The sequence below is a fragment of the Streptomyces sp. CNB091 genome, from assembly GCF_000377965.1.
This window is the reverse complement of record NZ_KB898995.1, coordinates 113,366-339,952: the sequence shown is the minus strand read 5'-3', so window position 1 is coordinate 339,952 and position 226,587 is coordinate 113,366. Positions and strand designations below refer to the sequence as shown.

General features: G+C 72.3%; 197 protein-coding genes, 1 tRNA gene, 3 pseudogenes and 1 riboswitch (2 of these 202 only partly in view). Of the genes and pseudogenes, 87 read left to right on the top strand and 114 right to left on the bottom strand.

Annotation, left to right across the window (positions count from 1 at the left end; translation table 11 throughout):
* A riboswitch (cobalamin riboswitch) is annotated at positions 1-75 on the top strand (it extends 55 nt beyond the left edge of the window).
* Between the two features lie 138 nt (positions 76-213).
* The 5 genes from D581_RS0113275 to D581_RS0113255 are packed head-to-tail and all read left to right on the top strand — an operon-like array spanning position 214 to position 6,883.
* Positions 214-1,200: a cobalamin biosynthesis protein gene (locus D581_RS0113275; protein ID WP_018957703.1), complete on the top strand. Its 987-nt coding sequence runs from the start codon at positions 214-216 to the stop codon at positions 1,198-1,200.
* 40 nt (positions 1,201-1,240) lie between these two features.
* A complete protein-coding gene (locus tag D581_RS0113270) occupies positions 1,241-2,908 on the top strand; it encodes a cobyric acid synthase (RefSeq protein ID WP_018957702.1) in 1,668 nt (555 codons plus the stop codon).
* Positions 2,905-4,938 carry a putative cobaltochelatase gene (locus D581_RS0113265; RefSeq protein WP_018957701.1) on the top strand — a complete coding sequence of 678 codons (2,034 nt, stop codon included), beginning with the start codon at positions 2,905-2,907 and terminating at the stop codon, positions 4,936-4,938. The genes D581_RS0113270 and D581_RS0113265 overlap by 4 nt, the downstream gene beginning before the upstream one ends.
* Positions 4,938-5,537 (top strand): cob(I)yrinic acid a,c-diamide adenosyltransferase, encoded by a 600-nt coding sequence (gene cobO, locus D581_RS0113260; RefSeq protein ID WP_018957700.1) that lies wholly within the window; start codon positions 4,938-4,940, stop codon positions 5,535-5,537. Before D581_RS0113265 ends, cobO begins: the two co-directional genes overlap by 1 nt.
* Complete coding sequence (locus D581_RS0113255; protein WP_018957699.1) at positions 5,531-6,883, top strand: cobyrinic acid a,c-diamide synthase CobB; 1,353 nt, start codon at positions 5,531-5,533, stop codon at positions 6,881-6,883. The genes cobO and D581_RS0113255 overlap by 7 nt, the downstream gene beginning before the upstream one ends.
* A gap of 56 nt (positions 6,884-6,939) precedes the next feature.
* Here D581_RS0113255 and D581_RS0113250 read toward each other — a convergent pair whose 3' ends face one another.
* Positions 6,940-7,671: a ZIP family metal transporter gene (locus D581_RS0113250; RefSeq protein ID WP_018957698.1), complete on the bottom strand. Its 732-nt coding sequence runs from the start codon at positions 7,669-7,671 to the stop codon at positions 6,940-6,942.
* 163 nt (positions 7,672-7,834) lie between these two features.
* On the opposite strand from D581_RS0113250, the gene cobC reads away from it, so the two are divergent.
* On the top strand, positions 7,835-9,445 hold the full coding sequence (gene cobC, locus D581_RS0113245; protein ID WP_078625808.1) for an Rv2231c family histidinol phosphate aminotransferase CobC: 1,611 nt from the start codon (positions 7,835-7,837) through the stop codon (positions 9,443-9,445).
* Positions 9,446-9,502: 57 nt separating this feature from the next.
* Here cobC and D581_RS0113240 read toward each other — a convergent pair whose 3' ends face one another.
* Positions 9,503-10,477, bottom strand: a complete 975-nt coding sequence (locus D581_RS0113240) for an SCO1860 family LAETG-anchored protein (protein ID WP_018957696.1) — start codon at positions 10,475-10,477, stop codon at positions 9,503-9,505.
* A gap of 345 nt (positions 10,478-10,822) precedes the next feature.
* A complete protein-coding gene (locus tag D581_RS0113235; protein ID WP_078625805.1) occupies positions 10,823-11,923 on the bottom strand; it encodes an amidohydrolase family protein in 1,101 nt (366 codons plus the stop codon).
* 77 nt (positions 11,924-12,000) lie between these two features.
* On the opposite strand from D581_RS0113235, the gene D581_RS0113230 reads away from it, so the two are divergent.
* From D581_RS0113230 to D581_RS0113205, 6 genes are all read left to right on the top strand, one after another.
* A complete protein-coding gene (locus D581_RS0113230; protein WP_018957694.1) occupies positions 12,001-13,107 on the top strand; it encodes a pyridoxal-phosphate-dependent aminotransferase family protein in 1,107 nt (368 codons plus the stop codon).
* 308 nt (positions 13,108-13,415) lie between these two features.
* Positions 13,416-13,946, top strand: a complete 531-nt coding sequence (gene ectA, locus D581_RS0113225) for a diaminobutyrate acetyltransferase (protein WP_078625801.1) — start codon at positions 13,416-13,418, stop codon at positions 13,944-13,946.
* 158 nt (positions 13,947-14,104) lie between these two features.
* Positions 14,105-15,367, top strand: a complete 1,263-nt coding sequence (gene ectB, locus D581_RS0113220; RefSeq protein WP_018957692.1) for a diaminobutyrate--2-oxoglutarate transaminase — start codon at positions 14,105-14,107, stop codon at positions 15,365-15,367.
* A 91-nt stretch (positions 15,368-15,458) separates the two neighbouring features.
* Complete coding sequence (locus D581_RS0113215; RefSeq protein WP_003969937.1) at positions 15,459-15,857, top strand: ectoine synthase; 399 nt, start codon at positions 15,459-15,461, stop codon at positions 15,855-15,857.
* Positions 15,858-15,863: 6 nt separating this feature from the next.
* Entirely contained in the window at positions 15,864-16,757 is an 894-nt protein-coding gene (gene thpD, locus D581_RS0113210) for an ectoine hydroxylase (RefSeq protein ID WP_018957691.1), read from the top strand.
* 101 nt (positions 16,758-16,858) lie between these two features.
* A complete protein-coding gene (locus tag D581_RS0113205) occupies positions 16,859-17,866 on the top strand; it encodes a VOC family protein (protein ID WP_018957690.1) in 1,008 nt (335 codons plus the stop codon).
* A 16-nt stretch (positions 17,867-17,882) separates the two neighbouring features.
* On the opposite strand, the gene D581_RS0113200 is transcribed toward D581_RS0113205, so the two are convergent.
* The gene (locus tag D581_RS0113200; RefSeq protein WP_018957689.1) at positions 17,883-18,953 is read right to left on the bottom strand and encodes an alkene reductase; all 1,071 of its coding nucleotides are present in this window, start codon (positions 18,951-18,953) and stop codon (positions 17,883-17,885) included.
* A 152-nt stretch (positions 18,954-19,105) separates the two neighbouring features.
* Here D581_RS0113200 and D581_RS0113195 point away from each other — a divergent pair, with 152 nt between their 5' ends.
* Positions 19,106-19,612, top strand: coding sequence for a MarR family winged helix-turn-helix transcriptional regulator (locus D581_RS0113195; RefSeq protein ID WP_018957688.1), 507 nt, complete (start codon positions 19,106-19,108; stop codon positions 19,610-19,612).
* A 155-nt stretch (positions 19,613-19,767) separates the two neighbouring features.
* Here the strand turns inward: D581_RS0113195 and D581_RS0113190 are convergent, their stop codons facing one another.
* Complete coding sequence (locus D581_RS0113190) at positions 19,768-20,484, bottom strand: DsbA family oxidoreductase (RefSeq protein WP_018957687.1); 717 nt, start codon at positions 20,482-20,484, stop codon at positions 19,768-19,770.
* Between the two features lie 100 nt (positions 20,485-20,584).
* Here D581_RS0113190 and D581_RS0113185 point away from each other — a divergent pair, with 100 nt between their 5' ends.
* The 3 genes from D581_RS0113185 to D581_RS0113175 are packed head-to-tail and all read left to right on the top strand — an operon-like array spanning position 20,585 to position 23,949.
* Entirely contained in the window at positions 20,585-21,076 is a 492-nt protein-coding gene (locus D581_RS0113185; RefSeq protein ID WP_158688599.1) for a restriction system modified-DNA reader domain-containing protein, read from the top strand.
* Positions 21,077-21,131: 55 nt separating this feature from the next.
* Positions 21,132-22,745, top strand: a complete 1,614-nt coding sequence (locus tag D581_RS0113180; RefSeq protein WP_018957685.1) for a DUF262 domain-containing protein — start codon at positions 21,132-21,134, stop codon at positions 22,743-22,745.
* 1 nt (position 22,746) lies between these two features.
* A complete protein-coding gene (locus tag D581_RS0113175) occupies positions 22,747-23,949 on the top strand; it encodes a type II toxin-antitoxin system HipA family toxin (RefSeq protein WP_199787795.1) in 1,203 nt (400 codons plus the stop codon).
* Between the two features lie 84 nt (positions 23,950-24,033).
* Here the strand turns inward: D581_RS0113175 and D581_RS0113170 are convergent, their stop codons facing one another.
* Together D581_RS0113170 and D581_RS0113165 are read right to left on the bottom strand one after the other, a co-directional pair.
* A complete protein-coding gene (locus D581_RS0113170) occupies positions 24,034-24,645 on the bottom strand; it encodes a DUF1349 domain-containing protein (protein WP_018957683.1) in 612 nt (203 codons plus the stop codon).
* Positions 24,642-26,162, bottom strand: coding sequence for an aldehyde dehydrogenase (NADP(+)) (locus tag D581_RS0113165; protein WP_078625796.1), 1,521 nt, complete (start codon positions 26,160-26,162; stop codon positions 24,642-24,644). Before D581_RS0113165 ends, D581_RS0113170 begins: the two co-directional genes overlap by 4 nt.
* A gap of 213 nt (positions 26,163-26,375) precedes the next feature.
* Between D581_RS0113165 and D581_RS0113160 the strand changes: the two genes are divergently transcribed.
* From D581_RS0113160 to D581_RS0113130, 7 genes and pseudogenes are all read left to right on the top strand, one after another.
* The gene (locus D581_RS0113160) at positions 26,376-27,146 is read left to right on the top strand and encodes an IclR family transcriptional regulator (RefSeq protein ID WP_018957681.1); all 771 of its coding nucleotides are present in this window, start codon (positions 26,376-26,378) and stop codon (positions 27,144-27,146) included.
* Positions 27,146-27,626 (top strand): annotated as a pseudogene (locus D581_RS1000000138580) (GNAT family N-acetyltransferase). The gene D581_RS0113160 and the pseudogene D581_RS1000000138580 overlap by 1 nt, the downstream one beginning before the upstream one ends.
* Positions 27,627-27,954: 328 nt before the next feature.
* Positions 27,955-28,926 (top strand): hypothetical protein, encoded by a 972-nt coding sequence (locus D581_RS0113150; protein ID WP_051114581.1) that lies wholly within the window; start codon positions 27,955-27,957, stop codon positions 28,924-28,926.
* Complete coding sequence (locus D581_RS0113145) at positions 28,923-30,200, top strand: histidine kinase (protein ID WP_018957678.1); 1,278 nt, start codon at positions 28,923-28,925, stop codon at positions 30,198-30,200. Before D581_RS0113150 ends, D581_RS0113145 begins: the two co-directional genes overlap by 4 nt.
* On the top strand, positions 30,197-30,859 hold the full coding sequence (locus tag D581_RS0113140; RefSeq protein ID WP_032752688.1) for a response regulator transcription factor: 663 nt from the start codon (positions 30,197-30,199) through the stop codon (positions 30,857-30,859). The genes D581_RS0113145 and D581_RS0113140 overlap by 4 nt, the downstream gene beginning before the upstream one ends.
* A gap of 102 nt (positions 30,860-30,961) precedes the next feature.
* A complete protein-coding gene (locus D581_RS0113135) occupies positions 30,962-32,413 on the top strand; it encodes a peptidoglycan D,D-transpeptidase FtsI family protein (RefSeq protein ID WP_018957676.1) in 1,452 nt (483 codons plus the stop codon).
* A 148-nt stretch (positions 32,414-32,561) separates the two neighbouring features.
* On the top strand, positions 32,562-33,908 hold the full coding sequence (locus tag D581_RS0113130) for an MFS transporter (RefSeq protein WP_018957675.1): 1,347 nt from the start codon (positions 32,562-32,564) through the stop codon (positions 33,906-33,908).
* On the opposite strand, the gene D581_RS0113125 is transcribed toward D581_RS0113130, so the two are convergent.
* Together D581_RS0113125 and D581_RS0113120 are read right to left on the bottom strand one after the other, a co-directional pair.
* On the bottom strand, positions 33,894-35,069 hold the full coding sequence (locus D581_RS0113125; protein WP_018957674.1) for a hypothetical protein: 1,176 nt from the start codon (positions 35,067-35,069) through the stop codon (positions 33,894-33,896). The two genes, D581_RS0113130 and D581_RS0113125, sit on opposite strands and share 15 nt — an antisense overlap.
* Positions 35,066-36,070 (bottom strand): 5-dehydro-4-deoxyglucarate dehydratase, encoded by a 1,005-nt coding sequence (locus D581_RS0113120; RefSeq protein WP_018957673.1) that lies wholly within the window; start codon positions 36,068-36,070, stop codon positions 35,066-35,068. Before D581_RS0113120 ends, D581_RS0113125 begins: the two co-directional genes overlap by 4 nt.
* Positions 36,071-36,279: 209 nt before the next feature.
* Between D581_RS0113120 and D581_RS0113115 the strand changes: the two genes are divergently transcribed.
* The 3 genes from D581_RS0113115 (at position 36,280) to D581_RS0113105 (ending at position 38,764) form a co-directional block, all read left to right on the top strand.
* Positions 36,280-37,089 carry an NAD-dependent epimerase/dehydratase family protein gene (locus tag D581_RS0113115; RefSeq protein ID WP_018957672.1) on the top strand — a complete coding sequence of 270 codons (810 nt, stop codon included), beginning with the start codon at positions 36,280-36,282 and terminating at the stop codon, positions 37,087-37,089.
* Positions 37,090-37,228: 139 nt separating this feature from the next.
* A complete protein-coding gene (locus tag D581_RS0113110) occupies positions 37,229-37,450 on the top strand; it encodes a hypothetical protein (RefSeq protein ID WP_018957671.1) in 222 nt (73 codons plus the stop codon).
* Between the two features lie 75 nt (positions 37,451-37,525).
* Positions 37,526-38,764: a TerD family protein gene (locus D581_RS0113105; RefSeq protein ID WP_026290471.1), complete on the top strand. Its 1,239-nt coding sequence runs from the start codon at positions 37,526-37,528 to the stop codon at positions 38,762-38,764.
* 108 nt (positions 38,765-38,872) lie between these two features.
* Here D581_RS0113105 and D581_RS1000000141265 read toward each other — a convergent pair whose 3' ends face one another.
* Both D581_RS1000000141265 and D581_RS0113095 read right to left on the bottom strand, forming a co-directional pair.
* On the bottom strand, positions 38,873-39,097 hold the full coding sequence (locus tag D581_RS1000000141265) for a hypothetical protein (RefSeq protein ID WP_032752687.1): 225 nt from the start codon (positions 39,095-39,097) through the stop codon (positions 38,873-38,875).
* 85 nt (positions 39,098-39,182) lie between these two features.
* On the bottom strand, positions 39,183-40,772 hold the full coding sequence (locus D581_RS0113095; RefSeq protein ID WP_018957669.1) for a TROVE domain-containing protein: 1,590 nt from the start codon (positions 40,770-40,772) through the stop codon (positions 39,183-39,185).
* A 467-nt stretch (positions 40,773-41,239) separates the two neighbouring features.
* On the opposite strand from D581_RS0113095, the gene D581_RS0113090 reads away from it, so the two are divergent.
* Both D581_RS0113090 and D581_RS0113085 read left to right on the top strand, forming a co-directional pair.
* The gene (locus D581_RS0113090; RefSeq protein ID WP_018957668.1) at positions 41,240-43,630 is read left to right on the top strand and encodes a protein kinase domain-containing protein; all 2,391 of its coding nucleotides are present in this window, start codon (positions 41,240-41,242) and stop codon (positions 43,628-43,630) included.
* A complete protein-coding gene (locus D581_RS0113085) occupies positions 43,627-45,987 on the top strand; it encodes a protein kinase domain-containing protein (RefSeq protein ID WP_018957667.1) in 2,361 nt (786 codons plus the stop codon). Before D581_RS0113090 ends, D581_RS0113085 begins: the two co-directional genes overlap by 4 nt.
* An 81-nt stretch (positions 45,988-46,068) precedes the next feature.
* On the opposite strand, the gene D581_RS0113080 is transcribed toward D581_RS0113085, so the two are convergent.
* Together D581_RS0113080 and D581_RS0113075 are read right to left on the bottom strand one after the other, a co-directional pair.
* Positions 46,069-47,565 (bottom strand): hypothetical protein, encoded by a 1,497-nt coding sequence (locus tag D581_RS0113080; RefSeq protein ID WP_018957666.1) that lies wholly within the window; start codon positions 47,563-47,565, stop codon positions 46,069-46,071.
* A gap of 123 nt (positions 47,566-47,688) precedes the next feature.
* Complete coding sequence (locus tag D581_RS0113075; protein ID WP_018957665.1) at positions 47,689-48,405, bottom strand: antibiotic biosynthesis monooxygenase; 717 nt, start codon at positions 48,403-48,405, stop codon at positions 47,689-47,691.
* Between the two features lie 169 nt (positions 48,406-48,574).
* Between D581_RS0113075 and D581_RS0113070 the strand changes: the two genes are divergently transcribed.
* Positions 48,575-49,348: a phosphodiesterase gene (locus tag D581_RS0113070; RefSeq protein ID WP_018957664.1), complete on the top strand. Its 774-nt coding sequence runs from the start codon at positions 48,575-48,577 to the stop codon at positions 49,346-49,348.
* A gap of 30 nt (positions 49,349-49,378) precedes the next feature.
* On the opposite strand, the gene D581_RS0113065 is transcribed toward D581_RS0113070, so the two are convergent.
* Entirely contained in the window at positions 49,379-50,137 is a 759-nt protein-coding gene (locus tag D581_RS0113065) for a DUF4232 domain-containing protein (protein WP_018957663.1), read from the bottom strand.
* A 112-nt stretch (positions 50,138-50,249) separates the two neighbouring features.
* Here D581_RS0113065 and D581_RS0113060 point away from each other — a divergent pair, with 112 nt between their 5' ends.
* The gene (locus tag D581_RS0113060) at positions 50,250-51,134 is read left to right on the top strand and encodes a 4-hydroxy-tetrahydrodipicolinate synthase (RefSeq protein WP_018957662.1); all 885 of its coding nucleotides are present in this window, start codon (positions 50,250-50,252) and stop codon (positions 51,132-51,134) included.
* Between the two features lie 5 nt (positions 51,135-51,139).
* Here D581_RS0113060 and dapD read toward each other — a convergent pair whose 3' ends face one another.
* From dapD to D581_RS0113025, 7 genes are all read right to left on the bottom strand, one after another.
* The gene (gene dapD / locus D581_RS0113055; protein ID WP_018957661.1) at positions 51,140-52,138 is read right to left on the bottom strand and encodes a 2,3,4,5-tetrahydropyridine-2,6-dicarboxylate N-succinyltransferase; all 999 of its coding nucleotides are present in this window, start codon (positions 52,136-52,138) and stop codon (positions 51,140-51,142) included.
* Positions 52,139-52,286: 148 nt separating this feature from the next.
* Positions 52,287-52,757 (bottom strand): S26 family signal peptidase, encoded by a 471-nt coding sequence (locus tag D581_RS01000000137150; RefSeq protein WP_018957660.1) that lies wholly within the window; start codon positions 52,755-52,757, stop codon positions 52,287-52,289.
* Positions 52,754-54,739, bottom strand: a complete 1,986-nt coding sequence (locus D581_RS0113045) for an ABC transporter ATP-binding protein (protein ID WP_018957659.1) — start codon at positions 54,737-54,739, stop codon at positions 52,754-52,756. Before D581_RS0113045 ends, D581_RS01000000137150 begins: the two co-directional genes overlap by 4 nt.
* A complete protein-coding gene (locus D581_RS0113040) occupies positions 54,736-55,398 on the bottom strand; it encodes a redoxin domain-containing protein (RefSeq protein ID WP_018957658.1) in 663 nt (220 codons plus the stop codon). Before D581_RS0113040 ends, D581_RS0113045 begins: the two co-directional genes overlap by 4 nt.
* Entirely contained in the window at positions 55,395-55,958 is a 564-nt protein-coding gene (locus D581_RS0113035) for a MauE/DoxX family redox-associated membrane protein (RefSeq protein ID WP_018957657.1), read from the bottom strand. The genes D581_RS0113040 and D581_RS0113035 overlap by 4 nt, the downstream gene beginning before the upstream one ends.
* 260 nt (positions 55,959-56,218) lie before the next feature.
* Positions 56,219-56,434, bottom strand: a complete 216-nt coding sequence (locus D581_RS0113030) for a hypothetical protein (RefSeq protein ID WP_018957656.1) — start codon at positions 56,432-56,434, stop codon at positions 56,219-56,221.
* A 48-nt stretch (positions 56,435-56,482) separates the two neighbouring features.
* Positions 56,483-56,704, bottom strand: a complete 222-nt coding sequence (locus tag D581_RS0113025) for a hypothetical protein (RefSeq protein ID WP_018957655.1) — start codon at positions 56,702-56,704, stop codon at positions 56,483-56,485.
* Positions 56,705-57,136: 432 nt separating this feature from the next.
* Here D581_RS0113025 and D581_RS01000000137145 point away from each other — a divergent pair, with 432 nt between their 5' ends.
* Positions 57,137-59,572, top strand: a complete 2,436-nt coding sequence (locus D581_RS01000000137145; RefSeq protein ID WP_018957654.1) for an AfsR/SARP family transcriptional regulator — start codon at positions 57,137-57,139, stop codon at positions 59,570-59,572.
* Positions 59,573-59,656: 84 nt separating this feature from the next.
* On the opposite strand, the gene D581_RS0113015 is transcribed toward D581_RS01000000137145, so the two are convergent.
* Positions 59,657-60,214 (bottom strand): TetR family transcriptional regulator, encoded by a 558-nt coding sequence (locus tag D581_RS0113015; RefSeq protein WP_018957653.1) that lies wholly within the window; start codon positions 60,212-60,214, stop codon positions 59,657-59,659.
* The gene (locus D581_RS0113010) at positions 60,214-60,540 is read right to left on the bottom strand and encodes a DMT family transporter (protein WP_018957652.1); all 327 of its coding nucleotides are present in this window, start codon (positions 60,538-60,540) and stop codon (positions 60,214-60,216) included. The genes D581_RS0113015 and D581_RS0113010 overlap by 1 nt, the downstream gene beginning before the upstream one ends.
* A 287-nt stretch (positions 60,541-60,827) precedes the next feature.
* Between D581_RS0113010 and D581_RS0113005 the strand changes: the two genes are divergently transcribed.
* Positions 60,828-61,814: a DUF7847 domain-containing protein gene (locus tag D581_RS0113005; protein ID WP_018957651.1), complete on the top strand. Its 987-nt coding sequence runs from the start codon at positions 60,828-60,830 to the stop codon at positions 61,812-61,814.
* A 22-nt stretch (positions 61,815-61,836) separates the two neighbouring features.
* Here D581_RS0113005 and D581_RS0113000 read toward each other — a convergent pair whose 3' ends face one another.
* The 9 genes from D581_RS0113000 to D581_RS0112960 form a co-directional block, all read right to left on the bottom strand.
* On the bottom strand, positions 61,837-62,202 hold the full coding sequence (locus D581_RS0113000; protein WP_018957650.1) for a VOC family protein: 366 nt from the start codon (positions 62,200-62,202) through the stop codon (positions 61,837-61,839).
* A 53-nt stretch (positions 62,203-62,255) separates the two neighbouring features.
* Complete coding sequence (locus tag D581_RS0112995; RefSeq protein ID WP_003969897.1) at positions 62,256-62,594, bottom strand: metal-sulfur cluster assembly factor; 339 nt, start codon at positions 62,592-62,594, stop codon at positions 62,256-62,258.
* Positions 62,591-63,046, bottom strand: coding sequence for a Fe-S cluster assembly sulfur transfer protein SufU (gene sufU / locus D581_RS0112990; RefSeq protein WP_026290469.1), 456 nt, complete (start codon positions 63,044-63,046; stop codon positions 62,591-62,593). Before sufU ends, D581_RS0112995 begins: the two co-directional genes overlap by 4 nt.
* 10 nt (positions 63,047-63,056) lie before the next feature.
* Positions 63,057-64,325 (bottom strand): cysteine desulfurase, encoded by a 1,269-nt coding sequence (locus D581_RS0112985; RefSeq protein ID WP_018957648.1) that lies wholly within the window; start codon positions 64,323-64,325, stop codon positions 63,057-63,059.
* On the bottom strand, positions 64,322-65,086 hold the full coding sequence (gene sufC, locus D581_RS0112980; protein ID WP_018957647.1) for a Fe-S cluster assembly ATPase SufC: 765 nt from the start codon (positions 65,084-65,086) through the stop codon (positions 64,322-64,324). The genes D581_RS0112985 and sufC overlap by 4 nt, the downstream gene beginning before the upstream one ends.
* Before the next feature lie 7 nt (positions 65,087-65,093).
* A complete protein-coding gene (locus D581_RS0112975; protein ID WP_003969893.1) occupies positions 65,094-65,411 on the bottom strand; it encodes a bifunctional 3-phenylpropionate/cinnamic acid dioxygenase ferredoxin subunit in 318 nt (105 codons plus the stop codon).
* On the bottom strand, positions 65,411-66,592 hold the full coding sequence (gene sufD / locus D581_RS0112970; RefSeq protein ID WP_018957646.1) for a Fe-S cluster assembly protein SufD: 1,182 nt from the start codon (positions 66,590-66,592) through the stop codon (positions 65,411-65,413). The genes D581_RS0112975 and sufD overlap by 1 nt, the downstream gene beginning before the upstream one ends.
* Before the next feature lie 101 nt (positions 66,593-66,693).
* Positions 66,694-68,115: a Fe-S cluster assembly protein SufB gene (sufB, locus tag D581_RS0112965; RefSeq protein WP_018957645.1), complete on the bottom strand. Its 1,422-nt coding sequence runs from the start codon at positions 68,113-68,115 to the stop codon at positions 66,694-66,696.
* Positions 68,112-68,855 carry a helix-turn-helix transcriptional regulator gene (locus D581_RS0112960; RefSeq protein WP_018957644.1) on the bottom strand — a complete coding sequence of 248 codons (744 nt, stop codon included), beginning with the start codon at positions 68,853-68,855 and terminating at the stop codon, positions 68,112-68,114. Before D581_RS0112960 ends, sufB begins: the two co-directional genes overlap by 4 nt.
* A gap of 135 nt (positions 68,856-68,990) precedes the next feature.
* On the opposite strand from D581_RS0112960, the gene D581_RS0112955 reads away from it, so the two are divergent.
* The 3 genes from D581_RS0112955 to D581_RS0112945 all read left to right on the top strand — a co-directional run bounded on the left by D581_RS0112955 (position 68,991) and on the right by D581_RS0112945 (position 71,768).
* On the top strand, positions 68,991-69,932 hold the full coding sequence (locus D581_RS0112955) for an ABC transporter ATP-binding protein (RefSeq protein WP_018957643.1): 942 nt from the start codon (positions 68,991-68,993) through the stop codon (positions 69,930-69,932).
* The gene (locus tag D581_RS0112950; protein ID WP_018957642.1) at positions 69,929-70,696 is read left to right on the top strand and encodes an ABC transporter permease; all 768 of its coding nucleotides are present in this window, start codon (positions 69,929-69,931) and stop codon (positions 70,694-70,696) included. The genes D581_RS0112955 and D581_RS0112950 overlap by 4 nt, the downstream gene beginning before the upstream one ends.
* 88 nt (positions 70,697-70,784) lie before the next feature.
* Entirely contained in the window at positions 70,785-71,768 is a 984-nt protein-coding gene (locus tag D581_RS0112945; protein WP_018957641.1) for a COX15/CtaA family protein, read from the top strand.
* A gap of 173 nt (positions 71,769-71,941) precedes the next feature.
* Here the strand turns inward: D581_RS0112945 and D581_RS0112940 are convergent, their stop codons facing one another.
* Together D581_RS0112940 and D581_RS0112935 are read right to left on the bottom strand one after the other, a co-directional pair.
* Entirely contained in the window at positions 71,942-72,319 is a 378-nt protein-coding gene (locus D581_RS0112940; protein ID WP_018957640.1) for a hypothetical protein, read from the bottom strand.
* 93 nt (positions 72,320-72,412) lie between these two features.
* On the bottom strand, positions 72,413-73,366 hold the full coding sequence (locus D581_RS0112935) for a heme o synthase (protein WP_078625792.1): 954 nt from the start codon (positions 73,364-73,366) through the stop codon (positions 72,413-72,415).
* A gap of 287 nt (positions 73,367-73,653) precedes the next feature.
* Here D581_RS0112935 and tkt point away from each other — a divergent pair, with 287 nt between their 5' ends.
* From tkt to pgl, 5 genes are read left to right on the top strand one after another with little or no spacing between them, the layout of a single operon-like run.
* The gene (gene tkt, locus D581_RS0112930; protein ID WP_018957638.1) at positions 73,654-75,741 is read left to right on the top strand and encodes a transketolase; all 2,088 of its coding nucleotides are present in this window, start codon (positions 73,654-73,656) and stop codon (positions 75,739-75,741) included.
* Between the two features lie 34 nt (positions 75,742-75,775).
* Positions 75,776-76,894 (top strand): transaldolase, encoded by a 1,119-nt coding sequence (tal, locus tag D581_RS0112925; RefSeq protein WP_018957637.1) that lies wholly within the window; start codon positions 75,776-75,778, stop codon positions 76,892-76,894.
* A 5-nt stretch (positions 76,895-76,899) separates the two neighbouring features.
* A complete protein-coding gene (gene zwf / locus D581_RS0112920; RefSeq protein WP_018957636.1) occupies positions 76,900-78,432 on the top strand; it encodes a glucose-6-phosphate dehydrogenase in 1,533 nt (510 codons plus the stop codon).
* The gene (gene opcA, locus D581_RS0112915) at positions 78,429-79,469 is read left to right on the top strand and encodes a glucose-6-phosphate dehydrogenase assembly protein OpcA (protein ID WP_018957635.1); all 1,041 of its coding nucleotides are present in this window, start codon (positions 78,429-78,431) and stop codon (positions 79,467-79,469) included. The genes zwf and opcA overlap by 4 nt, the downstream gene beginning before the upstream one ends.
* Positions 79,466-80,248, top strand: a complete 783-nt coding sequence (gene pgl, locus D581_RS0112910) for a 6-phosphogluconolactonase (RefSeq protein ID WP_018957634.1) — start codon at positions 79,466-79,468, stop codon at positions 80,246-80,248. The genes opcA and pgl overlap by 4 nt, the downstream gene beginning before the upstream one ends.
* A gap of 123 nt (positions 80,249-80,371) precedes the next feature.
* Here pgl and D581_RS0112905 read toward each other — a convergent pair whose 3' ends face one another.
* From D581_RS0112905 to D581_RS0112840, 14 genes are all read right to left on the bottom strand, one after another.
* Positions 80,372-81,892 carry a PH domain-containing protein gene (locus tag D581_RS0112905; RefSeq protein WP_018957633.1) on the bottom strand — a complete coding sequence of 507 codons (1,521 nt, stop codon included), beginning with the start codon at positions 81,890-81,892 and terminating at the stop codon, positions 80,372-80,374.
* A complete protein-coding gene (locus tag D581_RS0112900; protein ID WP_026290467.1) occupies positions 81,889-82,395 on the bottom strand; it encodes a PH domain-containing protein in 507 nt (168 codons plus the stop codon). The genes D581_RS0112905 and D581_RS0112900 overlap by 4 nt, the downstream gene beginning before the upstream one ends.
* A gap of 4 nt (positions 82,396-82,399) precedes the next feature.
* Positions 82,400-84,058 carry a glucose-6-phosphate isomerase gene (pgi, locus tag D581_RS0112895; protein WP_018957631.1) on the bottom strand — a complete coding sequence of 553 codons (1,659 nt, stop codon included), beginning with the start codon at positions 84,056-84,058 and terminating at the stop codon, positions 82,400-82,402.
* Positions 84,059-84,239: 181 nt separating this feature from the next.
* Positions 84,240-84,575 carry an RNA polymerase-binding protein RbpA gene (locus D581_RS0112890; protein WP_006123681.1) on the bottom strand — a complete coding sequence of 112 codons (336 nt, stop codon included), beginning with the start codon at positions 84,573-84,575 and terminating at the stop codon, positions 84,240-84,242.
* A 105-nt stretch (positions 84,576-84,680) separates the two neighbouring features.
* Positions 84,681-84,917 carry a preprotein translocase subunit SecG gene (gene secG / locus D581_RS0112885; RefSeq protein ID WP_003969872.1) on the bottom strand — a complete coding sequence of 79 codons (237 nt, stop codon included), beginning with the start codon at positions 84,915-84,917 and terminating at the stop codon, positions 84,681-84,683.
* A 115-nt stretch (positions 84,918-85,032) separates the two neighbouring features.
* A complete protein-coding gene (gene tpiA / locus D581_RS0112880) occupies positions 85,033-85,809 on the bottom strand; it encodes a triose-phosphate isomerase (RefSeq protein WP_018957629.1) in 777 nt (258 codons plus the stop codon).
* Positions 85,810-85,815: 6 nt separating this feature from the next.
* Entirely contained in the window at positions 85,816-87,027 is a 1,212-nt protein-coding gene (locus D581_RS0112875; protein WP_018957628.1) for a phosphoglycerate kinase, read from the bottom strand.
* Between the two features lie 113 nt (positions 87,028-87,140).
* On the bottom strand, positions 87,141-88,151 hold the full coding sequence (gap, locus tag D581_RS0112870) for a type I glyceraldehyde-3-phosphate dehydrogenase (RefSeq protein ID WP_018957627.1): 1,011 nt from the start codon (positions 88,149-88,151) through the stop codon (positions 87,141-87,143).
* Between the two features lie 216 nt (positions 88,152-88,367).
* A complete protein-coding gene (gene whiA, locus D581_RS0112865) occupies positions 88,368-89,357 on the bottom strand; it encodes a DNA-binding protein WhiA (RefSeq protein WP_003969868.1) in 990 nt (329 codons plus the stop codon).
* On the bottom strand, positions 89,348-90,382 hold the full coding sequence (locus D581_RS0112860; RefSeq protein WP_018957626.1) for a gluconeogenesis factor YvcK family protein: 1,035 nt from the start codon (positions 90,380-90,382) through the stop codon (positions 89,348-89,350). The genes whiA and D581_RS0112860 overlap by 10 nt, the downstream gene beginning before the upstream one ends.
* Entirely contained in the window at positions 90,379-91,362 is a 984-nt protein-coding gene (gene rapZ / locus D581_RS0112855) for an RNase adapter RapZ (RefSeq protein WP_018957625.1), read from the bottom strand. The genes D581_RS0112860 and rapZ overlap by 4 nt, the downstream gene beginning before the upstream one ends.
* The gene (gene uvrC, locus D581_RS0112850; RefSeq protein ID WP_018957624.1) at positions 91,359-93,545 is read right to left on the bottom strand and encodes an excinuclease ABC subunit UvrC; all 2,187 of its coding nucleotides are present in this window, start codon (positions 93,543-93,545) and stop codon (positions 91,359-91,361) included. The genes rapZ and uvrC overlap by 4 nt, the downstream gene beginning before the upstream one ends.
* 131 nt (positions 93,546-93,676) lie before the next feature.
* Positions 93,677-94,612 carry a hypothetical protein gene (locus D581_RS0112845; protein WP_018957623.1) on the bottom strand — a complete coding sequence of 312 codons (936 nt, stop codon included), beginning with the start codon at positions 94,610-94,612 and terminating at the stop codon, positions 93,677-93,679.
* Between the two features lie 4 nt (positions 94,613-94,616).
* Complete coding sequence (locus D581_RS0112840; protein WP_018957622.1) at positions 94,617-95,228, bottom strand: papain-like cysteine protease family protein; 612 nt, start codon at positions 95,226-95,228, stop codon at positions 94,617-94,619.
* A gap of 227 nt (positions 95,229-95,455) precedes the next feature.
* Here D581_RS0112840 and D581_RS0112835 point away from each other — a divergent pair, with 227 nt between their 5' ends.
* Positions 95,456-96,382: a hypothetical protein gene (locus tag D581_RS0112835; protein ID WP_018957621.1), complete on the top strand. Its 927-nt coding sequence runs from the start codon at positions 95,456-95,458 to the stop codon at positions 96,380-96,382.
* Positions 96,383-96,502: 120 nt separating this feature from the next.
* Here the strand turns inward: D581_RS0112835 and D581_RS0112830 are convergent, their stop codons facing one another.
* Both D581_RS0112830 and uvrA read right to left on the bottom strand, forming a co-directional pair.
* Entirely contained in the window at positions 96,503-96,931 is a 429-nt protein-coding gene (locus D581_RS0112830) for a Rieske (2Fe-2S) protein (RefSeq protein WP_018957620.1), read from the bottom strand.
* A gap of 404 nt (positions 96,932-97,335) precedes the next feature.
* Positions 97,336-100,386, bottom strand: coding sequence for an excinuclease ABC subunit UvrA (gene uvrA, locus D581_RS0112825; RefSeq protein WP_018957619.1), 3,051 nt, complete (start codon positions 100,384-100,386; stop codon positions 97,336-97,338).
* Between the two features lie 175 nt (positions 100,387-100,561).
* Between uvrA and D581_RS0112820 the strand changes: the two genes are divergently transcribed.
* Positions 100,562-101,251 carry a maleylpyruvate isomerase family mycothiol-dependent enzyme gene (locus D581_RS0112820; protein ID WP_026290466.1) on the top strand — a complete coding sequence of 230 codons (690 nt, stop codon included), beginning with the start codon at positions 100,562-100,564 and terminating at the stop codon, positions 101,249-101,251.
* 10 nt (positions 101,252-101,261) lie between these two features.
* Positions 101,262-101,918, top strand: a complete 657-nt coding sequence (locus D581_RS0112815) for an MBL fold metallo-hydrolase (protein ID WP_018957617.1) — start codon at positions 101,262-101,264, stop codon at positions 101,916-101,918.
* Positions 101,919-102,044: 126 nt separating this feature from the next.
* Here the strand turns inward: D581_RS0112815 and D581_RS0112810 are convergent, their stop codons facing one another.
* The 5 genes from D581_RS0112810 to D581_RS0112790 form a co-directional block, all read right to left on the bottom strand.
* Positions 102,045-103,067, bottom strand: coding sequence for a TerC family protein (locus tag D581_RS0112810; protein WP_018957616.1), 1,023 nt, complete (start codon positions 103,065-103,067; stop codon positions 102,045-102,047).
* Between the two features lie 242 nt (positions 103,068-103,309).
* Positions 103,310-105,271 carry a TerD family protein gene (locus tag D581_RS0112805; RefSeq protein ID WP_018957615.1) on the bottom strand — a complete coding sequence of 654 codons (1,962 nt, stop codon included), beginning with the start codon at positions 105,269-105,271 and terminating at the stop codon, positions 103,310-103,312.
* A gap of 260 nt (positions 105,272-105,531) precedes the next feature.
* Positions 105,532-106,110 (bottom strand): TerD family protein, encoded by a 579-nt coding sequence (locus D581_RS0112800; RefSeq protein ID WP_026290465.1) that lies wholly within the window; start codon positions 106,108-106,110, stop codon positions 105,532-105,534.
* A gap of 274 nt (positions 106,111-106,384) precedes the next feature.
* Positions 106,385-108,514 carry an excinuclease ABC subunit UvrB gene (uvrB, locus tag D581_RS0112795; RefSeq protein WP_018957613.1) on the bottom strand — a complete coding sequence of 710 codons (2,130 nt, stop codon included), beginning with the start codon at positions 108,512-108,514 and terminating at the stop codon, positions 106,385-106,387.
* A gap of 38 nt (positions 108,515-108,552) precedes the next feature.
* Positions 108,553-109,386 carry an MHYT domain-containing protein gene (locus D581_RS0112790; RefSeq protein ID WP_026290464.1) on the bottom strand — a complete coding sequence of 278 codons (834 nt, stop codon included), beginning with the start codon at positions 109,384-109,386 and terminating at the stop codon, positions 108,553-108,555.
* 229 nt (positions 109,387-109,615) lie between these two features.
* On the opposite strand from D581_RS0112790, the gene D581_RS0112785 reads away from it, so the two are divergent.
* The 3 genes from D581_RS0112785 (at position 109,616) to D581_RS0112775 (ending at position 112,599) form a co-directional block, all read left to right on the top strand.
* Positions 109,616-110,497: a glycerophosphodiester phosphodiesterase family protein gene (locus D581_RS0112785; RefSeq protein WP_018957611.1), complete on the top strand. Its 882-nt coding sequence runs from the start codon at positions 109,616-109,618 to the stop codon at positions 110,495-110,497.
* Between the two features lie 76 nt (positions 110,498-110,573).
* Positions 110,574-111,131, top strand: a complete 558-nt coding sequence (locus tag D581_RS0112780; protein ID WP_018957610.1) for a methylated-DNA--[protein]-cysteine S-methyltransferase — start codon at positions 110,574-110,576, stop codon at positions 111,129-111,131.
* 265 nt (positions 111,132-111,396) lie between these two features.
* Positions 111,397-112,599 (top strand): MFS transporter, encoded by a 1,203-nt coding sequence (locus D581_RS0112775; protein ID WP_018957609.1) that lies wholly within the window; start codon positions 111,397-111,399, stop codon positions 112,597-112,599.
* Between the two features lie 124 nt (positions 112,600-112,723).
* Here the strand turns inward: D581_RS0112775 and D581_RS0112770 are convergent, their stop codons facing one another.
* Positions 112,724-113,086: a cupin domain-containing protein gene (locus tag D581_RS0112770; RefSeq protein WP_018957608.1), complete on the bottom strand. Its 363-nt coding sequence runs from the start codon at positions 113,084-113,086 to the stop codon at positions 112,724-112,726.
* A 304-nt stretch (positions 113,087-113,390) separates the two neighbouring features.
* Here D581_RS0112770 and D581_RS0112765 point away from each other — a divergent pair, with 304 nt between their 5' ends.
* On the top strand, positions 113,391-114,362 hold the full coding sequence (locus D581_RS0112765; RefSeq protein ID WP_018957607.1) for a pseudouridine-5'-phosphate glycosidase: 972 nt from the start codon (positions 113,391-113,393) through the stop codon (positions 114,360-114,362).
* Positions 114,359-115,270: a PfkB family carbohydrate kinase gene (locus tag D581_RS0112760; protein ID WP_018957606.1), complete on the top strand. Its 912-nt coding sequence runs from the start codon at positions 114,359-114,361 to the stop codon at positions 115,268-115,270. Before D581_RS0112765 ends, D581_RS0112760 begins: the two co-directional genes overlap by 4 nt.
* 113 nt (positions 115,271-115,383) lie before the next feature.
* Here D581_RS0112760 and D581_RS0112755 read toward each other — a convergent pair whose 3' ends face one another.
* Together D581_RS0112755 and D581_RS0112750 are read right to left on the bottom strand one after the other, a co-directional pair.
* On the bottom strand, positions 115,384-116,031 hold the full coding sequence (locus D581_RS0112755) for a uridine kinase (protein ID WP_018957605.1): 648 nt from the start codon (positions 116,029-116,031) through the stop codon (positions 115,384-115,386).
* A 111-nt stretch (positions 116,032-116,142) separates the two neighbouring features.
* Complete coding sequence (locus D581_RS0112750; protein WP_018957604.1) at positions 116,143-116,835, bottom strand: winged helix-turn-helix transcriptional regulator; 693 nt, start codon at positions 116,833-116,835, stop codon at positions 116,143-116,145.
* Between the two features lie 85 nt (positions 116,836-116,920).
* Here D581_RS0112750 and D581_RS0112745 point away from each other — a divergent pair, with 85 nt between their 5' ends.
* The gene (locus tag D581_RS0112745) at positions 116,921-118,132 is read left to right on the top strand and encodes a pyridoxal phosphate-dependent aminotransferase (protein ID WP_018957603.1); all 1,212 of its coding nucleotides are present in this window, start codon (positions 116,921-116,923) and stop codon (positions 118,130-118,132) included.
* Positions 118,133-118,195: 63 nt separating this feature from the next.
* On the opposite strand, the gene D581_RS0112740 is transcribed toward D581_RS0112745, so the two are convergent.
* The 6 genes from D581_RS0112740 to D581_RS0112715 all read right to left on the bottom strand — a co-directional run bounded on the left by D581_RS0112740 (position 118,196) and on the right by D581_RS0112715 (position 127,830).
* Entirely contained in the window at positions 118,196-119,593 is a 1,398-nt protein-coding gene (locus D581_RS0112740; protein ID WP_018957602.1) for a VWA domain-containing protein, read from the bottom strand.
* A gap of 251 nt (positions 119,594-119,844) precedes the next feature.
* Entirely contained in the window at positions 119,845-120,987 is a 1,143-nt protein-coding gene (locus tag D581_RS0112735) for an AAA family ATPase (RefSeq protein ID WP_018957601.1), read from the bottom strand.
* Between the two features lie 584 nt (positions 120,988-121,571).
* A complete protein-coding gene (locus D581_RS0112730) occupies positions 121,572-122,303 on the bottom strand; it encodes a DUF7873 family protein (protein WP_018957600.1) in 732 nt (243 codons plus the stop codon).
* 43 nt (positions 122,304-122,346) lie between these two features.
* Positions 122,347-123,702, bottom strand: coding sequence for an SWIM zinc finger family protein (locus tag D581_RS0112725; protein WP_018957599.1), 1,356 nt, complete (start codon positions 123,700-123,702; stop codon positions 122,347-122,349).
* Positions 123,703-123,710: 8 nt separating this feature from the next.
* Complete coding sequence (locus D581_RS0112720; RefSeq protein ID WP_018957598.1) at positions 123,711-126,734, bottom strand: DEAD/DEAH box helicase; 3,024 nt, start codon at positions 126,732-126,734, stop codon at positions 123,711-123,713.
* A gap of 169 nt (positions 126,735-126,903) precedes the next feature.
* Entirely contained in the window at positions 126,904-127,830 is a 927-nt protein-coding gene (locus tag D581_RS0112715; RefSeq protein WP_018957597.1) for a slipin family protein, read from the bottom strand.
* A gap of 282 nt (positions 127,831-128,112) precedes the next feature.
* Here D581_RS0112715 and D581_RS0112710 point away from each other — a divergent pair, with 282 nt between their 5' ends.
* A complete protein-coding gene (locus D581_RS0112710; RefSeq protein ID WP_018957596.1) occupies positions 128,113-128,469 on the top strand; it encodes a hypothetical protein in 357 nt (118 codons plus the stop codon).
* A gap of 46 nt (positions 128,470-128,515) precedes the next feature.
* Here D581_RS0112710 and D581_RS0112705 read toward each other — a convergent pair whose 3' ends face one another.
* Positions 128,516-129,214 carry a class I SAM-dependent methyltransferase gene (locus D581_RS0112705; RefSeq protein WP_018957595.1) on the bottom strand — a complete coding sequence of 233 codons (699 nt, stop codon included), beginning with the start codon at positions 129,212-129,214 and terminating at the stop codon, positions 128,516-128,518.
* Positions 129,215-129,391: 177 nt separating this feature from the next.
* Between D581_RS0112705 and D581_RS0112700 the strand changes: the two genes are divergently transcribed.
* Entirely contained in the window at positions 129,392-129,733 is a 342-nt protein-coding gene (locus D581_RS0112700) for a DUF6343 family protein (protein ID WP_026290461.1), read from the top strand.
* A 61-nt stretch (positions 129,734-129,794) separates the two neighbouring features.
* On the opposite strand, the gene D581_RS0112695 is transcribed toward D581_RS0112700, so the two are convergent.
* The 3 genes from D581_RS0112695 to D581_RS0112685 all read right to left on the bottom strand — a co-directional run bounded on the left by D581_RS0112695 (position 129,795) and on the right by D581_RS0112685 (position 131,829).
* Positions 129,795-130,163: a tetratricopeptide repeat protein gene (locus D581_RS0112695; RefSeq protein WP_018957593.1), complete on the bottom strand. Its 369-nt coding sequence runs from the start codon at positions 130,161-130,163 to the stop codon at positions 129,795-129,797.
* A gap of 93 nt (positions 130,164-130,256) precedes the next feature.
* A complete protein-coding gene (gene coaE / locus D581_RS0112690; protein WP_018957592.1) occupies positions 130,257-130,859 on the bottom strand; it encodes a dephospho-CoA kinase in 603 nt (200 codons plus the stop codon).
* A 31-nt stretch (positions 130,860-130,890) separates the two neighbouring features.
* Positions 130,891-131,829: a PAC2 family protein gene (locus D581_RS0112685; protein WP_026290460.1), complete on the bottom strand. Its 939-nt coding sequence runs from the start codon at positions 131,827-131,829 to the stop codon at positions 130,891-130,893.
* A gap of 271 nt (positions 131,830-132,100) precedes the next feature.
* On the opposite strand from D581_RS0112685, the gene D581_RS0112680 reads away from it, so the two are divergent.
* On the top strand, positions 132,101-133,060 hold the full coding sequence (locus tag D581_RS0112680; protein ID WP_018957590.1) for a right-handed parallel beta-helix repeat-containing protein: 960 nt from the start codon (positions 132,101-132,103) through the stop codon (positions 133,058-133,060).
* Positions 133,061-133,165: 105 nt separating this feature from the next.
* On the opposite strand, the gene rpsA is transcribed toward D581_RS0112680, so the two are convergent.
* Positions 133,166-134,686 carry a 30S ribosomal protein S1 gene (rpsA, locus tag D581_RS0112675; protein ID WP_018957589.1) on the bottom strand — a complete coding sequence of 507 codons (1,521 nt, stop codon included), beginning with the start codon at positions 134,684-134,686 and terminating at the stop codon, positions 133,166-133,168.
* Positions 134,687-135,095: 409 nt separating this feature from the next.
* Here rpsA and D581_RS0112670 point away from each other — a divergent pair, with 409 nt between their 5' ends.
* Complete coding sequence (locus D581_RS0112670; RefSeq protein WP_018957588.1) at positions 135,096-135,935, top strand: class I SAM-dependent methyltransferase; 840 nt, start codon at positions 135,096-135,098, stop codon at positions 135,933-135,935.
* A 60-nt stretch (positions 135,936-135,995) separates the two neighbouring features.
* The gene (gene hrpB / locus D581_RS0112665; RefSeq protein WP_018957587.1) at positions 135,996-138,497 is read left to right on the top strand and encodes an ATP-dependent helicase HrpB; all 2,502 of its coding nucleotides are present in this window, start codon (positions 135,996-135,998) and stop codon (positions 138,495-138,497) included.
* Here the strand turns inward: hrpB and pgfA are convergent.
* From pgfA to D581_RS0112650, 3 genes are all read right to left on the bottom strand, one after another.
* Entirely contained in the window at positions 138,484-139,449 is a 966-nt protein-coding gene (pgfA, locus tag D581_RS0112660; protein ID WP_018957586.1) for a cell envelope lipid trafficking protein PgfA, read from the bottom strand. The two genes, hrpB and pgfA, sit on opposite strands and share 14 nt — an antisense overlap.
* Before the next feature lie 26 nt (positions 139,450-139,475).
* Positions 139,476-139,613, bottom strand: a complete 138-nt coding sequence (locus D581_RS1000000140690; protein ID WP_018957585.1) for an SPW_0924 family protein — start codon at positions 139,611-139,613, stop codon at positions 139,476-139,478.
* Positions 139,614-139,798: 185 nt separating this feature from the next.
* Positions 139,799-141,661 carry a lytic murein transglycosylase gene (locus D581_RS0112650; RefSeq protein ID WP_018957584.1) on the bottom strand — a complete coding sequence of 621 codons (1,863 nt, stop codon included), beginning with the start codon at positions 141,659-141,661 and terminating at the stop codon, positions 139,799-139,801.
* 188 nt (positions 141,662-141,849) lie between these two features.
* On the opposite strand from D581_RS0112650, the gene D581_RS0112645 reads away from it, so the two are divergent.
* Positions 141,850-142,779, top strand: a complete 930-nt coding sequence (locus tag D581_RS0112645) for a DUF4184 family protein (RefSeq protein WP_018957583.1) — start codon at positions 141,850-141,852, stop codon at positions 142,777-142,779.
* Positions 142,780-142,843: 64 nt separating this feature from the next.
* On the opposite strand, the gene polA is transcribed toward D581_RS0112645, so the two are convergent.
* Positions 142,844-145,555: a DNA polymerase I gene (polA, locus tag D581_RS0112640; RefSeq protein ID WP_018957582.1), complete on the bottom strand. Its 2,712-nt coding sequence runs from the start codon at positions 145,553-145,555 to the stop codon at positions 142,844-142,846.
* A gap of 130 nt (positions 145,556-145,685) precedes the next feature.
* Between polA and D581_RS0112635 the strand changes: the two genes are divergently transcribed.
* The 7 genes from D581_RS0112635 to D581_RS0112605 all read left to right on the top strand — a co-directional run bounded on the left by D581_RS0112635 (position 145,686) and on the right by D581_RS0112605 (position 154,866).
* Positions 145,686-147,983: an FdhF/YdeP family oxidoreductase gene (locus D581_RS0112635; RefSeq protein WP_018957581.1), complete on the top strand. Its 2,298-nt coding sequence runs from the start codon at positions 145,686-145,688 to the stop codon at positions 147,981-147,983.
* Positions 147,984-148,055: 72 nt separating this feature from the next.
* Positions 148,056-148,526: a PaaI family thioesterase gene (locus tag D581_RS0112630; RefSeq protein WP_018957580.1), complete on the top strand. Its 471-nt coding sequence runs from the start codon at positions 148,056-148,058 to the stop codon at positions 148,524-148,526.
* Positions 148,527-149,158: 632 nt separating this feature from the next.
* Positions 149,159-150,373 carry a branched-chain amino acid ABC transporter substrate-binding protein gene (locus D581_RS0112625; protein WP_018957579.1) on the top strand — a complete coding sequence of 405 codons (1,215 nt, stop codon included), beginning with the start codon at positions 149,159-149,161 and terminating at the stop codon, positions 150,371-150,373.
* Between the two features lie 114 nt (positions 150,374-150,487).
* On the top strand, positions 150,488-151,417 hold the full coding sequence (locus D581_RS0112620) for a branched-chain amino acid ABC transporter permease (protein ID WP_018957578.1): 930 nt from the start codon (positions 150,488-150,490) through the stop codon (positions 151,415-151,417).
* 5 nt (positions 151,418-151,422) lie between these two features.
* A complete protein-coding gene (locus tag D581_RS0112615) occupies positions 151,423-153,207 on the top strand; it encodes a branched-chain amino acid ABC transporter permease (protein ID WP_026290459.1) in 1,785 nt (594 codons plus the stop codon).
* Positions 153,208-153,211: 4 nt separating this feature from the next.
* Positions 153,212-154,153: an ABC transporter ATP-binding protein gene (locus D581_RS0112610; protein WP_018957576.1), complete on the top strand. Its 942-nt coding sequence runs from the start codon at positions 153,212-153,214 to the stop codon at positions 154,151-154,153.
* Positions 154,150-154,866: an ABC transporter ATP-binding protein gene (locus tag D581_RS0112605; protein ID WP_018957575.1), complete on the top strand. Its 717-nt coding sequence runs from the start codon at positions 154,150-154,152 to the stop codon at positions 154,864-154,866. Before D581_RS0112610 ends, D581_RS0112605 begins: the two co-directional genes overlap by 4 nt.
* Before the next feature lie 84 nt (positions 154,867-154,950).
* On the opposite strand, the gene D581_RS0112600 is transcribed toward D581_RS0112605, so the two are convergent.
* A complete protein-coding gene (locus tag D581_RS0112600) occupies positions 154,951-155,607 on the bottom strand; it encodes an ANTAR domain-containing response regulator (protein WP_007460230.1) in 657 nt (218 codons plus the stop codon).
* A 97-nt stretch (positions 155,608-155,704) separates the two neighbouring features.
* Here D581_RS0112600 and D581_RS0112595 point away from each other — a divergent pair.
* Both D581_RS0112595 and D581_RS0112590 read left to right on the top strand, forming a co-directional pair.
* Positions 155,705-155,779, top strand: a tRNA-Leu gene (locus D581_RS0112595).
* Positions 155,780-155,888: 109 nt separating this feature from the next.
* Complete coding sequence (locus D581_RS0112590; RefSeq protein WP_026290458.1) at positions 155,889-156,659, top strand: helix-turn-helix domain-containing protein; 771 nt, start codon at positions 155,889-155,891, stop codon at positions 156,657-156,659.
* A 16-nt stretch (positions 156,660-156,675) separates the two neighbouring features.
* Here D581_RS0112590 and pyk read toward each other — a convergent pair whose 3' ends face one another.
* Positions 156,676-158,115 carry a pyruvate kinase gene (gene pyk, locus D581_RS0112585; protein WP_026290457.1) on the bottom strand — a complete coding sequence of 480 codons (1,440 nt, stop codon included), beginning with the start codon at positions 158,113-158,115 and terminating at the stop codon, positions 156,676-156,678.
* Positions 158,116-158,235: 120 nt separating this feature from the next.
* Entirely contained in the window at positions 158,236-158,952 is a 717-nt protein-coding gene (locus D581_RS0112580) for an SIMPL domain-containing protein (RefSeq protein WP_018957572.1), read from the bottom strand.
* Between the two features lie 140 nt (positions 158,953-159,092).
* Here D581_RS0112580 and D581_RS0112575 point away from each other — a divergent pair, with 140 nt between their 5' ends.
* A complete protein-coding gene (locus D581_RS0112575) occupies positions 159,093-160,922 on the top strand; it encodes a 5'-nucleotidase C-terminal domain-containing protein (protein WP_026290456.1) in 1,830 nt (609 codons plus the stop codon).
* Between the two features lie 245 nt (positions 160,923-161,167).
* On the opposite strand, the gene D581_RS0112570 is transcribed toward D581_RS0112575, so the two are convergent.
* Together D581_RS0112570 and D581_RS0112565 are read right to left on the bottom strand one after the other, a co-directional pair.
* Positions 161,168-162,595, bottom strand: coding sequence for a SidA/IucD/PvdA family monooxygenase (locus D581_RS0112570; RefSeq protein ID WP_018957570.1), 1,428 nt, complete (start codon positions 162,593-162,595; stop codon positions 161,168-161,170).
* The gene (locus D581_RS0112565) at positions 162,592-164,067 is read right to left on the bottom strand and encodes an aminotransferase class V-fold PLP-dependent enzyme (RefSeq protein WP_018957569.1); all 1,476 of its coding nucleotides are present in this window, start codon (positions 164,065-164,067) and stop codon (positions 162,592-162,594) included. The genes D581_RS0112570 and D581_RS0112565 overlap by 4 nt, the downstream gene beginning before the upstream one ends.
* A gap of 602 nt (positions 164,068-164,669) precedes the next feature.
* On the opposite strand from D581_RS0112565, the gene D581_RS0112560 reads away from it, so the two are divergent.
* Both D581_RS0112560 and D581_RS0112555 read left to right on the top strand, forming a co-directional pair.
* Positions 164,670-165,110 carry an ATP-binding protein gene (locus D581_RS0112560; protein WP_018957568.1) on the top strand — a complete coding sequence of 147 codons (441 nt, stop codon included), beginning with the start codon at positions 164,670-164,672 and terminating at the stop codon, positions 165,108-165,110.
* 183 nt (positions 165,111-165,293) lie between these two features.
* A complete protein-coding gene (locus D581_RS0112555) occupies positions 165,294-165,695 on the top strand; it encodes an ArsR/SmtB family transcription factor (RefSeq protein ID WP_032752702.1) in 402 nt (133 codons plus the stop codon).
* A gap of 62 nt (positions 165,696-165,757) precedes the next feature.
* On the opposite strand, the gene pepN is transcribed toward D581_RS0112555, so the two are convergent.
* From pepN to D581_RS0112540, 3 genes are all read right to left on the bottom strand, one after another.
* Positions 165,758-168,376, bottom strand: coding sequence for an aminopeptidase N (pepN, locus tag D581_RS0112550; protein ID WP_018957566.1), 2,619 nt, complete (start codon positions 168,374-168,376; stop codon positions 165,758-165,760).
* A 190-nt stretch (positions 168,377-168,566) separates the two neighbouring features.
* Positions 168,567-168,929: a chorismate mutase gene (locus tag D581_RS0112545; protein WP_018957565.1), complete on the bottom strand. Its 363-nt coding sequence runs from the start codon at positions 168,927-168,929 to the stop codon at positions 168,567-168,569.
* A 72-nt stretch (positions 168,930-169,001) separates the two neighbouring features.
* Positions 169,002-169,880 carry a helix-turn-helix domain-containing protein gene (locus tag D581_RS0112540; RefSeq protein ID WP_018957564.1) on the bottom strand — a complete coding sequence of 293 codons (879 nt, stop codon included), beginning with the start codon at positions 169,878-169,880 and terminating at the stop codon, positions 169,002-169,004.
* Between the two features lie 237 nt (positions 169,881-170,117).
* Here D581_RS0112540 and D581_RS0112535 point away from each other — a divergent pair, with 237 nt between their 5' ends.
* Positions 170,118-171,923 carry a glycoside hydrolase family 35 protein gene (locus D581_RS0112535; protein WP_018957563.1) on the top strand — a complete coding sequence of 602 codons (1,806 nt, stop codon included), beginning with the start codon at positions 170,118-170,120 and terminating at the stop codon, positions 171,921-171,923.
* 31 nt (positions 171,924-171,954) lie between these two features.
* On the opposite strand, the gene D581_RS0112530 is transcribed toward D581_RS0112535, so the two are convergent.
* Positions 171,955-172,734 (bottom strand): serine protease, encoded by a 780-nt coding sequence (locus D581_RS0112530; RefSeq protein WP_018957562.1) that lies wholly within the window; start codon positions 172,732-172,734, stop codon positions 171,955-171,957.
* 232 nt (positions 172,735-172,966) lie between these two features.
* Here D581_RS0112530 and D581_RS0112525 point away from each other — a divergent pair, with 232 nt between their 5' ends.
* Complete coding sequence (locus D581_RS0112525; protein ID WP_018957561.1) at positions 172,967-173,869, top strand: hypothetical protein; 903 nt, start codon at positions 172,967-172,969, stop codon at positions 173,867-173,869.
* A 30-nt stretch (positions 173,870-173,899) separates the two neighbouring features.
* Positions 173,900-174,655, top strand: coding sequence for an ankyrin repeat domain-containing protein (locus D581_RS0112520; RefSeq protein WP_018957560.1), 756 nt, complete (start codon positions 173,900-173,902; stop codon positions 174,653-174,655).
* Between the two features lie 3 nt (positions 174,656-174,658).
* On the opposite strand, the gene D581_RS0112515 is transcribed toward D581_RS0112520, so the two are convergent.
* From D581_RS0112515 to D581_RS0112505, 3 genes are all read right to left on the bottom strand, one after another.
* Positions 174,659-175,231 carry a GNAT family N-acetyltransferase gene (locus D581_RS0112515; protein ID WP_018957559.1) on the bottom strand — a complete coding sequence of 191 codons (573 nt, stop codon included), beginning with the start codon at positions 175,229-175,231 and terminating at the stop codon, positions 174,659-174,661.
* Positions 175,232-175,323: 92 nt separating this feature from the next.
* Complete coding sequence (locus D581_RS0112510; protein WP_018957558.1) at positions 175,324-176,100, bottom strand: VOC family protein; 777 nt, start codon at positions 176,098-176,100, stop codon at positions 175,324-175,326.
* Positions 176,101-176,241: 141 nt separating this feature from the next.
* Entirely contained in the window at positions 176,242-177,174 is a 933-nt protein-coding gene (locus tag D581_RS0112505) for an SDR family oxidoreductase (RefSeq protein WP_018957557.1), read from the bottom strand.
* Positions 177,175-177,321: 147 nt separating this feature from the next.
* Here D581_RS0112505 and D581_RS0112500 point away from each other — a divergent pair, with 147 nt between their 5' ends.
* Genes D581_RS0112500 through D581_RS0112485 form a run of 4 tightly spaced genes read left to right on the top strand, consistent with a single transcriptional unit; the run spans position 177,322 to position 180,769 of the window.
* A complete protein-coding gene (locus tag D581_RS0112500; RefSeq protein ID WP_018957556.1) occupies positions 177,322-178,065 on the top strand; it encodes an enoyl-CoA hydratase family protein in 744 nt (247 codons plus the stop codon).
* A 3-nt stretch (positions 178,066-178,068) separates the two neighbouring features.
* Positions 178,069-178,959: a CoA-transferase gene (locus D581_RS0112495; RefSeq protein ID WP_018957555.1), complete on the top strand. Its 891-nt coding sequence runs from the start codon at positions 178,069-178,071 to the stop codon at positions 178,957-178,959.
* Positions 178,956-179,705 (top strand): CoA-transferase, encoded by a 750-nt coding sequence (locus D581_RS0112490; RefSeq protein ID WP_018957554.1) that lies wholly within the window; start codon positions 178,956-178,958, stop codon positions 179,703-179,705. Before D581_RS0112495 ends, D581_RS0112490 begins: the two co-directional genes overlap by 4 nt.
* The gene (locus tag D581_RS0112485) at positions 179,705-180,769 is read left to right on the top strand and encodes a nitronate monooxygenase (protein ID WP_018957553.1); all 1,065 of its coding nucleotides are present in this window, start codon (positions 179,705-179,707) and stop codon (positions 180,767-180,769) included. Before D581_RS0112490 ends, D581_RS0112485 begins: the two co-directional genes overlap by 1 nt.
* Before the next feature lie 209 nt (positions 180,770-180,978).
* On the opposite strand, the gene D581_RS0112480 is transcribed toward D581_RS0112485, so the two are convergent.
* The 5 genes from D581_RS0112480 to D581_RS0112460 form a co-directional block, all read right to left on the bottom strand.
* Positions 180,979-182,658 (bottom strand): DEAD/DEAH box helicase, encoded by a 1,680-nt coding sequence (locus D581_RS0112480; protein WP_018957552.1) that lies wholly within the window; start codon positions 182,656-182,658, stop codon positions 180,979-180,981.
* A gap of 197 nt (positions 182,659-182,855) precedes the next feature.
* Positions 182,856-183,059, bottom strand: coding sequence for a cold-shock protein (locus tag D581_RS0112475; protein WP_015607926.1), 204 nt, complete (start codon positions 183,057-183,059; stop codon positions 182,856-182,858).
* A gap of 299 nt (positions 183,060-183,358) precedes the next feature.
* Positions 183,359-184,516 (bottom strand): acetyl-CoA C-acetyltransferase, encoded by a 1,158-nt coding sequence (locus tag D581_RS0112470; RefSeq protein WP_018957551.1) that lies wholly within the window; start codon positions 184,514-184,516, stop codon positions 183,359-183,361.
* Positions 184,517-184,558: 42 nt separating this feature from the next.
* Positions 184,559-185,170, bottom strand: a complete 612-nt coding sequence (locus tag D581_RS0112465) for a TetR/AcrR family transcriptional regulator (RefSeq protein ID WP_026290454.1) — start codon at positions 185,168-185,170, stop codon at positions 184,559-184,561.
* A gap of 42 nt (positions 185,171-185,212) precedes the next feature.
* Entirely contained in the window at positions 185,213-185,995 is a 783-nt protein-coding gene (locus D581_RS0112460; RefSeq protein WP_018957549.1) for an SDR family oxidoreductase, read from the bottom strand.
* A gap of 130 nt (positions 185,996-186,125) precedes the next feature.
* On the opposite strand from D581_RS0112460, the gene D581_RS0112455 reads away from it, so the two are divergent.
* Together D581_RS0112455 and D581_RS0112450 are read left to right on the top strand one after the other, a co-directional pair.
* Positions 186,126-187,271, top strand: coding sequence for an acyl-CoA dehydrogenase family protein (locus tag D581_RS0112455; RefSeq protein ID WP_018957548.1), 1,146 nt, complete (start codon positions 186,126-186,128; stop codon positions 187,269-187,271).
* Positions 187,271-188,257 carry an acyl-CoA dehydrogenase family protein gene (locus tag D581_RS0112450; protein WP_018957547.1) on the top strand — a complete coding sequence of 329 codons (987 nt, stop codon included), beginning with the start codon at positions 187,271-187,273 and terminating at the stop codon, positions 188,255-188,257. Before D581_RS0112455 ends, D581_RS0112450 begins: the two co-directional genes overlap by 1 nt.
* A gap of 42 nt (positions 188,258-188,299) precedes the next feature.
* Here the strand turns inward: D581_RS0112450 and D581_RS0112445 are convergent, their stop codons facing one another.
* From D581_RS0112445 to D581_RS0112430, 4 genes are all read right to left on the bottom strand, one after another.
* Complete coding sequence (locus D581_RS0112445) at positions 188,300-188,845, bottom strand: pyridoxamine 5'-phosphate oxidase family protein (protein WP_026290453.1); 546 nt, start codon at positions 188,843-188,845, stop codon at positions 188,300-188,302.
* A gap of 116 nt (positions 188,846-188,961) precedes the next feature.
* Positions 188,962-189,429: a GNAT family N-acetyltransferase gene (locus D581_RS0112440; RefSeq protein WP_018957545.1), complete on the bottom strand. Its 468-nt coding sequence runs from the start codon at positions 189,427-189,429 to the stop codon at positions 188,962-188,964.
* An 85-nt stretch (positions 189,430-189,514) separates the two neighbouring features.
* On the bottom strand, positions 189,515-190,078 hold the full coding sequence (locus D581_RS0112435) for a HutD family protein (RefSeq protein ID WP_018957544.1): 564 nt from the start codon (positions 190,076-190,078) through the stop codon (positions 189,515-189,517).
* On the bottom strand, positions 190,075-190,824 hold the full coding sequence (locus tag D581_RS0112430; protein WP_018957543.1) for a vWA domain-containing protein: 750 nt from the start codon (positions 190,822-190,824) through the stop codon (positions 190,075-190,077). The genes D581_RS0112435 and D581_RS0112430 overlap by 4 nt, the downstream gene beginning before the upstream one ends.
* A 144-nt stretch (positions 190,825-190,968) precedes the next feature.
* Between D581_RS0112430 and D581_RS0112425 the strand changes: the two genes are divergently transcribed.
* Complete coding sequence (locus tag D581_RS0112425) at positions 190,969-191,880, top strand: rhomboid family intramembrane serine protease (RefSeq protein ID WP_018957542.1); 912 nt, start codon at positions 190,969-190,971, stop codon at positions 191,878-191,880.
* Positions 191,881-192,127: 247 nt separating this feature from the next.
* On the opposite strand, the gene D581_RS0112420 is transcribed toward D581_RS0112425, so the two are convergent.
* Complete coding sequence (locus D581_RS0112420; protein ID WP_018957541.1) at positions 192,128-193,588, bottom strand: glutamate synthase subunit beta; 1,461 nt, start codon at positions 193,586-193,588, stop codon at positions 192,128-192,130.
* A complete protein-coding gene (gltB, locus tag D581_RS0112415) occupies positions 193,581-198,140 on the bottom strand; it encodes a glutamate synthase large subunit (protein ID WP_018957540.1) in 4,560 nt (1,519 codons plus the stop codon). The genes D581_RS0112420 and gltB overlap by 8 nt, the downstream gene beginning before the upstream one ends.
* A gap of 487 nt (positions 198,141-198,627) precedes the next feature.
* Between gltB and D581_RS0112410 the strand changes: the two genes are divergently transcribed.
* The gene (locus tag D581_RS0112410) at positions 198,628-200,754 is read left to right on the top strand and encodes an FG-GAP repeat domain-containing protein (protein ID WP_018957539.1); all 2,127 of its coding nucleotides are present in this window, start codon (positions 198,628-198,630) and stop codon (positions 200,752-200,754) included.
* A 78-nt stretch (positions 200,755-200,832) separates the two neighbouring features.
* Here D581_RS0112410 and D581_RS0112405 read toward each other — a convergent pair whose 3' ends face one another.
* Positions 200,833-201,564, bottom strand: coding sequence for a VIT1/CCC1 transporter family protein (locus D581_RS0112405; RefSeq protein WP_026290452.1), 732 nt, complete (start codon positions 201,562-201,564; stop codon positions 200,833-200,835).
* Between the two features lie 311 nt (positions 201,565-201,875).
* Here D581_RS0112405 and D581_RS01000000137140 point away from each other — a divergent pair.
* The 7 genes and pseudogenes from D581_RS01000000137140 to D581_RS0112370 form a co-directional block, all read left to right on the top strand.
* Positions 201,876-202,961: pseudogene (locus D581_RS01000000137140) on the top strand (ADP-ribosylglycohydrolase family protein); the annotation flags it as partial.
* A 242-nt stretch (positions 202,962-203,203) separates the two neighbouring features.
* On the top strand, positions 203,204-204,592 hold the full coding sequence (locus tag D581_RS0112395) for an ADP-ribosylglycohydrolase family protein (protein WP_018957536.1): 1,389 nt from the start codon (positions 203,204-203,206) through the stop codon (positions 204,590-204,592).
* Complete coding sequence (locus D581_RS0112390; RefSeq protein ID WP_026290451.1) at positions 204,516-205,712, top strand: ADP-ribosylglycohydrolase family protein; 1,197 nt, start codon at positions 204,516-204,518, stop codon at positions 205,710-205,712. The genes D581_RS0112395 and D581_RS0112390 overlap by 77 nt, the downstream gene beginning before the upstream one ends.
* A complete protein-coding gene (locus D581_RS0112385; protein ID WP_018957534.1) occupies positions 205,709-207,076 on the top strand; it encodes an ADP-ribosylglycohydrolase family protein in 1,368 nt (455 codons plus the stop codon). Before D581_RS0112390 ends, D581_RS0112385 begins: the two co-directional genes overlap by 4 nt.
* A complete protein-coding gene (rbsK, locus tag D581_RS0112380; protein WP_018957533.1) occupies positions 207,073-207,957 on the top strand; it encodes a ribokinase in 885 nt (294 codons plus the stop codon). Before D581_RS0112385 ends, rbsK begins: the two co-directional genes overlap by 4 nt.
* On the top strand, positions 207,954-209,153 hold the full coding sequence (locus tag D581_RS0112375; protein ID WP_018957532.1) for a CoA transferase: 1,200 nt from the start codon (positions 207,954-207,956) through the stop codon (positions 209,151-209,153). Before rbsK ends, D581_RS0112375 begins: the two co-directional genes overlap by 4 nt.
* A complete protein-coding gene (locus D581_RS0112370) occupies positions 209,150-210,016 on the top strand; it encodes an aldolase/citrate lyase family protein (RefSeq protein WP_018957531.1) in 867 nt (288 codons plus the stop codon). The genes D581_RS0112375 and D581_RS0112370 overlap by 4 nt, the downstream gene beginning before the upstream one ends.
* Before the next feature lie 73 nt (positions 210,017-210,089).
* On the opposite strand, the gene lgt is transcribed toward D581_RS0112370, so the two are convergent.
* The 11 genes from lgt to hisI all read right to left on the bottom strand — a co-directional run bounded on the left by lgt (position 210,090) and on the right by hisI (position 219,723).
* Entirely contained in the window at positions 210,090-211,088 is a 999-nt protein-coding gene (gene lgt / locus D581_RS0112365; RefSeq protein WP_018957530.1) for a prolipoprotein diacylglyceryl transferase, read from the bottom strand.
* A gap of 98 nt (positions 211,089-211,186) precedes the next feature.
* Positions 211,187-212,056 (bottom strand): DsbA family protein, encoded by an 870-nt coding sequence (locus tag D581_RS0112360; RefSeq protein ID WP_018957529.1) that lies wholly within the window; start codon positions 212,054-212,056, stop codon positions 211,187-211,189.
* Positions 212,057-212,131: 75 nt separating this feature from the next.
* Complete coding sequence (trpA, locus tag D581_RS0112355; RefSeq protein WP_018957528.1) at positions 212,132-212,944, bottom strand: tryptophan synthase subunit alpha; 813 nt, start codon at positions 212,942-212,944, stop codon at positions 212,132-212,134.
* Positions 212,941-214,227, bottom strand: coding sequence for a tryptophan synthase subunit beta (gene trpB / locus D581_RS0112350; RefSeq protein ID WP_018957527.1), 1,287 nt, complete (start codon positions 214,225-214,227; stop codon positions 212,941-212,943). The genes trpA and trpB overlap by 4 nt, the downstream gene beginning before the upstream one ends.
* Positions 214,228-214,366: 139 nt before the next feature.
* Positions 214,367-214,579, bottom strand: coding sequence for a tryptophan biosynthesis modulator TrpM (gene trpM / locus D581_RS1000000142050; protein ID WP_078625789.1), 213 nt, complete (start codon positions 214,577-214,579; stop codon positions 214,367-214,369).
* 17 nt (positions 214,580-214,596) lie between these two features.
* A complete protein-coding gene (gene trpC / locus D581_RS0112345; RefSeq protein ID WP_010064524.1) occupies positions 214,597-215,406 on the bottom strand; it encodes an indole-3-glycerol phosphate synthase TrpC in 810 nt (269 codons plus the stop codon).
* A gap of 136 nt (positions 215,407-215,542) precedes the next feature.
* Positions 215,543-216,043 (bottom strand): DUF2752 domain-containing protein, encoded by a 501-nt coding sequence (locus D581_RS0112340; protein WP_078625817.1) that lies wholly within the window; start codon positions 216,041-216,043, stop codon positions 215,543-215,545.
* 710 nt (positions 216,044-216,753) lie between these two features.
* Positions 216,754-217,005: an HGxxPAAW family protein gene (locus tag D581_RS0112335; RefSeq protein ID WP_018957525.1), complete on the bottom strand. Its 252-nt coding sequence runs from the start codon at positions 217,003-217,005 to the stop codon at positions 216,754-216,756.
* 111 nt (positions 217,006-217,116) lie between these two features.
* Positions 217,117-217,791, bottom strand: a complete 675-nt coding sequence (locus D581_RS0112330) for a TIGR02234 family membrane protein (protein ID WP_026290449.1) — start codon at positions 217,789-217,791, stop codon at positions 217,117-217,119.
* Between the two features lie 48 nt (positions 217,792-217,839).
* Positions 217,840-219,333 (bottom strand): anthranilate synthase component I, encoded by a 1,494-nt coding sequence (locus tag D581_RS0112325; protein WP_018957523.1) that lies wholly within the window; start codon positions 219,331-219,333, stop codon positions 217,840-217,842.
* A 9-nt stretch (positions 219,334-219,342) separates the two neighbouring features.
* Positions 219,343-219,723, bottom strand: a complete 381-nt coding sequence (gene hisI, locus D581_RS0112320; RefSeq protein WP_018957522.1) for a phosphoribosyl-AMP cyclohydrolase — start codon at positions 219,721-219,723, stop codon at positions 219,343-219,345.
* Positions 219,724-219,807: 84 nt separating this feature from the next.
* On the opposite strand from hisI, the gene D581_RS0112315 reads away from it, so the two are divergent.
* Positions 219,808-220,440: a TIGR03085 family metal-binding protein gene (locus D581_RS0112315; protein ID WP_018957521.1), complete on the top strand. Its 633-nt coding sequence runs from the start codon at positions 219,808-219,810 to the stop codon at positions 220,438-220,440.
* Positions 220,441-220,515: 75 nt separating this feature from the next.
* On the opposite strand, the gene D581_RS0112310 is transcribed toward D581_RS0112315, so the two are convergent.
* From D581_RS0112310 to D581_RS0112300, 3 genes are all read right to left on the bottom strand, one after another.
* Positions 220,516-221,796, bottom strand: coding sequence for an MFS transporter (locus tag D581_RS0112310; protein ID WP_018957520.1), 1,281 nt, complete (start codon positions 221,794-221,796; stop codon positions 220,516-220,518).
* Between the two features lie 31 nt (positions 221,797-221,827).
* Positions 221,828-222,415, bottom strand: a complete 588-nt coding sequence (locus D581_RS0112305; RefSeq protein WP_018957519.1) for an ArsR/SmtB family transcription factor — start codon at positions 222,413-222,415, stop codon at positions 221,828-221,830.
* Between the two features lie 142 nt (positions 222,416-222,557).
* Complete coding sequence (locus D581_RS0112300) at positions 222,558-223,838, bottom strand: PucR family transcriptional regulator (RefSeq protein WP_018957518.1); 1,281 nt, start codon at positions 223,836-223,838, stop codon at positions 222,558-222,560.
* A 334-nt stretch (positions 223,839-224,172) separates the two neighbouring features.
* On the opposite strand from D581_RS0112300, the gene D581_RS0112295 reads away from it, so the two are divergent.
* Positions 224,173-224,697 (top strand): hypothetical protein, encoded by a 525-nt coding sequence (locus tag D581_RS0112295; protein WP_018957517.1) that lies wholly within the window; start codon positions 224,173-224,175, stop codon positions 224,695-224,697.
* Between the two features lie 101 nt (positions 224,698-224,798).
* Here D581_RS0112295 and D581_RS1000000139610 read toward each other — a convergent pair.
* The 3 genes and pseudogenes from D581_RS1000000139610 to hisF all read right to left on the bottom strand — a co-directional run.
* Positions 224,799-225,023 (bottom strand): annotated as a pseudogene (locus D581_RS1000000139610) (ATP-binding protein); the annotation flags it as partial.
* Between the two features lie 164 nt (positions 225,024-225,187).
* A complete protein-coding gene (gene bdeA, locus D581_RS01000000137135) occupies positions 225,188-226,042 on the bottom strand; it encodes a bis(hydroxyethyl) terephthalate hydrolase (RefSeq protein WP_486585828.1) in 855 nt (284 codons plus the stop codon).
* A gap of 271 nt (positions 226,043-226,313) precedes the next feature.
* On the bottom strand, positions 226,314-226,587 hold the 3' portion of the coding sequence (hisF, locus tag D581_RS0112285; RefSeq protein ID WP_018957515.1) for an imidazole glycerol phosphate synthase subunit HisF. The gene runs 482 nt beyond the window's last position; only the last 274 of its 756 coding nucleotides appear in the window; its start codon lies beyond the right edge, outside the window; the stop codon is at positions 226,314-226,316.

The following is a 226,587-nucleotide window of genomic DNA, read 5'->3' as shown; positions in this document are numbered from 1 at the left end:
CCACACCGGAACGTCACGGCCCGCTCACGTGGGCTGGAAGGCCGGGGGAACCGCGGATCCGGAAGCCAGGAGACTCTCGTCGCCGGTCACGTCGTACCAGGGCGCGGACCCTGAGTGAGGACATACGCCATGCCCGGCCGCCGTGTGCCCCTTCCTGTGCCCCCCACGACAGGCCCTCGCGCCGGAACACCTCTCCCCGCGACCGGCTGAGCCATGCGTGCCGACCGCGTTTTCGCGTACGGCGCCACGGCCGGGCTGATCGCCGACGCCCTGTTCGGCGACCCCCGCCGGGGCCACCCCGTCGCCGGGTTCGGCCGCGCCGCCGCGCGGGTGGAGTCCCTGCTGTGGCGTGACGGCCGGGGGCGGGGCGCGCTGCACACCCTCGTCTGCGCCGGAGGCGCCGTGGGGGCCGCAGCGCTGACCGCGCGCGCCGTCCGGGGACGCCCCGCGCTCGCCGTCGCGCTGACCGCCGCCACCGCCTGGTCCGTCGTCGGCGGGACGTCACTGGGGCGGGAGGCCCGCGCCATCGGCGGCGCCCTGACCGCCGGGGACCTGGAGGTGGCACGGGAGCGCCTGCCGCGTCTGTGCGGGCGCGATCCCCACTCCCTGGACGGTCCGGCCATCGCCCGCGCGGTCGTCGAGTCGGTCGCCGAGAACACCTCGGACGCCGTCGTCGGCGCGCTGGTGTGGGGGGCGATCGGCGGGGTGCCGGGGCTCGTCGGCTTCCGGGCGGTGAACACGCTCGACGCGATGGTCGGCCACAAGTCGCCCCGCTACCGCCGTTACGGCTGGGCCTCGGCCCGTCTGGACGACCTCGCCGGGTGGCCCGGCGCCCGGCTGACGGCCGCGCTGGCCGTGGCGGGCGGCGGGCGGCCCCGGGAGGCCGTACGCGCCTGGAGGGCGGACGCGGGGCGTCACCCGAGCCCGAACGCGGGGCCGGTGGAGGCCGCGTTCGCGGGAGCGCTCGGTGTGCGGCTGGGCGGGACCCTGGCGTACGCGGGGCGCGTCGAGCACCGGCCGGTGCTGAACGGGGAGTCCGGGCGGGACGTGCGGGGCGCGGACATCGAACGCGCGGTACGGCTGTCGCGCCGGGTGAGCGCGCTGGCCCTCGGCGTGTGCGTGGCGGGGCGGATGGTCGCGGGCCGCGTGGTCGCGCGACGGTCGCTGGCAGGGCGGCAGCGGGGTCGGGGGCGGTCATGAACGGTCCGGCACGGAACGCGGTACGGGAACGGGAGCGGGCATGAGCGGCGGGCTGCTGGTCGCGGGGACCACATCGGACGCGGGCAAGAGCGTCGTCACGGCGGGCATCTGCCGGTGGCTGGTGCGCCGGGGCGTGAAGGTCGCGCCCTTCAAGGCCCAGAACATGTCCCTGAACTCCTTCGTGACCCGGCAGGGCGCGGAGATCGGCCGGGCCCAGGCGATGCAGGCGCAGGCCGCCCGGGTGGAGCCGACGGCCCTGATGAACCCGGTGCTGCTGAAACCCGGCAGTGACCGGTCCAGCCAGGTCGTGCTGATGGGCAGGCCGGTGGGAGAGATGAGCGCCCGGGGGTACCACGGGGGGCGGCAGGAAGCGTTGCTCGGGACGGTGACGGACTGTCTTCAGGAGCTGAGGGCCACGTACGACGCGGTCATCTGCGAAGGAGCCGGGTCCCCGGCCGAGATCAATCTGCGGCGCACGGACATCGTGAACATGGGGATCGCGCGGGCCGCGAGGTTCCCGGTCCTGGTGGTCGGGGACATCGACCGGGGCGGGGTCTTCGCTTCCTTCTTCGGTACGACGGCGCTGTTGAGCGCGGAGGACCAGGCGCTCGTCGCGGGCTATCTGGTGAACAAGTTCCGGGGCGACGTCTCGTTGCTGGAACCGGGCCTGGACATGCTGTACGGGCTGACCGGGCGGCGGACGTACGGGGTGCTGCCGTACGCGCACGGGCTCGGCATCGACGAGGAGGACGGTCTGCGGGTGTCCCTGCGGGGTGCGGTGCGGGAGTCGGTCGTGGCTCCCCCGCACGGCGAGGACGTGCTGCGGGTGGCGGTCTGTGCCGTGCCGCTGATGTCGAACTTCACGGATGTGGACGCGCTGGCCGCCGAACCGGGCGTCGTCGTGCGGTTCGTGGACCGGGCGGAGGAGCTGGCCGACGCGGACCTGGTGATCGTGCCCGGGACGCGCGGCACGGTGAAGGCGCTGACGTGGCTGCGCGAGCGGGGCCTCGCGGACGCGCTGGTGCGGAGGGCCGCGGAGGGCCGGCCGGTGCTGGGGATCTGCGGCGGGTTCCAGGTGCTCGGCGAGCGGATCGAGGACGAGGTGGAGTCGCGGGCCGGCGTCGTGGACGGGCTCGGGCTGCTGCCGGTGCGCGTCCGCTTCGACCGGGACAAGACGCTGGCGCGGCCGGTCGGTTCGGCGCTGGGCGAGCCGGTGGAGGGGTACGAGATCCACCACGGGGTGGCCGATGTGCGGGGCGGGGAGCCGTTCCTCGACGGGTGCCGGGTGGGGGCGGTGTGGGGGACGCACTGGCACGGGTCTCTGGAGAGCGACGCGTTCCGGCGGCGGTTCCTGGTGGAGGTGGCCCGGGCCGCCGGGCGGCGGTTCGTGCCGGCGCCGGACACGAGTTTCGGGGTGCTGCGGGAGGAGCAGCTGGATCGGCTCGGGGATCTGGTGGAGGAGCACGCGGACACGGACGCGTTGTGGCGGTTGATCGAGGAGGGTGCGCCTGCGGGGCTGCCGTTCGTGCCGCCGGGGGCGCCCGCCTCGCCGGGGGCCGACGCGGGTACGGGTGCGGGTGGTCCGGCGAGCCGGGGCGCTGCCCCGGACCCCGCTCCTCAATCGCCGGAGGGGCTTGATTGTGCCGGGCCAACGCCCCGGGGGCTCGGGGAAGCAGCTGTTGTTCATGTCGACCAGGAGGCCAAGTGAGTACGCCGTATCCCTTCACCGCGATCGTCGGGCAGGACGACCTGCGGCTCGGGCTGTTGCTGAACGCGGTCAGTCCGGCTGTCGGCGGGGTGCTCGTACGGGGCGAGAAGGGGACCGCCAAGTCCACCGCCGTGCGCGCGCTCGCCGCCCTCATGCCGGAGGTCTCCGTCGTGCCGGGGTGCCGGTTCTCCTGCGATCCCCTCTCCCCCGATCCGGCGTGTCCCGACGGGCCGCACGCGGAGGCCGTCGGTGTGTCGCGGGCCGCGCGGACCGTGGAGCTGCCTGTCGGCGCGTCCGAGGACCGGCTCGTGGGGGCGCTGGACATCGAGCGGGCGCTGTCGGAGGGCGTGAAGGCGTTCGAGCCGGGGCTGCTGGCCGACGCGCACCGCGGCATCCTGTACGTCGACGAGGTCAACCTGCTCCACGACCACCTGGTGGATCTGCTGCTGGACGCGGCGGCCATGGGCGCCTCGTACGTCGAGCGCGAGGGCGTCTCCGTACGGCACGCGGCACGTTTCCTGCTGGTCGGGACGATGAACCCGGAAGAGGGCGAGCTGCGCCCGCAGTTGCTGGACCGGTTCGGGCTGACCGTCGAGGTGGCCGCCTCCCGGGACACCGACGAGCGGGTCGAGGTGGTGCGGCGCAGGCTCGCGTACGACGACGACCCCGAGGGGTTCGCCGCGCGCTGGGCCGGGGAGGAGAGCGCCCTGCGGGAGCGCATCGCCGCCGCGCGCGCCCTGCTGCCCCGGGTCGTACTCGGTGACGGCGTGTTGCGGCAGATCGCCGCGACCTGCGCCGCGTTCGAGGTCGACGGGATGCGGGCCGACATCGTGATGGCCCGTACCGCGACCGCGCTGGCCGCCTGGGCGGGCCGCGAGGAGGTCACCGCCGACGATGTGCGGCAGGCCGCTCTCCTCGCGCTCCCCCACCGGCGTCGCCGCAACCCGTTCGACGCGCCCGGCCTGGACGAGGACAAGCTCGACCAGACCCTGGACGAGGCCGCAGGGGACGAGGGACAAGGCAGCAACGACGACGATCCCGACCCCGGCCCCGATGGCGGTGGGGGCGGTGGCGGTGGCGTACCGCCGCAGGCCGATGGCGACCGCACCCCGCCAGGGACTTCGGACGACGACGACACGCCGTCCGGGGCTCCCGAGGGCAGTCCCGACACGCCCGGCCGGTCCACCGGGGCCGAGCAGCAGCCGGTGGCGTCCGCCGAGCCGTTCCGGACGAAGATGCTCAGCGTGCCGGGGCTGGGCGAGGGCGCTGCGGGGCGGCGCTCGCGGGCCCGTACCGAGCACGGGCGTACGACCGGCGCCCGCCGCCCGCAGGGGTCGCTGACCAAGCTGCATCTGGCCGCGACCGTGCAGGCCGCCGCCCCGCACCAGCGGGCGCGCGGGCGCTCGGGGCGGGGGCTCGTGGTGCGCCGGGACGATCTGCGGCAGGCGACCCGGGAGGGGCGTGAGGGCAACCTCGTGCTGTTCGTCGTGGACGCGTCGGGCTCGATGGCGGCGCGGCAGCGGATGAGCGCGGTCAAGGGGGCCGTGCTGTCGCTGCTGCTGGACGCCTACCAGCGGCGGGACAAGGTCGGGCTGGTCACCTTCCGGGGCAAGGAGGCGGAGGTGGTGCTGCCGCCGACCTCGTCCGTGGACGCGGCCGCCTCCCGTCTGGAGTCGCTGCCGACCGGGGGCCGTACGCCGCTGGCCTCGGGACTGCTCAAGGCTCATGACGTGCTGCGGGTGGAGCGGCTGCGCGATCCGTCGCGGCGGCCCCTGCTCGTCGTGGTGACGGACGGCCGGGCGACCGGCGGGCCGGATCCGGTGGCGCTCGCGGGGCGGGCCGGACGGCTGCACCGCTCGGAGGGGACGGCATCCGTCGTCGTGGACTGCGAGTCGGGGTACGTACGCCTCGGTCTCGCCGGGGAGTTGGCCCGGGAACTGGGAGGCGCCGCCGTCACGCTCGACGAGCTGCGGGCCGACTCGATCGCCGGGCTCGTCAAGGACGTCACCGCAGCCGGGAGGGCCGCTTAATGCCGCAGGGACAGCCGACATCGGTGCCGGACGACGGGCTCACCACCCGTCAGCGGCGCAACCGTCCGCTCCTGTTCGTCCACACCGGTATCGGCAAGGGCAAGTCGACGGCCGCCTTCGGGCTCGCGTTGCGGGCCTGGAACCAGGGCTGGCCGATCGGGGTGTTCCAGTTCGTGAAGTCCGCGAAGTGGAAGGTCGGCGAGGAGAACGCGCTGAAGGTCCTCGGAGCGAGCGGCGAGGGCGGCACCGTCGACTGGCACAAGATGGGCGAGGGCTGGTCCTGGGTCCAGCGCGACGGTCAGCTCGACAACGAGGAGAAGGCCCGCGAGGGCTGGGAGCAGGTCAAGCGCGACCTGGCGGCCGAGACGTACAAGCTGTACGTGCTCGACGAGTTCGCCTACCCGCTGCACTGGGGCTGGATCGACACGGACGAGGTCGTCGAGGTGATGCGGAACCGGCCCGGCACCCAGCATGTGGTGATCACCGGCCGCAACGCGCCGGACAAACTGATCGAGGCCGCCGACCTGGTGACCGACATGTCGAAGGTCAAGCACCCGATGGACGCGGGGCAGAAGGGCCAGAGGGGCATCGAGTGGTGACCGTGCCCCGTCTGGTCATCGCCGCTCCGGCCTCCGGCAGCGGCAAGACCACCGTCGCCACCGGGTTGATGGCCGCCTTCGCCGCGCGCGGGCTCGCCGTCTCCCCGCACAAGGTGGGGCCGGACTACATCGATCCGGGCTACCACTCGCTGGCGACGGGACGCCCCGGCCGCAATCTCGACGCGTACATGTGCGGGACGGATCTGATCGCCCCGCTGTTCGCGCACGGGTCGGCGGGGTGCGACCTCGCCGTGGTCGAGGGGGTGATGGGGCTGTACGACGGCGCCTCGGGGCAGGGGGAGCTGGCGTCCACCGCGCAGGTGGCGAAGCTGCTGCGCGCCCCCGTGGTGCTGGTGGTGGACGCCTCCTCGCAGTCCCGTTCGGTGGCGGCCCTGGTGCACGGGTTCGCCTCCTGGGACCCCGAGGTCCGGATCGGCGGGGTGATCCTGAACAAGGTGGCCTCCGACCGGCACGAGGCGCTGCTGCGGGACGCGCTGGACGAGTCGGGGCTGCCGGTCCTGGGCGTGCTGCGGCGGGCCCCGCAGGTGGCGACGCCCTCGCGCCATCTGGGGCTGGTCCCGGTGGCCGAGCGGGGCTCCGAAGCGGTGGACGCCGTGGCGGCGATGGGCGAGCGGGTGCGCGCCGGGTGCGACCTGGACGCGCTGATGGCGCTGGCCCGGACGGCGCCGGCGCTGCCGGACGAGACGTGGGAGCCGGAGTACGCCCAGGGTCCCGGCGCGGTGAAGCCCGTCGTGGCCGTGGCCGGCGGGGCGGCGTTCACCTTCGCGTACGCGGAACACGCCGAGCTGCTGACGGCGGCCGGTGCGGAGGTCGTGGTCTTCGACCCGCTGCGGGACGAGAAGCTGCCGGGGGGCACGGCGGGGCTCGTCATCGGCGGCGGGTTCCCGGAGATGTACGCCCCCGAGCTGTCGGCCAACGAGCCGTTGCGGCGGGCGGTCACGGAACTGGCCCTGAGCGGCGCCCCGGTGGCGGCCGAGTGCGCGGGGCTGCTGTACCTGGCGCGGGAGCTGGACGGGAAGCCCATGTGCGGGGTGCTGGACGCCGAAGCACGGATGTCCGAGCGGCTGACGCTCGGGTACCGCCAGGCGGTGGCCGTGTCGGACAGTGCGCTGGCGGTCGCGGGGACCCGGATGCGCGGTCACGAGTTCCACCGCACGGTGCTGGAGCCCGGGGCGGGGACCACGCCCGCCTGGGGCATGCACCAGCCGCAGCGGCGGGTCGAGGGGTACGTCCAGCGGGGCGTTCACGCGAGCTATCTGCACACCCACTGGGCCGCGTCGCCCGGGGTGGCCCGGCGGTTCGTCGAGCACTGCCGGGCGCGGTGAACCCACCGTCCGGGGGGCGCGCCCGTCGTGACGGGGCGCTCGGGCGTACGCGTGGCTCACTCAGCGATGCCGACGACCAGCCAGATGAAGCCCACGCCCCCGATGGTGCAGAGAAGGGTGGAGCGGGCGGGATGGGTGTGGTGCGCCTCGGGAAGGATCTCCGCGGCGGCCAGGTAGAGCAGCGCTCCGCCGAAGAAGCCGAGATAGCCGCCGAGCAGTTCCTCCGGAAGGGTGAACAGCAGCGTCGTCGCGGCGCCCACGACCGGTGCCGCGGCAGCCGCGAACAGCATCAGGAGCGCCTTGCGTCGGGCGTTCCCGTAGAGACTGGTGAGGGTGTACGTGTTGAATCCGTCGGCGAAGTCATGACTGATCACCGCCAGCGCGACGGCCACGCCCATGGAGCCGCTGACCTGGAAGGCGGCGCCCAGCGCGATGCCGTCCATCAGACTGTGGACGACCATCGCGGCGGCCGCCGTCAGCCCCACCTGCGGCACGCGGTCGCCGTGGTGGCCGCTCGCCCCGTGTGCCACCTGGCGTCCGGCGAGCAGCCGCTCCACCAGATGGGCCGCCAGGAAGCCGCCGACGAACAGCAGCAGGGCGGCGGGGACCCCGAACACCGGCGTGCCCGCCGCCTCGATCGCCTCCGGCAGGAGGTCGAGTCCGACCACGCCGAGCATCAGCCCGCCCGCGAGGCCGAGCACCAGGTGACGGCGGTCGGTGACGCGTTGTGCGACCCAGCCGCCGGCCAGAGTCATCAGGAACGCGCCGAGCGCGACGAACACCGCCATGGGGCCTTGCTAGCCGATCAGGGCCTCTCTCCGCATCTCAGGGTGTCCTTACCCGCGGCGTCCGCCGTACCCCTCCCACCGCCCGTTTCCGTATACGGAACGGCTCCACCACCTCCTCCCCCGCACCACCGGGACGTATGACCTGAAAGGCAGGACTCCGCCGATGACCGGAGCATTCATAGGCACCGGACCGGAGTCCGGGGCCCGCAGTCTGGTAGTGGGGGTCGGCGCACGCCGGGGCGCCCCCGGCGATGTGGTGTTCGCCCTGATAGAGGCGGTGCTCAGCGGGGCGGGACTGGACGCGGCGGACGTGCTGGAGGTGGCGACGGTCGACGCCAGGGCGGACGAGCCGGGGATCGTGGGGGCGGCGGCCCGGCTCGGGGTGCCGCTGCGGACCCATCCGGCCGGGGCGCTGGCCGCGGTCCGCGTGCCGCACCCCTCGGGCGCGGTGGACGCCGCGGTGGGGACCCCGTCGGTCGCGGAGGCGGCGGCACTGATCGAGGCGGACGAACTGGTGGTGCCGAAGACCCGCGCCCCGGGCGGGAAGGCCGTCGGCAGGGGAATGGCGACCTGTGCGGTGGCCCGCCGGATTCCGGCGGTCGCCGGGACTTTCCAGGTTTCCGGGCGGAAAACTTCCACCTCACCGGTGACGTCGGGCTCCCACCCGTTCACCATGGCTGCCATGAATCCCCCCACGCCCCCCACGCGGAACATCGAGAGCGCAGGGCCCGACCTGCGCCACCACGGCGACGCGGAGGTGCGCGGCGAGAATCTGACCGATCTCGCCGTGAACGTCCGTACCCACACTCCCCCGGAGTGGCTGCGCGAGCGGATAGCCGCGTCGCTCACCTCTCTGGCCTCCTACCCGGACGGGTCCTTTGCCCGTGCCGCGGTCGCCGGCCGGCACGGGCTGCCGGTGGAGCGGGTGTTGCTGACGGCGGGCGCGGCCGAGGCGTTCGTCCTGATCGCCCGGGCCCTGCCGGCCCGTTGTCCGGTCGTGGTGCATCCTCAGTTCACGGAGCCGGAGGCGGCTCTGCGGGCGGCCGGGCACGCGGTGGGCCGGGTGCTGCTGCGCGCCGAGGACGGGTTCCGGCTCGATCCGGAGGCGGTGCCCGAGGAGGCGGACCTCGTGGTGATCGGCAACCCGACGAACCCGACGTCCGTGCTGCACCCGGCGGCGCTGTTGGAGCGGTTGGCGCGGCCGGGGCGGACGCTGGTGGTCGACGAGGCGTTCATGGACGTCGTGCCGGGCGAGCGCGAGGCGCTGTGCGACCGGGCGGACGTCCCGGGGCTCGTGGTGCTGCGCAGCCTCACCAAGACGTGGGGGCTCGCCGGGCTGCGGATCGGTTATGTCCTGGCCGCTCCGGAGACCGTGGCGCTGCTCTCCGAGGCGCAGCCGCTGTGGCCGGTGTCGTCCCCGGCGCTGGCGGCGGCGGAGGCCTGCATGGAGCCGAGGGCGCTGGTGGAGGCGGCCGAGGCGGCGGACCGGATCACGGTGGACCGGGCCCATCTGCTCGCCGGGCTGGCCGAGTTCAGTGAGGTGGAGGTGGTGGACGCGGCCCGGGGGCCGTTCGTCCTGGTGCGTCTGGAGCGGGCCGCGGAGGTCCGCGAGCGGTTGCGGCTGCTGGGCTTCGCGGCGCGGCGCGGGGACACGTTCCCGGGGTTGGGGCCGCAGTGGCTACGGCTCGCGGTCCGCGACCGGGCCACGACCAATCGTTTCCTCCAGGCCCTGGACCAGGCCGTGCAGGCGCTGCCGGCCAGATCGGGGCGCTGAGGGGCCCGGCGGGGCGGGGGCGGCGTCCGTCGTGCGGACGCCGCCCCCTCACGCGTATCAGTTCTGGCTGCTGCCACGCCTGCGGGCCAGCACCGTCGCGCCCGCGCCGACGGCCAGCAACAGGGCCGCTCCGCCCGCGATGTACGGGGTGGTGGAGCTGCCGCCGGTCTCGGCGAGGTTGGCCTCGGTGGGGGCGGTACCGGTGTCGGAGCCGGTCTGCGTCTTCACGTCGCCGCCGGTGGAACCGCCGTCCGCAGAGCTGGGCTCCTCGGGGGTCTTCGGCTCCTCAGGGGTCTTCGGCTTCTCGGCGGGCTTCGGCGCCTTCGGGGTCTCGCAGGTCGCCTCGGCGAGGGTGACCTCGCCCTCCACCTCGGCGACGTTGAGATTCAGCGGGTTGACCGAGACCTTGAGCCGGAGCGCCGTCGCGGCCGCCGTGCGCTCGGTGGTGACCGTCTTGGAGAGGTCGAGGGAGACCTCGCCGACGCCCGGCACCGCCACCCGGGTCGGTCCGCCCGCGCTGAGCGTCACCTTCTTGCCGAGCACCGCGACATGGCCGAGCACGTTCGACTCGGCGACGGGCTTCTCGCCGGTCTCGCAGACCGCCTTGGAGGTGACCTTCTCGACCTCGATGAGCGAGAGCGCCGGCAGTCCGGGCACATGGATCCTGGCCTTCGCCAGGTTGGTGTAGCCCTTGGCCCCGTGCTCGTCGACGGTGGCGTTCGCGGTGGCCACGTCGGCGCGCAGGACGCTGACCGGGGCTCCGCCCCCCACCCCGTCCACGTTCACGCTGAGCGCGGTCTTCTCGGCGCTGGCCGGGGCCGTCACCTCGTTGAGCGTGACCTTGAGGGGCACCTGGACGGACTTGTTGAGGAGCGAGACGTCGAGCCCGGTACGGAGCACGACCGCGCTCGCCCTGCCCTCGCCGCCGGTGGTGGGCGTCGCCGGGGCTGCGTGCGCGGGGACGGCGGCAAGCAGGGCGACGGGGCCGGCGGCGACCGCCAGGGCGGCGAGACGGAAGGTATTGCTGTTCAAGATGGTGGAACCCCCACAAGAGACATGGAGCCACCGGCACAGTCCAATGGGGGACATCGCCTGCGCCGGTGGCCTCGACTCCGTGAATCTTTACGCACTGAGGGTGAACTGACGGACACCTGGCGTGAGTTCACCCCAAAGGGGAGTTTCCGTGCGCATATTCGAATCTTTCGGCACGGGCGTTCGCCGGTGTCACCCGTTGCACCCGTTTCACCCGGCGCGAGCCGTACGGAGTGCGCTCGCGCCGGAGCGTGCGCAGAGGTGCGTCAACGAGTCCGGGACCGCGTCCGTCACTACTCGTCAACACGGCACATCACTGCTCGTCAACACAGCACCGCGCCGCTCTCAGCCGATCACCCGCCCGTTCAGCACGATGTGCCGGGGGGCCGCCAGCACCCGGACGTCGGCGCGCGGGTCCTCGTCGTACACGACCAGGTCCGCCGGAGCGCCTTCCTCCAGCGCGGGGCGTCCCAGCCAGCGCCTGGCCCCCCATGTGGTGGCGGAGAGGGCCTCCAGGGGCGGGATGCCCGCCTTGACCAGCTCGGCGACCTCGCCCGCGGCCAGTCCGTGCGCCAGGGAGCCGCCCGCGTCGGTGCCGACGTAGACGGGGATCCCGGCGTCGTACGCGGCGCGCACGGTGTCGTAGCGGCGGTCGTACAGCTGCCGCATATGGGCCGACCAGCGGGGGAACTTGGCCTCGCCGCCGGCCGCGAGGTCGGGGAAGGTGGCGATGTTGACCAGCGTCGGGACGATCGCGACCCCCCGCTCGGCGAAGAGCGGGATGGTGTCCTCGGTGAGGCCGGTGGCGTGCTCGACGCAGTCGATGCCCGCCTCCACCAGATCGGTGAGCGACTCCTCGGCGAAGCAGTGCGCGGTGACCCGGGCACCCAGCCGGTGGGCCTCGGCGATGGCCGCCTCGACCTCGCCGCGCGGCCAGCAGGCGGTCAGATCGCCGGCGTCTCGGTCGATCCAGTCCCCCACCAGCTTGACCCAGCCGTCCCCGCGCCGGGCCTCCCGGGCCACGTACGCGACGAGGTCGCCGGGCTCGATCTCATGGGCGTAGTCGCGGATGTAGCGGCGGGTCCTGGCGATGTGACGGCCGGCCCTGATGATCTTCGGCAGGTCCTCGCGGTCGTCGATCCACCGGGTGTCGGAGGGCGATCCCGCGTCCCGGATCAGCAGCGTTCCGGCCTCCCGGTCGGTGAGCGCCTGCTTCTCGGCGGTCGCCGCGTCGACCGGGCCGTGCCGGTCGAGGCCCACATGGCAGTGCGCGTCGACCAGCCCGGGCAGCGCCCAGCCCCTGACCGTCACCGCGCCGTCGGCGCCGGGCGGCCGCTCGTAGGTGATCCGCCCGTTCACGGCCCACAGTTCGTCCCGCACCTCGTCCGGGCCGACGAGCACCCGGCCCTTCACGCGCAGCACCCGCTGCTCCTCCTGATCACTCATACGCGGCACTGTACGAGGCCGTCGGTAGGCTGCCCGTGCGATTCCGACCGTCGAACGATCCCGAAGAGAGCCCCACCGTGACGCACCCCTTCCTCGACCTTCCCCCGCTCACCGCCGACCGCTTCGCGGCGATCGAGCGGCGCGTGGCCCGGCTCCTCGCCACGGAGCAGGACGTCGTCATCACCCAGGGCGAGGCGCTGCTGCCGCTGGAGGGCTGCATCCGCGGCGGCGCGCGGCCCGGCTCGACCGCGCTGAACGTGGTCACCGGACCCTACGGGCAGACCTTCGGCAACTGGCTGCGGGACTGCGGGGCGGAGGTCGTCGACCTCACGGTGCCCTTCCACGCCGCGGTCACCGCCGGCCAGGTCGCCGAGGCGCTCGCCGAGCACCCGGGGATCGACTTCGTCTCGCTGGTGCACGCGGAGGCGGCGACCGGCAACACCAACCCGGTCGCGGAGATCGGCGAGGTGGTCCGGGCGCACGGCGCGCTGTTCATGGTGGACGCGGTCGCCTCGGTGGGCGCCGAGCCGCTGCTGCCGGACGCCTGGGGCGTCGACCTGTGCGTGATCGGCGCGCAGAAGGCCATGGGCGGGCCCGCCGGGGTGTCGGCGGTGTCGGTGAGTGAGCGGGCCTGGGAGCGGATCGCCGCCAACCCGGCCGCCCCGCGCCGCTCCTACCTCTCCCTCCTGGACTGGAAGGAGCGCTGGATCGACGCCGGCCGCAGGGCGCTGCCGCACGCCCCGGCGCAGCTGGAGATGCTGGGCCTGGAGGCCTGCGTGGCGCGGATCGAGGACGAGGGCCTGGACACGCTGATGGCCCGCCACGCCTCGGCCGCCGCGGCGACCCGGGCCGGGGCGGTGGCCCTGGGCGGGGGGCTGGAACCGTACGTCCACGCGGCGCGGGACGCGGCCCCGGTGGCGACGACGCTGCGTGCCCCGGCGGGGACGGACGCGGCCGTGCTGGTCGCGGGGGCGCTGGCGGCGGACCCCGCGCTGCCGCTCGTCGCGGGCGGCGGGGCGCTGTCCAAGGAGATGATCCGGGTCAACCATTACGGGGCGGATGCGACGCGGGGCGTGGTGCTGTCCTCGCTCGCGGCTCTGGGGGCGGTGCTGGCCGACGCGGGCCTGCCGGTCGATATCGAGGCTGCCCGACGGGCCGTTTCGGAAACCTGGCCGAGCCTCTGATATTCATAGTGTGGGAAGCTGCTTTATTAAAAGCAGCTTCCCACATTCTTCTTCCCGCTTTTCCGTCACCTAAACGGGCCAGTTTTTTCCGGCCTCGAACTTCATAATTCGGACACATCTCGCGAGAGTTACAACCCTGTGACCGACTCCACAGGGGCGGCGTTATGCCCGGTTAATTCCGGACAAAGTTCAGGAAATCACCCTCGGATCGAGGGCAACCTCGCGCACGCCTGATAGCACATGAGGGCCCGCCACCCAACCCTCTACGTCGATGCAATTTCGAAATTTGCTGGGTAAATTCAATTCGCATGACCGCCGCACCAGCAGATTTTGCCCGTGCCCGAAGCGAATTCCTCAGTATCGATGTGCCACGAGTGGAGGACGGAGCCGCGATCTGGCGCATAGCCCGCGACTCCAAGGTCCTGGACCTGAACTCCTCGTACAGCTACCTGCTGTGGTGCCGTGACTTCGCCGCGACCTCCGCCGTCGCCCGTGGCGAGAACGGCGAGCCCATCGCCTTCGTGACGGGCTACCTCAGGCCCGACCGGCCCCAGACCCTCGTCGTCTGGCAGGTGGCCGTCGACCAGACCCACCGCGGCAAGGGACTGGCCGCCAAGCTGCTGGACGCGCTGACCGCCCGGGTCGCCGCCGACCAGGGCCTGGCGTCCGTGGAGACGACGATCACGCCGGACAACACCGCCTCCGACCGGCTGTTCACCTCCTACGCCCAGCGCCACGACGTCGCGGTGGAGAAGGAGGTGCTCTTCGACGGCGCGCTGTTCCCCGAAGAGACGCACCTGCCCGAGGTGCTCTACCGGATAGGCCCGTTCGCCACCTGAGCCGCCCCGGCCCCCGCACTCCGGCGTACCCGACCCGTACGCCCGGACCCACCGACTTCTCGCGCCGTCCGACCACGCGGCGCGGTCCCGGCCGCATCCGCGCGGCGGGGAGCACTCGACCACTGCCCGTCACACCCCCCTCACGCAGGAGATCAGCTGTGACCATCACCCCGCCCGCCCTGAGCGTCTTCGAGACCCTGGAGTCCGAGGTACGGAGCTACTGCCGCGGCTGGCCCGCCGTGTTCGACCGCGCGCAGGGCGCCCGGCTGACCGACGAGGACGGCCACTCCTACCTGGACTTCTTCGCCGGGGCCGGCTCGCTCAACTACGGCCACAACAACCCGGTGCTGAAACGAGCGCTGATCGACTACATCGAGCGCGACGGCATCACCCACGGCCTGGACATGGCGACCACCGCCAAGCGGGCGTTCCTGGAGACGTTCCAGAACGTGATCCTGCGCCCGCGCGATCTGCCGTACAAGGTGATGTTCCCCGGCCCGACCGGCACCAACGCCGTCGAGTCGGCGCTGAAGCTGGCCCGTAAGGTCAAGGGCCGCGAGTCCGTCGTCTCGTTCACCAACGCCTTCCACGGGATGTCGCTGGGTTCGCTCGCCGTGACCGGCAACGCCTTCAAGCGGGCCGGGGCCGGCATCCCGCTGGTGCACGGCACCCCGATGCCGTTCGACAACTACTTCGACGGCACGGTCCCCGACTTCCTCTGGTTCGAGCGACTGCTGGAGGACCAGGGCTCCGGGCTCAACAAGCCCGCCGCCGTGATCGTGGAGACGGTCCAGGGCGAGGGCGGCATCAACGTCGCCCGCGCCGAGTGGCTGCGTGCGCTGCAGGAGCTGTGCCACCGCCAGGACATGCTGCTGATCGTCGACGACATCCAGATGGGCTGCGGCCGTACCGGCGGCTTCTTCTCCTTCGAGGAGGCCGGCATCGTCCCGGACATCGTCACGCTGTCGAAGTCCATCAGCGGCTACGGCATGCCGATGTCGCTGTGCCTGTTCAAGCCCGAGCTGGACATCTGGGAGCCGGGCGAGCACAACGGCACCTTCCGCGGCAACAACCCTGCCTTCGTCACGGCCGCCGCCGCGCTGGACGCCTACTGGGCGGACGGCCAGATGGAGAAGCAGACCCTGGCCCGCGGCGAGCAGGTCGAGCAGACGCTGCTGGCCATCTGCGCCGAGGAGCCGACCGCGCGGTTCCGCGGCCGGGGCCTGGTGTGGGGCATGGAGTTCGAGGACCCGGCGCGCGCCTCCGCGGTCTGCGCCCGCGCCTTCCAGCTGGGGCTCCTGCTGGAGACCTCGGGTCCGCAGAGCGAGGTCGTCAAGCTGCTGCCGCCGCTGACCATCACCCCCGAAGAACTGGACGAGGGCCTGCGCACGCTGGCCCGCTGCGTCCGCGAAACAGCCTGACCCGGCACCGTTCGGGGCAGGTGGAGAAGAAGAAGTCCCGGGCCGCGAGGCCCGGGACACTGTGGAGAGAAGAGAAAGGCAACCGTTCACCGTGATCGTCCGATCGTTCAGTGACATCGAGAACACCGACCGGCATGTGAAGTCCGCGTCCGGCACCTGGGAGAGCAAGCGCATCGTGCTCGCCAAGGAGAAGGTGGGCTTCTCGCTCCACGAGACCGTGCTGTACGCGGGCACGGAGACCTCCATGTGGTACGCGAACCACATCGAGGCGGTGCTGTGCACCGAGGGCGAGGCCGAGCTCACCAACGACGAGACCGGCGAGACGCACTGGATCACGCCCGGCACCATGTATCTGCTGGACGGGCATGAGCGGCACACCATGCGGCCCAAGACGGACTTCCGCTGCGTGTGTGTCTTCAACCCCCCCGTCACCGGACGGGAGGACCATGACGAGAACGGTGTCTACCCACTGCTGACCGAGGAGGCCTGAACCACCATGACCACCGAAGTACGCGCCGATCTGTACCCCTCGCGCGGCGCCGCCGAGATGACCACTCCCCGCCAGGACCCGGTCATCTGGTCCGCGCCGGGCGCACCGGGCCCGATCGCCGCCAAGGACCTCCAGGGATACGAGCACGACGGCTTCCTCACCGTCGACCAGCTCATCGCCCCGGACGAGGTCGCCGTCTACCAGGCGGAGCTGAACCGGCTGATCTCCGATCCGGCGGTCCGCGCCGACGAGCGCTCGATCGTCGAGAAGCAGTCGCAGAACGTACGGTCCGTCTTCGAGGTCCACCGGATCAGCGAGGTCTTCGCCGGTCTGGTACGGGACGAGCGGGTGGTGGGCCGGGCCCGCCAGATCCTCGGCTCGGACGTGTACGTCCACCAGTCCCGGATCAACGTGAAGCCGGGCTTCGGGGCCACGGGCTTCTACTGGCACTCGGACTTCGAGACCTGGCACGCGGAGGACGGTCTGCCGAACATGCGGACGGTGTCCGTGTCGATCGCGCTGACCGAGAACTTCGACACCAACGGCGGGCTGATGATCATGCCCGGTTCGCACAAGACGTTCCTCGGCTGTGCGGGCGAGACGCCGAAGGACAACTACAAGAAGTCGCTCCAGATGCAGGACGCGGGCACCCCGTCCGACGAGGCGCTGACGAAGATGGCCGACCGCCACGGCATCAGGCTCTTCACGGGCAAGGCCGGTTCGGCGACCTGGTTCGACTGCAACGCCATGCACGGCTCGGGCGACAACATCACCCCGTACGCGCGCAGCAACGTCTTCATCGTCTTCAACAGCGTGGAGAACGCGGCGCAGGAGCCCTTCGCGGCTCCGATCCGCCGCCCCGAGTTCATCGGGGCACGGGACTTCACCCCGGTGAAGTAGCGGTCCGCACGGGCGAGCCAGGGCCGGGACGGGTACGCCGTCCCGGCCCTCTCCGCGTAACTCGCTGGACCGGGGCCGGGTCAGCGGCGAGGGTGTCCGCCATGACTTCCCATGTACGCCACATCACGATCGACTGCGCCGACGCCTACGCGCTCGGCGGTTTCTGGGCCCAGGTGCTCGGCGCGCCGCTCTCCGACGAGGACGCCCCCGGCGACCCGGAGGCGCTGGTCGAGGCCCCCGGCGCGGCGATCCTCTTCGTTCAGGTGGACGAGAGGAAACGGACCAAGAACCGCGTCCACCTGGACATCCAGCCGCAGGACCGCTCCCGGGACGAGGAGGTGGAGCGGCTGCTCGCGCTCGGCGCGACCCTGGTCGGCGACCACCGCAAACCGAACGGGCGCGGCTGGGCGACGCTCGCCGATCCCGAGGGCAACGAGTTCTGCGTGGAGTGCTCCGCCGCCGAGCGTGCGGCCCTGTCCGGGACCCGGCTGCCGGTGACCGCCGACGATGTGACCTCGGCGGTGCGGCGCGCGGTGGACCTGCTGGCCGAGGCCCCGGCGGACCGCTGGGACGCGCCTGCGGGAAGCCTTGACTGGACCTGCTGGGAGACGGTGGAGCACCTGAGCGACGATCTGTTCGCGTACGCCGTGCAGTTGGGCCCCCGTACGCCGCCGCTGGACCGCGAAGTGCCCTTCCGGTGGGTGCCCGAACGGCAGGGCGGGCCCCACAACGCGGTCTTCGCCGACCGTGCCGCCGGTCCCGCCGGGCTGCTGGCCACACTGGAGGCGAGCGGGGCGCTGCTGGCCTCGATGGTGCGGACGACGCCTCCCGAGGTGCGCTCGTACCACGGGTACGGGAACTCCGACCCGGAGGGCTTCGCCGCGATGGGCGTGGTGGAGACCCTGGTGCACACGCACGATCTCGCCGAGGGCCTGGGGCTGGACTGGTCGCCGTCCCCGGCCCTCTGCGACCGGGTGCTGGCCCGGCTCTTCCCGGACGCCCCGGCGGGCGGCGACCGGTGGGCCGTACTGCTGTGGGCCACCGGTCGCGCCGAGCTGCCGGACCACCCGCGCCGCACCTCGTGGCGGTGGGACGGGCGGCCGCGCTAGGCCCAGTCCAGGACGGTCAGACGGTGTCGAGCGCCGGATAGTCGGTGTAGCCCTTGGCGTCGCCGCCGAAGAAGGTGGACGGGTCGGGGGTGTTGAACGGGCCGCCCGCCTTGAGCCGGGCGGGCAGGTCCGGGTTGGCGAGGAAGAGCGACCCGTAGGAGATCAGGTCGGCGATGCCGTCGTCGATCACCGTGTGGTCGTCGGGTCCGGTGGCGCCCTCAGAGTGCACGTTGATGACGAGGGTCCCGGAGAATGCCTTGCGCAGGCTGAGCGTCAGCTCCCGGATCGGGACGGCCTCCAGGATGTGCAGGTAGGCGATGCCGAGCGGCTCGATCGCCTGCGCCAGCGCGGTGTACGTGGCCTCCGGAGCGGGCTCGTCGATGTCGTTGTACGGGTTGCCCGGCGAGATGCGCAGGGCGGTGCGCTCCGGCCCGATCTCGGCGGCGACCGCCTTGACGACCTCGACGGCGAAGCGGATGCGGGCCTCGTCGGAGCCGCCCCACGCGTCGGTGCGCCGGTTGGTGTTCGGGGCCAGGAACTGGTGGATGAGATAGCCGTTGGCGCCGTGCAGCTCGACCCCGTCGAAGCCGGCGTCCACGGCGTTGCGGGAGGCGGTGACGAAGTCGGCGACGGTCGCGTGGATCTCGGCGTCCGTCAGCTCGCGCGGCTCGACGAAGTCCTTCGGGCCGACGTGGGTGTAGACCTGGCCCTCGGCCCTGACCGGGGAGGCGCTGACGGGGACGAGGCCGTCCGGCAGCAGGACCGGGTGGCCGATGCGGCCCGCGTGCATGATCTGGGCGAAGATCCGGCCGCCCTCGGCGTGCACGGCGTCGGTGACCTGGCGCCAGGAGGCGACCTGTTCGGCGCTGTGCAGACCGGGCGTGGTGGGGTAGCCCTGGCCCACGACGGACGGCTGGATGCCCTCGGTGATCACGAGGCCGGCCGAGGCCCGCTGGGCGTAGTACGTGGCGGTCAGCTCGGTGGCGGTGCCGCCCTCACCGGCCCGGCTGCGGGTCATCGGGGCCAGCGCGATGCGGTTGGCCAGCTGGGTGCCGGACAGGTCGATCGGGTCGAAAGCGGTGGTCATGAAGGCTCCCAAGAAAGTATGTGGTCGGCCAAGCATCGGCGACAGCGGCAACGATAACCTATTGATTGGTCGACCAAGGTAAAATGGCGGGGAACCGTCGGGCATCATCGAGAGCCGCCGCCCGCAACCCCGAGGACCCCCAGGAGCCCGCCATGACCACCGGCCGCGCCACCCCCGCGGAAGACGCCTGTACGAACGCGCTGCCCATGGCAGCGCTCAGCGGGCCCGTCAGCCACGCCGTGTCCCGGGTGGCCCGGCTGCACCGGACGGCGGCGGGCAAGGCACTGAAGGGGGTGGACCTCTACCCGGGGCAGGAGTTGCTGATGATGCACCTGTGGGACCGGGGCGCGGTCCGTCAGACGGAGCTGATCAGGGCCCTGGACCTGGACCCGTCCACGGTGACGAAGATGCTCCAGCGGCTGGAGCAGACCGGACACGTGCGCCGCCGCCCCGACCCGGCCGACCGGCGGGCCGTGCTGGTCGAGGCGACGGACGAGAGCTGCGCGCTGCACACCGCGGTCCGGGACGCCTGGGGCAGCCTGGAGGAGCACACGCTCGCGGGCCTCGAACCGGCGGAGCGCGCGGAGCTGATCCGGCTGCTGGCGAAGGTCGAGGAGAACCTCTGCCGGGAGACCGCGGACTGCCCGGACCGGCGCTGAGCCTGCTGAGCCGCCCGTCTGCGGACCGGTGCTGAGCCTGCTGAGCCCGCTCCCCTCTGCAGACCGGGTGCTGAGCCTGCTGAGCCGCCCCCTGCGGATCAGGCCAGGACCTCCAGCACCCGGTCCACGTCGGCCTCGGGCAGCTTCCGGCGCGCTCAGCCGCGCGGAACCGCGCGGGCCCCGTCCGTGTCACAGGCCTCCGCCCCCCCGCCGACGGCGGTGAGAGCGGTGACGGGGCGGTCCTTCCACGCCTGTTCCAGCGCCTGGACGAAGACCTCCGACGGCTGGCCGCCGGAGATCCCGTACCGACGGTCGAGGACGAAGAACGGCACGGCGTTGGCGCCCAGTTCGGCCGCCTCGCGCTCGTCGGTGCGGACGTCGTCCGCGTACGCCTCCGGGTCGGCGAGCACCGCACGGGCCTCGTCGGCGTCGAGGCCGGCCTCCACGGCGAGAGCCAGCAGCACCTCGTCGTCGAAGACGGACCGCTCCTCGGCGAAGTTCGCACGGTAGGCGAGGGTCAGCAGCTCGTCCTGACGGCCGCGAGCCTTGGCCAGGTGCAGCAGCCGGTGGAGGTCGAAGGTGGAGCCGTGGTCACGGCCCTCGGTGCGGTAGCCGAGCCCCTCGGCCTGCGCGTTGGCCGCGACGTCGGCCTCCATCGAGGCCGCTTCCTCGCGGCTGCGGCCGTACTTCTCGGCCAGCATGTCGATCACGAGCGCGATGTCGCCCTTGGCCCGCGAGGGGTCGAGCTCGAAGGAGCGGTGCACCACCTCGACCTCGTCCCGGTGGGCGAACTCCGCGAGGCCCTTCTCGAAGCGGGCCTTGCCGATATAGCACCACGGGCAAGCGATGTCGCTCCAGATCTCGACGCGCATGACTCTTCTGCTCCCCTGGAAACGTGGACGGAGTGCGCGGTCCGCACCCGATTCGGCAACGCCGTCGCGGCGCCAAGCATTCCGGAGGATGAGCCGAGCGGTGACGACAGGACGCTCAGCGCCGAACGGCACCGGATCGCACGCAGAAATCGGGAGGCTGGAAGCACTCATCCGTTACACTTTCGACTTCCGCACACACCTCAGCCGAAGCGAAAGCAGAATGAGTCGGACCATCCGCGTCGACGACGACGTCTTCGCCGCCCTGCAGAAGCGGGCGGAACCGTTCACCGATACACCGAACAGCGTTCTGCGCAGACTGCTCGGTCTCGCCGAACAGCCTGTGCAGGACTCCCCCATGGCCGAGCTGATCGCCGACGGACGCCTGAGTGTCGGGGAGCGCCTCGTGTGGCACCGCCGCAATCTGAGGCAGCGTCATCATGCCGTCGTGACCGACGGCGGCGGGTTGCAACTGGACGACGGAAGCGTCCACGCCACTCCGTCGAGCGCCGCCACAGCCCTGGCCGGCAATCCGCAGAACGGCTGGAAGGCGTTCGCCACAGAGGACGGCACTCTGCTGCAGGACCTCCGATGACCACCGTCATGCGGACCGAGCCGCCACGTGCGGCAGTCTTCCCGGAAGGTGAAGCATGGCAGGTGTGACACAACCGAAGGTCAGCCGAGTCGATCCGCTCCGCCTGACGGAGTGGGCGAGAACCGGGCGTATCCGGATTCCGCATTTCCAGCGGTCGTACGTCTGGGACGCGTCGGACGCGGAGCGGCTCTTCGACAGCATCTTGCGCGGGTACCCGATCGGCAATCTGCTCATGTGGCGTAAGCCAGCCCCCGCGGCCGACATCACCGTGGGTGAATTGCGGATCTCCGCCCCCGAACAGTCCGATGCTCTGTGGGTGGTCGACGGCCAGCAGCGGCTCACTACCCTGATCGGCGCCCTCACCGCGTCGGAAGAAACGGTCGACCGCCGCTTCCGGATCTTCTTCGACCTCCAGACCGAGAAGTTCGTCTCCGCACCCCACTCCCAGCGTCCTCGCGAGCACTGGCTACCCGTATGGGTGGCCCAGGACAACCGGCGGCTGATCGCCTGGGAACGCGCTCGCCCCTGGCTCAGCGAACGCCAGTACGACCTGTGCGACACGGTGGGAACGGCGATCCGCACGTACGAGATCCCCATGTACGAGATCGAGGGCGATGACGAGAAAGCTCTGACCGAGATCTTCGACCGGATGAACACCTTCGGGAAGGCGCTCAAGCGGTCGGAGATCTTCCGCGCCCTTCACTCCGGCCCGCTCGATGTCCAACCATCCGACCTGGACGCCCTGCGCGAAAGGATCACCGCCCTCGACTTCGGGAATCTCACAGAGCAGACCCTGATGCAGAGCGTCATGGCCGTGCGAGGCGGAAAGGTCGATCGCGACTTCCGCAACGAGTTCGAGAACGAGGAGGACCGGCGCACGGCCTTCGCCGACACCGAGAAGGCTCTGCGGATCGTCATCGGATACCTTCGGGAATTCGCCGGCATCCCGCACCTTCGGCTTCTTCCGTACGCCCTGTTCATTCCCGTACTCACGCGGTACGCGGCCCTCTTCGGCGCCCCCGAAGGCAGGGCGGCGGAACTACTGCGCCGCTGGATCTGGCGCGGATCCATCGTGGGCGCGGCCCCTCAGGGGAACACCGTGGCACTGCGGCGCAACGCCAGCGCCGTGTACGACGAACCAACGGAAAGCGCGAACCGACTGCTGAAGATCCTTCCGCCAGGAGGCGAGGGCTGGTCTCCCGACCTGACGCAGACCGGCTTGAACCGCGCTCAGACGAAGATCAATGTCCTGGGGCTGCTCTCCACGGGCCCGGTACTGCTCGTCGGCGTCGCGGGACACGACGGGGCGCACTACCCTCCGGGCACGCGCCTCGACAGGACTCGGCTGCTGAACGAGATGCTGGACAACGGGAGTTCTCCGTTGCAGTCGATCATGTCAGGGGACAGGACCATCGCCGACAAGCTGGTGCACCCCGCTGTGGGGGGCCGCCTGGAGCAGACGCTGTGGGAACAGACGGACGAGAAGGTGCTGCACTCCCACTGCCTCGACCTTCGGAGCAGGAACGCCCTACGGAGCGGAGATACGGAGGAATTCCTCTTTCTGCGATCGGAGTTCGCCGCCACGGCCATCGCCAAGCATGTCCAAAGCATGGCGCTCTGGGGTTTTCCGGACGGACCGGAACCTGAGTCCTGGTTCGAAGAAAGCTGAGATGAAGACGATGCAGCGTGACGTTACCGCCTCGGTGTTCCTTGGGGAGAGGTACGTAGGAGTCCTGGGGTATCACGACGGCAACACCTGGTTCGACTATCGTGACCTGAGCTCGGACCATCCCGTGCTGGGGCAAGGATTCGAGAGAGATCCACGTAAGCGCCGTTCGGGCAGTGGCAGCGTTCCGGAGTGGTTCGCCAATCTGCTTCCCGAACCGGGGAGCGGCCTGCGAGGGATGATCGCCACGGGGCTGAGCAAGAAGAAGCTTCACGACTTCGTTCTGCTCAGCCACTTGGGCGACGATCTTCCGGGCGCGGTCAGGGTGGTCCCTGATGTCCCCCTCGACGGTCTTCCGGACCATGAGCCCACGAGCGTGTGCGAGCACGAGCATTCCCTGCGCTTCTCGCTGGCAGGCGTGCAGCCGAAGTTCTCCATGCGCTACGAGGGAAAGGCCCTCGTGCTTCCCGCTACGGGCAGCGGAGGCGACTGGATCGTCAAACTTCCCGACCAGCGGTTCCCGGCAGTCCCTGACAACGAGTTCGCCATGCTCCAGTGGGCCCGACGGGCGGGGATCGACGTGCCCGAATCCCGTCTGGTGTCCGGGGCCGACATCCTGAATCTGCCCGAGGGAACCATCGAACCGGGGGAACGTGCGCTTGCCGTCCGGCGCTTCGACCGCACTGACCACGGACGCGTGCATCAGGAAGACTTTGCGCAGGTACGCGAGGTGTCCGCCGACGCGAAGTACGACAGAGCGACCTACGAAGGCATCGGACGCGTCATCGGGGCCGTATGCCCGGTTGAGGACGGTATCGAGTACGTCCGACGGCTCGTCGCGTACACGCTCATGGGCAATGCGGACGCGCACCTCAAGAACTGGACCCTTCGCTATCCCGACGGGCATCAAGCACGGCTGTCCCCCGCGTACGACTTGGTGTGTGTCACCGCCTACCCGAAGGCCGACCACAAGCTCGCGTTTTCTCTGGGCGGCACGACGGACACACGGCTGATCACCACGGACAGCTTCCACCGCCTCGCTCCGGCGCTCGGGCTCGTGCCGGAGTCGATCGCAGCGACTGTCCAGGAGACGGCCGAGGCCTTGGCCGTCTCCTGGCCCGGTGTGAAACGCGACCTCCGCGTGCCGGAGTTCCTGGCCACGACCATCGACGCCCGTCTCGCCTCACTACCGTTGGCACGCGGTTGACTTCTCCGGGAAGAACGTTCACTGGTCAAGCGATCGTGGCCACGGCGAGTGTGGCCGGAGATCTCATGGCACCGTTCGCCCCCCTCACCGCCCGTCGCGCAGGTCCTCCACTCCCCCGGCCAGGAACGCGATCCGGTCGAAGACCGCGCCGCAGCCCTCGCCGGTGGGCGACTGCACCAGGAAGCCGGCGCGGGCGGCCGCCCGTTCCTTCTCCGTGCCCAGGGTGAAGAAGCGGACGAAGGTCCACCTCTCGCCGTCGGTGGAGGCGTGGAAGGCGTAGGCACCGCCGGTGCGGCTGAGACGGAGCCAGCAGACGCCCTCGTCCACGACGAAGGCGTTGGCGTCGTCGGAGTGGCCCCGGGTGACGACCGTGCAGACGGTCGGGAGGCCCGCGGAGTGCTCCAGGCAGAGCTTGGCCCACGCGCGGTCCCCGACGTGGAGGTACAGCGCGCCCGCGTCACCGAACGACAGCAGCCCCGGGCGCACCCGGGCCACCAGCCGGAAGTCGCCCTCCCCCACCGGCCCGAGCAGGCGCGGGGCGTCGGAGCCCGGCTCCAGGGACTCGCCGGACGGGGAGACGAACAGGTCCTGGCCGGGCCCGGCCCGGCCGCTCAGCACGCCGTCGGCGTGGGTCCACCGTCCGTCGGGGCCCTCCGCGTCCAAAGCGAAGGGGAGGGTGTCCAGGTCCAGGCTCATGCGCGGCGTCCGTCCACCCGGCGGGGCAGGCCCAGCGGGTTGTCCTCGCGCAACTCCGGGGGGAGGAGCGCCTCGGGCGTGGTCTGGTACGTGACGGGGCGCAGCCAGCGTTCGATCGCCGTCGCGCCGACGGAGGAGGAGGCGGAGGTGGAGGCCGGGTAGGGGCCGCCGTGGTGCTGGGCGGGGGCGACGGCGACGCCGGTCGGCCAGCCGTTGACGAGGATGCGCCCGGCGAGCGGGGTGAGCGCGGCCAGCAGGCGCGCCGCGTCGGGGTCGTCGTCCTCGGTGGCGGTCTGGAGGGTGGCGGTGAGGTTCCCGGGCAGCCGGGCGAGGACGGCGGCGATCTCGTCGACGGACGCGTACCGGGCGATCACGGTGACCGGCCCGAAGCACTCCTCCAGCAGCGCGTCGTGCGGGCCCTCGGCGGCCAGCCGGGCGGCCGGAACGGTGAGGAATCCGGCGGAGACGGTGTGCTCGCCGCCCGCGCCGGGGGTGACGGGCGCTCCGACGTCCGGCAGCGCGGCCCGCTCCCGTACGCCGGCGACGAAGGCGTCCCGCATGCGGTGGTCCAGCAGGACGCCGGATGCGGTGGAGCTGACCGTCTCGGTGAGCGTCTTGAGGAGCTGGTCGCCCGTCGTGCCCTCGGGGACCAGGACGAATCCGGGCTTGGTGCAGAACTGGCCCGTGCCCAGGGTCATCGAGCCGCCGAGGCCGGCGCCGATCTCCCCGGCGCGCTCGGCGGCGGCCGCCGGGGTGACGACGACCGGGTTGAGGGAGCCGAGTTCGCCGTGGAAGGGGATGGGGGCGGGGCGGGCCGCGGCCGCGTCGAACAGGGCGCGTCCGCCGCGTACCGAGCCGGTGAAGCCGGCCGCGCTCACCAGCGGGTGGCGGACCAGCTCGACGCCCGCGTCGAAGCCGTGCACCAGGGTCACGACGTCCTCGGGCAGTCCGGTGCGGGCGGCGGCGCGGCGGAGGACCGAGGCGCAGAGTTCGGAGGTGGCCGGGTGGTCGGGGTGCGCCTTGACCACGACCGGGCAGCCGGCGGCGAGCGCGCTGGCCGTGTCGCCGCCCGGGACGGAGAAGGCGAGCGGGAAGTTGCTGGCCGCGTAGACGGCGACGACCCCGAGCGGGATCTTGTAGCGGCGCAGGTCGGGCCAGGGCGGGGTCCGGGAGCCGTCCTCGTGGTCGATGTGGACGTCGAGGTAGTCGCCTTCGTCCACGACCTCCGCGAACGCCCTCAACTGGGCTGCGGTACGGGCCAATTCACCGGTGAGCCGGGCCGGGCCGAGGGCGGTCTCGGCCTCGGCCGCCTCGACGATGTGCTCGCCGGTCTCCTCCAGCAGTTCCGCCGCCGCCCGCAGGAACGCGGCGCGCGCCGCGCGGTCGGCGAGGGCGTCGCGGACGGCGTGGGCCGCCCGGACCGCCCGGTCGACCTCCCCGGCGGTGGCCTCCACCGCGACCTGCTCGCGCGGGTTCCCGGTTCGGGGGTCGACACTCCAGACTGGTGCTGCGCTCACCCTGATTACCTCCCGTGGTGCGACCGTCCTCCGGCCGACTTCCGGCCCGCTTCGGCCGCGCATCGGCAAGTGTTCGGTATTCTGAACGGAGTTCCTGAACGTGAATGTCCTGGGACTCTATTTCGGGGCGTTCCGTGTTGGCAATCGTGTGGCGGCTTTTCGGACGCCTGGCGCGGACGAGAAGTCGATGAGCTGGAGAAGGGGGCGTGGGCGATGTCGGTCGCCGAGTCCGGTGGGGCACAGGTCAAGTCCGCGGTACGGACCGTGGAGCTCCTCGAATACTTCGCGGGGCGGCCCGGCATGCACTCGCTGGCCGCCGTCCAGGAGGCCGTCGGCTATCCCAAGTCGAGCCTCTACATGCTGCTGCGCACCCTGGTGGAGCTGGGCTGGGTGGAGACGGACGCGACCGGCACCCGGTACGGGATCGGCGTCCGCGCCCTGCTGGTCGGCACGTCGTACATCGACGGCGACGAGGTCGTGGCCGCCGCCAGGCCCACCCTGGACAGGCTGTCCGACGACACCACGGAGACCATCCACCTGGCCCGCCTCGACGGGACGAACGTGGTCTACCTCGCCACCCGGCAGTCCCAGCACTATCTGCGCCCCTTCACCCGGGTCGGCCGCCGGCTGCCCGCGCACTCCACCTCGCTCGGCAAGGCGCTGCTGGCGACCCACAGCGACGAGCAGGTCCGCAAGATGCTGCCCGAGTCGCTGCCCGCGCTGACCGAGCACACCATCACGGACCGCGAGAAGCTCATCGAGGAGCTGCGGCTGGTCCGTGAGCAGGGCTACGCGGTGGACCGCGAGGAGAACACCGTCGGTCTGCGCTGCTTCGGCGTGGCGATCCCCTACCGGACGCCCGCGCGCGACGCGATCAGCTGCTCGGTGCCGGTCGCCCGGCTCACCCCCGGTCACGAACAGCTGGTGAAGGACGCCCTGTTCGACGCCCGGGACCGGCTCTCCCTCGCGACCCGGAGACTCTGATGGCCGGGATAGCGCTGCGCCCGGTCGAGGACGGGGACCTGCCGCTGTTCTTCGCCTGGATGAGCGACCCCGGGGCGACCCGCGTCGCCGCGTTCATCGCCGAGGACCCCACCGACCGGGCCGCGTTCGACGCCCACTGGGCGCGGATCCGGGCGGGGTCCCGCGTGGTGATGCGCACGGTGGTGGCCGACGGTGCGGTGGTGGGCCATGTCGGGGAGTACGGGGACCCCGGGAACCGCCAGGTCACCTACTGGATCGACCGCGAGCACTGGGGCCGGGGGCTGGCGACGGCCGCCCTGCGGGCATACCTCGACGAGACGCCCGCCCGCCCGCCCGCTGCACGCGCGGGCGGCGGCCGACAACCTCGGTTCGCGCCGGGTGCTGGAGAAGTGCGGCTTCGTGGTCACCGGCAAGGACCGCGGATTCGCCCGCGCCCGGGACGAGGAGATCGACGAGGTCCTGGTCACGCTGCACGGCTGACGAGGTCCTAGTCACGCCGCACGGCGACGAGGTCCTGGTCACGCCGCACGGCTGAGGCAGGGTGCGGCCGGCCCGTGGGCGGCCCTCTCCCCCGCGTGGCGGAGACGGATCGTCGCCGGGCAGGACGTGCGGGGCCGGCCGGCGCGGAAGCCTGGACCCCATGACAGTGAACCGGCCCCCCGAAGCGCCCTCGCCCGCCCCGCCGCACCGTTCCGGGACGCCCGGGCGCCCTGGGACGCCACCGCACCGCGCCGAGGCGGCCCCGTACCGCGCCGCACCGCCCTCGTACCGCGTCGGCCGGGCGCGGTACGTGCTCCGGGTGGTCGCCATGGTGGCCTGTCTGCCCTACATCGGGCTCAAGGTGGCCTGGATGGCGGGCAGTCGGCTCGGCATCCCGGAGGGCAGCGCGCTGCTGGACGGCGGCAACCTGCTGCGCGTCGCCAACGGGGCCACGGTGCTGATGGACGCCGCCGTCATCGTCCTCGCCGTGCTGCTGACCCGGCCCTGGGGCCTGCGGGTGCCCGCCTGGCTGCTGGTGCTGCCGATGTGGGTGGCGAGCGGTCTGCTGCTGCCGATCATGACGGCCTTCCCGGTCCAGCTGGCCGTCGGGTTCCTCGGCGGTGGCGGCGGCCGGCCGGTCGGCGAGGGCAACTCCGAACCGTTCCTCGACCCCTGGGTCTTCGGCGTCGTCTACGGCGGGTTCATCGTCCAGGGCCTCGCCCTCGGCGCCCTCTTCGCGCTGTACGCCAGTAGGCGCTGGGGCAGGCTGTGGCAGGGGCGGCTGCGGGATCTGCCGGCGAGTCCGACCACGCCCGCCCTGCGCGCGACCGCCGTCGCCGCCGCTTCGACGGCTCTCCTCCCCGGCGTCACGCATCTGTTGTGGGTCAGCGGTTCCACCGCCGGGCTCCACGCCGGCCGGGCGGCGGACCGCACCAGCGACTTCTACGTCCTGGAAGCCGTCAACCTGCTCTTCGTGGTGGTCACCGCCGTCGGGGTGCTCCTGCTCGCCTTCCGCCGCACCGGCCGTCTCTCCCTGCGTCTGCCGCTCGTCCTGGCCTGGGCCGGTTCCGCGGAGATGGCCTGCTGGGGCGGCTGGCTGAGTCTCGCGGGGCTGATCGGCGCGGGCGGAGCGGCGGACCGGCCGACGACGGCGACGGTGTTGACCTACGCTGTCCAGATGCTGGCAGGGGCGCTCGTCGTGACGCTGGGCGCCTACTTCTTCGCGGAGCGCGCGGCGGCTTCGGCGCTGCCCGACGACGTCGGCGTCGCCGACCCGGTCGGCGCCGACCGGGTGTCATGAAGCCCCTCGCCGTGGTGTTCGGACGACAGACGCGGCTGCGCTGGCTGCATCTGATCATCGGTGGCGCGCTGCTGATGCCGTACTTCCTGGTCGGCACGGTCCTGGTCGGCATGACGGGTGGCGGGGCAGCGCTGTTCGCCTCCCTGCCCGCCCAGTTCGCCGCGTTCGCCATCGCCCTGCCGATCGCGGCGGCCACCGGCTTCTTCCCGCTCGTCCGGCCGCTGTCCGTAGCCGCCGTCCGCGCCCTGTGCGGGGTGCCGCCCGCCCTGCTGGCCGACGGTCCCGCGCGGACCCGGCAGGCCCAAGTGCGTACCGCCGGCTGGTACACCCTGCATCTGGCGCTCGGCGGGATCGTCAGCGGCAGCACCCTGGCACTGCCGCCGTTCGCGGTGGCGGTGGCCGCGCTGCCGTTCTCCGCCGGGCTGCGCTCCACCTGGCTGCTGGACGGCCCCCGGGTGTTCCGGGAGCCGTGGGCCCTGGCTCTCGCCCCGTTCGCCGGGCTCGCGATGCTGGTGGCGCTGGCGCTGGTCGCGGCCGCGGCCGGGGAGCTGCTGGCCCGGCGGGCCCCGGTGCTGCTGGGGCCGACGCCCGAGGACCGGCTGGCCGCCGCCGAGCGCCTGGCAGCGGATCTGGCGGTGCGCAACCGGCTCGCCCGGGAGCTGCACGACTCGGTGGGGCACGCGTTGAGTGCGGTGACCCTTCAGGCGGGGGCGGCGCGCCGGGTCCTGGACCGCGATCCGGAGTTCGTCCGCGAGGCGCTGACCGCCATCGAGGAGACGACGCGGCGGACGGTCGGGGAGCTGGACTCGGTGCTGGGGCTGCTGCGGCAGGACGGGGAGCCGGACGACGAGGGCAGGGCGTACGGGCCGGGGCTCGACGCGCTCGACGGGCTGCTGGCGCACTGCGGGGCGCCGGTGGCGTACGAGCGGCAGGGCGATCCGGACCGTCTGGACCCGGTGGTCTCGCGGGAGGCGTACCGGATCGTCCAGGAGGGGCTGAGCAACGCGTCGCGGCACGGCGGGGGCGCGTCCCCGGTACGGCTGCTGATCGCGGTACGGGAGAGGGAGTTGGAGATCGTGATGGAGAATCGACTGGGCGAGCGGCCCGCCGTGCTGCGCCCCGGGGGCGGTCGCGGACTGCGCGGCATCGCGGAGCGGGCCGTCCTGCTGGGCGGCCGGACCGAGGCGGGCGCGGACGACGGCGTCTGGCGGCTGACCGCCGTGCTGCCGCTGACGGTGCCGGGTAAGGCCGGACGGGAGGGGGAACGGCGATGAGCGGGGCTCCGGTGCGGGTGGTGCTGGCGGACGACGAGCGGATGGTGCGTACGGCGCTGCGCGTGATCCTGGACGCCGAGGAGGGCATCGAGGTCGTCGGGGAGGCCGCCACCGGTGCGGAGGCCGTCTCCGTGGTGCGGGCGCTGGGGCCCGACGTGGTGCTGATGGACGTGCGGATGCCGGAGATCGACGGCATCCGGGCCACGGAGCAGATCCTCGCCACGATGGCGGACCCGCCGAGGATCGTCGTCGTGACGACCTTCGAGAACGACGCGTACGTGTACGAGGCACTGCGCGCGGGGGCGGCCGGGTTCCTGCTGAAGCGGGCGGCCGCCGAGGAACTGGTGCAGGCGGTGCGCCTGGTGGCGTACAGCGACTCGCTCCTCTATCCGGCGGCGGTGCGCACGCTGGCCACCGAGCACGCCGGACGGCGGGCGGGCGGGGCCCCGGCGTGGGTGGCGAGGCTGACCGGGCGGGAGGCGGACGTGCTGCGGCTGATGGCCGCGGGGCTGACCAACGCGGAGATCGCGGGGCGGCTCTCGGTGGGCCTGGCGACGGCGAAGACGCATGTGGCGGCGGTCCTCGCGAAGACCGGCGCCCGGGACCGTACCCAGGCGGTCATCGCGGCGTACGAGTCCGGTTTCATCACCCCGGGCTGAGCCGCCGGCCGGGCTCCGGGGCACGGCGGGCCGCCTGAGAAATCAGTGAGAAGGGGCGGAGACGGGAACGGCCGGAACGCGCCCGCTCGTCCCTCCAGCGGGATGAACAAGACAATCAGGCGCGCTTCGGTCTTCTGTCTGCTCATGGTGCTCGCCCTGCTGGTGCGGGCGACGTGGGTGCAGGGCTTCCAGGCCGAGGCGCTCGCAGACCACGAGCACAACCGGCGGAACACCATCGCGCAGTACGCGCAGCCGCTCGGGGACATCATCGTGGCCGGTTCGCCGGTCACCGGATCGAAGGGGACCAGTGGCGGCGACCTCCGGTACAAACGCACGTACCCCCAGGGCGAGCTGTACGCGCCCGTTACCGGCTACAGCTCTCAGGCGTACGGGGCGAACCAGCTCGAAGGCATCTACGGCGACGTCCTGGACGGCACGGACGACCGGCTGAAGGACCCGAAGGACCTGCTCACCGGCGGGCAGGCCGACCCCGGCAACGTGCTGACGACGATCGACCCCGACGTCCAGAAGGCGGCCTACGAGACACTCGGCGAAACCAAGGGCGCGGCGGTGGCCATCGACCCGAAGACCGGCCGGATCCTCGGCATGGTCTCCACCCCCTCCTACGATCCCTCGACGATCAGCGGGACGGCGGACCAGGACGCCTGGCAGGCCCTGCTGGACGACCCGGACAAGCCGCTGGTCAACCGGGCGATGCGGCAGCCGCTGCCGCCGGGCTCCACGTTCAAGCTGGTGGTCGCGGCGGCCGCGCTGGAGAACGGGCTGTACGGCTCGGTCGACGAGCGCACCGAGAGCCCCGACCCGTACACCCTGCCCGGCACCACCACCGTGCTCCCCAACGAGAACGCGTCCGCCCCCTGCGAGAACGCGACCCTGCGCACCGCGCTCCAGTACTCCTGCAACAACGTCTTCGCGAAGGCCGCGGCCGACCTCGGCCAGGACGAGGTCAAGGAGATGGCGGACGCGTTCGGGTTCGACACCGAGAAGCTGGACGTCCCCGTACGGGCGGCGAAGAGCGTCTACCCGACCGGTATGGACAAGGCCCAGACGGCGCTGACGGGGATCGGCCAGTTCGAGGTCACCGCGACCCCGCTCCAGATGGCGATGGTCACCTCGGCCCTCGCCAACGGCGGTGAGCTGGCCGCGCCGCACATGGTCTCCCGGGTGACCGACGGGGACGGCACGGTGCTGGAGGAGACCGCCGACGGCGACACCGAGCGGGTGGTGAAGGAGTCGACCGCCGAGCAGCTGCGGAGCGCGATGGTGACGGTCGTCGAGGAGGGCACCGGCACCAACGCCCGGATTCCCGGGGCCGAGGTGGGCGGCAAGACGGGCACCGCGCAGCACGGCGTGGACAACAGCAGTACCCCGTACGCCTGGTTCACCTCGTACGCGAAGGACCGCGACAGCGGCAAGGAGGTCGCCGTTGCGGTGATCGTGGAGGACTCGGGGGCGGCGCGCTCCGAGATCAGCGGCAACGGGCTGGCCGCGCCGATCGCGCAGAAGACGATGCGGGCGGCGCTGGAGCAATGACCTGAGGGGCGGCCGCCGCCCTGGTCCCCTTCCCGGGGCGATGCGCCTAGGTCATCCGCCCGATGCCGCCGCGCCGCCTTACTCCGCAGCATGAGCCGCAGGGCCCGCACGGGCGGGTCGCGGGGCACGAGGCGGAGGGCGGGGCGGCATGGGCGGTCCGGCGGTGGTGCGGGTCCTGCGGGACCCGACGGCGGGGCGGTATCTGGCGGGGGTGGTCGTCTCGGGGTTCGGTACGTCCGCGATGTGGCTCACGGCGGGGATCTGGGTCAAGTCGCTGACCGGGTCGAACAGTCTGGCGGCGCTGACGGTGTGCGCGATGTGGGTCCCGGTGCTGGCCGGGCCCGCGCTCGGCGCGCTCGCGGACCGGATGGACCGGAAGAAGCTGCTGGTCCGGGTCAACCTGGCGATGGCCGCTCTGCTGGTCACGCTGGTGCTGGTGGACTCGGGCAGCGCCGTCTGGCTGGTCTTCGTGGTGCTGGTCCTCTACGGGGCGAGCGGCGTCCTGCTCGACGCGGCGGAGTCGGCGCTCGTCGCGGGGACCGTGCACGCCTCGCTGCTGGCGGACTTCAACGGGCTGCGGACGACGGCCAACGAGGGCATGAAGCTGGTCGCCCCGCTGGCGGGCGCCGGGCTGTACGCGCGGTTCGGCGGCCCGGCCGTGGCGCTGCTGGACGCGGCGACGTGCGCCCTGGCCGCCCTGATCTTCGCGCGGCTCCGGGTACGGGAGGCTCCGCGGCCCCCGGTGGGGGCGTGGCGCGGTGAACTCCTCGCCGGGCTGCGGCGGATACGCGCCTCGGCCGTGCTCCGCCCACTGGTGGCGGCGGGGGCGGCGACGATGCTGCTGGCGGGGGTCAACGGGACCGTGACGTTCGGTTACGTCGATGACGTGCTCGGCCGGACGCCGGAGTACGCGGGGGTCCTGTACGCGGTGCAGGGCGCCGGTTCCGTGACGGTGGGGCTGCTGGTGGGGCCGCTGCTGCGCCGGCTGTGGGAGCGGGTCTTCGCGGCGGGCGGGATGGCGTTGTTCGGGCTGGCGGTGGGCGCGCGGACGCTGCCGCACGACGGGGTGGCCCTGGCGGCGAGCGCGGCGATCGGGTTCGGCCTGCCGTGCGTGCTGATCGCGACGATGACGGCGGTGCAGCGGGAGACGCCGGACGCGGTGCTGGGGCGGACGGCGGCGACGGCGGGCTCGCTGATGACGGCGCCCAACGCGGTGGCCCTGGCGGCGGGGGCGGGGCTCGTCGCGGTGGTGGACGTGCGGGTGCTGACGGCGACCGCCGGGGCGGCGGGGCTGCTGGCCGCGGCCCTGCTGGCGGCGGGGGCGGTGCGGCGCCGCACCGCCCCCACGCCGGCATCCGCCCCCGCGTCACCGCCCGCCTCCACGCCGGCACCCGGCCCCGCGTCGCCGTCCGGATCCGCCCCTGCGCCGGCGTCCCGCCCCGCAGGGGAGTCCGGGCCCCCGGGGGAGCCCGGCCCCTCCTCACCCCAGCCGTGAGAGCGCGGCGGCGACCGCCTCCAGGTCCGGGCCCGAGGCGAGTCCCGCGTGGTACAGGCGCAGTTGGTCCGCGCCGAGCGAGGCGGCGTGGGCCGCGTCGCGCTCCAGGGTGCGTGGGCTGCCGCCCATCCCGGTGACGATCCCGAAGTTGGCGGCGCGTACTCCGCCCCGGCCGGCGAACGGGCCGAGGACCGCTTCCCGGGCGCCGTCGGGTCCGGTGCAGGGCAGCACCACGCCGTCGGCCACGGCCAGGATGTGGTCCGCGTCGACGCCGACGTTGGCCCCGGTGCGGTACGGGACGGGGTCGGCGTGCAGCAGCACCTGGAAGCCGGGCGGGGCCGCGTCCCGTACCGCCGCGACGGCCGCCTCCTGGAACGTGCGGGCGACCCGGCCCCGCCACCTCAGGGTGGCGTCCGCGAGCTCGGGTCCGAGCAGCTTCCCGATGCCGTCCCGGCCGGACTCCGGGGAGCCGGCGCCGGACCAGGTCGGCCCCAGGGCACGGCGGACGGCCGCGGACAGGTCGCCGGGGTCGGCGCCCGCCTCCCCGTACCCCTCGCGGCACACCGGGCAGAAGCACAGCGACAAGAGGTACTGCGCCGCCTCGCCGAGGCCCACGCCTGCGACCTTGTCGTGGGCGTGCAGATGGGCGAAGCCGTACCAGCCGCAGGACTCCAGTTCGGTCCCGTGCGTGCCGGGGCGGGCGGCGGCCTCGGCCGCCAGGTCCACGAGGTACGCGCGCACGGCGGGGCGGGCGATGCAGGGGGCCCAGGGGTAGCGGTCCCCGTAGGCGTTGACCACCGAGGTGTCCGGGTGCTCCGCGCCGAGCCGCGAGCTGTGGGCGAGGACCACCCAGCTGTGCACCTCCAGACCGGCGGCGGCCAGCGCGCCCGCGGCTTCCCCGTACGGATCGTCGCCGGCCGTCCAGCTCTGGCGGTACGGGGCGAGGGCCCGCCCCGCCCAGCGGTCCGGGTCCGGCGGGTAGAGGACGGCGGCGTGCTCGGCGGTGACGACGCGGTGGGCGGGGTGGCGGGGGGTCAGGGCCCGGGTGGCGTGGTAGGCGGAGGCCAGGGTGACTTGCCGGACGCCGAGGTCCGCGATCCGGGCGGCGGCGTCCGGGTCCCCGACGACGTCCCATGGGTAGAGGAACGCGCCCGCCTTCACGCCCCGCCCCCTGCCCGGCCCGCCGGGGTGCCCTGTTCCTGCGACGCGCGCTCCTGCGACGCACGTTCCTCCAGCAGGGCGCGGCCGCTCGCGATGATCTCGATGAGGTCCTTGACGTGTGCGGCGGTCGGTTCGGTGAGCGGGGTGCGTACCTCGCCGACGTCCAGGCCCTGGAGCCGGACTCCGGCCTTGACCAGGGAGACGGCGTACCCGTGGCCCTTGGCGCGCAGTTCGACGAGCGGCCGGTAGAAGTGGTCGAGCAGCCCGTCGACCAGCGCGTCGTCGCCGGAGTCCAGGGCCCGGTAGAAGGCGAGGGCGATGTCCGGGGCGAAGGCGAAGACGGCGGAGGAGTAGAGGGTGACGCCGATGCCCCGGTAGGCGGGGCCGGTGAGTTCGGCGGTGGGCAGTCCGTTGAAGTAGAGGAAGTCGCCGTCGGGCCGGTGGGTGCGGACCGCGCTGACGATGCGCTGCATGAGGTCGAGGTCGCCGTGGCCGTCCTTGAGCCCGATGATGCCGGGGGTGCGGGCCAGGGCGACGACCGTCTCGGGGGTGAAGACCGCGTTGTCGCGCTGGTAGACGATCGTCTCCAGTCCGGTGGCGGCCGCGAGCGCCGCGTAGTGGTTCAGCAGCCCTTCCTGGCCGGCGACGACGAGGTAGGGGGGCATGGCGAGGAGTCCGTCCGCACCGGCCTCCTCGGCGGCCCGCGCGTACTGGACGGCGAGCGCCGTGCCGTAGCCGGCCCCCGCGAGGACGGGGACCTGTCCGGCCGTCTCCTGGACGGCGGCGGCGACGGCGATGCGGAACTCCTCGGGGGTCAGCGCGTGGAACTCGCCCGTACCGCAGCAGGCGAAGACCGCGGCGGCTCCGGCGTCGATCCCCGCGCGCACATGGGCGCGGAAGACGTCGAGGTCGACGGCGCCGTCCGGCCCGAACGCGGTCACGGGGAAGAAGAGCGGCCCGGGGACTTCGCTGAGCCGGGCGGCGAGGGGGGCTGAGGTCACGGGCGCTCCCTGAGCAGGTTCAGGCGTGCACAATTCTGATCGATGTCCATATTTCTGAACAGCGCAACGCTAAGGCAGCCTCCGATGGCAGGTCAAGGCGGACGCGGACTCTTGACGCGCCTCGCCCCACCTCCCTAGTTTGTCCACGCATGTGAATGTCAGCCAGGATTGCGCACAGCACCCCGCGTACGCCCCGAGGAGACCCCCGTATGACCGCTCCCCGTACCGTCCTGCTCACCGGCGCCGCAGGCGGCCTCGGCACCCTGATGCGGGAGCTGCTGCCCGCGTACGGATACGACCTGCGGCTGCTCGACCTGGTCCCGGTGGAGGGCGCGCCCGAGGCGATCACCGCCGACCTGAACGACCGGGAGGCGCTGCGCGAGGCCGTGCGCGGGGTGGACGCGGTCATCCACCTGGCGGGCATCTCGCTGGAGTCCACGTTCGACAAGATCCTCCGCGCCAACATCCAGGGCACGCACCACCTCTACGAGGCAGCCCGCGAGGAGGGCGTCCGGCGTATCGTGTCCGCCTCCTCCAACCACGTCATCGGTCACACCCCGCGCCCGGCTCCGGGCGATCCGCCGATCCCCCTGGACGCCCCCCGCCGCCCCGACACCTTCTACGGGCTCTCGAAGTGCTTCGGCGAGGACCTGGCCCAGCTCTACTGGGACCGGCACGGGCTGGAGACGGTCTCGGTGCGCATCGGGTCCTGCTTCCCCGAGCCCACCTCGGTGCGGATGCTGTCGGTCTGGATGAGCCCCGGCGACGGGGCACGGCTGTTCCACGCGGCTCTCACCGCCGAGGACGTGGGGCACACCGTCGTCTACGGATCCTCCGCCAACACCCGCCTGTGGTGGGACCTGGCACCGGCGCGGGCGCTGGGCTACCGGCCCAGGGACGATTCGGAGCCGTACGCGGCGAAGCTCGTCGCCGAGCAGGGCGAGCTGGACCCGGACAACCCGGCGCACGCCCGCGTGGGAGGCCACTTCGCGACGGACCCGCCGATCTGGCCGCACTGAGCCGCCGGGGGCGGAAATCCGGGCGACACGGGCGCCGCGGGGATCGGGCGGCGGAAATCGGGGCGACGGGGGCGCGGCGGGGACCGGGCGGCGGAAATCCGGGCGACGGGGACGCGGCGGGCCGGGCAGGATGCGGGCCATGCCGAGACCTTCAGGATTCCAGTACGAACAGCACGGCGACCAGAGCGTCACCATCACCCACCACGGCCGCCCCGCGGGCACCCTGCGCGGCGGCCGGGCGGAGAAGTTCCTGGCCGAGGTGGGCTCGGGCGACGCCCAGTTGGTGATGGCGCGCTGGACCGGTGCGTACAAGCACGGCAACGAGCGCACCGCCCGCGACCACCCGCGCAACCGCCGCTGAGCGCCCTCCGACGACCGTCCTCCGGACGGCCGAAGGTAAGGGAACGGCAAAGCCGGGTCGTTCGTTACCCCGTGCATGACCGCAATGACCCCCGGCTCGAACATCCCTCTCTCCGCCGCCCGCGTGGCGGTGGACGTCGCCGCTCCGGTGCGGCTCGACGTCTCGGGCCTGCTGCTCACCGCCGACGGCAAGGTGCGCTCCGACGACGACTTCATCTTCTACAACCAGCCCTCGGGCCCCGGCGTGACCTACCGCTCCGGCGGGGGCTCCGCGCCCGACGCGATCGTGGTGGACACCGCGGCCGTCCCGCCGGGCATCGAGAAGATCGTCGTCACCGCGAGCCCCGACGCCGCGGGCCAGACCTTCCAGGGCGTCGAGCCCACCGCCACCGTGCGCAACGCGGACGACGGCAGCGCGCTCGCCACCTTCACCCCGCCGCAGCTGGGCGCCGAGACGGCGCTCGTGATCATCGAGATCTACCTGCGCAACGGGGCCTGGAAGGCCCGCGCGGTCGGCCAGGGGTACGCGAACGGGCTGGCCGGGATCGCCACGGACTTCGGCGTCTCGGTCGAGGAGCCCGCGGCCCCGGTCGCCCCTCCGGCTCCGACGGCCCCCGCCCCGGTCGCCGCCGCCCCCGTCGCTCCGGTCGCCGCCCCCGTCGACCCGCGGATCGCCCCGCCCGCTCCGGCCGCCCCGCCCGCTCCCCCGGCGGCCCCCGCCGCGCCCGCGGGCTCCGGGAAGATCAACCTGGACAAGGGCCGGGTCAACCTCCAGAAGAACCAGACGGTGTCCCTCGTCAAGGGCGGCGCCCCGCTGCTCTCGCGGGTCAGGATGGGCCTGGGCTGGGAGCCCGCGTTCCGCGGCAAGGACATCGACCTGGACGCGTCGGTGATCGCCTACGGCCCCAACCGCAACCACCTGGACAGCTGCTACTTCGGCAAGCTGACCATCCTGAACGGGGCGATCAAGCACTCCGGCGACAACCTCACCGGTGAGGGCGCGGGCGACGACGAGGTGATCATGGTGGACCTCGGCCGGATCCCCGCCGAGGCGACCGGCCTGGTCTTCACGGTGAACTCGTTCACCGGCCAGAAGTTCAACGAGGTGGCCAAGGCCTACTGCCGGCTGATCGACGACGCGTCCGGCGAGGAGCTGGTCCGCTTCGACCTCACCGGCGCCGAGCCGCAGACCGGCGTGATGATGGCCAAGCTCATCAAGCAGTTCACCGGCGAGTGGGAGATGACGGGGATGGGCGAGTTCGTGAAGTCGCGCACCGTGCGGGGCATGGTCAAGCCCGCCGCCAAGTCCCTGTAGCCGCCGTGGGCCCTCTCCGGAGGGCCGCAACGGAGTCCGGGGCGCCTGAAGTGATTCAGGCGCCCCGGATCCGGAGAAGGCGGACGCTGCTCGTGCTCGTCTCGCGTCTCAGAGCTTGGTCAGTTTGGAGTACGGGCTCAGGATCCTTCCCTGTCGCCCCGAGAAGTCGATGAGGACTGCATCGTTGTCGCCCTCGACAGCAAGGATCCTGCCGAGCCCGAACTGGTCGTGCGACACCCTGTCGCCCACATCGAAGCATTCGACCGGTGGGGCCTCCTGGGCCGGGCGGTTGAAGGGACTGGAAGGCAGGTGACGCCGGGCTGACTGTTTCATTAAGTCGAGTATGCGCCCTGCGAAGGCCCTACGCCATGCCCGTCGGTGCCCAAGGCCCCAGACGTGCCGGATTCGTAATCAGCGCTCACCACGGCCAGTCAGCGCTTCCTCCCGCCTCCAGCAGCGGAACCATGCGGAACGCAGCGTCGGAAAGACCCCCGAACGTGTGGCGGTTTCCCCCGCCGGACGGGGCGTGGCCAAGCTGGTATCCGGCCAGATTCCAGGTGTAGACGGGCACCGTGTCCGGAACGCTGTGGGTCGCGCCGCCACGGCGCGTGTACGCGACCTGCTCGTCGGTGACGATGAGTACCCGGTCGTGGTCCCTGTAGTGCCGTCGCACCGCCTCCTCCGTGTTCGTGCCGCCCAGGTTCCCGAAGCGGTCCAGGACCCGGAGCACGGACTCACCCCTGCGGAAGGCCACCGGCGCGCTGCCCGTGCCGAACTGCACCAGGTCAGCGTCGGCGGAGCGCAGCGCCAGCGCCGCGCCGAAGACGGCCGCGGCGTCGGCCCGGTTCAGCCGGGAGCGCTCGGAGAGCGGCGCGCCCATCGACCCGGACCGGTCGACCAGGACCAGGGTGCGGCCCGGCAGCGCGGGTACCTGGCCCAGCGAGTGCCCGAGGGCCCGTTCCAGCGGGTGGGCCCAGCGGAGCGAGGGCGCGTGCCGGTACGCGGCGAGGTAGCGGAAGGGGAACTGACCCGACGCGGCGACGGCTTCCGGGTCGCTGATCCGGGCCGCGGCGCTCGCCGCGACCTCGTCCCGCACACCGGCCTCGTCGAAGTTGCGGAGGTTCCGGACGAGCGCCATGGTGCCCATCGACGGGATCACCGCCTCCCAGGCCGCCGCGTCCATCGGGCCCTGCAGCCAGCCCGCCAGCGCCTCCCAGGTCAGGCCGGCCTCGGCCAGCCGCTCCGCGCCGCCGGCTCCGGTGACGACGGTGCGACGTTCGGCGACCGGCAGTTCCATCAGCTCCCGGTGGGCGCTCAGAGTGCGGTCGGCTGCGGGCGGCACGGCGGTTTCCGGCCGGTGCCGGCGGTCCAGCGCGTACCGGAACAGCTCGCCCTGCCAGGGCTTGGCGGGGTCGGGCGCGGCGTGCACGAGATTGAGTACGTCGCCGAAGCGGTAGCCCTTGGACGCGGTGTCGTACTTCAGCAGAGCCCGTCCGGTGTAGAGCCGGCGCACGGCGTCGGCGATGCCCCGCTTCACGGGCTGGGGCAGGGCTCGCCCGTAGCGGAGCGTCCAGTAGCCGAGCAGTTCGCCCGGCTCGTCGGCCCGCAGCAGTAAGGAGTCGATGACCTGGCGGTTCGAGGGTCCCCCGGTGCAGCCTGCGGACAGCCGCGCCTTCACGTACTCCGCGCCGCCGACCAGCGAGGCGGTCCGCATCCGCCCGTCGCGGCGCAGCCAGTGGAGCAGCCCCGCGGTCCAGGTGGGGTCCTCCACGGCGAGGCGGCGCACGAGCGCGGCGAACCGGTCGTCGCGCTGGTCCCCGCCCTCGTAGTAGGTGTCCTGGGCCACGAAGTTGGCGACGGCGAGCAGGAAGAGTTCGGAGCGGGCGTCGCGCGCGTGCCCGGTGCCGCCTTGGTGGTTGGGCGCGAGCGCGCCGGTCGTCGCGACGGGCGAGGTGGGCACGGAACCGGCGGGCCGGGACCTGTGGGTACGGAGGTTGAAACGGGCCATGAGAAGAATTCCCCCGAATTCCTGGGGAAGGACGCGGCGGCGGAACGGGGTGCCCGAGATCAGGAGTCGGCGACGGAGAACAGTCAGATGCTCTGACCGACTGAGCTACCGGCCGGAGCCGGGCGGGACTCGAACCCGCGACCCTCTGATCCAGAAGTATCCGTCGCCTGCGCACCGGGCACCCCGGCGCTCGCGCCTCCCGAGATCATCAGTGGCTGCGGCACATTTCGGGAAAGGAAGGAGCCGCCGCCTTCGCACCGGGAGGTGCATGTCCATGACCTTAGGGAACGGTCCGGTCGCACGCGAAGGATTTTCGCCGGCCCCGATCCCGGCCCCTGCCCGGTCCCGGCGAGAACGCGACGGGCCCCCGGGGACGCAACCGAACCGGAGGGCGCGGGCGTCGCACAGGAGGGGCCTGCGGTGATTGCCCCCGGACCGACAGCACAAAAAAAGGGGGGACGCACGGCATGGAGCGGGTCGTCGCGGGATACCGGATCGTGGCGCTGCTCGGTGAGGGCGGCATGGGGCGGGTCCACCTGGCCCGGACGGCGTCGGGGCGGCTCGCGGCGGTGAAGACCGTCCATGAACACCTCGCGGCCGACCCGCTGTTCCGGGAGAGGTTCCGGCGCGAGACGCTCGCCGCGCGGGCGGTCGCCGGTCCGTTCACCGCCGCGGTGCTGAACTCCGGTCCCGACGCCGTACGGCCGTGGCTGGCGACCGAGTTCTGTGCGGGGCCGACGCTCACCCAGGCCGCCCGGGCGCTCGGGCCGCTGCGCGCGGGGCCGCTGGCCGGGCTGGGGGCGGCGCTCGCGGAGGCGCTGGCGAGCATCCACCGGGCCGGACTGGTCCACCGCGACCTGAAGCCGTCGAACGTGGTGCTCACCCGGGGCGGCCCGAAGGTCCTGGACTTCGGCATCGCCCGGCGGGCGGCCGACGAGACCCTCACAGGGACCGGGGAGGTCATCGGGTCGCCCGGGTTCATCGCCCCGGAACTGCTGGCGGCCGACGACGAGCCGTCCCCCGCCGCCGATGTGTTCGCCCTCGCGGCGCTGCTCGCCCGGATGGCGACGGGCCGACCGCCCTTCGGCTCCGGACCCGCGCACCAGGTGCTGTACCGGACGATGCGGGGCGAGGCCGATCTGGACGGGGCCCCGACCGGCGAGTGGCGCGCGTTCCTCGGCTCCTGTCTGACGGGCGACCCGGCCGGGCGTCCCGCGGTGGCCGACGTCCTGGACTGGTGCGCGGAGCGGTCCCCGGCCGACGCGTGGTGGGAGCGGAACCCGGTGGCCGGCCTGGTCCGCGACCACGAGAACAGGGTCGCGGCGCTGGTGGCGGACGCCGCGAACACCAGCCTGGACGACGCGGGCACCCCGGCCGGCGCGGACGACGTGCACGAGGCCGGCACCCCGGTCGGCGCGGCGGACACCGGTAGCACTCCGGCCGACGCCGTACCCGCCCCCTCCTCCACCGGCGCCAAGCACCCCCCGGCGGACGCCGTACCCCACCGGACCCGTCCCGTGGTCGAGCCGCGGGACGCCGTCCCGCACGACGGTGAGCCGGGCCGGGGTCCGGACAGGCGGCGGCTGCTCGCGTTCGGCGGGGCCGCGCTCCTGACGGTAGGCGGTCTTCTCGGCGGCGCGGCTCTGCTCCGGCGCACCGAGCAGGACGGCCCGACCGGCGACCGGGGAGCCTCACCGGCGCCGAAGGCCCGCTGGGCCCGGGGACGTCTGCTGTGGACCAGGACCGTCGGCGGCCTCGGCCCGTCCGGCCGGGTGCTGCGCCACGGCGGCGCGCTCCTCGTCACGGACGCAGCCGCGGTGACCGCGCTCGACGCGGCCACCGGTGCGGTGCGCTGGCGGTTTCCGGCGCGGGACGTCACGGCCGTCCGGCCGCTCGGGGACCAGGTGCACCTGCTGCTCTCCGGGCTGCTCTTCGCACCGGAACTCCTCGTCCTCGACGCCCGGACGGGCAACCGGCGCTGGTCGGCCCTGCCGGACCGGCCGCCCGGTACCCGGACATCCACCGCACCCGACGGCCCGTCGGCGTTCCTCGCCTTCGACGGCGGGACGACGGCCCTGGTCTCCTACGCCTCCGACGCCTCCCTGTGGACGAAGCGCTCCCTGGGCGATCGTCCCTGGCGCGCCTACGGGTTCGACTCACGTACGGGAGAGGCCCCCTGGTTCCACGAGGGGACGAGGGCCGCGGTGACCGGCATCGACGCGGCGGGCGGCCGGCTGGCCGTCGGACTCCGCCTCCCGACCCGTTCCGCGGCCCCCGCCGAGGAACCGTTGTTCGTGCTGCGGACCACCGGCGCGGCACCGCGGCCGGAGCCGGAGATACCTGGCGGCGCCCCGTATCCGCACGCCCACCCCGGCGCCTCCGGCACCCGGTACTACGCGCGCGGCAGCCGGGTCGTCGCGATCGATCTGGCGGCCCGGCGCACCGCCTGGCACCGGGCCATCGAAGGGGCGCCGACGGTCACGCCCACGGCGACCGGTGGCGTGGTGCACGCCGCGACGGGGGGCGGGGTCACCGCGCTCGACGCCCGGAACGGGCGGGTCCGCTGGAAGCGCCGGGATGTCGGGCGACTCGCCTCCGACGACGGCGGCATCGGCAGCGGGCCGCCGCTGGTGGCGGACGGCGCCCTGTACGCCACCGGGCCGGAGCCGGGCCGCGAGGAGAGGCCCGGGGAGGGCGCGTTCTGGGGGGTGCACGCCCTCGACGCCCTCCGCGAGCGCCGGCTGTGGTCGGTCCCCGTCGAGGAGGACGGGCCCTTCGTCGCCGCCGCCGGCGGCGGTCTCCTCCACGTCTGTGCCGGCGGGACCCTTCACACGTTCACCGGACCGGAGTCCGCGTGACCGGCCCCCTGCTCCCGGGCGATCCCGAGCGGCTCGGCTCCGTCCGACTGCTGGGCCGGCTCGGGGCGGGAGGCATGGGTACCGTCTACCTGGGCCGGACGCCCGGCGGGCTGACCGTCGCGGTGAAGACGGTGCACGAACACCTGGCGGCCGACCCGCACTTCCGTGAACGGTTCCGCCGCGAGGCCGCCGCCGCCCGCGCGGTGACCGGGGCGCACACGGCCGCGGTGCTCGACGCGGACCCGGAGTCCTCCCGGCCCTGGCTCGCCACCGCCTACCTGCCGGGTGTCACACTGCGGCACGCGGTGGCGGCGACCGGACCACTGGCGCCCTCCGCCGTGCGGTCCCTGGGCGCGGCCCTCGCCGAGGCGCTGGAGGCCGTCCACCGGGCGGGGCTCGTCCACCGCGACCTCAAGCCGTCGAACGTGCTGATCACCGCCGACGGACCCCGGGTCATCGACTTCGGGATCGCCCGCGCGATCAGCGACCACGGGTTGACCGGGGCGGGCGACCTCGTCGGCACCCCGGGGTTCATAGCCCCGGAGCAGATCACCGGGGCGGTCGTCACCGGAGGCGCGGAGTCCCCGGAGGCGGTGGGCGGCGTGACGGTGACCGGGGCGGCCGATGTGTTCGCGCTCGGGGCGGTGCTGGTGTTCGCCGCCACCGGAGGCAGCCCGTTCGGCTCGGCGACCCCGGCGGTGCTGCTCTACCGGGCCGTCCACGAGGACCCGGATCTCGCCGGCGTACCCGACGGGGTACGGGAGGTGGTGACGGCCTGCCTGGAGAAGGATCCCGGCCTGCGTCCGACGGTGGACCAGGTCCTGCGGGCCACCACTGATCCGCATCCGGCACTGTGGTGGCGCACGGAGCCGCTGCGCACGCTGGTCCTGGGCGGGGCGGCCGAGCAGCCCGTCGAAGAGCCCGCCGCTCCACCCGGCACGCCGGGGGCGGCCCCGACCGCCGCGGCACCGGCCCCGGCCCGCACCCGCCCGTTGTCCGTCCTGCCACCGCCGCCCGTGGTGAGAAGCCCGGCGGTCCGACGCGGAGAGCTCACCCGGCGCGGTCTGCTGCTGGCCGGGGGCGGCGGGCTCGCCTCGCTCGTCACGTACGCGGCCATCCGGAGCGGGGCCGGGCGGGAGGAGCGGGTCGAGGATCCCCTGAGGATCCGGCCGGGGAGCGCCGGGCAGGGCGCCCTGCGCTGGACCCTGGCCCCCGCGTTCGACGGCACGACCGTGGACGCGCTGCGGTCGGCCGGGAGTTCGCTGCTGGTGCACGGCGTCGCCGTACCCGATGCCGGGGTCACCGGCAGCGGCGGCGGATACGTCACCGCGCGGCGGGCCCGCGAGGCCGGACGCCGATGGCTGGCCCGCGCCGAGGAGAACGCCCCCGCGCAGTGGGGGGTGTCCGGTTCGGTGCTGGCGGCGGCCGATGTGGGCGTGGGCGCCCTCGATCTGGCGACGGGCGAACCCCTCGGTACGCCCACGGAGCGTCCGGCCCCGCTGTGGTTCGCCATCGCCTCGGGGGTGCTGGTCTCCGGTTTCGCGGCGGACGGCGACGCACCGACGCTGAACGCCGTGGACCTGCGCACCGGTGCGCGGCGCTGGACCGGGGGCACGACGGAGGTCCGGCCGCCCGCCGTGCTGGACCGGTCGGTGCTGCTGGCCGACGCGGACGGGGGGAACATCCGGTGCGTCGACGCGGTCAGCGGTGAACTTCGCTGGTCGTACGAGGAGTTCGAGGGTTCGGCGGTCGCTCTGACGGCGGTGCCGACGGCGGGCTGCTTCGTCCTGCTCGGCGTCGGAGGCACCCTGCACTTCCTGCGGGCGCGCGATGGCGGCCGCCTGGCCACCGGCACGCTGAAGGACGGGCCGCGTTCCGGTTCCAGCGCGCTCGCCGCCGCCGGCTCCACGGTGCTGCTGACCACCGGGGGCCGGGTCCACGCCTACGCGCCCGCCACCGGCCGGTCGCTCTGGTCGGCGGGGACGGTGGGGCTGGACACCAGCTGGCCCGCGGGCACGGGCGGCATCCGGGCTCCCGTGACGTCCGGCGGAGCGCTGCTCCACTGGGCGCGGGCGGGGGTCCTCCAGTGCCTCGACCTTCGCAGCGGCGAGGAGCGCTGGGCGGCCACGCTCGGCGGGGTCGGCCAGGTGCCGCCGGTGGTGACCGGGGGCACGGTGTACGCGGCGACGGGCGAGCTGTGCCGGGCCCTGGACGTGAACCGGGGCACGGTGCAGCACGGTTGGGGGGTCACCGACGTCCGGGACCTCGCCGCTGACCCGTCCGGCTGGTACGCCCGCGTCGGCACGAAGGCGGTACGGGCGTACAACCACACGGCTGCGCCGAGGCGGGGCTCCTGAGGCCGCGAACTACTGACGGCCGCTCGGTAGGAGCAGAGCTCTTCGGCTGAGCGCTGCTCCGAGCCCGGTGCGCACAGGCCCTCAACCGCCCGCGCGCGAGCGGGCCTTGAACGCCGCCTTGCGGGCGTCCTTGGCCGCCCTCTTGTCGCTGTGCAGCCGGCCCATGGCCTCCAGCACATCGGCGGTGGCCGGGTGGTCGACGCGCCAGACCTCGTCGAAGAAGCCGCTGTGCTGCGCGGAGAGCCCCTCGACCAGGCCCTGGAGCTCGTCCAGCTCGCCGTCCGCGTCCAGTTGGGCGGCGATCGTGTCGATGGCCAGCCAGAAGATCATGTCCTCCGGCGGGGCGGGCACGTCGGCCGCGCCGCGCTCCGCGAGCCAGACGCGGGCCAGGCCGCCCAGCTCCGGGTCGCCGAGCACCGCGCGTACGGCGGGCTCCGCCCCGGGGCCGGCCAGGGCGAGGGCCTGCTGGCAGTGGAGGCGGCGCAGCGGCGCGCCCTCGTCCGTGCCGCGCGCGGCGGCCAGCAGCTCGGCCGCCGCGGCCACCGCGCCCTCCGCGCCGTATCCCGCGAGCCAGAGCTTGACCTCGGCGCGGGCGGCGGGCTCCGGGTAGTGGGCGATGCCGTCGAGGAGGACGTCGGCGCCCTTGCCGGCGAGGTCGCCGACCGCGGGGGCGTCCACCCCGGCCTCCAGCATCCGGGCCCGGATGCCGTACAGGCCGAGGGGGGTGAGCTTGACCATGCCGTACCGGGTGACGTCCTCGTCGTCGGCCCCGGCGGCGGAGTCGTCCGCGGCTTCGCCCTCCTCGACCAGCAACGCCTCGTCGACCGGGTGGTATTCGACGATCCCGATGGGTTCGAGGAGCCGGAACTGGTCGTCGAGGCGCATCATCGCCTCGGACACCTGCTCCAGGATGTCGTCGGTGGGCTCGCCCATGTCGTCGGGGACGATCATCGACGCGGCGAGGGCGGGCAGCGGGACCGGTCCCTCGCCCGCGCCGTTGTCCGCGAGGGTGAGCAGGTAGAGGTTGCCGAGGACGCCGTCGAGGAACTCCGCCTCGGCCTCCGGGTCCCACTCCAGGGCGTCGAAGTCGATCGAGCCGTCCTCGCCGACGAGGTCCGCGAAGTCGTCCAGGACGGGCGCGGTGGCGTCGGCGTGCACGGCGTCGAGACCGTCGAGCCAGATGGACAGGACGTCCTGCGGGGAGCCGCCGGTGAGCAGGGCCAGGTTCTCGCCGGTGGTGACGGTGCCCTCGCCGTCCGTGCCCTCGCCGTCCGTGCCCTCGCCGTCCGCGCTCTCCTCGGGGTCGGTGACGTCGAGGAGGCCGGTGTCCACGGCGAGCCGCCAGGCCTCGCTGGCGTACGCGGCGCCGTCCTCGTCCGCCGGGAGGGCGAGGTGCTCGGCGGCTGCGGGAAGCTGGTCCTCGACCAGTTCGCCGCCGGCCCCGACCCGGGTGTCCGGGCCCGCCCAGCGGGCGAGCTTCACGGCGCGGACGAACAGCGGAGCGGCGAGCGCGTCCCGTGCCAGTTCGGCCTCGGTGTTCAGCCGCACCGGCGGCAGGGAAGGGCGCTCTGCGGACATCGGGGGTTCTCCTCGGTGCGTGCTCGGGGCATACGGAGTGCGTACGCGGTTCGGCCGCCCAAGCCTAGACGCAATGCGCCGCGTACCGCCCGCCGCTTCGCCACATATCGCCCCGCCGCACCCCTATGCGCCCGCGCCCGGCTCCAAGCTGAGCACGGGGGTGTGGCGGTGCACGCCGCCGCCGGCGGTCATGCCCGGGTAGTTCTGGACGCGTTCCCAGCGCGGGGACGGGGAGCCGACGCCCTCTCCGGGTTCGGCGAGGGCGGCGATGTGGTGGTCGGCGCTCTCCCACTCGGCGTAGTTGAGGACCCGGGTGCCGTCGGTGCTGACGTGGAAGTGCGCGGAGATGCCGCCGGCGGGCAGACCGGCCTCTTCGCCGAGCGCCTCGAACACGGTGTTCACCCAGGCACGTTGGCGGGCCGGGTCGGGCCCGTCGAACTCGACGTCCACGATGACGAGGCTGCCGGTCTCCCGGGTGTCGCCCTCGGCCCGGAGGCTGGAGCGGTACAGCTCGTAGGTGCGCAGTCCGAGGCGTTCGATGCCGGGGACGGCGGCGTCGATCTCGGCGTTGCGGGCGTCACGGCTCTCCCGTACGAAGTCCTGGTAGGCCTGTTCGCCGGTCCACTGGGAGTAGTGCAGCAGGGTCGCGCCGTCCTCCCTCGCGTAGACGCTGTAGGAGAGCAGTCCGGGGTGCGGCCACTCCCGGCTCTCCCATGCCTTCCGGATGGCGTCGACGGCCTCTCGCTGCCGCTGCGGTGTGCCGACGTTCCAGGTGCTGGCCTTGGCGATCCGGGCATCGGCGCGGGCCGGGTCGGGGCGGTCGGTGAGGTGCGTGGTCATGGCGGGTTCCCTTCGTCACGCGCGCCGGTCGGTGCGTCGTGATCACCACGGTGACACCTCAAGTTCGGTTGAGGTCAAGGCTGTTGCGCCTGGCGGCGCCCGCGCCCCGTTCGCCCAGGGCGTGAGCGGCCCTGGGTGCGGCCGGGGCCGGCCGGGGAAGGGTGGGGGCATGACCCTCTCGGTGGCGCACCTGAGCGATCCGCACCTCACGACCGGTCCGGGGGCGGCGGCCCCCGCCGCCGGGCTGCGGGCCGCCCTGCGCCGGGTGCTCGCCCTGGACCCGCTCCCGGACTGCGTCGTGATCACCGGTGATCTCACCGAGCGCGGGGAGCCGGGCGAGTACGCGGCCCTGCGCGAGGAGGTCGGCGCGTTCCCGGTGCCGCTGCTTCTGGTGGCGGGCAACCACGACGTGCCGGAGGCCCTCGTGGGCGCGTTCGGCGGGACGCGCTTCCTGGGCGGGGGGACGCTGACGTCGTACGCGGTGGAGCACCCGGCGTTCACCGTCGTGGTCCTGGACTCGCGGGTCGCCGGCGCGCCGGGCGGTCGGCTGGGTCCCGCGCAGTTGGCCCGGCTGGACCGGGACCTCTCCCGGCGCCCCGGCGTACCGGCCCTGGTCTGTCTGCACCATCCGCCGGTTCCGGTCGGCATTCCGTTCCTGGACGCGATGCGCCTGGCGGACGGCCCCGCGCTGGCGGAGGTGGTCGCCGCGCACCCCCGGGTCGTGCGGGTGCTGGCGGGCCATGTGCACCGCCCGGTCACGGCGGCCTTCGCGGGCAGCACGGTGGCGGTCGCGCCGAGTACGTACCGGCAGAGCGGGCTGGCGCTGCGGGAGGGTGTGCCCGGCTACCCCGACGAGCCGGCGGCCTTTCTGCTGCACGTCCTGCCGGGGGGACCGTCCGGCGCGGGCTGGGTCACGCACACCGTGCCGGTGGGCGACGACTGAAGGACCGGTCGGGCCCCGCCCCGGGACCGGTCACTCGGGCGGCTCGGCCCGCCAGGCCGTGATGTTCAGCTCGTCCATGTACCGGATGTCGTGACCCTCCAGCGGGTAGACCCGCGCCCCCGCGTCGGGGGCGGCGGCCAGCTCCAGGGCGTCGGCCATGACGAGCTCGCCGCCCTCCTGGGTGGAGACCCAGGCGAGCATCGACCGTGCGGTGCCGCCCGGCTTCAGGGTGAGCGCCTCGGGGCCCCGGTCGCGGCCGAACTGCGAACCGGCCGGGTTGACCTTCACGGGGAGGCGTTCGCCGTCCTCGCCGAGCGCCTGGACCGAGGGGTAGCCGTCGACCCGGTAGGGCTTCGAGCCGCAGTTGGTCAGGGTCAGGGCGACCGCACGGCTCATCATCGCGGTCAGCACCTCCCCCATGGTCACCACGGCGCCGGAGGCGGGGCACTTCTCCGGCGGGGTCCCGGGCGGGGTGGAGGCCGGGCCGGTCCCCGCCGTCTCCCCGTAGGCGGGCGCGGGGGTCGGGGGCAGCGTCTCGGCGCGGACGATGCCGGAGCGGGGCGCGGAGGCGGACGGGGCGGGGTCCGGTTCTTCGCCCTCGCCGGCCGGGACGAGAAATCCGGAGCAGCCGGTCAGCGCGGTCAGCGCCGCCGCCAGCAGCACGGCGGAGGCCCGTCCGCGCACCCGCGCCCGCCCGCGTACGTACACATCCATGCCGGTGCCCCCACCTCTCGCCGCGGCCGTCACCATGACCCGCCGCCGCGGCCCGTCGTCCGTGCGTTCGATCATGTCAGAAGTGGTGCCGGAGCAGCCGCCCCTACGGACTCTTCAGCGTCCCTTGCCGGTCGCCCCAAGAAGATCTAAGTGGACCTACAAGGTTCCGGGAGCCGACACTTCGGGCATGACCGCCACCGCATCGCGCCCCTTCGGCCGCACGCTCTGCGCCATGATCACGCCCTTCACCGCCACCGGGGCCCTGGACCTCGACGCCGCCCGTGCGCACGCCGCACGCCTGGTGGCGGAGGGCTGCGACGGGATCGTCCTCAGCGGCACCACGGGCGAGTCCCCCACCACGACGGACGCCGAGAAATCCGCCCTGCTGCGGGCCGTCCGGGCTGAGGTCGGCGACGGGGTACCGCTGCTCACCGGCGTCGGGGGCCCGGACACCGCGCACACCCTGCGCCTGGCGCGGGAAGCCGAGGGGGCGGGCGCGGACGGACTGCTGGTGGTCAGCCCGTACTACAGCCGCCCGCCGCAGGCCGCCGTCGAGGCGTACTTCCTGCGGGTCGCGGACTCCACCGGACTGCCGCTGATGCTGTACGACATCCCCGGCCGCACCGGCACCCGGATCGAGCCGGAGACCCTGCTGCGGCTGGCGGACCACCCGCGCGTGGTGGCGGTGAAGGACTGCGCCTACGACCTGCTCGGCTCGACGAAGGTGATGGCCCGCACCTCGCTGGCGTACTACTCGGGCTGCGAGGAGCTGAACCTGCCGTTGTACGCGGTGGGCGGCGCGGGTTACGTCAGCACCGTCGCGAACGTGGCCCCGCGCCAGGTGCGGGCGCCGCTGGACGCGTTCGACGCGGGCCGCACCGACGAGGCGGCCCGGCTCAACGGGCTCACGGTGCGCCTCACCGAACTGATGATGGCGAGCGGCCTCCCCGGAACCGTCACCGTGAAGGCGCTCCTGGACGCGGGACCGGTCCGGGAACCGCTGCAGCCCGCCGGGCGCGAGGCGACCGACGGGCTGCGGGCGGCGTACGAGGAGCTCCTCGCTCCCTGCTGAACGGGTCAGTTGTGGGCGTGCAGGACCTCGTTGAGGCCGCCCCACACCGCGTTGTTCGGGCGGGCCTCGACGGTGCCGGTGACCGAGTTGCGGCGGAAGAGGATGTTGGAGGCGCCGGACAGCTCGCGAGCCTTGACGACCTGGCCGTCCGGCAGCGTGACCCGGGTGCCGGCGGTGACGTACAGACCGGCCTCGACGACGCACTCGTCGCCGAGCGCGATCCCGACGCCCGCCTCCGCGCCGACCAGGCAGCGCTCGCCGATGACGATGCGCTCCGTGCCGCCACCGGAGAGGGTGCCCATGGTGGACGCGCCGCCGCCGATGTCCGAGCCGTCGCCGACGACGACGCCCGCGGAGATGCGGCCCTCGACCATGGAGGTGCCGAGCGTGCCCGCGTTGAAGTTGACGAAGCCCTCGTGCATGACGGTGGTCCCGGTGGCGAGGTGCGCGCCGAGCCGGACGCGGTCGGCGTCGGCGATGCGTACGCCCTTGGGGGCGACGTAGTCCGTCATCCGGGGGAACTTGTCGACCGAGGTGACCTGGAGGTGCAGGCCCTCGGCGCGGGCGTTGAGCCGCACGCGCTCCAGGTCGTCGACGGCGACCGGGCCGAGCGAGGTCCAGGCGACGTTGGCGAGCAGCCCGAACAGCCCGTCGAGGTTCTGGCCGTGCGGCCTGACCAGCCGGTGCGAGAGCAGGTGCAGACGCAGATAGGCGTCGTGGGCGTCGAGCGGCTTGTCGTCGAGCGAGGAGATGACCGTGGCCACGGCGACGATCTCCACGCCGCGCCGGGCGTCCACGCCGAGTGCCTTGGCGGCGCCCTCGCCGAGCCGGTTGACGGCCTCGTCCGGGCTGAGGCGCGTCGTACCGGCGGGGCCGGGGTCGGAGGTCAGCTCGGGGGCGGGGAACCAGGTGTCGAGGACGGTGCCGTCACCGGCGACGGTGGCGAGGCCGGCGGCGACGGCGCCGGTGGTGCGGGCAGAACCCTGGGAAGTCGTGTCGGTCATGAACGCAACCTAACGGGCCGGGGCCCGCTCGGGCGAACCGGTCTCGGCGTGGGGCCCCTTTCCCGCCACCCGCCCCTGCTCCCCCGGTGCGGGCAGCCGGCGGCGGCGGCGAGCAGGGCGCGGCGGTGGCCGGAGCGGTCCCGAACGGTCACCCGCCATCCATCACCGGCTTCACCACCAGGACGGGAGGATCCGCCGGGACCACGCGGGTGTGCCGACGCAGGGGGCGTATCACCCTGCCGGTCAGCAGCGTGCGGGGGACATAGCCGAAGCGACGGGAGTCGACGCTCACGGGCTGGTTGTCGCCCAGGACCAGGTAGTGGCCGGGCGGCACGATCGAGCCGGGGGGTACGTCCAGCCGCTCGGCCATGAGCGCGGGAACCGGGTCGCCGGGTCCGGCGGCGATCCGTTTGATGATCAGGCCCTCGTGCGCGAGTCCCTCGTCACGCGCGCCGGGAGGCGGTTCGAGGACGACGACATCTCCCCGGGCCACCCGGCGCGCGCGGCGGCGGACCAGGACGCGGTCCCCGTCGTGGAGGGCGGGTTCCATGCTCGGGCCGGTGACGGTGACGGCCAGCAGGCGGGTCCGCAGCAGACGGCGGGCGAGGCGCACGATCACGCGGGGCCTCCGCTCCGGGAGGTTCCGGCCACCACCTCGGCGGGCGGCAGCGGCCCGTCAACGGCGGCGGTGGCCGGCGGGGTGGGTACGGAAGCCCCCGCGCCGTGCGCACCGGCGTCGTGCTCATCGGAGTCGGGCGCGTACCCGCTGGCCTGGAGGGTGAACAACCGGGCGTACACCCCGGAACGGCGCATCAGGTCGGCGTGCGGTCCCCGTTCGACGATCCGGCCGTCCTCCAGGACCACGATCACGTCCGCGTCGCGCAGGGTGTTGAGGCGGTGGGAGATGAGCAGCCCCGCCCGGCCCGCCCGGTGGTGTCGCAGCCGGCGGTGGATCTCGTACTCCGCCTCGGGATCGAGACCGGAGCCGGGCTCGTCGAGGACGAGGAGGTCGGCGTCGTCCCGGATCAGGGAGCGGGCGAGGGCGAGCCGCTGCCACTGTCCGCCGGAGAGGACGACTCCGGTCGTGGCGTCGTCCTTGTCCCGCTCACTGAAGAAGATCCGGCTCAGCAGGGTGTCGTAACCGTGGGGCAGGCCGGTCAGCCGGTCGTGGATTCCCGCGACGCGGGCGGCCTCCGCCACCCGGTCGGGGTCCCGGAGTGTGGTGAGGTCGCCGAGGGCGATGTTCTCGCGGGCGGTCAGGTCGTACTCCATGAAGTCCTGGAAGGTGGCCCCCATCCGGCGGCGCAGCTCACGCGGGCACAGTTCGCGCAGGTCGACGCCGTCCCAGAGGATCTGTCCCCGGACGGGATCGTAGAACCGGCACACCAGCTTCACCAGCGTGGACTTCCCGGCGCCGTTGAGACCGACGAGGCCCACGGCCTGTCCGGCGGGCAGGACCAGGTCGACGCCCCGGAGCACCCAGGGCTGGTCCTCCCCGTAGCGGAACCACACATCGCGGAACTCCACCGAGTGGCGCAGCGGCGGTACGGGACGTGGCCGGGCGGGTACGGGCAGGTCGGGTCCGGCGTCGGTCACGGTGAGGAAGTGGCGGAACATCAGGAGGGCGTGGTGGCCCGTGGCGAGTTCGACGGCGAGTCCGGCCAGCGCCGTCTGGACCGCGGGCAGGGCGGTGACCAGGACGGTCACCCCGCCGACGGTGATCTGTCCCGAGCGGGCGGCCGAGACCGCCCACAGCAGTCCGGCCCCGGCGACCAGGGCGGAGAGCAGGGCGAGTCCCGCCTGGACGGCCAGTTCCTGACGGTCCATGCCCCGTTTCGCCGCGTCCGAGGTGCGGCGCTCCGCGACCATCCGGTCGCCGAGGAAGCGCCCCAGGCCGAAGAGCCGGATCTCCTTCGCGGCCCGCAGGTCGGTCAGCAGTGCGCTGTAGAACAGCTCCCGGCGCTCCACCGGGCCCACCGTCCAGACGAGGGCGGCCCGTCGGCGGCTGAGCGCGATCTCGGCGCCGAGGACGAGGACGCCGGAGGTCAGGACGGCCGCCGCCATCCAGGGGCCCAGCAGGGTGAGCGCGCCGAGGAATCCGGTGAGGGTCACCACCGCGCCGACGGTGCCGATGACGCTGCCGACCGCGTCGACCGGCGCGGTGCCGCCGTACTGACGGGCCATGCGCAGCCGGTCCAGGAACCGCGGGTTCTCGTAGGGGCCGATGCCCGTGAACCGGTCGACGGCGGTGTGGAGTTCGACCTGAGCGCGCAACCCGACCGCCCGGCCGAGCTGGGCCCGCAGGTACTGGAGGAACTGGGGGACGACGGCGAGGGCGACACCGCATCCGACCAGCAGCAGAACCGGGCCGGTGAGGGAGCCGCCGGCGAAGGGGGCGGCGACCAGGCGGTCGATCACGGTCTTGAGGGTCCAGGCGGCGGCGACCGGGGCGGCGGACGCGGCCACCGTGAGCAGCAGCCAGCCCGTCAGGGTGGCGGGTGCCGCCCGGCGGGCCAGGCGGACCGCGGCGACCAGGACGGTACGGAGCGGGGAGTGGCCGGGTTCGTCGTCGGGCCGGGCGGCGGGGGCGGGCCTGGTCATCGGACGGCGACGGGGGTCTGGGGCCACCGGCCGACTTCCGTCACCACGAGACCGCCGTCAGGGCTGTGCCCCACCCGTACACAGCTGGGAAACGCCTTGGCGGCGAACGCCGTGGTGATGGGGCCGCCAAAGGGTTCCTGGACGGTCGGCACCACGGCGGCCAGGGCGGCGGCCATGGATCCGGCGTCCTCGTCCGACATGCCCGGCCCGTGCGGATCCGGTGCTTCGTGTGAGCTGTGCGGGTCCGGTGCTTCGTGTGAGCTGTGCGGGTCCAGTGCTTCGTAGGATCTGTAGGAGTCGTTGACGACGACGGCGAGCACCTGCCGGGCCTCCTCGGGCCGGTCCGCGTACCGGGCGACGAAGCCGGGCAGTTTGTCGCGACAGGGCTCGCAGGTGGGCGAGAAGAACGCGACGAGGGTTCCGTCGGTGAGATCCCGGTCGGTGACGGGGCTGTCGGACGGGCCGGCGGTGAAGGAGGGCACAGGGGTGCCGACGCTCGCGATGCCGGACATGCCCCCGGGCATGGCGGCGGCCGGTGCCGACGCCTGTCGCAGCAGGTCGGAGTGGACCCGCAGCCGTCGGACGACTCCGACGGTGAGTACGAGGTCGACCATGGCCAGGGCTCCGACGGCGAGGACGGCGGCGGCGAGCGGACTCACGGGGTGGTTTCCTTTCGGGGCAGGGGACGGAAGAGCGTGACGAGGTCGTCGAGGGCCGTGACGAGCAGGCCGAGGACCGCGCCCGCGAGGGAGGCGGTCAGCACCGCCACCGGATCGCCCGTACCCGGGCCGCCGACGGCCATGGCTACGAGGCCGGTGATCGCCACGGCCAGCAGGATGGAGTTGCGTACGGCGTGTACCGCGCCGAGCGGAGTCGTCGTACGGCCGAAGCAGCGGCAGGGCGTCCGACGGCCGCTACGGGCGGCGGCGACGGCCAGCGCGGTGAAAGCGGCGAGCAGTGCGGCGGCGATGCCGAGCCCGGCGACGAGTACGGTCGGCGGAGCGAGGAAGCCGGGCAGGGCGAAGGCCGGTACGAGGACGGCCTCGGCGGTCACCACCAGCGCGGCGAGGGGACGGGCGGGCAACGGTCCGGGGAGCCGCAGGGCTCGCACGGTCCCGGTGAACTCCGCGAAGGCGGCCGGGTTCTGAACCTTGCCGAGGACGGAGCGCGTGAACACCAGCAGCAGACAGCCACGGACAGCCCAGACGACGAGTTCCACGAGGGTGTCCTTTCTGAGGGGGGCGGCCGCGAGGGGCACCGACAGCGCGGCACGGTCGGTGCGGTGCGGGTCGGTTCAGCCGTGGGCGCCGTGGGAACGGGGCGGTTGACCGCGGGCGCCCCGGCGGCGGTAGGAGTTCCTTCCGCGCTGCCGACGGGCCGTGGTGCGTGCCGCTCCCGGGTCGATGACCCGGGAGCGGCACGCATACGGAGCACGTCCCCGGAGAGGCCACCTTCAGGTCGCCTCTCCGGGGGGTGCCGTCAGCAGAAGACGCAGCGCTTCCCCAGGAGCACCTGGGTTCCGTCGGAACAGACCTGACTGGTGAAGATCGCCCTGAAGCCGGTGCGGTGGCACATCGGTACCATCGTCGAATTGCACACTTCCTCGGTCCAGCACTCGACGGCGGCAGCCGCCTCCGCCCGGGGGACCAGGCGGTCGACCAGCGAATCGGACAGGTTCCGGATCCAGTCGCGCATGGAGATCCTTTCGTCTTCGGTGAGTGAGAGGGGATGCCCGGGGGCCGGTCAGCCGTTACAGCGGGCGCAGCGGACGCCCCGGAAGCTGCGGGTGCCGTCGGCGCACACCTGGTAGATGAAGTAACCCCAGCGGCCGGTGGAGCCGCAGAGCTGGAGCGGCCCCTGCTGGCAGACCTCCTCGGTCCAGCACTCGACGGCGGCGGCAGCCTCGGTCTTCGGGACCAGGCGGTCGATCAGGGCATCGGAGAGGTTCTCGAACCAGGCACGCATGGCAGATCCTTCGGTCAGCGGGTGAGCGGCCGGCCCGGGGCGGGCCGGTCGGCCGGTGCGGCGCTCGCAGCGGTGGCGCGGGGGAAGCCGACCGCTGTCCGCCCGGATGTGGCGGACCACGGTCGTTCAAGGGGCCTGTTGCGGCCCCGTGGCGGAGCCGGGTCGCCCGGTCGGCGAGCCTTCGGCTACCGACGCCCGGTGGGGCCGGCCGCCCGGGATGCGGACGGTCGGCCGAAGCGCCGGGCGGCTTCTGGAACCTCTTGTGCAGGGAAATCCTCTCGGTTGGTGAGAGACCCGCGGTGTGCTCCCGGCCGGTTGCGTGGGAGCGCCTTCGACCCCGTCAGCCTCCGTGGGCGCTCTTGCAGGAATCTTGATCGGATCTGAAACCGGCGGCGGCTGGTGGGACGGCACTCAGCAGACGGGCGGAGCACGTTGGCAATCTGGTACGGAGTCCTCGGGGAGATCGAGGCCCGTCGGGACGGGCGCCGGGTGGATCTGGGCCCGGCCCGGCAGCGGACCGTCCTGGCGGCCCTGCTGATGGATGTGGACCGGGTGGTTCCGGTGGACGGCCTGGCGGAGCGGGTCTGGGGCGACCGGCCGCCGCGCCGGGTCGCGGCGGCCGTGCACACCTATCTGTCACGGCTGAGGCGGGCGCTGGAGCGGCCCGCGCCGGACGGCGTCGTACCGGACGGTGCTGATCCGGGGCTGCCCGCGATCGTGCGGCGGCCCGGCGGGTACACGGTGCCGGCCGGTCCGGGCACGGTGGATGTGCATCTCTTCCGCGATCTCGTCGTCCGCGCGCGGTCCACCGACGACGGCGGTGCGCTGGAGCTGTACGACCGGGCGCTCGCGCTGTGGCGGGGCGAGCCGTTCGCGGCCGTGGACACCCCGTGGTTCAACGCGGCACGGGTCTCGCTGTCGGAGCAACGGCACGCCTGCCGCCTGGACCGCAACGACGTGGCACTGCGGCTGGGGTGTCACGGCGCGCTCCTGCCGGAACTGGGCGCCTGCCACGACGAGCGCCCCTGGGACGAGCGGCTGACCGCCCAGTTGATGACCGCGCTGAGCCGCAGCGGACGGACGGCGGATGCGCTGCGCTGCTTCGAACGGGTGCGGTGCGCGCTGGCGGAGGAGTTGGGCAGCGATCCGGGGCCGGAGCTGCGGCGGCTGCATCAACGGGTGCTGGCAGGCGATGCGACGCTCGGGTCGGTCGGGCGGCCGGGCCCGCCGGCGCTGGGCTCCTTCACGACGTCCGGAGCGCCCACGGGAGCGGACTCCCGGCCGCTCCCCGGTGGCGCGCGGGTCGGCACGGTGCCGCGCGAGCTGCCCTCGGCGACACGGCACTTCACCGGGCGTACGTCCGAGCTCGCCCTGCTGGACGAGGCGTTGGGCCGGTCTCCGGACGAGACGGGGGACGAGACGGCGGACGAGACGGCGGGCATGGCGGCGGGCATGGCGGGACCCGGCGGCCCCGGCGCGGGGCCGGTGTGTGTCATCAGCGGCGGCGCGGGGGTGGGGAAGACCTCGGTGGCGCTGCACTGGGCGCACCGCAACATCTGCCGATTCCCCGACGGGCAGTTGTACGTGGATCTGCGCGGGTTCGCCCGCTCGGGCGGTCCGCTGACGCCCGCCGCGGCGCTCCGACTGCTGCTGTGCGGTCTCGGCGTGGACCCGGCGGCGGCGCCGGCGGGCCGGCAGGCGCTCGCCGGGCTGTACCGGAGCCTGGTCGCGGACCGCCGGGTGCTGATCGTGCTGGACGACGCGGCCGACGCCGAACAGGTCGCGGCGCTGCTGCCGGGGAGCGCGGGGGCCGCCGTACTGGTCACCAGCCGCCGTCGGCTGACGGGGCTCGCCGTCACCCAGGGGGCACACGCGGTGTCGCTGTCCACCCTGTCCCGGGCGGACTCCCGGGAACTCCTCGGGCACCGGTTGGGCGAGGCGCGGCTGGCGGCCGAGCCGGAGTCGACGGCGGCCGTCCTGGAGCGGTGCTCGGGTCTGCCGCTGGCGCTCGGCGTGGTCGCCGCGCGGGCGGCGGCCCGGCCTGGCTTTCCGCTGGCGGACCTCGCCGAGGAGCTGCGGGACGCGACGGGCCGGCTGACCGCTCTGGGCACGGGTGATCCGTCGGCGGATGTCCGGACCGCGCTGGGTCTGTCGTACCGGGCGCTGAGCGGTGCCGCGGCCGGGGCGTTCCGGTTGCTGTCGGCGGTGCCGGGGCCGGACATCGGGCTGGGCGCCGCGGGGAGTCTGCTGGGCTGTTCCCCGGCGTCGGCGCGGGTGCTGCTGCGGGAGCTGGAGGCGGTCCATCTGCTGGAGCAGCACTGGCCCGGCCGGTACCGCATGCACGGGCTGGTACGGGTGTTCTCGGCCGAACTGCGGGAAGCGGGGCCGTTCGAGCGGGCGCTGCGGCGGGTGCTGGACCACTACGCGCACACCGCGTGGGCGGCCCGTCGGCTGCTGGGCCCGTACGGGCGTCGGCCGGTGTGGCTGGGGCCGCCGCTGCCGGGGGTGACCCCGGAACGGCCCGCCGACCGGCGTGCGGCGGGGGCGTGGTTCCACGCCGAATGGGCGTGTCTCACCGCCGCCCGACGACTGGCGGAGCGGCGGGAGTGGGACTCGGTGGCGTGGGAACTGGCCCTGGTACTGGACGGCCTGGTGCCGCGGCAGGGCCGGGCGTACGGGGCAGGGGGCAGGGCCGCGGGAGCGGGCAGGGGCGAGCTGTCCGGCGGGGCGCGCCGCCGGACCGTCCACAGCCGTCGCGCGGGGTACGCCGTGGTGGAGACCGGGGCGCGGGGAGGCGGTGCGGACGGCGAGGATGGTGGGGGCCGGGTACCGGCGGGGGCCGCGCCGACGTCGCCGTGCCTGGCGTGAGGGATCACGTCCCGGCGGAGCGGCGACCGCGCTACCCGAACACGCCGGTGAGGGAGACGGCGCGGGGCGGGCTCGCGGTGAGCATCAGCGACTGCTGCCGCCGTCCACGATCCGGGCCAGCATCTCGCGGGTGCAGGGCGCGTCGAACGTGCCGCCGGTGAGGAGCACCTGGAGACAGATGCCGTCCAGCAGTGCGACGAGCGCCCGCGCGGTCTCCGGGTCGGTGTGCCGGGAGAGCAGCTCGACGGCCTCCTCGGTCCATTCGGCGGCGACGGGGCGCAGCACGGGGCGTCGCAGGGCCGCGAGGTACAGCTCGTACTCCAGCTCGATCGCCCCGCGTTCGCCCGCGAACCACCGGCCCAGCAACCGCGTCAGCTCCTCCGCGAGACCGGCGGAGCCGACGGGTCCCGCCAGGGCCTCGCTGCCGCGCAGTTCCCGCACGAAGTTCTCGTTGCACCGGCGCAGGGCGGCGACCAGGAGTTCGTCGAGGGAGCCGAAGTGGTACGTGGTCGAACCGAGCGGCACATCGGCCTCGGCGGCCACGGTGCGGTGGCTGAGGCCGGCCATGCCGTCGGCCGCGATCACCCGCAGCGCGGCGTCGATGATCTTCGTCCGCCGCCCGGGGTCGTACCGCCGGGCCATCAGTGCGCCCCGCCCAGGTTGAGGACGACGACCCCGGCCACGATCAGGGCGATGCCCATGATCTTGGCCAGGCCGCCGGCCTCCCCCAGGAACAGGATCCCGATGAGGGCGACGGCCGCGGTGCCGACGCCGGCCCAGATGGCGTAGGCGGAGCCCACGGAGAGCGTCTTGAGGGTCTGGGCGAGCAGGGTGAAGGCGATGAGGTAGCCCACCACGGTGCCGATCGAGGGCCAGAGCCGGGTGAAGCCCTCGCTGTACTTCATGGCCGTCGTCCCGGCCACCTCCGCCGCGATGGCGGCGGCCAGAAGTCCGTATGCGTATCCCATGGGTACGACTGTACCCAACGTTGCGTACGGCCGTACATATCATCGGCCCACGTCGGGGGCGCTACGGTGTGCCGACCGACCAAACGGCCCGTGACACGGGCCGACGACACGACGGAGACGCAGTGGCGCAGGACGCAGGGTGGGGCGGCGGCCCGTACGGGGGCGCACCTCACGGTGGGGGGCCCTTCCACGGGGGCGCGCAGGGACCGGGCGGGGGATGGAACAGCGGGTGGGCCGCACCGCCCAAGCCGGGGGTCATACCCCTGGCGCCGCTGAGGGTCTCGGACATGCTCAGCGGCGCCTTCTCGACGCTCGGGCGGTACTGGAAACCGCTGATCGGGATCGCCCTGACGCTGTTCGGCGCGGCGACGCTCGTGATGATCGCCGCGCTGGTGGCCGCCGGCGCCGCCGTCGCGAGCCAGTGGGACGAACTGACTGCTGGCTCCCCGGGATCTCCGGACGCGGCGCAACTGGTCCCGCTGGGCGTCGCGTTCGGCGTGCTGATGGTCATCGGCATGATCGTCTACCTGCTGGCGTCCGCCGTGGTGCAGGCGGCGGTCCCGGTGGTCCTCCAGGAAGCCGTCCTGGGCCGCCCGATCGGCTTCGGGGAGGTCTGGAGGCGGGCGTGGTCGCGGGTCTGGTCGATCCTCGGCACGGTGTTCCTGACCGGGCTGATCATGCTCGTCCCGATGGCGCTCATGATGGGCGCCATCGCCGGGCTGATGATCTACGCCGTGTCGCTGGGCGACGAGGACGGCGTCGTGCCGCTGATGGTGGTCGGCTTCCTCGGAGCCCTGCTCGTCGCACCGGTGGCGATGTGGCTCTACGTCCGCTTCTCCCTGGCCCCGACGGTCGTGGTCTTCGAGCAGCAGCGTCCGGTCGCCGCCCTGCGCCGCTCGGTCCAGCTGGTGCGCGGCAACTGGTGGCGGGTCTTCGGCGTCTGGCTGCTCGCCGTCGGACTCGCGGCCGTGATCGGCTACACCATCCAGATGCCGTTCCAGATGGTCGGCCTGCTCCCCGGCGTGTTCGACCCGGCGGACATGGACGCGGACCCGAGCGGCGGGGAGATCATCGCGGTGCTCGGCGGCGTGATGCTGCTGTCGTTCATCAGCCAGATGATCGCCCAGCTGTTCACGGCGATCTTCCCCCCGCTGGTGGTCGGCCTGCTGTATGTCGACCTCCGGATGCGCAAGGAGAACCTGGGCCCGGTCCTGGCCGAGGCGGCGGCGACGACCCTGCCCGAGCAGTACGGACCGCCGCCCTCCCACGTCTGAGCACGCGGGGGCCGGGTCCGGCTCAGTCGGTCAGGGTCCGCTTGGGGCGCAGCACACAGAACTCGTTGCCCTCCGGATCGGCCATCACCACGAAGGTGGCGTCCGGCCCCTGCCCGACGTCCACCCGCCGGGCGCCGAGTGCGAGGATCCGCTCGACCTCGGCGTCCTGGTCGTCCGGTGTCAGGTCGATGTGCAGCCGGTTCTTGACCGTCTTCCCCTCCGGCACGGGGAGGAAGCACATGCCCGGCAGCGCGGTCTCGTGCGCGCCGATGACGATCTCCTCCTCGTGCTCGAAGAGCACCTGCCAGTCCAGCACCGCGCTCCAGAAGCGGGCGACGAGCGGCAGGTCGTGAGCGTCGACGGCGATGTGGTACAGGGAAACGGCCATGCCCGCCAGTCTGCCTGGCGGGCATGGCCGTTCATCGCTCTTCGCGGAGCGTGTCAGACGTTGAACCCCAGCGCGCGGAGCTGCTCGCGTCCGTCGTCGGTGATCTTGTCCGGGCCCCACGGCGGCATCCAGACCCAGTTGATCCGGAGCTCGTTGACGATGCCGTCCGTGGCGGACTTCGCCTGGTCCTCGATGACGTCGGTCAGCGGGCAGGCCGCGGACGTCAGGGTCATGTCGAGGGTGGCGATGTTGGCGTCGTCGACGTGGATGCCGTAGATCAGGCCCAGGTTGACGACGTCGATGCCCAGCTCGGGGTCGACGACGTCGTACAGCGCCTCGCGGACCTCCTCCTCGGAGGCCGGCTTCATGGTCGCGGTCTCGTTGTCGCTCATGCGGTCTTCCCTTCGGACAGCGCCTTGGCCGTCGCGTCCTTCCACGCCATCCAGCTCAGCAGCGCGCACTTGACCCGGGCGGGGTACTTGGAGACGCCGGCGAACGCGACGGCGTCCTCCAGCACCTCCTCCATCGCGTCGTCCGGCTCCAGCTGGCCCTTGGACTGCATCAGCTCCAGAAAGGTCTCCTGGATCTTCCGCGCCTGGGACAGCTCCTTGCCGACGAGCAGCTCGTTCAGCACGGAGGCGCTGGCCTGGCTGATGGAGCAGCCCTGGCCGTCGTAGCTCACGTCGGCGATGGTCTCGCCGTCGTACTTCACCCGCAGCGTGATCTCGTCGCCGCACGTCGGATTGGTGTGGTGCACCTCGGCATCGCCGTCCCGCAGGCCGCGCCCGTGGGGGTGCTTGTAGTGGTCCAGGATGACTTCCTGGTACATGGATTCAAGCTTCACCAGTCAACCCTCAGCCGAAGAAGTTCCGGACGTGCTCCAGACCGTCCACCAGGGCGTCGACCTCGGCGGGCGTGGAGTACAGATAGAACGACGCTCGCGTCGTCGCGGGAATTCCGTACCGCAGGCAGACCGGGCGGGCGCAGTGGTGGCCGACCCGGACGGCGATGCCCAGCTCGTCGAGGACCTGGCCCACGTCGTGCGGGTGGATGTCGCCGAGCGTGAAGGAGATCGTGGCCCCGCGGTCCTCGGCCGTCGCCGGACCGATGATCCGCAGGTCCGGGACCTCCAGGAGGCGCTTCACCGCGTACTCGGTGATCGCCTTCTCATGCTGGTGGATCTTCTCCATGCCGATCGCCGAGAGGTAGTCCACGGCCGCGCCGAGGCCGACGGCCTGGGCGATCGGGGGCGTACCGGCCTCGAACTTGTACGGCGCGGGGGCGTACGTCGAGGAGTGCATCGACACGGTCTCGATCATCTCGCCGCCGCCGAGGAAGGGCGGCAGGTCCTCCAGGAGCTCCTGCCGTCCCCACAGCACGCCGATGCCCGTCGGGCCGACCATCTTGTGGCCCGTGAAGGCCACGAAGTCGGCCTGGAGCGCCTGCACGTCCAGCACCATGTGCGGGGCCGCCTGCGAGGCGTCGATGCAGACCAGCGCGCCGACCTGCTGGGCGCGGCGGATGATCTGCTCGACCGGGTTGACGGTGCCCAGGATGTTCGAGACCAGCGTGAAGGAGACGATCTTCGTCTTCTCGGTGATGATCTCGTCGATGTTCGACAGGTCGAGCCTGCCGTCGTCGGTGATGCCGAACCACTTCAGCTTCGCGCCGGTGCGCTGCGAGAGCAGCTGCCACGGCACGATGTTGGAGTGGTGCTCCATCTCCGTGGTGACGATCTCCGTGTCACTGTCCACCCGATAGGGCTCGTCCGCCCAGCCGAGCATGTTCGCCACGAGGTTGAGCGACTCCGAGGCGTTCTTGGTGAAGATCACCTCGTTGCGGCTCGGCGCGTTGATGAAGGCCGCGACCTTGTCGCGGGCGCCTTCGTACAGCGCGGTGGCCTCCTCGGCGATCGTGTAGACGCCGCGGTGCACGTTCGCGTTGTGACGCTCGTAGTACTCGTTGAGCGCGTCGAGGACCTGACGCGGCTTCTGCGAGGTCGCCGCGGAGTCCAGGTACACGATCTTCTTGCCGTCGTGGACCGTGCGGTCCAGGATCGGGAAGTCCTTGCGGATCGCCTCGGTGTCGAGGAGGCCGGTGAGCCCCTGTCGGGCGTCAGTCACGCTGAAGCGCCGCCCTTCGTGTAGGCCTCGTAGCCCTCGTTCTCCAGCTGGTCGGCCAGCTCGGCGCCGCCGGAGGCCGCGATACGGCCGTTGGCGAAGACGTGCACGAAGTCGGGCTTGATGTACTTCAGGATGCGGGTGTAGTGCGTGATCAGCAGGGTGCCGACCTCGCCGGTCTCGCGGACCCGGTTGACACCCTCGGAGACGGTCTTGAGCGCGTCGACGTCCAGGCCGGAGTCGGTCTCGTCCAGGACGGCGATCTTCGGCTTGAGGAGCTCCAGCTGAAGGATCTCGTGGCGCTTCTTCTCACCGCCGGAGAAGCCCTCGTTGACGTTGCGCTCGGCGAAGGCGGGGTCCATCTGGAGCCCGGCCATCGTCTCCTTGACCTCCTTGACCCACGTACGCAGCTTGGGGGCCTCGCCGCGGATGGCGGTGGCGGAGGTGCGCAGGAAGTTGGAGACCGAGACACCGGGGATCTCGACCGGGTACTGCATGGCGAGGAACAGGCCGGCGCGGGCCCGCTCGTCGACGGACATCTCCAGGACGTCCTCGCCGTCCAGGGTGACCGTGCCACTGGTGATCGTGTACTTGGGGTGACCCGCGAGCGAGTACGCGAGGGTGGACTTGCCGGACCCGTTGGGGCCCATGATGGCGTGGGTCTCGCCCTGCTTCACGGTCAGGTCGACGCCCTTGAGGATCTCCTTCGTGGCGTTGTCGGCCTCGACGGTGACGTGCAGGTCGCGGATTTCAAGCGTTGCCATGGGTGACTCAGGACTCCTGGGTGACGGAGACGAGCACATCGTCCCCTTCGATCTTTACGGGGTATACGGGGACGGGGCGCGTCGCGGGAAGGCCGGACGGCTTGCCGGTGCGGAGGTCGAACGACGATCCGTGCAGCCAGCACTCGATCGCGCAGTCCTCCACCTCGCCCTCCGAGAGGGAGACGTTCGCGTGCGAGCAGATGTCGTTGATCGCGAACACCTCGCCCTCGGTGCGGACGACGGAGACGGGTGTGCCGTCGAGCTCCACCCGCTTGGGGGTGTCGTCCTCCAGCTCACTCAGCGCACAGGCCTTGACGAAGGACATCAGACGGACGCCTTCAGCTCGGTCTCGATCTTCTCGAGGAGACGCGCTTCGACGTCCGGCAGACCGATCTGCTGGACCAGTTCGGCGAAGAAGCCGCGCACGACGAGACGGCGGGCCTCCTCGGCCGGGATGCCGCGGGACTGGAGGTAGAAGAGCTGCTCGTCGTCGAAGCGGCCGGTCGCCGAGGCGTGGCCGGCGCCGACGATCTCGCCGGTCTCGATCTCCAGGTTGGGCACGGAGTCGACCCGGGCGCCGTCGGTGAGGACGAGGTTCCGGTTCATCTCGTAGGTGTCGGTGCCCTCCGCCGCGGCCTGGATGAGGACGTCGCCGATCCAGACGGCGTGCGCGCCGTCGCCCTGGAGAGCGCCCTTGTACACCGCGTTGGACTTGCAGTGCGGGGTGTTGTGGTCGACCAGGAGGCGGTGCTCCTGGTGCTGGCCCTTGTCGGTGAAGTACAGGCCGAAGAGCTCCGCCTCGCCGCCGGGGGCCGCGTAGGCCACCCGGGGGTGCAGGCGGACGACGTCGCCGCCGAAGGTGACGACGATCGACTTGAACGAGGCGTCCCGGCCGACCAGCGCGTTGTGCTGGCCGACGTGGACGGCCGTGTCGTCCCAGTCCTGGACGGAGACGACGGTCAGCTTCGCGCCGTCGCCGAGCACGTAGTCGACGTTGGCGGCGAGCACCGCGTCACCGGTGTGGTCGATGACGACGACGGCCTCGGCGAAGGCGCCCAGCTGGATGAGCTGGTGGCCGTAGGCGACGCCGCCCTCGCCGTGCACGGTGATCCGGACCGGCTCGGTGAGCACGGCTTCCTTGGCGACCGTGACGACCGAGGCCTGCTCGAAGGAGCTGTACGCCTGGGCGGCGACCCGGTCCACCGGGGTGCCGGCCTTGCCGAGCCGGGAGTCGTCGCGGCCGACGGTCTCGACCGTGACGCCCTCGGGGGCCTCGATCGCGACCTTCACGCCGCCGCCGTTCGCGACCGCGGTGCCGTCGTGCAGACCGCGCAGCCGCTCCAGCGGCGTGAAGCGCCACTCCTCCTCGCGGCCGTGCGGGACGGGGAAGTCCGCGACGTCGAAGGACGGGGGCGCGCTCATGCGGGTGGCGACGGTCGACTCGGCGGCCACCGCGATGGAGCCGGCGGTGGTGGAGCCCACCGGAGTGTTCTGAGCCTCAGCCATGGCTGTCGTAGTGCTCGCTTTCTCAGTCAAGAAGGGGGGTGGTTCGGTGGGAGTGCGGGGACGGCCGCGAACGGCCGTCCCGGTGGCCCTCGGTCGAGGAGCTAGCCGACCGAACCCTCCATCTGCAGCTCGATCAGCCGGTTGAGCTCCAGGGCGTACTCCATGGGCAGCTCCTTCGCGATCGGCTCGACGAAGCCGCGCACGATCATCGCCATGGCCTCGAACTCGGTGAGTCCGCGGCTCATGAGGTAGAAGAGCTGGTCCTCGGAGACCTTGGAGACGGTCGCCTCGTGGCCCATCGACACGTCGTCCTCGCGGACGTCGACGTAGGGGTAGGTGTCCGAGCGGGAGATCGTGTCGACGAGCAGAGCGTCGCAGAGCACGTTGGACTTCGCGCCCGGCGCGCCCTCGCCGATCTCGATCAGACCGCGGTAGGACGTACGGCCGCCGCCTCGCGCCACCGACTTGGAGACGATGTTGGAGGAGGTGTTCGGGGCCATGTGGACCATCTTGGCGCCGGCGTCCTGGTGCTGGCCCTCGCCCGCGAAGGCGATGGACAGGGTCTCGCCCTTGGCGTGCTCGCCCATCAGGTAGACGGCCGGGTACTTCATGGTCACCTTGGAGCCGATGTTGCCGTCGACCCACTCCATGGTCGCGCCCTCGTAGGCCACGGCCCGCTTGGTGACCAGGTTGTAGACGTTGTTCGACCAGTTCTGGATCGTCGTGTAGCGGCAGCGGCCGCCCTTCTTCACGATGATCTCGACCACGGCGCTGTGCAGCGAGTCCGAGGAGTAGATCGGGGCGGTGCAGCCCTCGACGTAGTGGACGTAGGCGTCCTCGTCGACGATGATCAGCGTCCGCTCGAACTGGCCCATGTTCTCCGTGTTGATACGGAAGTAGGCCTGGAGCGGGATCTCCACGTGGACGCCCTTGGGCACGTAGATGAACGATCCGCCGGACCACACGGCCGAGTTCAGCGAGGCGAACTTGTTGTCACCGACGGGGATGACGGTGCCGAAGTACTCCTTGAAGAGCTCCGGGTGCTCCTTCAGCGCGGTGTCGGTGTCCATGAAGATGACACCCTGCGCCTCCAGCTCCTCGTTGATCTGGTGGTAGACGACCTCGGACTCGTACTGCGCGGCGACGCCGGCGACGAGGCGCTGCTTCTCCGCCTCGGGGATGCCGAGCTTGTCGTACGTGTTCTTGATGTCCTCGGGCAGCTCCTCCCAGGAGGCCGCCTGCTTCTCCGTGGACCGCACGAAGTACTTGATGTTGTCGAAGTCGATGCCCGACAGGTCGGAGCCCCAGTTCGGCATGGGCTTCTTGCCGAAGAGCTTGAGGCCCTTGAGCCGCAGCTTCAGCATCCACTCGGGCTCGTTCTTCTTCTCCGAGATGTCGCGGACGACAGCCTCGGAGAGGCCGCGCTTCGCCGCCGCGCCTGCCGCGTCGGAGTCGGCCCAGCCGAATTCGTACGTACCCAGACCCTCGAGCTCAGGGTGGGCAGTCTCCGTGGGGAGCGTCATGCGGGGTTCCTCCCGGCCGTGCTTGCAGATGCTGAATGGGTGGTCTGTGGGGGTGGAGCGTGGCCACTGCGCGGCACGTAGGTCGTGCACACGCCATCGCCGTGGGCGAGGGTGGCCAGACGCTGCACATGGGTCCCGAGGAGGCTGGAGAAGAATTCCGTCTCCGCCTCGCACAGCTGTGGGAACTGCTCAGCGACATGCGCCACCGGGCAGTGGTGCTGGCACAGCTGCTCGCCCTGCTGCGGGCCCGGCGCGCTTCGCGCCATAGCAGCGTACCCGTCGGCCGACAGGGCCTTGGCCAGGGCCTCGGTGCGCCCTTCGGGCGCCGCGGCCTCGACCGCGGCGCGGTACGCCTCGCCCACCGCGGCCATCCGGGCGCGGGCGAAGGCGAGGACCGCCTCGTCGCCCCCGGACTCGGCGATGAAGCGCAGCGCGTCGGCGGCCAGCTTGTCGTAGGACTGGTCGAAGGCGTCCCGGCCGCAGTCCGTCAGGGCGAACACCTTGGCGGGCCTGCCTCGGCTCCGCGTCCCGTAGACCCGCTGTTCACGGGCCTCGACGACATCGTCGGAGACGAGGGCGTCCAGGTGGCGGCGGACGGCGGCCTGGGTGAGGCCGACGCGCTTGGCGAGGTCCGCGGCGGTGGAGGGGCCGTGGTCCAGGATGGAGCGCGCGACCCGGTTGCGCGTCGAGCGCTCACCGGTCGCGAGTTCCTCCTGAGGAGCCCGTCCGTCGTATTTCACAACACCATTGTTGCGTAATTCCTTCGGCTCTGACAACCACGCCCCGGAACGATCAACGGTGTGGTTCGTCACTTAGGGTTACCTAATCTGCCCCGGGGGCCGTCCTCCCCGGAGGGCTGCCTAGACTGGTGCGCCATGGAGAACGAGCCCGTCGTACAGGTCAAGGGCCTGGTGAAGCGGTACGGCACGAAGACCGCGGTGAACGGCCTCGATCTGGTGGTCGCCACCGGCGCGGTGACCGCCGTCCTCGGCCCGAACGGCGCCGGGAAGACCACCACGATCGAGACCTGCGAGGGCTACCGCCGCCCCGACGCCGGCACCGTACGGGTCCTCGGCCTCGATCCGGTCGCCGACGCGGAGCGGCTGCGCCCGCGGATCGGGGTGATGCTCCAGTCCGGCGGCGTCTACTCCGGTGCGCGCGCGGACGAGATGCTCCGCCACATGGCCAAGCTGCACGCCCACCCCCTCGACGTGGACGCCCTGATCGAGCGCCTCGGCCTCGGCGACTGCGGCCGCACCACCTACCGGCGGCTCTCCGGCGGCCAGCAGCAGCGCCTCTCGCTGGCCATGGCGGTGGTCGGCCGGCCCGAGCTGTTGTTCCTGGACGAGCCGACCGCCGGGCTCGACCCGGGGGCCCGCCGCTCCACCTGGGACCTGGTGCGCGAGCTGCGCGCCGACGGGGTGTCCGTGGTGCTCACGACCCACTTCATGGACGAGGCCGAGGCGCTCGCCGACGACGTCGCGATCATCGACGCGGGCCGGGTCATCGCCCAGGGCAGCCCGGACGCGCTCTGCCGGGGCGGCGCGGAGAACACCCTGCGCTTCACCGGACGCCCGGGCCTCGACCTCGGCTCGCTCGTCAAGGCGCTGCCCGACGGCTCCGGGGCCGCCGAGCCGCTGCCTGGGACGTACCGGATCACCGGGTCCATCGACCCGCAGCTGCTGGCCACGGTGACCTCCTGGTGCGCCCAGCACGGCGTGATGCCCGAGGGCATCTCCGTGGAGCGGCACACCCTGGAGGACGTCTTCCTCGAACTGACCGGCAAGAAGCTGACCGGCAAGGAGCTGCGCGCATGAGCGCCGGTACGTACACCCCGCGCCCCGGCGCGGCCCCGCTCCCCCGGATGATCGCCGCGCAGACCGCGCTGGAGACCCGGATGCTGCTGCGCAACGGCGAGCAGCTGCTGCTGACGGTGATCATCCCGGCGCTGCTGCTGGTGCTGTTCAGCGCGGTCGACATCGTGGACACCGGCTCGGGCGCGTCGGTCGACTTCCTGGCCCCGGGCATCCTGGCGCTCGCCGTGATGTCCACCGCCTTCACCGGCCAGGCCATCGCCACCGGCTTCGAACGCCGTTACGGGGTCCTCAAGCGGCTGGGGGCCTCCCCGCTGCCCCGCTGGGCGCTGATGACCGCGAAGACGCTGTCGGTGCTGGTCACCGAGGTGCTCCAGATCGTGCTGCTGACGGCGATCGCCTTCGCCCTGGGCTGGTCGCCGCAGGGCAACCCGCTCTCGGTGCTGCTGCTCCTGGTGCTGGGCACGGCCGCGTTCTCCGGGCTCGGGCTGCTGATGGCGGGGACGCTCAAGGCGGAGGCGACGCTCGCCGCCGCCAACCTGGTCTTCCTGCTGCTGCTGGTCGGCGGCGGGGTCATCGTGCCGCTGGAGAAGTTCCCGGACGCCGTGCAGTCGGTGCTGGGGCTGCTGCCCGTATCGGCACTCTCCGAGGGCCTGCGGGACGTCCTCCAGCACGGTGCGTCGATGCCGTGGACGCAGGCCGGGATCCTGGTGGTGTGGGCGGTGCTGGGGCTCGGCGCGGCGGCGAAGTTCTTCCGCTGGGAGTAGCCCGATCGGGGCGGGTTCCGGGGACGTGTGCGGGCAACCGGGCACGAACCCACCCCCTCGTGAAATCATGCACAAGCCCCGTCCTACGATGGTCCGCGTGGAAACCCCCATCTCCCTCATCGCCAAGCGCTGGACGCCGTCCACCAGGGTGGTGAAGCGCGCCGCGCTCTCCGCCGTCATGATGAGCGTCTTCATCATCGTCACCGGCGGGGCCGTCCGGCTCACCGGTTCGGGCCTCGGCTGCGACACCTGGCCCAAGTGCACCGACGACAGTCTGTTCGCGACGCCCGAACAGGGACTGCACGGCGCGATCGAGTTCGGCAACCGGATGCTGACCTACGTCCTGTCGGCCGCGGTCGGCTGGGCGATCATCGCCATCAGTTCGGTCAAGCCGCGCCGCCGCAAGCTCGCGCGGCTGGCCTGGCTGCAGTTCTGGATCGTGCTGGGCAACGCCGTCCTTGGTGGGATCACGGTCTGGGCGGGCCTCAACCCCTGGACGGTGGCCGGGCACTTCCTGCTGGCCAACGCGCTTCTCGCGGTCACCGTGATCACCTGGGTGCGGGTCGGCGAGGGCGACGGCCCGCCGCGCCCCCGGGCTCCGCTGCCGGTACGGCGTCTGGCCTGGGCGATCGTGGCGACCACGGTGATCCTCATCGTGCTGGGCACCTCGGTGACCGGCTCCGGCAAGCACGCGGGAGACAGCAGCGACGTACCGCGCATGCCGTGGGACTGGTCGGCCGCCGCCCATGTGCACGCCATCTCCGCCTGGGTCGTCTGCGCCCTGGCCATCGCGATGTGGCTGGCCCTGCGGGCGGTCGACGCGCCCGCCGACACCCGCGCCCGCGCCCGCGACCTGCTGGTCGTGCTGCTCGCCCAAGGCGCGATCGGGTACGTCCAGTACTTCAGCGACGTCCCCGAGATCCTGGTCGGCATCCACATGTTCGGCTCGGCCATCCTGTGGATCGCCGTGATCCGGCTCGTGCTGAGCATGCGCGAGCGCGGCGACGACGCCGCCGCCCCGCTGCCCGGCCCGTCCACCGAGCAGCCGGAGTCGACACCGGCGGCGGTCTGACGGACGGACACGCGTGAGGGGGCGGCGGGCCGGTGGCCCGCCGCCCCCTCACGTATGCCGTGGCTCCTTGACGCCGGGCCCGTACACCGTGCGCTTCGAGCCCGAGCAGGGACGGGCGCCAACGGCACCGTCACCTCAGCGGCCGGCCGTCGCCTCCGCGGCCGGCCGTCGTCTCAGCGGTCGTTGGAGGGGCCGCCGACCTGGATGCCGGCCATCCGGGACCACTCGTACGGGCCGGTGCGGACCTTGAGCGCGAACTCGCCGTCGAACTCCTCGTGCATCGTGATGCCGGACTTCCGCGCCGCGTTCTCGGCCACGGCGTAGGTCGGGGCCACGAGGTCGCCCCAGGCGCCGTCCTCGCCGACCAGGACGATGCGGGCGCCCGCCTGGCCGAGGTAGGCGACCTGCCCCTCGGCGCCGCCGTGCTCCTTGGCGAAGGCGCCGATCTCCCGGGCGAGCTTCGCCGCCCTGCGCTCGGCGCGCGCCGCCTTCCTGGCGTCCGTGCGTGAGGTCTGTCCGGTGTCCGCTGCGTCTGCTGCCGTCTCTGCCATGAACAGGATGCTACCGACGGGTAGATGAACTGGCGACGGGCGGGTCGCGTGGCTTGTGCCACGCGACCCGCCCGTACGCGGAAAGAGGGTGCCTCAGCGGAGGAAGGGGTCCACCGCGATCGCGAGGAAGAGGAGGGAGACGTAGGTGATCGACCAGTGGAACAGCCGCATCTCCTTGAGCTTGGCCCCGGTCACCCCGGACTTGGCCCGGTTCTGCAGGCCGTGGGCCTCCCAGAGCCAGGCGCCGCCGGACAGCAGCGCCACCGCGGTGTAGAACCAGCCGGTGTAGCCGAGCGGGGTGAGCAGCAGCGAGACCGCGACCATCACCCAGCTGTAGAGGACGATCTGCCTGGCGACCACCCGGTTGGAGGCGACCACCGGAAGCATCGGGACACCGACCCGGGCGTAGTCGTCCTTGACCTTCATAGAGAGCGGCCAGTAGTGCGGCGGCGTCCAGAAGAAGATGACGGCGAAGAGGATGACGGCGGCCCAGGAAAGCTCGTTCGTCACGGCCGACCAGCCGATGAGGACCGGCATGCAGCCCGCGATGCCGCCCCAGACGATGTTCTGGGACGTGCGGCGCTTCAGCAGCATCGTGTAGACGACGACGTAGAACAGCAGCGCGCCGAGCGCGAGAGCGGCCGAGAGCCAGTTGACGAGCAGACCGAACCAGAGCGTGGAGACCACCGCGAGGGCGATGCCGAAGGCGAGGCATTCGCGGGGGCTGACCATGCCGGTGACCAGCGGGCGCTGGGACGTACGGTCCATCAGCGCGTCGATGTCCCGGTCGATGTACATGTTCAGCGCGTTGGCGCCGCCGGCGGAGAGATATCCCCCGATGGTGGTAGTGAGAACGAGCCACAGGTCGGGTACACCCTGGGCAGCGAGGAACATCACCGGAACGGTGGTGATGAGCAACAGCTCGATGATCCGTGGCTTGGTAAGCGCCACGAAAGCCTTGACGCGGGCCCCGAACGGGCGATGGCCCCCCGGGCTGGGAGTCAAGGCGACCCCTGCGGGTCGGGACTCAACGGCCGTCACGCACACCCCTGACAGAGAAATCCCAGCAAGCTCCGGGCGGAGAGGCCCGGTGAAGACTTGCGCGAACCCGTTCACTCTAAACGTTGCGGATACGCCGCCCTTCGCGGGGGTGGGGTCGTGTTGGGGGTGACTGTTCACCGGTATGCGCGTTCCGCCGGGAGGCGAACTCCACGGGTCGCCCACACCCTGGAAAGTACTCGGAAAGTGTGCGTGTCAACGGGGGTAGGCTCGACAGCGCCCGGTGCGGTAACAAGTCACCGGCCTACCACAGTGGAGAGGAGCCCTGACTCAGGGTGAGCATCAAGCCGACCACCACAGACCTTCAGTGGACCGATTTGGACCAGCGGGCCGTGGACACCGCCCGCGTTCTCGCCGCGGACGCCGTACAGAAAGTCGGAAACGGCCACCCGGGCACGGCGATGAGCCTCGCTCCCGCCGCGTACACCCTCTTCCAGAAGGTGATGCGGCACGACCCCGCGGACGCCGAGTGGACCGGCCGCGACCGGTTCGTCCTCTCCGCCGGCCACTCCAGCCTGACGCTCTACATCCAGCTCTACCTGGCCGGGTACGGCCTGGAGCTGGACGACCTCAAGGCCTTCCGCACCTGGGGCTCCAAGACCCCGGGCCACCCGGAGTACGGCCACACCACCGGTGTCGAGACGACGACCGGGCCGCTGGGCCAGGGTGTCGCCAACGCGGTGGGCATGGCGATGGCCGCCCGCTACGAGCGCGGCCTCTTCGACCCCGAGGCGGCCCCCGGCGCCTCCCCGTTCGACCACATGGTGTGGGTCGTCGCGGGTGACGGCTGCCTCCAGGAGGGCATCTCGGCCGAGGCGTCCTCGCTGGCCGGGCACCAGAAGCTGGGCAACCTGGTCCTGCTCTGGGACGACAACCACATCTCCATCGAGGGCGACACGGAGACCGCGGTCTCCGAGGACACCATCAAGCGGTACGAGGCGTACGGCTGGCACGTCCAGCGTGTCGACCAGCTCCCCAGCGGGGACCTGGACCCGGCGGGTCTGTACGCGGCGCTCCAGGCGGCCAAGGCCGAGACCGAGCGCCCCTCGTTCATCGCGGCCCGCTCGATCATCGCCTGGCCCGCCCCGAACGCCCAGAACACCGAGGCCGCGCACGGCTCGGCGCTCGGCGACGACGAGATCGCGGCGACCAAGCGGGTCCTCGGGTTCGACCCGGAGCAGACCTTCGAGGTCGCAGGCGAGGTCATGGGCCACACCCGCGAGGCGCTGGACCGCGGCCGTGAGGCCCGCGCGGAGTGGGACAAGTCGTTCGCCGCGTGGCGCACGGCCAACCCGGAGCGCGCCGCCTCCTTCGACCGGATCGCCGCGGGCGAGCTGCCCGAGGGCTGGGAGGAGAAGCTCCCCGTCTTCGAACCCGGCAAGGGCCTGGCCACCCGTGCCGCCTCCGGCAAGGTGCTCCAGGCGCTCGGCGAGATCGTGCCCGAGCTGTGGGGCGGCTCCGCCGACCTCGCGGGCTCGAACAACACCACGATCGACAAGACGTCGTCGTTCCTCCCGGCGGGCAACCCGCTGCCGGAGGCCGACCCGTACGGCCGCACGATCCACTTCGGCATCCGCGAGCACGCCATGGCCGCCGCCATGAACGGCATCGCGCTGCACGGCAACACCCGGATCTACGGCGGCACCTTCCTGGTGTTCTCCGACTACATGCGCAACGCGGTGCGGCTGTCCGCGCTGATGCACCTGCCGGTGACGTACGTGTGGACGCACGACTCGATCGGCCTCGGCGAGGACGGCCCCACCCACCAGCCGGTCGAGCACCTCGCCGCGCTGCGCGCCATCCCGGGCCTGAACGTCGTGCGCCCGGCGGACGCCAACGAGACCGCCATCGCCTGGCGCGAGATCCTGCGCCGCTACACCAAGGTGTTCGGCGAGGGCGCCCCGCACGGTCTGGCGCTGACCCGGCAGGGCGTGCCGACGTACGAGGCGAACGAGAACGCCGCCAAGGGCGGCTACGTCCTCTTCGAGGCGGAAGGCGGCGAGCCGCAGGTGCTGCTCATCGCGACCGGTTCCGAGGTCCACGTCGCCGTCGAGGCGCGCGAGCAGCTCCAGGCGGACGGTGTGCCGACCCGGGTGGTATCGATGCCGTCGGTCGAGTGGTTCGAGGAGCAGGACCAGGGTTACAAGGAGAGCGTGCTGCCGCCGTCGGTGAAGGCGCGGGTCGCCGTCGAGGCGGGCATCGGCCTGACCTGGTACCGGTACGTGGGCGACGCGGGCCGGATCATCTCGCTGGAGCACTTCGGGGCCTCGGCCGACGCGAAGGTGCTGTTCCAGGAGTTCGGCTTCACCGCCGACAACGTGGCTTCCGCCGCGCGGGAATCTCTCGCCGCCGCCACGCGCTGACGCCGGTAGATACGACTAGTAGGAGATGCAACTCATGACAGACGCACTCAAGCGCCTCTCCGACGAGGGCGTGGCGATCTGGCTCGACGACCTGTCGCGCAAGCGGATCACATCCGGCAACCTGGCCGAGCTGATCGACCAGAGCCATGTCGTCGGCGTCACCACCAACCCGTCGATCTTCCAGAAGGCGATCTCCTCGGGCGACGGTTACGAGCAGCAGCTCACCGACCTCGCCGCCCGCAAGGTCACCGTCGAGGAAGCCCTCCGCATGATCACGACGGCGGACGTCCGCGACGCCGCCGACATCCTGCGCCCGGTCTTCGACGCCACCGGCGGCCAGGACGGCCGGGTCTCCATCGAGGTCGACCCGCGCCTGGCGCACCACACCACGGCCACCGTCGCCGAGGCCAAGCAGCTGGCGTGGCTGGTCGACCGGCCGAACACGCTCATCAAGATCCCGGCGACCAAGGCGGGCCTGCCGGCGATCACCGAGACGATCGGCCGGGGCATCAGCGTCAACGTGACGCTGATCTTCTCGCTGGAGCGCTACCGCGCGGTCATGGACGCCTACCTGGCGGGCCTGGAGAAGGCGAAGGCCGCGGGCCTGGACCTCTCCAAGATCCACTCGGTGGCCTCGTTCTTCGTGTCGCGGGTGGACACCGAGATCGACAAGCGGCTGGACGCCATCGGCTCGGACGAGGCGAAGGCGGCCAAGGGCAAGTCCGCCCTGGCCAACGCCCGTCTGGCCTACGAGGCGTACGAGGAGGTCTTCTCCTCCGACCGCTGGGCCCCCCTGGACAAGGCGCAGGCCAACAAGCAGCGTCCGCTGTGGGCCTCGACCGGCGTCAAGGACCCGTCGCTGAAGGACACGCTGTACGTCGACGACCTGGTGGCGCCGAACACGGTGAACACCATGCCGGAGGCGACGCTGGAGGCGGTGGCCGACCACGGCGAGATCACCGGCAACACCGTCGCCGGCGGCTACGACCGGGCGCGCGCCGACCTCGACGCGATCAAGAAGCTCGGCGTCTCGTACGACGAGGTCGTACAGGTGCTGGAGGACGAGGGCGTCGAGAAGTTCGAGGCGTCCTGGAACGACCTGCTCAAGTCGACCGAGGCGGAGCTTTCGCGCCTCGCCCCCTCGGAGGGCTGACCACTTTGTCTGCTGTTCCCGGAGCCAACCCGCTCCGTGACGCACAGGACCGACGGCTCCCGCGTATCGCGGGGCCGTCGGGCCTGGTCATCTTTGGCGTCACGGGCGATTTGTCCCGTAAAAAGCTGATGCCCGCCGTCTACGACCTGGCCAATCGCGGCCTGCTGCCGCCGGGCTTCTCGCTCATCGGTTTCGCGCGCCGCGACTGGGAGGACGAGGACTTCGCCCAGGTCGTCCACGACGCCGTCAAGGAGCACGCCCGTACGCCGTTCCGCGAGGAGGTCTGGCAGCAGCTCATCCAGGGGATGCGTTTCGTCCAGGGCAACTTCGACGACGACGAGGCGTTCGAGACGCTGAAGTCGACCATTCAGGAGCTCGACAAGGCGCAGGGGACGGGCGGCAACTTCGCCTTCTACCTCTCCGTGCCGCCGAAGTTCTTCCCCAAGGTCGTCCAGCAGCTGAAGAAGCACGGCCTGGCCGACCAGAGCGAGGGCTCCTGGCGGCGCGCCGTCATCGAGAAGCCGTTCGGCCACGACCTGGCCAGCGCGCAGGAGCTCAACCAGCTCGTGCACGACGTCTTCCCGCCCAACGAGGTCTTCCGGATCGACCACTATCTGGGCAAGGAGACGGTCCAGAACATCCTGGCGCTGCGGTTCGCCAACACGATGTGGGAGCCGATCTGGAACCGGTCCTACGTCGACCACGTACAGATCACGATGGCCGAGGACATCGGCATCGGCGGCCGGGCGGGCTACTACGACGGCATCGGCGCCGCCCGTGACGTCATCCAGAACCACCTGCTCCAGCTGCTGGCGCTGACCGCGATGGAGGAGCCCGGCTCCTTCCACCCGAAGGCCCTGGTCGCCGAGAAGCTCAAGGTGCTCACCGCCGTCGAGCTGCCCGACGACCTCGGCAAGCACACCGTGCGCGCCCAGTACGAGCACGCGTGGCAGGGCGGCCAGGAGGTCCTCGGCTACTGCGAGGAGGAGGGCATCGACCCCAAGTCGACGACCGACACCTACGCGGCGATCAAGCTGACGATCAACAACCGCCGCTGGGCGGGCGTGCCGTTCTACCTCCGCACCGGAAAGCGGCTCGGCCGCCGGGTCACGGAGATCGCGGTCGTCTTCAAGCGCGCGCCCTACCTGCCCTTCGAGTCCGGCGCCACGGAGGAGCTGGGCGGCAACGCCCTGGTCATCCGGGTCCAGCCGGACGAGGGCGTCACCGTGCGCTTCGGCTCCAAGGTGCCCGGCACCTCGATGGAGGTCCGGGACGTCACGATGGACTTCGCGTACGGCGAGTCGTTCACGGAGTCCAGCCCGGAGGCGTACGAGCGGCTCCTCCTGGACGTCCTGCTCGGCGACGCGAACCTCTTCCCGCGCCACCAGGAGGTCGAGCTGTCCTGGAACATCCTCGATCCGATCGAGGAGTACTGGGACAAGCACGGCAAGCCCGCGAAGTACGCGGCCGGCACCTGGGGCCCGGCCGAGGCGGACGAGATGCTCGCACGCGACGGACGGAGCTGGAGGCGGCCATGAAGATCGATCTCACGGAAACCACGTCCAGCAAGATCAACCAGGAGCTGGTGTCGGCCCGCCGGGCCATCGGCACCCCGGCCATCGGCATGGTGCTCACGCTGGTCATCGTCACCGACGAGGAGAACGCGTACGACGCGCTCAAGTCGGCCGGCGACGCCTCCCGCGAGCACCCCTCGCGGATCATCGCGGTGATCAAGCGGGTCAGCCGCTCGCCGCGGGCCCGCCGGGACGCCCGGCTCGACGCCGAGATCCGGGTCGGCTCCGACGCGGGCACCGGCGAGACCGTCGTCCTGCGCCTGCACGGCGAACTGGCCAACCACGCCCAGTCGGTGGTCCTTCCGCTGCTGCTGCCGGACGCCCCGGTCGTGGTGTGGTGGCCCGAGGGCGCGCCCTCCGACCCGGCGAAGGACCCGCTCGGGGCTCTCGCGCAGCGCCGGATCACCGATACCTACTCGGCCGAGCGCCCCATCGAGGCACTGGCGGTACGGGCGGCGACGTACAACCCGGGCGACACCGACCTGGCGTGGACGCGGATCACTCCCTGGCGCTCCATGCTGGCCGCGTCGCTGGACCAGCAGCCCGCCGAGGTGATCGGCGCGACCGTCGAGGGCGAGAGCGACAACCCGAGCTGCGAGCTGCTCGCCATGTGGCTCGCGGACCGGCTCGGCGTCCCGGTGGAGCGCATGGTCTCCGAGGGCCCCGGCCTCACGGCGGTCCGGATGGAGACGAAGACCGGCGTCATCGTCCTCGACCGCGCCGACGGCACGCTGGCCACGCTCTCCATGCACAACCAGCCGGACCGCGGGGTGGCGCTCAAGCGGCGCGACACCGCCGAGCTGCTGGCCGAGGAGCTGCGGCGGCTCGACCCGGACAACACCTACGCCTCCGCGGTGAAGTTCGGCGTCGACCGGCTGCACGCGGGCGGCGAGGTCAAGGCCGCGCCGGTCGGGAGCGCCGAGGAGAAGGCGGACAAGGCCACCGAGGCCAAGGCCCCCGCCGCGAAGAAGGCCCCGGCCAAGAAGGCGGCGTCGAAGTGACGCCTCCCCAACTGGTCGTGCACCGCGACAAGGAGCTGATGGCGCAGGCCGCGGCGGCCCGGCTGATCACGAAGATCGTGGACGCCCAGGCCTCCCGGGGCCACGCCTCGGTGGTGCTGACCGGCGGGCGCAACGGCAACGGCCTGCTGGCCGCGCTCGCCGCCGCGCCCGCCCGGGACGCGATCGACTGGGCGCGCCTGGACCTGTGGTGGGGCGACGAGCGGTTCCTGCCCGAGGGCGACCCGGAGCGCAATGTCACCCAGGCCCGCGAGGCGCTGCTCGACGCGGTGCCACTGGACCCGGCCCGGGTGCACGCGATGCCCGCGTCCGACGGCCCGTACGGCGACGACGCGGACGCGGCGGCAGCCGGTTACGCCGCCGAACTGGCCGCCGCCTCGGGTCCCGAGGACCAGGGGGCGGTGCCCACGTTCGACGTGCTGATGCTGGGCGTGGGCCCGGACACGCATGTGGCCTCGCTCTTCCCCGAGCTGCCCGCGGTACGGGAGACCGAGCGCACCGTCGTCGGTGTGCGCGGGGCCCCCAAGCCGCCTCCGGTCCGCGTCTCGCTCACGCTGCCGGCGATCCGCGCGGCGCGCGAGGTGTGGCTGCTGGCGGCGGGCGAGGACAAGGCCGAGGCGGCGGCCATCGCGCTGTCCGGGGCCGGGGAGATCCAGGCCCCGGCGGCCGGGGCGTACGGGCGCGGTCGCACGCTGTGGCTGCTGGACGCCGCGGCGGCCTCGCGGCTGCCGCGCGCGCTGTATCCGCAGGCCTCCGCCTGAGCGTTGTACGCCCCGAAGGCCCGGACCGCTTCTACCGAGCGGTCCGGGCCTTCGACTGGAAAACACGCCGATCGAGGAGCGGCGCAGATCCTCACCCACGCAGGGGGACTCCCGTGCCGTCCGTCACGGTCCGCTGTTCCCGGCGCGCTCCAGGAACGGCTCCAGCAGCCCCGGGACCGCCTCGGCGGCGAAGCCCAGGCCCTCGACCGCGTCTGCGTCGTACACCGTGTAGGCACCCCCGCCGGCGGCGGTGGTGGCCGTGATGCTCACCAGCCCGGCCCGCCGCTGGAAGACCGACTGCTTGACCGTCCAGCCGATCACCCCGGCTCGCTCCAGAGCGGCGGTGGAGCGGCGGACCGTGCCGGAGCGGGTGACCAGGTAGCGCCCGGAGAGCCCGTGCCCGAGGCCCCGGTAGGCGTCCAGGGCGAGCGCCACCGCCACGGGTGCGAGAACCACCGTGCAGCCGAGCGCGATCCACAGCAGCACGGGCGTGAGCAGCGCCCCGAGGACGGTCAGGATCAGGACCGGGCCGAGGACCGCGGCGAGCGACCAGCGCAGTCGGCGGCCCCGGGCGGCGCGCGGGTGCGGGGTGAGCGCCGCGCCGGTCGGGGTGACCGCCTCGCGCAGCACGTCGGCGGCGACGGTGTCGGCCCGGGTCCGTGGCACGGTCGGGAGCAGGGTGCCGTGGTCGGCGTTCTTGGCCTCGTTGTCCTTGGCCAGGCCGGTGGTGATGGCGTCCAGCCGGGCCGCGCCGAGCAGCCGTACGCCCAGCGGCTCGACCAGGTCGACCCCGCGCAGCCGGGCCTCCTCGACGGAGATGGACCGGGAGGTGAACAGCCCGCGCCTCACCCGCAGCGTGCCGCCCGGCTCGCGCTCCAGCCGGTAGTTCCACCACATCTCGATCCAGAGGCCGAGCGCCCCGACGACGCCGGCGACCAGGGCGGCGAGGACCAGGAGGACGATCATCCAGAGCAGCGGGGTATAGCGGAAGAGGTCCCCGACCCACTCGATGACGTCGCCCTGGGCTCCGACCCAGTCGCTGACCTGCATGACGGCCCCGGCGGCCGCCCCACCGAGCATGGGGGCCACGAAGGAGACCGGTGCGTAGCGGATCCAGCGGGGGTCCAGGACGGCCAGTTCCCCTTCGCGGTGGACGCCGCCGGACGGTGCGGTGGCGGCGCGCTCCAGGAGGAGGCGGCGCAGCCGTTCGCCCTCGGCGCGGGTGACCGGGTCCAGTTCGAGGGTGGATTCGGAGCCCTGTTCGCCGGTGCCGATCCTGACGGTGACCAGGCCGAGGAGGCGGAGCAGCAGGTTGGCGGTGAGGTCGACCGTGCGGACGCGGCCGCGGGCCAGGGAGCGGCGCTTGACGATCAGGAGGCCGGTGTGGAGGTCGACGTGCTCCTCACCGATGCGGTAGCGCGTGCGGTGCCAGCGGACCCGGTCGGCGCCCGCCGCGGCCCCGATGATCAGGACCGCGCCGGCGAGCACCTGGAGCACGGCGGCCGAGAGGCTGAACCACCGGGTGAGCCCGAGCGTGACGGGGATGGCGGCGCCCGCGACGACCCCCGCCACGACGAGGGCGGTGACCAGGACCGTACGGGGGTCGAGGCGGCGCCAGTCGGCGGGCGGGGCGGCGGTGCTCATGTGGCGTCGCCGGGGGTGTCGCGGGTGATGCGGGTGAGCTGCCGGGCGAGGTCGGCGGCGACCTCGTGGTCCAGGCCCGCGATCCGTACCGCGCCCTTGGCGGAGGCGGTGGTGACGGTGACGGTGGCGATCCGGAAGAGCTGCTCCAGTGGGCCCCGTACGGTGTCGACGGTCTGGATGCGGGACATCGGGGCGATCCGCCACTCCTGCCAGAAGAACCCGGTGCGGACGTACACCGCGTCCTCGGTGATCTCCCAGCGGTGCGTACGGAACCACCACAGGGGGAAGAGGACGGCGGCCGCCGTGCCCGCCGCGGCCAGAACCGCGGCGGGCAGCAGCAGCCAGAAGCGGGCCGGCTCGATCAGCGCGCCCAGGACCGCGAGCGGCAGGACGGGCACCGCCGTCAGCAGCAGCCACTGGGCCCGCCACCAGCCGACGGCACGCTCGTCCAGCGTGTTGCGCGGCGGCCGCAGCACTACCGCCGTTCCTTCCCCCGGTGGCATCGGGTCAGCGCCCGCGCAGCGTGCGGTAGGCGTCGACCAGGGCGGCGGTGGAGCTGTCCAGCTCCCCGGAGTCCGCTCCCCCGTCACCGGTGAGCAGCGGTTCGATCTTCTTGGCGAGGACCTTGCCGAGCTCGACGCCCCACTGGTCGAAGGAGTCGATGTTCCAGATGGCGCCCTGGACGAAGACCTTGTGCTCGTACAGCGCGATGAGCTGGCCGAGGACCGAGGGGGTCAGCTTGTCGGCGAGGATCGTCGTCGTGGGGTGGTTGCCCCGGAACGTCTTGTGCGGGACCAGCTCCTCGGGCACCCCTTCCGCCCGGACCTCTTCCGTTGTCTTGCCGAAGGCGAGGGCCTGGGTCTGGGCGAAGAAGTTGGCCATCAGCAGATCGTGCTGGGCGATGAGGCCGGGCAGCAGGTCGTGGACCGGGGCGGCGAAGCCGATGAAGTCCGCCGGGATCAGCTTGGTGCCCTGGTGGATCAACTGGTAGTACGCGTGCTGCCCGTTGGTGCCGGGCGTGCCCCAGACGACCGGTCCGGTCTGCCAGTCCACGGGGTTGCCGTCGCGGTCGACGGACTTGCCGTTGGACTCCATGTCGAGCTGCTGGAGGTATGCGGTGAACTTGGACAGGTAGTGGCTGTACGGCAGCACCGCGTGCGACTGGGCGTCGAAGAAGTTGCCGTACCAGACGCCGAGGAGGCCGAGGAGGAGCGGGGCGTTCTCCTCCGCGGGGGCGGTGCGGAAGTGCTCGTCGACGAGGTGGAAGCCGTCGAGCATCTCGCGGAAGCGGTCCGGTCCGATGGCGACCATCAGCGAGAGGCCGATCGCCGAGTCGTAGCTGTAGCGGCCGCCGACCCAGTCCCAGAACTCGAACATGTTGGCCGTGTCGATGCCGAACTCCTCGACCTTCTCGGCATTGGTCGACAGGGCCACGAAGTGCTGGGCGACGGCGTCCTGACCGGCCTTCAGCTCGGTCAGCAGCCAGTCCCGGGCGGAGGTGGCGTTGGTGATGGTCTCGATCGTCGTGAACGTCTTCGAGGCGATGACGAACAACGTCTCGGCCGGGTCGAGGTCGCGGACGGCCTCGTGCAGATCGGCGCCGTCGACGTTGGAGACGAAGCGGAGGGTGAGCGCGCGGTCCGTGAAGGAGCGCAGCACCTCGTACGCCATGGCGGGGCCGAGGTCGGAGCCGCCGATCCCGATGTTGACGATGTTCTTGACGGGCTTGCCGGTGTGACCGGTCCACTGCCCCGACCGGACCTTCTCGGCGAAGCCGGCCATCTTGTCCAGGACGGCGTGCACGGCGGGTACGACATTCTCCCCGTCGACCTCGATCACCGCGTCGCGGGGGGCGCGGAGCGCGGTGTGCAGGACCGCCCGGTCCTCGGTGGTGTTGATCTTCTCGCCGCGGAACATCGCGTCCCGCAGCTCCGCGACCCCGGTGGCGGCGGCGAGTTCGCGCAGCAGGCGCAGTGTCCCGTCGGCGACCAGGTGCTTGGAGTAGTCGAGGTGGAGGTCGCCGACCCGGAGGGTGTAGGCGGTGCCGCGGTCCGGCTGCCGCGCGAACAGCTCGCGCAGCTGGGGTGCGCCGAGCTCCTCACGGTGCTTCGCGAGAGCCGTCCACTCGGGCGTCTGGTTGAGCTTGGTTCGGCTTGCTGCGTTCATCCCGGATATCAGCCCACTTCTTCTCGTCACTCAGCATCCCCGCTGCCCCTCCAACCTAATTGATCGAGGAGGGCTGCGGCGTGGAGGAGGGCGGTGGCGCGGGAACGCGCTACGGCCGGACACCCGTGGGTGTCCGGCCGGTGAACGACTGGGGTTCCGTGGAGCCGCGTCGGAGGGAGCCTCAGATCTCGCCGCGGAGCTTGGCCAGCGCCTCGGCGAGGATCGCCTCGCCGTCCTCGTCGCTCCGCCGCTCGCGTACGTACGCCAGATGCGTCTTGTACGGCTCGGTGCGGGGCGGGTCGGGCGGGCTGTCCTTGTCCTGGCCGGCCGGGAAGCCGCAGCGCGGGCAGTCCCAGGTGTCCGGCACCTGTGCGTCATGGGCGAAGCTCGGCTGCGTCTCGTGCCCGTTCGAGCACCAGAAGGAGATGCGGGCGCGCGGCGCGGACTCGCCCCGCTCGGCCTCCCCCATCGGCCCCGCTCCGACCCGGCTTCCCCGGATCGCGTTGCCACTTGCCACGGTCGTAACTCCCTGCGTGAGTCGAGCGATGCCCCAGTCTACGTAAGGCCCAACGCGCGTCCAGTGGAAGGAGTCACACCGTCACCGGTATGCGCGGACGACGGGTCAGCTGTCCAGCTTGACGAGCAGACCGAGTACCACGACGCACGCGAACCAGGCCAGACCGACCACGACGGTGATCCGGTCGAGGTTGCGCTCGGCGACCGAGGAGCCGCCGACGGAGGACTGCATTCCGCCACCGAACATGTCGGAGAGGCCGCCGCCCTTGCCCTTGTGCATGAGCACCAGCAGCATCAGCAGCAGGCTGAAGACGATCAGAGCGATCTGGAACGCCAAAACCACGGCTGGTCCCTACTTTCCGGAATTCTTGACTACTGCGTGTACGTGCACCGGGGGCCGAAGGGTGTTGGCCCCTCCGGCCCCCGCAAGGGTACGACGGATCCGCGCTACCGCATACTCACTGGTCGCTGAAGCGGACGATCTTGACGAACTCGTCGGCGTCCAGCGCGGCGCCGCCGATGAGGGCGCCGTCCACGTCGGGCTGCGCCATGATGGCCGCGACGTTGCCGGACTTCACCGAGCCGCCGTACTGGATGCGGACGGCGTCGGCCAGCTCCTGGGAGTACAGCTCGGCCAGCCGGCCACGGATCGCGCCGCAGACCTCCTGGGCGTCCTCGGGGGTGGCGACCTCGCCGGTGCCGATGGCCCAGACCGGCTCGTAGGCGATCACGATGGTCCCGGCCTGCTCGGCGGGGATGTCCTTCAGGGCGCCGTCGAGCTGCGCGAGCGTGTAGGAGACCTGGTCACCGGCCTTGCGGATGTCCAGGCCCTCGCCGACGCAGAGGATCGGGGTCAGACCGTGCTTGTAGGCGGCCTTCACCTTGGCGTTGCAGATCTCGTCACTCTCGCCGTGGTACTGGCGGCGCTCGCTGTGGCCGACGGCCACGTACGTGCAGCGCAGTTTGGCGAGCATGGGGCCCGAGATCTCACCGGTGTACGCGCCGGAGTCGTGCGCCGAGATGTCCTGGGCGCCGTACTTGATCTTCAGCTTGTCGCCGTCCACCAGGGTCTGCACCGAGCGCAGGTCGGTGAAGGGGGGCAGGACGGCGACCTCGACGGCCTCGTAGTCCTTGTCGGCCAGGGCGAAGGAGAGCTTCTGGACGTGGGCGATGGCCTCAAGGTGGTTGAGGTTCATCTTCCAGTTGCCCGCCATCAGCGGGGTGCGGGTGGTCATGAAAGGTCAGTCCTCCAGTGCGGCGAGGCCGGGAAGCGTCTTGCCCTCGAGGTATTCGAGACTCGCGCCGCCACCGGTCGAAATATGTCCGAAAGCATTCTCGTCGAAGCCCAGGATGCGAACGGCCGCGGCGGAGTCGCCACCGCCGACGACGCTGAAGGCCGACGAGTCGACGAGCGCCTGGGCGACCGCGCGGGTGCCGTCGGCGAAGTCGGGGTGTTCGAAGACGCCCATCGGGCCGTTCCAGAAGACGGTGGCCGCGTCGGCGAGCTTCGATGCGTAGAGCTTGTTGGTCTCCGGTCCGTTGTCCAGCCCCATCTGGCCGGCCGGCATGGCGTCGGCGGCGACGGTGGTGGGGTGGGCCGGGGCCTTGGTCTTCAGGTCCGGGAAGGACGGGGCGACCACGACGTCGACGGGGAGGACGAACTCCACGCCCTTCTCCTCGGCCCGCCGCAGGTACTCCTGGACGGCCGGGATCTGGTCCTCCTGGAGCAGCGAGCTGCCGACCTCGTGGCCCTGGGCCTTGAGGAAGGTGTACGCCATGCCGCCGCCGATGAGGATGCGGTCGGCCCGCTCCAGCAGGTGGTCGATCACGCCGAGCTTGTCGGAGACCTTGGCGCCGCCTAGGACGACCGCGTACGGCCGCTTGACGTCGGTGGTGAGCTTCTTCAGGACGCCGACCTCGGTGGCGATGAGGTAGCCCGCGTAGTGCGGGAGCCGGGCCGGGAGGTCGAAGACCGAGGCGTGCTTGCGGTGCACGGCGCCGAAGCCGTCGCCCACGTAGAGGTCCGCGAGCTCGGCCAGCTGATCGGCGAAGGCGCCGCGCTCGGCGTCGTCCTTGGCCGTCTCGCCGGCGTTGAAGCGGAGGTTCTCGACGACCGCGACCTGGCCGTCGGCGAGGCCGGCGACCGCGGCGCGGGCCGACTCGCCGACCGTGTCGGTGGCGAAGGCGACCTCGGCTCCGAGGAGTTCGCCCAGGCGTGTGGCGGCGGGCGCCAGCGAGAAGGCGGAGTCCGGGGCGCCCTTGGGGCGACCGAGGTGCGAGGCGACGACGACGCGCGCGCCGGCCTCGGCGAGCTTGGCGATCGTCGGGACGACGGCGCGGATACGGCCGTCGTCGGTGATCGTGGTGCCGTCCAGCGGCACGTTGAGGTCGGCACGGACGAATACCCGCTTGCCCGCGACCCCTTCGGCGAGAAGTTCGTCGATCGTCTTCATCTGTTCCGTTTACTCCTTGGAAGGACCGATGAGCATGCTAAGGGGCTCGACCCGCGCTTCTTTGCGCCGGTCGAGCCCCTTCGCTCACATCGATGTGCCTGCCGACCCGAGGATCAGAGCTGCTCGCCGACGAAGACCGTGAGGTCGACGAGGCGGTTGGAGTAGCCCCACTCGTTGTCGTACCAGCCGAGGATCTTCACCGTGCTGCCCTCCTGGACCATGGTCAGGGAGGAGTCGAAGGTGCAGGACGACGGGTCGCCGACGATGTCCGAGGAGACGATCGGGTCCTCGGTGTACGTCAGGAAGCCCTTGAGGGCGCCGTCGTCGGAGGCCTTCTTGAACGCGGCGTTGACCTCGTCCTTGGTGACCTCGCGCTGGAGGGTGACGACCAGGTCGGTGGCGGAGCCGGTCGGGACCGGGACGCGCATCGCGATGCCGTCGAGCTTGCCCTTGAGCTGCGGGAGGACCAGGGCGGTCGCCTTGGCGGCGCCGGTGGTGGTGGGGATGATGTTCTCGGCGGCGGCGCGGGCGCGACGCAGGTCCGAGTGCGGGAAGTCCAGGATCCGCTGGTCGTTGGTGTACGCGTGGACCGTCGTCATCAGGCCCTTGACGATGCCGAAGTTCTCGTCGAGAACCTTGGCCATCGGCGCCACACAGTTGGTGGTGCAGGAGGCGTTGGAGATGACGTGGTGGTTGGCCGCGTCGTACTGGTCCTGGTTGACGCCCATCACGATGGTGATGTCCTCGTCCTTGGCCGGAGCCGAGATGAGGACCTTCTTGGCGCCGCCCGCGATGTGCTTCTCGGCGTCGGCCTTCTTGGTGAAGATGCCGGTCGACTCGATGACGATGTCGACACCCAGCTCACCCCAGGGGATGTCGGCCGGGTTGCGCTCGGAGAGCACCTTGATGGTGTGACCATCGACGGTGATGGTGTCGGCGGTGTGGCTGACCTCTGCCTTGAGACGACCCAGAATGGTGTCGTACTTCAGCAGGTGAGCCGTGGTCGCAGTGTCACCCAGGTCGTTGACAGCCACGATCTCGATGTCCGCACCCTGCTCCAGCAGAGCGCGGAAGTAGTTGCGGCCGATGCGGCCGAAGCCGTTGATGCCTACGCGGATCGTCACGAACCGATCTCCTCGTTAGGTACGCCGGTTTTCGACGCCGGCGAGTTGTATAGGGATGTCCCCGACCGCTTCCGACCCTACCTCTCCGAGGGCCCGGGGGTGACATCGAGAGGGCCTCCGCACGCCACCGGATACGACCGGAGATCCGTACTCGCCAGTAGGAGTACGGACCTCCGTTTCGCCCGCCGGGGCCAACGCCCCCTGCCCGTCGCCCAGTCAGCCGACCAGGCCGTCGGCGAGCTCCTCGCTGAGGGTCGACTCGGTCCCCGGGATGCCCAGATCCTGGGCCCGCTTGTCGGCCATCGCCAGCAGCCGGCGGATCCGGCCGGCGACCGCGTCCTTGGTCAGCGGCGGGTCGGCGAGCGCGCCCAGCTCCTCCAGGGAGGCCTGCTTGTGCTCCATGCGGAGCCGTCCCGCGGCGGCCAGGTGCTCGGGGACCTCCTCGCCGAGGATCTCCAGCGCGCGCCCCACCCGGGCTCCGGCGGCGACCGCGGCGCGGGCCGAGCGGCGCAGGTTCGCGTCGTCGAAGTTGGCGAGCCGGTTGGCCGTGGCGCGGACCTCGCGCCGCATCCGGCGCTCCTCCCAGGCGAGCACCGCGTCGTGCGCGCCGAGCCGGGTCAGCAGGGCGCCGATCGCGTCGCCGTCGCGGACGACCACGCGGTCCACGCCGCGCACCTCGCGGGCCTTGGCCGCGATGGAGAGCCGGCGCGCCGCCCCGACCAGGGCGAGGGCCGCCTCCGGCCCCGGGCAGGTGACCTCCAGCGAGGAGGAGCGGCCGGGCTCGGTGAGCGAGCCGTGGGCGAGGAAGGCTCCGCGCCAGGCCGCCTCGGCGTCGCAGGTGGCCCCCGAGACCACCTGCGGGGGCAGCCCGCGGATCGGACGGCCGCGGCCGTCCACCAGACCGGTCTGGCGGGCCAGCTGGTCGCCGCCCGCCACCACCCGTACGACGAAGCGCGAGCCGCGGCGCAGTCCCCCGGGTGCCATCACGATCAGCTCCGAGCTGTGCCCGAAGATCTCCAGGATGTCGCGCTTGAGGCGGCGGGCGGCGTTGCCGGTGTCCAGCTCCGCCTCGATCACAATCCGCCCGCTCACCAGGTGCAGGCCGCCCGCGAACCGAAGAATCGCCGAGACCTCTGCTTTCCTGCAGCAGGTCCGGGTGACGGGAAGATGAGAGATTTCGTTCTTCACCGCTGGCGTCATCGCCATGGGCCGATCCTTCCATGCATCCGAAAAATACGGTCGTACGCGGCGGCCAACAGCTCCTGATCATGGACCGGAACGCCGTCGGGCGATGCCACCGGCGCCAGCTCGACCGCGGCTCCGAGCCGTAGTGCGGCATCGGCGAGTGACTCACGGTCGGGCACGGCGGCCTCATCGGCCAGCACCACGTCCAAGGCGAGTTTAGGGGCGTGTCGCCCCAAAACCTCCAAATGACGCTGCGGTGAGAAGCCTTCTGTTTCACCGGGCTGGGGCGCGAGGTTCAGCGAGAGGACCTTGCGGGCCTTCGTGGTGACCAGCGCGTCGAGCAGTTCCGGCACGAGCAGGTGCGGGATCACGGAGGAGAACCAGGAGCCGGGACCGAGCACCACCCAGTCGGCGTCCAGGACCGCCTCCACGGCTTCCGGGACGGCCGGCGGGTCGGGCGGCACCACGTGCACGGACTGCACCTCGCCGGGGGTGAGCGCCACCGTGGCCTGGCCGCGCACGGTGACGATCGCGTCGGGCAGGTCGGGGTCGTGGCCCTTGACCAGCGCCTGGAGCTCCAGCGGGACGGCCGACATCGGCAGCACCCGCCCGTGCGCGCCGAGCAGCTTGCCGACCAGGTCGAGTGCCTGTACGTGGTCGCCGAGCTGCTCCCAGAGGGCCACGATCAGCAGATTGCCGACCGCGTGCTCGTGGAGGTCGCCCTTGGACTCGAAGCGGTGCTGGATGACCTGGGACCAGGTGCGGCCCCAGTCGTCGTCGCCGCACAGCGCGGCGAGCGCCTTGCGGAGGTCGCCGGGGGGCAGCACGCCCAGCTCCTCGCGCAGCCGGCCGCTGGAGCCGCCGTCGTCGGCGACGGTGACCACGGCCGTGAGATCGCCGGTGATCCGGCGCAGCGCCGCCAGGGACGCCGAGAGACCCATGCCGCCGCCGAGCGCGACGACCTTGGGCTGAGCACCGCGTTTGCGGCCGGAGAGCGCCGAGGTGGCGCGGCTCAGGCGTCGCATCCGCAGATTGCGTCCGGTCACTCTCGCCCCATGTCGCGGTGGACGAGGACGGTCTCGACGCCTTCGGCGGCGAGGCGGGCCGAGAGCTTCTCCGACATGGCGACGGAGCGGTGCTTGCCGCCGGTGCAGCCGACGGCGATGGTCACGTACCGCTTGCCCTCGCGGCGGTAGCCGGCGGCGATCAGCTGGAGCAGCTCGGTGTACTGGTTGAGGAACTCCTTGGCGCCCGGCTGGTCGAAGACGTAGTCGGACACCTCCTCGTTGACGCCGGTGAAGGGGCGCAGCTCGGGGACCCAGTGCGGGTTGGGCAGGAAGCGGCAGTCGACGACCAGGTCGGCGTCGACGGGCAGGCCGTACTTGTAGCCGAAGGACATCACCGTGGCGCGCAGCTCCGGCTCCGACTCGCCCGCGAACTGGGCGTCCATCTTGGCCCGCAGCTCGTGCACGTTGAGGCTGGAGGTGTCGATGACCAGGTCGGCGTCGCCGCGCAGCTCGCGCAGCAGGTCACGCTCGGCCGCGATGCCGTCGACGATGCGGCCGTCGCCCTGGAGGGGGTGCGGGCGGCGGACGGACTCGAAGCGGCGCACGAGGGCGTCGTCGGAGGACTCCAAGAAGACGATCCGCCGGGTGACGTGCTTGGCCTCCAGGTCCGCGAGCGATTCGCGGAGGTTGTCGAAGAAGCGCCGGCCGCGTACGTCGACGACGACGGCGATCCGGGCCACGTTGCCCTGCGAGCGGGCGCCGAGCTCCACCATGGTGGGGATCAGCGCGGGCGGCAGGTTGTCGACGACGAACCAGCCGAGGTCCTCCAGACACTTGGCGGCGGTGCTGCGGCCGGCACCCGACATCCCGGAGATGATCACCAGCTCGGGGATGGCCGCCTCACCCGTCTCGTTCGGGGTGTTCGTACTCACGTCTGCTGCTCCGTCTGCTCGGTCGGCGGCGATGTCGGTGTCGGTGTCCGTGGCGTTCTGTGTGGTCTCGTGGCTGTTCTCGGTCATGAGCTGCCCCCGTCGTCCTCTTCGATGATCTCTCCTGTGGCCGTGTTCACGGCAGGTGCCGCGGGAGTGGTCGAGGCGAGGGCGGCGGCCACCGATTCCGCCGTCCTTCGCCCTATCCCGGGAACCTCGCAGATTTCGTCGATTGTCGCTTGCCTGAGCTTCTTCACCGAGCCGAAATGCTTGATGAGGGCCTGCTTGCGGGTCTCACCGAGGCCGGTCACGTCGTCGAGGGGGCTGCTGCGGATGCGTTTGGCGCGTTTGGCGCGCTGGTAGGTGATGGCGAAGCGGTGGGCCTCGTCCCGGATGCGCTGGAGGAGGTAGAGGCCTTCGCTGGAGCGGGGCAGGACGACGGGGTCGTCGTCGTCGGGGAGCCAGACCTCTTCCAGGCGCTTGGCGAGGCCGCAGACCGCGATGTCGTCGATGCCCAGCTCGTCCAGGGCACGCTTGGCGGCGGCCACCTGGGGCTGCCCGCCGTCGACGACGACGAGCTGCGGCGGGTAGGCGAACCGCTTGGGTCGGCCGTCGTCCTCCCGGGGCTCGGGCTCGTCGTCCGGGGAGGCGGCGGTGAGGTCCGGGGCGGGGACGGGGCCGGTGGCGGCGGGGACCGGAGCGGGGCCGGCGCCGGGGGCGGAGGCCCCGGGAACGGGGACGGTGGCGCCGGGGGCGGGGACGGTGGCGCCGGGGGCGGGGACGGTGGTGCCGGGGCCAGCGCCGGGGGCCCCGGGAACGGGGCCGGTGGTGCCGGGGGCGGCCTCCGGCGCCTCCACCCACTCCCCCGTGCGTTCCTTGTCCTGGAGGTAGCGCTTGAAGCGCCGGCCGATCACCTCGTGCATCGAGCGGACGTCGTCCTGGCCCTCGAAACCCTTGATCTGGAAGCGGCGGTACTCGCTCTTGCGGGCGAGGCCGTCCTCGAAGACGACCATGGAGGCCACCACGTCGTCGCCCTGGAGATGGGAGATGTCGTAGCACTCGATGCGCAGCGGCGCGGTGTCCAGGCCCAGCGCCTCGGCGATCTCCTCCAGGGCGCGGGAGCGGGTGGTCAGGTCGGAGGCGCGCTTGGTCTTGTGCAGCCCGAGCGCCTGCTGGGCGTTGCGCTGGACGGTGACCATGAGGTCCTTCTTGTCGCCGCGCTGCGGGATGCGCAGACTGACCTGGGAGCCCCGGCGCTCGGCGAGCCACTGAGAGACCGCTTCGGCGTCCTCGGGCAGGGCGGGGACCAGGACCTCCTTGGGGACGGCGTCGCCGCGCTCCTCCCCGTACAGCTGCTGGAGGGCGTGCTCGACGAGGCCGGAGGTGTCGACCGCCTCGACCTTGTCGGTGACCCAGCCGCGCTGGCCGCGCACCCGGCCGCCGCGCACGTGGAAGATCTGGAGGGCGGCCTCCAGCTCGTCCTCGGCGACGGCGATCAGGTCGGCGTCGGTGGCGTCGGCGAGGACGACGGCGCTCTTCTCCATGGCCCGCTTGAGGGCCTCTGCGTCGTCGCGGAGGCGGGCCGCCCGCTCGTACTCCATCTCCTCGGCCGCCTGCGTCATGTCCTTCTCCAGGCGCCGGATGTACGTGCCCGTGCGGCCGGCCATGAAGTCGCAGAAGTCCTCGGCGAGCTCCTGGTGTTCCTCGGGGGTGACCCGGCCGACGCAGGGGGCCGAGCACTTGCCGATGTACCCCAGCAGGCAGGGGCGGCCGGTGCGCGCGGCGTTCTTGAAGACCCCGGCGGAGCAGGTGCGGACGGGGAAGACGCGGAGCATCAGGTCGACCGTCTCGCGGATCGCCCAGGCGTGGCCGTACGGACCGAAGTAGCGCACGCCCTTCTTCTTGGCGCCGCGCATGACCTGGACGCGGGGGAACTCCTCGTTGAGCGTGACCGCGAGGTAGGGGTAGCTCTTGTCGTCCCGGTACTTGACGTTGAACCGGGGGTCGAACTCCTTGATCCAGGAATACTCCAGCTGGAGCGCCTCGACCTCGGTGGAGACGACCGTCCACTCGACGGAGGCGGCGGTGGTGACCATCGTGCGCGTACGCGGATGGAGGCCCGCCAGGTCCTGGAAGTAGTTGGCCACGCGTTGGCGCAGGTTCTTGGCCTTCCCGACGTAGATCACCCGGCGGTGCTCGTCGCGGAATTTGTAGACCCCCGGGGAGTCGGGGATCTGTCCCGGCCTGGGGCGGTAGCTGGAGGGGTCTGCCATGTCTCACACCCTACTGGCGGGCAGTGACAGCGCGTCGTCCTCAGGTGTTGCCGGGGGCGGTGCCGCGCTCCGGGGTGCCGTGGGGTGTTCGCACCCCGGAGCGCGGGCCCGTGGGCCGGTGGAGCCGCCGCTCAGGCGTCCGTGGCCGGGGATCGCCCGGCACGGCCGCGGCGGCGTACGGCGGCGGCCCCGCAGAGGGCCAGGGCGAGCAGCGCCCCGGCCCCGGCGGTCGTGGACACGGCGGTCAGGGCCGTGTCCGGCGAACCGGACGCCGTGCCGGCGAGCGCGGGGCTCCCGGCGGGGTCCGGCGCCTGGTCCACGGCCGGGCCGGAGACGGGGCCGGGGGCCGGTGCGGCCGCCGGGGCTCCCCCGGTGCCGGTGGCCGCGTCGGGCCCGTAGCCGCCGGCCTTGCCGGAGCGGGCGTATCCGGAGCCGGGCAGCTTGTCGCCGTACGCCTCCTGGACCCGGGTCCGGTAGGCGCTGAGCGCGGTGCCGCGGGCGCCCACGGCGGCCTTCGCGTCCTCGTCCAGCGGGAGCACCCGGGAGCCGTCGTGGACGTACCAGGCGTCGATCTGCGGTTCGCGGAACACGGTGCCGCCGGGGAGCGCGCGGGCCCCCTGTGCGGTGTAGCGGGCCTCGTCGTCGCCGGTGGCGATGTTCACCACCTGCCACCGGCCGCCCCCGTCCGTCCCGGGGACGGTCCACAGGGAGGCCTTCTGGCCGTCGGAGGAGACGGCGGTGCTGGCCAGGTAGTCCACGGTGCTCGGGGCGGCCCCGGGCTTTCCGGCGACGAAGGCGGCGGAGAGCGTGCGGACGGGAACGGTCCTCCCCTCGATCCTGGGTGCGCTCGCCGCCCTGCTGACCGCGCCCTCCCGGGCGAAGAACCGGGACAGGGTGTCCAGGGTCGCGGGTTCGGTGGCCGCCTCGTGGGCCGCTTCGAGGGTGGCGGCGGTCAGTTTCGGCGGGGCCGCCCGGCCGTCGTCGGCGAGGGCGGGAGCGGCGGCGGTGAACAGGGCGGCGCCGGTGAGGGCGGTGGCGACGGCGATGCGCCGGGTGGTGGAGTTCATGACCTCACGCCCCGATCCGGTAGAGCGAGTGGGTCCAGGAGAACTCGTTGTTGTTGACGTACCAGGCGTGCGAGGCCCAGTTGTAGCGGTCGCTGGAGGGCCACGGATCGCCCCAGTAGACCCAGCTGTTGGCGTCGTCGTACCCGTAGATGACGTGCATATGACCGCCGCCGGACGACCACTGGATGCGGGTCTCGATGGGGCGCTGGGCGGATATCTCCGCCTGTACGGTCGGGTAGCGCAGCCAGCCGGTTACGTAGCTGCCGGGCCTGACCCCGGCCCAGGACAGTCCGGTCTGGACGTTGCCGAGGGTGGCCTGCGAGTTGGGGCACTGCGAGTTCTGGCCGCGGTTGAAGGCGGCGTTGCAGAACTGGTTCTGCGAGTAGTTGCGGCCGAACCAGGTGGCGATGGTGTTGCCGCCGGCCGCCCAGCACCAGTTGCTCTGCTGTTGTGCCTGCATCGTGATGTCGAGCCGCTGGGCGGCGGCGACGGTGGAGCCCGCCGCCCCGTCCGGGGACTGGGCGGCGGTGGCGGTGCCCGCGGGGACGGCGAGCAGGACGGCGGCCAGGAGGGCGGTGAACGAGAACCTTCCGGGCCTGACTCTTCGGTTGCGCATGGCGTTCCTCCCAATGCGGGGGTGGGGATCGGAGGAGCGCGTCCGGACGCTGACGATGAGCATCCGGCGTTGTCCGGAGCAGGTCAACACGCTTCAATGCGAGGTGACATCACGGTGTGAACGGCACGGCGTCCGTGTGAACGGCCCCGTCCCGGTCACCTGCTCCCCCGCATCCCCCGGGGGCCGGTGTCGCCACTCCCCACGTGAACGTTCACCGGAGGCCCGCCATGCGGCAGACCGAGACCGAACTGGCGCAGGTACTGCGGACCGGACCGTTCCATCTGGCGTTGCGCACCGCTCTGTCGGTGCGCGGGCTGCCGCTCCAGCGGGTGCAGCACCATCTGGCGCACCGGGGCGTCAAACTCGGGGTGACCAGCCTCAGCTACTGGCAGCAGGGAGTGCGCCGCCCCCGGCGGGCCGAGTCACTGCGGGCCGTCGCCGCGCTCGAGGAGGTGCTCGCGCTGCCGGACGACTCACTGCTGCGGCTGCTGCGCGACGGTGACGCCCCGGCGGACGGGGACCGCCCGGCCGGGCGTTCATACCGGTCGCTCATGGAGGCGTCGGGCTCGGTGGAGCGGCTCCTGGCGGCGATGGAGTCACCCGTGGACGGTGGCCTGCACACCGTGGGGCACCAGGAGCGGGTACGGATCGGGGCGCGGCGCGAGCTGGCGGGCCGCACGTCGCAGCATGTGGTGCGCGCGCACCGGGACGGCGTCGACCGCTATCTCGCGGTCCACCGGGGCGACCCCGGCTGCGACCCGTCGCGGATCGCGGTGCGGGCCCTGGAGAACTGCCGGACGGGCCGGGTCCGCTGGGACCGGGATGCGGGGGTGCTGGTGGCGGAGCTGCTCTTCGACACCAGGTTGCGGTCCGGTGAGACGTACCTCTTCGGCTACGGCTTCGAGGACGGTACGGGCGGAACCGGCGGGGAGTATGTGCGCGGCTTCACCTTCGGGGGCGGGCAGTACGTGCTCCAGGTCGGCTTCGACGAGGCGGCGCTCCCGGTGCGGTGCCGCCGGTTCGCCCAGGCGTCGGCGGGGGCGGCGCGCGGGGCCCGCGTGGACCTCACGCTGACCGGCCGGCACCGGACCGTGCACCTGGTGGAGGAGAGCGTGCGGCCCGGTCTGATCGGGGTCGACTGGGACTGGGAGTGAGGCCTCCTCGCGGGGCTCAGGCGTCGGGGACGCGGTGTCGCGTCAGGCGTCGGGGACGCGGTGTCGCGTCAGGCGTCGGGGACGCGGTGCCGCGTCAGGCGTCGGGGACGCGGTGCCGCGTCACGCGTCGGGGCCCGCGACGAGCTTTCCGCCCTCGGCAGTGACCGGGACGGCGGGCAGCGGCACGGTGGCCGGGCCCTTCACCGGTTTGCCGGTGGTCATGTCGAAGCGGCTGCCGTGGCAGGGGCAGTGGCCCTCGGTGCCCTCGACCTTGTCCAGGACACAGCCGCCGTGGGTGCACTGGGCGCTGAACGCCTTGTACTCGCCCTTCGCCGGGCAGACGACGACCACGCGCTGCTCGCGGTAGAGCTTGGCCCCGCCGACGGGCACCTCGGAGGCGGCCCCGAGGTCGACGGGGGCGGTGGGGGTGGGGGTCTTGGCGTGGCCGAGCTTGGACTCGGTGGAGCAGGCGGCCGCTCCCAGCCCGGCGGCGCCGGCGAGCGCGGCGCCCTTCAGCACGGTACGGCGGGCGGCGGGCAGGCCGGGCATGCGGACTCCACGGGGTTGTTGTTCGGGGTGGTTCATGGTGGGGCTGGTTGTTCCGGGGTGGATCACGGCGGATCCGCGTCGCCGGACAGGGCGGGGCGGCAACGGCGGCCCCGCGTGCCGGTGACAGAACCGACGATACCGGCGGGGATCGGAAGCCCTGCGACCGGGCCGGAGCGCCTGTCCGGACGGGCGACGGCGGCCCCCTTCGTACGGTGGGGGCCGCCGTCGCCGACGTGGGCCTGTCGTCGAACTCCCGTCGTCGCCCGGAGGCCTGTCCGACCGTTCCCGTCGTGGCCCGCAGGGCGTCGTGAGGCGGGCGGGAAGGGGCGGACAGCCACGAGGGGCGAGCGGCTGCCTGGCCGGGCCGCCGCTCGGGACTCTCTCAGGCCTTGCTCAGGCCTTGCTCAGGCCTTGCGGGCGCGGGTGGCCTTCTTCGCTGCGGCCGTCTTCGTGACGGCCTTGGCCGTACCCGCCTTGGCGCCCGTGGCGGTCGCCTTGGTCACGGCGGCCTTCTTGGCCGCCGCGGCCGTCCTCTTCGCCGGGGCGGTCTTGCGGGCGGCCGCCTTGCGGGCCGTTCCCCGCCCGGAGGGCATCGCGGCCTCGCTGACGCGGTCCGCGTCCAGGACGCCCTGGAGGAACTTCCCGGTGTGGCTGGCGGGGACCGAGGCGACCTGCTCCGGAGTCCCCTCGGCGACCACCAGACCACCGCCGTTGCCGCCCTCGGGGCCCATGTCGACGACCCAGTCGGCGGTCTTGATGACATCGAGGTTGTGCTCGATGACGATGACCGTGTTGCCCTTGTCCACCAAGCCGGAGAGCACGGTGATCAGCTTGCTGATGTCCTCGAAGTGCAGACCGGTGGTCGGCTCGTCCAGGACGTAGACCGTGCGTCCGGTGGAGCGCTTCTGGAGCTCGCTCGCCAGCTTGACGCGCTGCGCCTCGCCGCCGGAGAGGGTCGGCGCGGACTGGCCGAGCCGCACATAGCCGAGGCCGACCTCGTTGAGCGTACGGAGGTGGCGGGCGATCGTGGGGACGGCCTCGAAGAAGTCCAGGCCCTCCTCGATCGGCATGTCCAGCACCTCGGCGATGGACTTGCCCTTGTAGTGGACCTCCAGGGTCTCCCGGTTGTAGCGCGCGCCGTGGCAGACCTCGCACGGGACGTACACGTCGGGCAGGAAGTTCATCTCGATCTTGATCGTGCCGTCGCCGGAGCAGTTCTCGCAGCGGCCGCCCTTGACGTTGAAGGAGAAGCGGCCCGGCAGGTAGCCGCGCACCTTCGCCTCCATCGTCTCGGCGAAGAGGCGGCGGACGTGGTCGAAGACTCCGGTGTACGTCGCCGGGTTGGACCGGGGGGTCCGGCCGATGGGCGACTGGTCGACGTGCACCACCTTGTCGACGAGGTCGTCGCCGTCGACCCGGGTGTGACGGCCGGGGACCGACTTGGCGCCGTTCAGCTCGCGGGCCAGATGGGTGTAGAGGATGTCGTTGACCAGCGTCGACTTCCCGGACCCGGAGACGCCCGTGACGGCGGTGAGGACGCCGAGCGGGAAGGAGACGTCGATGTCGTGGAGGTTGTTCTCCCGGGCGCCGTGCACGGTGAGACGGCGGGCCGGGTCGACCGGGCGACGGATGTCGGGGGTCGCGATGGACCGCTTGCCGGACAGATACTGGCCGGTGATGGACTCCTTGTTGGCCAGGAGCTCCTTGAGCGAGCCGGAGTGGACGACCTTGCCGCCGTGCTCACCCGCGCCGGGGCCGATGTCGACGACCCAGTCGGCGACCTTGATGGTGTCCTCGTCGTGCTCGACGACGATGAGCGTGTTGCCCATGTCGCGGAGCCGCACCAGGGTCTCGATGAGCCGGTGGTTGTCGCGCTGGTGCAGGCCGATGGACGGCTCGTCCAGGACGTACAGCACGCCGACCAGGCCGGAGCCGATCTGGGTCGCCAGCCGGATGCGCTGGGCCTCGCCGCCGGACAGGGTGCCGGCCGCGCGGTTCAGCGACAGATAGTCCAGGCCGACGTCGACGAGGAACCTCAGCCGCTCGTTGACCTCCTTGAGCACCCGCTCGGCGATCTTCTTGTCGCGGGCGTTCAGCTTGAGGCGGCCGAGGAACTCGGCGCACTCGCTGATCGACATCGCGGCGACCTCCGCGATGGACTTCTCCATCACCGTCACCGCGAGCACGATCGGCTTCAGCCGGGTGCCCTCGCAGGTGGGGCAGGGCACCTCGCGCATGTAGCCCTCGAACCGCTCCCGGCTGGAGTCGCTCTCGGCCTCGGTGTGGCGCCTCTTGACGAACTGCACCGCGCCCTCGAAGGCGGGGGTGGTGTAGGCGCGCTCGCGCCCGTAGCGGTTGCGGTAGCGGACCTCGGTCTGGATCTTGTGGCCGAAGAGCAGGGCCTTCTTGGCCCGCTGCGGCAGCCCGGCCCAGGGGATGTCCGTACGGAAGCCGAGGGCTTCGGAGAGCGCGCCGATGAGGCGGCCGAAGTACTCCTTGGTGTGGCCGTGGGACCACGGATGGATCGCGCCCTCGTCGAGGGACTTCTCCTCGTCCGGGACGATCAGCTCCGGGTCGACCTCCATGCGCGTGCCGATGCCGGTGCAGTCGGGGCAGGCGCCGAAGGGTGAGTTGAAGGAGAAGGAGCGCGGCTCCAGCTCCTCGAAGGAGAGGTCGTCGTACGGGCAGTAGAGGTGCTCGGAGAACATCCGCTCGCGCTCGGGGTCGTCCTCGGGGAGGTCGACGAAGTCGAGCACGACCATGCCGCCGGAGAGACCGAGCGCCGTCTCGACGGAGTCGGTCAGCCGGCGCTTGGCGCTGTCTTTGACGGTGAGGCGGTCGACGACCACCTCGATGGTGTGCTTCTCCTGCTTCTTGAGCGTGGGCGGCTCGGCGAGCTGGATGGTGGCGCCGTCGACCCTGGCCCGGCTGTAGCCCTTGGTCTGGAGGTCGGCGAAGAGGTCGACGAACTCGCCCTTGCGCTCGCGCACCAGCGGCGAGAGGACCTGGAAGCGGCTGCCCTCCGGCAGGCCGAGGACCTTGTCCACGATGGCCTGCGGCGACTGGCGGGAGATGGGGCGACGGCACTCGGGGCAGTGCGGCTTGCCGATCCTGGCGAAGAGCAGCCGGAGGTAGTCGTAGACCTCGGTGATGGTGCCGACCGTCGAGCGCGGATTGCGCGAGGTCGACTTCTGGTCGATGGAGACGGCCGGCGAGAGACCTTCGATGAAGTCGACGTCCGGCTTGTCCATCTGGCCGAGGAACTGCCGGGCGTACGAGGAGAGCGACTCGACGTAGCGACGCTGCCCCTCGGCGAAGATCGTGTCGAACGCGAGGGACGACTTGCCCGACCCGGAGAGCCCGGTGAAGACGATGAGGGAGTCGCGGGGCAGGTCGAGCGAGACGTTCTTCAGATTGTGCTCGCGCGCGCCACGGACGATGAGACGGTCGGCCACGCCGGTCCGCACCTTTCTAGAGAGAAGCGGGGGAACTGAGCCCCTCTCCCAGGGTATGGGGGGCGCCACAGCGGTGTAAGAAGCTTTCGATTCCGAGCGTATAGCACGCACATTCGATTTACGGCCACGCTCTGACTCCTTCACCCGAATGAGTGGCGGAGCTAGGCTCGGCCGCATGATTGATCATGCGCACGACCTGGGAGCTGTACGCGAAGCGACCGAACGACTGCTCGACGCAGTCGGCAAACTGGACAACGCCGCTGTCGCCGAGCCGTCACGGCTGCCCGGATGGAGTCGGGGCCATGTTCTGGCCCACCTGTCACGTAACGCCGACGCGATCCGAAATGTTCTCCGGGGACTCCCGATGTACGCGAGCAGCGAAACCCGGGACGCCGACATCGCCGACGGCGCCCCCCGCCCGGCGGCCGAGCAGCTGACCGACCTGCGGGAGAGCGCGGACGGCTTCCTGGCGGGCGCCGCCGAACCCGCCGACTGGTCCCGTACGGTCACCCTGCGCAACGGGGTGACGGACTCCGCGGCCCGGGTGCCCTTCCGGCGCTGGGTCGAGGTGGAGCTGCACCACGTCGACCTGGACGTCGGCTACGAGCTGGAGGACCTGCCCGCGGAGTTCGTTTCGCGGGAGATCGCCTTCCTGGCCGAGCGCTTCCTGGGTAACCAGGAGGTGCCCGCCACGGCGCTGACCGACCTGGACGGCCGCACCTGGAGCACCGGCGGCGGCCCGCCGAGCGCCCTGGTGACGGTGCAGGGGCCCGCCGCCGAGCTGCTGGGCTGGCTCTGCGGCCGCCGTGACGGCGCCGCCCTCACCGTGGCCGGGGGCCCCCTGCCCGCGCTGCCCCCGCTATAGGCTGAGCCGTATGACGTACAGCGGAGCGGTGAAGGTCGGCGGACCGGCGAGCGTGCACGAACTGACGGATCTGATGATCTCCAAGGTCGCCGTCGGCGAGATGAACAACAACGCCTATCTGCTGCGCTGCCGGGCGACCGGCGAACAGCTGCTGATCGACGCGGCCGCCGAGCCGGAGACGCTGCTGGCGCTGATCGGTGACGACGGGATCGCCTCCGTCGTCACCACGCACCAGCACGGGGACCACTGGCAGGCACTGGCCCAGGTGGTCGGGGCCACCGGCGCCCGGACGTACGCGGGCCGCTACGACGCCGAGGGCATCCCGGTCCCGACCGATGTCCTGGTCGAGGACGGCGACACGATCACCGTCGGTCGTGTCGTGCTGACCGCCCGCCATCTGGTCGGTCACACCCCGGGCTCCATCGCCCTGGTCTACGACGACCCGCACGGCGCTCCGCATCTGTTCACCGGGGACTGCCTCTTCCCCGGCGGGGTGGGGAACACGAACAAGAACCCCGAGGCGTTCGCGAGCCTTCTGCGCGACGTCGAGACGAAGCTGTTCGACCGGCTGCCCGACGAGACGTGGGTCTACCCGGGCCACGGGCACGACACGACGCTCGGCGACGAGCGGCCCCAGCTGCCCGAGTGGCGCGCCCGCGGCTGGTAGGCCGCGGGCGCCTCTCCGGCGCGTGTCCCTCGTACGCATACGCAGCAGCGGCCGGGGCGGACGGCTTTCGCCGTACCGCCCCGGCCGCTGCCGGTGTGTCCCTGGGCCGCCCGGGGCGGCCCCGGGTCAGCTGTTGATGCTCTTGCTCTCCTCGTCGGACGGGCCGGCGGTCTCCGCCTTCGCGTCGTCCTTCTCCGCCTCTGCCGCCGCCTGCTTCTTGCTGGCGATGAGGCTGGTGATCGTGGTGATCACCAGGACGCCGCAGATGACGGCGAGCGAGAACGGGATGGAGACGACGGGCACGTGCACGCCGCTCTCGTGCAGGGCGTGCAGCACCAGCTTGACGCCGATGAAGCCGAGAATCACCGACAGGCCGTAGCTGAGGTGGACCAGCTTCTTCAGCAGACCGCCGATGAGGAAGTACAGCTGCCGCAGACCCATCAGCGCGAACGCGTTGGCCGTGAAGACGATGTACGGATCCTGGGTCAGGCCGAAGATCGCCGGGATCGAGTCCACCGCGAACAGCACATCGGTCATACCGATGGCCAGCATGACCACCATCAGCGGGGTCATGATGCGCTTGCCGTTGACCCGGATGAAGAGCTTCGTGCCGTGGTACTTGTCGGCGACACCGAAGCGGTGCTCGATCGACTTCAGGAGACGGTTCTCCTCGAAGTCGTCCTCCTCCTCGTCGGCCCGCGCCTCCTGGATGAGCTTCCAGGCGGTGTAGATCAGGAACGCGCCGAAGATGTAGAACACCCACGAGAAGTTCGCGATCACGGCGGCGCCGGCGGCGATGAAGATCGCGCGGAGCACCAGGGCGATCAGCACACCGATCAGCAGCACGCGCTGCTGGAGCTGCGAGGGCACCGCGAACTTCGCCATGATCAGGACGAAGACGAAGAGGTTGTCGACGCTCAGCGACTTCTCGGTGATGAATCCTGCGAAGAACTCGCCGGATGCCTGGCTCTCACCGACGACCGCGAGCCCGGCCCCGAAGAGCACGGCCAGCGCGATCCAGACGATGGTCCAGATTCCGGCTTCCTTGGTCGACACGTCATGGGGCTTGCGCCCGATGAAGAAGTCGACGGCGATAAGGGTTGACAGACCAACGATGGTCAGGACCCATACGGTCCATGAAACGTCCACTGCGCCTCCGGCAGTTCGCTACGGCTACTTATCAGCGTCGTCGCTGCCGGAGGTCTCTTCCACCCTTGCACGCGCTGTGCGTGCCTGGACCGGCGCCCCGGGACCGATAACGGTCCGTATTGACGGGACGTCGCGTAAGGAGTACTCCCCTCCGTTCCCCAAACAGTACAGGCATCACCAAGTAAAGGTAAAGAAAAGGGTAAAGGAATCGTCAAAAACGCAGGTCGTGGCCCTCTGCTCGATCAACTGCCGGCCCCTCGGCGAGCCGCTGCCACCGCCGCGAGCACCTGTTCCAGGACGCGGCTGCCCGGCGGGACCGCCAACGGCTCGTACGTCCAGGCATGCCCGACCCACGGATCGGCGAGGTGGTTGTCGGCTACCGGGGTGATCCGCAGGAGCGAACGCCACAGCGGGTCGAGCACCGGCCCGTACGCACTGGCCTCCTCCCGGTCCGCGACCATCAGGAGGTGCACCCCGACCGCGGGGCCCTCGTCGGCGAGATAGCGGAGCTGGGTGACGGCCCGGTCGTCGAAGCCGTGCGGGAAGTCGTTGACCACCAGGAGCTGCTCACCGGTGTCCAGATCGGGCGGGAGCGCATCGGACGCCCCGGCCCGCACCGCCATCTGCACCAGGTCCACCCGCCGGGTGAGGTGGGCGAGGACCGAGGCCACTCCCCCGGATCCGGCGGCGGGCGGTCCGGCGAGGACGCCCGCCTCGACCAGCGGCGCGAGCGGGCCGGCCGCGGCGCCCGCCGGGTCGATGACGTGCACCGAGAACTCACCGGGCGGATACACCGCGAGCAGCCGCGCCGCGTGGGCGACCGCGGTCTCCATGGCGAGCCGGCGCAGCCGGTCCGTGTCCATCAGGGCGGCCGCCTCGGACGCCGTCCGTCCGCTGTCCACCCAGATCCCGCGCTCCAGCGGCAGCCGGACGAGCAGCGGGATGCGCAGGTCGGGGCGCTCGGGCAGGTGGAGGTCGCCGATGCGCAGGGCCATCGGTACCTCCATCGGGACGCGGTGGGCGTGCCAGACGGGGTTGCCCCAGCCCGCGTACGCGGCCGGGAGCGCGGGCTCGACGACGGCCGCCTCGGCGGCCAGCTGGGCCAGATCGCGGTCGAGTGCCTCCCGGGCCCGGGAGGTCAGCTCGTCGTGCTTGGCGCGGGCCGCTTCGCGGGCACGGTCGCCCGCGCCCCCGATCCGGTTGCGCGGGTCGGACAGGGACCGGTCGAGCTCCTGGTCCATCCGGGACTCGGCGAAGTCCACGGCGCTGCGGTAGGCGGCGACGGCGCGGGCCAGGTCCTCGAACATGCCCCAGATCTGGTTGTAGAGGCGCTCGTCCATCGACCAGCCGGTGGCGTCCCCGGCGACCGGCTGCGCGGCCTGTCCGGGCTGGGCCGGAGGCGTGGTGGGCGGGGGCGACGGGGGCGCGGCGTGCCGGCGGCGTGGGTGTGCGTAGTTGATGGGGCCGTCGGCGGGTCCCGCTGCGGCCGGGCCCGGCGCGGTGTGCGGCTGGGGGGTGGTGGCCGGGTCGGTCAGCGGCTCGGGGGGCTCCGGGGCCGGGGGCGGCGTGGGCGGGCGGTGGTCCGCGGAGCCCGTCGCGTGCCGCACGCGGTCGCCTTCCTGGGTCCGGGGCGGCGGCGCCACCGAGCGGGCCATGCCCCGGGTGACGGCCTCCTGAATGGATCCGGCCAGTCCGGTCGCCTCGGCCACGCCCTGGTCGGCGAGCATCTCGGCGAGCCCGCCGGCGTATCCCTGTCCCACGGCTCGGACCTTCCAGGCGTCCTGGCGGCGGTAGAGCTCCACGGCGCTGACCGCGGACTCGGCGTCCAGGCCGGTGAGCGTGAAGGTGGCGATCTCGGCGCCGTCGAGCCCGGTGACGGCGACGAAGGGGGCGGGGACGGCGCCGAACCGCGCAGGGCCGCCCGCTCCGACGGGAAGCGCGAGCAGCACGGTGACCCGGTGGGCGCCGGCGGGCAGGGCCTCCAGGTCGACGGCGAGGCGGTGATCGGCCGCCGCCTGCTGGGAGACCTCAAGACCGGGGAGCTGGGGCGAGCCGGGGTGGGCGATCCACTCGACGCCGCGCACCGTGCCCCGTTCGTCGCCGAGGGTGGCCCCGGCCACGACGGGCGCGCCCGCCGATACCCGGATCTCCAGACGGGTCTGGGGCAAGGTGTGGTTCTGCCCCCGGACCAGTTCGGCCGTCATTGCCCTGTCCCCCTCGACGACGGCCCGCGCGTCAACGGGCGCGGTGCCGTGCGGTGCCGTGTTCTGCTGTTCCGTGTATGACCGTGTACGTGCGTGCCGTGCCCGGCCGTGAACGTGCGTGCCGTGCCCTGCTGTCTCTGCCGTGCTGTCCGTGCGGGTTGTCCGTGCGTACCGCCGTGTGGGGCAGCTCCCGGCGGCGGGTGCCTCCGGGAGCTGCTCCTGGCCGCGCCGGTGCGGGCCGTGCCGGAACGGTGAGGGTCCTACAGGTGCGGGAGGATCGACGGCATCAGGTCCTGGAAGGTGCGGCCGTTGGCCGGGTTCCCGAGGGCTGTCATCTGCCATCCGCTGCCCGCGCGGTGCACCTTCGCCATGATCTGGGCGGTGTACTGGCCGCCGCCGTCGAGCGTGTACCGGGCGAGCTCCTGGCCGTTGGTCTCGTCGACGATGCGGCAGAAGGCGTGTCGGACCTCCTGAAACGTCTGCCCGGTGAAGGAGTTCACCGTGAAGACGATCTGGTCGATGTGGACCGGGACGCGCTGGAGGTCGACGAGGATCGCCTCGTCGTCGCCGCCGGAGCCGGCGCCGCCGACCAGGTTGTCACCGGTGTGCTTGACCGAGCCGTCATCGCTGACGAGGTGGCGGAAGAACACGACGTCGACCGGCTGCTTGTCGGCGAAGAGCACCGCCGAGGCGTCCAGGTCGACCTCGCGGGTGCGTGAACCGAACAGGCCACGGCGCGGAGCCGCCTGCCAGCCGAGCCCCATCCGTACCGCGGTCAGGGTCCCCCCGTCGCTCTTCTGCAGGCTGATGGCCTGACCCTTGGTCATATTGACCGTCACGCGCTGTCCCCTCTCGGCATTGCCCCGCAACCATCCGTGTGCGGTTTCCCCGCACCCTACGCATTCCACCCCGGGCGACAGCAGGCTCGGCCCGTTTTTGTGTCGCTCTTGCAACACACCCGGCGCGGCCTGATCGGCGCATCGGAAACGACACCTGAGCCGCACCGGAAACCGCACGGGAATCCGCGCTGAAACCGGTGCGGGACCGGCACGCGTCAGCAGCGATCCCGCGCCCGCCGGGTCACCGGGCCGCCGGGTCACCGGGCCGCCGGGATCAGGCGAGGCCCGCCTCCTTCATCTGGCGCAGTTCCTTCTTCAGTTCACCGACCTCGTCGCGCAGCCGGGCGGCCACCTCGAACTGCAGGTCCGCGGCCGCGGCCCGCATCCGCTCGGTCATCTCCTCGATGATCCCGGCCAGTTCGGTGGCGGGCCGGTCGCTGAGCACCGCGCCGGGCGAGGCCGCCCTGCCCTTCGCCCCACCCTTGGCCGCCTTGCCACCGAGTGCGGGCACCGGTGCCTTGGCCTCCTTGCCCTGCCGGTAGCCGGTGCCGAGCAGCTGCTCGGTGTCGACCTCCTCGCGGGCGATGGTCGCGACGATGTCGTTGATCTTCTTGCGCAGCGGCTGTGGGTCGATGCCGCGCTCGGTGTTGTACGCGACCTGCTTCTCGCGGCGGCGGTTCGTCTCGTCGATCGCCTGCGCCATGGCCGGAGTGATCTTGTCGGCGTACATGTGGACCTGGCCGGAGACGTTACGGGCGGCACGGCCGATGGTCTGGATGAGCGAGGTGCCGGAGCGCAGGAAGCCCTGCTTGTCGGCGTCGAGGATGGCCACGAGGGACACCTCGGGAAGGTCGAGGCCCTCGCGCAGGAGGTTGATGCCGACCAGCACGTCGTACTCGCCGGAGCGCAGCTCGCGCAGCAGCTCGATGCGGCGCAGGGTGTCGACGTCGCTGTGCAGGTAGCGGACCTGGATGCCGAGCTCCAGGAAGTAGTCGGTGAGGTCCTCCGACATCTTCTTGGTGAGCGTGGTGACCAGGACCCGCTCGTCGCGCTCGACGCGCTTGCGGATCTCGTGGACCAGGTCGTCGATCTGGCCCTCGGTGGGCTTGACCACGACCTCGGGGTCGACGAGGCCGGTGGGGCGGATGATCTGCTCGACGAAACCGTCGCCGCGCGAGAGCTCGTACTTTCCCGGGGTGGCGGAGAGGTACACCGTCTGGTCGATCCGCTTCAGGAACTCCTCCCACTTCAGCGGCCGGTTGTCCATCGCGGACGGCAGCCGGAAGCCGTGGTCGACGAGGGTCCGCTTGCGGGAGGCGTCCCCCTCGTACATCGCGCCGATCTGCGGGACCGTGACGTGGGACTCGTCCAGGACGAGCAGGAAGTCGTCCGGGAAGTAGTCGAGGAGGGTGTTGGGGGCGGTGCCGGGCGCGCGGTCGTCGAAGTGCATCGAGTAGTTCTCGACGCCGGAGCAGGTGCCGATCTGGTGGAGCATCTCGATGTCGTACGTGGTGCGCATGCGCAGGCGCTGGGCCTCCAGCATCTTGCCCTGCTTCTCCAGGTCGGCCAGGCGCTGCTCCAGCTCCTGCTCGATGCCGCTGACGGCCTTCTGCAGACGCTCGGGCCCGGCGACGTAGTGGCTGGCGGGGAAGACGTGGACCATGGGGTCCTCGCTGATGATCTCGCCGGTCAGCGGGTGCAGCGTGGACAGGGCCTCGATCTCGTCGCCGAACATCTCGATCCGGACGGCGAGCTCCTCGTAGACCGGGAAGATCTCGATGGTGTCGCCCCGGACGCGGAAGGTGCCGCGGGTGAACGCCAGGTCGTTGCGGCTGTACTGCATCTCGACGAAACGGCGCAGCAGCTGGTCGCGGTCGATCTCCTCGCCGACCTTGAGCCGGACCATGCGGTCCACGTACTCCTGGGGTGTGCCGAGGCCGTAGATGCAGGAGACGGAGGCGACCACGACGACGTCGCGCCGGGTGAGCAGCGAATTCGTCGCCGAGTGGCGCAGCCGCTCGACCTCCTCGTTGATGGAGGAGTCCTTCTCGATGTAGGTGTCCGACTGCGGGACGTACGCCTCGGGCTGGTAGTAGTCGTAGTACGAGACGAAATACTCCACCGCGTTGTTCGGGAGGAGCTCGCGGAACTCGTTGGCCAGCTGGGCGGCGAGGGTCTTGTTCGGCGCCATCACCAGAGTGGGGCGCTGCAGCTTCTCGATCATCCAGGCGGTGGTCGCCGACTTGCCGGTGCCGGTCGCGCCGAGCAGGACGACGTCCTTCTCGTCCGCGCGAATGCGCCGCTCCAGCTCGGCGATGGCTGCCGGCTGGTCGCCGCTGGGCTGGTAGGGACTGACGACCTCGAAGGGCGCCACCGAACGTTCGATCTTGGAAACGGGCCGCATGCATCCACCGTACGGCCCGCCACTGACAACGGCCCGGATCAGCGGTACCGGGCGCCTCCCGCCCCGTCCCGGGCGACGCTCCGCGGGCGCTGCCCGCCCCGCGGGTCCGGACCGGGCCCGCGGGGCGTCACGGCCTTGGGGTCGGACATGAGCACCACGGCGGCGAGGAGGAGGAAGCAGCCGGGGCCTGCCAGCATCGGGCCGATCATCTCGGCGGGCCGGTCGCCGGGCAGGACGTCGGTCAGGTCGGAGGGCAGGGTGGGCGGCAGGTGCAGGTGCACGTCGAGCGCGGCCATGCCGGTGTAGTGCATCCCGGTCACCGCGACGGCCATCAGGATGCTCGCGCCGAGGCCGGAGCGGGCTCCCCGGAGGGTGACGGCGGCCCACAGGGCCCCCGTGGCGGCGATTCCGGCGATCAGCACCGAGAGGACCACGAGGGGCGTGTCGTACGCGAACCGCGCGTCCATGCGCATGCCCGCCATGCCGAGATAGTGCATCGAGGCGATGCCGAGGCCGGTGATGGTGCCTCCCGTGATCAACGCCATGCAGGTCGCGCCCCGGTAGCCGACAATGAAGATGCCGATGCCGACCATCACCACGGCAATGGCCAGGCCTGCGAAGGTGAGGGGTTTGTCGTAGGAGATCGGCGTCTCCTGGACGGTGAAGCCCGTCATCGCGACGAAGTGCATGGTCCACACCCCGGACCCGATGGACAGCGAACCCAGCGCCAGCCAGCCGGCCCGCCAGGAGCGTGCCGCGTGAAAGGACCGGGTGGTGCAGCGGAGTCCGAGGGCGGCTCCCAGAGCGGCCATGAGGAAAGCCGCGACCGGAGTCACCAAGCCGTAGGTGAATCCGTCGACTGTTCCTTGCATGCGCGCACGCCCTTCGAAAAAGCCCGGGGTCGAGGAGGGTCCTTAAGGGGCGAGTCCCGGCAGGCAGACAAAGAAAGCACATTTTATCGGCATGGCCGCGGGGTGTGCTCCGGCGGTGGCCCCGGGATCGAAGGTTCCGTTCATTTCGCGGCCATCGCCGCCCCGCCGGGCGTTGGCGGGCCGCTGTCACTCTCTGCGTGTCCGCACACTCCCGACGTGAGGAGTCCCCGTGTTCGTCCGCACCGCCACCGCCTCCACCACGGCCGCCGCCCTGCTCGGCGCCGGCGCCCTGCTGCTGCCCGCCGACCGGCCCGAGGCTCCGGAGCGGCAGGGGCAGGACGCCCCGGTCGTCGTGGCCCACCGGGGGGCGTCGGGCTACGCGCCGGAGAACACCCTCGCCGCCGTCGACGCCGCCGACGCGCTCGGCATCGAATGGGTCGAGAACGACGTCCACCGCACCCGCGACGGCGAACTCGTCGTGCTCCACGACACCGACCTGAAGCGCACGACGGATGTCGAGCAGGTCTTTCCCGACCGTGCGCCGTGGGCGGTCAAGGACTTCACCGCGGCGGAGGTGGCGAAGCTCGACGCGGGCAGCTGGTTCGGAGCGCGGTTCACCGGGGCCCGGGTGCCGACGCTCACCCAGTTCCTGCACCGCGTGGAGCGCAACCGGCAGAAGCTGCTGCTGGAGATCAAGAGCCCGGCGACCTACCCGGGCATCGAGCGGGACATCATCCGGGTCCTGGGGCGGTCGGGGTGGCTGGACCGCTCCCACGTACGGAGCCGGCTGGTCATCCAGAGCTTCGGCGCCGACAGCGTGAAGAAGGTGCACAGCCTGCGCCCCGACATCACGACCGGCTTCCTGGGCACACCCGCGGTGGCCGACCTGCCCTCGTACGCGGCGTTCACCGATCAGATCAACCCCTCGTACGCGACGATCGGCGCCGACTACGTGGCGGCCGTCCAGCGGCTCAAGGGCCCGCACGGCAAGCGTCTGCGGGTGAACACGTGGACGGTCAACAAGGCGGCGGACGCGGTGAAGGCCCGTGACCACGGGGTCGACGGCATCATCACCAATTTCCCCGACGTGGTGCGCGACGCGACGAGCTGACGCGGCAGGGGGCGGGCCCGCCGGCTTCCGACCACCGTACGGCCCGCCGCTGTCGGCGGGCCGTACGGTGGTCGGCATGAACAGCTACGGGACCGGTGACGGTCCGGCCGTCGAGTGGGCCGTCGTGGACAGCGGCATCGGCCCGCTGATGCTCGCCGCGACCGGGTCCGGTCTGGTGAGTGTGTCCTTCCACGCCCGCCCCGCCGTGCGGGACGGGGTCCTCGACCGGTTGCGGACCCGTTTCGGCACGAAGCCGGTGGAGGCGCCCGGTTCCGCGCGGCTCGCCGGGCCCATACGTGCTCTCGCCGCGTACTTCGCGGGCGAGCGGCACGATTTTGACCTCGATCTGGACTGGTCGCTCACCTCCGGGTTCCACCGTGAGGTGCTCCGTGAGCTGGCGTCCGGGGTGCCCTACGGGACGGTCGTCGGCTACGGGGAGCTGGCCGCGCGGGTCGGCCGGCCGGAGGGGGCGCAGGCGGTGGGCGCGGCCATGGGGGCCAACCCGCTGCCGGTGGTGGTGCCGTGTCACCGGGTGGTGGAGAGCGACGGAGGCCTGGGCGGGTTCGGCGGCGGTCTGGAGACCAAGCGGCAGCTGCTGGCGCTGGAGGGGGTCCTGCCGGAGCCGCTGTTCTAGGGCCTGGGACTGGGCGTGTTTCGTCAGTCCCGCCTGCTCGGCGACAGGCCCTTGGCCGCTCGTTCGGATTGCCGGCCTCGCGGGTTCCGTTTCATCCGGACGACAGCCCCTGAGCCTCTCCGGTCGATCAGCGTCAGGATTCGTTCACCCGCCCGGGTGCACGGCGGCGGCCGAGCGGTGACACACTGCGCCGGTGACGCGACCCCTCTCCCCCTCCCAGGTCACGGCCGCCGGCATACCCGCTCTCCAGCGCCGGACGTCGGCCGTGCTCATCGTCAGCCAGATACTCGGCGGCCTCGGCGTGGCCGTCGGCATCGCCCTGGCTCCGATACTGGCCGCCGAGGTGAGCGGTTCGGAGGCGCTGTCCGGGCTGGCGCCGACCGCGTCCGTCGTCGGCACGGCGCTGCTGTCGCTGCCGCTGGCCGCCCTGATGACCACCCGGGGCCGCAGGTCCGGCCTGGCGCTCGCCTATCTGATCGGGGCGCTGGGCGGCGGCCTGGTGGTCCTCGCCACGATGCTGCCCAGCTTCCCGCTGCTGCTGCTCGGTATGGCCGCGTTCGGCGCGGGATCCCTGGCCGGTCTCCAGGCCCGGTTCGCGGCGGCCGACCTGGTGGGGCCGGAGCGGCGGGGGCGGGCGATCTCCGTCGTCGTCTGGGCCACCACGATCGGCTCGGTCGTGGGCCCCAACATCTCCGCCCCGGCGAGCCGACTGTTCCGCGGTACGCCGGTGCCCGAGGCCGCCGGGCCGTATCTGTGCTCGGCCGTCGTGTTCCTGCTCGCCGGAGCGGTCGTGGCGCTGGCCCTGCGCCCGGATCCGCTCCTCACCGCCCGCGCCCTGGCTCCGGAGGGCCCGGCGGGACCGCCGAAGCGTTCCCTGCGCGCCGGGATCGAGGCCGTGCGGGAGTCACCGATGGCGCGGCTCGCCCTGCTGACGGTCACCGTGTCGCACACCGCCATGGTGTCGATCATGGTCATGACCCCGGTCGACCTGGGCCGGCACGGCGCCGGACTCCAGCTGATCGGGCTCGTCATCAGCGGGCACATCGCGGGCATGTACGCGTTCTCACCGGTGATGGGCTGGCTGGCCGACCGGTTCGGCCGGCTCGCCGTGATCGGACTGGCCGTCGGACTGCTGAGCTGCGCCGCGCTGCTCGCGGGCACCGCCGGACCCCGGCACGGGCAGACCGCCGCGGGCCTGTTCCTGCTGGGCCTCGGCTGGTCGGCGGGGATGATCGCCGGTTCGGCGCTGCTCACCGACGCGGTGCCGCGGTCGGCCCAGGCCGCGGTGCAGGGGCTGTCGGACCTGACCATGAACGCGGCGGCGGCGGTCGGCGGGGCGGCGGCCGGGGTGATCGTCGCCCAGTGGGGATACGGCCTCCTCAACGCGATCGGCGCGGCGCTGCTGCTGCCGGTCGCCGCGCTCGCCCTGCACCGGAGCCTGCGGCGGCCGGGGGCGGTCAGCGGCTGACACGCCACCGGACCGCGTCCACGGTCGCGACCGGACGCTTCGGGCGAGACCGGGCGAGACCGGGCGCAACCGCCACGACTACCGCAACTGCCGTCGGGGCGACCGCAGTTATCACCCACAGCCCTCAGAGGCTGATGTGGTACGCCTTGCGGAGCGTCTCGTGAACCGTCCAGGTCGTCCGGTCGCCCTCGCGCAGGACACAGGCGTCTCCCGGGCCGATCTCCAGTGTCGCCCCGCCCTCGACCTCGACCGTCGCCCGTCCGCTGACGACCACGAACAGCTCGTTCGCCTCGGTGTCGGTGACCACACCGGGGGTGATCTGCCAGATCCCCCGGAGCTGCTTGCCGTCGGCCGATTCCCCCAGCACCTTGCCCGTCACCACGGGATCGCCCGAGACGATCTGCGCCGGATCGAGGGGTTCCGGTACGAGTTCGGCGTCCGGGATGTGCACGGCGAAGGAGGCGGGGACCTGGTCGTTTGTCGTCATGGCCGGTCATCTTAGACCGACCGGCAATTGGGGGGCGGCGTCGCGGGGCTGGGCACGCACACCTGCCGCGTTGTCGTCAATCACCATGGCTCCTTCCCCAAGCTCTCGGCTCCGCTCGAGCAGGGGAGACCCCATCTGCCTCAATCCTCCGCCTTGCAGCTGCACGCACCCAGCCCCGCTCCTTCTCCCACCCCCCAATTGCCGGTCGGTCTTAGCGACCGCTTCCGGCCAACCCGCGGCCAGGACCCGCCCCAGGAGGCCCGTCGGTGGTTTGCGCCCCTCCCGGCCGCGACATGGATGGGGCATGCCTCAGAACCCACCGGACCGGCGTCCCGCTCCGCGCGAGAACCCTGGGACGAACGCCTACGAACCCGTCCTCTCGGCGGAGGTGCGGGCCGCTCTGAGCGCCGGTCGGCCCGTCGTGGCGCTGGAGTCGACGATCATCGCGCACGGACTGCCGCGCCCCCGCAACCTGTCCGTGGCCCAGGAGCTTGAGGGGCTCGTCCGGTCCGCGGGCGCCGTCCCGGCCACCGTCGCCGTGCTGGACGGGCGGGCCCATGTCGGGCTGGGCCAGGACCAGTTGGAGCGGGTCGCCGGGGACCCTGCGGTACGCAAGCTCGGGCACCGCGATCTCGCCCCGGCGCTCGCCGCCGGGGCGAGCGGGGCGACGACGGTGTCCGCGACGGCGTTCCTGGCGGCGCGGGCGGGCCTCGGCGTCTTCGCGACGGGCGGGCTCGGCGGCGTACACCGGGAGTGGGCCGAGAACCAGGACGAGTCGGCCGATCTGCGGCTGCTCGCCCGCACCGGGATCACCGTGGTCTGCGCGGGGGTGAAGTCGATCCTCGACGTCCCGGCGACCCTCCAGCGGCTGGAGACCCTCGGCGTCTGTGTCGTCGGCTACGGCACCGGGCACTTCCCCGGCTTCTACCTGAGCAACTCCGGCGAACCCGTCGACTGGACGGTGCACAGCCCGGAGGAGGTGGTGGAGGTGATCCGGGCGAAGGAGGCGCTGGGCGGCCCGGCAGCCGCGCTGATCGTCGCCAACCCTGTGGCGGAAAGGGATCAGTTGGATCCGGCACTGCACGACCGGGTGCTGGCGGAGGCGTTGGACGCGTGCCGGGAGCGGGGCGTCTCGGGGCAGGGCGTGACTCCGTTCCTGCTGGACCAGCTGATGCGGCGGACCGGGGGCGCGTCGCTGGAGGCGAACCTGGCAGCCGTCCGCGGAAACGTGACGCTCGCGGCGCGGATCGCCGTGGCGGCGGCGGGCGCCCGGTGAACCGTCCGGCGGCGGGCGGTGGGCTGCTGGTGGTGGGGGACGTGGTCACGGACGTGGTGGCACGGTACGGATCGGCGCTCGCCCACGGTACGGACACGGCGGCCCGGATCCGGACGCTGCCGGGCGGCGCGGGGGCCAACGTCGCCTGCTGGGCGGTGCGTTCGGGGTGCACGGACGTGCGGCTGCTGGCCAGGGCGGGTGCGGAGTCGGCCGGCTGGCACCGGGAGGAGCTGGAGCGGGCGGGGGTGCGGGCGTTCCTGGCGGTGGACGACGCGTTCCCGACGGCGACCGTCATCGCCCTGGTCGACGCGGCGGCGGAGCGCACGTTCCTGACCGACGGCGGGGCGGTGCTGCGGCTCGCCGTCGAGGACTTCGTGCCCACGATGCTCGACGGTGTCGGGCGGCTGCACCTCTCCGGCTATCTCCTGTTCGCCGCGGTGAGCCGGGCCGCCGCCCTCCTCGCCCTGCGCACCGCCGTGGAGCGGGGCGTTCCGGTGAGCGTGGACCCGGCGTCGGCCGGGTTCCTCGGCGAGCTGGGGCCCCAGCGGTTCCTGGAGTTCGCGGAGGGTGCGGAGCTGCTGCTGCCGAACGCGGACGAGGCCCGCCTGCTCACCGGGCTGCCCGGACCGGAGGCCGCGGCGGCCGAGTTGAGCCGGTGGTTCCCGCGCGTCGTCGTCACCCTGGGCGCGCGCGGAGCCGTGGTGGCCGCCGGGGGCGAGGTCGTCGGCCGCGTCCCCGCCCCGCCGGTGCGCGAGCCGGTCGACTCGACGGGAGCGGGCGACGCGTTCACCGGCGGGTTCCTCGCGGCGCTGCTGGCCGGGGCCGACGACCTGGCCGCGGCGGCCGAGGGCTGCCGGGCGGGGGCGGTGGCCGTGGCCACGGTGGGCGGCCGGCCGCCGGTCCGGTAGCCCTCGGCCGCCGGGGCGGTGTGACGGGCGGGGAGGGGCCGGTGTGACGGCCGGCGCCGGGTCGGGCAACAGTCACCGCCCCCGGTGACGGGCGGTGCCGGGGCGGGCCCCGTTCACCCGCTCCCGGGCAGCCCCGACCAGGCGGGGTGCGACGGGTCGTCCGCCCGGACCACCACGTCCGCGCGGTCCGAGGGCGCCACCTCGTCCTCGTACCGGGCGAACGCGGGGAGGGTCCAGCGTTCCGGCTCCGCCGTGCGTCGCCGCAGCGCCCCCGGGGACAGCCGCACATGGACGCTGAGCGCGAACGGGAACCAGTGCCCCAGCAGGAACGGGCCGTGCACGACGACCACCCCGCCCTCGGGCAGGGAGTGGTACGGGCTACGGGTGGCCCGGTCGGTCACGGGGTCCCACAGATCGGGCAGCACGCGGCCGGAGCCGCCGGTCTCCAGCGGCCCGAACACCTCGCGCCACAGCGCCCCGGTGTCGTACCAGCTGTCGGCGTACGCGTCCGGGTCCCGCTTCCCGTACTCGAAGCGCAGGCTCGCCGGGCGCAGGAAGCCCTCGGTGGAGATGACGAGCACCGCACGGCCGAGCAGCCGCAGCTCCCGCGCGAGGCGTTCGGCGCTCTCGCCGGTGCGGGCGGCCGGTGCTCCGTCGATGCCGAGCGCGAGCCAGGGCCCGCCGTCGGCGGCGGACAGCCCGTCGGCGTAGCGGGCCAGCTCGCCGGCCAGCCGTTCCCAGGTGATCGCTTCGAGTCGCACGGACCCATCATCGCCGCACCGGCGGAGGGACGCCCGGGCGAGGGAGGCCCGGCCGCCCGTGAGCGGGGTCCGGCCGCACGCGAGCGGGGTCCGGCCGCACGCGCGGAAGGTTCAGGCGCCCCGCAGTTCGGCGGCGAGCGGGCCTTCGCCGAGCACCTCGACGCGGCCGTCCTTCACCGCCTCCGCGAGGGTCGCCCCACCCCGCGCGAGCTCCAGACACACCTCGGCGTCGAGGACGATCCGGGCGTCGGGGCGGTCGGCGGGGCCGTAGCCGTACACCGCGGAGACCGCTTCGGCGGCCGGGAGCGCGCCCCCCGCTCCCCCACCGACACGGAGGTGGAACTCGCCCTCCTCCAGTCGGACTTCGAGGACGCCCTCCCGGGTGAGCCCGGCGAGGGCGCCGAGCAGGGGCAGGGCGAACCAGTGGGCCCGCACCGCGTCCGTGGGGCGGCGCTCGGCGAGGGCGGGCGCCCCCCACTCGGCGAGGGCCGCGAGGACGGGCAGCAGGCCGTGGCCACGGGCGGTCAGCTCGTAGACCGACGCCGCCGACGGGGGCGGCAGCTTGCGGCGCAGGGCCAGTCCGGTCTGTTCCATGTCCTTGAGCCGGGAGGCCAGCACGTCCGTGCTGACGCCGGGCAGGTCGGCGTGCAGGTCCGTGTACCGGCGCGGCCCGCCCAGCAGTTCACGGACGATCAGCAGCGTCCACCGGTCGCCGACGGAGTCGAGGGCGCGGGCGGTGGCGTCGAACTGGTCGTAGCTCCGGCGACGGACGGGGCGTGCTGCTGGCTGCTGCTGACGTGGCATGCGACGCAGTCTAGACATGTTGTTGGACTTTCCAAGCTGAAGCTTGGTAAAACCAAGTATCGCAATTCGGCTCGGGAGGCAGCGCATGGAGTTCCGGCAGTCCAGCAAGCTCAACGAGGTCTGCTACGAGATCCGGGGCCCGGTCATCGAGCACGCCAACGCCCTGGAGGAGGCGGGCCACAGCGTGCTCCGGCTCAACACGGGCAATCCCGCGCTCTTCGGTTTCGAGGCCCCCGAGGAGATCGTCCAGGACATGATCCGGATGCTGCCGCAGGCGCACGGCTACACCGATTCGCGCGGCATCCTCTCGGCCCGGCGGGCGGTGGTCCAGCGCTACCAGGCCATGGGGCTGACCGAGGTCGGCGTGGACGACGTGTTCCTCGGCAACGGGGTCTCCGAGCTGATCTCCATGGCGGTGCAGGCGCTGCTGGAGGACGGCGACGAGGTGCTGATCCCGGCCCCGGACTTCCCGCTGTGGACGGCGGTGACCACGCTCGCGGGCGGCAAGGCCGTGCACTACGTCTGCGACGAGGAGTCCGACTGGAATCCGGATCTCACCGACATGGCCGCGAAGATCACCGACCGGACCAGGGCCGTCGTGATCATCAACCCGAACAACCCCACCGGCGCGGTCTATCCGCGCGAGATCCTCGAAGGCATCCTCGATCTGGCCAGGCGGCACGGGCTGATGGTGTTCGCCGACGAGATCTACGACCAGATCCTGTACGACGGGGCCGAGCACCACAGCGCGGCGGTCCTCGCCCCCGACCTGGTCTGCCTCACCTTCAGCGGTCTGTCGAAGACGTACCGGGTGGCCGGCTTCCGGTCCGGCTGGATGGTGGTGTCCGGCCCCCGGCAGCACGCCCGCAACTACCTGGAGGGCCTCACCATGCTGGCCTCCATGCGCCTGTGCCCCAACGCCCCGGCCCAGTACGCCATTCAGGCCGCGCTCGGCGGACGGCAGTCGATCCGGGAGCTGGTCGCGCCCGGCGGGCGGCTGCACGAGCAGCGCGACCGGGCCTGGGAGCGGCTGAACGAGATCCCCGGCGTCTCGTGCGTGAAGCCGAAGGGCGCGCTGTACGCCTTCCCGCGCATCGATCCGAAGGTGCACCGCATCGTCGACGATGAGAAGTTCGTGCTGGACCTGCTGCTGCGGGAGAAGATCCAGGTGGTGCAGGGCACCGGCTTCAGCTGGCCGCGCCCGGACCACTTCCGCATCCTCACCCTCCCGTACGCCGACGACCTCGACGCGGCGATCAGCCGCATCGGCCGCTTCCTGAGCGGGTACCGGCAGTGAATACCGGCAGTGATGCGCGCGCCCCGTCCGGCCGGGGTCGGGTGAAGCGGATCCGGCCGAGGGTCAGATGAGGCGGAAGAGATCCGCGGCGGCGTGCACGTCGGTGAGGTCCTCGATGGAGCGGAGGTTGTCGCACAGCGCGTCCAGGACCGAACCGGCCTCGGCGGCGCCCGGAGCGCCGACGGCGAGGCCGAAGACGCGGAAGCCCAGCAGCCGCCTGGCATCGTTCCAGCCACGCATCCACTCCTCGGTGACGCCGCATTCGTCGTCGGTGATCATCACGATGTCGCCGCGCGTGGTGGCGACGTCGTCGAACTCCTCCTCCAGAAGTTCGCGGGCCGTGGTCAGGGGCGTCTGGTAGCTGGTGCCGCCGCCGAGGAAGGTCTCCGCGAAGTCGAGCACCCGCTCGATGCCGGCGGACCGGCCGGCCGGGAAGCGGAAGACCTGGACCTTGTCCTCGGCGGAGAACAGGATGCCGACGAAGTCGCGCCCGGCATGGCGGGCCTGGTCCAGCAGCGCCAGGGCGCACGCCTTGGACCACGCCTCCCGCGTGACTCCGCCGGGCCCCGCCGCGTACATCGAGTGGGAGGTGTCCACGCACGCGATGACGGCGCCCCGCCCCGTCGGCTGCTCGCCCCGGCTGTCGTAGAGCATCAGCTCCCCGGCGGCGTACCGCGCGGCGAAGACGGCACGCAGTTCGGGCAGTCCGAGGTTGGCCAGTTCGGAGGGGATCAGGCGGGAGAGGTCGTCGCCGAGTGTGACGCCGACCAGCTCCCCGGCGGTGCTCTCCACCTTGCGGGCACGCTCGCCGTCGGCCATCTGCCGGAAGCGGCCGATCAGTTCGGCCCACCGGGCGAGACGACCGGTGCGCAGCCGCTCGGCGAGCCGGGCGCGGCGCGCGTACGGCATCCGCTCCAGCTCGCCGGGGCCCACACCCCAGGCCCGCATCAGCGCGGCCTCCTCCCGGACGGCGTCGGCGGCCGTCGCCGCCGCGTGGTGCGCGGCGGTGTGGAGGCCGGGGACGGCGGCGGCGCCCTCCTCGGCAGCCCGGGCGGCCAGCCGCGCGGCGGTTCCGGTCGCCTCGGCGGCCTCGATCGCCCGGTGGACGGCGTCGGCGGTCGAGGCCGGTACGCCGCCGTCCTCATCGGCCTCTTCGGCGGCGCGCTGGAGCGCCTCGGCCACGGCGGTCGCGGCGCTGTCGGCGTCCTGGAGGGCCTTCGCCGCTCGCTCGGCCCGCCCCTGGGCGTCCTGGGCGCGCTCCAGCATCCTGCGCAGGGCGCCGGACTGGGCGAGGACGGCCATGGCGGCGGCGTAGGGGTCGCCGACGGTCTCCCGGCGCAGTGCGGCGAAGTCCGGTGACTCCACCAGCGCGGTGACGATCCGGTGGTTGACCAGCCGTGAGGGTTCCATCTCCGTCCGCTCGCGCAGGTGGAGGCCGGCCTTGTAGGCGGCCAGGAACACATCGGCCAGGAGGTCGGCGGCGTGGTCGTGGCGCTCGCCCAGCTCCTGGGCCAGCTCGCGCAGTCCTTCGGACTGTTCGCAGGTGTCGCGCCAGGTGAACCGTTCGAACCGGTCCGCGACGACGGCCCCCGTGCTCCGCTCGGCCCCGGAGTGGCCCAGCCACGTCCGGGCCCGCCCCGCGAGTGCGTCGAGCGCGGCCGGCGGCCCCCCGGTACCGCCGCCCCTCCCGGTCAGCGGAGCGTGCCCGGTGTTCAGAGCCGGTCCTGGACCATGCTCGCGTCCATGCCGAGCGCCTCGGTGAGGACGCGGGCGCGGACCGCGCGCTGACGGCCGGTGACCCGGTCGATGGCGGCGGTGGAGCGCCCGGCGCCCGCCGCCTCGGCACGCAGCTTCTCCAGCCGCTTGCCCGCCGTGGCGAGCTTGTTGTGGGCCTTCTTGATGACCCAGTCGCTGAGCGCCTCGCGGGACTGCCCCGCCATGGCGTCGAGCTGGGCCTCCAGCTCGTCGAGGGCGTCGGCCAGGTCGAGCGCCTCCTTGGCGTCGGGGTTGACCAGGTGCAGCACCTCCCGCTCGACGGTGGGGCGCTGGGCCGGGGAGTCCCACAGCACGTGGGTGAGCACGGTCAGGTCGGTCTCGGCGACCGCCGGGCGGCCGTCGAGGTACGCGGACGCCTGGAGCAGCCGCACCGCCTGCCGCCAGCGGCGGTCGGAGGCGACGAGCTCCTTGCGGCGCAGGGCCGCCCGCAGCGCGCACACGGCGTCCACGATGGCGTCGGGTACGGCCACGGCCGGGACGGATCCGGTCACCGCGTGCTGCAACGCGGTCAGTTCGACGGTGGTACGGACGGGGGCCGCCGGGCGGCTGACGGCGGAGCGGACCAGCGCGGCGAAGTTCGACGGGTCCGCCAGGTACCCGACCTCGATCCGCACCAGCAGCCGGTCGTAGATCGCGGCCGTGTCCTCCCCGGTCGGCAGTTCGTTGCTCGCCGTGATGGCGCCGATCAGCGGGCAGCGGATCGGTTCCCCGCCGCTCTCGGGGTGGTAGATCCGCTCGTTGAGGTAGCCCAGGGTCTCGTTCAGCGCCGCCGTGGAGCACTTGAAGATCTCGTCGATGAACGCGACGTGCGCGGTCGTGGCGCGGCCCTCGTACACCTGGCGGTACTCCCCGCGGGCGAGCGCGGCGACGTCGACGGGACCGAACATCCTCGTCGGCGCGGTGAACTTCGACAGGAGGATCTCCCAGTAGGCGGCCCCCTGGACCCTGCCGGTGAGCTCCCGGGCGATCTCGGACTTCGCCGTTCCGGGCGGGCCGAGCACCAGCGAGTGCTGCCCGGCCAGCAGCGCCACCACGAGCGTACGCACCACGTCGGCCCGTTCGTAGAAGCGTTCCGACACCTCGTCACAGATCGCCCGCAGCCGGGCGGCTGTGGCTGTGGCTGTGGCTATGGCTGTGGGCTGCGCGTCCCCTGAACCCTGCACGTCCCCTGCACCTCGCACGTCTGCACTTCGCACGTCCTGCATTGTGCCCTGCGGGTCCCGCCCCCCTGTGGTCGGCTCCGGGTCTTCGCCGCACCCCGGGGACGGGAGCGGGCCCGGAGGCGTAGCCGGCCTCCGGGCCCTGAGTGTGCCGCCCATCGGGCACGCCGGCACGTTTAAGGATCCGGGTCAGTCTGATGTCGTCGCGTCCTGCCTTTGGACCACCGCAGATCGAAGCTCTGCGGGCCGGACTTGAACCGGCATTTCGACGCGCGCGGGCCCGGGCCCGTTCGATCCGGCGATCGGCGGCGAATGCTGAGTCTGGAGCAATAGTCTGAGATTGACGGCGGTCTGCCTCTGCCTGCTTGGGCTACTCCGGCCCGTGCCGGAGGGAGGAGTTGAACCTCCACTGGAACCGCGCCTTCACGACAAGCCTCAGTTTCAGCTTGCGCTCCTCGCGCACCCCGGCCGCCTTGAGCGGCGCCCGGGGAATCCATGGTCGGTCACCCGAAGAGGTAACCGAATACCGCATCACCCACCCGCTGGTCGGTGACCTCTGCGCCGTTGGCCTCCTCGCGGGCGAACTTCACGGCCTGCTGGAGCTTCTCGATCCGGTCCAGCAGTTCGTTGACGCGCCGCGCCGGAAGCGCCCCGGAGAACTTCACGGTCGTCCAGTACCCGATCGGGATGTCCTCGTAGTACACCTCGACCTGCGCCGGGTGCTTCTCGGTGGCCTCCGCCTTCACGTGGTTGCGGGGCACCTTCTTCGTGCGGACCGTGCGGACCGGCTCGGTCTTCCAGGAGTCGGTCGAGGGGTCCTGCACCCAGGCCTCGGCGGCGTCCAGCACGGGCAGCTTGCGGACGAAGGTGTTGAGGTCGGTCAGCTGCTTCTCCAGGAAGAGCAGATACGACACCGGCACCTCGCTCACCAGCACCCGGCCGTCGACCTTCACATCGGCCCTGGCCGAGCAGTTCGCCCAGTCCTTCGTGGCGGTCACATCGAAGAGCCGGGTCAGGGTGACCGCGGTGTCCCGCAGCACGTCCTCGGCCTTGACCTGGACGAGCGTCGACTCGGGCGGAAGCTGTTCGCCCTCCTCGTCCTTGGGCTGGTAGGTCCGGGAGATCCCGGCCAGCAGTCCGGTCTTCTGGAGGCCGTGATGAGCCGCCGTCAGGTCCTGGTGTGCCTTGGACTTGACGCCCTTCTCCACTGCGATGATCTGATTGAGTTTCGCCACGTCGCGGACGCTAACAGGGCCGAGTCTCCCCTGGCCAAGGGTTTTACCGTACGTACGACGGGTCGTCGGTCCCGGAGACGTCGGGGACGAGATCGCCGGCCAGCAGGGCCTCCAGGGCGGCCACCGGGTCGGGGTCCGGGGCGGCGCGCGGCCACCAGTCGTCGGCGCCGGGATCGGATTCGTAGCCGTACCACCGGTGGTCGTGGCCGAAGCGGAGCTGGAGCGAACCGTCCGGGTGGGTGAGGTGGTTGCGCCAGGGTGCGAAGCGCGGGAAGTCGGCGGCGGCGAGCGCGGGCCTGGCCCGGTCGAAGGGGCCGGCCGGCGGGTCCCAGGGCGTCTCCAGGACCGCGAGGCCCTCGGCACCGCCCTGCCGCCAGGCGGCCACGGCGCGGGCGAGGTCGGTGGTGGTGCGGCCGGTGGCGTAGGCCAGCTCCCGGTAGAGCGCGCGGGTGGTGGCGGTGAGCCCGGCGGTCGGCCGTGCGGCAGCGAGGCGGACCGCGTCCTGCCACGGGGTGAGCCCGGCCAGCGGATCACGGCCCGTGGTCAGCAGGGCGTGGGCGCGGGCGGCGGCGTCGGTGGCGAGGTGGTCCAGGCCCAACGGGTCGCGGGCACCGGGCAGATCCGGATACGACGGTGGCTGGCCGGGATGCGGCGGTACGGGCAGGGGCGCCGGGAGCGGCGGCAGGAAGCGGGCGGCGAAGGCCTCCCGGGCCCCGACCGACGGGACGACGGGAGCGGCGGGGCGCTCCCGGGCCGAGTGTTCGGCGTTGCGCCGGCCCAGCTCGTCCAGCAGCTCGCGCTCGCCCCGGCCCCGCATCAGCAGCAGGACGAACGGGTCACTGTCGAGCAGCAGGGCCGTCTGGAAGCAGAGGGCGGCGACGTGTTTGCAGGGCCGCCCGTGGTCGGGGCAGGTGCAGCTGGGGTCGAGGTCGTCGGCGGCGGGCAGCAGCCGGACTCCGGCCTCCTCGGCGGTGTGGGCCAGGGAGTGCGGCATTTCCTTGGCCAGCAGCGCGGACAGATGGCCGGGGTGGGCGGCGACCGCGTCGAGCAGGGTGTCCCAGCCGGGGTCGGTGAAGGTGCGCAGCCGCAGTTCGGCGCGGTAGGGGCGGGCCCGGCTGCCGTGCACATAGGCGACGACCCGCCCGGGGGTGACGGTGATCGCGGCGACCTGGCCGTCGTCGGCGTACGCACGGCCGCGGGCGAGGCGGGCCTCGTCCATGGACAGCGATTCCACCGCGTCCACCCAGGCCCGGCCCCACCAACTGCCCGCGAAGGGCTCGCCCTCGGCGGAGGTGCGGGCGGGCACCGCCTCGAAGGTGCGCCGCAGATCGTCCGGGCCGGGCCGGGCGCGGAGGGCCGGTCTCCGGGCGGCCGGGCCGGTGGCCGGGCGCGGGCTCATGCGGGGACTCATGCGGGCCTCCGCAGCGATACGAGGTCGGCGAGGTCACGGTCGCTGAGCTCGGTCAGGGCGCTCTCGCCGCTGCCGAGCACCGCGTCGGCCAGGACCCGCTTGGACTCCAGCAGCTCGGCGATCCGGTCCTCCACCGTGCCCTCCGCGATGATCCGGTGGACCTGAACGGGCTGGGTCTGGCCGATCCGGTACGCCCGGTCGGTGGCCTGCTCCTCCACGGCGGGGTTCCACCAGCGGTCGAAGTGGACGACATGGGCGGCGCGGGTCAGATTCAGCCCGGTGCCGGCCGCCTTGAGGGAGAGCAGGAAGACGGGGACCTCGGCGGACTGGAAGCGGTCCACCATCCGCTCCCGCTCGGCCACCGGCGTACCGCCGTGGAGGAGCTGGGAGGGGATCGCGCGGGAGGCGAGGTGTACGGAGAGCAGCTTCGCCATCGCCACGTACTGCGTGAAGATCAGGACCGAGCCCTCCTCGGACAGGATCGTGTCGAGCAGTTCGTCGAGGAGGGCGAGCTTGCCGGAGCGGCCCGTGAGCCGGGTCGGCTCCTCCTTCAGATACTGGGCGGGGTGGTTGCAGATCTGCTTGAGCGAGGTCAGCAGCTTCATGACGAGACCCCGGCGGGCGATGCCCTCCGCCGCCTCGATCTGCGCCATCGTCTCGCGGACGGCCGCCTCGTAGAGCGTGGCCTGCTCAAGGGTGAGGGAGACGGGGTGGTCGGTCTCCGTCTTGGGCGGCAGCTCGGGAGCGATGCCGGGGTCGGACTTCTTGCGCCGCAGGAGGAAGGGCCGCACCAGCCGGGACAGCCGTTCCACCGCCTCCTCGTTGCCCAGGCCCGCGGCGGTGCCGGTGTTCTCCACGATCCGGGCGTGCCGGGCCCGGAACGCCTTGAGCGGGCCGAGCAGTCCGGGTGTGGTCCAGTCGAGGAGCGCCCAGAGCTCGGAGAGGTTGTTCTCGACGGGGGTGCCGGTGAGGGCGACCCGGGCCGGGGCGGGGATGGTGCGCAGCGCCTTGGCCGTGGAGGAGTGCGGATTCTTGACGTGCTGCGCCTCGTCGGCGACGACCAGGCCCCAGCTCTGCTCGGCGAGCTGGGGAGCGCTGGACCGCATCGTGCCGTAGGTGGTGAGGACGAAGCCGCCGTCCGGGTCGCTCAGGGTCCGGTCCGTGCCGTGGAAGCGGCGGACGGGGACGCCGGGGGCGAAGCGGTTGATCTCGCGGTGCCAGTTGCCGAGGAGGGAGGCGGGGCAGACCACCAGGGTGGGCGAGGGGTGCGCCCGGTGCAGATGGAGGGCGATGAGGGTGATCGTCTTGCCGAGGCCCATGTCGTCGGCGAGGCAGCCGCCAAGACCGAGCGAGGTCATCCGGTCCAGCCAGGCCAGACCGCGCAGTTGGTAGTCGCGCAGCGTCGCGTCGAGGCCGGGCGGCGGCGCGATCGTGGTGTCCTGGGTGAGGATCCGCGTACGGAGGGCGGCCAGCGCCCCGGCGGGGACGGCGTCCACCCGCTCGCCGTCCACCTCCGCACTGCCGGTGAGGGCGACGGCGAGCGCGTCCACCGGATCCAGGAGCCCCAGCTCCCGCTTGCGCGCCTTGCGTACGAGGGCGGGGTCGACGACCACCCACTGGTCCCGCAGCCGCACCACCGGGCGGTGGGCCTCGGCCAGGGTGTCCATCTCCGCCTCGGTCAGCCGCTCCTCCCCCAGGGACAGCTGCCAGTCGAAGGCGAAGAGATGCTCGGCGTCGAAGAAGGACGTGCCGTCGGTGGCGGACCCGGGCGCGGGCCGCACGACGGCGGTCGCGGTGAGGGAACGGGCCAGCTCGCGCGGCCAGTGCACCTCGACCCCGGCGCCGGCCAGCCGGGATCCCGCGTCGCTCAGCAGCTCGTACAGCTCGTCCTCGGTGATCGCGAGCACATCGGGGACGGGCTGCCCCAGCAGCCGTTCCAGCGGGGGCCAGAGGCGGGCGGCGCGGCGCAGCGCCAGCACCGCGTCGACCCGGGCACGCGGCCCGAACGGCTCGCCCGCCGCGCCGTTCCACAGGGCGGCCGCGTCCACCACGTAGGTCGGGTCGGCGAGGCTGTGGACCTGGACGACGGCAGCGGCGGCGTGCCGGACCGCCGGGTCGCCCGGGTGCTCCGGCCGCGCGGATCCCCCGTCGGTCTCCGCCTCCTCGCGGGCGGCCGTGACCGCGTAGGTGTCGGCGGTGTCGAACAGCTCGTACGCGGAGAGGTCCAGGCGCAGCGAGACCCGCACGCCCGCGTCCAGGCCCGCGGCGACCTCCACGGCCCAGGCCGCGGCATGGGGCAGATGCTGGGGTTCGTGGGCGGCGAACGGCGCGCCCATCGCGAACGCGGCGGCGGGGGTGCGCGGCAGGGTGTCGGCGACGGCGTCCAGGAACGACCCGATCAGGGCCTCGGGGTCGGGAAGCCGGGGCGGCTCGGAACCGGGGACCGGCGCCGCGTGCCCCTCGGGCGGCAGGGCGGCGGCGACCGCCCGAAGGTGCGCGACGTCCTCGGCGTCCCTCGGGCCCGCCCGCCAGGCGTCGTGACCGTCCGCCGTGAGTCCGGGGAGGAGCCTGCCGCGGGCGACGAGCTGAAGGGCGTGCAGAGCGGCCGCGCCCCAGCAGCGGGTGGCGGGGTGGGCGGAGGCCTGCCGGCGTGCCCGGACGAGCAGGGGGAGCGCGTCGGTCACGGACAGCAGCGCCGCGGTCGTCGCGACGGCGCGGACGCTTCCGGGGCCCGCCGCCGGGTCCGGCCGGACGACCGTGAGCCGGGCGGTGGTGCACGGGACGGAGTCGGGGCTGCCGGGGGCCTCCGCGTACCCGAAGGGCGTACCGCTCCGCCCCTGCGCGCCGTCGTCGTGCCACGGGCCGGCGTCCGCGAGCGGGTCCCAGAAGGCGATGCGGCCGTCCCTGGGCACCGGGCCGGGCAGGAAGACCGCCGCGCAGCGCAGGAGGCGTCCGGCGTCGGCGGTCCGGGCCGGGTCCTCGGTGTCCCGCGGCTCGCCCTCCGGGGTCCGTGCCGTCATGTCCGTCACCCCCTCCCACCTGATCCGCGGTCTCCGTCGGCACGGAATGTGCTGACTCCGCGAGTCTAGGCGGGAGGTCTGACACTGCGGACGCCCGCCACATCACCCCAGGTCAGCGGCGGCGGAATCGATCGGGCGGGCGCCCCGCTCCGCGCGTGGGCCGCCACGCTCAGTGATGGGCGAACGGCTGCTCCGACGAGGACGGTGCGGCCGGGGCGGGGGCGGTGGGGGCGGTGGCGGCGGTGGGAGGTGCGGTCGGGGCGAGGAGGTCGGCAGGTACGGCCGGGGCGGGGGGTGCGGCGGGTTCGTCGTGCCCCGTCTCCGCCGCCGCCGCCGGCTGCTGCGCGCGCTCCAGGAAGCGGAGCAGCTCGACCGGGAAGGGCAGCACCAGCGTGGAGTTCTTCTCCGCCGCGACGGCGACCACGGTCTGCAACAGCCTCAGCTGGAGCGCCGCGGGCTGGGCGGACATCTCGCCGGCCGCCTGCGCCAGCTTCTTCGAGGCCTGGAGCTCCGCGTCGGCGTTGATCACCCTGGCGCGCCGTTCCCGGTCGGCCTCGGCCTGGCGGGCCATGGACCGTTTCATGGTCTCCGGCAGCGAGACGTCCTTGATCTCCACCCGGTCGATCTGCACGCCCCAGCTGACCGCCGGGCTGTCGATCATGACCTCCAGCCCCTGGTTCAGCTTCTCACGGTTGGACAGCAGATCGTCCAGGTCGCTCTTGCCGATGATCGACCGGAGCGAGGTCTGGGCCATCTGCGAGACGGCGAACCGGTAGTCCTCCACCGCGATGACGGCGTTCGTCGGGTCGACCACCTTGAAGTAGATGACGGCGTCCACGCGGACGGTGACGTTGTCCCGGGTGATGCCGTCCTGGGCGGGCACGGGCATGGTGACGATCTGCATGTTGACCTTGCGCAGCCGGTCGATCCCCGGCACGACCATGGTGAAGCCCGGCAGCCGCACGTCGTCCCGCAGTCGGCCGAGCCGCAGCACCACACCGCGCTCGTACTGCCGGATCACCCGCGCCGCCGAGGCCACGTACAGCGCTCCGGCGCAGAGCACCGCCACCAAGGCGATCACCAGTTCCTGAACCATGACGGCCCCCTGGGAGGAAGGGGACATGACGCCCCCTGGGAGGACGGGGAGCGGACACCCGCGTGCCCCGTGGAACACCCTGTTACGCATAGCACCTTTCATCAATCTATGCCCTATTTGGGCGTATGGGGAACCTTGGCCCCGTCGCACCGCGGCTCGCCCGGTCGGCCGCGCACCGGATGCCTGCCCGCCCCGGGGCGGGCAGGGTGGCCAGCGCCAGCACGTCTTCCCGACGTACCGAATCGCCGGACGACCACCGGACGAGCAGACGAGGACCCGCCCATGTCCGTGACCGCCACCGTTCCCCGCCGCCGACGCCGCCTCGGGATCGCCGCCGGAGCCTCGCTCCTCGCCCTCGCCGTCTCGGGCTGCTCGGGGCTCGGCCGCACCGCGGTGGGCCCGGTGACGTACACGACGGAGCGCGAAGCGGTGCTCCAGGTGAACAGCCCGTCGGTACGCGGCTGCCACCGGATCGCCCCGGCGGGAGCCCGAGAGGTGGAGAACGGGACGCTGGTCGACGTCATCCTGTACCGCACACGGGACTGCACGGGCGGCAGGACGACGTACGTGCCGACCAGGTTCAGCGATGTGGCGCCGCCCGGCAGCGGTCCGTGGCGCAGCTACAGCTTCGTCCACTGAGCGACCGGCGGGGGGCGCGGCGGAAGCCCGCCCGGCCCGCGGCTCCTCAGAGCGCGGGGCGGGCCAGCAGCCAGGTGCCGTCGTCGGTGAGGGTGCGGTCCACCGTGAGCCCGGCCGTGGCCAGATGCCGGGCGATGTCCTCGTCGGACAGCTCCCGCGACAGGAAGGTCTGCGTCCACCGCGCGTCGTCGAAGTGATACTCCGCGCGCACCGAGCGCACACCGTCGCCCACCGGATCCGCGGCGACGATCCGGATCAGACCGCCGGACGGGTCGGTCCGCTCCCACGGCAGCTCCGAGCGGTGGGCCACCCCTTCGCGCTGGACGAGGACGATCCCGTCGTCCCGCACGTGGTCGCGGCAGACGCGCAGCATCCCGTCGCGCACCCGGTGCTCGCCCGCGTGGACCAGGAACGAGCCGAGCAGCACCACGTCGAACCGCTCGCCGCCCAGGTCCAGCGTTTCGATGCGACTGCGCACCCTGCGCGCCCCGACGATCTCCTCCAGCATCTCCGGCGACTCGTCCACCGCCGTCACCCGGAATCCGCGCCGCACCAGCGGGTGGGTCACCCGGCCCGCCCCACAGCCCAGTTCGAGGATGCTCGCCCCGGCGGGGGACACGCCCGCGATCACGTCCGGCTCGTCGCCGACGGACAGCCGGCGGTACAGCTCCACCGCGCACCCGTCAGGCGTGATGGCTCCGGGACCGGTCCCCTCGTACCCCTCGCGTACCAGTGACTCGCTCATGAGGGACGAACGAGCCGTCGCCGGGCGAGGTTCCCTCGTCATCACGCCAGGTCAGCGCCGGAGCCCGCAGCGTAAGCACCCTCCCGGGGCCACGTGCCTGTTCCTCGCCCGTGCGCCGCCGCGTTCTGTTCCGCATGCCACCGGATGGGTCCATGCTGGTGGGGTGAGGTGATCGTCATGCGTACCGGCAGTGAACCCGCGACCGCCCGCAGTCCGCTGCGGATGCGGCTCTGGCTGAGCCTGTGGGGCATGCTCTGGGCCCTCTTCGGTCTGGTGGCGTTCTCCCTGACCGGACGGCCGGGCTGGGCGGCGGCCTGCGGGGTGGTGCTGCTGCTCGCGATCCTGGACTTCTGCGTGATCCGATACCGCATGCGCCAGGGCTCGCACTACCAGCCGGGCCGCGGCGTCCCGCCGTACGAGCCGGACCACGGTGACGGCCCTCCACGCCGGCCGGGGACCGGCACGGACAGCGGCTGGAGGAACAGGGGACGCGCGGGCCCCTCTTCCGGGCCCCCCTAGGTCCGGGAGACGGGCCCGCGGGGACGTCCCTGGGGCGTCCCCGCGTAGTCGGCCCGCTCCGTCAGCCCCGCTCGTCGAACTTCGCCGCCCGGAGGTACTCCGGCTTCGGGTCGAGCGCCGCCGCCAGACGGAAGTGCCGGGTCGCCTGCTCGGGGCGGCCGGCCCGCTGGAAGGTGCGGGCCAGGGCGAAGTGGGCGAACGCGTTGTCCGGCTCGCGCTCCAGCACCAGCTCGAATTCCAGCTCGGCGGGGCGCAGTTGGGCGGCGGCGAAGAAGGCGCGGGCCCGCAGCAGCCGGGCGGCGGTGTTCTCCGGATGGGCGGCGATCACCGAGTCGAGGAGCTTGACGGCACCCCGGGGGTCCCGGGCGTCGAGCAGTTGCTCGGCCGCACGGAAGTCGATGACGTGGGTCTCCGGATTCCTCTCGGGCACGGTCGCATCCTTCCCTTCCCTCGCGGGTCTCCAACGTCCGCCCCGGAGCCGGTATTCCGGTACGTCCGGCCGGGGCGTCCGGCACACGCGGACTCAGCGGGCGGCGGCCCTGCGGACCAACTCGTCCCAGACCGTGCGCACCTGCGGTTCCAGCGCCTCCAACGGCCCGTCGTTGTCCACGATCAGGTCAGCGACGGCCCGGCGCTGGTCGCGGCTGGCCTGTGCGGCCATCCTCGCACGGGCGTCCGACTCCGTCATTCCGCGCAACGTGACGAGCCGGTCCAGCTGGGTCTCGGCGGAGGCGTCGACGACCACGACCAGGTCGTAGAGAGGGGCGAGCCCGTTCTCCGTGAGGAGCGGAACGTCGTGGACGACGACGGCGTCCTCGGGGGCCGCCCGTTCCCGTTCGGCCGCGCGGGCGCCGACCAGGGGGTGGACGATCGCGTTGAGCGCGGCCAGCCGCCCGGCGTCGGCGAAGACGAGGGCGCCGAGCGCCGGGCGGTCCAGAGCGCCTTCGGCGGTCAGCACGCCCGGCCCGAACTCCTCGACGACGGCCGCGAGTCCGGGTGTACCGGGCTCGACGACCTCACGGGCGATCCGGTCGGAGTCGATCAGGACGGCACCGTACTTCACGAGCAGCCGCGACACTTCGCTCTTGCCGGCTCCGATGCCGCCGGTCAGGCCCACTTTCAGCATGGGCCGCAGCCTACGGGCCGGGCGGGGGCGCTCAGCCCTCGCCCTCCCGCTCGGCGAGGAAGCGCTCGAACTCGCGGCCGATCTCGTCGGCCGACGGCAGGTCGACCGGTTCGGCGACGAGGTTGCCGCGCGTCTCGGAGCCGGCGACGGCGTCGTACTGGTGCTCCAGGCCCTCGACGAGCGAGACCAACTCCTCGTCGCCCTGGCCGATCTGCCGGTCGATCTCGGTCTGGGTGCGGTGCGCCTCGGTGCGCAGGGAGTGCGCGAGCGCGGGCAGCACGAGACCCGTCGCCGCGGTGATAGCCTCCAGCGCGGTCAGCGCCGCGTCCGGGTAGGAGGACCTGGCGACGTAGTGCGGGACGTGGGTGGCGACCCCGAGTACGTCGTGGCCCGCCTCCATCAGCCGGTACTCGACGAGGGCTTCGGCCGAACCGGGCACCTGGGCCTCGTCGAAGGGGCTGCGGTGCCCCGGCATCAGGTCGGTGCGGTTGCCGTGCGGCGTGATGCCGACGGGACGGGTGTGCGGAACGCCCATCGGGATGCCGTGGAAGTTCACCGCGAGCCGGACGCCGAGGCGCTCGACGATCTGCTCGACGGCGGCGGCGAACCGCTCCCACTCCACGTCCGGCTCCGGTCCCGACAACAGCAGGAAGGGCGCTCCGGTGGCGTCCTGGACCACCCGCACCTCCAGGGTCGGAGCCTCGAAGGACGTCCAGCGGTCGCGCCGGAAGGTGAGCAGGGGGCGCCGTGCGCGGTAGTCGACGAGCCGGTCGTGGTCGAAGCGCGCGACGACCTGGTGCGGCAGCGTCTCGAGCAGGCCGTCGACGATCTGCTCGCCGGTCTCGCCCGCGTCGATGTAGCCGTCGAAGTGGTAGAGCATGATCAGGCCGGCCGATTCCTGCGCCAGGGCCATGTCGACGACGGCCAGGCCCTTCGGCTCCCATTCGTACAAACTCTGCGGATCAGGCACGGTTACCGCTCCTCCTCGTGTTCGTAGAGAAGAACACGAGGGGTGGCAGACGCATTCCCGCACCCTGATCTTTCCCCGGTGCGGGCGGGGAACGGTATGTCAGTTACCGGCCTCGCACCGCCGCTTCGCCGCTTCCGGCACCGCCCGCCGATCCTGGTCCAGACCTTGACGCACTCCGCCGCCGTCCCTACCGTCACGGGGCAAACGTTCAGGGACTCACCCCACATTCACGTACGAGAACATCTGGACTCCTCCGACGGGAAGGCCCCCCATGCGCACCCGCTCCCCCCTCGCCGCTCTGCTCGCCGCCGCCCTGGCCGCCGGCGGTCTCACCCTGGCCGGCGCCGGGCCCGCGAACGCCGCGGTCATCGACGTCAGCACCGCGGCCCAGCTCAAGTCGGCACTCACCGCCGTCTCCCCCGGTGACACGATCCGGCTCGCCGACGGCACGTACACCGGGAACTTCAAGGCCACCCGGCCCGGAACCTCCGGGGCGCGGATCACCCTCACCGGCTCCAGCAGGGCGGTCCTGACCGCGGGCGGCGGCTACGGACTGCACCTGAACGGCGCCTCGTACTGGACCGTCCAGGGCGTCACGGTCAAGGGCGGCCAGAAGGGCATCATGACCGACGCGGCGAACGGTGTCGTGATCGACTCGGTGACCGTGCACGACCTCGACATGGAGGGCGTCCACTTCCGCAGGTCCAGCAAGGACGGCGTTCTGAAGAACTCCCGGATCCACGACACCGGGCAGAACGGACGCGGCATGGGCGAGGGCGTGTACGTCGGTTCGGCGGGCGACCTCTCCGACCGCAGCGACAACGCGCAGATTTTGAACAACACCATCGGCCCCCGTGTCGGCGGCGAGAGCATCGACATCAAGGAGGGCACGACCGGCGCGAGGATCATCGGCAACACCTTCGACGGCGACGGGCTGACCGGCGCCAACTACGACGACTCCTGGGTCGACGTGAAGGGCAACAACGTCCTGGTCGAGGGCAACAAGGGTTCGCGCACCACCAACAACGGCTACGAGACCCACACCCAGCAGAGCGGCTGGGGCTGCGGCACCGTCTTCCGCGGCAACGCCTCGAACCTCTCCGGAGCCACCGGCGACAAGCAACTCGCCGTCAACGTCACCAACAGCAGCTCCGGTTGCCGCACCACGGTGTACGCGAGCAACACCGTCACCGGCGGCAAGGGGCTCACGAACATCGCCGTCACCCCCTAGCCCCCCGCCTCCTGAACGCGAGTGAGGCCCGCCCCCCGAAGGGAACGGGCCTCACTCCTACCGCTGTACAGCTATCGCAGCCGATGGGCCGCCGGGGTCAGAGCGTCAGCTCTGGCCGCCCGCGAGCTTCTCGCGCAGCGCGGCAAGGGCCTCGTCCGACGCCAGGGCGCCGGAGTTGTCCGCCGACTCCGAGGAGTAGGAGCCGCCGCCGCCACCGCCACCGCTGCCACCGGAGGCGGCCGGAGCAGCGCCGGCCGGGGCAGCAGCGCCCTCGGCCGCAGCAGCCTCGTCGGCCTCGCGGGACTTGATGACCTGGGCCTGGTGCTGCTCGAAGCGCGTCTGCGCCTCGGCGTACTGGGTCTCCCAGACCTCGCGCTGCGCCTCGAAGCCCTCGAGCCAGTCGTTGGTCTCGGGGTCGAAGCCCTCGGGGTAGATGTAGTTGCCCTGGTCGTCGTACGACGCGGCCATGCCGTACAGCGTCGGGTCGAACTCGACCGAGGCCGGGTCGCCACCGAAGGACTCGTTGGCCTGCTTCAGCGAGAGGCTGATGCGACGACGCTCGAGGTCGATGTCGATGACCTTGACGAAGATCTCGTCGTTGACCTGGACGACCTGCTCCGGGATCTCCACGTGGCGCTCGGCCAGCTCGGAGATGTGGACCAGGCCCTCGATGCCCTCGTCGACGCGGACGAACGCACCGAAGGGAACGAGCTTGGTGACCTTACCCGGGACGACCTGACCGATCTGGTGCGTCCGGGCGAACTGCTGCCACGGGTCTTCCTGCGTCGCCTTGAGCGACAGGGAGACGCGCTCGCGGTCCATGTCGACGTCGAGAACCTCGACGGTGACTTCCTGGCCGACCTCGACAACCTCGGAGGGGTGGTCGATGTGCTTCCAGGACAGCTCGGAGACGTGCACGAGACCGTCGACGCCACCCAGGTCCACGAAGGCACCGAAGTTGACGATCGAGGAGACGACGCCGGAGCGGACCTGACCCTTCTGCAGGGTCGTGAGGAACGTCTGGCGAACCTCGGACTGCGTCTGCTCGAGCCAGGCACGGCGGGACAGGACCACGTTGTTGCGGTTCTTGTCCAGCTCGATGATCTTGGCCTCGAGCTCCTTGCCCACGTAGGGCTGGAGGTCGCGGACGCGACGCATCTCGACGAGCGACGCCGGCAGGAAGCCACGGAGGCCGATGTCGAGGATGAGACCACCCTTGACCACCTCGATGACGGTACCGGTGACGATGCCGTCCTCTTCCTTGATCTTCTCGATGGTGCCCCAAGCACGCTCGTACTGAGCGCGCTTCTTCGAGAGAATCAGGCGGCCTTCCTTGTCCTCCTTCTGGAGAACCAGGGCCTCGATCTCGTCGCCGACCTTGACGACCTCGTTCGGGTCGACGTCGTGCTTGATCGAGAGCTCGCGGCTCGGGATGACACCTTCGGTCTTGTAACCGATGTCGAGGAGGACCTCGTCCCGGTCAACCTTGACGATGACGCCATCAACGATGTCGCCGTCGTTGAAGTACTTGATCGTCTCGTCGATCGCCGCGAGGAACGCGTCCGCGTCGCCGATGTCGTTGACCGCAACCTGCGGCGTGGTGGTGGTCTCGGTGCTGCTCGTCATGTGGGAAAGGGCTCCGGTACGGACAGAGAGTCGTAGGTACTGCTACGCCGAAAGCCCGTATCGCCTCTGCAGAAGCCGGACAGCCTGGAAAGCGCGCAATCCGTTTCCGGAGAGACGCCTCGACAACCGAGGGGACATGCAACAGACGCGAGCGCGGCCTGCTAGGTCTGAGGCGCGCAGGCTCGCAGCGCAACTTGTAGCATACGGGGGCAGCCGGACAGGGTCAATGCGCGAAGGCGCACACCCGGGGCATATCGCCCCGATTCCGGCACAACTCGTGTTCCCCGAGGCCACATCGGCCCGAGAACACTACGGCACGGCACCGCGGACACGCGTCCGTACCCCTGGGGTACACCCCTTGGTACGTACCGCGCGCGGCGGGTGAAGGCAAACTACAACGACGGGCACGATGAGCCAAGAGATCCACGGGACCTGGTCCGCAGAACCCGCAGAGCCCCCGGAGCCGGAGGCCACACGCCGTGCGGCGGACGATACGGAGAGCAGCCGGGCCAGCCGCGGCTGGTGGGACCGGAACGCCGACGAGTACCAGAGCGATCACGGCGGCTTCCTGGGGGACGACCGCTTCGTCTGGGGTCCGGAGGGGCTGGACGAGGCGGACGCCGCCCTGCTGGGGCCCGCCGCCTCCCTGAAGGGCCTCGACGTCCTGGAGATCGGCGCCGGGGCGGCCCAGTGCTCGCGCTGGCTGGCCGGGCAGGGCGCCCGCCCGGTCGCGCTCGACCTCTCCCACCGGCAGCTCCAGCACGCCCTGCGGATCGGCGGGGACGTCCCCCTGGTCGAGGCCGACGCGGGCCGGCTCCCGTTCCGGGACGGCTCCTTCGACCTGGCCTGCTCCGCGTACGGGGCCGTGCCGTTCGTCGCCGACCCCGTGCGGGTCTTCCGCGAGGTCCACCGGGTACTGCGGCCCGGCGGGCGCTGGGTGTTCTCCGTGACGCACCCGGTCCGCTGGGCGTTCCCGGACGAGCCCGGGCCCGAGGGGCTGTCCGTCGCCGCCTCCTACTTCGACCGCGTCCCCTACGTGGAGCAGGACGAGGACGGCGACGCCGTCTATGTGGAGCACCACCGCACACTGGGCGACCGGGTCCGGGACGTGGTGGCGGGCGGCTTCCGGCTGGTCGACCTGGTCGAGCCGGAATGGCCCGCCTGGAACAGCCAGGAGTGGGGCGGCTGGTCCCCGCTGCGCGGCAACCTGATCCCGGGCACGGCGATCTTCGTCTGCGAGCGGGGCTGACCCGTTGACCGGCGGGGGCGCGCGGAACCCCTGGCATCCCTCCCGTACGACACTGGGGGCGTGATCCGCACCGAAGCCCTGGACCGACTGCCCGTCCGCACCGCCGTGCCCGCTCTGCGGCGCGCGCTCGACGACCGGGGCGTCGCCGTCCTGTGCGCCCCGCCCGGCACCGGCAAGACGACGCTCGTCCCGCTGGTGCTGGCCGGGCTGACCGGCGAGGGTCCGGTGCGCCGGGTCGTGGTCGCCGAGCCGCGCCGGATCGCCGCGCGGGCCGCGGCGCGGCGGATGGCCTGGCTGCTGGGCGAGCGGCCGGGCGAGCGGGTCGGCTTCACGGTGCGCGGGGAGCGCGTGGTGGGGCGGGACACGGTGGTGGAGGTCGTGACCACCGGGGTGCTGCTCCAGCGGCTCCAGCGGGACCAGGAGCTGGCCGGGGTGGACGTGGTGATCATCGACGAGTGCCACGAGCGGCACCTGGACGCCGACACGGTCGCCGCGTTCCTCCTGGACGTACGGGAGGCGATCCGGCCCGATCTGCGGCTGGTGGCGGCGTCCGCGACGACGGACGCGGAGGGCTGGGCGCGGCTGCTCGGCGACGCCCCGGTGATCGAGGCGCAGGGGGTGTCGTATCCGGTGGAGGTCCTCTGGGCGCCGCCCGCCCGTCCGGTGAAGCCGCCGCACGGGATGAGGGTGGACCCCGCCCTGCTGACGCATGTGGCGGCGACCGTGCGGCGGGCGCTCGCCGAGCGGGACGGTGACGTGCTCTGCTTCCTGCCCGGCGTCGGGGAGATCGGGCGGGTGGCCGGGCAGCTCGCGGGCGTGGACGCGGAGCTGCTCCAGGTGCACGGGCGGGCTCCGGCCGCCGTGCAGGACACGGTGCTCGCCGGGTCCTCCGGGGGGCGGCGGGTGGTCCTGGCGACCTCGGTGGCGGAGTCGTCGCTGACGGTGCCGGGCGTGCGGGTGGTCGTCGACTCGGGTCTCGCGCGGGAACCCCGTACCGACCACGCCCGGGGGCTGAGCGCCCTGACGACCGTCCGGGCCTCCCAGGCCGCCGGACGGCAGCGCGCCGGGCGGGCGGGGCGGGAGGCTCCGGGGGCCGTGTACCGGTGCTGGGACCAGGCCGAGGACGGGCGGCTCGCGCGCTTCCCCTCGCCCGAGATCAAGGTCGCCGACCTCGCCGCCTTCGCGCTCCAGGCGGCGTGCTGGGGCGATCCGGACGCCTCCTCGCTCGCGCTGCTGGACCCGCCGCCCGCCGGGGCGATGGGCGCCGCCCGGGAGGTGCTGGAGGCGATCGGCGCGGTGGACGGCGCGGGCCGGGTCACCGAGCGCGGCACCCGGATGTCCCGGCTGGGGCTGCACCCCCGGCTGGCGCGGGCCCTGCTGGACGGCGCCCGGGACGCCGGAGCGCGGCGCGCCGCGGAGGTGGTGGCGCTGCTGAGCGAGGAGCCGCCGAGGGAGTACGGGGACGATCTCGCGGCGGCGCTGCGGACCGCCCGCCGGGGCCAGGACGGATACGCGGCGCGCTGGAAACAGGAGGTGCGCCGGCTGTCGGGCCAGGTGGACGGCGCCGGCTCCGGCGGGGCCCGGGGCGATGACGCCGTCGTCGGCCTCGTCGCGGCACTGGCGTTCCCGGAGCGGGTGGCGCGGGCCAGGGGCGACGGGGCCTTCCTGATGGCGTCGGGCACGGGCGCGGAGCTGCGGGACGCCTCACGGCTGCGCAGCGCGCCCTGGCTGGCCGTGGCGGTCGCGGACCGGCCCTCCCACGCGGCGTCGGCGCGGGTGCGGCTGGCGGCGGTGGTCGACGAGCCGACCGCGCTGCTGGCCGCCGGGCATCTGCGGGTCCGGGGCGAGGAGGTCCGGTGGGTGGACGGCGAGGTGGTGGCCCGGTCGGTGGACCGGCTGGGCGCGGTGGAGCTGGCGGTACGGCCTCTGAAGCAGCCCGATCCGGAGCTGGTGCGCGGGGCCCTGGTCGAGGGGCTGCGGCGGGAGGGGCTCGGGCTGCTGCGGTGGACCCGGGACAGTGAGCAGTTCCGGCTGCGCCTGGCGTTCCTGCACCGGGTGCTGGGCGCGCCGTGGCCGGACGTTTCGGACGAGGCGCTGCTCGCGGAGACCGGGGTATGGCTGGAGCCGGAGCTGTCGCGGGCCCGGCACCGCTCGGACCTGGGCCGGATCGACGCGGGCCAGGCGTTGCGGCGGCTGCTGCCCTGGGCGAGCGGGGAGGCCGTCCGGCTGGACGAGCTGGCGCCGGAGCGGATCGAGGTGCCGAGCGGCTCCCGTATCAGGGTCGAGTACGGCGGCGAGCAGCCCGTCCTGGCGGTGAAGCTCCAGGAGTTGTTCGGGCTGGCCGAGACGCCCCGGGTGGCCGGGGTGCCGGTCCTGGTGCACCTGCTCTCCCCCGCCGGGCGGCCCGCGGCCGTCACGGCGGACCTGGCGTCGTTCTGGCGGGAGGGCTACCAGGCGGTGCGGGCGGAGCTGCGCGGCCGCTACCCGAAGCATCCGTGGCCGGAGGACCCCGCGACCGTACCGGCGACGCGGTTCACCTCGGCGCGGCTCAAGCGGTCGTAGGGCTCCCGGCCCGCCGGGACCGCGCCTCCAGCCAGAGGGCGAGCGCGAGCAGTCCGATGCCGAGGCCGAGGAATCCCCAGGGCAGGTACGAGGTGAGGAGGAGGACCAGGACGCGCTGGGACTTCACCAGGTCGACGGTGTCCGCGATGTAGTCCTCGCGCATCTTCACATGGCCGGAGAACGCGGTGACGGTGTCCTCGGACATGCCCATCTTCATGGCGTCGCGCAGCTCCTCCGTATGGATCTCCTCGCCGTTGACGGGGGCTCCGGTGACGGGGTCGACCCAGAACATGCGCTTCGTGGTGTACCAGCGGGTCACGCCGGTCTGCGCGATCTGTTCGGCGGTGATGCCCTCGATGGGCATCTTCTTGGGCATCGGGACCTCGGTCCACGGGATGGTCTGCTCGAAGTAGTAGACCTCCAGGCCGCGGAAGGTCCGGGTGCCCTTGTAGTGGATGGGGGCGGTGGTGCGGCTCTGGGCGTCGAAGTACGCGTAGTCCCGCTTCTCGGTGAGGAAGGGCCACTTGTACTCGATGCCCTCGCGCCGGACCGGGTCGCCGTCGACCATCTCACCGGTGGCGTTGACGGGGGCCTGGCTGTGGGCGTCGAAGATGTAGCGCTCGGGGATCTCGGAGACCATCTTGCCGTCGGGGCCCTGGATGTAGGAGAGCGCGTCCCAGACGACGACGTCGCGTCCGGCGCCGCGTTCGATCTTCTCGGACTCCTCCACGTTGCCCTTGAGCGTCTGGACGATGGTGACCTTCTCGACCTTCCTGGCCTTGAGGGTGGTGTAGTCGAGGAGGGTCGCGGGGGACGCCTCCAGGACGACTTCCTGGTACTGGTTCGGCGGGACCTTGGCCAGGCGCGGGAAGGCGTACCAGCGCAGCAGGGGTGACAGGGCGGCGAAGAACACGGCGAAGGCCAGGAGTACGAGACCGGCTCGGCGGCGCATGGTGGTGACCTCTCCCTCTGCAGCGGCTATCTCTTCGGTCCCGGGACGGTGGTCAGCAGGGGTTTCGGCGAGGTCTCCCCGGCCGGGGAGCCGACGGCGGAGAGGGTGAACACGAGCACGAGGGCGGCGGCCAGTCCGATGGCGGCGGCGACGAGGGCACGCATGCTCGGCCTCCCGGGGCGGTGATCCGAAGACGGCGGCCTGATGGGTCGCCGGTGACCTGATGGGGCGTCAGGGCTGGGGCACCGTAGCAACCGGGGCGCGAGATGAGAACAGAGCGGACAGCCCCTCGGTCTGATGACCGAGGGGCTGTACGCGATTGCTGTGCGGTGTGGCGGGTACGGCGGGGTCAGGCTTCGGGGGTTGCCGTCTCCTTCGGGGCCGCCTCCTCGGGGGCCGCCGTCTCCTTCGGGGCGGTCTCCTCCGGGGTTGCCGTCTCCTTCGGGGCGGTCTCCTCCGGGGCGGTCTCCTCGGGGGCGGTCTCCTCGGGGGCGGTCTCCTCGGGTGCCGTCGCTTCCGGAGCCCGGATGGTGAGTTCGATGACGACCGAGGCGCCGCCCTCGGTGGTGAGGCGCAGTTTGAAGGTGCCCTCGGTGTCGTCCGCGAAGATCTGCGGGAGCCGGAGCACACCCTCGGCGTCCGTCGTCAGGGTGGTCAGGGTCCGCACCGGCTTGCCGGCCGCGTCCTTGAAGTACGGGCCCTTGTCGTTGTCGAAGAGCCCCAGGGGGTCCTTGACCATGGTGGCGGTGACGGCCACTCCGGCCGCCGCGGCGTCCTTGTACGTGGCCTTGACGGTGACGGCGTCCGCGAACTTCTCGCCGGGCGCGGCAACGAGCGCCTTCTCGTCGGTCCGGGCGATCGCGTCGGCCTGGCGGGCGGTGACGGTCGCCGCGTAGGTCAGGGTGCGCGGCCTGCCGGTGCCCGCGACGGCGGTCACCGTGAACTCCCCGGCCTTCTCGCCGGCCCTGAGCTCCGGCGCGGTGGCGGTGCCGTTCGCCCCGGTCCGCACCGTGACGGTCTTCTTGCCGCCGGCGAAGAGCGTGCCGGTGTTCCCGGTGACGGTGAACGTGACGGGCACCTTGCCGAGCGGAGCGCCGAGCGCGTTGCGGGCGAGGACGGTGACCCGCTCGTCGAACGCCTGGCCCGCGGTGGCGCGCAGCGGGCCGGTGCCCGCGTTCTCCAGGGAGCCGAAGGTCTCGGCCGGCGTCGGCTTGGAGGTGGGCGGCTTCGGCGGCTTCGGCGTCGGGCTGGTGGAGCCGTCGCCGGGCTTCGAGGGGCCCGGGCTCGGCTTCCCGCCCGGCTTGTCCGGGGAGGGCTTCGGGCCGGGGGTGGCGCTCGGACCGGGACGGGTGCTCGGGCCCGGGTTCGGGGAGGGGGTGCTCGGAGTGGTGGGCAGCGTTCCGGTGCCGTCGGGGATCTCGTGCGTACCGCGCTGGTAGTACGAGAACCAGGAGCGGACCGTGCGCAGGTACTCGTTCGACCGGTTGTAGCTCAGCACGGCCTTGTCGAGGTCGGCGGCGATGGCCAGATCCCGGTCGTTGGCGCAGAGGTAGCGGCCGGCGGCGAGCGCCGCGTCGAAGATGTTGTTGGGGTCCTTGCGGCCGTCGCTGTTCGCGTCCTGGCCCCAGGCGGCCCAGGTCGACGGGATGAACTGCATCGGGCCGACCGCGCGGTCGTGGACCGCGTCGCCGTCGTACGCCCCGCCGTCGGTGTCCTTGATCAGGGCGAAGCCCTGGCCGTTGAGGGCCGGGCCGAGGATCGGGGGGCTGGCGGTGCCGTTGGCGTCGACGCGACCGCCGCGGGCCTGGCCGGACTCGACCTTGCCGATCGCCGCGAGGAGCTGCCAGGGCAGCCGGCAGGCGGGGTCGGTCGTCCGGACGGTCTGCTCGGCCTGCTTGTACGCGGCCAGGACCGACGCCGGAATGCCGGCTTCCGCGCTCCCGGTCGCCGGGAGATTGCTGGAGGCCCCGGGCTTGTTGGGTGTGACCAGGGGCGGAAGGTCCGTGTAGTAGGGCGAGTTGCCGGTCGCGGCGCCGTCGTCCTCGGTGCTCGCGGTGTCCTCGCCGGCCGCCTTCGGGTCACCGCCGCCGGCGGGCCCGTCGGCCAGGGTCACCGCGGGCGCCTGCGAGGCCGCGAGTGCCGCCACGGCGGCCGCCGCCACCGCGGTGGTCGTGGCCCCCTTGCGCAGACGTCGGCGAATGTGCGCTGCCATACGTTCCGGTCCCTCCCCCTCGAAGGCTGCTCGCGCTCCCCAGCGCAACGACTCCAGCGACCCTACGGCAACTTGTGTCGGCCGAGCACCGAGCCCTGACCGCTTCTTACTGTTTTTTCACGTTCGCGGGCGCATGTTGTCCTGTCGGCCACGGAAGGGTGCCCGAACGGTCCCGCATACTTGCCGCCATGCCGTTCACGCTCAGTCATGCCGCCGCCGTGCTCCCGGCGATCCGCCGGAACGGGACGGCCCGGTGGCCGCTGTTCCCCTCCGCTCTCGTCGCCGGTTCGTTCGCGCCCGACATCACCTACTTCGCGGACACGGTGATCCCCGGGGCGATGGAGTTCGGGTCGTTCACGCACACCTTCCTCGGGGTCGTCACGGTGAACGTGGTCATCGCGGCGGCGCTGGTGACGGTGTGGGTCCTGCTGCGGGAGCCGTTGGTCGCGCTGTCGCCGGTACGCGTACGGGGCCGCGTCCACGCCTTCGTCCGGGGGCAGCGGTGGACACGGGCCTCCTTCGGTCCTTCCGCCTGGCTGTGGTTCGCCGTCTCCGGTGCGCTGGGCGCGGCCACTCATGTGGTGTGGGACGCGTTCACGCACCACAGCCGGTGGGGGACGGAGCTGGTGCCGGTGCTCAGCCGCAGTGTCGGCGGCTTCCCGGTGTACCAGTTCGTGCAGTACGGCAGTTCGGCCCTGGCCCTCGTGGTCATCGGCTGGTTCGCCGTCACCGGGCTCCGGCTGACCCCGAAGACCCCCGCACCCGAGGAGGTGCCGGTGCTCGGCCGCCGGGGCAGGTGGGGCGCTCTCGGCCTGCTGGGCCTGTGCGTGCTGCTCGGCGCCGTCCACCGGTGCGTCCGCTGGTACGACCGCTTCGGCCGGGTGGAGAGCCCGCTGGACATCATCCCCACGGCCTGCTTCGGCGCGGGCGCCGGGCTGGCGGCCGGGCTGCTGCTGTACGGGGTGTGGATGCGGCTGCCGGGCAGGCGGCGGGGGACGCAGGGCCCGGACCGGACGCCGGGAGCAGAGCGGACGCAGGGCCCCGAGCGGACACAGGGCCCGGAGGGGACGCCGATAGCGGAGGGGACGCGTACGGGAGCGCCGGCCGGCCGGAGGTAGGGCCGGGGCGGAAGGCCCGGGCCCGGAACCGTGACGCGGTCCGGGCCCGGGCCTCTGTCGCGGCTCAGTGCGCGGCCGACTCCCAGTCCTTGCCGACGCCGACCGACACGTCGAGCGGGGCGCGCAGCTCGACCGCGTGGGCCATCTCGTGGCGCAGGATCTCCTCCACCCGCTTCCGCTCGCCCTTCGCGATCTCCAGGACGATTTCGTCGTGGACCTGAAGCAGCATCCGCGAGGTCAGCCCGGCCTCGGTGAGCGCCTTGTCCACCCGCAGCATCGCGACCTTCACGATGTCCGCGGCGGTGCCCTGGATCGGGGCGTTGAGCGCCATCCGCTCGGCGGCCTCGCGGCGCTGGCGGTTGTCGCTGTTCAGGTCGGGGAGATAGCGGCGCCGGCCGAGGATCGTCTCCGTGTACCCGGTGGCCCTGGCCTCCTCGACGACCCGGTGGAGATAGTCCCGCACCCCGCCGAACCGCTCGAAGTAGGTGTCCATCAGCACCCGGGCCTCGGCGGGGTCGATGTTCAGCTGCTGGGAGAGGCCGAACGCGGAGAGACCGTACGCCAGGCCGTAGGACATGGCCTTGATCTTGCGGCGCATCTCCGCGTCGACCGCGTCCTTCTCGACGCCGAAGACCTGCGAGGCGACCGTGGTGTGCAGGTCCTCGCCGGAGGCGAACGCCTCGATCAGACCGGCGTCCTCGGAGAGGTGCGCCATCACCCGCAGCTCGATCTGGCTGTAGTCCGCCGTCATCAGCGTCTCGAAGCCCTCGCCGACGACGAAGCCCCGGCGGATCGCCCGGCCCTCGTCCGTGCGGACGGGGATGTTCTGCAGGTTGGGCTCGGTGGAGGAGAGCCGGCCGGTCGCCGCCACCGTCTGGTTGAAGGTGGTGTGGATCCGGCCGTCGGCGGCGACCGTCTTGATCAAACCCTCGACGGTGACCCTCAGCCTGGCCTGATCGCGGTGGCGCAGCATCAGGACCGGCAGCTCGTGCTCGGTCTGCGCGGCCAGCCAGGCCAGCGCGTCCGCGTCCGTGGTGTAGCCCGTCTTGGTCTTCTTCGTCTTCGGCAGGCCCAGCTCACCGAAGAGGATCTCCTGGAGCTGCTTGGGCGATCCGAGGTTGAACTCCCGGCCCACCGCCGCGTGCGCCTCCTTCACCGCCTGCTGCACGGTCCCCGCGAACTGCTGCTCCATCCCCTCCAGATGGGCCCGGTCCGCGGCGATCCCGTGCCGCTCCAGACGGGCCAGGAGGATCGACGTCGGCAGCTCCATGTCGTGCAGCAGCTCCGCCGCGCCCACCTCCTTCAGACGGGTGGTGAACGCGTCGCCCAGGTCGAGCACGGCGCGGGCCTGCGCCATCAGGGCGTCCGCCTCGGCCCGGTCGTCCGCGCCGAAGGCCAGCTGCCCGTCGGAGGCGGCGGCCGGGGCCAGCTCCCGGCCCAGATACTCCACGGCCAGCGCGTCCAGGGCGAAGGAGCGACGGCCCGGCTTCACCAGATACGCGGCGAGCGCGGTGTCCATCGCGACGCCTTCGAGCCGCCAGCCGTGCTCGGGCAGGACCCGCATCACGTTCTTCGCGTTGTGCAGGACCTTCGGCCGGGCCGGGTCCGAGACCCAGGCGGCGAACGCCTGCTCGTCGGCCTCCTCCAGCTGCGTCGGGTCCAGCCAGGCGGCGGCCCCGTCGGCGGCGGCGAGCGCGATCTCCGTGACCGTGCCGGCGCCCAGCGACCAGGTGTCCACCGTCATGACGCCGAGCGGCCGCGCACCGTGCGCCTCCAGCCAGGGGGCGACCTCGCCGGAGCCGAGCACGGCCCCGTCCAGCTCGATCCCGGCAGCAAGCGCAGGCGGCTCGGCCTCCGCCGCGCCCGGGTCGACGGCGAGGAGGCGCTCACGCAGGCTCGGGTTGCGGATCTCCAGTATGTCCAGGACACCGGTGACCGCAGTACGGTCGTACGGCGCGCGCTCCAGCTCGGCCGGGGCCTTCGGCAGCTCCACGTCCCGGACCATCTCGGTCAGCACCCGGTTCATCTTCACCGCGTCCAGGTGGTCGCGGAAATTCTGCCCGGCCTTGCCCTTGACCTCCTCGGCCCGCTCGACCAGCTCGGCGAAGGAGCCGAACTGGTTGATCCACTTCGCGGCCGTCTTCTCCCCCACCCCGGGAATGCCGGGGAGGTTGTCCGACGGGTCGCCGCGCAGGGCGGCGAAGTCCGGATACTGCCGCGGGGTGAGCCCGTACTTCTCGACGACCTTCTCCGGGGTGAACCGGGTCAGCTCGGAGACCCCCTTGGTGGGGTACAGCACGGTCACGTTCTCCGTGATCAGCTGGAAGGAGTCCCGGTCGCCGGTGACGATCAGCACCTCGAACCCGGCCGCCTCGGCCTGCGTCGCCAACGTCGCGATGACGTCGTCCGCCTCGAAACCATCCACCGCGAACCGGTCCGCGTGCATCGCGTCCAGCAGCTCGCCGATCAGCTCGACCTGCCCCTTGAACTCGTCGGGGGTCTTGGAGCGGTTCGCCTTGTACTCCGGGAACTCCTGCGCACGCCAGGTCTTGCGGGACACGTCGAACGCCACCGCGAAGTGCGTGGGCGCCTCATCACGCAGGGTGTTCGCCAGCATCGACATGAAGCCGTACACGGCATTCGTCGGCTGCCCCACCGCCGTCGTGAAATTCTCCGCGGGCAGGGCGAAGAACGCCCGGTACGCCAGGGAGTGCCCGTCCATGAGGAGCAGGCGCGGTCGGTTGTCTGCCGTCTTCTTCGATGCCGTCTCAGCCACGCCCCCGATCCTGCCACGGCCCACTGACAATCCGGACCGGCACGACATCCGGGGGCCGTGACAGGATCGACGGTGAGGACGTACGGAGAACGTACGGACCGGGAAGAAGCGCTCGAAGGGGAGCAGCATCATGGCCACCAAGCCGCCGACCGGTGACCCGGTCCAGGACGCCCCGAGGGTCGAGCCGGCCCCGCACGCCGCCGCCGGCCTGCCCGCCGTCGCCCACTCCCTGCGCATGGCCCAGCAGCAGATGGGCGTGCGCCGCACCGCACAGACCCTCCTCAAGGTCAACCAGAAGGACGGCTTCGACTGCCCCGGCTGCGCCTGGCCCGAGGGCGACAAGCGGCACACCGCCGAATTCTGCGAGAACGGCGCCAAGGCCATCGCCGAGGAGGCGACCCTGCGCCGCGTCACCCCCGCCTTCTTCGCCGCCCACCCGCTGGCCGACCTCGCCGAACGCAGCGGCTACTGGCTCGGCCAGCAGGGCAGGATCACCCAGCCGGTGTACCTCCCCGAGGGCGCCGACCGGTACGAGGCGGTCACCTGGGAGCGGGCCTTCGCGATCATCGCCGAGGAGCTGACCGCCCTCGGCTCCCCCGACGAGGCCCTCTTCTACACCTCGGGACGCACCAGCAACGAGGCCGCGTTCCTCCTCCAGCTCTTCGCCCGCGAGTTCGGCACCAACAACCTCCCCGACTGCTCCAACATGTGCCACGAGTCGTCCGGCTCGGCGCTCACCGAGACCATCGGCGTCGGCAAGGGCAGCGTCTCCCTGGAGGACCTGCACCAGGCCGACCTGATCATCGTCGCCGGACAGAACCCCGGCACGAACCACCCCCGCATGCTCTCCGCCCTGGAGAAGGCGAAGACCGCCGGGGCGAAGATCATCTCGGTGAACCCGCTGCCCGAAGCCGGCATGGAACGGTTCAAGAACCCCCAGACCCCACAGGGCATGATCAAGGGCACCGCCCTCAACGACCTCTTCCTCCAGATCCGCATCGGCGGCGACCAGGCCCTCTTCCGCCTCCTCAACAAGCTGATCCTCGCCGCCGACGGCGCCGTCGACACCGCGTTCGTCACCGAACACACCCACGGCTACGAGGAGTTCACCAAGGCCGCCGAAGCGGCCGACTGGGACGAGACCCTCACCGCGACCGGCCTCACCCGCGCCGAGATCGAGCAGGCCCTCGCCCTCGTCCTCGCCTCGAAACGCACCATCGTCTGCTGGGCGATGGGCCTCACCCAGCACAAACACTCCGTGCCCACCATCCGCGAAGTCGTCAACTTCCTTCTCCTGCGCGGAAACATCGGCCGCCCCGGCGCCGGAGTCTGCCCGGTGCGCGGCCACTCCAACGTCCAGGGCGACCGCACCATGGGCATCTTCGAACGGCCCGCACCGGCCTTCCTCGACGCCCTCGACAAGGAGTTCGGCATCACCTCGCCGCGCCACCACGGCCTGGACGTGGTGCGCTCCATCCAGGCCCTGCGCGACGGCGAGGCGAAGGTCTTCTTCGCCATGGGCGGCAACTTCGTCGCGGCCACACCCGACACCACCGTCACCGAGGCCGCGATGCGCCGCGCCCGCCTCACCGTCCACGTCTCGACCAAGCTCAACCGCTCCCACGCCGTGACCGGGACCCGCGCCCTGATCCTGCCCACCCTCGGCCGCACCGACAAGGACGTCCAGGCGAGCGGCAAGCAGTTCGTCACCGTCGAGGACTCCATGGGCATGGTCCACGCCTCACGCGGCAACCTCGCCCCCGCGAGCCCCCACCTGCTCTCCGAGCCCGCCATCGTCGCCCGCCTCGCCCGCGCCGTCCTCGGCACCGCCTCCCGTACGGACTGGGAGGCCTTCGAGCGCGACTACGCCACCATCCGCGACCGCATCTCCCGCGTCGTCCCCGGCTTCGAGGACTTCAACACCCGCGTCGCCCGCCCCGGCGGCTTCACCCTCCCCCACGCCCCCCGCGACGAGCGCCGCTTCCCCACCGCCACCGGCCGCGCCAACTTCACCGCCGCCCCCGTCGAGTACCCCGAACTCCCCGACGGCAGGCTTTTGTTGCAGACCCTGCGCTCCCACGACCAGTACAACACCACCATCTACGGCCTCGACGACCGCTACCGGGGCATCAAGGGCGGCCGCCGCATCGTCATGGTCAACCCCGAGGACGCCGCAGCCCTCGGCCTCGCCGACGGCGCGTACACCGACCTCGTCAGCGAGTGGAAGGACGGCGTCGAGCGCCGCGCGGCCGGCTTCCGCGTCGTCCACTACCCCACCGCCCGGGGCTGCGCCGCCGCCTACTACCCGGAGACCAACGTCCTGGTCCCCCTGGACTCCACGGCCGACACCAGCAACACCCCGGCCAGCAAATCGGTCGTCGTCCGCTTCGAGAGCACCCGGACCGACGGAGAAACCGCCACCCTCTAAGCGTCCGCTCAGTGGTCTGATAAGAACAGTGCAGACAGCAACGAACGAGCGCACCGAAACGGAGCCGGACCCATGGGCGAGCACACCGCACCCCTCTTCCCGCAGGAAGTCATCGACGAGTACGCGGCACTCGGCGTCGACCTGCCCGCCCTCTTCTCCGCCGGCCACCTCGGCGAACGTATGGGCGTCACCATCGTCGAGGCCTCCGCCGACCGCGTCGTCGGCACCATGCCCGTCGAGGGCAACACCCAGCCCTACGGACTCCTGCACGGCGGCGCCTCCGCCGTCCTCGCCGAAACCCTCGGCTCCATCGGCTCCATGCTCCACGGCGGAGCCACCAAGCTCGCCGTCGGCGTCGACCTCAACTGCACCCACCACCGGGGCGCCCGCAACGGCCTCGTCACCGGCGTCGCCACCCCCGTACACCAGGGCCGCTCCACCGCCACGTACGAGATCGTCATCACCGACGAACAGGACAAGCGGGTCTGCACCGCACGCCTCACCTGCCTCCTCCGCGACGCCCCCCGCCCCGAAGCCGGCTGACCCCCACCACCCGTCAACCCATACGCCCCGCACAGCCAACCCTCCTGCCCGGCCAGAACCGCACCCCGCGCATTCCGGCCGGGCAGTGCCATATCCCCACCAAAAAAAGACAGTTGGCCAACACACTCGGTCAACTTCCTTGACCACACGGCACGTTCCATGAGCCACTCAGCAGCCACATCAGCCCCGCGGCCCCGCCGACCCAAGCGCCGATGTAACACTGCGTAACGTGCAGGCAATGCGGAATCCAGCCGCGCACCCCGGCCACGAACACCCGGGGAACTCCGCCGCGCCCACCGCGGCCATCGAACCGCGTCAGCACCAAGATCACCCCAAGCCCCTTAGCAGAGCTGCGCGTTCTCACCATGTGGTCCTTCCGCACTCCAGGCGAAACCGCCACATGTCCTCACAGGAACCTCAAGCCTTGCTCAAGGGCATAACAAGAGAGTCACATCCGCCGCCGACCAGTCCCGGTGGCCCCCAGCTGCGCTTAGAGTCACCGCCAGTCACCGCGCCGCCGGGCGCGTCTGCTGCACGGCCCTGTACCAACCCAGTACGGCCCGGCGATCGTCACGGCACCTCAAGCAGAGGAGGCCGCGCCAGGGAAAGGACCTTTCGTGCGACACCGTTCTTTGCTCATACTCACCGCAGTGCTCACCACCGGAGCACTCACCCTCACCGCCTGCGGTTCGCGCGACGACAGCAAGAACAGCGGCGGCGGCGACGGAGGCAACCAGACGGTCGTCATCGGCCTCGACGCCCCGCTCACCGGCGACCTCTCCGCCCTCGGCCTCGGCATCAAGAACTCCGCCGACCTCGCGGTCAAGACGGCGAACAAGGACAAGACCGTCCCCGGCATCACCTTCAAGCTGGAAGCCCTCGACGACCAGGCCCAGCCCTCCGTCGGCCAGCAGAACGCCGTCACGTTCATCGGCAACGACGAGGTCCTCGGCGTCGTCGGCCCGCTGAACTCCGGCGTCGCCCAGTCGATGCAGAAGCCCCTCAACGACGCCAAGCTGACCCAGGTCTCCCCCGCCAACACCGGCACCGAGCTGACCCAGGGCAACGACTGGAAGACCGGCGACAAGAAGCGCCCCTACGCGTCCTACTTCCGCACCGCCACCACGGACCAGATCCAGGGCGCCTTCGCGGCCAAGTACCTCTTCGAGACCGCGAAGATCAAGGACGTCTACCTCATCGACGACCAGAAGCCCTACGGCGCCGGTCTCGCCGCCTCCTTCAAGGCGACGTTCACCGAACTCGGCGGCAAGATCGTCGGCACCGACCACGTGAACCCCGAGGACCGCGACTTCAACTCCGTCGCCACCAAGGTCAAGAGCTCCAAGGCCAAGGCCGTCTACTACGGCGGCGAGTACCCCGCCGGCGCCCCCCTGAGCCAGCAGATCAAGGACAGCGTCAAGATCCCCTTCATGGGCGGCGACGGCATGTACAGCGCCGACTTCATCAAGCTCAACAAGAAGGCCGAAGGCGACATCGCCACCTCCGTCGGCAAGCCCGTCGAGGAGCTGGAGTCCGCCAAGAAGTTCATCGCCGACTACAAGACGGCCGGCTACAAGGACGCCTACGAGGCCTACGGCGGCGGCACCTACGACGCCACCTGGTCCATCATCGAAGCCGTCAAGATCGTCGCCGCCGAGAACGACGGCAAGATCCCCGCGGACGACGCCCGCGCCAAGGTCCTCGCGGCCATGGACAAGGTCAAGTTCGAAGGCGTCACCGGCCCCGTCTCCTTCGACGAATACGGCGACACCACCAACACCCTGATGACCGCCTACCAGGTCACCGGCGGCAAGTGGGTCTCCAAGGTCAGCAGCACCGTCGAGTAACCACCGGCCGGGCCGCCACCCCGCCACCCTCACACAAAGCAACCAGACCGCGCGGGAGCGCTACGAGCCCTCCCGCGCGGTGCCATATCCGAACCACTCCACGGAGGCCCTGCGGTGAACGAACTGCCGCAACAGCTGGCCAATGGACTCATCCTCGGCGCGATGTACGGTCTCATCGCGATCGGTTACACGATGGTCTACGGAATCATCCAGCTCATCAACTTCGCGCACGGCGAGATCTTCATGATCGGAGGCTTCGGAGCCCTCACGGTCTACCTCGGGCTTCCGTCCGGATTCTCCCTCATAGCCGCGATACCCCTCATGATCGTCGGCGGCGTCATAGCCGCCGTCGCCATCAGCATGGCCGCCGAACGCTTCGCCTACCGGCCCCTGCGCGGCGGACCACGCCTGGCACCACTCATCACCGCCATCGGGCTCTCCCTCGCCCTCCAGCAAGCGGTATGGATGTGGTACCCCAACGCCACGAAGGACCGCTCCTTCCCCCAGTTCGAAGGCGAAGCCTTCGACATCCTCGGCGCCACCATCCAGCGCGGTGACGTCTTCGTCCTCATCGTCGCCCCCCTGTGCATGCTCGCCCTCGGCCTCTTCGTCTCCAAGACCCGGGCCGGCCGCGGCATGCAGGCCACCTCGCAGGACCCCGACACCGCCAAGCTCATGGGCATCAACACCGACCGCATCATCGTCATGGCCTTCGCCATCGGTGCCGCGTTCGCCGCCGTCGCCGCCGTCGCCTACGGGCTCAAGAACGGCCAGATCGGCTTCCGCATGGGCTTCATCATGGGCCTCAAAGCCTTCACCGCGGCCGTACTCGGCGGCATCGGCAACATCTACGGCGCCATGCTCGGCGGCATCGTCCTCGGCGTCGCCGAAGCCCTCGCCACCGGCTACATGAGCGAAGTCCCCGGCATGGAACTCTTCGGCGGCGGCGCCTGGAAGGACGTATGGGCCTTCGCGCTCCTCATCATCGTCCTCCTCGTACGCCCCCAGGGCCTGCTCGGCGAACGCGTCGCGGATCGGGCGTGATGACCATGACCACCAAGACCACACCCGCCAACAGCGCCCTCATCGCGCTGCCCGCAGCCCGCCACCTCACCACCGCCGGCGCGGCCATCACCCTCATCGGCACCTTCCTCGCCTGGACCTGGACCGCCGAATTCCCCGGCGACCTCACCGTCACCGGCTACCCCGGCGGCCTCCAGGTCCTCACCCTCGTCGGCACCCTCCTCACCCTCCTGTTCGCCCTCTCCGGCTACGGGATCAAGGGACTTCGCTGGCTCACCCCGGGCGGCGCCAACAGCCCCGTCCGACTCGCCGCACTCGGCGTCCTCGGCACCACCGGCTTCACCATCGGCGCCATCGCCGTCAAACTCGGCGGCGTCGTCAACCTCGAACCCGGAGCCTGGGTCACCCTCACCGGCGCGATCATCGCCACCGTCGCCGCCCTCGGCCTCCCCGCCGACCAGGAACTCGACGACACCACCCACCCCAGCCCGCTCAACCGCTTCGTCAACAGCCTCCGGGCCCCCGCTCCCACGCGCGCCAAGGACCTCCCCAACTGGGCCGAGATCCTCATCATCGCCGGAGCCTTCGGCGTCGCCCTCCACGTCTTCACCTACGGCATCGACACCGAGTACGCCGAACTCTTCATCGGCTACATCATCAGCGTCGCCTTCGGCTTCACCGCCCTCACCCGGGCCGGGCTCATCGCCCGCATCACCCGGCTCACCACCAAACACCGCAACGTCACCATGGCCGCCGCACTCATCGCGGCGTTCTGCTTCCCCTTCACCCAGCAGAACGAGCAGTACGCCCTCATCGGCGCGAACATCCTCATCTTCGCGACCGTCGCACTCGGCCTCAACGTCGTCGTCGGCCTCGCCGGCCTCCTCGACCTCGGATACGTCGCCTTCCTCGGCGTCGGCGCCTACGCCGCCGCCCTGGTCTCCGGCTCCCCGCTCTCCCCCGTCGGCGTCCAGTTCCCCTTCTGGGCCGCCGTCCTCACCGGTGCCGCAGCCTCACTGATCTTCGGCGTCGTCATCGGCGCCCCGACCCTCCGACTGCGCGGCGACTACCTCGCCATCGTCACCCTCGGATTCGGCGAGATCTTCCGCCTCACCGTCAACGCCCTCAACGGCGTCAGCGGCCCCGACCTCACCAACGGCTCCCAGGGCATCCCCAGCATCCCCGACCTCAACCTCTTCGGCTTCGACTTCGGCGTCAGCCACGACATCGCCGGATTCACCCTCGGCAGGTCGGCCAACTACTACCTCCTGATGCTCGTCTTCACCGCCGTCGTCGTCCTGGTCTTCCGACGCTCCGGAGAATCCCGCATCGGCCGCGCCTGGGTCGCCATCCGCGAAGACGAGACCGCGGCAACCGCCATGGGCATCAACGCCTTCCGGCTCAAACTGCTCGCCTTCGCCCTCGGCGCCACCCTCGCCGGACTCGCCGGTACCGTCCAGGCCCACGTCTCCTACACCGTGACGCCCGAGCAGTACCAGTTCGCCGGCTCCGTGCCCCCGAACTCCGCCTTCCTCCTCGCCGCCGTCATCCTCGGCGGCATGGGAACCCTCAGCGGACCCCTCGTCGGCGCGGCACTGCTCTACCTCATCCCGGCCAAACTGCAGTTCATGCAGGACTACCAGCTCTTCCTCTTCGGCATCGCACTCATCCTCCTGATGCGCTTCCGCCCCGAAGGGCTCGTCGCCGACCGCAGGAAGCAGCTCGAATTCCACGAGACCGGCCAACTCGACGTCCCACCGGACACCCCACTCACCGACCAGGCCGCCGGCACCACGAAGGCGGGGGCGTGATCACATGACCACCACCACAACCACCCCGGCCAACCCGGCGACCACCGTCCTCGACGCCAGCGGCGTCACCATGCGCTTCGGCGGACTCACCGCCGTACGCGACGTCGACCTCACCGTCAACAGCGGCGAGATCGTCGGCCTCATCGGCCCCAACGGCGCCGGCAAGACCACCTTCTTCAACTGCCTCACCGGCCTCTACATCCCCACCGAGGGCAAGGTCAGCTACAAGGGCACCGTCCTGCCGCCCAAACCCCACCTCGTCACCAAGGCCGGCATCGCCCGCACCTTCCAGAACATCCGGCTCTTCGCCAACATGACCGTCCTGGAAAACGTCCTCGTCGGACGCCACACCCGGACCAAGGAAGGCCTCTGGTCAGCCCTCCTGCGCCTCCCCGGCTACCACAAGGCAGAAGACGCCAGCCGCCAACGCGCCATGGAACTCCTGGAGTTCATCGGCCTCCAGGACAAGGCCGACCACCTCGCGCGCAACCTCCCCTACGGAGACCAGCGCAAGCTGGAAATCGCCCGCGCACTCGCCAGCGACCCCGGACTCCTCCTCCTGGACGAACCCACCGCCGGCATGAACCCCCAGGAAACCCGCGTCACCGAAGAACTCATCTTCGCCATCCGGGACCAGGGCATCGCCGTCCTCGTCATCGAGCACGACATGCGGTTCATCTTCAACCTCTGCGACCGCGTCGCCTGCCTCGTCCAGGGCGAGAAACTCGTCGAAGGCACCCCCGGCGACGTCCAGGCCGACGAACGCGTCGTCGCCGCCTACCTCGGCACCCCCTTCGAAGGCGCCCCCGGCGCCGAAGAAGTCGCCGAGGTGGAGGCCGCCGAGGCCCACGCCGGAAGCGCCACGGGCACCACCGGCACCACCGCCCCTGCGAAGGACACCACGACGCCCGACACCACCAGCACCGATGAGGAGGGCACCCGATGACCGCACTGCTAGAGGTCGAAGACCTCCGGGTCGCCTACGGCAAGATCGAAGCGGTCAAGGGCATCTCCTTCACCGTCGACGCCGGCCAGGTCGTCACCCTCATCGGCACCAACGGCGCGGGCAAGACCACCACCCTGCGCACCCTCTCCGGACTGCTCAAGCCACTCGGCGGCCGCATCCTCTTCGAGGGCAAACCACTGGCCAACATCCCCGCCCACAAGATCGTCTCCCTGGGCATCGCCCACTCCCCCGAGGGCCGCCACATCTTCCCCCGGCTGACGATCACCGAGAACCTCCTCCTCGGCGCCTACCTCCGCAACGACAAGGCAGGCATCGAGAAGGACGTCCAGCGCGCCTACGACCTCTTCCCCATCCTCGGGGAACGCCGAAAGCAGGCCGCGGGCACCCTCTCCGGCGGGGAGCAGCAGATGCTCGCCATGGGACGCGCCATGATGTCCCAGCCCAAGCTGCTCATGCTCGACGAGCCCTCCATGGGCCTCTCCCCGATCATGATGCAGAAGATCATGGAGACCATCGTCGAACTCAAGGCGTCGGGCACCACGATCCTGCTCGTCGAGCAGAACGCCCAGGCCGCCCTGTCCCTCGCGGACCAGGGTCACGTCATGGAGGTCGGCAAGATCGTCCTCTCCGGCGCGGGCTCCGACCTGCTCCACGACGAGTCGGTCCGCAAGGCCTACCTCGGCGAGGACTGACACCCCGCCGCTGCCGTACGCGAGAGGCCCGCACCCCCCGATCTTCCGGGGTGCGGGCCTCTCGCTCTTCGTACGTCTACGCGGCTACTCGGCCGACTTCTTCTTCTCCTCGGCGTCCTCGATCAGCGCCTCCGCCAGCTGCTGCATCGACATCCGGCGGTCCATCGACGTCTTCTGGATCCACCGGAACGCGGCCGGCTCGGAGAGCCCGTAATCCGTCTGCAGGATGCTCTTGGCCCGGTCCACCAGCTTCCGGGTCTCCAGCCGCTGGGAGAGGTCCGCGATCTCGCTCTCCAGCGCCTTCAGCTCCGCGAACCGGGAGACGGCCATCTCGATGGCCGGCACCACGTCGCTCTTGCTGAACGGCTTCACGAGGTACGCCATGGCCCCGGCGTCCCGAGCCCGCTCGACGAGGTCACGCTGCGAGAACGCCGTGAGCATCAGGACCGGGGCGATGGACTCCTCGGCGATCTTCTCGGCGGCGGAGATCCCGTCGAGGACCGGCATCTTCACGTCCAGGATGACCAGGTCCGGCCGGTGCTCCCGGGCCAGCTCGACGGCCTGCTGCCCGTCGCCCGCCTCACCGACGACGGAGTAACCCTCCTCCTCCAGCATCTCCTTGAGGTCGAGGCGGATGAGGGCCTCGTCCTCGGCGATGACGACGCGGGTCGTCAGCGGCGGGACGTGCGACTTGTCGTCGTCGACGGCGTCTACGGGCTGGGGCGACTCGGGGGTGGTCACGGGGCTCCTTGATATGGGGCAGATACTGCTGCCACGAGCCTACCTAGCTCCTGTAAGGTAGTGACGCGCAGGGCAGCAATGACCCTTCCTTTCTAAGGCCCCAGTACTCCAACTGGTTAGAGAGGCCGCTCTCAAACAGCGGACAGTGTGGGTTCGAATCCCACCTGGGGCACTTTTCCTTGGATTCCAAGGCGCAAGGCGATTCAGTGAACTTCACTTGATCTGAGTACGCGCGCGCCATTTCACGCCGGATCACCGCTTGCGCGACGAGACTCGGCAACATGTACGACGTGGGAACCCGCGAGCGAGCTCTGGCTCTCGTCGCGCAAGGACGCAGCCTCAATTCCGTGAGCAAGCAGACCGGGATATCGCGCGCCGCGATTCGTTCCTGGCAGACGCGCCTGGAACCACTCGACCGAGGCGTCCCCTGCCCGAGGTGCTCCGAAGCGCCCACGGCGATCGAGGACCCCTCCGCGTATGCCTACTTACTGGGGCTCTACCTCGGGGACGGCTGTATCAGCGCGGGCAAACGAGGCGTGTACTCCCTGCGTATCGCGTGCGCCGACGCATGGCCGGGACTCATCGACGCCTGCGCCGAAGCAATGCAGATTGCGCGCCCCCGCAACAAGGTCTGCCGGGTGGCCAGTGTGGGCTGCCAGTACGTCACTTCCTTCAGCAAGCACTGGCCCTGCCTCTTCCCTCAGCACGGCCCCGGCAAGAAACACAACCGCCGGATTGCCCTCGAACCGTGGCAGCAGGAGATCGTGGACGCCCATCCCTGGGATCTCATCCGCGGCCTCATCCACTCCGACGGATGCCGGATCATCAACTGGGCCACACGCTTGGTCCGCGGTGAGCGCAGACGCTACGAGTACCCCCGGTACTTCTTCAGCAACAAGTCCGACGACATCCGCAAGCTCTTCAGCGACACCCTCACCGCCGTAGGCGTCGAGTGGACGACCCTCGCGCGGGGTAGCGACCCCTTCAATATCTCCGTAGCCCGACGGGCATCCGTAGCCCTCATGGATGCGCACGTCGGGCCGAAATACTGAGCAGATCCTGAGCCGCCTACTTCGGGCTGTCGTCCTCGCCGATGTGGTGGACGCGGACCAGGTTCGTGGAGCCCGCGACGCCGGGCGGGGAGCCGGCGGTGATGACCACGACGTCGCCCTTCTGGCAGCGGCCGATGCGCAGGAGCTCCTCGTCGACCTGGGCGACCATCGCGTCCGTGGAGTCGACGTGCGGGCCGAGGAAGGTCTCGACGCCCCAGGTGAGGTTGAGCTGGGCGCGGGTGGCCTCGTCGGGGGTGAATGCGAGGAGCGGGATGGGTGAGCGGTAGCGGGAGAGGCGCTTGACGGTGTCGCCGCTCTGGGTGAAGGCGACGAGGAACTTCGCGCCGAGGAAGTCGCCCATTTCTGCGGCGGCCCTTGCGACGGCGCCGCCCTGGGTGCGGGGTTTGTTGCGCTCGGTGAGGGGTGGGAGGCCCTTGGCGAGGAGGTCTTCCTCGGCGGCCTCGACGATGCGGGACATGGTGCGGACGGTCTCGATGGCGTATTTGCCGACGCTGGTCTCGCCGGAGAGCATGACCGCGTCGGTGCCGTCGATGATGGCGTTGGCGACGTCGGAGGCTTCGGCGCGGGTGGGGCGGGAGTTGTCGATCATCGAGTCGAGCATCTGGGTGGCGACGATGACGGGTTTGGCGTTGCGCCGGGCGAGTTTGATGGCGCGTTTCTGGACGATGGGGACTTGTTCGAGGGGCATTTCGACGCCGAGGTCGCCGCGGGCGACCATGATGCCGTCGAAGGCGGCGACGATGTCGTCGATGTTGTCGACGGCCTGGGGTTTCTCGACCTTGGCGATGACGGGGAGGCGGCGGTTCTCCTCGTCCATGATGCGGTGGACGTCGTCGATGTCGCGTCCGGTGCGGACGAAGGACAGGGCGATGATGTCGGCGCCGGTGCGCAGGGCCCAGCGGAGGTCGTCGATGTCTTTTTCGGAGAGGGCGGGGACGGAGACGGCGACGCCGGGGAGGTTGAGTCCCTTGTTGTCGGAGACCATGCCGCCTTCGATGACGGTGGTGTGGACGCGGGGGCCTTCGACGCCGGTGACTTCGAGGGTGACGCGGCCGTCGTCGACGAGGATGCGTTCGCCGGTGGTGACGTCGGCGGCGAGTCCGTCGTAGGTGGTGCCGCAGATGTCGCCGGTGCCTTCGCCTTCGAGGGGTTCGACGGTGATGGTGAAGGTGTCGCCGCGTTCAAGGAGTACGGGGCCTTCGCGGAAGCGTCCAAGGCGGATCTTCGGGCCTTGAAGGTCGGCGAGGATGCCGACGTTGCGGCCGGTTTCCTCGGACGCTTTGCGGACGTGGTCGTAGCGCGCTTGGTGTTCGGCGTAGCTGCCGTGGCTGAGGTTGAAGCGGGCGATGTCCATTCCCGCTTCGACCAGGGCTTTGATCTGGTCGTATGTGTCGGTTGCGGGTCCCAGGGTACAAACGATTTTTGCTCGGCGCATGGTTCGAGACTAAACCTTACCTACGGGTAGGTATTTGGCTCTGCATGACACCTCAACAACCTTCTCATGAAGGGTTGTTGACAACTGTTGAATTGTGCAGCGGGGTGCTCTGATGAGCGTTTATCCGAGGTTCGGCGGGATGAGGGTGAATGCCGCTTCGACCTGGGCGTCGACGTTCTGGCGTACGGGTTCGAGGTCGAGGGGGGCCGCTTCGGGGGCGGTTTCCGCGCGGGCGGAGCGGAGGACTCCTGCGCCGCCGTAGGTCGCGGTGGTGAAGGTGGCTCCGCCGACGCTTCCGGTGTCGCTGAGTTCGAGGAGGGCGCCGATGCGGGTGTCGAGGGCTTCGGCGTATTCGCGGGCGCGTTGGAGTGCTTCCTGGACGGCTTGGCGGCGGGCGGTGGCGTGGTGGGGGGAGGTGGGGCGCAGTGCCCACCAGGGGCCGTCGACGCGGGTGAGGTCGTTGTCGGCGAGGCGGGTGACGAGTTCGCCGAGGGTGGTGAAGTCGTTGAGGGTTGCGGTGAGTTGGATGCTGCCGTGGTAGGCGCGGATGCGTTCGGCGCGGCCGTGGCGGGTGAGTTCGGGGCGGATGGCGAGGGTGCCGGTCTCCAGTTTCTCGATGGTGTCGCCGTAGGTCTTGATGAGGTCGAGGGTGGTGGTGTTGCGGCGGGTGAGGTCGTCGAGGGTGGTGCGGCGGTCGGTGTTGCGGGCGGTGAGGGTGACGGCGATGCGGGCGATCTCGGGGTCGACTTCGAGGTGGGCTTCGCCGCGGACGGTGACGCGGGGGGCGGCGGGGGTGCCGTGGGAGGGGTGGGCGCCGGGTGTGGGGGTTTCGGTCATGTGTTCACTGTGGCATGGGGGGTGGGGTGTCGTGGTGTGTGTCGCGTGGTCATCGGATCGAAACCTGCGTGGGGTGTTGTGGGTGGTGGTGGCTGAGCCAGAATCTACGCGCGTTGCCCTACTGAACGAGGAGTGAAGAGATGCCGTTGAACCCGTTGAACCGTAGGACGTTTCTGGGCCGTTCGGCTGCCGCCGGTGCGGGTGTGGCGATGGCAGGCGGTGCGGTCGTGGGCTCGGCCGGTGCGGCGGAGGCGAAGGGGCCCGGTCACGGTCATGGGCGTCCGGCGAAGCGGTATGCGTTCACGGTGATGGGCACGACCGATCTGCACGGGAACGTCTTCAACTGGGACTACTTCACGGACAAGGAGTACGACGACTCCGCGCACAACGATGTCGGTCTGGCGAAGATCTCGACGTTGGTGGAGCGGGTGCGCCGGGAGAAGGGCCACCGGAACACGTTGTTGATCGACGCGGGTGACACGATCCAGGGCACGCAGTTGTCGTACTACTACGCGAAGGTCGATCCGATCACGGCGCGGCGTGGTCCGGTGCATCCGATGGCGCGGGCGATGAACGCGATCGGTTACGACGCGGCGGCGCTCGGGAACCACGAGTTCAATTACGGCATTCCGGTGCTGCGGAAATTCGAGGAGCAGTGCGACTTTCCGTTGCTGGGGGCGAATGCGCTGGATGCGAGGACGTTGCGGCCGGCGTTCGCTCCGTATGTCATCAAGCGGATGCGGACGCCGTTCGGGCGTGATGTGCGGGTGGCGGTGCTGGGGCTGACGAATCCTGGTATCGCGATCTGGGACAAGGCGAATGTGGGCGGGAGGATGGTGTTCCCGGGTCTGGAGGAGCAGGCGGCGAAGTGGGTGCCGAAGCTGCGGTCGATGGGTGCGGATGTGGTGCTGGTCTCGGCGCATTCGGGTTCTTCGGGGACGTCGTCGTGGGGTGATCAGTTGCCGTACGTGGAGAACGCGGCGGCTCTGGTGGCGGAGCAGGTGCCGGGGATCGACGCGATTCTGGTGGGGCACGCGCATGTGGAGATCGCCGAGCACTTCGTGACGAACAAGGAGACGGGGAAGCGGGTCGTGCTCTCGGAGCCGGCGAAGTGGGGTCAGCGGCTGACGCTGTTCGATTTCGATCTGGTGTGGGAGAGGGGCCGCTGGACGGTGGAGAGGGCCGGTTCGCGGGTGTTGAACTCCAACACGGTGCCGGAGGACCGGAAGGTGACGTCGCTGCTGCGGTCGGAGCACCGCAAGGTGGTGGAGTACGTCAATCAGGTGATCGGTACGTCGGTGGTGGCGATGTCGACGGCGGACGCGCCGTGGAAGGACGAGCCGATCATCGATCTGATCAACCAGGTGCAGACGGAGACGGTGAGGGCGGCGCTGGCGGGTGGGGAGTTCGCGGCGTTGCCGGTGTTGTCGCAGGCTTCGTGCTTCTCGCGTACGGCGGGGATTCCGGCCGGTGAGGTGACGATCAAGGACGCGGCGGGGCTGTATCCGTTCGAGAACACGCTGGAGGCCCGGCTGCTCACGGGTGCGCAGGTGAAGGATTATCTGGAGTATTCGGCGCGGTATTTCGTGCGGACGCCCGCGGGGGATCCGGTGGACACGGCGAAGTTGACGAACGCCGACGGGATTCCGGACTACAACTACGACGCGGTGTCGGGGGTGACGTATGACATCGACATCGCCCGGCCGGTGGGTTCGCGGATCGTGGGGCTGGCCTTCGAGGGGAAGGCGATCGATCCGGCGGCGCGGTTCGTGTTCGCGGTGAACAACTATCGGGCGAGTGGTGGGGGGAACTTCCCGCATGTGCCGGGTGCACGGCAGGTGTGGGCGGATTCGGACGAGATCCGGAACACGATCATCGGGTGGGTGCGGGAGAAGGGGTCGGTGGATCCGGCCGTGTTCGCTTCGGTGGGGTGGCGGCTGACGCGTGATGGGGCGCCGGTGTTCCCGTAACGCCGGTGTTGTCGCCGTAACGCCGTTGGTGCCGCGATCCCTTGGCGCCGGGGCTCCCGTAACACCCGTGTTGCCGTGATGCCCGTGTTGCCGTGATCTCTTGGCGCCGGTGTTCCCGAAACGCCCGTGTCCCGTAACGCCGGTGTTCCTGTGGCGCCCGTCTTCCCGTATCGCTGTGCGCGGTGGGTTGTTCGTTCGGCCCGGGTCTCCTTCGGTGGGGGCCCGGGCCGTTCCTTGTGCGGGGGCTAGACGGATTGGCTCAGGGGGACGAGGGCGTGGCCCTGGGCGGGGATTCTCGGGGGTTGGGGGGCGAGGCCGAAGGTGGTGAAGGCGGTGCGGGCGGGGAGGGGGTAGGGGTTGGCGTCGGTGAGGTTGTTGAGGATGGTGGCGCTGCGCCAGGCGGCGAGTCCGAGGTCGGGGGCGCCGACTCCGTGGGTGTGGCGTTCGGCGTTCTGTACGTAGACGTGTCCGGTGACTGCGGGGTCGAGGACGAGGCGGTACTGGTCGTCGATGCGGGGGCGGTGGGAGGCGTCGCGGCTGAGGTAGGGGCCGAGGCTGCCGAGGACGGCGTCGAGGGGGCGTTCGCGGTAGCCGGTGGCGAGGATGACGGCGTCGGTGGTGAGGCGGGAGCGGGTGCCTTGCTGGGTGTGTTCGAGGTGGAGTTCGACGCGGGTGTTGGCGACGCGTCCGGCGGTGCGGACGTGGACTCCGGGGGTGAGGGTGGCGTCGGGCCAGCCGCCGTGGAGGGTGCGGCGGTAGAGCTCGTCGTGGATGGCGGCGATGGTGTCGGCGTCGATGCCTTTGTGGAGTTGCCATTGGCGGGGGACGAGTTCGTCGCGGGCGGTTTCGGGGAGGGCGTGGAAGTAGCGGCTGTAGTCGGGGGTGAAGTGTTCGAGGCCGAGTTTTGAGTACTCCATGGGGGCGAAGGCCTGGGTGCGGGCGAGCCAGTGGATCTTCTCGGCGCCTTCGGGGCGGGCGCGCAGGAGGTCGAGGAAGATCTCGGCGCCGGACTGTCCTGATCCGATGACGGTGATGTGTTCGGCGGTGAGGAGCCGTTCGCGGTGGCGGAGGTAGTCGGCGGAGTGGAGTACGGGGACGGTTTCGGCTTCGGCGAGGGGTTTGAGGGGTTCGGGGACGAAGGGTTCGGTGCCGATGCCGAGGGCGATGTGGCGGGCGTAGGCGCGGCCGAGGGCTTCGGCTTCGCCGTCGCGGTCGATTTGGGTGAAGTCGACTTCGAAGAGGGCGCGGTCGGTGTTCCAGCGGACGGCGTCGACCTGGTGGCCGAAGTGGAGGCCGGGGAGTTGTTCGCTGACCCAGCGGCAGTAGGCGTCGTACTCGGCCCGTTGGATGTGGAAGCGCTCGGCGAAGTAGAAGGGGAAGAGGCGGTCGCGGGTGCGGAGGTAGTTGAGGAAGCTCCAGGGGCTGGTGGGGTCGGCGAGGGTGACGAGGTCGGCGAGGAAGGGGACCTGGAGGCTGGCGCCGTCGAGGAGGAGGCCGGGGTGCCAGTGGAAGGCGGGGCGTTGTTCGTAGAAGGTCGCGGCGAGGGGGCGGGGGTCTTCGGTGCTCGCGGGGATGTTGTGGGCGAGTGCGGCGAGGGAGAGGTTGAAGGGGCCGATGCCGATGCCGACGAGGTCGTGTGGCTGGTCGGGGGCGGGGGCGGGCCGGGCGGTCATCGCGGGGTGTCGCTTTCCGTGGGGTGAGGGGTGGGGTGGGTCGCGGTGGGGGTGGTGGGTGGGTGGGTGAGGTGGTCGGTGGTGGGTGGGTGGGTGAGGTGTTCGGTGGTGGTTTCGGTGATGAGGTCGAGGAGTGCTTGGAGGTCCTGGGGGGTGGTGTGGGGGTTGAGGAGGGTGGCTTTGAGCCAGAGGCGGCCTTCGGCGTGGGCGCGGCCGAGGACGGCGTGGCCGCGTTGGAGGAGGGTGCGGCGGACGGTGGCGACGGTGTGGTCGTCGGCGTCGGTGGGGCGGAGGAGGACGGTGCTGATGGTGGGGCGGTCGTAGAGGTCGAGGGTGGGGTTCTTGGTGACGAGGTCGGCGAGGTGGTGGGCGGTGGCGAGGGTGCGGTCGATGAGGTCGGCGAGTCCGGTGCGGCCGAGTGCCTGGAGGGTGACGGCGATCTTGAGGGCGTCGGGGCGGCGGGTGGTGCGGAGGGAGCGGCCGAGGAGGTCGGGGAGGCCGGCTTCGGTGTCGTCGTCGGCGTTGAGGTAAGGGGCGTGGTGGTGAAGGGGGGTGAGGTGGTGGTGTTCGGGTACGGCGAGGACGCCGGCACAGGCGGGTTGCCAGCCGAGTTTGTGCAGGTCGAGGGTGACGCTTTGGGCTCGGTCGAGGCCGTGGAGGAGGGTGCGGTGGGTGGGGCTGAAGAGGAGGGGTCCGCCGTAGGCGGCGTCGATGTGGAGTTCGGCGCCGTGGGTGGTGCAGAGGTCGGCGATGGCGTCGAGGGGGTCGATGTCGCCGGTGTCGGTGGTGCCGGCGGTGGCGACGACGAGGAGGGGGCGGTGGAGTTCGGTGAGGGCTTGGTCGAGGGCGGCGAGGTCGAGGGTGCCGGTGGGGGCGGGGACGACGACGGGTTGGGGGAGGCCGAGGAGCCAGGCGGCGCGGGTGATGCTGTGGTGGGCGTTGGCGCCGCAGATGGTCTGTACGGGGCCGTGGCGTTCGCGGGCGAGGAGCAGGGCGAGTTGGTTGGCCTCGGTGCCGCCGGTGGTGATGACGGCGTCGGGTGAGCGGGTGTGGGGGTAGATCTCGGCGGCGAGTGCGGTGGTGAGGTCGGCTTCTAGGGCGGAGGCGGCGGGGGCTTGGTCCCAGGAGTCCATGGAGGGGTTGAGGGCGCTGGCGGCGAGGTCGGCTGCTGCTGCCAGGGCGAGGGGTGGGGTGTGGAGGTGGGCGGCGCAGTGGGGGTGGGCGGGGTCCGCGGCGCCTGCGGCGAGGGCGGTGACGAGGCTCCGGAGGGCGTGGTGGGGTCCGGTGCCGTGGTCGGGGATGAGGGGGTGGGTGGCGGTGCGGGTGCGGGGGGTGACGGTGTCGGGTCCGCCGGCGGGGAGGGGGCCGTCGCGGAGGGTGGCGCCGTCGTGGAGTGCGGTGAGGACGGTGTCGATGAGGGGGCGGAGGGCGGCGGGGCCCGCGGTGCCTCCGGCGAGGGGCGGGGTGGGCATGGGTGAGGTGGTCCTTCGGGTGCGTGGGGGTGGGCGTGCCGGCTTGTCCCGGGTTTCGGGTGGCGCGGCCGAAGAGCCCAACGATCTGAACTCGAAAGGGGTACTGCCGGTGGGTGTGGCCTGGTTGGGGAGGCCAGGGCGGTAGGGGTGTGCGGTTGTGGGACGGGTGTGCGTGTCGGGGGAAGGCCGAGGTGGCGGGGTGGCTGAGGTGGCGGGGAGGCCAAGGTGAGGGGGTGGCGGAGGTGGGCGGGCCGGGGTGGGTGGTGGGGCGGCCGAGGTAGGGCGTGACCGTAGTGGGGGGCGGCCCGAGGTGGGCGGGCCAGGGTGGTGGGGCGGCCGAAGTGGGCGGGGTAGCTGAAGTGGCCGAGGTGGGCGGGGAGGCCGAGGTGGGCGGGACGGCTGAAGTGGGCCGCACGGGGTGGGGTTCGGGGTGAGCGGCCGGGTCGGGGGCTGGGGCAGCACTCGCCAATCCTTGCTCAATGAGTGAATTGCAGATTTCAGCAATCCACTACATGCTGTACGGGCCGCTCCGCCGCCGGCGCGCGGCCCCCGCGCGGCTCTCCGGCCCGCGGCGGTGGTTTCCTGGCCGGGGAGTCCGCCCGATGATCACGCCGCCCGACACGTTGCCGTACCGGCATGTGCTGACGCTGCCCGCGGTGGGGGCGGCCGTGCGCGTCGCCCGGGAGACCGCCGAGCAGGTGCTGGCGGAGTGGGGGGTGAGGCCGGGCGACACGTGCCGGGATCCGGCGCTGCTGATCCTCAGCGAGCTGGTGGCCAACAGTGTGCGGCATGCGGCGGTGCTCTCACCGAACGTGACGGTGGTGTTCGCGGGCGGGCCGGGCACGTTCGCGTTCGGCGTGCACGACCGTCACCCCTACCGGCCGGCTCTGTTCGCGTCCGCCGGTACGGCTCCGGGGCGGGGCCTGGCCACCGTGATGGAGCTGACCCACGGTCTGGGGGGCAGCGCGGTGGTGCGGGGCGATGTCGACGAGGGCGGCAAGAGCATCTGGATCACGCTCCCGCTGCGGCCCGGCGGCCGGTGAACGGACCGGCGGGTGACTTCCCGGGCTGTCGGGTGACTTCCCGGGCTGTCGGGTGACTTGGCGGCGGGGTGCCGTCCCCGGGTTCATCCGTGGGGCGCGAAGGCGCGAGGATGAACCCATGGAGAAGAGTTCTGGTCAGCTGTGGTGCGACGGATTCCCGGTGTGCGGAACGGGGCCGCGCCGGTGAGCACACCGCTGTACCGATTGAAGGCGGAGTTCTTCAAGACGTTGGGGCACCCGGTCCGGATCAGGGTGCTCGAACTGCTCAGTGAACGCGAGCACGCGGTCTCGGAGATGCTGAACGAGGTGGGGGTCGAGGCCGCCCATCTCTCGCAGCAGCTGGCCGTGTTGCGCCGTGCCGGCCTCGTGACGGCCCGGCGGGAGGGCTCGGCCGTCCACTACACGCTGGCCGACCCGGGGGTGGCGGAGCTGCTGCGGGTGGCGCGGACGATCCTGACCGGGGTGCTGGCGGGCCAGGCGGAGCTGCTGGCCGATCTGCGGGCGACGGGCGGTTCCGGGGACGACGACGCCCCGGTCGGGGCTGCGGACGACGTCGCGGACGGGAGCGGCGACGGCCCCGGCTGATCCTCCGTGCCGCCCGGCCGCGGGGCGGGAAGCGGTTCCCGTCCCGCGGCGGTGCGCGTCGGTCAGCCGGCGACGGCGACGGCGACGGCGACGGCCGACCGTACGGCGAGGGCGCGGCGCAGGTCGTCGAGCTGGTCGACGAGCTTGCGGCGCAGCGCGGGGGTGAGGGCCGGGTCGTCCAGGGCGCGGGTGCCGGTGCCGAGGCTCGTGGGGTCGACGGCGTAGGCGGGGAAGGCGTAGCGTCCGGCGGCTTCGGCGATGGCGGGGCCCCGGCGGGCGGCGAGGGCGATGGCGTCCGGGTAGAAGCGGGCCACGTAGTCGTCGGTCAGCTCTTCCTGTCCGGGCTGCCAGAAGCCCTGGGCGGTGGCGGTGAAGAGGTAGTTGGACAGGGTGTCGTCGGTGAACAGGGCGTTCCAGGCTGCGGCCTTGGCCTGGGCGGTGGGCAGCGCGGCACGGCAGCGGGCGGCGCCCTCGCGGCCGGTGGCGCTGGGGTCGGCTTCGAGTGCGTCCGCGATGGTGGTCTCGTCGGTGGCGCCGAGGACGGCGAGCCGGGTGAGGATGCGCCAGCGCAGCTCGGGGTCGAGCTCGGGTCCGCCGTGGACGGTGCCTTCGTCGAGCCAGCTGCGGAGGGTGTCGGGCTGGGTGGCGGCGTCGATGAAGTGGCGTACGGCGATGAGGCGGAGGCCCGGCTGTGAGCCGTCCTCGGTGCGGCGGATGAGGTCGCGGCAGAGGTCGGTGAGGGTGGCGCGGGCGGCGGGCAGGTCCTCGGGGTTGGTGTAGCGGTCGACGACCTGGCCGGCGGCGAAGGACAGGACGCCCTGGACGAGCGCGAGGTCGGTCTCGTGCGGGAGGTGCGTGCGGGCGGTCGCGAGGTAGGTGGCGGGAGGGAGCCGCGCGTCGCGGACCATGTCCCGGGCGGTGTTCCAGACGACGGCCCGGGTGAGGGCGTCGGGGATGCCGGAGAGACTGGTCAGGGCGGTGTCCCAGGAGGCGGTGTCCAGGCGGATCTTGGCATAGGTGAGGTCGCCGTCGTTGAGGACGACGAGGGCGGGGCGGCGGCCGGGGCGGATCGTGGGCGTCCCGTCGCCGGGTACGTCGAGGTCGAAGCGGTCGCGCAGGGCGAGGTGGCCGAGGCCTGGCTGGGTGCCCAGGGCGTGGTCGTAGGCGCCGACGGTGACGCGGTGGGGGCGGGAGCCGTCGCGGGTGACGGTGAGGGCCCAGGACTGGGTGTTGCCGGTCGGCTCGGTGGGGCCGCCGGTGGTGGGGCTTGCGGTGGGCTCGGGGGCGCTGATCTCGGCGGTGAGGGTGTCGATGCCGGTGGTGCGCAGCCACTGTTCGGCCCAGGCGTGGACGTCGCGGTCGGTGGCGGAGGCCAGGTTGTCGATGAAGTCGGCGAGGGTGGCGTTGGCGAACTTGTGGCGGGCGAAGTGGGTGTTGATGCCGGCCAGGAAGTCCTTCTCGCCGAGCCAGGCGACGAGTTGGCGCAGTGCAGAGGCGCCCTTGGCGTAGCTGATGCCGTCGAAGTTGAGGAGGGCGGACGCGGTGTCGGGGACGGCGTCGGGGTCCGGGGCGACGGGGTGGGTGGAGGGGCGCTGGTCGGCGTCGTAGCCCCAGCCCTTGCGGGCGACGCCGAAGTCGACCCAGGTGTCGGGGAAGGGGGTCTCCCCTGCTCGCACGGAGTTGGGAGCGCGGGGAAGGGTGACCTCGGTGAGGGTCTGGTAGCCCATGTACTCGGCGAAGGACTCGTTGAGCCAGATGTCGTCCCACCAGGCCAGGGTGACGAGGTCGCCGAACCACATGTGGGCCATCTCGTGGGCGATGACCATGGCGCGGGTCTGCCGCTCGGTGTCGGTGACGGCGGAGCGGTAGACGAACTCGTCGCGGAAGGTGACGAGTCCTGGGTTCTCCATGGCGCCCGCGTTGAACTCGGGGACGAAGGCCTGGTCGTAGGAGTCGAACGGGTAGGGCTCGTCGAACTTCTCGTGGTAGCGGTCGTAGAGGGCGCGGGTGATGTCGAGGATCTCGTCGGCGTCGGCGTCCAGGTACGGGGCGAGGGAGCGGCGGCAGTGGATGCCGAAGGGGAGCCCGGCGTGCTCGGTGGTGACCGAGTGCCAGGGCCCTGCGGCGACCGCGACGAGGTAGGTGGAGACGAGGGGTGTGGGGGCGATGGTCCAGCGCCCCTCCCCCGTGTGTTCGGCGACGCCGTTGCCGAGGACGGTCCAGCCTTCGGGCGCGGTGACGTCGATGGCGAAGACGGACTTGAGGTCGGGCTGGTCGAAGGCGGCGAAGACGCGCTGGACGTCCTCCATGAACAGCTGGGTGTAGACGTAGGTCTCGCCGTCGGTGGGGTCGGTGAAACGGTGCATGCCCTCGCCGGTGCGGGAGTAGTGCATCGCGGCGTCGACGCGCAGTTCGTGGGGGCCGGCGGTGATTCCGGTGAGGGGGTAGCGGTTGCCGTCGAGGAGGGCGGGGTCCAGGGGTTGTCCGTCGAGACTGATCGAGCGCAGGGTGGCGGGCTTGACCTCGACGAAGGTGTCTCCGGCCGCGCGGGCGGTGAACCGGATGGCGGTGGCGGAGTCGAAGGTCTCCTCGCCGGTGGTGAGGTCGAGGGCGATCGTGTACCGCTCCACGTCGAGGATCTGGGCTCGGGTCTGCGCTTCGTCGCGCGTCAGTACGGACATGTCCCCATGCTGCCGTACGGGGGACGGCGGGCGCAGCGGGGTTCTCCCTGGGCGGACGGGGCGGTCCGGGGGAGGCGCGCAGGGCGGGTCTCGCGGGGCGCGTCTCTGGGCCCGGACGGTCGGGTTTCACGGTGCGCGTCTTCGGTCCGGACGGTCGGACTTCGCGGTGCGCGTTCCTGGGCCCGGACGGTCAGGCTCCGGTGGTGGCGCCCCTCGTGTCTCCGGTGCGGTCGGCGTCGCCGTTCCCCGCTTCGTCGGCGATGCGCTCGTGGTGGCGGATCACCTCGGCGATGATGAAGTTCAGCAGCTTCTCGGCGAACGCCGGGTCCAGGTTGGCGCTCTGCGCGAGCTGCCGGAGCCGGGCGATCTGTCGGGTCTCGCGGGCGGGGTCGGCGGGCGGCAGCCTGTGGTCCGCCTTGAGGCGGCCGACCTGCTGGGTGGCCTTGAACCGCTCGGCCAGCATGTGGACGACGGCGGCGTCGATGTTGTCGATGCTCTCGCGCAGCCGGTTCAGCTCGGCCTGGACGGACGCGTCGATTTCGCTCGTACTCATGGTCAGCGAGCTTAGGGCCCCGCGCCGCCGCTCCCCAATCGCCGGTGGGCAGCGGGTGGTGGACGGCCACGCTCAGGTGGTGATGGTCGGTGGGTCGTCGGGGTCGGGCACCCGGTCGCTCCAGCCGCCGGGCACGCTGCGGCCCTGCTGTTCGCGGAAGCGGACGGGGGCGGTGCCGACCCGGCGGGCGAAGAGCCGGGAGAAGTAGGCGGGGTCGTCGTAGCCGACGCGGCGGGCCACGGCGGCGACCGGGAGGTCGGTGGCGGCGAGGAGTTCCTTGGCCCGGCCCAGGCGGATGCCCAGCAGGTAGTCCTTGGGGCTGCAGCCGGCGCCGCGCCGTACGGCGGTGCGCAGTTCGGCGGGGGTCATGCCGTGCCGGGCGGCGTGCTCGGCGACGGTGAGCGGCTGGTACGCGTCGCGGGCCAGCGCCTGGAGCACCGGGTCGCCGTCGGGGCCGATGTCGGCGCGGGCGCGGCGCAGGGTGACGAGGAGTTCGTGGACGGCGGCCCCGGTCTCCACCTCCAGGAGGGGGTTGCCGCGCCGGGCGGCGCGCACGATGCGTCCGACGGCCGCGCGGGGGGCGGCGGTGTCGGAGAGGGGGACGAGGGGGCGGTCGGGCTCGATGTAGCCGAGTTCGGTGTACGTGGTGGTGGCGGGGCCGGTGAAGTCGACGAAGCTCTCGTCCCAGCCGGTGCCGGGGTCGGCGCCGTAGTGGTGGCGGGTGCCGGGGGTCAGCCAGATGAGGCTGGGGCCGGTGACGGGGGTGCGGCGGCCGTCGGGGCCCTTGAACCAGCCGGTGCCGGAGTTGACGATCACGGCGACGTGGTGGTCGAGGGTGCGGGGCCCGACGGTGGGCAGCGCCCCGTGCTGGAGTCCGACGCCGAGGCAGACGAGGCCCAGGCGGTGGTGGAGCGGGCTCGGGGTGAAGAAGCGCATCCAGGTGTGGTACATCGCGGTCCTTCCTCTCCCTGCTGGTCCGGGTGCCGACCCGGCAGGCCAGTGGTGTCCGGTCCCCGCTGGCCTGTGGTGTCCGGGCAGGTCCGTGGTGTCCGGTCCCCGCTGGTCCGTTGTGTCCAATCAACAGAGATCTTTGTCCATGGACCGGGTGCGGCGCCAGAGGTGAAGGTGGTCGGACCCATCGACCGGAGGGCCGCCGGGTGCGGCCGAGCACAGGAGCGTACGAGCACCATGACCGACTTCACCGTGGGGGACGACTGCTTCCGGCTCGACGGGAAGCCCGTGCGGCTGCTGTCGGGCGCCCTGCACTACTTCCGGGTGCACGAGGCGCAGTGGGAGCACCGGCTGGCGATGCTCGCCGCGATGGGGCTGAACTGCGTCGAGACGTACGTGCCGTGGAATCTGCACGAGCCCCGGGAGGGCGAGGTCCGGGATGTCGGGGCCCTCGGCCGGTTCCTGGACGCGGCGGGGCGGGCGGGGCTGTGGGCGATCGTGCGGCCGGGTCCGTACATCTGCGCCGAGTGGGAGAACGGCGGCCTTCCGGTGTGGGTGACGGGCAGGTTCGGGCGTCGGGTGCGCACCCGGGACGCGGCGTACCGGGCGGTGGTGGAGCGGTGGTTCCGGGAGCTGCTGCCGCAGGTGGTGCAGCGGCAGGTGTCCCGGGGCGGTCCGGTGATCCTCGTACAGGCGGAGAACGAGTACGGGAGTTACGGCAGCGACGCGGTGTACCTGGGGTGGCTGGTGGGGCTGTTGCGGCAGTGCGGGGTGACGGTCCCCCTGTTCACGTCGGACGGCCCGGAGGACCACATGCTGACCGGTGGTTCGGTGCCGGGGCTTCTGGCGACGGCGAACTTCGGTTCGGGGGCGCGGGAGGGTTTCGAGGTGCTGCGCCGGCATCAGTCGAGGGGCCCGCTGATGTGCATGGAGTTCTGGTGCGGCTGGTTCGACCACTGGGGGGCCGAGCCGGTGCGCCGGGATCCGGAGCAGGCGGCCGGGGCGCTGCGGGAGATCCTGGAGTGCGGGGCGTCGGTGAACATCTACATGGCTCACGGGGGGACGAACTTCGGGGGGTGGGCGGGGGCGAACCGGTCCGGCCCGCATCAGGACGAGTCGTTCCGGCCGACGGTGACGTCGTACGACTACGACGCGCCGGTCGACGAGTACGGGCGGGCCACGGAGAAGTTCCGGCTGTTCCGGGAGGTCCTGGAGGCTTACGCCGAGGGGCCGTTGCCCGCGCTGCCGCCGGAGCCGGTCGGGCTCGCCGGGCCGGTTCGGGTGGAGCTGGCGGAGTGGGCCGGGCTCGGGGACGTCCTGGAGGCGCTGGGCGATCCGGAGACGGAGTCGGGGGTGCCGCCGACGTTCGAGGAGCTGGGCGTGGACCGGGGTCTCGTGCGCTACCGGGTGGCGGTGCCGGGGCCGCGCCAGGCGTATCCGCTGGGGGCCGCGGGGCTGCGGGACCGGGCGGTGGTGTACGTGGACGGGGTCCGGGCCGGGGTGCTGACCGAGGAGTCCGGCACGCTGCCCGAGCCGGTGGCGGGCCCGGCGGAGGTCGAGCTGTGGGTGGAGTCGCTGGGCCGGGTCAACTACGGGCCGCGCCTCGGCGAGCCGAAGGGCGTCACGGGTGGGGTGCTGCACGAGCGGCAGTATCTGCACGGGGTACGGGCCCGGGGGCTGCGGCTGGACGCCTTCGAGGAGGGGGGCGCGGTGGCGGGGGTGCCGTTCGGGCCGGTGCCGAGGGTCCCTGGGGGGACTGGGTTGTTCCGGGGGACGTTCAGCGTCGAGGGGACGGACGGCGTCGATCACGCGGGGCTGCGGCTGCCCGGCTGGACGCGCGGCTTCGTGTGGGTGAACGGCTTCTGTCTGGGCCGGTACTGGTCGGCGGGTCCGCAGGAGACGCTGTACGTGCCGGGTCCGGTGCTCCGGGAGGGCGTCAACGAGGTCTGGGTGCTGGAGCTGGAGAGCGCGGGCGAGCCGTGTGTGGAGCTGGGCCCGGGGGCGCCCGTACGGACGGGCGCCCCCGGGGTGGTTCAGCCGTGATCACCCGCGGGGGTGCGGGCGGTCGGGAGCGTCAGAGACCGGCGGCCGCGGAGGCGATGGCGGAGGCGAAGGTCGAGACCTCGGTGTAGACGCCGGGGTAGTTGGGTCGGGCACAGCCCTGGCCGTAGCTGGTGATCCCGACCTGGACCCAGGCTCCGGCGTTGTCCCGGCGGAACATCGGGCCGCCGGAGTCACCCTGGCAGGTGTCGACGCCACCGGTGCTGAGGTAGCCGGCGCAGATTTCCTCCCCGGCGACGAATGAGCTGCCGTAGGCGGAGCGGCAGGCGGTGTCGGAGACGAACGGGACGTCGGCCTTGAGCAGGTAGCGCTGCTGGCTGCCGCCCTCGCGGTTGGCTCCCCAGCCGGCGACGGTGAAGGTGCCCTGGTTGTAGGCGGTGGTGGTGGCGATCTTCAGGGTGGGCAGGTTGATGGGCCGGGCGAGCTTGATGAGCGCCCAGTCCTTGCCGGTGCCGTTGTAGCCGGGGGCCTGGAGGACCTTGGTGGAGCGGACCTTGATGGCGCTCGTCGACTGGAGGTCGACGACGCCGGCGGTGGCGGTGATCGAGGTGTTGTTGCCCGATCCGTTCACGCAGTGGGCGGCGGTGAGGACGATGTCCTTGGCGTAGAGGGCGCCGCCGCAGCCCATGGAGAGCCGGACCATGAAGGGGAACTCGCCCTGGGCGGCGCGGGTTCCGCCGACGATGGGGTTGGGGGCGGCGGAAGCGGTGACGGGCTGGAGGCCGACGACGGCTATGGCGACGGTGGCGACGACGACGGAACATCTCTTCAGCGCACGCAGGAGCTGCTTCACGGGGAGCCTTCTTTCGTGGGGGGTTGCTGTGGGAACCACGACGGGACGACTCCATGACTTAGTCATGAACCCGTCAAGGCCATCCGATTATCGGGATGTGGTCACCGCTGCCACAAGGCACACTTTTCGGCCAAGCCCTGTGCGGTGGATTCCCGCGCCCCTCGGGCGGCCCGGCCTACAGTGGAGACCGGCCGCGGGCGGGGCCTCGGCCGGAGCGGATGGGGGTACGGACGTGAGGGACGGCAGTCCGGGCGCACCGGTCGTCCACGGCTTTCCGCATCTGGACACGGTCCGGTCCGCGATCACCGCGCTGTACCGGCGGCTCTCACCGGACGGCGTCCACACCTACGGCACCAGCCTGGTCCCCGCCGACGCCGCCTTCTCCGACGCGGACGATCTCCACCTCGGCGCCCAGCGGGTGGCCCGGGCCCTGGTCCAGCACCTCCATCTGCCCGAGGCCCGCATGATCGTCGGCTTCCGGGCGATGGAGCACGCGGCGAGCGTGGAACTGACCGCCGGCCCCGAGTACTTCATCGAGCTCAACGACCGCTTCCGCACCCACCGCAGGGACATCGGGGCGGCGCTCGCGCACGAGGTCACCCATGTACTGCTGCACCGGCTCGGCCTGGAGTTCCCCGGCACCCGCGCCAACGAGATCCTGACCGACACGACGACGGCCTACCTCGGCGCGGGCTGGCTGTTGCTGGACGCGTTCCGGGAGGACGCCACCTCCCGCCAGAAGCTCGGCTATCTCACCCCCGAGGAGTTCGGATACGTCCTGGCCAAGCGGGCGTTCGCCTTCGGCGAGGACCCCTCCCCGTGGTTCACCAGCCCCCAGGCGTACACCGCGTACACCAAGGGGCGGGAGCGGGCGCTGCACGATCTGCGCAGGCCCCCGCTGACCGCCGCGGGCTGGGCGGGCCGCCGCCGCTACGCCAAGGACCGGCGGTACGCCCAGGACCACCCCGGCACGAGCCCGGACCCGAACGTCCCGTACGCCTTCGAGGCCGGCGATCGGGGACTGCGCGTCTCCTTCCCCTGCCCCACCTGCCACCAGCGCATCCGGGTCCCCGTCCGGGGCCGGTTCACCGCGCGCTGCGGGCTGTGCCGGACCGCCCTGGAATGCGACACCTGAGCGTCGTTCCGGCCACCGTAGGATCGAAGCATGACGAACGAGCCGATCAGGGACGAACTACACCTGTTCGACGCGCTGTACGAGGACGAGAACGCGGTCGTACGGGCGCTGCGCTCGGGCGCGCCGGCCGAGTCGAGCGACGAGGAGGGCACGACGGCGCTCTATCTGGCGTCGGTGCAGGACCTGCTGGGGGCGGTGCGCCTGCTGCTCGCCGTCGGGGCGGACCCGAACCGGGCGAGCGGCCCGGAGGCGAGCGACCTGCCGCTGTGCGGGGCGGCGTGCGGCGGGCACACCGAGGTGGTGGAGGCGCTGCTGTCCGCCGGGGCCCGGCCGGATCTGCGCGAGGAGTTCGGTTTCACCGCGCTGCGGTGGGCGGTCGGTCTGGGGCACGCCCCGACGGTGGAAGTGCTCCTGGCCGGGGGCGCGGACCCGCTGCTGCCGGGCCCGCAGGGCGAGGCGATGCTGGTGCTGGCGGCGCAGCGCGGATCCCCGCGGACGGTACGGGCGCTGCTCGCGCACGGTGCGGGGGCGGCGGGGCAGGAGTCCGTGGTCGCGCTCGCGCTGGCCGAGGCGCGGCGCGTCGCCGCCCTCGATCCGGAGCGGGAGTTGCGGCGGCTGCTGGAGGAGTCGTACGGCTCCGGCATCGAGACGGTGACGCTCCGCGACCGCAGGGACGGCGAGGAGACGGTGGCGGTGGAGTTGCTCAGGGACGGGGTGCCCGCGGCCGGCGCGGACCAGCACACGGGCCACGGGGAGATCGCGGCCCTGCTGGGCGGGCCGTCGTAGCCGCTACCGGGCTCCCGGCCGGCCGCGCTCCCAGGCCTCACGGGTGAGTACGTACTCGACCTCGCCGTGCTCGGAGCCCTCGATGGCCTCCGGCCAGTCCTCGGTGTAGGCCCGCAGGAAGGTCAGCCCGGTCTTCTCCATCACGCGCCGGGACCCGGTGTTGACCGCCATGGTGTTGGCGGTGACCCGCTGGACCCCGAGGTCGGTGAACCCCTTGTCGACCAGGGCCCGCGCGCCCTCGGTGGCGTAACCCCGGCCCCAGGCGGCCCGGTTCAGCCGGTAGCCGAGTTCGGCGACGGCGGGGTCGTGGTCGTCCAGCGGCCGGAGCTCGAACCAGCCCAGAAAGGCTCCGGTGTCCTTCTCCCGCGCGGCCCAGAAGCCGCGGGTTCCGGTGCACGGGTGGTCGTGGAGGAGCCTCGGCAGGGTCCGGTCCCGGATGTCCTCGGCGCTCGTCGGCCGGCCGCCGTTGATGTACCGCATGACAGCGGGGTCGTTGTCGAGGGCGAGCAGGTCGGGAGCGTCGGCGTGCGCGACCGGGCGCAGGACGAGCCGGTCGGTCTCCAGGAAGGTGCGCATACAGCGATCCTCCCCGCCGGCGGCCGGGCCGCGCCACCCGATATGTGCGGGGGTCAACGGTCCGGGCCGGGGCCCTGGCGCCCGGCCCGGGATCAGGGCCCTGGACCAGGTCCCGGGCCCTGGAGGTGGTCCCGGCCCTGGAGGTGGTCCCGGCCCTGGATCAGGAACGTCAGCCCTTCCGGGCTGCGCAGCCGCACGACGCGGCGGGCGCCTTCTCCGGCGAGGGTGACGAGGTCCGGCCCGTGGGCGCGGGCCCGGCGGATCACCGCGTCCGGATCGTCCACGGCGAGGGCCAGCTCCCACTGGGGCCCGGAGCCGGTGGCGGTGCCGGCCGCGCCCGAACCGGCTTCCCGGAAGACCGCCCGGCCGAGGGGCGTGCCCGTCGTCCTGGCGTAGAACTCCCGGGCCCGCTCGGGGTCTTCGCAGGCCAGGACCGCGTGGTGGGGGGTGCCGTCGGCCGTGGCCGAGGCCGGCCACCCGGCGAACCCCCGCGGCCGCCAGAGGGAGAGGACGGCGCCCGCCGGGTCGATCAGTGTGGCGATCCGGCCCTGGTCCCCCGCGTCGAACGGCGGGACGACGACCTGCGCCCCGTTCGCCACGGCCAGAGCCGTACGGTGGTCCACATCGTCGACCGCGAGGTAGTAGGCGATGTGCGGCGGCGTACCGGGCGGGTACACCGGCTGGGCGAGATCGCTCACCCCGCCGATCCGGTCGCCCCCGGCGGAGATCTTGACGGCCCGCCGCCAGTCCTCCTCGTCCACGGCGAACTCCCAGCCCAGTACCGAGGAGAAGAAGGCGGCGGTGCCGGACGGGTCGCGGGTCTTGAGGTCCATCCAGCAGAACTCGTTCATCGGGCCGTGCCGCGTCATCGTGCGCTCCTTGGGTGTCCTCTGCTGGATACCGGGCGCCCGTACGGCTGCGCAAGCGGGTTTCCCGCGCCGTACGCGATCGGCGGGGCGCGGTCGCGGGGCACGGGACACGGGAGCCCGGCATGATCCGAACGAGAAGCCTCAGGACGCCCCGTAGACCCGCCCCGGCTCCTCCGCGTCCGCCAGCAGTCGGCGCACCGTTTCGCCCGCCTCGGCCGGGGACCTGCGCGCGCCCCGGTCGTCGGTGGGGCCCGGGCGCCAGCCCTCCATGACGGTGATGCGGCCCGCCTCGGCCTCGAAGACGCGGCCCGTCACCCCCTCGCTCGCGGCGGAGCCGAGCCAGACGACGAGGGGGGAGACGTTCGCGGGGGCCATGCCGTCGAACTCCCCCGCCCCCGGGGCCGCCATCGTCTCGGCGAAGGTCCGCTCGGTCATCCGGGTCCGGGCGGCCGGGGCGAGGGCGTTGACGTGGACCCCGTACCGGCCCAGCTCGGCTGCCGCGACCAGGGTCAGGGCGACGATTCCGGCCTTGGCCGCCGCGTAGTTGCCCTGTCCCACGCTGCCGAGGAGCCCGGCGCCCGAGCTGGTGTTGACCACCCGGGCGACCGGCGCCCGGCCCGCCTTCGCCTCGGCCCGCCAGTGGGCTGCGGCGTGCCTGAGGGGCAGGAAGTGGCCCCTGAGGTGGACCCGCATCACCGCGTCCCAGTCGTCCTCGTCCAGGTTGACGAGCATCCGGTCGCGCAGGAAGCCCGCGTTGTTGACCAGGGTGTCGAGGCGGCCGAAGGCGTCCACGGCGGCCATGACCAGGGAGTCGGCGCCCTCGGCCGTGGCGATGTCGCCGGCGTGGACGACGGCTTCGCCGCCCGCCGCCACGATCTCGTCGACGACCGCCCGGGCCGGGCCTGCGGATTCCCCGTCCCCGCCGGGTCCGACGCCGAGGTCGTTGACGACGACGCGCGCCCCTTCGGCGGCGAAGGCCAGGGCGTGGGCCCGGCCGAGCCCCCGCCCGGCGCCCGTGACGGCGACGACCCGGTCCGCGCAGAGTCCGGCACGGCGTGCGATGGATGCGGTCATCTCATCTCCCCAGGATCGACGGCTGGTTGACTGCCGGCAGCCCGCCGGCGGTCGATTGGCGACCGGTGGACGGCCGGTTGGCGCGCGGGGGCGGGACTGCTACCGTCCACCTAACAAATGTTTGGTGGAAAGGTAGCTGATCCTCCGATGAGTGTCTCCACCGCCTGCCCCTCGGACGGCGTCCGCGTCGTCACCGTGGACCACCCGCCCGTCAACGCGCTCCCCGTACAGGGCTGGTACGACCTGGCGGACGCCGTCCGGGCGGCGGGCCGCGATCCCGGGGTCCGGTGCGTCGTCCTGGCCGCCGCCGGGCGCGGCTTCAACGCGGGCGTCGACATCAAGGAATTGCAGCGCGATACGGGGCACGAGGCCCTGATCGGCGCCAACCGCGGCTGCGCCGAGGCGTTCGCCGCGGTGTACGCCTGCGAGGTCCCGGTCGTCGCGGCGGTGCAGGGGTTCTGCCTGGGCGGCGGGGTCGGACTCGTCGGGAACGCCGACGCGATCGTCGCGAGCGAGGACGCGGTCTTCGGCCTGCCGGAGCTGGACCGGGGCGCGCTCGGCGCCGCGACCCACCTGGCCCGGCTGGTCCCGCAGCACCTGATGCGCACGCTGTACTACACCTCCCGCACCGTCACCGCGGCCGAGCTGCTCGCCCACGGTTCCGTCTGGCGGGTGGTCCCGGCCAACGAACTGACGGACGCCGCCATGGGGTTGGCGGCCGAGATCGCCGCCAAGGACGGTCATCTGCTGCGGCTCGCGAAAGCCGCACTGAACGGCATCGACCCCGTCGACGTACAGCACAGCTACCGCTTCGAGCAGGGTTTCACCTTCGAGGCGAACCTCGCCGGGACCGCCTCCCGGGTCCGCGACACCTTCGGCAAGGAGGCCTGAACCGTGACCACTCCCCCTCGTCCGCGCGACAAGACGATGACGCCCGAGGAGGTCGTCGACCGGCTGAGCAGCGGCATGACGATCGGGATCGGCGGCTGGGGGTCGCGCCGCAAGCCGATGGCCCTGGTCAGGGCGCTGCTCCGGTCGTCCGTCACCAATCTCACGGTGATCTCCTACGGCGGCCCGGACGTGGGACTGCTGGCCGCGGCGGGCCGGATAGCCCGTCTGGTCACGGCGTTCGTGACGCTCGACTCGATCCCGCTGGAGCCGCACTACCGAGCGGCCCGGCAGCGCGGGGCGTTCGCGTTGACGGAGATCGACGAGGCGATGTTCATGTGGGGACTGCACGCGGCGGCGAACCGGCTGCCCTTCCTGCCGGTTCGCGCGGGCATCGGTTCGGACGTGATGCGGGTCAACCCCGGGCTGCGCACGGTGACTTCACCGTACGAGGACGGCGAGGAGTTCGTGGCGGCGCCGGCCCTGCGGATGGACGCGGCGCTGGTCCACCTCAACCGGGCGGACCGGCTCGGCAACGGCCAGTACCTGGGCCCCGACCCGTACTTCGACGACCTGTTCTGCGAAGCGGCGGACGCCGCGTACGTCTCCTGCGAACGCATCGTGAGCACGAGGGAGTTGACGGAGAACTCCCTCGCCCCGCAGACCCTTCTCGTCCAACGGCACTCGGTCGCCGGTGTGGTGGAGACGCCGGGCGGGGCGCACTTCACGTCCTGCGTACCCGACCACCCGCGTGACGAGCCGTTCCAGAAGGCGTACGCGGCCGCTGCGGCGGACCCGACGGCCTGGGCGGCTTTCGCAGCCCGCTTCCTGCCGCCGGACGGCGACGAGAAGGGCTACCGGCAGGCGGTCCGCACCTGGCACGAGGAGCAGAAGTGAACGCGACCACGACCGGAGGCATCACCCGTGCCGAGTACTGCGTGATCGCGTGCGCGGAGGCCTGGCGGGGCGACGGCGAGATCCTGGCCAGCCCGATGGGCGCCGTGCCGTCGGCCGGGGCGCGGCTGGCCCGGCTGACCTTCGCCCCCGACCTGCTGCTCACGGACGGCGAGGCGACGCTCGTCGGCCCGGACGGTGAGGCGGAGGGCTGGCTGCCCTACCGCAGGCACCTGGCCCTGGTGACCGGCGGACGGCGGCACGTGATGATGGGCGCGAGCCAGATCGACCGCTTCGGCAACCAGAACATCTCCTGCGTCGGCGACTGGGAACAGCCCTCCCGCCAGCTGCTCGGGGTCCGTGGCGCACCCGTCAACACGCTGAACAATCCGGTGAGTTACTGGATCCCCCGGCACTCCCCCCGGGTCTTCGTCGAACGCGTCGACATGATCTGCGGGGTCGGCCACGACAGCGCGAGGGCGGCGGGCCCGTCCGCCACCCGCTTCCACCGCATCCCCCGGGTCGTCAGCGATCTCGGGGTCTTCGACTTCGCGACGCCCGACCGCTCGATGCGCCTCGCCTCGGTCCACCCCGGCGTCACGGTGGACCAGGTCCGAGAGGCGACGGGTTTCACGCTCACGGTCCCGGACGGCGTCCCGGACACCCGCGCCCCCTCCCCCACCGAACTCGCCCTGATCCGCGAGGTCGTCGACCCGGCCGGCACCCGGGACCGGGAGGTCCGGTCCTGATGCGCACCGCCCTGACCGACCTCGTCGGCGTCCGGCACCCGATCGTGCAGACCGGGATGGGCTGGGTGGCGGGCCCCCGCCTGGTCACCGCGACCGCGCGGGCCGGGGCGCTCGGCATCCTCGCGTCGGCGACCATGTCACCGGACGAGCTGCGTTCGGCCGTACGGGAGGTGAAGTCCCGGACCGACGCGCCGTTCGGGGTGAATCTGCGGGCGGACGCGGGGGACGCCCGGGAGCGGGTCCGGATCATGGTCGAGGAGGGCGTGCGGGTGGCGTCGTTCGCGCTCGCCCCGTCGAGGGAGCTCATCGCGGAGCTGAAGGACGCGGGCGTGGTCGTCGTCCCGTCGGTGGGGGCCCGGCGGCACGCGGAGAAGGTCGCGGCGTGGGGCGCGGACGCGGTGATCGTGCAGGGCGGCGAGGGCGGCGGCCACACCGGCGAGGTCGCCACCACGGTGCTGCTGCCGCAGGTCGTCGACGCGGTGGACATCCCGGTGGTGGCGGCGGGCGGTTTCCACGACGGCCGGGGGCTGGTGGCGGCGCTGGCGTACGGGGCGGCGGGCGTCGCGATGGGCACCCGGTTCCTGCTGACCTCGGACTCGACGGTCCCGGGCGCGGTGAAGGCCCGCTATCTGGCGGCGACCGCCAAGGACATCACCCTGACGAGGGCGGTGGACGGCCTCCCGCACCGGATGCTCCGTACGGAGATGGTGGCGGAGTTGGAGGGTGCGGGCCGGCTGCGCTCCCTGTACCGGGCGCTGCGCCGGGCGTCCGGCTTCCGCCGGATCTCCGGCCTGAGCTGGCCGGGCATGGTCCGCGACGGCCTGGCGATGCGGCACGGCAAGGAGCTGAGCTGGAGCCAGGTGCTGCTGGCGGCGAACACCCCGATGCTGCTGAGGGCGTCGATGGTCGACGGCCGTACGGACCTCGGCATCATGGCCTCGGGCCAGGTCGCGGCCCTGATCCAGGACCTGCCGAGTGTGGCGGAGCTGGTGGACCGGATCGTGGCCGAGGCGGAGACGGCCCTCGCGACCCTGGGCACCGAATTCGGCCCGGCCGACGCGTGAGGGCAGGCCCTGGCTCACATCGGCCCGAGGCCAACGGCCCAGCGGCCGTATCCCACTGTCCGCGACGCCCAGCCCGTCCGGCGCTTGAGGACAAACCCCGGGTCCGGGGCTTTCGGGGCGCTGCCCCGGACCCCGGTCCTCAATCGCCGGACGGCTTAAGGTGACCCCGGTCCTCAAGCGCCCGACGGCCGAGGGGCCCGGTCCCAGCCCTACGCGGCCCGACGCCCCCGCGCAGGCGCGCCGGAGCGGCCTGCGCCACGGGACTCGCCGCCCGATCGCGCCCCGCCACCGGAGCGCGCCGCCCCGCCACCGGAGCGCGCGGCCCCGCCCGAGCGCGCCGCGCCGCCACCGGCACCGCCGGACCCGGCACCCGTACCGGCCCCTCGCCGCCCGCGTCCCCGGCTGCCGGACCGCACCGCTCCCCCGCCGGAGCCGACGCCGGAACCGCCCGGCCGGGTCCGCTGCTTCGGCGGGGTCTGCTGCGGCACCTCGATGACGATCGCGACGCCCGAGGGCTCGCGGGCACCCGTGATCCGGCCCAGTTCCGCGTCGCTGGAGGTGACCCGCGTGGTGCGCGGCGCGATGCCGGCGTCCTGCATCAGCCGGGTCATCTCGCGCTTCTCCTCGGGCAGCACCAGCGTGACGACGCTGCCGGACTCCCCGGCGCGCGCCGTGCGCCCGCCGCGGTGGAGGTAGTCCTTGTGGTCGGTCGGCGGGTCCACGTTGACGACCAGGTCGAGGTCGTCGACGTGGATGCCGCGGGCCGCGACGTTCGTCGCGACGAGCGCGGTGACCTGGCCGTTCTTGAACTGGTCGAGCGTCCGGTTGCGCTGCGGCTGCGAGCGCCCGCCGTGCAGGGCGGCCGCCCGTACACCGCTGGCGAGCAGCCGCTTGGCGAAGCGGTCGGCGGCGCGCTTGGTGTCGACGAACATGATCACCCGGCCCTCGCGGGCGGCGATCTTCGTGGCGACGGCCTTCTTGTCGGTCTCGTCCAGGACGTGGAGGACGTGGTGCTCCATCGTGGTGACCGCGCCGGCGGACGGGTCGACGGAGTGCACGACCGGGTCGGTGAGGAACATCTTCACGAGCCGGTCGATGTTCTTGTCGAGGGTCGCGGAGAACAGCATCCGCTGTCCGTCCGTCTCGACCTGCTTGAGCAGGGCGACGACCTGCGGCATGAAGCCCATGTCGGCCATCTGGTCGGCCTCGTCGAGGACGGTGATGGAGACCTCGTCCAGGCGGCAGTCGCCGCGCTCGATGAGGTCCTTGAGCCGACCCGGGGTGGCGACGAGCACTTCGGCGCCGCGCCGCAGGGTGGCGGACTGCTTGGTGATCGACATGCCGCCGACGACGGTGGCCATCCGCAGGTTCACGGCGGTCGCGTACGGGGTCAGCGCGTCGGTGACCTGCTGGGCCAGCTCGCGCGTCGGCACGAGGACCATGGCGAGCGGCGCGCGCGGCTCGCTGCGGCGTCCGGCGGTGCGGGCCAGCAGCGCCAGGCCGAAGGCGAGCGTCTTGCCGGAGCCGGTGCGCCCGCGGCCGAGGATGTCGCGGCCGGCCAGCGAGTTCGGCAGGGTCGCGCCCTGGATCGGGAACGGCTCGGTGACGCCCTGCGCGGTGAGGGTCTTCAGCAGCCCGGCGGGCATGTCCAGGTCGGCGAAGGCGTCCACGGACGGCAGTGCGGGCGTCACCGTCTCCGGCAGGGCGAACTCGCCCTGCGGCGGGGTGGCGCGGCGGCGGGCCGGGGGCTTGGAGCCGCCCTGGACCTTGGAGCGGGGTGCGCCGCCCCGGCCGTTCGCGGGAGCCTGGGCGCCGGCGCCCTGGCCGCGGCCTCGGCCACGGGCCGGTCGCGAGCGGGGGGTGCGGTCCTGGCGTTCGGAGCTGGTCATACGGAATTGCCCTCCTGGGGGATTCCTGGGCAACTGCCGAGTGGGATTACTGCGATGTGCCGGCCCGACCGTCCGGGTGCGCCCCCAGGATGTGCGCACAGAACGGGTTGTTGCGACGGGTTGTCGCTCGGACAGCACAAACCGGGGCCCGCACCTTCACGGTGCGGGCCCCGGTCAGCGAGGTACGCGTCCGGCAATTAGGCCGGGACGATGTTCTCCGCCTGCGGGCCCTTCTGGCCCTGCGTGACGTCGAAGGAGACCTTCTGGCCCTCCTGGAGCTCACGGAAGCCCTGGGTGGCGATGTTGGAGTAGTGGGCGAAGACGTCGGCGCCGCCGCCGTCCTGCTCGATGAAGCCGAAGCCCTTTTCCGAGTTGAACCACTTCACGGTTCCAGTAGCCATGTCATTCTCCTAAAAGAGGTGCAGTGCCGAGAACCCGCACTTTACGGATTCCAAGTCGCCGCATTGAGCCCCACCCGGAGAAAGCCGGAAAACAATAAAGCGCCTGAGGAAGCATTCCCGTCAGGCGCACATAAAGTTCATGGGTACCAAAACTGCAACGGGAAACATCCTAGCACGCCCTCTCCTCGGGCGGCGGAGCGCGCCGCACCGCCGGAGGGAAAACTTGGCTGACCAGAGGGTGTACGCGCGGGGCCGCCGGGGTCCGCGGGCGGGGCCCGGCCGGGCCCGGGGCCGGGTTCTCAGAGCCGCTCGACGATGGTGACGTTGGCCTGTCCGCCGCCTTCGCACATCGTCTGGAGCCCGTAGCGGCCGCCGGTGCGTTCCAGTTCGTGCAGCAGGGTCGTCATCAGCCGGGCCCCGGTCGCGCCGAGCGGGTGACCCAGCGCGATGGCTCCGCCGTTGACGTTGACCCGCTCGGGGTCGGCACCGGTCTCTTTCAGCCAGGCGAGGACGACCGGGGCGAACGCCTCGTTGATCTCGACGAGGTCGATGGCGTCGAGGGTGAGGCCGGTCTTCTTCAGGGCGTACGCGGTGGCCGGGATCGGGGCCGAGAGCATCCGGATCGGGTCCTCGCCCCGTACGGACAGGTGGTGGACCCGGGCCCTCGGGGTGAGCCCGTGTTCGGCGACGGCCCGCTCCGAGGCGATGAGCAGGGCGGCGGCCCCGTCGGAGACCTGGGAGGAGCAGGCCGCGGTGATGGTGCCGCCCTCCACGACAGGTCGCAGACCGGCCATTTTCTCCAGGGTGGTGTCCCGGCGCGGCCCCTCGTCCGCGGTGACGTCCCCGTACGCGACGGTCTCTCGGGCGAAACGGCCTTCGTCGATGGCGCGGATCGCGCGGCGGTGGGAGGTGAGGGCGAACTCCTCCATGTCCCGGCGGCTGATGCCCCACTTCTCGGCGATCAGCTGGGCGCCGTGGAACTGGTTGACGGGGGCGTCGCCGTAGCGGGCGCGCCAGCCCTCGCTGCCGGCGTACGGGCCCTGGGTGAGGCCGAGGGGTTCGGCGGCCTGCCGGGAGGCGAAGGCGATGGGGATCTGGGTCATGTTCTGGGTGCCGCCCGCGACGACGAGGTCCTGGGTGCCGGAGAGGACGCCCTGGGCCGCGAAGTGGAGGGCCTGCTGGGAGGAGCCGCACTGCCGGTCGATGGTGACGCCGGGGACCTCCTCGGGGAGTCCGGCGGCGAGCCATGACGTCCGGGCGATGTCGCCGGCCTGCGGTCCGACGGTGTCGAGGCAGCCGAAGACGACGTCCTCGACGGCCGCCGGGTCGACTCCGGAGCGGGCGATCAGCTCCTTCAGCACATGTGCGCCGAGGTCGGCGGGGTGGACGGCCCCGAGGCCGCCTCCGCGCCGCCCGACGGGGGTGCGTACCGCTTCGACGATGTAGGCCTCGGCCATGGCTGCTACTCCTCGGGGCGCTCGGATGGACCGGTTCTCCGGTTACGTACGCAGGGCGATTCCGTCGAGCACCATCGAGAGGTACTGACGGGCGATCTCCTCGGGGCTGTGGTGTCCGCCGGGCCGGTACCAGGAGGCCGCGACCCAGACGGTGTCGCGGACGAAGCGGTAGGTGAGGCGGATGTCGAGGTCGTCGCGGAAGGCGCCTTCGGCGACGCCGCGCTCCAGGGTGCCGAGCCAGGCCTTCTCGAACTTCGTCTGCGAGTCGACGAGGTAGGCGAAGCGCGGCTGGGTGGCGAGGTGCTTGGACTCCTTCTGGTAGATCGCGACGGCGGGGCGGTGCCGGTCGATCTCCCGGAAGGACTCGGTGACCAGGGCCTCGATGGTCTCGCGGGGGCCGAGGCCGGCCTCCAGGACCGTGTCGTAGCCCTGCCAGAGCTCGTCGAGGAAGGTGGAGAGGATCTCGTCGATCATCGATTCCTTGGAATCGAAGTGGTAGTAGAGGCTGCCCGCGAGCATCCCGGCCTCGTCCGCGATCCGGCGGACGGTGGTGGCGTTGTATCCCTGGGCGGCGAAGACCTCGGCGGCGGTGGCGAGCAGTTCACGGCGTCGCTCCGGCGTGGGGGTCACCTGGGGCTTCTTCTTGGTAGGCACCCGCCCATTGTCCGCCCGCGGCCGGGGTGTCCACGCAGGCGATCACGCATGCTGGCTGCTGACGGGGACGACCTCGCCGGTCATGTACGAGGAGTAGCCGCTGGCGAGGAAGACGATCACGTTGGCGACCTCCCAGGGTTCGGCGTACCGGCCGAAGGCCTCCTTTCCGGTGAGTTCGGCGAGGAGTTCGGCGGAGGTGACCTTGGCCAGGTGGGGGTGCATGGCGAGGCTGGGGGCGACGGCGTTGACGCGTACGCCGTAGTCGGCGGCCTCGACGGCGGCGCAGCGGGTGAGGGCCATGACGCCCGCCTTGGCGGCGGCGTAGTGGGCCTGGCCGCGCTGGGCGCGCCAGCCGACGACGGAGGCGTTGTTGACGAGGACTCCGCCGGTGCCGGCGGCCTTGAGGGAGCGCAGGGCGGCCCGGGTGCAGCGGAAGGTGCCGTTCAGGGTGACGTCGAGGATCCTCGTCCACTGGTCGTCGGTCATCTCGGTGAGTTCGGCGGTGCCGCCGAGGCCCGCGTTGTTGACGACGATGTCGAGGCCGCCGTGGGCGCGTTCGGCGTGTGCGAAGAGGGCCCCGACCTGGTCCTCGTCGGTGACGTCGCAGGTCAGGTGGGTGACGCGGTCGGTGCCGAACTCGTCGGCGAGGGCGTGTGCGCTCTCCTTCAGCCGGCGGGCGTGGGCGTCGCCGATCACGACGCGGGCGCCCTCCTCCAGGAAGCGGCGGGCGGTCGCACCGCCGATCCCGGCTCCGGCGGCGGCGGTGACGACGGCGGTGCGGCCGGCCAGCAGTCCGTGTCCCGGCAGGTACGGCGGTGTGTCCATGGCCCGGTCCCCCGACTTCTCGACGGTCTGTGGGCGGTACGTTAACCTACCAAACACTTGTTAGGGAACACTCTCGGCGACGGCGACAGCGACGGCGACGGTTGCCGACCGGACGGAAGGCGGGCGCTTCATGGATCTGGCGCAGACGGCACGGACGGCAGCCCTGCGGGCCGAGGCCCGGGCCTGGCTCCGGGACCACGTACCGGCCCGGCCGCTGCCCTCCCTGGAGACCGGGGAGGGGTTCGCCGCGCACCGGGAGTGGGAGGCGCTGCTGGGCGCCGGCCGGTGGTCGGCGGTCTCCTGGCCCAAGGAGTACGGGGGCCGGGGCGCGGATCTCTTCGGCTGGCTGGCGTTCGAGGAGGAGTACTGGGCGGCGGGCGCACCGGGCCGGGTCTCGCAGAACGGGATCAGTCTCCTCGCCCCGACCCTCCTCGCCCACGGCACGGCCGAGCAGCGGGCTCGCGTGCTGCCCCCGATGGCGAGCGGCGAGGTCATCTGGGCGCAGGCCTGGTCGGAGCCGGAGGCCGGGTCGGACCTGGCGGCGCTGCGGTCGCGGGCGGTGCGCACGGACGGCGGCTGGCTGCTGTCGGGGGTCAAGACCTGGTCCTCGCGGGCGGCGTTCGCGGACCGGGCCTTCGGCATCTTCCGTACGGACCCGGGGGCCGCGAAACCGCACCAGGGCCTCACGTATCTGATGTTCGGGCTGCGGGACCCGGGGGTCACGGTCCGCCCCATCGGGCGGCTGGACGGGAAGCCCGCGTTCGCCGAGATCTTCCTCGACGAGGTCTTCGTACCGGACGCGGACGTCATCGGGGAGCCGGGGCGGGGCTGGCGCATCGCCATGTCGGCCACCGGCGACGAGCGCGGGCTCACCCTCCGCTCCCCCGGCCGTTTCCTGGCCGCCGCCGACCGGTTGCGGGCCTTGTGGCGGGAGTCGGGGGACCCGGCGGACACGGCGCTGCGGGACCGGGTGGCGGACGCGGTGATCGGGGCGCGGGCGTACCAGCTGTTCACCGCCGCCTCCGCGGCCCGGTTCGCGGCGGGGGCCTCGCTGGGGCCCGAGTCCAGCCTGAACAAGGTGTTCTGGTCGAGTTACGACATCGCGCTGCACGAGACGGCGCTCGATCTGCTGGGCCCGGACGCGGAGCTGGCGGACACGGTGTGGGCGGAGGGGTACGTCTTCGCGCTCGCGGGCCCCGTGTACGCCGGGACCAACGAGATCCAGCGGGACATCATCGCCGAGCGGCTGCTCGGCCTGCCGAAGGGACGGCGCTGATGCGTTTCCTCCTCGACGACGAGCAGCGGGAGTTCGCCCGGTCGCTCGACGCGATGCTGACGGCGGGGGGCACACCGTCGGTCCTGCGGGCGTGGGCCGCCGGGGACCACGCGCCGGGGCGGGCCCTGTGGGGGCGGCTCGCGGACGCGGGAGTGTTCGCGCTCGCGGTCCCTCAGGCGTACGGGGGTCTCGGGCCGCTCCCCGTGGAGCTGGCCGTCGCCTGCGTCGAGCTGGGGCGGCACGCGGTGCCCGGACCGGTGGCGGAGACCCTGGCCGCCGGGGTGCTGCTGGGTGGGACCGGCGGACCGGCGGCCGCGGAGTGGCTGCCCCGGATCGCCTCCGGCGGGGCGGTCGTCTCGCTGCGGCTGGCGGGGCACGGGCCGTACGCCCTGGACGCGGACGCGGCGGACGCGGTGTTCACGGTGGACGGCGACGAACTGCGGCTCGCGCCGGGACCCGGGGAGCCGTCGGCGTCGGCGGATCCGGCGCGGCGGCTGTTCCGGCCGGAGGCGGGCGGCACGGTGGCGGCGGCCGGTCCCGGGGTGCGCGAGGCGGCGCGGGCGGCGGGCGACCTGGCGGCGTTCGCCACGGCGGCCCTGGCGCTGGGCTGCGGGGAGGAGCTGCTGCGGGCGACCGTGGCGTACGTGAAGCAGCGCACCCAGTTCGGGGTGCCCGTCGGGTCCTTCCAGGCGGTCAAGCACCGCCTCGCGGACACCCTGCTCGGCCTGGAGTTCGCGCGCCCGCTGCTGTACGGGGCGGCGGTGGAGCTGGCAGGCGGATCGGCCGGTGCGGGGGCGGCGGTCGCGGCGGCGAAGGCGGCGGCGGGCGAGGCGGGGTACGCGGCGGCCCGCACCGCGCTCCAGTCGCACGGCGCGGTCGGCTACACCGAGGAGCTGGACCTCGCCTGGTGGCTGCGCCGGGCCCGGCCGCTGCGGGACGCCTGGGGGACGCCGTCCGCCTGCCGGGCCCGGGTGCTGGCGGGCTGAAACCCGTGCGCCTGCCGGGCCCGGCCCGTGCGCCGCCCCGGTTCAGGACACGTCGGTCGGCGGGGTGTCGTCGTTGCTGCGGCGCACGGTGCGCAGCGGCTGCCCGGGACGCCAGGACCGGATGACCAGCGCCTCTCCGTCGAGCCCGATGCGGACCACCTCCGCCAGCTCGGCCCGGAAGAGGTGGAACGGCTCCGGCGGGGTCGCCTCCTCGATGAAGCGGGCGATCATCCGCGGGTCGGTGACCTCCACGGCCCGGCCGCTGACGCGGACGTCCCCGTCGTTCAGCTCGGCGTCGGGCCCGGGGTTGGCCTGGAGCGCGAAGCGCGGATCGCGGCGCAGGTCCAGGGCCTTGCGGGAGTTCGGCATCATGCCGAGCAGCAGCTCGCCGAAGCGGAAGTCGGCCTCCAGGCCGGTGACCCGGGGTGAGCCGTCCTTCCGCAGGGTGGCCAGGACGTGGTGCTTGTAGAGCCGGAAGCGGCGCTGCACGGTGTCGGCGAACTCGGGCTCGGCGGCGGCGAAGCCGTCCCAGGAGACAGGCGCGTGCGAAGGGAATCGCGAAGAGGGTGAAGACGTCATGGATGCCATGGAACACCGGATACCCGACAACTCCTGTCGGTATTTGCGCGCGACAGGCGGACGAATTCCGGCGAACAGAACGCCTTCACCTTCTCCACGGCCCCCTGCCTCGGCGTCTCACCGCTTCAGGCGTGGTTCTCCGGAGCCGGCCGGGTGAGCCGCAGCATGACCTCGTCGTACTCCTCGTCGACGCGGCGGCTCTCCTCCACGAAGCCCAGCCGGGCGTAGAAGCTCCGGGCCCCCGTGTTCTTCTCGTACACCTCCAGGGTCAACGCCCCGTGCAGCGCCGCCGCGTGCTCTACGAGGCGCCGGCCCACCCCGGTGCCCTGTGCCTCCGGGGCCACGAAGAGGCCGCCGATCTCGGTGTCCAGGAGCCCCAGGAGAGCCACCACACGGCCGTCCGTCTCGGCGACCCAGTTCTCGGCGTGGACGAGATAGACCTCGCGCATCTTGCGGGCGCGCTCGCCCTCGCCCTCGCCGGGGATGAAGGGGTGGGCCAGGCTGCCGGCACGGGACCAGACGTCCACCGCCGCGTTCTCGTCAGCGGCGGCGTAGCGGCGGATCACGGCGGGTTCGGATGCGTTTTCGGGCATGCGCGCGACCGTATCCCGCGGCGGGGCGATCGGCAGCCGAGTTTCCCGCTCACGAAAGGCCCTGGGGTCCGCCGGGGCAGGCCGGTCACGCGTCCGAGAAGGTGATCAGCACCGCCTGGCCCATCGTCCGCAGGACCCCGGGCGACGCCCCGGCCGCCAGCACCGCGTCGTAGCGGTCCAGCCGGACGCCCCCGCCCTCCAGCTCCGCGCCGTCGTCCAGGGAGACGGCCAGCACCGCGCCGCCCTCCGGAGGCAGCAGGCGGACCGTGCCGCAGACGACTGCGGTCTCCGCCCGCGTACGGGCCCTGCGGTACATGACGTTGAGATTGACGACGGGGCCGCCCAGCAGGAAGCCCTCGGTGGGCAGGTCGCCGGGGAAGCCGTGCGGCCACAGCGGCTCGTCGACGATGTGGTGTTCGCCGCCGACGACGAGGTCCATGCCCGCGCCCTCGACCACGGTCAGCACGCGCTCCACGCCCGGGAAGGCGGAGAACGGCCCGTCGGCGGTGACGTCGGCCAGGCTCACCCGCCAGTCGAAGGCGTCCGTCCCCGCGCTCTCGGGGCCGGTGGCGATCTCGCGGACGGTCCCGCCGCCGTTCTTCCACGGGGCGGGCGTACGGTCGGCGGCGCGCAGGATCCGTACCGTCATCGGACGACCCCCTGCTCCCGGGCGGCTGCCAGCCAGAGCGGGAACTCGGCGACGAGCCGGTCGTACAGCTCGGAGTCCGGGACCTTCCGGGGGTCCTCGCCGGCTTGGAAGTACCCGGCGTTGTCGACCATCCGTTTGGCGGGGACGGCCAGCTCGTCGAGCTTGCGCAGGAAGTCGAACTGGCTGCTGCGGGTGTTGCCGAAACCGACGAACTGCCAGAACAGGGGCAGCTTCGCGGCCTTGCACAGGTAGCGCTCGGCGGCGAGCTTGTTGATCGGCCCGCCGTCCGTCTGGAAGACGACCAGGGCGGGCGCGGTGGAGCCGCTGTCGAGGTAGTGGTCGATGACCGCGTCCATCGCCAGGTGGTAGCTGGTCTTCCCCATGTGGCCGAGGCCCGCCCAGATCTCGTCGACCCGGCCACGGTGGTTGTCGAGGGCGATGTCGGTGACCGCGTCGACATCGGTGGAGAAGAAGACGACCGGCACCGTGCCGTCGTCGTCGAGGTTGGCCGAAAGGCCCAGCACCCGGTCGGCCAGCGCCTGGACGCTGCCGTCGTTGTAGTACGGCTTCATCGAGCCGGAGTGGTCGAGGACGAGGTAGACGGCCGCGCGGTGACCGCCGAGGCCGTGCTTCTCCAGCGAGGTCCCGGCGCTCGTGTAGTGGCCGACCAGGGCCGGGGCCGTCTCCCGGACCTTGGTGAGGCTGATGGCCGGGCCGGCGCCCACGGCCGTGTTCGCACCCTGCATGACGGCCCCCCGTTCTGTGCTTCGCGGACCTTGAGCGTAGGCCACCGCCGGGCCCCGGGCACACGGCCCACCGCACCGGTTCGCTATCTTGATCGCCGCCGCCCCCACCGGCCCCGTTGCACATCCCCAGTGAAGGAGCCGGCCATGGAGGCCGCCGCCACCGCGTGTTACCGCCATCCGTCCTACGAGACGTATGTCCGCTGCACCCGTTGCGACCGCTACATCTGCCCGGACTGCATGCGGGAGGCGGCCGTAGGGCACCACTGCGTGGAGTGCGTGAAGGAGGGGCAGCGCTCGGTGCGCCAGGCACGTACCGTCTTCGGCGGTGCGGTGTCCCGGGCGACGGCGCCGATCGTGACGTACGTCCTGATGGCGCTCAACGTCCTGGCCTACGTCGGCGAGGTGGTCAGGCCGGAGATCGTGGACCGGTTCGCGGTACTCGGGGCCGCGCTCACGGGGCCGGACGGCGAGCAGTACTACTACCGGGGTGACACCTATCCCGGGTACGAGCTGACGGGCATCGCGGACGGGGAGTGGTACCGGCTGGTGACCGGGGCCTTCCTGCACCTTCCGCCGGACGCCTCGTTCGGGGTGATGCACCTGGTGTTCAACATGTTCGCGCTGTGGAACATCGGCCGGGCGGTGGAGGGCCAGCTCGGGCGGGCCCGTTATCTGGCGCTGTATCTGCTGTCGGCGGTGGGCGGTTCGGTCCTGGTGTACCTGCTGGCCCCGGACACCTCGACGGTCGGCGCCTCCGGCGCGGTCTTCGGGCTGGCCGCCGCGTACTGGGTCATCCACCGGCGGCTCGGCCGTGACATGGCGGCCGTCAACCGTTTCATGGCCGGATTCCTGCTCTGGATGCTGATCTCGGCCGCGTTCACGTCGTGGCAGGGGCACCTGGGCGGGCTGCTGACCGGGGCACTGGTGACGTACGGACTCGCCTTCGCACCGGCGAAGCTGCGGGTGTGGCCGGTCCAGCTCGCGGGCGGGCTGGTGCTGGCGGGCCTGTTCGCGGTGGCGGTGGCCCTGAAGACCTCGGCTCTGACGGGCGGCTGAGGCGGGGCGGCGTTGGGGCGGGGCGGCGTTGAGGCCTGGCCCCGTAGCGGGAGCCCGGCCCGTAGCGGAGCCCGGCCCGTAGCGGGAGCCCGGCCCGTAGCGGGAGCCCGGCCCCGGACGCGCCACGGCGCCCGCTGGAGTCCGGTCGGGGACAGGCAGGCGCCGCGTTCAGTTCCGTACGCCGTTGTACGGGACGTCTTGAGGGGCTCCCCCGGGCCGCGTGGCCCAGGGGGAACCCGGGTGGGGCTCAGACCAGCAGGGACCGGTCCGTCGGGCGGATCGGCGCGTGCAGGGCGCTGGTCCCGGTCAGGAAGCGGTCCACTCCGCGGGCGGCGGAGCGGCCCTCGGCGATCGCCCAGACGATCAGCGACTGGCCGCGTCCCGCGTCACCGGCGACATAGACGCCGTCGACGTTGGTCGCGTAGTGCTCGTCGCGGGCGACGTTGCCGCGCTGGTCGAGCTCCAGGCCGAACTGCTGGACCAGACCGTTGGACTGGTCGGTTCCCGTGAAGCCCATGGCGAGGGTGACGAGCTGCGCGGGGATGCGCCGCTCCGTGCCGGGCTTCTGCTCCAGCTTACCGTCCTTGAACTCGACCTCCACCAGGTGGAGGGCCGCGACGTTGCCGTCCTCGTCGCCCTCGAAGTGGGTGGTGGAGACGGAGTAGACCCGCTCGCCGCCCTCCTCGTGCGCGGAGGTGACCTTGTAGAGCATCGGGAAGGTCGGCCACGGCTGGTTTGCGTTCCGGTCCTCGCCCGGCTTCGGCATGATCTCCAGCTGGGTGACGGAGGCCGCGCCCTGGCGGTGGGCGGTGCCCACGCAGTCGGCGCCGGTGTCGCCGCCGCCGATGACGACGACGTGCTTGCCGCCGGCGTGGATCGGGGCGACGGTCAGGTCGCCCTCCTGCACCTTGTTGGCGAGCGGCAGGTACTCCATCGCGAAGTGGATGCCGCCCAGCTCACGGCCGGGGACAGGCAGGTCGCGCGAGACGGTGGCGCCGGCCGCGATGACGACCGCGTCGTAGCGGCGGCGGAGCTTCGCGGCGTCGATGTCCTTGCCGATCTCCACCTCCGTACGGAACTTGGTGCCTTCCAGGCGCATCTGCTCGATGCGGCGGTTGATGTGCGACTTCTCCATCTTGAACTCGGGGATGCCGTAGCGGAGGAGGCCCCCGATGCGGTCCGCGCGCTCGTAGACGGCGACGGTGTGGCCGGCCCGGGTCAGCTGCTGGGCGGCGGCGAGTCCCGCCGGGCCCGAGCCGATGACCGCGACGGTCTTGCCGGAGAGCCGCTCGGGCGGCTGCGGGGTGACGTCGCCGTTGTCCCACGCCTTGTCGATGATGGAGACTTCGACGTTCTTGATGGTGACGGCGGGCTGGTTGATGCCGAGCACGCACGCCGACTCGCAGGGGGCCGGGCACAGCCGCCCGGTGAACTCCGGGAAGTTGTTCGTGGCGTGCAGCCGCTCGGAGGCGGCGGTCCAGTCCTCGCGGTAGGCGTAGTCGTTCCACTCGGGGATGAGGTTTCCGAGCGGGCAGCCGTTGTGGCAGAAGGGGATGCCGCAGTCCATGCAGCGGCCGGCCTGCTTGCTGATGATCGGGAGCAGGGAGCCCGGAACGTAGACCTCGTTCCAGTCCTTGACGCGCTCGGCCACGGGGCGGGTCTGGGCGACCTCGCGTCCGGTGGTCAGGAAGCCCTTGGGGTCAGCCATGGGTCGCCGCCTCCATCATCTTCTCGGTGGTCTCCTGCTCGGAGAGACCGGCGAGCTCAGCGGCGTCCTTGGCGGCGAGCACGGCCTTGTACGTGGACGGGATGATCTTGCTGAAGCGGGTCACGGCGGTGTCCCACTCGGTGAGGAGCTTCTCGGCGACAGTGGAGCCGGTCTCCTCCTGGTGGCGGCGCACGACGTCGTGCAGCCACTGCCGGTCGGTGTCGTCCAGTTCCTCGACCGCGCCGAGGTTGCCGACGTTGACGTGGTCGCGGTTCAGGTCGATGACGTACGCGACGCCGCCCGACATGCCGGCGGCGAAGTTGCGGCCGGTCTCGCCGAGGACGACGGCCTGGCCGCCGGTCATGTACTCGCAGCCGTGGTCGCCGACGCCCTCGGAGACGACGAGCGCACCGGAGTTGCGGACGCAGAAGCGTTCGCCGGTGCGGCCGCGCAGGAAGACCTCGCCGCCGGTCGCGCCGTAGCCGATGGTGTTGCCGGCGATGGTGGAGTACTCGGCGAGGTGGTCGGCGCCCCGGTCGGGGCGGACGATCACCCGGCCGCCGGAGAGGCCCTTGCCGACGTAGTCGTTGGCGTCGCCCTCCAGGCGCAGGGTCACCCCGCTCGGCAGGAACGCGCCGAAGGACTGGCCGGCCGAGCCGGTGAAGGTGAGGTCGATGGTGTTCTCGGGCAGGCCGGAACCACCGAACTTCTTGGTCACCTCGTGGCCGAGCATGGTGCCGACGGTCCGGTTGATGTTGCGGATCGCGACCTGGGCGCGGACCGGCTGGGCTGTCTCGGGGGTCTCGGCCCCGAGCGCGTCGGCGGCCAGCTTGATCAGCTGGTTGTCGAGCGCCTTCGTCAGACCGTGGTCCTGCTCGACGGTGCGGTGGCGGACCGCGCCCTCGGGCAGCTCGGGGACGTAGAACAGCGGAGCCAGGTCCAGGCCCTGCGCCTTCCAGTGGGTGACCGCCCGGTCGGTGTCGAGGAGCTCGGCGTGGCCGACGGCCTCCTCGACGGTGCGGAAGCCCAGCTCGGCCAGGATCTCGCGGACCTCTTCGGCGATGAACTCGAAGAAGTTGACGATGTACTCGGCCTTGCCGGAGAACCGGTCGCGCAGCACCGGGTTCTGGGTGGCGATGCCGACCGGGCAGGTGTCCAGGTGGCAGACGCGCATCATGACGCAGCCGGAGACGACGAGCGGCGCGGTCGCGAAACCGAATTCCTCGGCGCCGAGCAGCGCGGCGATGACGACGTCTCGGCCGGTCTTGAGCTGGCCGTCGGTCTGTACGACGATGCGGTCGCGCAGGCCGTTGAGGAGCAGCGTCTGCTGGGTCTCGGCGAGGCCGAGCTCCCAGGGGCCGCCCGCGTGCTTGAGCGAGGTGAGCGGGGAGGCGCCCGTTCCGCCGTCGTGGCCGGAGATGAGGACGACGTCCGCGTGGGCCTTGGAGACACCGGCGGCGACCGTGCCGACGCCGACCTCGGAGACCAGCTTGACGTGGATCCGCGCCTGGGGGTTCGCGTTCTTCAGGTCGTGGATCAGCTGGGCGAGGTCTTCGATGGAGTAGATGTCGTGGTGCGGCGGCGGCGAGATGAGGCCGACGCCGGGCGTCGAGTGCCGCGTCCTGGCGACCCACGGGTAGACCTTGTGGCCGGGCAGCTGGCCGCCCTCGCCGGGCTTGGCGCCCTGCGCCATCTTGATCTGGATGTCGTCCGCGTTGACCAGGTATTCGCTGGTCACACCGAAGCGGCCGGAGGCGACCTGCTTGATGGAGGAGCGGCGCGCCGGGTCGTAGAGGCGGTCGGGGTCCTCGCCGCCCTCGCCGGTGTTGGACTTGCCGCCGAGCTGGTTCATCGCGATGGCGAGCGTCTCGTGCGCCTCGCGGGAGATGGAGCCGTACGACATGGCGCCGGTGGAGAAGCGCTTGACGATCTCGGAGGCGGGCTCGACCTCGTCGAGGGGGATCGGCTCGCGGCCGGAGTCGAAGCCGAAGAGGCCGCGGAGCGTCATGAGGCGCTCGGACTGCTCGTTCACCCGCTCGGTGTACTGCTTGAAGATGTCGTAGCGCCGGTTGCGGGTGGCGTGCTGGAGGCGGAAGACCGTCTCCGGGTCGAACAGGTGCGGTTCGCCCTCGCGCCGCCACTGGTACTCGCCGCCGATCTCCAGCGCGCGGTGCGAGGCCGCGATGCCGGAGGCGGGGTACGCCTTGGTGTGCCGGGCGGCGACCTCCTTGGCGACGACGTCCAGGCCGGCGCCGCCGATCTTGGTGGCGGTGCCGTTGAAGTACGTCGCGACGAAGGCCTCGTCGAGCCCGACGGCCTCGAAGACCTGGGCGCCGCGGTAGGAGGCGACGGTGGAGATGCCCATCTTGGACATGACCTTCAGGACGCCCTTGCCGAGCGCGTAGATCAGGTTCCGGATGGCCTGCTCGGCCTCGATGTTCTCGATGAAGGTGCCGGCGCGGACGAGGTCCTCGACGGACTCCATGGCGAGGTACGGGTTGACCGCGGCGGCGCCGTAGCCGATGAGCAGCGCGACGTGGTGGACCTCGCGGACGTCCCCGGCCTCGACCAGCAGGCCCACCTGGGTGCGCTGCTTGGTGCGGATGAGGTGGTGGTGGACGGCGGAGGTGAGCAGCAGCGAGGGGATCGGCGCGTGCTCGGCGTCGGAGTGCCGGTCGGAGAGGACGATCAGGCGGGCGCCGTCCTCTATGGCGGCGTCGACCTCGGTGCAGATCTGCTCGATCCGCGCGGCCAGCGCGTCGCCTCCGCCGCCGACCCGGTAGAGGCCGGAGAGGGTGGCGGCCGTCATGCCCGGCATGTCGCCGTCGGCGTTGATGTGTATCAGCTTGGCGAGCTCGTCGTTGTCGATCACCGGGAAGGGCAGCGTGACGCTGCGGCACGCGGCGGCGGTCGGCTCCAGGATGTTGCCCTGGGGGCCCAGCGAGGAGCGCAGCGAGGTGACGAGCTCCTCGCGGATGGCGTCCAGCGGCGGGTTGGTGACCTGGGCGAAGAGCTGGGTGAAGTAGTCGAAGAGCAGCCGGGGGCGCTCGGAGAGCGCGGCGATCGGCGAGTCGGTGCCCATGGAGCCGAGCGGTTCGCCGGCGGTGCGGGCCATCGGCGCGAGGATGACGCGGAGCTCTTCCTCGGTGTAGCCGAAGGTCTGCTGGCGGCGGGTGACCGAGGCGTGGGTGTGCACGATGTGCTCACGCTCGGGCAGGTCGCTCAGCTCGATCTCGCCGGTCTCCAGCCACTCCTGGTAGGGCTGCTCGGCGGCGAGGGACGCCTTGATCTCGTCGTCCTCGATGATGCGGTGCTCGGCGGTGTCGACGAGGAACATCTTGCCGGGCTGGAGGCGGCCCTTGCGGACGACCTTCGCGGGGTCGATGTCCAGGACGCCGACCTCGGAGGAGAGCACGACGAGGCCGTCGTCGGTGACCCAGTAGCGGCCGGGGCGCAGACCGTTGCGGTCGAGGACCGCGCCGACCTGGACGCCGTCGGTGAAGGTGACGCAGGCCGGGCCGTCCCAGGGCTCCATCATCGTGGCGTGGTACTGGTAGAACGCGCGCCGGGCCGGGTCCATCGAGTCGTGGTTCTCCCACGCCTCGGGGACCATCATCAGCACCGAGTGCGGCAGCGAGCGCCCGCCGAGGTGGAGCAGCTCCAGGACCTCGTCGAAGGAGGCCGAGTCGGAGGCGTCCGGGGTGCAGACGGGGAAGATCCGACTCAGCTGCGCCTGGCCGAAGAGTTCGGAGGCGAGCTGGGACTCGCGGGCCTTCATCCAGTTGCGGTTGCCCTTGACCGTGTTGATCTCGCCGTTGTGCGCGACGAAGCGGTACGGGTGGGCCAGCGGCCAGCTGGGGAAGGTGTTGGTGGAGAAGCGGGAGTGGACCAGCGCGACCGCGGAGGCGAAGCGGCGGTCGGAGAGGTCCGGGAAGAACGGCTCCAGCTGCCCGGTGGTGAGCATGCCCTTGTAGACGATGGTGCGGGCGGAGAGCGAGGGGAAGTACACCCCGGCCTCACGCTCGGCACGCTTGCGCAGGACGAAGGCCTTGCGGTCCAGGACGATGCCGGTGGACTCGCCGTCGGCGACGAAGATCTGGCGGAAGGTGGGCATGGTGGCGCGGGCGCCGTTGCCGAGAAGTGCGGGGGTGACCGGGACGTCGCGCCAGCCGAGGACCGTCAGGCCCTCCTGCGCGGCGATGTGCTCGATCGTCCGGACGGCCTCGGCGGAGTCGTCCGCGGGGAGGAAGGCGATGCCCACGGCATACGAGCCTGCCTCGGGGAGTTCGAAGGAGGTCTCGGCGCGGAGGAAGGCGTCCGGGACCTGGCAGAGAACGCCGGCGCCGTCGCCGGAGTCGGGCTCGGAGCCGGTGGCGCCGCGGTGTTCGAGGTTGCGCAGTACGGTCAGCGCCTGCTCGACCAGCTCATGGCTGGCCACACCGGTCAGAGTGGCCACGAACCCGACACCACAGGCGTCGTGTTCGTTACGGGGGTCGTACATCCCCTGCTGGGCGGGGCGACCGTCCATGGGCGACCAGGCGTCGATACGCATCGGCTCTCCCGTCGTCGTCGTGGCATTTGCGGTGCCGAGGGACGACGTTGGCCCTCTGCGAAATTTCGTGCAGGTTACATGATGGGGCGCTTCTCAAGAAGCGGAAGGCGTGTTCCAACATGCGGACACCATGGTGACCGGAAGTGACTGGGTGACCAGAAGTGACCGGGTTGACCAGGGGGTGGGTCGCGGTCGCAACGATCGGCGCCCGGGGACCCGCAGAGAGCAGGCGTCGTTGCCTGCGGTGTCTACGGCTCTTTCCCTGCGGACACAGAATCGAAACCGCCGAGTAATGGCTACTTATGTGCAGCGCCGCATAGTGCTCCATTTTACGGCCGGCTCGCGTCCTCCGCCCAGAGGGGTGCGTCACGACGTACGTCACACCGAGACGCCGGCGCAGAGCGCAGGGGGCGGAAAAGTCGCTGGTGAGAGCCGTTCCCCCTTGCTAGGTTCAGGGCGTTTGTCAATGGACAGCAGGGGGGAACACATGCGCCGCATCAAGATCATCGGCATCGCACTCGTACCTACGCTCACCCTGACGCTCGGCGTCGTCGGCGCGGGCCTCACCACAGCCCTCATCGTGGGGACTCCGGCGGCTTTCGCCGCCGAGCGGGCGTGGGGGACGCCCGTCGCGCTGACGGACGAGCGCGGCGCCAACACCGGCAAGGGTGTGAAGGTCACGTCCGACGGCACCGCCGTCACGGTGTGGATCAGCGGTACCGGCGACGGCCCTCAGGAGCTGTGGGGCGCCACCCGCCCGGCCGGTGCCGACGCGTGGAGTGCTCCGGTCCGTATCGCCGCCGATCAGCAACGTGTGTCCGACGTGTATCTGGTCATGGGCCTGGACGGCTCCGCCACCGTCTCCTGGGACCGCTTCACGTCGGAGCACTTCGACTCGCACAGCACCTCGACACTGCTGCCCGGCGCCGCGTCCTGGACGGCGCCCGCGCCGATCACGTCCGCGCTCTTCGGGCACGACCTCATGCTGGTGAGCGGTCCCGGCGGCCGCCTCACCGCCGTCTGGAACGGGAACCCGACCCCGGGTGAGGACGAGAGCGACGTGGGGGTCTTCACCTCCGATCTGGCGGAGCGGGGAGCCGCCTGGTCACAGGCGGTGCAGATCGGCAGCGGGTCGGCCTACGAGCTGCGGGCGGCAGCGGCGGGCGACGGCGCGGTGACCGTCGCCTGGCAGGCGGACATCTCCGGACCGGAGGCGCTGCGGGTCTCGACCCGGGCGGCGGGGGCGGCCGGCTGGAGTGCTCCCGAGATCATCAGGAACGACGGCTCGAACCCGGGCGAACTCGACGTCCAGGCCGCACCCGACGGCGCGGCCCTCGTCAGCTGGTCGGGGGTCACTTCCGGCCGCTCCTTCGTCTACCGCCCGGCCGGCAGCACGACGTGGGGCCGGACCGAATACCTTCCCGTCGACGAGGCCAGGAACTCCACGCTCGCGCCGCAGCTCGAACCGGACGGCCGGGTGACGGCTCTCTGGGAATTCGAAGGCGCCCAGCTCCGGACGGCGAGCCGCGCGGTGAACGGGACGTGGTCGCCGATCCGCACCCTGGTCGAGAACAGCGAAGCGTCCAGGTTCTGGGTCCCCGACATCGGCCGGGACGGCTCACTCGCGGTCATGTGGACGACATTCGAAGGCGACCTGTGGGCGCTGGTCCGCTCGGAGGGCACCTGGCCCAAACCGCTGTACGTGGGTCGGGCCGACCTCCACACGGTGGGCTCCGTCGCTGCCGGCCCGGACGGCAGCGCGGTCGCCGTATGGAACAAGCGGCTCGGCACGACAAGTGACTACTACCCGATCGATCAGGTCTGGGCGACGGCCACCGGAGCGGCGAAGCCGACGCACCGGGACCACGTCGGCGACGACGGCTTCCCCGACCTCTACGCGCGGGGGACGAACGGTTCGCTGCGCGTGTACCGGGGCGACGCCGCGGGGAAGCTGCCGGGCACCGCCGACGGCGGGACCTGGCCCACGACCTCCACGCTGATCCCCTTCGGGGATCTCGACGGTGACGGGGCGAACGACACCCTGGTGACCAACAGCGCGGGCGACCTGTACCGCCACAGCCCGCAGCGGGGCAGCGTCGTCACGCCCCAGGGGCCGGCGAAGAAGATCGGCAGCGGCTGGAAGGCCTTTGACGGCCTGACCGGCTCCGGCGACTTCACGGCGGACGGCCGGCCCGACCTGGTGGCCAGGGAGACCGCGACCGGCGACCTGTACCTGTACGCGGGCACCGCCGCGGGCGGCCTCACCCGGACCGGGAAGATCGGCAACGGCTGGAAGAACCTGACCATCGTCGGCGCGGGCGACCTCAACGGTGACCGGCACGCCGACCTCGTCGCCCGCACCGCCGCGGGCGACCTCCTCCGCTACGACGGCACCGGCAGGGGCGCCATCGGCAACGGTGTGAAGATCGGCACCGGCTGGGGCGGGATGGCCGACATCGTCGGCATCGGCGACCTCACCGGCGACGGCAAGGACGACGTCCTGGGCCGTACGACGGGCGGAGACCTCTACCGGTACGCGGGCAACGGCACGGGGGGCATCGGCGCGGGAGTCAAGATCGGCACCGGCTGGAAGAGCTTCGCCGGCATCCGGTAACGGTCGCGCGTGCACGACGAAGGCACGGCCCGGGGCGGGCCGTGCCTTCGTCGTGCAGGGGAAGGGGAAGGCGCTCCGTCAGCCGACGGCGACGCCGAACAGGGTGCCCAGTGCGTACGTCATCGCCGCCGCCGCGCCACCCAGGGCGAGCTGGCGCAGCCCGCTGAACCACCAGCTGCGGGCGGTCACCCGGGCCACCACCGCACCGCAGGCGAACAGGCCGATCAGCGCGAGGAGCACCGCGGGCCACAGGGCGCTCGCGCCGAGGAGGTAGGGCAGGACGGGCAGCAGGGCGCCGAGCGCGAACGCGCCGAACGACGAGACTGCGGCCACGAGCGGCGAGGGCAGGTCGCCGGGGTCGATGCCGAGCTCCTCGCGGGCGTGGATCTCCAGCGCCTGCTCCGGGTCGCGCGACAGCTGCCGGGCGACCTCGGCGGCCAGCGGGGCGTCCACGCCGCGGGACTCGTAGAGGGCGGCCAGCTCGGCCATCTCGTCCTTGGGGTGCTTACGGAGCTCGCGGCGCTCGACGTCGAGCTCGGCCTCGACCAGCTCACGCTGCGAGGCGACGGAGGTGTACTCACCCGCCGCCATGGAGAACGCCCCGGCCGCGAGCCCCGCCAGACCGGTGATCACGATGGTCTGCTGGGAGACCGCGCCGCCCGCGACCCCGGTCATCAGAGCGAGGTTGGAGACCAGACCGTCCATCGCGCCGAAGACGGCGGGGCGCAGCCAGCCGCCGTTCACATCCCGGTGGGTGTGGTTGTCCCGGTGCGCCTCGTGCAGGACGGCTTCGGTCTCGATGATGGCCACGGCGTGCTTCTCCCCTTCGCTCCGGCGGGCCGTCACCCCGCCGCTCCCCGCTGAATACAACTTTCGACAAAGTCCAAACTACGCCGTCCGGGTGACCTCCGCCAGCAAGCCAGGCCTGGCTAACCACCCCTCTGACCTGCGAAGAAAGGTCAGCCTTAGCTATCCGGGCCGTCATCCGCCCGGCCCCTTTCCTCGTGTTTCCCGCCTCCCTTCGCCCTCCGCGTGGCACAGATGCGAACAGGGCCCGAAAACGGAATCCGATCCGGGCCCGGATGCGGATGCACACCGCCGGACGAGCGAAGGGCGACGCGATGAACACGGCCGTCGGCAGTGACCGGGCCAGGGGTGCGCTGCTGGGACTGGCGGTCGGGGACGCGCTCGGCGCCCCGGCGGAGAACCTGCGGCCCTCCGAGATCCGCCGCCGCTGGGGGCGGATCGAGGGCTTCGTGAGCGATGATCCGGCGGGCACCGACGACACGGAGTACGCGATCTTCTCCGGGCTGCTGCTGGCCCGGCACGGTTCGGCACTCGACGTCTCCCATGTGGAACGGGCCTGGCACCACTGGATCGCCGATCTGGACGAGGGCCCGTTCCGGGGGGCCGGGTTCAGCGAGCGCGGCACGCTGGAGAACCTGCGCCGGGGCCTGGCCGCCCCCATCTCGGCCCAGCACCGGCACGCCTGGAGCGACGGACTCGCGATGCGGGCGGCCCCCTTCGGGGTCTTCGCGGCGGGCCGCCCCGCCGAGGCGGCCCGGCTGGTCGCGGTGGACGGCCGGGTCAGCCACGAGGGCGAGGGGATCTACGGGGGCCAGGCGGTCGCGGCCGGGGTGGCGGCGGCCATGGTCGGCTCGGGCCTCGCCTCGGTGATCGCGGCCGCGCTCTCGGTGGTCCCGATGGACTCCTGGACCGCCCGGTCGCTGCGCCGGGCGGTGACGGCGGCGCAGCGGCCCTACCCCGACCGGCTCACGATGGAGCGGGCGGTGCGCTCGGCGGTGGTGATCGCCGGCTACCCGTGGACGGACCTTGCGCCGGAGGCGGTGGGCCTGGCGTTCGGGGCGTTCACGGCGGCGCGCGGGGACTTCCGGACGGCGGTGCTCACGGCCGTCAACATGGGCCGCGACGCGGATACGACGGCGGCGGTGGCGGGCGCCCTGGCCGGGGCGCTGAACGGCGAGTGCGCCATCCCGCCCGACTGGGCGGGCGCGATCGGCCCGGTCCGGGGCAGCTGCCTGCCCTCGATGCGCGGCTACCACGTGCTGGACATCGCGGAGCTGCTGACCCCGGAGGACCCGGACGGGACCGGGCCGGCGGGGTCCCCGCAGGTGCGGGGCGGCGGCGAGCCGTCGGGCGTACGGGACATGGCGTCGGTGGCGGCCCCCTTCGAGCCCGTACGGGACATGGCGTCGGTGGCGGCTTCCTCCGAGCCCGTACGGGACATGGCATCGGTGGCGGCCCGCTCAGTACCCGTACGGGACATGAAATCAGCGGCGGCTTCCTCCGCGCCGGCACAGAGCATGGCATCCACGGCGGCCCCCTTCGAGCCCGTACAGGGCATGACATCCGTGGCGACTTCCTCCGCACCGACACAGATCCTGACGTCCGCGACGGCACCCTCCGTACCCGTACGCGAGGACCGGCGATGACGACGGCAGGCGGGGCGACCGGAGGCGGACCGGCCGTGACCCCACCGCGCGGAGGGCCGGCGGGAGCACCGGCGGAAGGCCCGACGGGAGACCCGACGAAGACGGCACGCGACGCGGCCGGGCCGACGGCCGTCCCGGGAAGCCCGGGGGCGGCCGTCCCCGGGCTCCCCGCCCCCGCCCGCCGCGCCCGGATCGAGGGGCTGCTGCTCGGTCTCGCGGCGGGCGACGCCGCCGGTTGGCCCGCCGCCCGGCACCGGGCGGCCCGGATGCCCGAGTGGACCCGGCGGCTCACCCGGGAGCTGGACACCTTCGCCGAGCAGAACGCCACCACCACGCTCCCGGTGCCCATCGCCCTGAACCAGCCTCCCGAGCCGCTGCGGCTCGGCCCGTCCGACGACGCCGAGTGGGCCGCGTTCGCCGCCCGTACGGTGCTGGCGGCGGCCGAGGACGCGGTGGGCCTGACCCCCGGCCGCCGGATGCGGGACGCGGTCGACCGGGCCTGGAACGCGCTGGCCGCCACCGTCGCCGCCGCCAGCGCCCGGGCCCCCGAGGTCGAGGCCGCGGTGCTCCCGCTGCGGGCCCGGATCTCGGTGCGGGCCGGGCTCGGCAACCTGGCCGCCGGGCTGCGGCCCCCCGCCACCGGGCACGACAACCCGCACTACTTCGACGACGCCGCCTGCGTACGGGCCGCCGTCCTCGCCGTGGTCCACCCGGGCGACCCGGAAGAAGCGGCGGCGCTCGCCGAGTTCGACGCCCGCTACACCCAGGACGGCGACGGGGTGCACGGGGCACGGGCCGTGGCCGCCGCGATCGCCGTGGCGCTGGCCGGGGCGGACGTCGACACCGTGGTGAACGCGGCCCTCGCCCAGCTCCCCGAGGGCACCGAGATCGCCCGCAACGCCGCGCACGCCGTCCGCCTGGCCCGGGAGTTCGCGGACGAGCCCGCCGGGGCGTTCGCCCTGGTCCCGGTGGTGGAACACCAGATCGTGGACCACGTCTACAGCTACGGGATCGCGGCGGCGGAGACGGTGCCGGTCGCCCTGGCCCTCACCACGGCGGCCCGGGGCGAGATCGCCCAGGCGGTCCCGGCCGCCGCCTGCCTGTCCCGGGTCGCGGACTCCGCGCCCGCCCTGGCCGGGGCGCTGACCGGGGCGATCGGCTCGATCACCGCCGTGCCGGCGGGCTGGCGCGAGGCGTGCCGGACGCTGGCGGGCTGTGCGCTGCCCCGGCTCGCGGGCACGGACCTGATCGAACTCGCCGGGCTGCTGGCAGCCACGGAACCGGCCACCCCGGGTGGACAATTCCGACATGACACCCACAACGGCCATGGAAGCCGCCCTCTCGGCCCCGCGCCCCTCATCCCTCACCACGCCCGGACTCGATGAACGCATCCGCCGGGCGCTTGTCGGGGCCGCCGTCGGCGACGCCCTCGGCGGCCCGGTCGAGGGCTGGACCCCCGACCAGATCGCCGAGCGCCACGGCGGCCGGGTGACCGGGATCGTCGGCCCCTGGTACGGCGAGGACTGGCGCACCGCGCGCCCCATCGCCCCGTACCACAAGGGCGACGGGCACGTCACCGACGACACCCTGATGACCCACGCCCTGATCCGGGTCTACGGCCGGGTCCGCGACCACCTCGACGCGTACGCCGTCGCGGACCACCTCGTCCCGGACCTGCTGTCGCCCCGCTGGATCCCGGAGCTGGAGGCGCAGGCCCTCCCCCTCCAGCGGATCTTCCTGGCGGAGAAGTGGATCGTGGCCCGGCTGCACTACGGGCACGTGGACCCGCGCGAGGCCGGTGCGGGCAACATCGTCAACTGCGGGGCGGCGATGTACATGGCCCCGGTCGGGCTGGTCAACGCCGGCCACCCGGAGGCCGCGTACGCCGAGGCGCTGGAGGTCGCGGCCCCCCACCAGTCCTCCTACGGCCGGGAGGCCGCCGGGGTCTTCGCCGCCGCCGTCGCCGCCGCCTGCCGCCCGGGCGCCACCCCCGGCACGGTGGTCGACGCGGCCCTCTCCACGGCCAGGGACGGCACCCGGTCCGCGATCGAGGCGGTCGCCGAAGTGGCCGTGCGCCACGAGGACTTCGAGTCCGCGCTCGCCCCGCTGAGGGCGGCCGTGGAGCCCTTCGACACGGTCGGCCCCGACTACCGGAGCCCCTCGCTCGGCGCACGCCGCCCCTCCCGGCTGCACGCCATCGAGGAACTGCCCATCGCGCTGGGGATGTTGCTGGTCGGGTGCGGTGACTACCGGCGCACGGTGCTCGGTTCGGTGAACTACGGGCGGGACTGCGACTCCATCGCGACGATGAGCGGGGCGATCGTGGGCGCGCTGGGCGGCGAGGTCCCCGCCGACTGGGCCGCCACGGTCGCGGAGGCGAGCCGGCTGGACCTGGACGCCCCGGCGAGGGTGCTGGCGCAGGTGGCCCGGGAGGTCTTCGCCCGGGACCTGGAGCGCCGCCGTGCCCATGAGCAGGCGTTCGGCGCGCTGGCCGGTGAGCGGTGAACGTCCGCCTCACCTGGGTGCAGCCCGAGGATCTGGTCGGTCACGAGCTGCGGCAGGCCGCGCAGGACGGCCGGGACGCCCGGGAGATCGAGGAGCGGTGGTACGCGGCCGGGGGCGCCCCCGCCCCGGCCCGGGCAGGTGCGTCCGAGCCGGCCGCACCGCCGCGCCTGCGAGCGCTGGCCGAACGGCTTCTCGACGAACTCGCCCTGCTGGATGCGCCGTTGGCGGCCGATGAGCCGACCGGGCTGGACGAGATCAGGGCCGCCTGCCCGCACTGGCCGGGCCCGGTGGACAGCGCGCCCGCCGTCGGCCGGGACCGGCTCCACGCGGCGTGGCTCGGCCGGGCGGCGGGCTGCCTGCTCGGCAAACCGGTCGAGAAGCTGCCGCTTCAGGGCATCCGCGCCCTGGCCCGCGCCACCGGCGACTGGCCCCCGACCAGCTGGTTCACCGCGCACGGCGTACCCGCCGAAATGCTGGCCGCCCACCCCTGGAACCGCCGCTCGGCCCCCACGTCCCTGGCCGAGAACATCGACGGCATGCCGGAGGACGACGACCTCAACCACCCGCTGCTCACCCTGTTGCTGCTCCAGCGGCACGGCCGCTCCTTCACCACCGCCGACCTGGCCCGCCTCTGGCTCGACGAACTGCCGGCCGGGCGGACCTTCACCGCCGAGCGCATCGCGTACGGCAACCTCCTGGCGGGCGTCGAGCCCCCGGAGACCGCGCGCCGCCGCAATCCGTTCCGGGAGTGGATCGGCGCGCAGATCCGGGCCGACGTGCACGGCTGGACCCACCCCGGCGACCCGGCCGGAGCCGCCGCCCAGGCCCACCGCGACGCGCTCCTCACCCACACCGGCAACGGGGTCTACGGCGCGATGTTCACAGCGGCGGCCCTCGCCGTCGCGGCCGGCGGCGAGAGCGATGTGCACGGCTGTCTGGCCGCCGGGCTGCGGGTGGTGCCACCGCACTCGCGGTACGCCCGCGCGATCCGCCTCGGCATCGAAACGGCCCGTACGGAAGGGGAGTTCGACACCGTCGTGGACCGGCTGCACGCCGTCTACGCGGACACCCACCACTGGGTGCACGTGCTGCCCAACGCCGCGCTGCTGGCCGCCGCCCTCACCCACGCCGACGGCGACTTCACCCGGTCGATCGGTCTCGCGGTCTCCGGCGGCTGGGACACCGACTCCAACGGGGCGACCGCCGGATCGCTGGCCGGACTCCTGGCGGGCGGGCCGGACGCCCTGCCCGCGCACTGGACGGCACCGCTGAAGAACCGGCTCGCCACCTCCGTACCCGGCTTCGACCGGACCGGGTTCGACACCCTCGCCGCACTGACCCACCAGGAGGCTCTGCGCCCATGACCCGCATCGCGGTGCTCGGCAGCACCAACATGGACCTCGTCGCCTACACGGCTCGCGCCCCCGGACGCGGCGAGACCGTCACCGGCCGGGAGTTCCGGACGGTCCCCGGCGGCAAGGGCGCCAACCAGGCCGTCGCCGCCGCCCGCGCGGGCGGGGAGGTGACGATGATCGGCGCGGTCGGCGACGACGCCTACGGCGCCCTGCTGCGCGACGGACTCGAACACGCGGGGGTGGACACCGACCTCCTGCACACCGCCGAGGGCCCCAGCGGCACCGCGCACCTCGTGGTGGACGACACCGGGGCCAACGCGATCGTGGTGGTCCCCGGCGCGAACGGCGTCCTCACGGCGCTCGGGCCCGGGGAGATCGCCGCGATCGCCGCGGCCGATCTGCTGCTGATGCAGCTCGAACTCCCCCTGTCCGCCGTCGTCGAGGGAGCCCGCGCGGCCAGGGCCCAGGGCGTACGGACCATCCTCACCCCCTCCCCCGCCCAGCCCCTGCCCGATGAACTCCTCGACCACATCGACCTGTTGGTCCCCAACGAGCACGAGGCCGCCGAGCTGTCCGGGCAGGCCGAACCGCACGCCTCCGCCCAGATCCTGCTCCGCCGGGTGCCCGAGGTCATCGTCACGCTCGGCGCTAAGGGCTGCCTGTACGCGGCCCGTGGCGGCGAGCCGGTGCTCTTCGCGGCCCCCTCGGTGAACGCCATCGACACGACCGGGGCCGGGGACACCTTCGTCGGGACGCTGGCCGTGGCGCTCGGCGAGGGACGGCCGGTGGCCGAGGCCGTGGCGTTCGCCTCCTCGGCCGCCGCGCTCTGCGTCCGGAAGCCCGGCGCGTCCACTTCCATGCCCTACCGCAGCGAGATCGAGGCCTCATGAGCGCCACCGCAGCAGGACCCCTGACCGGGCTCAAGGTCATCGACCTGGCCACCCTCTTCGCCGGACCGCTCGCGGCCACCATGCTCGGGGACTTCGGCGCCGATGTGATCAAGGTCGAGCACCCCCGTAAGCCGGACCCCTCGCGCGGACACGGGCCCGCCAAGGACGGGATCGGCCTGTGGTGGAAGCTGCTCGGCCGCAACAAGCGCACCCTGACCCTCGACCTGTCCGCGCCCGGCGGCCGGGACGTGCTGCTGGAGCTGGCCGCCGGGACGGATGTGATCATCGAGAACTTCCGGCCCGGGACCCTGGAGCGCTGGGGCCTGGGCCCCAAGGAGCTGAACGCCGTCAACCCGCGTCTGGTGCTGGCCCGGGTCACCGGCTTCGGCCAGTTCGGACCGTACGCCCACCACCCCGGCTTCGGCACCCTCGCCGAGGCGATGAGCGGCTTCGCGGCGATGACCGGGGAGCCGGACGGGCCGCCGACGCTGCCGCCGTTCGGGCTCGCGGACTCCATCGCGGCGCTGGCCACGGCGTACGCGGTGATGGCCGCGCTCGCGGGGCGCGAGAAGACCGGCGAGGGGCAGGTGGTGGACCTCGCGATCATCGAGCCGATCCTCACCGTGCTGGGCCCGCAGCCGCTCTGGTACGACCAGCTCGGCTACGTCCAGCCGCGCACCGGCAACCGCTCCCGCAACAACGCCCCGCGCAACACCTACCGCACCGCCGACGGCCACTGGGTCGCGGTCTCCACCTCCGCCCAGTCCGTCGCGGAGCGGGTGATGCGCCTGGTCGGCCGCCCCGACCTGATCGACGAGCCGTGGTTCGGCGCGGGCGCCACCCGGGCCGAGCACACCGAGGAGCTGGACGCGGCCGTGGGCCACTGGATCTCCCGGCACAGCCGCGAGGAGGTGCTGGGCGGCTTCGAGAAGGCGGAGGCGGCCGTCGCGCCGATCCACGACGTACGGGAGGTGATGGAGGACCCGCAGTACCGGGCGCTGGACACCGTCACCGAGGTCGACGACCCGGAGCTGGGGCCGCTGCGGATGCAGAACGTGCTCTTCCGGCTCTCGGGGACCCCCGGCGGGATCCGGTGGGCCGGCCGGCCGCACGGTGCGGACACCGAGGAGATCCTGGCCGGCCTCGGCCTCTCGGAGACCCGGATCGCGGCGCTGCGGGACCAGGGGGCACTGTGACCGGCCGCCCGATCCCCGCCCCGCCGCTGCCCGAGGGCCCGCCGCCACCCCTCGGCCGGCCGCCGCTGACCTGGCTGTACGTGCCCGGGGACCGGCCGGAGGTGGTGGCCAAGGCGCTGGGCAGCGGGGCGGACGTGGTGATCGTCGACCTGGAGGACGCCGTCGCCCCGGACCGTAAGGAGTACGCGCGCTCCGCCACCGCCGAACTCCTCGGCGACCAGGTCACGGCGGCCCCGGACGCGGTGCCGGTCCATGTCCGGGTGCACGGCGAGGACGACATCCGGGCGCTGGCGGGGCTGCCGGGCCTGGCCGCGTTCCGGCTGCCGAAGATCACCCATGCGGTCTCGGTGTCCCATGTGGCGGCCGTGGCCCCGGGCGTGGCGCTGTATCCGCTGCTGGAGTCGGCGCTCGCGGTCGAGCACGCGTACTCGATCGCCTCGGCCCATCACGCCGTGCGCGGCATCGCCCTGGGCGAGGCGGACCTGCGGGCGGATCTGGGCGTACGGGAGGACGCCGGGCTCGACTGGCCGCGCAGCCGCGTCGTGGTGGCGGCCAGGGCGGCGGCTCTTCCGCCGCCCGCCCAGTCGGTGTTCCCGGACGTCCGGGACCTGGACGGGCTGTGGACGTCGTGCGGGCGGGGGCGGGCGCTCGGGATGCTGGGACGGGCGGCGATCCACCCGCGGCAGCTGCCGGTGATCGAGCGGGCGTTCCGGCCGACGGCCGAGGAGGTCGAGGCGGCCGAGGAGATCGTCGCGGCCTCGGAGGTGGAGGCGGGGGCGCTGGCGCTGCCGGACGGGAGGTTCGTGGACGCGGCGGTGGTGGCGTCCGCCCGCAGAACGATCGCGCTCGCCGGGCGGGCCTGAGAGTGCGGGCCCACCCGGCGAGCGGGAGGTGTGCGGGGGTGCGCCCTGGATCAGGACCCAGGCGCGCGGCCGGTCAGCTCTTCTCGGCTGCTCCGGTCGCGCCGGCCGCTCCGGCGTTCTCTGCGGTGGGGTCCTTGCCGGGCTCGTCCTTCGTGAGCGGGTCCTTCTTCGCCCCGGCGTCCTGCTCGTCGGCGTCCGCCTTCGCGGGGCCGTCCTCGTCGGAACCGTCCTGGTCGGAGCCCTTCGCGGGGGCGGCGTCCCGGTCGGGCTCGACGATCTCCTCGCGGCCCGGGCGGATCTTCGCGGAGATCACGATGTAGACGACGGCGAGGACGAAGACGATGATCGCGGTCCACACGTTCAGGCGGAGGCCGAAGATGTGGTGGGCCTCGTCGACCCGCATGTACTCGATCCAGCCGCGTCCCGCGCAGTAGGCGGCGACGTACAGCGCGAACGCCCGTCCGTGGCCGAGCCGGAAGCGGCGGTCGGCCCAGATGACCAGGAGCGCGGCGCCGATGCACCACAGCGACTCGTACAGGAAGGTCGGGTGGTACGTCCCGGCGAGCCGGTTCGGGCCCTCGCTGATCTCCAGCGCCCAGGGGAGATCGGTGGGCTTGCCGTACAGCTCCTGGTTGAACCAGTTGCCCCAGCGGCCGATGGCCTGGGCGATGGCGAGGCCAGGGGCCAGCGCGTCGGCCCAGGCGGGCAGCGGGATGCCCCGGCGGCGGCAGGCGATCCAGGCCCCGACCGCGCCGAAGGCGACGGCGCCCCAGATGCCGAGGCCGCCCTCCCAGATCTTGAATGCGTCGACCCAGTTCTCACCGTCGCTGAAGTACAGCTGGTAGTCGGTGATCACGTGGTAGATCCGGCCGCCGACGAGGCCGAAGGGCACCGCCCAGACGGCGACGTCGGCCACGGTGCCGGCTTTGCCGCCCCGGGCTACCCAGCGCTTGTTGCCGAACCAGACGGCGACGAAGACACCGATGATGATGCAGAACGCGTAGCCGCGGAGCGGGATCGGGCCGAGCTCGATCACGCCGGTCGACGGACTGGGGATGAAGGCAAGATTCATGGCGAGGTCGACGCTACCTTGCCGGGCCGTGGGTACGGCAAGCTCCCCGGCAACTTCTGGGTAACGAGGACCGCCTCACGGGCGGGCGCGGGACGCGGTCAGGAAGCGGGGGCCGACGACGGGTCGGCCGGGCCGGAGGACCCGTCGGCCAGGGCGGCCGGGGTGGCGGTGCCCGGCTTCTTGCCCTTGTTGGCCGCGGCGACCCACTTCTTCAGATTCTCCGGGGAGATCTGCTCCCCGCCCTTGCTCGGGAAGACGGACTCCCCGTTGAGCAGCACCGTCGGCGTGCCCTGGAAGCCGCCCTCGCGGAACGCCGTGTCGGACTTCTGCACCCAGCTGTCGTGCTCGCCGTCCTCCACACAGCTGCGGAAGCCCGGCGTGTCTAGCCCCTTGACCTCGCCCGCCAGCTCGATCAGCCGGCTGTTCTTGCCGAAGGCGTCGTCCGGCTCCGGAGGCTGGTTGGCGAAGAGCACGTCGTGGTAGGGCGCGAACTTGCCGGCGTCCTGGGCGCAGGCGGCGGCGTTGGCGGCGCGCAGCGACCCCTTGCCGCCGAGATTGCCGTCGATGATCGTGGCCAGGTGGTACTCCACCTTGAGCCGGCCGTCGTCCGCCAGCTCCTTGATGGTGTCCCGGAAGGCGGTCTCGAACTGGGCGCAGACGGGGCAGCGGAAGTCCTCCCAGATCGTGAGGGTGGACGGGGCGTCGGCGGCGCCGACCGGCAGGGTCAGGGCGGCCTCGCCGGTCGCGCCCGAAGGGGCGATGGCGGGGCCGGAGGCGGTGTCGCCGCCGTCGTCCTTGCCCGCGTTGGCCGCGATCAGGCCGACCACGGCGGCCAGGGCGAGCACCCCGACCACCGCCGAGGCGACGATCAGGGTCCGGCGGCGCTTCTCGCGCCCCTTCTCCCGCTCGCGCTGCTGGGCCAGGCGCTCACGCGCGCTTCTGTTTCCCTCAGGGATCTTGTCGCTCACACCCGGGGAACGAACCGGGGAGGCACCTCCGCGCCTCCCCGGTCCACAATCCACCCATTCGGGTGATTCAAGGGGTCAGCGCTTTCGAACACCCTCGGCCAGTTCGCCCGCCAGGGAGCGGACGGCGGCGAGACCGGCGGCCTCGTCGGGGGCGTCCAGCATGGCCTTGACGAAGGCCGAGCCGACGATGACGCCGTCCGCGAACCCGGCGACCTCAGCGGCCTGCGCCGCGTTGGAGACGCCGAGGCCGACGCAGACCGGGAGATCGGTGGTGGCGCGGGTGCGTCCCACCAGGTCCTGGGCCTGGGCGCCGACGGAGGCGCGGGTGCCGGTGACGCCCATCAGGGACGCGGCGTAGACGAAGCCGCTCCCGGCCGCCGTGATGGTGGCGAGGCGGGCGTCCTGGCTGCTGGGGGCGACGACGAACACGGTCGCGAGGCCGTGCTTGTCGGCGTGCTCGCGCCACAGCGCGGACTCCTGGACCGGCAGGTCGGGCAGGATGCACCCGGCGCCGCCGGCCTCGGCCAGCTCGGCGGTGAAGCGCTCGACGCCGTAGCGGTCGATGGGGTTCCAGTACGTCATGACCAGGATCGGGACGCCGGTGGCCTCGTGCGCCTCGCGGACCGTGCGCATCACGTCGGCGATCCGGACGCCGCCGCGCAGGGCGATGTCGTCGGCGGTCTGGATGACCGGCCCGTCCAGGACCGGGTCGCTGTGCGGGAGACCGATCTCGACGATGTCCGCGCCGCCCGCGATGACGGCCTTGACCGCCTCGATGCCGCCGTCGACGGTCGGGAAGCCCGCCGGGAGGTAGGCGATGAGCGCCGCCCGGTCCGCGGCCCTGGTGGCGGCCAGGGTGGTGTTCAACAGCTCGATGTTGCCGCTCACTTGGCGTCCCCCTCGATCTCGGCGCGGTCGCTGTCGGCGTCCGCCTCGACGGCGGCGTCCGTGTCGTAGAGCCCGAAGTAGCGGGCGGCGGTGTCCATGTCCTTGTCGCCGCGGCCGGACAGGTTGATGAGAATCAGCCCGTCCTTGCCGAGCTCCTTGCCGAGGTCCAGGGCTCCGGCGAGGGCGTGGGCGCTCTCGATGGCCGGAATGATCCCCTCCGTGCGGGACAGCAGCCGCAGGGCCTGCATGGCCGCGTCGTCGGTGACCGCGCGGTACTCGCCGCGCCCGACGTCCTTGAGGTAGGCGTGTTCCGGGCCGATGCCGGGGTAGTCCAGGCCCGCCGAGATGGAGTAGGGCTCGGTGATCTGGCCCTCGTCGTCCTGGAGGACGTAGGAGCGCGAACCGTGCAGGATGCCGGGCTCCCCCGCGGTGAGGGTCGCCGCGTGCTCGCCGGTCTCCACCCCGTGCCCGGCGGGCTCGCAGCCCACCAGGCGGACGTCGGCGTCGGGGATGAAGGCGTGGAAGAGGCCGATGGCGTTGGAGCCGCCGCCGACGCAGGCGACCGCCGCGTCGGGGAGGCGGCCGGCGCGCTCCAGGATCTGGCGGCGGGCCTCGACGCCGATGACGCGGTGGAAGTCGCGGACCATCGCCGGGAAGGGGTGCGGGCCCGCGACCGTGCCGAAGAGGTAGTGCGTGCGGTCCACGTTGGCGACCCAGTCGCGGAACGCCTCGTTGATGGCGTCCTTCAGCGTCCGCGAGCCGGACTTAACAGCGACGACCTCGGCGCCGAGCATCCGCATCCGGGCCACGTTCAGCGCCTGGCGCTCGGTGTCGATCTCACCCATGTAGATGGTGCATTCGAGGCCGAAGAGGGCGCAGGCGGTCGCGGTGGCGACGCCGTGCTGGCCCGCTCCGGTCTCGGCGATGACCCGGGTCTTGCCCATGCGCCTGGTGAGGAGGGCCTGGCCCAGCACGTTGTTGATCTTGTGCGAGCCGGTGTGGTTCAGGTCCTCGCGCTTGAGGAAGATCCGGGCGCCGCCGGCGTGCTCGGCGAAGCGCGGGACCTCGGTCAGCGCACTGGGCCTGCCCGTGTAGTCGACCATGAGCTCGTTGAGCTCGGCGGCGAAGGCGGGGTCGGCCTTGGCCTTGTCGTACTCGACGGCGACCTCGTCCACGGCGGCGACGAGCGCCTCCGGGATGAACTTGCCGCCGTACGCGCCGAAATAGCCCTCGGCGCTGGGGATCAGACCCTCGGGGTCCGGAATGAAGAAGTCGGACGACATGCGACGTGCTCCTTGGCATGGCAACGGATTGGTTGACCGTATGCGCGAAGCGGCGAGCGCCACCGGGACCGGCATGCGGTCGCGGCGGAGCGGTCGTACGTACGAGAAGGGGTGCTGCGGTACGTCGGCCGGGGCTCGCCTACTGCGCGGACCCCGGGCGCCATCGCATGCCGTTCACCTGGCCGGGCTCGTCGCCGATGACGTACCGGACGCGTCGGCCGTGCACGCGGCGGGCGGGGGCGCGGCAGCCTCGCGGCCTGCACCCGCGTGCCAGCGGGGCGTGCGGGTCCCGGGCCGGAGCCCCGGCCGGGCGGAGGCCCGGCCGGGTGCGGCGCACGGGACGGTCGGTCATGGTCGTCGGTCTCCCCGTCAGCCGCGGCCGTGGCGGAGCGCCGGGTGGGCGCCCGCGGCGACGAGGTCGGCGACGGCGGCGCGCGGGTCGCGGCCGGTGACCAGGGACTCGCCGACCAGGACGGCGTCGGCGCCCGCGTTGGCGTACGCGATCAGGTCGTGCGGGCCCCGGACGCCGGACTCGGCGACCTTGACGATGTGGTCGGGGATCTCGGGGGCGACGCGCTCGAAGGTGGAGCGGTCGACCTTGAGGTCCTTCAGGTTGCGCGCGTTGACGCCGATGATCTTGGCTCCGGCGTCCACGGCGCGCTCCGCCTCCTCCTCGTCGTGCGCCTCGACGAGCGGGGTGAGCCCGATCGACTCGGCGCGCTCGATGAGGGAGACCAGGGCCTCCTGGTCGAGGGCGGCGACGATCAGCAGGGCGAGGTCGGCGCCGTAGGCGCGGGCCTCCCACAGCTGGTACGAGGTGACGATGAAGTCCTTGCGCAGGATCGGGGTGTCGACCTTGGCGCGGACGGCCTCCAGGTCGGCGAGCGAACCGCCGAAGCGGCGCTCCTCGGTGAGGACCGAGATGACGGACGCGCCGCCCGCCTCGTAGTCCGCGGCGAGCGCGGCCGGGTCGGCGATGGCGGCGAGGGCCCCCTTGGAGGGGGACGAGCGCTTGACCTCGCAGATGACGGTCACGCCCTCGCCGCGCAGAGCGGCGACTCCGTCCTTGGCCTGGGGAGCGCGGGCCGCGCGCTCCTTCAGCTCGTCGAGGCTGACGCGCGCCTGCCGCTCCGCGAGGTCGGCGCGAACGCCGTCGATGATCTCGTCGAGCACACTCACGCGAGCGGCCCCCTTCCGAACGGTTGACGGTGGACTGGATCAGCCCTGCCGATGGTATCCGCAGGAGGCCCCGGGGCTCGCATCCGGCCACGTCGCGTCCCACTTCCTGGTCATTCGCCTGGGCCGGGCCGGGCGCTCAGGGGGCCAGGGCCGAGCCGAACGGCAGATTCCGGACCACGGTGAAGAGCAGCAGGACGGCGCCCACACCCCACCACCAGACGGGCGCCAGCCCGATGCGCAGGGGCTGTCCGCGCCAGGCCCGGACCAGCCAGAGGGCCCAGACCGCGGCGAAGAGGAAGTAGCCGACGGTGGCGATCGCGTTGGCTTCGAGCGCCGCGCCGAGGTCTCCGTGGATGAAGGCGTGGGCGCTGCGCAGCCCGCCGCAGCCGGGGCAGAGGACGCCGGTCAGCTTGAGCAGCGGGCAGGCCGGGTAGTGGCCGGACTCGTTGGGGTCGACGGCGCCGACGTACGCGAAGGCGCCCGCGACGGCGGCGAGGATGCCGATGGGGGTGGCCAGGCGGCGCACCCGGCCCGCGGGGCGCTCGGAGCCGCCCGACCAGCCCGTCCGGCGTTCCGGGGCGCCCAACCAGCCCGTCCGGCGCTTGAAGACGGAACCGTGGCCTTGGGGGCCGGGCACCTGCGAGGGCCCTTCGCCCGGGGAACCTGTGATCTCCGGGCCCACCCCCGCGAGGGTTCCGTCCTCAAACGCCGGACCGGCTGGGTCCGGGCCCACCCCCGCGAAGGTTCCGTCCTCAAACGCCGGACGGGCTGGGTGCGGGCCCAGCCCAGCGGGAGTTCCGTCCCCACACGCCGGACGGGCTGGGTGCGGGCCCAGCCCAGCGGGAGTTCCGTCCCCACACGCCGGACGGGCTGGGTGCGGGCCCAGCCCAGCGGGAGTTCCGTCCCCACACGCCGGACGGGCTGGGTGCGGGCCCACCCCAGCGGGAGCTCCATCCTCAGCCGCCGGACGGGCTGGGTGCGGGCCCACCCCAGCGGGAGCTCCATCCTCAGCCGCCGGACGGGCTGGGTGCGGGTCCACCCCGGCGGGAGCTCCATCCTCAGCCGCCGGACGGGCTGGGTGCGGGTCCACCCCGGCGGAGGTTGCGTCCTCAGCCGCCGGACGGGCTGGGGCGGGCCGGGCCATGTCAGGGGTCGGGCAGACCGTCAGCGGCATGGGCCCGGGAGCCTGCTGAGGGGCCGATTCCCGGTCCGGCGGCTGGGCGGCTGAGGGGGTAGGCGAGGCGTCCACCCGCTGATTGTCCCCCGCCGACGCGAAAAGGCGCAGCCCCGGGTGAGGGCTGCGCCTGTCGGCGTGTCGGTCGCCGGGACGGGCCGGCGTCCGTGGGGTCAGTGGGAGATCTGCGCCCGCCCGGCGCGCTCCCTGGCCTCGATCAGCTCGGCCGACTCCTTCGGCATGCCGAGGCCGGCCACCTTCATGGCGAGGCCCACGAGACCGCCGGCGAAGATGACGGCGATGCCGGCCCAGAAGCCGAGCGGGTTGGCCGCGACCATGAAGACGCCTGCGACGCAGAAGCCGATGAAGGCGATGATGACACCGGTCCAGGCGGCCGGGGTGTGTCCGTGGCTCGTGCCCGCCATGAGTTGCTCCTCGTTGGTGTTGCGCCGTGGGTGGCGCTGTACGTGTGGCCGCCGCCCGGGGACGGCTCGGGTTCATTGTCCCGTACGGGACCGTGGGAGGTGAGCGTGGGGTCAGGCCTCGCGCGTCGGGTCCTCGCCGCGGTCCAGGGCCTTCCACAGGTCCTCGGGCCGGTCCGGGTCGGGGGCGGTGCGGGGCGCCTTGCCGGGGCGGGGGGTGCCGTCGCGCTCGTACTTTCCGGACATGGCGGGCCAGCGGTTGCCGTAGCGCAGGGCGAGGAGCCCGGCCAGCAGGATCAGCAGACCGCCGGCGGCGGTGACGTAGGGCCAGGCGGTGTGACCGATCGCGTGGATGGTGGCCGCCGCGTCGCCGGTGGTCCTGGCGGCCTCCTCGTCGAGGGCCGTGCTGTCGGAGCCGCCGGCCCAGGCGCTGAGCGTCGCTCCGAGGCCGCTGAGGGCGAGGAGGGCGGCGACGATCCGGCGGCCGACCCCGCGTACGGCGAAGACGGCGACGAGGGCGGCGAGGCCGACGACGGCCAGGGCGGCCGGGGCGCCGGTGACGTCCTGGCCGTCGACGCTCAGCGGGAGGGCGCCGCCGCCGGTGGCCGCGTCGCCCTCGGCCCAGGTCTGCCCGGAGGCGAGGAGGACGACGGTCGCGCCGACAGCGCCGAGGAGCAGACCGGCCGCGAGACTGCGCCGGCTCCCTGCGGAGTCGGGCGCGGCGCCGGACGCGGAGTCGGCGGTTCGGGCACGGGGCTGGGGTACGGGGACAGCGCTCACGCCCTCCACTATCCCCTACCGCCCCGACGCCCGTGGAGCCGGTCGGCAGTCAGCGGTTCAGCGGTCGTGGAGCCGGTTGGCCGTATGGACGGCGCGGAGCACGGCCGCGGCCTTGTTGCGGCACTCGGTGTCCTCGGCGACGGGGTCGGAGTCGGCGACGACCCCGGCTCCGGCCTGGACGTACGCCGTGCCGTCGCGGAGCAGGGCGGTCCGGATGGCGATGGCGGTGTCGGAGTCCCCGGCGAAGTCGAGGTAGCCGACGCAGCCCCCGTACAGTCCGCGGCGGCTCGGTTCCAGCTCCTCGATGATCTGCATGGCGCGGGGCTTGGGGGCGCCGGAGAGGGTGCCCGCGGGGAAGCAGGCGGTGAGTACGTCGAAGGCGGTGCGGTCCTCGGTGACGCGGCCGGTGACGGTGGAGACGATGTGCATCACGTGGGAGTAGCGCTCGATCGACATGAAGTCGACGACCTCGACGCTGCCGGGTTCGCAGACCCGCCCCAGGTCGTTGCGGCCGAGGTCGACGAGCATCAGGTGCTCGGCGCGCTCCTTGGGGTCGGCGAGGAGTTCGTCGGCGAGCGCCTGGTCCTCCTGCGGGGTGGCGCCCCGGTGCCGGGTCCCGGCGATCGGGTGGACCATGGCCCGGCCGTCCTCGACCTTGACGAGGGCCTCGGGGCTGGAGCCGACGACGTCGAACCCGTCGAAGCGGAAGAGGTACATGTACGGGGACGGGTTGGTGGCCCGCAGCACCCGGTAGACGTCCAGGGCGCTCGCCGTGCACGGGGTCTCGAAGCGCTGGGAGGGGACGACCTGGAAGGCCTCGCCCGCCCTGATGCGCTCCTTGATGTCCACGACGGCGTCCCTGTAGGCCTCGCCGCCCCACAGTGCGGTGTACGGCGGCAGTTCGGACGGGGGCAGGACGGCGGGGGCGCTCGCGACCGGACGGCGCAGGTCGCGCTCCATCGCGTCGAGGCGGGCGACGGCGTCCGCGTGGGCTTCGTCGACGCCGGTGACGAGGTCGTTGTGGTTGATCGCGTTGGCGATCAGCAGGACGGTGCCGTCCCGGTGGTCGAGGACGGCGAGGTCCGAGGTGAGGAGCATGGTCAGCTCGGGCAGCTTCAGGTCGTCGCCGCCGTGCTCGCCGATCTTCTCCAGACGGCGTACGACGTCGTAGCCGAGGTAGCCGACCATGCCGCCGGTGAAGGGCGGCAGGCCCGCGTCGCTCACCAGGTCGCGGGGGGTGTGGAGGGTCTCGACGGTGGCGCGCAGCGCGTCCAGCGGGTCGCCGGCGACCGGAACGCCGACGGGCGGGGTGCCGAGCCAGTGGGCCTCGCCGTCGCGGGCGGTGAGGGTGGCGTCGCTGCGGACGCCGATGAAGGAGTAGCGCGACCAGGTCCGGCCGTTCTCGGCGGACTCCAGGAGGAAGGTGCCGGTGCGTTCGGCGGCGAGCTTGCGGTACAGGCCGACCGGGGTGTCGCCGTCCGCGAGGAGGCGGCGGCTGACGGGGACGACGCGCCGGTCGACGGCCAGTTTGCGGAAGGTGTCGAGATCCATGGCCGGACCTTAGCTGTCGAGGAGGGGCAGGGCGTCGGCGTCGAAGCAGGTGCGGTCACCGGTGTGACAGGCGGCGCCCGTCTGGTCGACCTTGACGAGGACGGTGTCGGCGTCGCAGTCCAGGGCGACGGACTTCACGTGCTGGACGTGACCGGAGGTGTCGCCCTTGACCCAGTACTCCTGACGACTGCGCGACCAGTAGGTGCAGCGGCCCGTGGTGAGGGTGCGGTGCAGCGCCTCGTCGTCCATCCAGCCGAGCATCAGTACCTCGCCGGTGTCGTACTGCTGGGCGATGGCCGGGACCAGGCCGTCGGCGCCGCGCTTGAGGCGGGCTGCGATGGCCGGGTCGAGGCTGCTGGCGGGCGGCATGGCGCCGGGCGTGCTCGTCATGGGCCCATTGTGCCGTGGCCGCGAGGGCTTTCCGGGCGGACGTCCACTGGGCGGACCAGGGGTGACGGTCGTACGCTGGCGTGCATGTCGACCCATGCGAAGCGTGAACGTCTTCTGCTCGCCGATCTGTTGGAAGCGGCCGGCCCCGAGGCCCTCACCCTGTGCGACGGCTGGAAGACCCGCGATCTGGCCGCCCATGTGGTGGTCCGCGAACGCCGCGCGGACGCGGCGGGCGGGCTGCTGGTGAGCGCGCTGAAGGCCCGGCTGGAGCGGGTGCAGGCGGAGTTCGCGGCGAAACCGTACGAGGAACTGATCCAGCTGATCCGCACCGGCCCTCCCCGGTTCTCCCCGATGTCCCTCAAGCAGGTCGACGAGGCGGCGAACACCGTGGAGTTCTTCGTCCACGCGGAGGATGTGCGCCGGGCCCAGCCCGACTGGTCGCGCCGCGAGCTGGACCCGGTCTTCTCCGATGTGCTGTGGTCCCGGACCGAGAGGACGGCCCGCCTGCTGGGCCGCAGGTCCCCGGTGGGGCTGGTGCTGCGCCGCCCGGACGGCCAGACGGCGGTGGCCCACAAGGGGACGCCGGTGGTGACGGTGACCGGGGAGCCCGCCGAGCTGCTGCTGTACGCGTTCGGCCGGCAGGACGCGGCGGACGTCGAGGTGGAGGGCGACCAGGCGGCGGTGGAGCGGCTGAGGACGGCCGAGCTGGGCATGTAGGCCCGGGGCGGGGGGTGCCGGGGCGCCTACGATTCCGGATCAGTCGGCCGTTCCGGGTCATCCGGGGGAGCCGGGTCAGCGGGGCAGTTCGGCGCGGCGGAGTGCGGTGAAGGCGAGGCCGGCCGCGCCACCGGTCGCGCACACGGCCGCGCTGACGGCGTAGACCGGCCCGGTGCCCCAGAGGGCGATGGCAGCCCCCGTGACGGGGTAGCTCAGCGGGATGAGCGCGTAGGTGAAGAACGTCGATACGGAGGTGACCCGGCCCAGGTACGCCGGATCGGCGGTGGTCTGGACGAGGGCTCCGCACAGTGCGGCGGCCAGTCCGCCGACGAGGCCGACGAACGCGGCGGCCGCGGCGGCGAGGGCCACCGACGGGGCCTGGGCCAGGGCGGCGATGCCCGTCGCGCCGACGAGGGCGGTCAGGCACATCACCAGCCCGGCGCGCGGCACCCGGCCCCGGACGGCGAGGAGGAGGGCGGACCCGGCCGCGCCGGCGGCGAATCCGGCGACGATCCAGCCCATGCCGGCCGCACCCCAGCCGCGCTGCTCGGAGAGCAGGATCATCCCGAGGTTGAGCGGCCCGACGAAGCCGAGCTCGCTGAGGCCTATGACGATCATGAGCGGGCCGAGCACGGGGTGGCGGCGGATGTACCGGAGCCCGTCGACGAGGTCCTGCCAGGCGTTCGGTGTCGCCTCGGTGTCCGCGGGCGCCTCGTCGGACTCGGCCGGGGTCCCGCCGTCCTTGACCGGCCCGGGCAGCGGTCTGATCCGCAGGCTCAGGAGCAGCGGCAGGGAGAGGGCGAACAGCACTCCGGCGGCGGCGAGGGCGAGCGAGGGGCCGCCGGTCGCCACGGCGACCCCGCCCAGCGGCGCGCCGATGATCGAGGCGCCGCGTGCGGCGAGTCCGCGCAGGCCCTGGATCCGGGCGAGCTGGCCCGGAGGGCTGATCCGGGGCGGCAGGGCTCCGACGGCGGGCAGGAACAGGGCGTCGACCGCGCCGAAGAGCAGGGCGACGGCCACCAGGACGCCCACCGTGGGTGCGGTGAGGATCAAGGTCGCGGCGAGCCCGAGGACGAGCAGCGCACGGGCGGCGTCGCTGCCGATGACGACGCGGCGGGGCCCGAGCCGGTCGGCGAGCACTCCCCCGCCGAGCATCAGGAGAGCCCGGGGTATCGAGCCGGCGGCGAGGACGAGGCCGGTGCCGGCGGCGCTGCCGGTGCGGGCGGCGGCCCAGGCGAGGGCCATGAAGTAGATGCTGTCGCCGATCATCGACGCGGTGTACGCGCCGAGCCAGCGCAGGACGTTGGGGTCGCGGTGGGCGGGGCGTTCAGGGGCTTCCACGGCGGTGACGGTCATGTCGTTCGTCCTTCCGGGCGAAGTGACGGGCTCAGGGGCGGAAGGGGAATCCGTACGTGTGCAGGGCGACGCTCTCGCGGCCCTCCGTGTCGCCCGCTTCCTCGCGGGCGCGGCCCGTTTCCTCGTAGCGGTCGATCAGCGCGCCCATCTCCCGGCCGAGGGCGGCCAGTTCCGCCGCGGTGAGTCGCAGGAGGTTCTCCGCGCTCCAGGAGGCGCCGCGCCAATCCGCGTCCCAGGTGTGCCGTGCGTCCTGGTGAGCCCGGTAGAGCTCGACGTGCTGGTCGAAGGACATCCGGCCGGCGGCGGCGTAGACGGCCGCCTTGTCCGGTGCGTCGTCGAAGTCCGTGTCGCTGAAGGTCAGCCCTCGGGAGGACGGCTGCCACCAGCGCTCCCGGCCGTCGGTGCCCTGGCCCTCGGCCGGTTCGATCAGTCCGTGGTCGGCGAGCTTGCGCAGGTGGTAGCTGACGAGGGAGACCGCCTCGTCGACCTGGTCGGCGAGCTGGGAGGCGGTGGCGGTGCGCTTGATGTGCAGGGCTCGGTAGAGCTTCAGGCGCAGGGGGTGGCCGATCGCCTTGAGGGTGTCGAGGTCGGAGACGCGGCGTCGCTCTTCACTGGGCATGACTCGACCGTAGATGCACAGGAAAAGTTGCGCAAGAATAATTGCGCAATATTTGTTGTGAGGTTTTCCAGGTGCCCGTTCTTCGGATGTCAGTTCTCCAGGCGTCAGCTCTTCAGATGTCAGCTCTTCAGGCGTCAGCCCTTCAGGTGCCCAGCAGCCGCCGCGCCGCCAGGGCGAGCGAGACCTCGACCGCGTCCCGGGGGCGGGTCAGGCAGCGGCCGGTGAGCTGTTCGAAACGGCGGAGGCGGTTGAGGACGGTGTTGCGGTGGCAGTAGAGCCGCGCGCCCGCCCGCTGCGCCGAGCCGTCCGCGTCCAGCCAGGCGGTGAGGGTCTCCACGATGACGTCGCGGTCGGCGGGGTCCAGGCGGCCCAGCGGGCCCAGCACCCGGTCGGCGAGCGCCCCGGCGAGCGCCGGGGACGACACGACCAGGGCGTCCGGGAGGTGCTCGTCGAGCAGGACGGCGCCCCCGGACGCGGGGCAGGCGCGCAGCGCGGTCTCCGCCAGCCGCCGGGCGTCGCCGAGGGCGGCCAGGCCCTCGACCGCCGAGCCGATCCCGGCCCGGACGCCGGCCGGCACGTCCAGCGCGGCGGCCAGCTCGCCCAGCTCGCCGGGCGGGCCCGCCAGCGGCAGGATCGCGAACTCGGCTTCCGGGCCCGGATGCCAGAGCGCCGGGGCGGCCGGGCCGCCGGGCAGCGGCAGCGGCGGGCGGGCGGCGGACCCCGGGCCGCGCGGGGCGGCGGCCACCGCGAGCACGGCGTAGCGGCCCTGCTCCGGCAGGCCCAGCATCGCGGCCGCCTCGGCGAGGTCCGCGATCCGGGCGGTCCCGTCCAGCAGGGCGGCGACCATGAGCCGCTGCCGGTTCTCGCGCCGCCAGGACAGCCGCCGCTCGGCCTGCCGGTAGGCGTCCGCGACGATCCCGCAGTGCTCGTCGACGAAGTTCCACACGTCGGCGGCGACATGGACGAGCAGCCGCACGTCGTCGGGGTCGCGCCGGGCGGTCTCGTCCACGAGGTCCTGCCAGACCATCGCGCCGCCCATCCGGAAGGCGTGCAGGACGGCGTCGAGCGGCACGCCCTGCTCGGCGCGGATCTCGCCGATCCAGCGGGAGGTGCGGTGGGCGGACTCCCGGAACTCCCGGGGCTGGATCAGGGAGCCGACGTTGTGCCGCAGCGAGTGGTGGACCTCCTGCCAGACCTCGGCCCGGCCGGAGTCGATGGCCGCCCGATAGCCGGGCTCCTGGGCGTACAGGGCCTCGACGAGCCGGTCGGTGAGGGCCGGCAGCGAGGCGACGAGGACCCGGGCGGCCCGGTGCAGCACCTCGACGGCCTCGCGGTCGGCCAGGGACCGAAAGCGGTGCGGCAACGGCGTTGCCGGGGACGGGCCGTGCGGCGCCCCGATCCGCGAACGTACGACCTGTGACATGGCGGCCTCCACCGGGAATCGACCGGCCGCGCGAGCGGCGGGCCCGGCACCCGGCCCGGGCGGGGCGCGAGCGCGGCGACACGATCCTGACGCCCGCAGAATGACATACCGCCCGGTCGGTACCTAGGGGTCTGCGCGGAACTCGTCATCACGGTCTCGCAACCGACCACGTCCGGGTCCGCGTCACGCTCGGCGACCGGGTCCGGTTCCTCCCCGACCGCCCTCGGCCCTTCTGAGGGGTTCCAGGTCCTCCCCGGCGGGTACGCCCCTCACCCGCAGGGCGGAGACGGTCCGCCGCAGCGGACGAAGCGCGGCCGCCGTGCTCAGGACCAGCATGGACGTCATGACGCCAACGCCCCCGCCCCTCCCCGCCTCCGCGCCCGCCTGGGCTCGCCGCGCCGCCCACGCGATCGCTCTGTGCGCCGTCCCGTCGGGCCTGTGGCGCATCGCCATGGCTTCCGGTGTCCCTGTGGGCTACAGCGACCAGGTGCTGCGCGACGTCTTCGACATCCCGGGCTGGGGCATCGCGTACGTCGTCGGCCTCTCCGTCCTCGCCGAGCTGGCCGCGCTGTTTCCGCTGCTGCTCGTCAGCGACCGGTGGCGACCGCTCCGCCCGAGGGTCCTCGCCCCGCTGGCCTGGACCGCCTCGGGCGCCCTGGTTCTGGTGGCGCTGTGGCAGCTCGTGGTCGCCGTGACCGTCGAGAGCCAGACGTACCTGTCGAGCGGTACGGCACAGACGGTCTGGGGCCTCGCGTTCGCTCCGCTGTTCGCCATCCCGGCCCTGATGACCGCGGTGACCTGGTCGTACGCCAAGCGGCACCGGACACGGGGACAGGCGCAACCGCTGCCTCGCCGTTGACACCGACCCCACCCCGGCCGGCCGCGTGAACAGCCCTGCGGGTCAGTACGGACGGCGGGCGCCAGGCCGACGGCGAGGGAAGGACCGAGCGGGGCGACCGGCCCGCCGCCCGGCACGGGCCGTCCGGTGGAGGCGGCCGTGGCGTACAGCACGGGGCCCCGGTCCCGGTGTGCGTCGGCGGCGGCGCGCAGCAGCGCCGTACGGCCGAGACCGGGCGGTGCGGCCAGCACGAGCGCACCTCCGTCACCTCGCCACAGCAGCTCCAACAGGCTTTCCAGAGTGGCGAGTTCATCGTCCCGGCCGTACAGCCGGAGCGGACTGCGCACGGTCGTCGATGGGGTCACACCGGCACCGTACGGTCGCGGCGGCGAGGGTGGAAGCGCCGCGTCCGGGTCCCCGGCGGGGTCGGCCCGGTGCGGTGCGCGCTCCCAGCCGGAGCCCTGCCGCGCTGTGCCGGAGCACAGCGCGGCGGGGCCGGAGGACGCCGGGATCACGCGGTGTGCGGGCAGTTGCCCCGGTACTCCGCGATGGTCAGGCTCGGCTGCGGGAGCGGGCAGAGGAACTGCTCGTAGCGGGTGTCGTTGTCGATGAATCGCTTCAGCCAGGAAATGCTGTACTTCGCGATCGTCGTGTTGGAGCTGTTCGGCGTGAAGTGCGAGGCGCCGCGCAGCTCCAGATACGCCTTGTCCAGGGAGCCGGGAAGCGACTCGTAGAACGGCTCGGAGTGCGTGGAGACGGGGGCGACCGAGTCACCGTCCGCACCCACCACGAGGGTGGGCGTACGCAGTTCGGGCCAGGTCTTGTCGGTGTTCCAGCCGGTCAGCGGGATGGCCGCCTTCAGTGAGGTGCGGCTCTTGGCCGCCTCCAGGCTGCCGCCGCCCCCCATCGAGTGGCCCATCACCCCGAGGCGGGAGGCGTCGACCCGGGTCCGCACCGAGCTGCGCTGGGTCAGGTAGTCCAGAGCGGCGAGGAGTTGGCGGCCCCGGCTGTCGGGCTGGTCGAGCGTGGTGTTGGTGTCGATGGTGAAGACCACGAAGCCCTGGGACGCCAGGCGCGGGCCGAGCCAGGCGATGGAGGACTCGTAGGCGGTGAAGCCGGGCGAGATGACGACCGCGCCGAACGTGCCGTCGGCGGTGGAGGTCGGGTAGTAAATGGTGCCGCCGCCGAACCCGCTCACGACGAGCGAGGAGACGGAGGTCTGCGAGGTGGCGTAGGAGCCGCGGCTCGCCTCGACGGAGGCGTTGGTGGGGGCGGGGCCGCGCTCGTAGGGGTTGTCGGCGGCCTGGGCGGCCGGGACCAGGGCGGTCATCAGGAGACCGGCGGTGGCCGCTGCGGCGGTCAGCAGACCCGCGAGTGCCCGGGGGCGGCTCGGGCGTGGGGGGGGTGCTGGTGCGAGGGGAGGAGGTGCTGCTGCACGAGGGGGATCCTCTCGGTGGTGGCGGAACCGCACCACGCGAGGCCCGTGAAGCCCGTCGTCCGGGGGCTCGGGGTGCGTCGCGTGGCCGCCGACGTCGTCCGTCGGCGTTCGCCACTCTCACGCCGCGTCCCGTGAACACGCATCGGCGGTATCACCGGCCTCGGGTGGGCCGGTGACACCGCCGGTTCTCGTCAAGGGCTCAGCGGACCGGGTGGCCCGCTTCCCGCAGGGCGCCCTTGACCTCGGAGATCCGCAGGTCACCGAAGTGGAAGACGGACGCGGCGAGCACCGCGTCGGCCCCCGCCTCGATCGCCGGGGCGAAGTCGGCGAGTCGGCCCGCGCCGCCGGAGGCGATGACGGGGACGGTGACGTGCCCCCGTACCGCCTCGATCATCTCGGTGTCGTAGCCGTCCTTCGTGCCGTCGGCGTCCATCGAGTTGAGCAGGATCTCGCCGGCGCCCAGCTCGGCGGCC

What these genes read in the sequence shown, in the direction of transcription:
- D581_RS0113275 (WP_018957703.1), top strand. Translation starts at nt 214, where the DNA reads ATGCGTGCCGACCGCGTTTTCGCGTACGGCGCCACGGCCGGGCTGATC.
- D581_RS0113270 (WP_018957702.1), top strand. Translation starts at nt 1,241, where the DNA reads ATGAGCGGCGGGCTGCTGGTCGCGGGGACCACATCGGACGCGGGCAAG.
- cobO (WP_018957700.1), top strand. Translation starts at nt 4,938, where the DNA reads ATGCCGCAGGGACAGCCGACATCGGTGCCGGACGACGGGCTCACCACC.
- D581_RS0113250 (WP_018957698.1), bottom strand. Translation starts at nt 7,671, where the DNA reads ATGGCGGTGTTCGTCGCGCTCGGCGCGTTCCTGATGACTCTGGCCGGC.
- cobC (WP_078625808.1), top strand. Translation starts at nt 7,835, where the DNA reads ATGACCGGAGCATTCATAGGCACCGGACCGGAGTCCGGGGCCCGCAGT.
- D581_RS0113235 (WP_078625805.1), bottom strand. Translation starts at nt 11,923, where the DNA reads ATGAGTGATCAGGAGGAGCAGCGGGTGCTGCGCGTGAAGGGCCGGGTG.
- ectA (WP_078625801.1), top strand. Translation starts at nt 13,416, where the DNA reads ATGACCGCCGCACCAGCAGATTTTGCCCGTGCCCGAAGCGAATTCCTC.
- thpD (WP_018957691.1), top strand. Translation starts at nt 15,864, where the DNA reads ATGACCACCGAAGTACGCGCCGATCTGTACCCCTCGCGCGGCGCCGCC.
- D581_RS0113205 (WP_018957690.1), top strand. Translation starts at nt 16,859, where the DNA reads ATGACTTCCCATGTACGCCACATCACGATCGACTGCGCCGACGCCTAC.
- D581_RS0113200 (WP_018957689.1), bottom strand. Translation starts at nt 18,953, where the DNA reads ATGACCACCGCTTTCGACCCGATCGACCTGTCCGGCACCCAGCTGGCC.
- D581_RS0113195 (WP_018957688.1), top strand. Translation starts at nt 19,106, where the DNA reads ATGACCACCGGCCGCGCCACCCCCGCGGAAGACGCCTGTACGAACGCG.
- D581_RS0113190 (WP_018957687.1), bottom strand. Translation starts at nt 20,484, where the DNA reads ATGCGCGTCGAGATCTGGAGCGACATCGCTTGCCCGTGGTGCTATATC.
- D581_RS0113180 (WP_018957685.1), top strand. Translation starts at nt 21,132, where the DNA reads ATGGCAGGTGTGACACAACCGAAGGTCAGCCGAGTCGATCCGCTCCGC.
- D581_RS0113175 (WP_199787795.1), top strand. Translation starts at nt 22,747, where the DNA reads ATGAAGACGATGCAGCGTGACGTTACCGCCTCGGTGTTCCTTGGGGAG.
- D581_RS0113170 (WP_018957683.1), bottom strand. Translation starts at nt 24,645, where the DNA reads ATGAGCCTGGACCTGGACACCCTCCCCTTCGCTTTGGACGCGGAGGGC.
- D581_RS0113160 (WP_018957681.1), top strand. Translation starts at nt 26,376, where the DNA reads ATGTCGGTCGCCGAGTCCGGTGGGGCACAGGTCAAGTCCGCGGTACGG.
- D581_RS0113150 (WP_051114581.1), top strand. Translation starts at nt 27,955, where the DNA reads ATGGTGGCCTGTCTGCCCTACATCGGGCTCAAGGTGGCCTGGATGGCG.
- D581_RS0113145 (WP_018957678.1), top strand. Translation starts at nt 28,923, where the DNA reads ATGAAGCCCCTCGCCGTGGTGTTCGGACGACAGACGCGGCTGCGCTGG.
- D581_RS0113140 (WP_032752688.1), top strand. Translation starts at nt 30,197, where the DNA reads ATGAGCGGGGCTCCGGTGCGGGTGGTGCTGGCGGACGACGAGCGGATG.
- D581_RS0113135 (WP_018957676.1), top strand. Translation starts at nt 30,962, where the DNA reads ATGAACAAGACAATCAGGCGCGCTTCGGTCTTCTGTCTGCTCATGGTG.
- D581_RS0113130 (WP_018957675.1), top strand. Translation starts at nt 32,562, where the DNA reads ATGGGCGGTCCGGCGGTGGTGCGGGTCCTGCGGGACCCGACGGCGGGG.
- D581_RS0113115 (WP_018957672.1), top strand. Translation starts at nt 36,280, where the DNA reads ATGACCGCTCCCCGTACCGTCCTGCTCACCGGCGCCGCAGGCGGCCTC.
- D581_RS0113110 (WP_018957671.1), top strand. Translation starts at nt 37,229, where the DNA reads ATGCCGAGACCTTCAGGATTCCAGTACGAACAGCACGGCGACCAGAGC.
- D581_RS0113105 (WP_026290471.1), top strand. Translation starts at nt 37,526, where the DNA reads ATGACCGCAATGACCCCCGGCTCGAACATCCCTCTCTCCGCCGCCCGC.
- D581_RS1000000141265 (WP_032752687.1), bottom strand. Translation starts at nt 39,097, where the DNA reads ATGAAACAGTCAGCCCGGCGTCACCTGCCTTCCAGTCCCTTCAACCGC.
- D581_RS0113095 (WP_018957669.1), bottom strand. Translation starts at nt 40,772, where the DNA reads ATGGCCCGTTTCAACCTCCGTACCCACAGGTCCCGGCCCGCCGGTTCC.
- D581_RS0113090 (WP_018957668.1), top strand. Translation starts at nt 41,240, where the DNA reads ATGGAGCGGGTCGTCGCGGGATACCGGATCGTGGCGCTGCTCGGTGAG.
- D581_RS0113080 (WP_018957666.1), bottom strand. Translation starts at nt 47,565, where the DNA reads ATGTCCGCAGAGCGCCCTTCCCTGCCGCCGGTGCGGCTGAACACCGAG.
- D581_RS0113075 (WP_018957665.1), bottom strand. Translation starts at nt 48,405, where the DNA reads ATGACCACGCACCTCACCGACCGCCCCGACCCGGCCCGCGCCGATGCC.
- D581_RS0113070 (WP_018957664.1), top strand. Translation starts at nt 48,575, where the DNA reads ATGACCCTCTCGGTGGCGCACCTGAGCGATCCGCACCTCACGACCGGT.
- D581_RS0113065 (WP_018957663.1), bottom strand. Translation starts at nt 50,137, where the DNA reads ATGATCGAACGCACGGACGACGGGCCGCGGCGGCGGGTCATGGTGACG.
- D581_RS0113060 (WP_018957662.1), top strand. Translation starts at nt 50,250, where the DNA reads ATGACCGCCACCGCATCGCGCCCCTTCGGCCGCACGCTCTGCGCCATG.
- dapD (WP_018957661.1), bottom strand. Translation starts at nt 52,138, where the DNA reads ATGACCGACACGACTTCCCAGGGTTCTGCCCGCACCACCGGCGCCGTC.
- D581_RS0113045 (WP_018957659.1), bottom strand. Translation starts at nt 54,739, where the DNA reads ATGACCAGGCCCGCCCCCGCCGCCCGGCCCGACGACGAACCCGGCCAC.
- D581_RS0113030 (WP_018957656.1), bottom strand. Translation starts at nt 56,434, where the DNA reads ATGCGCGACTGGATCCGGAACCTGTCCGATTCGCTGGTCGACCGCCTG.
- D581_RS0113025 (WP_018957655.1), bottom strand. Translation starts at nt 56,704, where the DNA reads ATGCGTGCCTGGTTCGAGAACCTCTCCGATGCCCTGATCGACCGCCTG.
- D581_RS0113015 (WP_018957653.1), bottom strand. Translation starts at nt 60,214, where the DNA reads ATGGCCCGGCGGTACGACCCCGGGCGGCGGACGAAGATCATCGACGCC.
- D581_RS0113010 (WP_018957652.1), bottom strand. Translation starts at nt 60,540, where the DNA reads ATGGGATACGCATACGGACTTCTGGCCGCCGCCATCGCGGCGGAGGTG.
- D581_RS0113005 (WP_018957651.1), top strand. Translation starts at nt 60,828, where the DNA reads ATGCTCAGCGGCGCCTTCTCGACGCTCGGGCGGTACTGGAAACCGCTG.
- D581_RS0113000 (WP_018957650.1), bottom strand. Translation starts at nt 62,202, where the DNA reads ATGGCCGTTTCCCTGTACCACATCGCCGTCGACGCTCACGACCTGCCG.
- D581_RS0112995 (WP_003969897.1), bottom strand. Translation starts at nt 62,594, where the DNA reads ATGAGCGACAACGAGACCGCGACCATGAAGCCGGCCTCCGAGGAGGAG.
- sufC (WP_018957647.1), bottom strand. Translation starts at nt 65,086, where the DNA reads ATGGCAACGCTTGAAATCCGCGACCTGCACGTCACCGTCGAGGCCGAC.
- D581_RS0112975 (WP_003969893.1), bottom strand. Translation starts at nt 65,411, where the DNA reads ATGTCCTTCGTCAAGGCCTGTGCGCTGAGTGAGCTGGAGGACGACACC.
- sufD (WP_018957646.1), bottom strand. Translation starts at nt 66,592, where the DNA reads ATGGCTGAGGCTCAGAACACTCCGGTGGGCTCCACCACCGCCGGCTCC.
- sufB (WP_018957645.1), bottom strand. Translation starts at nt 68,115, where the DNA reads ATGACGCTCCCCACGGAGACTGCCCACCCTGAGCTCGAGGGTCTGGGT.
- D581_RS0112955 (WP_018957643.1), top strand. Translation starts at nt 68,991, where the DNA reads ATGGAGAACGAGCCCGTCGTACAGGTCAAGGGCCTGGTGAAGCGGTAC.
- D581_RS0112950 (WP_018957642.1), top strand. Translation starts at nt 69,929, where the DNA reads ATGAGCGCCGGTACGTACACCCCGCGCCCCGGCGCGGCCCCGCTCCCC.
- D581_RS0112945 (WP_018957641.1), top strand. Translation starts at nt 70,785, where the DNA reads ATGGTCCGCGTGGAAACCCCCATCTCCCTCATCGCCAAGCGCTGGACG.
- D581_RS0112940 (WP_018957640.1), bottom strand. Translation starts at nt 72,319, where the DNA reads ATGGCAGAGACGGCAGCAGACGCAGCGGACACCGGACAGACCTCACGC.
- tal (WP_018957637.1), top strand. Translation starts at nt 75,776, where the DNA reads ATGACAGACGCACTCAAGCGCCTCTCCGACGAGGGCGTGGCGATCTGG.
- opcA (WP_018957635.1), top strand. Translation starts at nt 78,429, where the DNA reads ATGAAGATCGATCTCACGGAAACCACGTCCAGCAAGATCAACCAGGAG.
- D581_RS0112905 (WP_018957633.1), bottom strand. Translation starts at nt 81,892, where the DNA reads ATGAGCACCGCCGCCCCGCCCGCCGACTGGCGCCGCCTCGACCCCCGT.
- D581_RS0112900 (WP_026290467.1), bottom strand. Translation starts at nt 82,395, where the DNA reads ATGCCACCGGGGGAAGGAACGGCGGTAGTGCTGCGGCCGCCGCGCAAC.
- pgi (WP_018957631.1), bottom strand. Translation starts at nt 84,058, where the DNA reads ATGAACGCAGCAAGCCGAACCAAGCTCAACCAGACGCCCGAGTGGACG.
- tpiA (WP_018957629.1), bottom strand. Translation starts at nt 85,809, where the DNA reads ATGACCACCCGCACCCCGCTGATGGCGGGCAACTGGAAGATGAACCTC.
- D581_RS0112875 (WP_018957628.1), bottom strand. Translation starts at nt 87,027, where the DNA reads ATGAAGACGATCGACGAACTTCTCGCCGAAGGGGTCGCGGGCAAGCGG.
- whiA (WP_003969868.1), bottom strand. Translation starts at nt 89,357, where the DNA reads ATGGCGATGACGCCAGCGGTGAAGAACGAAATCTCTCATCTTCCCGTC.
- rapZ (WP_018957625.1), bottom strand. Translation starts at nt 91,362, where the DNA reads ATGACCGAGAACAGCCACGAGACCACACAGAACGCCACGGACACCGAC.
- uvrC (WP_018957624.1), bottom strand. Translation starts at nt 93,545, where the DNA reads ATGGCAGACCCCTCCAGCTACCGCCCCAGGCCGGGACAGATCCCCGAC.
- D581_RS0112845 (WP_018957623.1), bottom strand. Translation starts at nt 94,612, where the DNA reads ATGAACTCCACCACCCGGCGCATCGCCGTCGCCACCGCCCTCACCGGC.
- D581_RS0112840 (WP_018957622.1), bottom strand. Translation starts at nt 95,228, where the DNA reads ATGCGCAACCGAAGAGTCAGGCCCGGAAGGTTCTCGTTCACCGCCCTC.
- D581_RS0112835 (WP_018957621.1), top strand. Translation starts at nt 95,456, where the DNA reads ATGCGGCAGACCGAGACCGAACTGGCGCAGGTACTGCGGACCGGACCG.
- D581_RS0112830 (WP_018957620.1), bottom strand. Translation starts at nt 96,931, where the DNA reads ATGCCCGGCCTGCCCGCCGCCCGCCGTACCGTGCTGAAGGGCGCCGCG.
- D581_RS0112820 (WP_026290466.1), top strand. Translation starts at nt 100,562, where the DNA reads ATGATTGATCATGCGCACGACCTGGGAGCTGTACGCGAAGCGACCGAA.
- D581_RS0112815 (WP_018957617.1), top strand. Translation starts at nt 101,262, where the DNA reads ATGACGTACAGCGGAGCGGTGAAGGTCGGCGGACCGGCGAGCGTGCAC.
- D581_RS0112805 (WP_018957615.1), bottom strand. Translation starts at nt 105,271, where the DNA reads ATGACGGCCGAACTGGTCCGGGGGCAGAACCACACCTTGCCCCAGACC.
- uvrB (WP_018957613.1), bottom strand. Translation starts at nt 108,514, where the DNA reads ATGCGGCCCGTTTCCAAGATCGAACGTTCGGTGGCGCCCTTCGAGGTC.
- D581_RS0112790 (WP_026290464.1), bottom strand. Translation starts at nt 109,386, where the DNA reads ATGCAAGGAACAGTCGACGGATTCACCTACGGCTTGGTGACTCCGGTC.
- D581_RS0112780 (WP_018957610.1), top strand. Translation starts at nt 110,574, where the DNA reads ATGAACAGCTACGGGACCGGTGACGGTCCGGCCGTCGAGTGGGCCGTC.
- D581_RS0112770 (WP_018957608.1), bottom strand. Translation starts at nt 113,086, where the DNA reads ATGACGACAAACGACCAGGTCCCCGCCTCCTTCGCCGTGCACATCCCG.
- D581_RS0112765 (WP_018957607.1), top strand. Translation starts at nt 113,391, where the DNA reads ATGCCTCAGAACCCACCGGACCGGCGTCCCGCTCCGCGCGAGAACCCT.
- D581_RS0112750 (WP_018957604.1), bottom strand. Translation starts at nt 116,835, where the DNA reads ATGCCACGTCAGCAGCAGCCAGCAGCACGCCCCGTCCGTCGCCGGAGC.
- D581_RS0112745 (WP_018957603.1), top strand. Translation starts at nt 116,921, where the DNA reads ATGGAGTTCCGGCAGTCCAGCAAGCTCAACGAGGTCTGCTACGAGATC.
- D581_RS0112725 (WP_018957599.1), bottom strand. Translation starts at nt 123,702, where the DNA reads ATGAGCCCGCGCCCGGCCACCGGCCCGGCCGCCCGGAGACCGGCCCTC.
- D581_RS0112720 (WP_018957598.1), bottom strand. Translation starts at nt 126,734, where the DNA reads ATGACGGCACGGACCCCGGAGGGCGAGCCGCGGGACACCGAGGACCCG.
- D581_RS0112715 (WP_018957597.1), bottom strand. Translation starts at nt 127,830, where the DNA reads ATGGTTCAGGAACTGGTGATCGCCTTGGTGGCGGTGCTCTGCGCCGGA.
- D581_RS0112710 (WP_018957596.1), top strand. Translation starts at nt 128,113, where the DNA reads ATGTCCGTGACCGCCACCGTTCCCCGCCGCCGACGCCGCCTCGGGATC.
- D581_RS0112705 (WP_018957595.1), bottom strand. Translation starts at nt 129,214, where the DNA reads ATGAGCGAGTCACTGGTACGCGAGGGGTACGAGGGGACCGGTCCCGGA.
- D581_RS0112700 (WP_026290461.1), top strand. Translation starts at nt 129,392, where the DNA reads ATGCGTACCGGCAGTGAACCCGCGACCGCCCGCAGTCCGCTGCGGATG.
- coaE (WP_018957592.1), bottom strand. Translation starts at nt 130,859, where the DNA reads ATGCTGAAAGTGGGCCTGACCGGCGGCATCGGAGCCGGCAAGAGCGAA.
- D581_RS0112680 (WP_018957590.1), top strand. Translation starts at nt 132,101, where the DNA reads ATGCGCACCCGCTCCCCCCTCGCCGCTCTGCTCGCCGCCGCCCTGGCC.
- rpsA (WP_018957589.1), bottom strand. Translation starts at nt 134,686, where the DNA reads ATGACGAGCAGCACCGAGACCACCACCACGCCGCAGGTTGCGGTCAAC.
- D581_RS0112670 (WP_018957588.1), top strand. Translation starts at nt 135,096, where the DNA reads ATGAGCCAAGAGATCCACGGGACCTGGTCCGCAGAACCCGCAGAGCCC.
- pgfA (WP_018957586.1), bottom strand. Translation starts at nt 139,449, where the DNA reads ATGCGCCGCCGAGCCGGTCTCGTACTCCTGGCCTTCGCCGTGTTCTTC.
- D581_RS1000000140690 (WP_018957585.1), bottom strand. Translation starts at nt 139,613, where the DNA reads ATGCGTGCCCTCGTCGCCGCCGCCATCGGACTGGCCGCCGCCCTCGTG.
- D581_RS0112650 (WP_018957584.1), bottom strand. Translation starts at nt 141,661, where the DNA reads ATGGCAGCGCACATTCGCCGACGTCTGCGCAAGGGGGCCACGACCACC.
- D581_RS0112645 (WP_018957583.1), top strand. Translation starts at nt 141,850, where the DNA reads ATGCCGTTCACGCTCAGTCATGCCGCCGCCGTGCTCCCGGCGATCCGC.
- D581_RS0112635 (WP_018957581.1), top strand. Translation starts at nt 145,686, where the DNA reads ATGGCCACCAAGCCGCCGACCGGTGACCCGGTCCAGGACGCCCCGAGG.
- D581_RS0112630 (WP_018957580.1), top strand. Translation starts at nt 148,056, where the DNA reads ATGGGCGAGCACACCGCACCCCTCTTCCCGCAGGAAGTCATCGACGAG.
- D581_RS0112615 (WP_026290459.1), top strand. Translation starts at nt 151,423, where the DNA reads ATGACCACCAAGACCACACCCGCCAACAGCGCCCTCATCGCGCTGCCC.
- D581_RS0112610 (WP_018957576.1), top strand. Translation starts at nt 153,212, where the DNA reads ATGACCACCACCACAACCACCCCGGCCAACCCGGCGACCACCGTCCTC.
- D581_RS0112605 (WP_018957575.1), top strand. Translation starts at nt 154,150, where the DNA reads ATGACCGCACTGCTAGAGGTCGAAGACCTCCGGGTCGCCTACGGCAAG.
- D581_RS0112590 (WP_026290458.1), top strand. Translation starts at nt 155,889, where the DNA reads ATGTACGACGTGGGAACCCGCGAGCGAGCTCTGGCTCTCGTCGCGCAA.
- pyk (WP_026290457.1), bottom strand. Translation starts at nt 158,115, where the DNA reads ATGCGCCGAGCAAAAATCGTTTGTACCCTGGGACCCGCAACCGACACA.
- D581_RS0112580 (WP_018957572.1), bottom strand. Translation starts at nt 158,952, where the DNA reads ATGACCGAAACCCCCACACCCGGCGCCCACCCCTCCCACGGCACCCCC.
- D581_RS0112575 (WP_026290456.1), top strand. Translation starts at nt 159,093, where the DNA reads ATGCCGTTGAACCCGTTGAACCGTAGGACGTTTCTGGGCCGTTCGGCT.
- D581_RS0112570 (WP_018957570.1), bottom strand. Translation starts at nt 162,595, where the DNA reads ATGACCGCCCGGCCCGCCCCCGCCCCCGACCAGCCACACGACCTCGTC.
- D581_RS0112565 (WP_018957569.1), bottom strand. Translation starts at nt 164,067, where the DNA reads ATGCCCACCCCGCCCCTCGCCGGAGGCACCGCGGGCCCCGCCGCCCTC.
- D581_RS0112560 (WP_018957568.1), top strand. Translation starts at nt 164,670, where the DNA reads ATGATCACGCCGCCCGACACGTTGCCGTACCGGCATGTGCTGACGCTG.
- pepN (WP_018957566.1), bottom strand. Translation starts at nt 168,376, where the DNA reads ATGTCCGTACTGACGCGCGACGAAGCGCAGACCCGAGCCCAGATCCTC.
- D581_RS0112545 (WP_018957565.1), bottom strand. Translation starts at nt 168,929, where the DNA reads ATGAGTACGAGCGAAATCGACGCGTCCGTCCAGGCCGAGCTGAACCGG.
- D581_RS0112540 (WP_018957564.1), bottom strand. Translation starts at nt 169,880, where the DNA reads ATGTACCACACCTGGATGCGCTTCTTCACCCCGAGCCCGCTCCACCAC.
- D581_RS0112535 (WP_018957563.1), top strand. Translation starts at nt 170,118, where the DNA reads ATGACCGACTTCACCGTGGGGGACGACTGCTTCCGGCTCGACGGGAAG.
- D581_RS0112520 (WP_018957560.1), top strand. Translation starts at nt 173,900, where the DNA reads ATGACGAACGAGCCGATCAGGGACGAACTACACCTGTTCGACGCGCTG.
- D581_RS0112515 (WP_018957559.1), bottom strand. Translation starts at nt 175,231, where the DNA reads ATGCGCACCTTCCTGGAGACCGACCGGCTCGTCCTGCGCCCGGTCGCG.
- D581_RS0112510 (WP_018957558.1), bottom strand. Translation starts at nt 176,100, where the DNA reads ATGACGCGGCACGGCCCGATGAACGAGTTCTGCTGGATGGACCTCAAG.
- D581_RS0112505 (WP_018957557.1), bottom strand. Translation starts at nt 177,174, where the DNA reads ATGACCGCATCCATCGCACGCCGTGCCGGACTCTGCGCGGACCGGGTC.
- D581_RS0112500 (WP_018957556.1), top strand. Translation starts at nt 177,322, where the DNA reads ATGAGTGTCTCCACCGCCTGCCCCTCGGACGGCGTCCGCGTCGTCACC.
- D581_RS0112485 (WP_018957553.1), top strand. Translation starts at nt 179,705, where the DNA reads ATGCGCACCGCCCTGACCGACCTCGTCGGCGTCCGGCACCCGATCGTG.
- D581_RS0112480 (WP_018957552.1), bottom strand. Translation starts at nt 182,658, where the DNA reads ATGACCAGCTCCGAACGCCAGGACCGCACCCCCCGCTCGCGACCGGCC.
- D581_RS0112475 (WP_015607926.1), bottom strand. Translation starts at nt 183,059, where the DNA reads ATGGCTACTGGAACCGTGAAGTGGTTCAACTCGGAAAAGGGCTTCGGC.
- D581_RS0112470 (WP_018957551.1), bottom strand. Translation starts at nt 184,516, where the DNA reads ATGGCCGAGGCCTACATCGTCGAAGCGGTACGCACCCCCGTCGGGCGG.
- D581_RS0112460 (WP_018957549.1), bottom strand. Translation starts at nt 185,995, where the DNA reads ATGGACACACCGCCGTACCTGCCGGGACACGGACTGCTGGCCGGCCGC.
- D581_RS0112455 (WP_018957548.1), top strand. Translation starts at nt 186,126, where the DNA reads ATGGATCTGGCGCAGACGGCACGGACGGCAGCCCTGCGGGCCGAGGCC.
- D581_RS0112450 (WP_018957547.1), top strand. Translation starts at nt 187,271, where the DNA reads ATGCGTTTCCTCCTCGACGACGAGCAGCGGGAGTTCGCCCGGTCGCTC.
- D581_RS0112445 (WP_026290453.1), bottom strand. Translation starts at nt 188,845, where the DNA reads ATGGCATCCATGACGTCTTCACCCTCTTCGCGATTCCCTTCGCACGCG.
- D581_RS0112440 (WP_018957545.1), bottom strand. Translation starts at nt 189,429, where the DNA reads ATGCCCGAAAACGCATCCGAACCCGCCGTGATCCGCCGCTACGCCGCC.
- D581_RS0112435 (WP_018957544.1), bottom strand. Translation starts at nt 190,078, where the DNA reads ATGACGGTACGGATCCTGCGCGCCGCCGACCGTACGCCCGCCCCGTGG.
- D581_RS0112430 (WP_018957543.1), bottom strand. Translation starts at nt 190,824, where the DNA reads ATGCAGGGTGCGAACACGGCCGTGGGCGCCGGCCCGGCCATCAGCCTC.
- D581_RS0112425 (WP_018957542.1), top strand. Translation starts at nt 190,969, where the DNA reads ATGGAGGCCGCCGCCACCGCGTGTTACCGCCATCCGTCCTACGAGACG.
- D581_RS0112420 (WP_018957541.1), bottom strand. Translation starts at nt 193,588, where the DNA reads ATGGCTGACCCCAAGGGCTTCCTGACCACCGGACGCGAGGTCGCCCAG.
- gltB (WP_018957540.1), bottom strand. Translation starts at nt 198,140, where the DNA reads ATGCGTATCGACGCCTGGTCGCCCATGGACGGTCGCCCCGCCCAGCAG.
- D581_RS0112410 (WP_018957539.1), top strand. Translation starts at nt 198,628, where the DNA reads ATGCGCCGCATCAAGATCATCGGCATCGCACTCGTACCTACGCTCACC.
- D581_RS0112395 (WP_018957536.1), top strand. Translation starts at nt 203,204, where the DNA reads ATGACGACGGCAGGCGGGGCGACCGGAGGCGGACCGGCCGTGACCCCA.
- D581_RS0112390 (WP_026290451.1), top strand. Translation starts at nt 204,516, where the DNA reads ATGACACCCACAACGGCCATGGAAGCCGCCCTCTCGGCCCCGCGCCCC.
- rbsK (WP_018957533.1), top strand. Translation starts at nt 207,073, where the DNA reads ATGACCCGCATCGCGGTGCTCGGCAGCACCAACATGGACCTCGTCGCC.
- D581_RS0112375 (WP_018957532.1), top strand. Translation starts at nt 207,954, where the DNA reads ATGAGCGCCACCGCAGCAGGACCCCTGACCGGGCTCAAGGTCATCGAC.
- lgt (WP_018957530.1), bottom strand. Translation starts at nt 211,088, where the DNA reads ATGAATCTTGCCTTCATCCCCAGTCCGTCGACCGGCGTGATCGAGCTC.
- trpB (WP_018957527.1), bottom strand. Translation starts at nt 214,227, where the DNA reads ATGTCGTCCGACTTCTTCATTCCGGACCCCGAGGGTCTGATCCCCAGC.
- trpM (WP_078625789.1), bottom strand. Translation starts at nt 214,579, where the DNA reads ATGACCGACCGTCCCGTGCGCCGCACCCGGCCGGGCCTCCGCCCGGCC.
- D581_RS0112335 (WP_018957525.1), bottom strand. Translation starts at nt 217,005, where the DNA reads ATGGCGGGCACGAGCCACGGACACACCCCGGCCGCCTGGACCGGTGTC.
- D581_RS0112325 (WP_018957523.1), bottom strand. Translation starts at nt 219,333, where the DNA reads ATGGATCTCGACACCTTCCGCAAACTGGCCGTCGACCGGCGCGTCGTC.
- hisI (WP_018957522.1), bottom strand. Translation starts at nt 219,723, where the DNA reads ATGACGAGCACGCCCGGCGCCATGCCGCCCGCCAGCAGCCTCGACCCG.
- D581_RS0112315 (WP_018957521.1), top strand. Translation starts at nt 219,808, where the DNA reads ATGTCGACCCATGCGAAGCGTGAACGTCTTCTGCTCGCCGATCTGTTG.
- D581_RS0112310 (WP_018957520.1), bottom strand. Translation starts at nt 221,796, where the DNA reads ATGACCGTCACCGCCGTGGAAGCCCCTGAACGCCCCGCCCACCGCGAC.
- D581_RS0112305 (WP_018957519.1), bottom strand. Translation starts at nt 222,415, where the DNA reads ATGCCCAGTGAAGAGCGACGCCGCGTCTCCGACCTCGACACCCTCAAG.
- D581_RS0112300 (WP_018957518.1), bottom strand. Translation starts at nt 223,838, where the DNA reads ATGTCACAGGTCGTACGTTCGCGGATCGGGGCGCCGCACGGCCCGTCC.
- D581_RS0112295 (WP_018957517.1), top strand. Translation starts at nt 224,173, where the DNA reads ATGGACGTCATGACGCCAACGCCCCCGCCCCTCCCCGCCTCCGCGCCC.